This is a genomic window from Paenibacillus oenotherae (assembly GCF_019443105.1).
Classification (GTDB): domain Bacteria; phylum Bacillota; class Bacilli; order Paenibacillales; family Paenibacillaceae; genus Paenibacillus_Z; species Paenibacillus_Z oenotherae.
Genome location: NZ_JAHZIJ010000007.1, coordinates 1 through 227,362, shown reverse-complemented (window position 1 = coordinate 227,362; position 227,362 = coordinate 1). Strand labels below are relative to the sequence as shown.

The 227,362-nt window shown below is 49.6% G+C and carries 199 protein-coding genes, 2 tRNA genes, 2 rRNA genes, 4 pseudogenes and 3 riboswitches; of the genes and pseudogenes, 142 read left to right on the top strand and 65 right to left on the bottom strand.

Annotated features, from left to right (window positions below; all coding sequences use genetic code 11):
- From K0T92_RS12760 to K0T92_RS12705, 12 genes are all read left to right on the top strand, one after another.
- Positions 1-127: ribosomal RNA gene (locus tag K0T92_RS12760) — 23S ribosomal RNA — on the top strand; the annotation flags it as partial.
- A gap of 102 nt (positions 128-229) precedes the next feature.
- Positions 230-346, top strand: a 5S ribosomal RNA gene (rrf, locus tag K0T92_RS12755).
- Between the two features lie 178 nt (positions 347-524).
- Complete coding sequence (locus K0T92_RS12750; RefSeq protein ID WP_219872845.1) at positions 525-1,787, top strand: putative glycoside hydrolase; 1,263 nt, start codon at positions 525-527, stop codon at positions 1,785-1,787.
- 142 nt (positions 1,788-1,929) lie between these two features.
- Positions 1,930-3,387: an IMP dehydrogenase gene (gene guaB / locus K0T92_RS12745; RefSeq protein ID WP_219872844.1), complete on the top strand. Its 1,458-nt coding sequence runs from the start codon at positions 1,930-1,932 to the stop codon at positions 3,385-3,387.
- Between the two features lie 262 nt (positions 3,388-3,649).
- Positions 3,650-4,900 carry a D-alanyl-D-alanine carboxypeptidase family protein gene (locus K0T92_RS12740; protein ID WP_219872869.1) on the top strand — a complete coding sequence of 417 codons (1,251 nt, stop codon included), beginning with the start codon at positions 3,650-3,652 and terminating at the stop codon, positions 4,898-4,900.
- 193 nt (positions 4,901-5,093) lie between these two features.
- Positions 5,094-5,975: a pyridoxal 5'-phosphate synthase lyase subunit PdxS gene (gene pdxS, locus K0T92_RS12735; RefSeq protein ID WP_219872843.1), complete on the top strand. Its 882-nt coding sequence runs from the start codon at positions 5,094-5,096 to the stop codon at positions 5,973-5,975.
- An 85-nt stretch (positions 5,976-6,060) separates the two neighbouring features.
- Positions 6,061-6,645: a pyridoxal 5'-phosphate synthase glutaminase subunit PdxT gene (gene pdxT, locus K0T92_RS12730; protein ID WP_219872842.1), complete on the top strand. Its 585-nt coding sequence runs from the start codon at positions 6,061-6,063 to the stop codon at positions 6,643-6,645.
- Positions 6,646-7,073: 428 nt separating this feature from the next.
- Complete coding sequence (gene serS, locus K0T92_RS12725; protein ID WP_219872841.1) at positions 7,074-8,354, top strand: serine--tRNA ligase; 1,281 nt, start codon at positions 7,074-7,076, stop codon at positions 8,352-8,354.
- A 239-nt stretch (positions 8,355-8,593) separates the two neighbouring features.
- Positions 8,594-8,682, top strand: a tRNA-Ser gene (locus K0T92_RS12720).
- Between the two features lie 176 nt (positions 8,683-8,858).
- Positions 8,859-9,206 (top strand): hypothetical protein, encoded by a 348-nt coding sequence (locus tag K0T92_RS12715; RefSeq protein WP_219872840.1) that lies wholly within the window; start codon positions 8,859-8,861, stop codon positions 9,204-9,206.
- A 39-nt stretch (positions 9,207-9,245) separates the two neighbouring features.
- Positions 9,246-9,422, top strand: coding sequence for a hypothetical protein (locus tag K0T92_RS12710; RefSeq protein WP_219872839.1), 177 nt, complete (start codon positions 9,246-9,248; stop codon positions 9,420-9,422).
- A gap of 32 nt (positions 9,423-9,454) precedes the next feature.
- Entirely contained in the window at positions 9,455-9,604 is a 150-nt protein-coding gene (locus K0T92_RS12705) for a small acid-soluble spore protein P (RefSeq protein ID WP_219872838.1), read from the top strand.
- A gap of 138 nt (positions 9,605-9,742) precedes the next feature.
- Here the strand turns inward: K0T92_RS12705 and K0T92_RS12700 are convergent, their stop codons facing one another.
- Genes K0T92_RS12700 through K0T92_RS12690 form a run of 3 tightly spaced genes read right to left on the bottom strand, consistent with a single transcriptional unit; the run spans position 9,743 to position 13,382 of the window.
- On the bottom strand, positions 9,743-10,843 hold the full coding sequence (locus tag K0T92_RS12700) for a Ger(x)C family spore germination protein (RefSeq protein WP_219872837.1): 1,101 nt from the start codon (positions 10,841-10,843) through the stop codon (positions 9,743-9,745).
- The gene (locus K0T92_RS12695; protein WP_219872836.1) at positions 10,836-11,918 is read right to left on the bottom strand and encodes a GerAB/ArcD/ProY family transporter; all 1,083 of its coding nucleotides are present in this window, start codon (positions 11,916-11,918) and stop codon (positions 10,836-10,838) included. Before K0T92_RS12695 ends, K0T92_RS12700 begins: the two co-directional genes overlap by 8 nt.
- A gap of 12 nt (positions 11,919-11,930) precedes the next feature.
- Positions 11,931-13,382, bottom strand: coding sequence for a spore germination protein (locus K0T92_RS12690; protein WP_219872835.1), 1,452 nt, complete (start codon positions 13,380-13,382; stop codon positions 11,931-11,933).
- A gap of 309 nt (positions 13,383-13,691) precedes the next feature.
- Between K0T92_RS12690 and K0T92_RS12685 the strand changes: the two genes are divergently transcribed.
- On the top strand, positions 13,692-14,468 hold the full coding sequence (locus tag K0T92_RS12685) for a hypothetical protein (RefSeq protein WP_219872834.1): 777 nt from the start codon (positions 13,692-13,694) through the stop codon (positions 14,466-14,468).
- A gap of 401 nt (positions 14,469-14,869) precedes the next feature.
- Here the strand turns inward: K0T92_RS12685 and K0T92_RS12680 are convergent.
- Positions 14,870-14,945 (bottom strand) — tRNA-Arg (locus tag K0T92_RS12680).
- Between the two features lie 552 nt (positions 14,946-15,497).
- On the opposite strand from K0T92_RS12680, the gene K0T92_RS12675 reads away from it, so the two are divergent.
- A complete protein-coding gene (locus K0T92_RS12675) occupies positions 15,498-15,671 on the top strand; it encodes an aspartyl-phosphate phosphatase Spo0E family protein (RefSeq protein ID WP_246628116.1) in 174 nt (57 codons plus the stop codon).
- Positions 15,672-15,723: 52 nt separating this feature from the next.
- On the opposite strand, the gene tadA is transcribed toward K0T92_RS12675, so the two are convergent.
- Positions 15,724-16,215 (bottom strand): tRNA adenosine(34) deaminase TadA, encoded by a 492-nt coding sequence (tadA, locus tag K0T92_RS12670; RefSeq protein WP_219872832.1) that lies wholly within the window; start codon positions 16,213-16,215, stop codon positions 15,724-15,726.
- Positions 16,216-16,506: 291 nt separating this feature from the next.
- Here tadA and K0T92_RS12665 point away from each other — a divergent pair, with 291 nt between their 5' ends.
- Complete coding sequence (locus K0T92_RS12665; protein ID WP_246628115.1) at positions 16,507-18,783, top strand: ATP-binding protein; 2,277 nt, start codon at positions 16,507-16,509, stop codon at positions 18,781-18,783.
- A 267-nt stretch (positions 18,784-19,050) separates the two neighbouring features.
- A riboswitch (cyclic di-AMP (ydaO/yuaA leader) is annotated at positions 19,051-19,257 on the top strand.
- A gap of 130 nt (positions 19,258-19,387) precedes the next feature.
- Positions 19,388-19,825 (top strand): hypothetical protein, encoded by a 438-nt coding sequence (locus tag K0T92_RS12660; protein ID WP_219872831.1) that lies wholly within the window; start codon positions 19,388-19,390, stop codon positions 19,823-19,825.
- A 66-nt stretch (positions 19,826-19,891) separates the two neighbouring features.
- On the opposite strand, the gene K0T92_RS12655 is transcribed toward K0T92_RS12660, so the two are convergent.
- The gene (locus tag K0T92_RS12655) at positions 19,892-24,382 is read right to left on the bottom strand and encodes an AAA family ATPase (RefSeq protein ID WP_281423145.1); all 4,491 of its coding nucleotides are present in this window, start codon (positions 24,380-24,382) and stop codon (positions 19,892-19,894) included.
- A gap of 285 nt (positions 24,383-24,667) precedes the next feature.
- Here K0T92_RS12655 and K0T92_RS12650 point away from each other — a divergent pair, with 285 nt between their 5' ends.
- Both K0T92_RS12650 and rluF read left to right on the top strand, forming a co-directional pair.
- Entirely contained in the window at positions 24,668-30,058 is a 5,391-nt protein-coding gene (locus K0T92_RS12650; protein WP_219872830.1) for an invasin domain 3-containing protein, read from the top strand.
- Positions 30,059-30,555: 497 nt separating this feature from the next.
- Positions 30,556-31,251 carry a 23S rRNA pseudouridine(2604) synthase RluF gene (gene rluF / locus K0T92_RS12645; protein ID WP_219872829.1) on the top strand — a complete coding sequence of 232 codons (696 nt, stop codon included), beginning with the start codon at positions 30,556-30,558 and terminating at the stop codon, positions 31,249-31,251.
- A 218-nt stretch (positions 31,252-31,469) separates the two neighbouring features.
- On the opposite strand, the gene motB is transcribed toward rluF, so the two are convergent.
- Entirely contained in the window at positions 31,470-32,294 is an 825-nt protein-coding gene (gene motB / locus K0T92_RS12640; RefSeq protein ID WP_343223702.1) for a flagellar motor protein MotB, read from the bottom strand.
- Positions 32,275-33,078 carry a flagellar motor stator protein MotA gene (gene motA, locus K0T92_RS12635; RefSeq protein WP_219872827.1) on the bottom strand — a complete coding sequence of 268 codons (804 nt, stop codon included), beginning with the start codon at positions 33,076-33,078 and terminating at the stop codon, positions 32,275-32,277. Before motA ends, motB begins: the two co-directional genes overlap by 20 nt.
- A 279-nt stretch (positions 33,079-33,357) precedes the next feature.
- On the opposite strand from motA, the gene K0T92_RS12630 reads away from it, so the two are divergent.
- The 3 genes from K0T92_RS12630 to K0T92_RS12620 all read left to right on the top strand — a co-directional run bounded on the left by K0T92_RS12630 (position 33,358) and on the right by K0T92_RS12620 (position 35,350).
- A complete protein-coding gene (locus K0T92_RS12630; RefSeq protein WP_219872826.1) occupies positions 33,358-33,651 on the top strand; it encodes a hypothetical protein in 294 nt (97 codons plus the stop codon).
- Positions 33,652-33,676: 25 nt separating this feature from the next.
- Positions 33,677-33,982 carry a 4a-hydroxytetrahydrobiopterin dehydratase gene (locus K0T92_RS12625; protein WP_219872825.1) on the top strand — a complete coding sequence of 102 codons (306 nt, stop codon included), beginning with the start codon at positions 33,677-33,679 and terminating at the stop codon, positions 33,980-33,982.
- Positions 33,983-34,102: 120 nt separating this feature from the next.
- Positions 34,103-35,350 carry an EAL domain-containing protein gene (locus tag K0T92_RS12620; protein WP_219872824.1) on the top strand — a complete coding sequence of 416 codons (1,248 nt, stop codon included), beginning with the start codon at positions 34,103-34,105 and terminating at the stop codon, positions 35,348-35,350.
- A gap of 61 nt (positions 35,351-35,411) precedes the next feature.
- Here K0T92_RS12620 and K0T92_RS12615 read toward each other — a convergent pair whose 3' ends face one another.
- A complete protein-coding gene (locus tag K0T92_RS12615) occupies positions 35,412-35,600 on the bottom strand; it encodes a DUF378 domain-containing protein (protein WP_343223703.1) in 189 nt (62 codons plus the stop codon).
- Positions 35,601-35,705: 105 nt separating this feature from the next.
- On the bottom strand, positions 35,706-36,215 hold the full coding sequence (locus K0T92_RS12610) for a GNAT family N-acetyltransferase (RefSeq protein WP_219872823.1): 510 nt from the start codon (positions 36,213-36,215) through the stop codon (positions 35,706-35,708).
- Between the two features lie 367 nt (positions 36,216-36,582).
- On the opposite strand from K0T92_RS12610, the gene K0T92_RS12605 reads away from it, so the two are divergent.
- Positions 36,583-37,446, top strand: a complete 864-nt coding sequence (locus K0T92_RS12605; protein ID WP_219872865.1) for a sulfurtransferase — start codon at positions 36,583-36,585, stop codon at positions 37,444-37,446.
- Positions 37,447-37,822: 376 nt separating this feature from the next.
- Here K0T92_RS12605 and K0T92_RS12600 read toward each other — a convergent pair whose 3' ends face one another.
- Positions 37,823-38,689, bottom strand: a complete 867-nt coding sequence (locus K0T92_RS12600) for a helix-turn-helix transcriptional regulator (protein ID WP_219872822.1) — start codon at positions 38,687-38,689, stop codon at positions 37,823-37,825.
- Positions 38,690-38,826: 137 nt separating this feature from the next.
- On the opposite strand from K0T92_RS12600, the gene K0T92_RS12595 reads away from it, so the two are divergent.
- The 6 genes and pseudogenes from K0T92_RS12595 (at position 38,827) to K0T92_RS12570 (ending at position 43,406) form a co-directional block, all read left to right on the top strand.
- Positions 38,827-39,474 carry a hypothetical protein gene (locus K0T92_RS12595; RefSeq protein WP_246628114.1) on the top strand — a complete coding sequence of 216 codons (648 nt, stop codon included), beginning with the start codon at positions 38,827-38,829 and terminating at the stop codon, positions 39,472-39,474.
- Between the two features lie 24 nt (positions 39,475-39,498).
- A pseudogene (locus K0T92_RS12590) lies at positions 39,499-39,690 on the top strand (rhodanese-like domain-containing protein); the annotation flags it as partial.
- A gap of 543 nt (positions 39,691-40,233) precedes the next feature.
- Positions 40,234-41,147, top strand: a pseudogene (locus K0T92_RS12585) (phosphotransferase).
- A gap of 176 nt (positions 41,148-41,323) precedes the next feature.
- Positions 41,324-41,953 (top strand): TetR/AcrR family transcriptional regulator, encoded by a 630-nt coding sequence (locus tag K0T92_RS12580; RefSeq protein WP_219872820.1) that lies wholly within the window; start codon positions 41,324-41,326, stop codon positions 41,951-41,953.
- On the top strand, positions 41,895-42,155 hold the full coding sequence (locus K0T92_RS12575) for a DUF2197 domain-containing protein (protein WP_425517653.1): 261 nt from the start codon (positions 41,895-41,897) through the stop codon (positions 42,153-42,155). Before K0T92_RS12580 ends, K0T92_RS12575 begins: the two co-directional genes overlap by 59 nt.
- A gap of 300 nt (positions 42,156-42,455) precedes the next feature.
- On the top strand, positions 42,456-43,406 hold the full coding sequence (locus K0T92_RS12570; RefSeq protein WP_219872818.1) for an RNA polymerase sigma factor: 951 nt from the start codon (positions 42,456-42,458) through the stop codon (positions 43,404-43,406).
- Between the two features lie 98 nt (positions 43,407-43,504).
- Here the strand turns inward: K0T92_RS12570 and K0T92_RS12565 are convergent, their stop codons facing one another.
- On the bottom strand, positions 43,505-45,580 hold the full coding sequence (locus K0T92_RS12565; RefSeq protein WP_219872817.1) for a serine hydrolase domain-containing protein: 2,076 nt from the start codon (positions 45,578-45,580) through the stop codon (positions 43,505-43,507).
- 255 nt (positions 45,581-45,835) lie between these two features.
- On the opposite strand from K0T92_RS12565, the gene K0T92_RS12560 reads away from it, so the two are divergent.
- Positions 45,836-46,534 (top strand): CTP synthase C-terminal region-related (seleno)protein, encoded by a 699-nt coding sequence (locus tag K0T92_RS12560; protein WP_219872816.1) that lies wholly within the window; start codon positions 45,836-45,838, stop codon positions 46,532-46,534.
- A gap of 632 nt (positions 46,535-47,166) precedes the next feature.
- Here the strand turns inward: K0T92_RS12560 and K0T92_RS12555 are convergent.
- Positions 47,167-48,624 carry an MDR family MFS transporter gene (locus tag K0T92_RS12555; RefSeq protein WP_219872815.1) on the bottom strand — a complete coding sequence of 486 codons (1,458 nt, stop codon included), beginning with the start codon at positions 48,622-48,624 and terminating at the stop codon, positions 47,167-47,169.
- A gap of 489 nt (positions 48,625-49,113) precedes the next feature.
- Between K0T92_RS12555 and K0T92_RS12550 the strand changes: the two genes are divergently transcribed.
- On the top strand, positions 49,114-50,538 hold the full coding sequence (locus K0T92_RS12550) for a sigma-70 family RNA polymerase sigma factor (protein WP_219872814.1): 1,425 nt from the start codon (positions 49,114-49,116) through the stop codon (positions 50,536-50,538).
- A 95-nt stretch (positions 50,539-50,633) separates the two neighbouring features.
- Here K0T92_RS12550 and K0T92_RS12545 read toward each other — a convergent pair whose 3' ends face one another.
- The 4 genes from K0T92_RS12545 to K0T92_RS12530 form a co-directional block, all read right to left on the bottom strand.
- The gene (locus K0T92_RS12545; protein WP_219872813.1) at positions 50,634-52,916 is read right to left on the bottom strand and encodes a preprotein translocase subunit SecA; all 2,283 of its coding nucleotides are present in this window, start codon (positions 52,914-52,916) and stop codon (positions 50,634-50,636) included.
- A gap of 145 nt (positions 52,917-53,061) precedes the next feature.
- A complete protein-coding gene (locus tag K0T92_RS12540) occupies positions 53,062-53,772 on the bottom strand; it encodes an ABC transporter permease (RefSeq protein WP_219872812.1) in 711 nt (236 codons plus the stop codon).
- A complete protein-coding gene (locus K0T92_RS12535; RefSeq protein WP_219872811.1) occupies positions 53,769-54,614 on the bottom strand; it encodes an ABC transporter ATP-binding protein in 846 nt (281 codons plus the stop codon). Before K0T92_RS12535 ends, K0T92_RS12540 begins: the two co-directional genes overlap by 4 nt.
- A gap of 138 nt (positions 54,615-54,752) precedes the next feature.
- Positions 54,753-55,688 (bottom strand): LytTR family transcriptional regulator DNA-binding domain-containing protein, encoded by a 936-nt coding sequence (locus K0T92_RS12530; protein ID WP_219872810.1) that lies wholly within the window; start codon positions 55,686-55,688, stop codon positions 54,753-54,755.
- A gap of 161 nt (positions 55,689-55,849) precedes the next feature.
- Here K0T92_RS12530 and K0T92_RS25655 point away from each other — a divergent pair, with 161 nt between their 5' ends.
- The 4 genes from K0T92_RS25655 (at position 55,850) to K0T92_RS12510 (ending at position 58,889) form a co-directional block, all read left to right on the top strand.
- Positions 55,850-56,023 carry a hypothetical protein gene (locus K0T92_RS25655; RefSeq protein ID WP_425517652.1) on the top strand — a complete coding sequence of 58 codons (174 nt, stop codon included), beginning with the start codon at positions 55,850-55,852 and terminating at the stop codon, positions 56,021-56,023.
- The gene (locus tag K0T92_RS12520; RefSeq protein WP_219872809.1) at positions 56,020-57,573 is read left to right on the top strand and encodes an RNA polymerase sigma factor; all 1,554 of its coding nucleotides are present in this window, start codon (positions 56,020-56,022) and stop codon (positions 57,571-57,573) included. Before K0T92_RS25655 ends, K0T92_RS12520 begins: the two co-directional genes overlap by 4 nt.
- An 83-nt stretch (positions 57,574-57,656) precedes the next feature.
- Entirely contained in the window at positions 57,657-58,445 is a 789-nt protein-coding gene (locus K0T92_RS12515; RefSeq protein WP_219872808.1) for a VOC family protein, read from the top strand.
- Between the two features lie 15 nt (positions 58,446-58,460).
- Positions 58,461-58,889: a GNAT family N-acetyltransferase gene (locus K0T92_RS12510; RefSeq protein WP_219872807.1), complete on the top strand. Its 429-nt coding sequence runs from the start codon at positions 58,461-58,463 to the stop codon at positions 58,887-58,889.
- Positions 58,890-59,051: 162 nt separating this feature from the next.
- Here the strand turns inward: K0T92_RS12510 and K0T92_RS12505 are convergent, their stop codons facing one another.
- Positions 59,052-59,789, bottom strand: coding sequence for an SDR family oxidoreductase (locus tag K0T92_RS12505; RefSeq protein WP_219872806.1), 738 nt, complete (start codon positions 59,787-59,789; stop codon positions 59,052-59,054).
- 187 nt (positions 59,790-59,976) lie between these two features.
- Here K0T92_RS12505 and K0T92_RS12500 point away from each other — a divergent pair, with 187 nt between their 5' ends.
- Positions 59,977-60,903: an AraC family transcriptional regulator gene (locus tag K0T92_RS12500; RefSeq protein ID WP_219872864.1), complete on the top strand. Its 927-nt coding sequence runs from the start codon at positions 59,977-59,979 to the stop codon at positions 60,901-60,903.
- Between the two features lie 473 nt (positions 60,904-61,376).
- Here K0T92_RS12500 and K0T92_RS12495 read toward each other — a convergent pair whose 3' ends face one another.
- The 4 genes from K0T92_RS12495 to K0T92_RS12480 are packed head-to-tail and all read right to left on the bottom strand — an operon-like array spanning position 61,377 to position 64,126.
- Positions 61,377-62,144 (bottom strand): ABC transporter permease, encoded by a 768-nt coding sequence (locus tag K0T92_RS12495; protein WP_219872805.1) that lies wholly within the window; start codon positions 62,142-62,144, stop codon positions 61,377-61,379.
- Complete coding sequence (locus K0T92_RS12490; protein ID WP_219872804.1) at positions 62,145-62,906, bottom strand: ABC transporter ATP-binding protein; 762 nt, start codon at positions 62,904-62,906, stop codon at positions 62,145-62,147.
- Positions 62,907-62,918: 12 nt separating this feature from the next.
- On the bottom strand, positions 62,919-63,782 hold the full coding sequence (locus K0T92_RS12485) for a pentapeptide repeat-containing protein (RefSeq protein ID WP_219872803.1): 864 nt from the start codon (positions 63,780-63,782) through the stop codon (positions 62,919-62,921).
- A gap of 14 nt (positions 63,783-63,796) precedes the next feature.
- Complete coding sequence (locus tag K0T92_RS12480; protein WP_219872802.1) at positions 63,797-64,126, bottom strand: PadR family transcriptional regulator; 330 nt, start codon at positions 64,124-64,126, stop codon at positions 63,797-63,799.
- A gap of 209 nt (positions 64,127-64,335) precedes the next feature.
- Between K0T92_RS12480 and K0T92_RS12475 the strand changes: the two genes are divergently transcribed.
- From K0T92_RS12475 to K0T92_RS12445, 7 genes are all read left to right on the top strand, one after another.
- A complete protein-coding gene (locus tag K0T92_RS12475; protein ID WP_219872863.1) occupies positions 64,336-64,605 on the top strand; it encodes an autorepressor SdpR family transcription factor in 270 nt (89 codons plus the stop codon).
- Between the two features lie 5 nt (positions 64,606-64,610).
- A complete protein-coding gene (locus K0T92_RS12470; protein WP_219872801.1) occupies positions 64,611-65,225 on the top strand; it encodes a DUF1648 domain-containing protein in 615 nt (204 codons plus the stop codon).
- A 268-nt stretch (positions 65,226-65,493) separates the two neighbouring features.
- Positions 65,494-68,790, top strand: coding sequence for a cadherin-like beta sandwich domain-containing protein (locus K0T92_RS12465; RefSeq protein WP_219872800.1), 3,297 nt, complete (start codon positions 65,494-65,496; stop codon positions 68,788-68,790).
- Between the two features lie 161 nt (positions 68,791-68,951).
- Positions 68,952-70,403, top strand: coding sequence for an FAD-binding oxidoreductase (locus K0T92_RS12460; RefSeq protein WP_219872799.1), 1,452 nt, complete (start codon positions 68,952-68,954; stop codon positions 70,401-70,403).
- Positions 70,400-70,963 (top strand): MFS transporter, encoded by a 564-nt coding sequence (locus tag K0T92_RS12455; protein WP_219872798.1) that lies wholly within the window; start codon positions 70,400-70,402, stop codon positions 70,961-70,963. Before K0T92_RS12460 ends, K0T92_RS12455 begins: the two co-directional genes overlap by 4 nt.
- Positions 70,947-71,729: an ankyrin repeat domain-containing protein gene (locus K0T92_RS12450; protein ID WP_219872797.1), complete on the top strand. Its 783-nt coding sequence runs from the start codon at positions 70,947-70,949 to the stop codon at positions 71,727-71,729. Before K0T92_RS12455 ends, K0T92_RS12450 begins: the two co-directional genes overlap by 17 nt.
- A 23-nt stretch (positions 71,730-71,752) precedes the next feature.
- Positions 71,753-72,388 (top strand): pentapeptide repeat-containing protein, encoded by a 636-nt coding sequence (locus K0T92_RS12445; RefSeq protein ID WP_219872796.1) that lies wholly within the window; start codon positions 71,753-71,755, stop codon positions 72,386-72,388.
- Between the two features lie 132 nt (positions 72,389-72,520).
- Here K0T92_RS12445 and K0T92_RS12440 read toward each other — a convergent pair whose 3' ends face one another.
- A complete protein-coding gene (locus tag K0T92_RS12440) occupies positions 72,521-74,011 on the bottom strand; it encodes a vWA domain-containing protein (protein WP_219872795.1) in 1,491 nt (496 codons plus the stop codon).
- Between the two features lie 268 nt (positions 74,012-74,279).
- On the opposite strand from K0T92_RS12440, the gene K0T92_RS12435 reads away from it, so the two are divergent.
- Positions 74,280-75,392 (top strand): GNAT family N-acetyltransferase, encoded by a 1,113-nt coding sequence (locus tag K0T92_RS12435; protein WP_219872794.1) that lies wholly within the window; start codon positions 74,280-74,282, stop codon positions 75,390-75,392.
- A gap of 109 nt (positions 75,393-75,501) precedes the next feature.
- Here K0T92_RS12435 and K0T92_RS12430 read toward each other — a convergent pair whose 3' ends face one another.
- Positions 75,502-75,957 carry an AraC family transcriptional regulator gene (locus tag K0T92_RS12430; RefSeq protein WP_219872793.1) on the bottom strand — a complete coding sequence of 152 codons (456 nt, stop codon included), beginning with the start codon at positions 75,955-75,957 and terminating at the stop codon, positions 75,502-75,504.
- A 411-nt stretch (positions 75,958-76,368) separates the two neighbouring features.
- Here K0T92_RS12430 and K0T92_RS12425 point away from each other — a divergent pair, with 411 nt between their 5' ends.
- Positions 76,369-77,064 (top strand): hypothetical protein, encoded by a 696-nt coding sequence (locus K0T92_RS12425; protein WP_219872792.1) that lies wholly within the window; start codon positions 76,369-76,371, stop codon positions 77,062-77,064.
- Between the two features lie 252 nt (positions 77,065-77,316).
- Here K0T92_RS12425 and K0T92_RS12420 read toward each other — a convergent pair whose 3' ends face one another.
- Positions 77,317-77,556 (bottom strand): hypothetical protein, encoded by a 240-nt coding sequence (locus K0T92_RS12420; RefSeq protein ID WP_219872791.1) that lies wholly within the window; start codon positions 77,554-77,556, stop codon positions 77,317-77,319.
- A 697-nt stretch (positions 77,557-78,253) separates the two neighbouring features.
- Between K0T92_RS12420 and K0T92_RS12415 the strand changes: the two genes are divergently transcribed.
- The 3 genes from K0T92_RS12415 (at position 78,254) to K0T92_RS12405 (ending at position 79,791) form a co-directional block, all read left to right on the top strand.
- On the top strand, positions 78,254-78,613 hold the full coding sequence (locus tag K0T92_RS12415; RefSeq protein ID WP_219872790.1) for a hypothetical protein: 360 nt from the start codon (positions 78,254-78,256) through the stop codon (positions 78,611-78,613).
- 85 nt (positions 78,614-78,698) lie between these two features.
- Positions 78,699-79,058 (top strand): hypothetical protein, encoded by a 360-nt coding sequence (locus K0T92_RS12410; RefSeq protein WP_219872789.1) that lies wholly within the window; start codon positions 78,699-78,701, stop codon positions 79,056-79,058.
- Between the two features lie 241 nt (positions 79,059-79,299).
- Positions 79,300-79,791: a nucleoside deaminase gene (locus K0T92_RS12405; protein ID WP_246628111.1), complete on the top strand. Its 492-nt coding sequence runs from the start codon at positions 79,300-79,302 to the stop codon at positions 79,789-79,791.
- Between the two features lie 22 nt (positions 79,792-79,813).
- Here the strand turns inward: K0T92_RS12405 and K0T92_RS12400 are convergent, their stop codons facing one another.
- Together K0T92_RS12400 and K0T92_RS12395 are read right to left on the bottom strand one after the other, a co-directional pair.
- Positions 79,814-80,509, bottom strand: coding sequence for a response regulator (locus tag K0T92_RS12400; protein WP_246628110.1), 696 nt, complete (start codon positions 80,507-80,509; stop codon positions 79,814-79,816).
- A gap of 18 nt (positions 80,510-80,527) precedes the next feature.
- On the bottom strand, positions 80,528-82,639 hold the full coding sequence (locus tag K0T92_RS12395) for a histidine kinase (RefSeq protein ID WP_219872787.1): 2,112 nt from the start codon (positions 82,637-82,639) through the stop codon (positions 80,528-80,530).
- A gap of 191 nt (positions 82,640-82,830) precedes the next feature.
- Here K0T92_RS12395 and K0T92_RS12390 point away from each other — a divergent pair, with 191 nt between their 5' ends.
- Positions 82,831-83,388: a hypothetical protein gene (locus K0T92_RS12390; RefSeq protein WP_219872786.1), complete on the top strand. Its 558-nt coding sequence runs from the start codon at positions 82,831-82,833 to the stop codon at positions 83,386-83,388.
- Positions 83,389-83,544: 156 nt separating this feature from the next.
- Here the strand turns inward: K0T92_RS12390 and K0T92_RS12385 are convergent, their stop codons facing one another.
- Complete coding sequence (locus tag K0T92_RS12385; protein ID WP_219872785.1) at positions 83,545-84,333, bottom strand: TerC family protein; 789 nt, start codon at positions 84,331-84,333, stop codon at positions 83,545-83,547.
- 422 nt (positions 84,334-84,755) lie between these two features.
- On the opposite strand from K0T92_RS12385, the gene K0T92_RS12380 reads away from it, so the two are divergent.
- From K0T92_RS12380 to K0T92_RS12330, 11 genes are all read left to right on the top strand, one after another.
- The gene (locus K0T92_RS12380; protein WP_219872784.1) at positions 84,756-85,334 is read left to right on the top strand and encodes a TetR/AcrR family transcriptional regulator; all 579 of its coding nucleotides are present in this window, start codon (positions 84,756-84,758) and stop codon (positions 85,332-85,334) included.
- Positions 85,335-85,468: 134 nt separating this feature from the next.
- On the top strand, positions 85,469-86,323 hold the full coding sequence (locus K0T92_RS12375; RefSeq protein ID WP_219872783.1) for an SDR family NAD(P)-dependent oxidoreductase: 855 nt from the start codon (positions 85,469-85,471) through the stop codon (positions 86,321-86,323).
- Positions 86,324-86,465: 142 nt separating this feature from the next.
- Positions 86,466-88,007, top strand: a complete 1,542-nt coding sequence (locus K0T92_RS12370) for a hypothetical protein (protein WP_219872782.1) — start codon at positions 86,466-86,468, stop codon at positions 88,005-88,007.
- Positions 88,008-88,058: 51 nt separating this feature from the next.
- Positions 88,059-88,793, top strand: coding sequence for a hypothetical protein (locus K0T92_RS12365; protein ID WP_219872781.1), 735 nt, complete (start codon positions 88,059-88,061; stop codon positions 88,791-88,793).
- 48 nt (positions 88,794-88,841) lie between these two features.
- Positions 88,842-91,862, top strand: a complete 3,021-nt coding sequence (locus K0T92_RS12360; RefSeq protein ID WP_219872780.1) for a sulfotransferase family protein — start codon at positions 88,842-88,844, stop codon at positions 91,860-91,862.
- Positions 91,859-92,929: a glycosyltransferase gene (locus K0T92_RS12355; RefSeq protein WP_219872779.1), complete on the top strand. Its 1,071-nt coding sequence runs from the start codon at positions 91,859-91,861 to the stop codon at positions 92,927-92,929. Before K0T92_RS12360 ends, K0T92_RS12355 begins: the two co-directional genes overlap by 4 nt.
- A 52-nt stretch (positions 92,930-92,981) precedes the next feature.
- Positions 92,982-94,823 carry an acyltransferase family protein gene (locus tag K0T92_RS12350; RefSeq protein WP_219872778.1) on the top strand — a complete coding sequence of 614 codons (1,842 nt, stop codon included), beginning with the start codon at positions 92,982-92,984 and terminating at the stop codon, positions 94,821-94,823.
- A 23-nt stretch (positions 94,824-94,846) separates the two neighbouring features.
- Entirely contained in the window at positions 94,847-96,676 is a 1,830-nt protein-coding gene (locus K0T92_RS12345) for a sulfotransferase domain-containing protein (RefSeq protein WP_219872777.1), read from the top strand.
- A gap of 5 nt (positions 96,677-96,681) precedes the next feature.
- The gene (cysC, locus tag K0T92_RS12340; RefSeq protein ID WP_219872776.1) at positions 96,682-97,191 is read left to right on the top strand and encodes an adenylyl-sulfate kinase; all 510 of its coding nucleotides are present in this window, start codon (positions 96,682-96,684) and stop codon (positions 97,189-97,191) included.
- A 632-nt stretch (positions 97,192-97,823) separates the two neighbouring features.
- Entirely contained in the window at positions 97,824-98,819 is a 996-nt protein-coding gene (locus K0T92_RS12335; protein WP_219872775.1) for a zinc-dependent alcohol dehydrogenase family protein, read from the top strand.
- A 22-nt stretch (positions 98,820-98,841) separates the two neighbouring features.
- Positions 98,842-101,088 carry an FAD-dependent oxidoreductase gene (locus K0T92_RS12330; RefSeq protein WP_219872774.1) on the top strand — a complete coding sequence of 749 codons (2,247 nt, stop codon included), beginning with the start codon at positions 98,842-98,844 and terminating at the stop codon, positions 101,086-101,088.
- A gap of 483 nt (positions 101,089-101,571) precedes the next feature.
- On the opposite strand, the gene K0T92_RS12325 is transcribed toward K0T92_RS12330, so the two are convergent.
- Positions 101,572-102,393, bottom strand: a complete 822-nt coding sequence (locus K0T92_RS12325) for an AraC family transcriptional regulator (RefSeq protein ID WP_219872773.1) — start codon at positions 102,391-102,393, stop codon at positions 101,572-101,574.
- Between the two features lie 268 nt (positions 102,394-102,661).
- Between K0T92_RS12325 and K0T92_RS12320 the strand changes: the two genes are divergently transcribed.
- The 7 genes from K0T92_RS12320 (at position 102,662) to K0T92_RS25030 (ending at position 109,211) form a co-directional block, all read left to right on the top strand.
- Positions 102,662-103,996, top strand: coding sequence for an ABC transporter substrate-binding protein (locus tag K0T92_RS12320; protein ID WP_219872772.1), 1,335 nt, complete (start codon positions 102,662-102,664; stop codon positions 103,994-103,996).
- Positions 103,997-104,107: 111 nt separating this feature from the next.
- A complete protein-coding gene (locus K0T92_RS12315; protein WP_219872771.1) occupies positions 104,108-104,962 on the top strand; it encodes a carbohydrate ABC transporter permease in 855 nt (284 codons plus the stop codon).
- The gene (locus K0T92_RS12310; protein ID WP_219872770.1) at positions 104,952-105,809 is read left to right on the top strand and encodes a carbohydrate ABC transporter permease; all 858 of its coding nucleotides are present in this window, start codon (positions 104,952-104,954) and stop codon (positions 105,807-105,809) included. The genes K0T92_RS12315 and K0T92_RS12310 overlap by 11 nt, the downstream gene beginning before the upstream one ends.
- A 42-nt stretch (positions 105,810-105,851) precedes the next feature.
- Positions 105,852-106,634, top strand: a complete 783-nt coding sequence (locus K0T92_RS12305; RefSeq protein WP_219872769.1) for an SDR family NAD(P)-dependent oxidoreductase — start codon at positions 105,852-105,854, stop codon at positions 106,632-106,634.
- Between the two features lie 59 nt (positions 106,635-106,693).
- Entirely contained in the window at positions 106,694-107,686 is a 993-nt protein-coding gene (locus tag K0T92_RS12300; RefSeq protein ID WP_219872768.1) for a zinc-dependent alcohol dehydrogenase, read from the top strand.
- A 256-nt stretch (positions 107,687-107,942) separates the two neighbouring features.
- Positions 107,943-108,623: a DUF4386 domain-containing protein gene (locus tag K0T92_RS12295; RefSeq protein WP_219872767.1), complete on the top strand. Its 681-nt coding sequence runs from the start codon at positions 107,943-107,945 to the stop codon at positions 108,621-108,623.
- A 201-nt stretch (positions 108,624-108,824) separates the two neighbouring features.
- Positions 108,825-109,211 carry a hypothetical protein gene (locus K0T92_RS25030; protein WP_246628109.1) on the top strand — a complete coding sequence of 129 codons (387 nt, stop codon included), beginning with the start codon at positions 108,825-108,827 and terminating at the stop codon, positions 109,209-109,211.
- An 87-nt stretch (positions 109,212-109,298) separates the two neighbouring features.
- Here K0T92_RS25030 and K0T92_RS12285 read toward each other — a convergent pair whose 3' ends face one another.
- From K0T92_RS12285 to K0T92_RS12275, 3 genes are all read right to left on the bottom strand, one after another.
- The gene (locus tag K0T92_RS12285; protein WP_219872766.1) at positions 109,299-109,820 is read right to left on the bottom strand and encodes an SRPBCC family protein; all 522 of its coding nucleotides are present in this window, start codon (positions 109,818-109,820) and stop codon (positions 109,299-109,301) included.
- Between the two features lie 182 nt (positions 109,821-110,002).
- A complete protein-coding gene (locus K0T92_RS12280; protein WP_219872765.1) occupies positions 110,003-110,776 on the bottom strand; it encodes a bleomycin resistance protein in 774 nt (257 codons plus the stop codon).
- Positions 110,777-110,940: 164 nt separating this feature from the next.
- Positions 110,941-112,050: a serine hydrolase domain-containing protein gene (locus K0T92_RS12275; protein WP_219872764.1), complete on the bottom strand. Its 1,110-nt coding sequence runs from the start codon at positions 112,048-112,050 to the stop codon at positions 110,941-110,943.
- A gap of 142 nt (positions 112,051-112,192) precedes the next feature.
- Here K0T92_RS12275 and K0T92_RS12270 point away from each other — a divergent pair, with 142 nt between their 5' ends.
- From K0T92_RS12270 to K0T92_RS12205, 14 genes are all read left to right on the top strand, one after another.
- Positions 112,193-112,618 (top strand): Rrf2 family transcriptional regulator, encoded by a 426-nt coding sequence (locus K0T92_RS12270; protein ID WP_219872860.1) that lies wholly within the window; start codon positions 112,193-112,195, stop codon positions 112,616-112,618.
- 131 nt (positions 112,619-112,749) lie between these two features.
- Positions 112,750-113,613 (top strand): SDR family oxidoreductase, encoded by an 864-nt coding sequence (locus K0T92_RS12265; protein WP_219872763.1) that lies wholly within the window; start codon positions 112,750-112,752, stop codon positions 113,611-113,613.
- Positions 113,614-113,801: 188 nt separating this feature from the next.
- Complete coding sequence (locus K0T92_RS12260; protein WP_219872762.1) at positions 113,802-114,500, top strand: DNA alkylation repair protein; 699 nt, start codon at positions 113,802-113,804, stop codon at positions 114,498-114,500.
- Between the two features lie 481 nt (positions 114,501-114,981).
- Positions 114,982-115,488, top strand: a complete 507-nt coding sequence (locus tag K0T92_RS12255) for a MerR family transcriptional regulator (protein WP_219872761.1) — start codon at positions 114,982-114,984, stop codon at positions 115,486-115,488.
- The gene (locus K0T92_RS12250) at positions 115,485-115,934 is read left to right on the top strand and encodes an SRPBCC family protein (protein WP_219872760.1); all 450 of its coding nucleotides are present in this window, start codon (positions 115,485-115,487) and stop codon (positions 115,932-115,934) included. Before K0T92_RS12255 ends, K0T92_RS12250 begins: the two co-directional genes overlap by 4 nt.
- Entirely contained in the window at positions 115,931-116,377 is a 447-nt protein-coding gene (locus K0T92_RS12245; protein WP_246628108.1) for an SRPBCC family protein, read from the top strand. Before K0T92_RS12250 ends, K0T92_RS12245 begins: the two co-directional genes overlap by 4 nt.
- A gap of 226 nt (positions 116,378-116,603) precedes the next feature.
- On the top strand, positions 116,604-117,152 hold the full coding sequence (locus K0T92_RS12240) for a TetR/AcrR family transcriptional regulator (RefSeq protein ID WP_343223700.1): 549 nt from the start codon (positions 116,604-116,606) through the stop codon (positions 117,150-117,152).
- Between the two features lie 134 nt (positions 117,153-117,286).
- Positions 117,287-118,381, top strand: coding sequence for an MBL fold metallo-hydrolase (locus tag K0T92_RS12235; protein WP_219872758.1), 1,095 nt, complete (start codon positions 117,287-117,289; stop codon positions 118,379-118,381).
- 57 nt (positions 118,382-118,438) lie between these two features.
- Entirely contained in the window at positions 118,439-119,044 is a 606-nt protein-coding gene (locus K0T92_RS12230) for a TetR/AcrR family transcriptional regulator (protein ID WP_219872757.1), read from the top strand.
- 268 nt (positions 119,045-119,312) lie between these two features.
- Positions 119,313-120,080 (top strand): ABC transporter ATP-binding protein, encoded by a 768-nt coding sequence (locus K0T92_RS12225; protein WP_219872756.1) that lies wholly within the window; start codon positions 119,313-119,315, stop codon positions 120,078-120,080.
- 50 nt (positions 120,081-120,130) lie between these two features.
- The gene (locus K0T92_RS12220) at positions 120,131-121,168 is read left to right on the top strand and encodes an aliphatic sulfonate ABC transporter substrate-binding protein (protein WP_219872755.1); all 1,038 of its coding nucleotides are present in this window, start codon (positions 120,131-120,133) and stop codon (positions 121,166-121,168) included.
- A 15-nt stretch (positions 121,169-121,183) separates the two neighbouring features.
- Positions 121,184-121,978 (top strand): ABC transporter permease, encoded by a 795-nt coding sequence (locus tag K0T92_RS12215; protein ID WP_219872754.1) that lies wholly within the window; start codon positions 121,184-121,186, stop codon positions 121,976-121,978.
- A 6-nt stretch (positions 121,979-121,984) separates the two neighbouring features.
- Positions 121,985-122,818, top strand: coding sequence for an ABC transporter permease (locus K0T92_RS12210; protein ID WP_219872753.1), 834 nt, complete (start codon positions 121,985-121,987; stop codon positions 122,816-122,818).
- 71 nt (positions 122,819-122,889) lie between these two features.
- Positions 122,890-124,206 carry an LLM class flavin-dependent oxidoreductase gene (locus K0T92_RS12205; RefSeq protein WP_219872752.1) on the top strand — a complete coding sequence of 439 codons (1,317 nt, stop codon included), beginning with the start codon at positions 122,890-122,892 and terminating at the stop codon, positions 124,204-124,206.
- Between the two features lie 490 nt (positions 124,207-124,696).
- Here the strand turns inward: K0T92_RS12205 and K0T92_RS12200 are convergent, their stop codons facing one another.
- From K0T92_RS12200 to K0T92_RS12190, 3 genes and pseudogenes are all read right to left on the bottom strand, one after another.
- Complete coding sequence (locus K0T92_RS12200) at positions 124,697-125,011, bottom strand: DMT family transporter (protein ID WP_219872751.1); 315 nt, start codon at positions 125,009-125,011, stop codon at positions 124,697-124,699.
- Positions 125,012-125,014: 3 nt separating this feature from the next.
- Positions 125,015-125,350 carry a DMT family transporter gene (locus tag K0T92_RS12195; RefSeq protein WP_219872750.1) on the bottom strand — a complete coding sequence of 112 codons (336 nt, stop codon included), beginning with the start codon at positions 125,348-125,350 and terminating at the stop codon, positions 125,015-125,017.
- A 96-nt stretch (positions 125,351-125,446) separates the two neighbouring features.
- A riboswitch (guanidine-I (ykkC/yxkD leader) is annotated at positions 125,447-125,546 on the bottom strand.
- Between the two features lie 162 nt (positions 125,547-125,708).
- A pseudogene (locus K0T92_RS12190) lies at positions 125,709-125,870 on the bottom strand (helix-turn-helix transcriptional regulator); the annotation flags it as partial.
- A gap of 174 nt (positions 125,871-126,044) precedes the next feature.
- Between K0T92_RS12190 and K0T92_RS12185 the strand changes: the two are divergent.
- From K0T92_RS12185 to K0T92_RS12100, 18 genes are all read left to right on the top strand, one after another.
- Positions 126,045-126,509, top strand: coding sequence for a VOC family protein (locus tag K0T92_RS12185; RefSeq protein WP_219872748.1), 465 nt, complete (start codon positions 126,045-126,047; stop codon positions 126,507-126,509).
- A gap of 81 nt (positions 126,510-126,590) precedes the next feature.
- The gene (locus tag K0T92_RS25505; RefSeq protein ID WP_219872747.1) at positions 126,591-127,367 is read left to right on the top strand and encodes an AraC family transcriptional regulator; all 777 of its coding nucleotides are present in this window, start codon (positions 126,591-126,593) and stop codon (positions 127,365-127,367) included.
- A 236-nt stretch (positions 127,368-127,603) separates the two neighbouring features.
- Positions 127,604-129,529, top strand: a complete 1,926-nt coding sequence (locus K0T92_RS12175; RefSeq protein WP_219872746.1) for a helix-turn-helix domain-containing protein — start codon at positions 127,604-127,606, stop codon at positions 129,527-129,529.
- 197 nt (positions 129,530-129,726) lie between these two features.
- A complete protein-coding gene (locus tag K0T92_RS12170) occupies positions 129,727-130,194 on the top strand; it encodes a MarR family winged helix-turn-helix transcriptional regulator (RefSeq protein WP_343223699.1) in 468 nt (155 codons plus the stop codon).
- 64 nt (positions 130,195-130,258) lie between these two features.
- Positions 130,259-130,630 carry a VOC family protein gene (locus tag K0T92_RS12165; protein WP_219872745.1) on the top strand — a complete coding sequence of 124 codons (372 nt, stop codon included), beginning with the start codon at positions 130,259-130,261 and terminating at the stop codon, positions 130,628-130,630.
- A 125-nt stretch (positions 130,631-130,755) separates the two neighbouring features.
- Entirely contained in the window at positions 130,756-132,093 is a 1,338-nt protein-coding gene (locus K0T92_RS12160; protein WP_219872744.1) for a hypothetical protein, read from the top strand.
- Between the two features lie 1,011 nt (positions 132,094-133,104).
- The gene (locus K0T92_RS12155) at positions 133,105-133,386 is read left to right on the top strand and encodes a hypothetical protein (protein ID WP_219872743.1); all 282 of its coding nucleotides are present in this window, start codon (positions 133,105-133,107) and stop codon (positions 133,384-133,386) included.
- A gap of 350 nt (positions 133,387-133,736) precedes the next feature.
- A complete protein-coding gene (locus K0T92_RS12150; RefSeq protein ID WP_219872742.1) occupies positions 133,737-134,267 on the top strand; it encodes a stage II sporulation protein M in 531 nt (176 codons plus the stop codon).
- Positions 134,268-134,321: 54 nt separating this feature from the next.
- Positions 134,322-134,651: a LytR/AlgR family response regulator transcription factor gene (locus tag K0T92_RS12145; protein WP_219872741.1), complete on the top strand. Its 330-nt coding sequence runs from the start codon at positions 134,322-134,324 to the stop codon at positions 134,649-134,651.
- Between the two features lie 32 nt (positions 134,652-134,683).
- Positions 134,684-135,190 (top strand): tubby C-terminal domain-like protein, encoded by a 507-nt coding sequence (locus tag K0T92_RS12140; RefSeq protein ID WP_425517655.1) that lies wholly within the window; start codon positions 134,684-134,686, stop codon positions 135,188-135,190.
- Positions 135,191-135,576: 386 nt separating this feature from the next.
- Positions 135,577-135,948: a LytTR family DNA-binding domain-containing protein gene (locus K0T92_RS12135; protein WP_219872739.1), complete on the top strand. Its 372-nt coding sequence runs from the start codon at positions 135,577-135,579 to the stop codon at positions 135,946-135,948.
- A gap of 105 nt (positions 135,949-136,053) precedes the next feature.
- Positions 136,054-137,259: an efflux RND transporter periplasmic adaptor subunit gene (locus K0T92_RS12130; RefSeq protein ID WP_219872738.1), complete on the top strand. Its 1,206-nt coding sequence runs from the start codon at positions 136,054-136,056 to the stop codon at positions 137,257-137,259.
- Between the two features lie 19 nt (positions 137,260-137,278).
- Positions 137,279-138,466, top strand: a complete 1,188-nt coding sequence (locus K0T92_RS12125; protein ID WP_219872737.1) for an ABC transporter permease — start codon at positions 137,279-137,281, stop codon at positions 138,464-138,466.
- Positions 138,467-138,522: 56 nt separating this feature from the next.
- The gene (locus K0T92_RS12120; protein WP_219872857.1) at positions 138,523-139,257 is read left to right on the top strand and encodes an ABC transporter ATP-binding protein; all 735 of its coding nucleotides are present in this window, start codon (positions 138,523-138,525) and stop codon (positions 139,255-139,257) included.
- Positions 139,258-139,405: 148 nt separating this feature from the next.
- Positions 139,406-139,744, top strand: a complete 339-nt coding sequence (locus K0T92_RS12115; RefSeq protein ID WP_219872736.1) for a VOC family protein — start codon at positions 139,406-139,408, stop codon at positions 139,742-139,744.
- A gap of 66 nt (positions 139,745-139,810) precedes the next feature.
- Positions 139,811-139,889: riboswitch (ZMP/ZTP riboswitch) on the top strand.
- 64 nt (positions 139,890-139,953) lie between these two features.
- Entirely contained in the window at positions 139,954-140,526 is a 573-nt protein-coding gene (locus K0T92_RS12110; protein ID WP_219872735.1) for a DJ-1/PfpI family protein, read from the top strand.
- Positions 140,527-140,637: 111 nt separating this feature from the next.
- Entirely contained in the window at positions 140,638-141,984 is a 1,347-nt protein-coding gene (locus K0T92_RS12105) for a hypothetical protein (protein WP_219872734.1), read from the top strand.
- Between the two features lie 51 nt (positions 141,985-142,035).
- Positions 142,036-142,608, top strand: a complete 573-nt coding sequence (locus K0T92_RS12100) for a Crp/Fnr family transcriptional regulator (RefSeq protein ID WP_219872733.1) — start codon at positions 142,036-142,038, stop codon at positions 142,606-142,608.
- A 26-nt stretch (positions 142,609-142,634) separates the two neighbouring features.
- Here K0T92_RS12100 and K0T92_RS12095 read toward each other — a convergent pair whose 3' ends face one another.
- Positions 142,635-143,846, bottom strand: coding sequence for a low temperature requirement protein A (locus K0T92_RS12095; RefSeq protein ID WP_219872732.1), 1,212 nt, complete (start codon positions 143,844-143,846; stop codon positions 142,635-142,637).
- A gap of 225 nt (positions 143,847-144,071) precedes the next feature.
- Between K0T92_RS12095 and K0T92_RS12090 the strand changes: the two genes are divergently transcribed.
- A complete protein-coding gene (locus K0T92_RS12090; RefSeq protein WP_219872731.1) occupies positions 144,072-146,039 on the top strand; it encodes an AraC family transcriptional regulator in 1,968 nt (655 codons plus the stop codon).
- A gap of 472 nt (positions 146,040-146,511) precedes the next feature.
- Here the strand turns inward: K0T92_RS12090 and K0T92_RS12085 are convergent, their stop codons facing one another.
- Positions 146,512-147,726, bottom strand: a complete 1,215-nt coding sequence (locus K0T92_RS12085; RefSeq protein ID WP_219872730.1) for an MFS transporter — start codon at positions 147,724-147,726, stop codon at positions 146,512-146,514.
- 304 nt (positions 147,727-148,030) lie between these two features.
- On the opposite strand from K0T92_RS12085, the gene K0T92_RS12080 reads away from it, so the two are divergent.
- The 3 genes from K0T92_RS12080 to K0T92_RS12070 all read left to right on the top strand — a co-directional run bounded on the left by K0T92_RS12080 (position 148,031) and on the right by K0T92_RS12070 (position 149,751).
- Entirely contained in the window at positions 148,031-148,498 is a 468-nt protein-coding gene (locus tag K0T92_RS12080; RefSeq protein WP_219872729.1) for an SRPBCC family protein, read from the top strand.
- 87 nt (positions 148,499-148,585) lie between these two features.
- Entirely contained in the window at positions 148,586-148,882 is a 297-nt protein-coding gene (locus tag K0T92_RS12075) for a hypothetical protein (RefSeq protein ID WP_219872728.1), read from the top strand.
- 104 nt (positions 148,883-148,986) lie between these two features.
- On the top strand, positions 148,987-149,751 hold the full coding sequence (locus tag K0T92_RS12070; protein WP_219872727.1) for a class I SAM-dependent methyltransferase: 765 nt from the start codon (positions 148,987-148,989) through the stop codon (positions 149,749-149,751).
- A 36-nt stretch (positions 149,752-149,787) separates the two neighbouring features.
- Here the strand turns inward: K0T92_RS12070 and K0T92_RS25500 are convergent, their stop codons facing one another.
- The 3 genes from K0T92_RS25500 to K0T92_RS12055 all read right to left on the bottom strand — a co-directional run bounded on the left by K0T92_RS25500 (position 149,788) and on the right by K0T92_RS12055 (position 153,688).
- Positions 149,788-150,489 (bottom strand): TrkA C-terminal domain-containing protein, encoded by a 702-nt coding sequence (locus K0T92_RS25500; RefSeq protein WP_219872726.1) that lies wholly within the window; start codon positions 150,487-150,489, stop codon positions 149,788-149,790.
- Between the two features lie 231 nt (positions 150,490-150,720).
- Positions 150,721-152,193, bottom strand: coding sequence for a methyl-accepting chemotaxis protein (locus K0T92_RS12060; protein WP_219872725.1), 1,473 nt, complete (start codon positions 152,191-152,193; stop codon positions 150,721-150,723).
- Positions 152,194-152,653: 460 nt separating this feature from the next.
- Positions 152,654-153,688 carry an NAD(P)/FAD-dependent oxidoreductase gene (locus tag K0T92_RS12055; RefSeq protein ID WP_219872856.1) on the bottom strand — a complete coding sequence of 345 codons (1,035 nt, stop codon included), beginning with the start codon at positions 153,686-153,688 and terminating at the stop codon, positions 152,654-152,656.
- A gap of 269 nt (positions 153,689-153,957) precedes the next feature.
- Between K0T92_RS12055 and K0T92_RS12050 the strand changes: the two genes are divergently transcribed.
- Both K0T92_RS12050 and K0T92_RS12045 read left to right on the top strand, forming a co-directional pair.
- Positions 153,958-157,020: a hybrid sensor histidine kinase/response regulator gene (locus K0T92_RS12050; RefSeq protein WP_219872724.1), complete on the top strand. Its 3,063-nt coding sequence runs from the start codon at positions 153,958-153,960 to the stop codon at positions 157,018-157,020.
- 40 nt (positions 157,021-157,060) lie between these two features.
- Positions 157,061-157,933, top strand: coding sequence for an aminoglycoside 6-adenylyltransferase (locus tag K0T92_RS12045; protein WP_219872723.1), 873 nt, complete (start codon positions 157,061-157,063; stop codon positions 157,931-157,933).
- A gap of 144 nt (positions 157,934-158,077) precedes the next feature.
- On the opposite strand, the gene K0T92_RS12040 is transcribed toward K0T92_RS12045, so the two are convergent.
- From K0T92_RS12040 to K0T92_RS12030, 3 genes are all read right to left on the bottom strand, one after another.
- Positions 158,078-158,485 carry a VOC family protein gene (locus K0T92_RS12040; protein WP_219872855.1) on the bottom strand — a complete coding sequence of 136 codons (408 nt, stop codon included), beginning with the start codon at positions 158,483-158,485 and terminating at the stop codon, positions 158,078-158,080.
- A 127-nt stretch (positions 158,486-158,612) separates the two neighbouring features.
- Positions 158,613-159,455, bottom strand: coding sequence for an aldo/keto reductase (locus K0T92_RS12035; protein ID WP_219872722.1), 843 nt, complete (start codon positions 159,453-159,455; stop codon positions 158,613-158,615).
- Positions 159,452-160,678 (bottom strand): MFS transporter, encoded by a 1,227-nt coding sequence (locus tag K0T92_RS12030; RefSeq protein WP_219872721.1) that lies wholly within the window; start codon positions 160,676-160,678, stop codon positions 159,452-159,454. Before K0T92_RS12030 ends, K0T92_RS12035 begins: the two co-directional genes overlap by 4 nt.
- A gap of 160 nt (positions 160,679-160,838) precedes the next feature.
- On the opposite strand from K0T92_RS12030, the gene K0T92_RS12025 reads away from it, so the two are divergent.
- Entirely contained in the window at positions 160,839-161,231 is a 393-nt protein-coding gene (locus tag K0T92_RS12025; protein WP_219872720.1) for a winged helix-turn-helix transcriptional regulator, read from the top strand.
- Positions 161,232-161,294: 63 nt separating this feature from the next.
- Here the strand turns inward: K0T92_RS12025 and K0T92_RS12020 are convergent, their stop codons facing one another.
- Positions 161,295-161,651: a DUF1304 domain-containing protein gene (locus K0T92_RS12020; protein ID WP_219872719.1), complete on the bottom strand. Its 357-nt coding sequence runs from the start codon at positions 161,649-161,651 to the stop codon at positions 161,295-161,297.
- Between the two features lie 221 nt (positions 161,652-161,872).
- On the opposite strand from K0T92_RS12020, the gene K0T92_RS12015 reads away from it, so the two are divergent.
- Positions 161,873-164,983 (top strand): hybrid sensor histidine kinase/response regulator, encoded by a 3,111-nt coding sequence (locus K0T92_RS12015; RefSeq protein ID WP_219872718.1) that lies wholly within the window; start codon positions 161,873-161,875, stop codon positions 164,981-164,983.
- Between the two features lie 245 nt (positions 164,984-165,228).
- Here K0T92_RS12015 and K0T92_RS12010 read toward each other — a convergent pair whose 3' ends face one another.
- The 3 genes from K0T92_RS12010 to K0T92_RS12000 all read right to left on the bottom strand — a co-directional run bounded on the left by K0T92_RS12010 (position 165,229) and on the right by K0T92_RS12000 (position 169,246).
- On the bottom strand, positions 165,229-166,131 hold the full coding sequence (locus K0T92_RS12010) for an MBL fold metallo-hydrolase (protein WP_219872717.1): 903 nt from the start codon (positions 166,129-166,131) through the stop codon (positions 165,229-165,231).
- 186 nt (positions 166,132-166,317) lie between these two features.
- A complete protein-coding gene (locus K0T92_RS12005) occupies positions 166,318-167,229 on the bottom strand; it encodes a helix-turn-helix transcriptional regulator (RefSeq protein ID WP_219872716.1) in 912 nt (303 codons plus the stop codon).
- 112 nt (positions 167,230-167,341) lie between these two features.
- The gene (locus tag K0T92_RS12000; protein ID WP_219872715.1) at positions 167,342-169,246 is read right to left on the bottom strand and encodes a stalk domain-containing protein; all 1,905 of its coding nucleotides are present in this window, start codon (positions 169,244-169,246) and stop codon (positions 167,342-167,344) included.
- 151 nt (positions 169,247-169,397) lie between these two features.
- On the opposite strand from K0T92_RS12000, the gene K0T92_RS11995 reads away from it, so the two are divergent.
- The 8 genes from K0T92_RS11995 (at position 169,398) to K0T92_RS11960 (ending at position 178,715) form a co-directional block, all read left to right on the top strand.
- Entirely contained in the window at positions 169,398-171,062 is a 1,665-nt protein-coding gene (locus tag K0T92_RS11995; RefSeq protein ID WP_219872714.1) for a helix-turn-helix domain-containing protein, read from the top strand.
- A gap of 108 nt (positions 171,063-171,170) precedes the next feature.
- Positions 171,171-172,184, top strand: coding sequence for an ABC transporter substrate-binding protein (locus tag K0T92_RS11990; RefSeq protein ID WP_219872713.1), 1,014 nt, complete (start codon positions 171,171-171,173; stop codon positions 172,182-172,184).
- Between the two features lie 22 nt (positions 172,185-172,206).
- Complete coding sequence (locus K0T92_RS11985) at positions 172,207-173,214, top strand: FecCD family ABC transporter permease (RefSeq protein ID WP_219872712.1); 1,008 nt, start codon at positions 172,207-172,209, stop codon at positions 173,212-173,214.
- Entirely contained in the window at positions 173,207-174,229 is a 1,023-nt protein-coding gene (locus K0T92_RS11980; protein ID WP_219872711.1) for a FecCD family ABC transporter permease, read from the top strand. The genes K0T92_RS11985 and K0T92_RS11980 overlap by 8 nt, the downstream gene beginning before the upstream one ends.
- A 31-nt stretch (positions 174,230-174,260) precedes the next feature.
- Positions 174,261-176,012, top strand: a complete 1,752-nt coding sequence (locus tag K0T92_RS11975) for an alpha/beta hydrolase (RefSeq protein WP_219872710.1) — start codon at positions 174,261-174,263, stop codon at positions 176,010-176,012.
- Position 176,013: 1 nt separating this feature from the next.
- On the top strand, positions 176,014-176,580 hold the full coding sequence (locus K0T92_RS11970; protein WP_219872709.1) for a nitroreductase family protein: 567 nt from the start codon (positions 176,014-176,016) through the stop codon (positions 176,578-176,580).
- 720 nt (positions 176,581-177,300) lie between these two features.
- A complete protein-coding gene (locus K0T92_RS11965) occupies positions 177,301-178,230 on the top strand; it encodes an alpha/beta hydrolase (RefSeq protein WP_219872708.1) in 930 nt (309 codons plus the stop codon).
- Between the two features lie 68 nt (positions 178,231-178,298).
- Entirely contained in the window at positions 178,299-178,715 is a 417-nt protein-coding gene (locus tag K0T92_RS11960) for a GNAT family N-acetyltransferase (protein WP_343223697.1), read from the top strand.
- A gap of 29 nt (positions 178,716-178,744) precedes the next feature.
- On the opposite strand, the gene K0T92_RS11955 is transcribed toward K0T92_RS11960, so the two are convergent.
- Positions 178,745-179,284: a GNAT family N-acetyltransferase gene (locus K0T92_RS11955; protein ID WP_219872707.1), complete on the bottom strand. Its 540-nt coding sequence runs from the start codon at positions 179,282-179,284 to the stop codon at positions 178,745-178,747.
- Between the two features lie 94 nt (positions 179,285-179,378).
- Here K0T92_RS11955 and K0T92_RS11950 point away from each other — a divergent pair, with 94 nt between their 5' ends.
- Together K0T92_RS11950 and K0T92_RS11945 are read left to right on the top strand one after the other, a co-directional pair.
- On the top strand, positions 179,379-180,314 hold the full coding sequence (locus K0T92_RS11950) for a helix-turn-helix transcriptional regulator (RefSeq protein WP_219872706.1): 936 nt from the start codon (positions 179,379-179,381) through the stop codon (positions 180,312-180,314).
- 87 nt (positions 180,315-180,401) lie between these two features.
- Positions 180,402-180,905 carry a DinB family protein gene (locus K0T92_RS11945; RefSeq protein WP_219872705.1) on the top strand — a complete coding sequence of 168 codons (504 nt, stop codon included), beginning with the start codon at positions 180,402-180,404 and terminating at the stop codon, positions 180,903-180,905.
- A 6-nt stretch (positions 180,906-180,911) separates the two neighbouring features.
- Here the strand turns inward: K0T92_RS11945 and K0T92_RS11940 are convergent, their stop codons facing one another.
- Positions 180,912-181,673, bottom strand: a complete 762-nt coding sequence (locus K0T92_RS11940; protein ID WP_219872704.1) for an exodeoxyribonuclease III — start codon at positions 181,671-181,673, stop codon at positions 180,912-180,914.
- A gap of 346 nt (positions 181,674-182,019) precedes the next feature.
- Between K0T92_RS11940 and K0T92_RS25015 the strand changes: the two are divergent.
- The 3 genes and pseudogenes from K0T92_RS25015 to K0T92_RS11930 form a co-directional block, all read left to right on the top strand.
- Positions 182,020-182,194: pseudogene (locus K0T92_RS25015) on the top strand (IS30 family transposase); the annotation flags it as partial.
- A 372-nt stretch (positions 182,195-182,566) separates the two neighbouring features.
- On the top strand, positions 182,567-183,052 hold the full coding sequence (locus K0T92_RS11935; RefSeq protein ID WP_219872703.1) for a hypothetical protein: 486 nt from the start codon (positions 182,567-182,569) through the stop codon (positions 183,050-183,052).
- A 63-nt stretch (positions 183,053-183,115) separates the two neighbouring features.
- Positions 183,116-184,126, top strand: coding sequence for a hypothetical protein (locus K0T92_RS11930; protein WP_219872702.1), 1,011 nt, complete (start codon positions 183,116-183,118; stop codon positions 184,124-184,126).
- Between the two features lie 483 nt (positions 184,127-184,609).
- Here the strand turns inward: K0T92_RS11930 and K0T92_RS11925 are convergent, their stop codons facing one another.
- Positions 184,610-184,840 carry a hypothetical protein gene (locus K0T92_RS11925; RefSeq protein ID WP_219872701.1) on the bottom strand — a complete coding sequence of 77 codons (231 nt, stop codon included), beginning with the start codon at positions 184,838-184,840 and terminating at the stop codon, positions 184,610-184,612.
- 79 nt (positions 184,841-184,919) lie between these two features.
- Here K0T92_RS11925 and K0T92_RS11920 point away from each other — a divergent pair, with 79 nt between their 5' ends.
- The 5 genes from K0T92_RS11920 (at position 184,920) to K0T92_RS11900 (ending at position 187,232) form a co-directional block, all read left to right on the top strand.
- Positions 184,920-185,060 (top strand): RidA family protein, encoded by a 141-nt coding sequence (locus K0T92_RS11920; protein ID WP_343223696.1) that lies wholly within the window; start codon positions 184,920-184,922, stop codon positions 185,058-185,060.
- Positions 185,061-185,169: 109 nt separating this feature from the next.
- The gene (locus K0T92_RS11915; RefSeq protein WP_219872700.1) at positions 185,170-185,838 is read left to right on the top strand and encodes an oxidoreductase; all 669 of its coding nucleotides are present in this window, start codon (positions 185,170-185,172) and stop codon (positions 185,836-185,838) included.
- Positions 185,839-185,949: 111 nt separating this feature from the next.
- The gene (locus K0T92_RS11910; RefSeq protein WP_219872699.1) at positions 185,950-186,183 is read left to right on the top strand and encodes a helix-turn-helix domain-containing protein; all 234 of its coding nucleotides are present in this window, start codon (positions 185,950-185,952) and stop codon (positions 186,181-186,183) included.
- Between the two features lie 103 nt (positions 186,184-186,286).
- Positions 186,287-186,886, top strand: coding sequence for a TetR/AcrR family transcriptional regulator (locus K0T92_RS11905; RefSeq protein WP_219872698.1), 600 nt, complete (start codon positions 186,287-186,289; stop codon positions 186,884-186,886).
- Between the two features lie 7 nt (positions 186,887-186,893).
- A complete protein-coding gene (locus tag K0T92_RS11900; RefSeq protein WP_219872853.1) occupies positions 186,894-187,232 on the top strand; it encodes a DUF1801 domain-containing protein in 339 nt (112 codons plus the stop codon).
- Positions 187,233-187,683: 451 nt separating this feature from the next.
- Here K0T92_RS11900 and K0T92_RS11895 read toward each other — a convergent pair whose 3' ends face one another.
- Together K0T92_RS11895 and K0T92_RS11890 are read right to left on the bottom strand one after the other, a co-directional pair.
- Positions 187,684-188,175, bottom strand: a complete 492-nt coding sequence (locus tag K0T92_RS11895; RefSeq protein WP_219872697.1) for a DUF1648 domain-containing protein — start codon at positions 188,173-188,175, stop codon at positions 187,684-187,686.
- 94 nt (positions 188,176-188,269) lie between these two features.
- Positions 188,270-188,692: a hypothetical protein gene (locus tag K0T92_RS11890; protein WP_219872696.1), complete on the bottom strand. Its 423-nt coding sequence runs from the start codon at positions 188,690-188,692 to the stop codon at positions 188,270-188,272.
- A 187-nt stretch (positions 188,693-188,879) separates the two neighbouring features.
- Between K0T92_RS11890 and K0T92_RS11885 the strand changes: the two genes are divergently transcribed.
- Positions 188,880-189,308, top strand: a complete 429-nt coding sequence (locus K0T92_RS11885) for a DUF6157 family protein (RefSeq protein WP_219872695.1) — start codon at positions 188,880-188,882, stop codon at positions 189,306-189,308.
- Positions 189,309-189,399: 91 nt separating this feature from the next.
- Here K0T92_RS11885 and K0T92_RS11880 read toward each other — a convergent pair whose 3' ends face one another.
- Complete coding sequence (locus K0T92_RS11880) at positions 189,400-189,939, bottom strand: DUF2812 domain-containing protein (RefSeq protein WP_219872694.1); 540 nt, start codon at positions 189,937-189,939, stop codon at positions 189,400-189,402.
- A complete protein-coding gene (locus K0T92_RS11875) occupies positions 189,932-190,282 on the bottom strand; it encodes a PadR family transcriptional regulator (protein ID WP_219872693.1) in 351 nt (116 codons plus the stop codon). Before K0T92_RS11875 ends, K0T92_RS11880 begins: the two co-directional genes overlap by 8 nt.
- Positions 190,283-190,601: 319 nt before the next feature.
- Between K0T92_RS11875 and K0T92_RS11870 the strand changes: the two genes are divergently transcribed.
- From K0T92_RS11870 to K0T92_RS11855, 4 genes are all read left to right on the top strand, one after another.
- On the top strand, positions 190,602-191,651 hold the full coding sequence (locus K0T92_RS11870; RefSeq protein WP_219872692.1) for a sulfonate ABC transporter substrate-binding protein: 1,050 nt from the start codon (positions 190,602-190,604) through the stop codon (positions 191,649-191,651).
- 36 nt (positions 191,652-191,687) lie between these two features.
- Entirely contained in the window at positions 191,688-192,470 is a 783-nt protein-coding gene (ssuC, locus tag K0T92_RS11865; protein WP_219872691.1) for an aliphatic sulfonate ABC transporter permease SsuC, read from the top strand.
- Positions 192,449-193,300 carry an ATP-binding cassette domain-containing protein gene (locus K0T92_RS11860; RefSeq protein ID WP_219872690.1) on the top strand — a complete coding sequence of 284 codons (852 nt, stop codon included), beginning with the start codon at positions 192,449-192,451 and terminating at the stop codon, positions 193,298-193,300. The genes ssuC and K0T92_RS11860 overlap by 22 nt, the downstream gene beginning before the upstream one ends.
- 170 nt (positions 193,301-193,470) lie before the next feature.
- On the top strand, positions 193,471-193,875 hold the full coding sequence (locus K0T92_RS11855) for a cyclic nucleotide-binding domain-containing protein (protein ID WP_219872689.1): 405 nt from the start codon (positions 193,471-193,473) through the stop codon (positions 193,873-193,875).
- Between the two features lie 329 nt (positions 193,876-194,204).
- On the opposite strand, the gene K0T92_RS11850 is transcribed toward K0T92_RS11855, so the two are convergent.
- Entirely contained in the window at positions 194,205-195,392 is a 1,188-nt protein-coding gene (locus K0T92_RS11850) for a pyridoxal phosphate-dependent aminotransferase (RefSeq protein WP_219872688.1), read from the bottom strand.
- A gap of 222 nt (positions 195,393-195,614) precedes the next feature.
- Between K0T92_RS11850 and K0T92_RS11845 the strand changes: the two genes are divergently transcribed.
- Both K0T92_RS11845 and K0T92_RS11840 read left to right on the top strand, forming a co-directional pair.
- Positions 195,615-196,829: a multidrug effflux MFS transporter gene (locus K0T92_RS11845; protein WP_219872687.1), complete on the top strand. Its 1,215-nt coding sequence runs from the start codon at positions 195,615-195,617 to the stop codon at positions 196,827-196,829.
- A 120-nt stretch (positions 196,830-196,949) separates the two neighbouring features.
- Positions 196,950-197,801: an alpha/beta hydrolase family protein gene (locus tag K0T92_RS11840; RefSeq protein WP_246628106.1), complete on the top strand. Its 852-nt coding sequence runs from the start codon at positions 196,950-196,952 to the stop codon at positions 197,799-197,801.
- On the opposite strand, the gene K0T92_RS11835 is transcribed toward K0T92_RS11840, so the two are convergent.
- Positions 197,763-198,512, bottom strand: coding sequence for a M15 family metallopeptidase (locus tag K0T92_RS11835; RefSeq protein WP_246628105.1), 750 nt, complete (start codon positions 198,510-198,512; stop codon positions 197,763-197,765). The two genes, K0T92_RS11840 and K0T92_RS11835, sit on opposite strands and share 39 nt — an antisense overlap.
- A 294-nt stretch (positions 198,513-198,806) precedes the next feature.
- Between K0T92_RS11835 and K0T92_RS11830 the strand changes: the two genes are divergently transcribed.
- The 4 genes from K0T92_RS11830 to K0T92_RS11815 all read left to right on the top strand — a co-directional run bounded on the left by K0T92_RS11830 (position 198,807) and on the right by K0T92_RS11815 (position 204,732).
- Positions 198,807-200,207 carry a phytase gene (locus K0T92_RS11830; protein WP_246628104.1) on the top strand — a complete coding sequence of 467 codons (1,401 nt, stop codon included), beginning with the start codon at positions 198,807-198,809 and terminating at the stop codon, positions 200,205-200,207.
- A 1,104-nt stretch (positions 200,208-201,311) separates the two neighbouring features.
- Positions 201,312-202,298 (top strand): diaminopimelate dehydrogenase, encoded by a 987-nt coding sequence (locus K0T92_RS11825; RefSeq protein ID WP_219872849.1) that lies wholly within the window; start codon positions 201,312-201,314, stop codon positions 202,296-202,298.
- 238 nt (positions 202,299-202,536) lie between these two features.
- A complete protein-coding gene (gdhA, locus tag K0T92_RS11820) occupies positions 202,537-203,910 on the top strand; it encodes an NADP-specific glutamate dehydrogenase (RefSeq protein ID WP_425517654.1) in 1,374 nt (457 codons plus the stop codon).
- 252 nt (positions 203,911-204,162) lie between these two features.
- Positions 204,163-204,732, top strand: coding sequence for a hypothetical protein (locus K0T92_RS11815; RefSeq protein WP_219872685.1), 570 nt, complete (start codon positions 204,163-204,165; stop codon positions 204,730-204,732).
- A gap of 595 nt (positions 204,733-205,327) precedes the next feature.
- Here K0T92_RS11815 and K0T92_RS11810 read toward each other — a convergent pair.
- The 6 genes from K0T92_RS11810 to K0T92_RS11785 all read right to left on the bottom strand — a co-directional run bounded on the left by K0T92_RS11810 (position 205,328) and on the right by K0T92_RS11785 (position 210,980).
- Positions 205,328-205,816 carry a NanQ anomerase/TabA/YiaL family protein gene (locus K0T92_RS11810; protein ID WP_219872684.1) on the bottom strand — a complete coding sequence of 163 codons (489 nt, stop codon included), beginning with the start codon at positions 205,814-205,816 and terminating at the stop codon, positions 205,328-205,330.
- Between the two features lie 71 nt (positions 205,817-205,887).
- On the bottom strand, positions 205,888-206,724 hold the full coding sequence (locus K0T92_RS11805) for an SDR family NAD(P)-dependent oxidoreductase (RefSeq protein ID WP_219872683.1): 837 nt from the start codon (positions 206,722-206,724) through the stop codon (positions 205,888-205,890).
- A gap of 24 nt (positions 206,725-206,748) precedes the next feature.
- Positions 206,749-207,660: an N-acetylneuraminate lyase gene (locus tag K0T92_RS11800; protein ID WP_219872682.1), complete on the bottom strand. Its 912-nt coding sequence runs from the start codon at positions 207,658-207,660 to the stop codon at positions 206,749-206,751.
- Between the two features lie 97 nt (positions 207,661-207,757).
- Entirely contained in the window at positions 207,758-208,597 is an 840-nt protein-coding gene (locus K0T92_RS11795; protein ID WP_219872681.1) for a carbohydrate ABC transporter permease, read from the bottom strand.
- A gap of 12 nt (positions 208,598-208,609) precedes the next feature.
- A complete protein-coding gene (locus K0T92_RS11790; RefSeq protein ID WP_219872680.1) occupies positions 208,610-209,497 on the bottom strand; it encodes a carbohydrate ABC transporter permease in 888 nt (295 codons plus the stop codon).
- Positions 209,498-209,600: 103 nt separating this feature from the next.
- Positions 209,601-210,980, bottom strand: a complete 1,380-nt coding sequence (locus K0T92_RS11785) for an ABC transporter substrate-binding protein (RefSeq protein ID WP_219872679.1) — start codon at positions 210,978-210,980, stop codon at positions 209,601-209,603.
- A gap of 202 nt (positions 210,981-211,182) precedes the next feature.
- On the opposite strand from K0T92_RS11785, the gene K0T92_RS11780 reads away from it, so the two are divergent.
- Both K0T92_RS11780 and K0T92_RS11775 read left to right on the top strand, forming a co-directional pair.
- Positions 211,183-212,985, top strand: a complete 1,803-nt coding sequence (locus K0T92_RS11780) for a sensor histidine kinase (protein WP_219872678.1) — start codon at positions 211,183-211,185, stop codon at positions 212,983-212,985.
- A complete protein-coding gene (locus K0T92_RS11775) occupies positions 212,963-214,558 on the top strand; it encodes a response regulator transcription factor (RefSeq protein ID WP_219872677.1) in 1,596 nt (531 codons plus the stop codon). The genes K0T92_RS11780 and K0T92_RS11775 overlap by 23 nt, the downstream gene beginning before the upstream one ends.
- 834 nt (positions 214,559-215,392) lie before the next feature.
- On the opposite strand, the gene K0T92_RS11770 is transcribed toward K0T92_RS11775, so the two are convergent.
- The gene (locus K0T92_RS11770) at positions 215,393-216,511 is read right to left on the bottom strand and encodes a winged helix DNA-binding domain-containing protein (RefSeq protein WP_219872848.1); all 1,119 of its coding nucleotides are present in this window, start codon (positions 216,509-216,511) and stop codon (positions 215,393-215,395) included.
- 289 nt (positions 216,512-216,800) lie between these two features.
- On the opposite strand from K0T92_RS11770, the gene K0T92_RS11765 reads away from it, so the two are divergent.
- From K0T92_RS11765 to K0T92_RS11750, 4 genes are all read left to right on the top strand, one after another.
- Positions 216,801-217,862, top strand: a complete 1,062-nt coding sequence (locus tag K0T92_RS11765) for a phytase (RefSeq protein WP_246628118.1) — start codon at positions 216,801-216,803, stop codon at positions 217,860-217,862.
- Positions 217,863-218,037: 175 nt separating this feature from the next.
- Positions 218,038-218,901 carry a DUF421 domain-containing protein gene (locus K0T92_RS11760; protein ID WP_219872675.1) on the top strand — a complete coding sequence of 288 codons (864 nt, stop codon included), beginning with the start codon at positions 218,038-218,040 and terminating at the stop codon, positions 218,899-218,901.
- A 223-nt stretch (positions 218,902-219,124) separates the two neighbouring features.
- Complete coding sequence (locus K0T92_RS11755; protein ID WP_219872674.1) at positions 219,125-219,574, top strand: MarR family winged helix-turn-helix transcriptional regulator; 450 nt, start codon at positions 219,125-219,127, stop codon at positions 219,572-219,574.
- Between the two features lie 6 nt (positions 219,575-219,580).
- Positions 219,581-221,101: an MDR family MFS transporter gene (locus tag K0T92_RS11750; protein ID WP_219872673.1), complete on the top strand. Its 1,521-nt coding sequence runs from the start codon at positions 219,581-219,583 to the stop codon at positions 221,099-221,101.
- Positions 221,102-221,447: 346 nt separating this feature from the next.
- Here the strand turns inward: K0T92_RS11750 and K0T92_RS11745 are convergent, their stop codons facing one another.
- Positions 221,448-222,641 carry an MFS transporter gene (locus K0T92_RS11745; protein ID WP_246628103.1) on the bottom strand — a complete coding sequence of 398 codons (1,194 nt, stop codon included), beginning with the start codon at positions 222,639-222,641 and terminating at the stop codon, positions 221,448-221,450.
- A gap of 288 nt (positions 222,642-222,929) precedes the next feature.
- Between K0T92_RS11745 and K0T92_RS11740 the strand changes: the two genes are divergently transcribed.
- The gene (locus K0T92_RS11740; protein WP_219872672.1) at positions 222,930-225,941 is read left to right on the top strand and encodes an efflux RND transporter permease subunit; all 3,012 of its coding nucleotides are present in this window, start codon (positions 222,930-222,932) and stop codon (positions 225,939-225,941) included.
- A gap of 265 nt (positions 225,942-226,206) precedes the next feature.
- Here K0T92_RS11740 and K0T92_RS11735 read toward each other — a convergent pair whose 3' ends face one another.
- Positions 226,207-226,791 (bottom strand): hypothetical protein, encoded by a 585-nt coding sequence (locus K0T92_RS11735; RefSeq protein ID WP_246628102.1) that lies wholly within the window; start codon positions 226,789-226,791, stop codon positions 226,207-226,209.
- Positions 226,792-227,362: the final 571 nt, after the last annotated feature.

The window sequence follows — 227,362 nt, the reverse complement described above, 5'->3', positions numbered from 1 at the left end:
AGCCCCCCTCAAGATGAGATTTCCCAATTCGTAAGACCCCTGGTAGACGACCAGGTTGATAGGTTCGGGGTGGAAGTGCAGCAATGCATGCAGCTGACGAATACTAATCGGTCGAGGGCTTATCCTATTTGGTATAAACCAGCTAATACTTACGCAAACCTTTCGTATCCAGTTTTCAGGGTGTAACACCTTGAACGATTGTTGGATGATGATCATCCCAATAATCCCGTTTGGTGGCGATGGCGGAGGGGACCCACGCGTTCCCATCTCGAACACGACCGTTAAGCCCTCCAGCGCCGATGGTACTTGGACCGCAGGGTCCTGGGAGAGTAGGACGTCGCCAAGCACGAAGATCCGACCGTGGTTCACGGTCGGTTTTTTGTTGTTTCTAATTGTTCTTATATTAGAAGAAATTAATGAACCAGCCATACCCATATTTGGTGGCATCTCCTTCACAAATCGCGATGCTTTGAAGCTCATACTAGTAGCAGCAATGTATCCCTGATGGTGGAGGTGCCGGATTTATGCCGAATCGTGGGCAGCGGTTTGTTTGTACACTTCTCTCCGTATCTATAGTCGTTTGTTTAGCTGGTTGTTCCCGCGTGGAATCCAATTCCCATGTTCCTTTGCCTGATATAAAGGCTCAGCACAAGCCTCTTCAGCATTTGAGCAAGCAGCCCTCACTATCTCTATCCAGGAAGAATCATTTTTCTCGCTCCATCGATCCCAATGACTTTAAGAAGCACCGATTGCAGGCATCGAATCGTCACCGAAGAATTGGAACACCCAATCAACCGATAAAGGGCATTTATGTCTCCGGTTGGATTGCTGGCAGCAAGTCTAGATTTAATAAGCTTGTGAAGCTTATTGATGATACGGATTTGAATGCGATGGTGATCGATATCAAGAACGATTACGGTCAATTGACTTACCGCTCGAAGCTGCGTGAGGTGAACGAGATTGGTGCGGCCAATCAGCCGGCAATCGCTAATATAGAAGGGTTAATGAAACGGTTGAAGTCAAGGAATATATATGTGATTGGCCGCATAGTTGCTTTTAAGGATCCGCTGTATGGAAGGAAAAAGCCCTCATTAGCCTTGCAAAAACGCAGTGGAGGGGTTTGGACTGACCATCAGGGCAACAGATGGTTGAATCCTTTTCAGCCGGAGGTTCGTTCTTATAATATCGCCATTGCCAGAGAAGCGGCCAAGCTTGGTTTCGATGAAATCCAGTTCGATTATGTCCGATTCCCTGATAATGGAGCCAAGGTGGATCGTGAAGTGAAGTATGATCGACGGATGGATAGGGGGAAGGCGGAGATTATCGGTGATTTCCTAAGTGAAGCGCGGAGGCAAGTTCATGAGGAAGGAGCTAGAGTATCGGCAGATGTCTTTGGTCTGGTAACTTCTTACAAGGAGGATTTGGGCATTGGACAGACTTGGCGCGAGATTGCGAGTGCAGTCGATGTTATATCTCCGATGACCTACCCCTCTCATTATTCCAAAGGGATGTATGGCATAAGCAGGCCTGATCTGCAGCCTTATTCCATTATTCGACATGCGATGATGGATGCTCGGCAGAGCAATGCTATACTTCGGAAAAATAATGAGCAAGCGGCTGAAGTACGCCCATGGCTGCAAGGATTTACAGCCAGTTGGGTACATCCACATCAGCGCTATGGAGCGGAACAAATTCATAAGCAGATTCAGGCAGCTAAGGAGCAGGGCGTAAATGGGTTCCTGTTATGGAGCTCGAATTGCCGGTATGATTACCGTTCTTCAATTTGACAAAAGCTCGGTAACCGTAATCTTGACAGCCCCCAACCCCTCTGCTAATATTGCTAATAATATACGCGAGAGAACAGGAGCGCTAATGCTTTAGCGCCTTGGAATACGCACTGTAGAGAAACATTGAGGGAGGAACATAGTTGTGTGGGAAAACAAGTTCGCCAAAGAAGGACTAACCTTTGACGACGTACTGCTCGTACCCCGTAAATCGGAGATTCTTCCGAGGGAAGTCGATGTGTCGATCAACCTGAGTGCTAACGTAAAGCTGAACATCCCGCTTATCAGCGCTGGAATGGACACTGTTACGGAAGCCGCTTTGGCGATTGCAATGGCTCGGGAAGGCGGCATCGGAATCATCCATAAGAATATGTCGGTTGCACAGCAGGCGGAAGAAGTTGACCGGGTTAAACGGTCAGAGAGCGGAGTTATTACGAACCCTTTCTCGCTGACACCGAATCATCATGTATACGATGCTGAAGAGCTAATGGGCAAATACCGGATCTCCGGAGTTCCCGTTGTAGATGAGCATGGGAAGCTGGTTGGTATTATAACAAACCGTGACCTGCGCTTCATTCATGATTATTCGATGAAAATAAGCGAAGTCATGACGCATGAGAATCTGGTTACTGCACCGGTAGGTACCACGCTTCAACAAGCGGAAGTACTGCTGCAGAAGCATAAGATTGAGAAGCTTCCATTGGTTGATGAAACGAACACGCTCAAAGGCCTTATTACAATTAAGGATATTGAGAAGGCTATTCAATTCCCTAATGCTGCAAAGGACAAGCATGGCCGTCTGTTATGCGGTGCTGCTGTAGGCATTGCGAAGGATACATTGGAGCGTGCTGAAGCGCTTGTAGCATCTGGCGTAGATGCGCTTGTTGTAGATACAGCGCATGGTCATCAACGGAATGTTCTTGAGATGGTTCGCAAGCTTCGCGATAAGTACCCCGACCTCACTATTATTGCGGGTAATGTTGCAACTGGCGAAGGAACTCGTGATCTAATTGAGGCAGGAGCATCTGTTATTAAAGTTGGTATGGGTCCTGGTTCGATCTGTACGACACGTATTATTGCAGGTATCGGCGTTCCGCAAATTACAGCGATTTATGACTGTGCAAGCGTTGCGCGTGAATATAACATTCCTATCATTGCAGATGGCGGTATTAAATACTCCGGCGATGTGACGAAAGCTATTGCTTCTGGCGCAAGCGCGATTATGATCGGCAGTCTCTTTGCAGGTACAGAAGAAAGCCCGGGAGAATCTGAGATTTATCAGGGACGCCGCTTTAAAGTGTACCGTGGCATGGGCTCCATCGGCGCGATGAAAGAAGGAAGTAAGGATCGTTACTTCCAGGAGAATGAGAACAAGCTCGTTCCTGAAGGTATTGAAGGCCGCGTAGCTTATAAAGGCCCGCTTGCTGATACGGTACACCAGCTAATCGGAGGTCTTCGTTCAGGCATGGGTTATTGCGGTACGAAGAGTATCGATGAATTGAAGAATGATACACAATTTGTACGCATTACGAATGCGGGATTGCGCGAGAGCCATCCGCATGATGTTCAAATTACGAAGGAAGCGCCGAACTACTCGCTGTAAGAAGCCAAGGAGGCTGTCTTTTCTTATTACGTTCATTCGAGACTTATTCGTTTGTCGGACAGACTCTAGGCATAGGGTACGGACCCAGGCAGGGAGATGGTGGCAGTCACCATTTTCCTGCCTGTCTTTTTTCGGGGAAGCGAACGTATAAACCGGCTAGTTATGTTACAATGAAGTGCAATATTATAATTCATGCAGCGAAGGAGAGAATGCGTTGAAACGGAACCTAAGACCGGCAAGATTGGTGTCGGTGATTTCCGCTATGTTGGTAGTCTGGCTGTTCACAATGGCAGTGGGTTCGACAGCAGTGCTGGCTGCTGGAGAAGATAAAGTCACTTACCCGGATAATTCGCTGGGACTCACGCTTCAATCAGCGATGTTGATTGATGCAGATACAGGACAAGTGCTGTATCAAGTCAACCAGGACCAGCCGCGTCCGCCTGCAAGCATGACGAAGATGATGACGGAGTTTATTGTCCTTGAAGAAATCGCAGCAGGTCGATTGAAATGGGATGGTATTGTAACAACTTCGGCGGCAGCTGCTTCCACGCCAAAGGACGGATCGCAAATTTATTTGGCAGAGGGCGACAAGCACACCGTTAAGGACTTATATATTGCTATGGCAGTCGGCTCAGCGAATGATGCTACCATTGCCTTGGCGGATCATATTGGCGGCAACGAGCAAGGGTTTGTGGACAAAATGAATGAGACGGCAAAGGCGCATGGCCTGAATTCCGCACATTTTACAGGCGCAACCGGACTTAATGATACAACCGTTATTTCAGCTGCCGATATGGCGAAGTTTGCTGCTATTATTCTTAAGAAGCATCCGGAGTTTCTGGAGTATTCCAAGCTTCCATCCTATAAGTTCCGTGAACGTGATACGGCTCCAATGATCAATTATAACTGGATGCTGGAATCGAATAAGAATGTTAAGGCGCTCAAGCAATACGCTTATGATGGCGTAGATGGAATGAAGACCGGCTATATTGGCGCAGCAGGATATTGCTTTACAGGAACAGCGGAGAGAAACGGCATCCGGCTTATTGCGGTTGTTATGGGTGCGAAGTCGAAAGGATCGCGCTTTCTTGAAGCTGCCAAGCTGTTCGACTATGGATTCAATAATTTCGAGCGAAAAACTGTCATTGCGCCTAAAGCAACGATAGATAATGCAAAAACGGCAACAATAAAGAAAGGCGTATCGACAGAAGTGCCTGTCGTTACTGCGACGGATGTTACTTTCCTCGTGAAGAAGGGTGTTGAGCCCAAGATTGAGCAAACGAAGCTGAGCCTGATGTCAGAGGACGAATTGGTCGCGCCGATCAAGAACAGCCAGAAGGTCGGAACGGTTACGTATTCTTATACAGATGCGGATACGGGCAAAGTGATTGAGAAGACGGTTGATCTGATCAGCACGGAAGAAGTGGAGAAGGGCAGCTGGTGGCGCCTTATGTTCAGGGCAATCGGTGATTTCTTCGCAGGTTTGTTCAATGGGATTGTTGGCTTATTCTAAATAATTCGCAGTATCCCGATGCGTAATTCATGGTTGTCGATTGCCCCGGGATGCTGTAAAATTAATGGTTAGAGTTAATACGGAAATTCTGGAAGCACGCAGAAAACAAGTTGATGCTTACGAAGTAAGTTTTCTGCTTTATGCAGAGGCATTACAAGGAAGCACGCAGAAAACTTTTAGGAGGCACTATTAAATGGAAACAGGAACTTCGGTTGTAAAACGTGGTATGGCTGAAATGCAAAAGGGCGGCGTCATTATGGACGTTATGAACGCTGAGCAAGCTAAGGTCGCTGAAGCAGCTGGCGCAACAGCAGTTATGGCGCTTGAGCGTGTACCTTCCGATATTCGCGCTGCTGGTGGAGTAGCCCGTATGTGTGATCCGACTGTTGTCGAGGAAGTTATGAAGGTTGTATCGATTCCGGTAATGGCTAAGGCTCGTATCGGCCACTATGTGGAAGCAAAGGTACTGGAATCCCTTGGCGTTGATTACATCGATGAGAGTGAAGTATTAACTCCAGCGGACGAAGTATTCCATATCAGCAAGCAAGAGTTTACGATCCCATTCGTATGCGGCGCCAAAGATCTTGGAGAAGCGCTGAGACGTATTCAAGAGGGCGCTTCGATGCTTCGTACGAAGGGCGAGCCAGGTACAGGCAACATCGTTGAAGCTGTTCGTCATCTTCGTCTGATCAATGGTCAAATGCGCAAAGTACAGAACTTGTCCAAGGACGAGCTGTACCACGAAGCGAAATTGCTGGGCGTTCCTTATGAGCTGCTTCTTGGCATTCACGAGACTGGCAAGCTCCCTGTCGTTAACTTTGCCGCTGGCGGCGTAGCAACGCCTGCGGATGCAGCGCTTATGATGCATTTGGGTGCAGATGGCGTATTCGTTGGTTCCGGTATCTTCAAATCGGACAACCCTGAGAAGTTTGCTCGCGCTATTGTTGAAGCAACAACGCATTATCAAGATTATAAGCTGATCGCGGAAGTGTCCAAGAACCTTGGCACACCGATGAAAGGCATCGAAATCTCGAAGCTTGAAGCTTCGCAGCGCATGCAGGATCGCGGACTATAAGAAGCATATCGCGCTGCAAGCATTGATGCATTGATGCGCTTTGGCTAGATGATTTCGCAGTTGGATGGAAAGAAGGCATACTACGATGAAGATTGGCGTATTGGCGCTGCAAGGCGCTGTTGCGGAGCATATACGGAGCATTGAAGCAGCCGGCGGTGAAGCTGTTGCTGTTAAACGTACAGAGCAGCTGGATGAGCTCGGCGGACTAATTATTCCTGGCGGAGAGAGCACGACCATCGGCAAGCTGATGCGCAAATATGGCTTTATCGATGCTGTGCGCAGCTTCTCCGCTCAAGGCAAACCTTTATTCGGCACCTGTGCAGGTCTAATCGTGCTTGCAGAGCGCATTGAAGGCCAGGAAGAGGCGCATCTTGAGCTGATGGACATGACGGTAGCGCGTAATGCGTTCGGTCGTCAACGGGAAAGCTTCGAGACGGATTTGCCAGTCAAAGGCATCGACGAGCCGGTGCGGGCCGTATTCATCCGCGCTCCATTGATTAAGGAGGTCTCGTCTAAGGTGGATGTGCTGTCTACCTATAACGGCGAGATTGTAACAGCAAGACAAGGACATCTGCTGGCATGCTCCTATCATCCGGAGCTGACCGATGATTATCGGCTTCATGCTTATTTCTTGAGTATGGCGGAGGAAGCGGCTGCGGCTAAGCAATAAGGGCAGAAGATTGCGGCATCGGCATATCAGGCTGTTGAGAAAGTCCGGCGGACTTGGCCAGGAGAGACTCAGCGATGACTTCAATCCGGCAGAAGTGAGAGAAGCCTGCATAAGTGCAGGAATTCCGAGATTAATAAGCCGTAGGTGGCAGAATACCTGCAATTAAGCTTGAATATGAAGCGGAAGTGGCCGATAGTGAGGAAAGACGGAGGAATTCCTGCTTTTTGGCAGGCATTCGGTCTTCAGGAGGCCCGGAACGAGAAAAAACCTGTAATTTCGCAGGAATGTTCAACGTTTATGGTTCGCACCGCGCGCAGCTTCTAGCGCGCGGTGTTTCGCTGCATTTGGCGGCGTTTGGTCGAATCGTTCCCCTGGGCAAGGGCGGGGGATTACTAAACAAGCTTTCTTAGAGAGGGGTTCACCTTTCCGTGTTGGATGTTAAATTGTTGAGGAATGAATTCGAGAAAGTCGAGCAGGCGCTGCGCAGCCGCGGCAAGTCTCTGGATCTCATTGCCGGTTTCCCGGCGCTGGATACCAAGTGGCGTGATCTGCTGCAGGAGAGCGAGCAGTTGAAGAGCCGCCGCAATACGGTCTCTCAAGAAGTTGCGAAGCTCAAGAAGAGCGGTGGCGATGCTGAAGCGCTTATCGTAGAGATGCGTGAAGTAGGCGACCGGATCAAGGCGCTGGATGAGGAAGTCCGTATCGTGGAGGCGGAGATTAGCGAGTTGACCCTTGCAATCCCGAATCTTCCGCATGAAAGTGTGCCGCTGGGCAAATCAGAAGAAGAGAATGTTGAGGTTCGTCGTATCGGCGAGGTTCGGACCTTCGATTTCGAACCCAAAGCACATTGGGATATTGCGCAGAGCCTAGGCATTCTTGATTTTGAGGCAGCTGGCAGAGTGACGGGATCACGCTTCGTATTCTATCGCGGTCTCGGAGCAAGATTGGAGCGCGCGCTCTTCAGCTTCATGATGGATCTGCACAGTGATAAGCATGGCTATGAAGAGGTTCTGCCGCCGTACATTGTGAATCGTGACAGCCTTATCGGTACAGGACAGCTTCCTAAGTTCGAGGAGGATCTGTTCAAGCTTGAGGGTTCGGATTATTATTTGATCCCGACGGCTGAAGTACCCGTGACCAATATCCACCGTGAAGAGATTCTGTCGGCTGAAGATCTGACGAAGAATTTCGTAGCATTGAGCGCTTGCTTCCGCTCTGAGGCCGGTGCAGCAGGTCGTGATACCCGCGGGTTGATCCGCCAGCATCAATTCAATAAGGTAGAGCTTGTGAAGCTGTGCAAGCCTGAGGATTCGTATGCAGAGCTTGAGGCCATGACTGGCAATGCGGAAACCGTTCTGCAGCTGCTCGGTCTGCCCTACCGTGTGCTTGCATTGTGTACGGGAGATATGGGCTTCAGCGCGGCGAAAACATACGATCTTGAAGTATGGCTGCCAAGCGGAGGAACATACCGCGAAATTTCGTCATGTTCCAATGTGGAGGACTTCCAGGCACGGAGGGCGAACATCCGCTTCCGCCGCGAGCCTAAGAGCAAGCCGGAGTTTGTTCATACTTTGAATGGCTCGGCACTGGCCGTAGGCCGTACGGTTGCTGCTATTCTTGAGAATTACCAGCAGGCGGATGGAACTGTCGTTGTACCGGAAGTGCTGCGTCCGTACATGGGCGGTCTTGAGGTAATTGCACCACGGTAACACTGTTTCCTGGTTAGATAACCTGGATTTCTTGGGTAGATGCCCTGAATAGATAGCGCCAGATTGTCCGTATGATCCGCAGGATTAGCGGGAATACTACGGTTGATCAAAGCGATTAGCGGTCATCCCGGCTGCAATAGAGCAAAAAAATGTATCGCAGGTCAAAATTGGAGTTGCGTATCCTTTTTGGCCTGTGGTACAATTCATCTTGTGACCTTTAAAGGTTGATTTATTTATATGGAGAGGTACCGAAGCGGTCATAACGGGGCGGTCTTGAAAACCGTTAGGGTGCAAGCCCACGTGGGTTCGAGTCCCACCCTCTCCGCCAGTTATACAAGAATAAGAACGACTACATAGATACGCCAAGAAGATGGGAGCAGAACAGCTCCTGTCTTTTTTTGCATTATTCAGCCGCTTCTTGGGAGCCCCTTGAATCAAGATTCATCGTGAATGGTATAAAAAAGCTGCTGCAGCCGCATATTATCCGCATGGAGGTGGTAAGCAATGAGCAAACGCGATGAACTGAACATCGACCAGCAGCAGTTGGCTGAGGCATGGCGGTCAGCGCTGCCGCAATCTATTCTCGAAGCGGACAGGGCGACGGTGCTGCCGGATGAGTCTGATCCCAAGTCGCTGCGGATTACGATTGATACCGCTGGACATCAAATGTACAGCTTTGATTTTAAAGTGACCTATATCGATAGTCGTGAGGTTCATGTGACCCTGATCGATGTCGAGAAGGAAAATAAGACGGTTGACGAGCGTACGGACATTATTCAGCAGCTTGTACAGGATTACACGAGACATATTCACGAATGCGCACAAGCTTTGAAGGTATTGACGCATGCCTAAGCATGCCCTTAGCAAAGCGAATGAAAGGCGGGCTGCACGATGACGAAGGTTAAAGGAACGGCAGATAAAAATTTGAGCAATGTCGTCGAGGATCTGGATAAGAATCCCGTCAACAGCCATCATGCCCAGCAGATCCAGCAGGATACGAATGACCGTCGTCATCAGGATCTGCTTAATCATGATGAGCCTACGGATTTGCACCATCCCCGTACCTAGCAGGGGTTAAGATCATAAGGGAGGTGTGCCCCATGGGCAAGCAGAAGAGCGTGCCTGTGCCAAATCCTGATCAGCATGAGGAGAAGGCGCAGAATAATCGAGGCGGCCTTCAAGAGCCATTGTCGGGCTCGAAGAAGACCAAGCAGCATAATCATACGAGCCACAATAACCCGCAAGGGTAATCATTGCGGCGTGTGGTTGGCTGTCAACACGTATCGCCCCACCGCGCTGGGAGCTGCGCATCATTGCGGGTTGCAATATAAGATCCCTATTTCTCTGCGGAGGAATAGGGATCTTTGCTGCTGCACCATGCACCAGGCCTATCTGCGGAAGCCGTAATCCTTGATTTTCGCTTTAACCTTGCACTGGATGTTCACATGGGGGAACTCCTCATACCAATCAAGCTTCTTCCAAGCCCGATAAGTCATGCTGTTGCGTACGTAGATTCCGACACCGATGCTGTCGACCTTCTTCTCCTGCAAATACTGAATCAAGCGTGTGGCCCGGTGTGTCAAAATCTCGGAAATCTGCTGCTCCAGCTTATGCCGATGGGCTTTATTGCCGAGACTTAATTCACCTATATACTCCACAACGGATACCTTTAAGGATATATCAATGTTAACGTTCGCGTGTTCGCCCTTATGGCTGATATCCATCTTCCTCAAGCTGTTCAAGGAGCTCAACATGACGGTCTTGCTTTCCTTCGTGTGCTTGGCAAGATCAAGACTAATCTCACCGTGCTTGAAATTCTCCCGCAGAAATGCAAATATGAGCGTATCATCTGCCTTAATTTTGCCAGCATAGGTGCCATCATGGAACAGAGCTATCCCATCTACTTCAATACTTTTGCCGGCATCCTTCACAATTGGAGCTACGGGCTCAATCCCGTCATCATAATAGTCTCTTGTAAAGGAATACAGCGTCGTCACCGGGATGGTGTGACCCTTTGCTTCTTTCTCGATAAGACGATCGATATATTTGCCTGTTCGCGGGTACTCTTTATAATTTTTCTTAAGCATGTCATGCGCTACTCCATTCACGACGACGATCTTTATTTGCTCCGATGTGGTAGGGTCTCTTAATAGGGTGTCCAACTGTTCCCAAAATCCGTCTCTTGCTATAGAGAGGCCAAACAAGGTAGTTCGCAATTGACCGCTGACTAACAGGAGATTGGTCTGCCTGGCCAGTTTAATTCGAGCCTCCTTGCCGCTCTGGGCGACAGTTGTTAAAAATTCTCTCGACACTTTAATCTCCGGGTCTGCCTTGGGGATGCTTATGGAGAACTGGATTCGGCCATCCTTCAATAAATCATAGCTTGTTACTTGGATGAAGCCCGTCCGTTCCAGAATCCGCTGGTCACCACAGCCAGTAAGAAGGATAAGCAAAGTCAGCAGCAGGATAGATACATGTTGTCTACTCACTTGCCGCTGCACCTCGCTTTCTGTGAATGAGCAGTACAAATATCAGCACAAGAGGCAAGCCGAACGAGATGCCGAATTCGATATAGCCCAGATAGGCAAGCCATTGTTCTACTTCGCTAGATATGTCAGGGATGAAGGAGAAGAGATAGGCTGCAACAATAATGATTGCCGAGAGCAATCGTTCGTTGATCGGAAAAATCCGTCGACTGACCTCTTTGGCCGACCAGCAGTACATGACAGTCGTAACGATGATCGTGAACATGATGAAGCCATACAGCAAGTTTTCCGTAGCCTGTATGAACGGGAGCTGAATATAGGCCAGAAGATTAAGGATTGGAAACTGCAGTGTCTTCAACTGCTCGTAGTAGTAAAAACCAAATGCAATGAAGCAGTAATAGATATAATTAATCGTTGTAATGAGATGGCCAATGAGAGCTGCTTTTATAAGCTTGGTTTTCTTGTTCGCGTATGGAAAGAGGAGTAGACAAAGTGTGTAGCCGGCAAAGCTCGAATAAATGCTAAAGGCGCCTTCAACAGTAGCGGAGCTGCCTCGGAAAATAAACGGTGTCAATCTCGCCCACTGGAAATCTGCATAGTAGAAAAAAAGCAATAATACCATCCATATCAGCAGCCAGAAAAAGACTGTTGAAGCTTTCGCTATATTGTAGATGCTCTGGATCAATAAGAAAAATATAAGGATATCGAGAACAAATTTGAATACCATCGGATTGGTGGTAGGGAACGCGACCATTTGGAAAATGAGCACGTAATTCTTGGTAATCAAGCAGCCGATCATCGCCCAAACGCAGACCAGGATGAGATAGAAGGGGAAGAGAATGATTCTGGGAATCGATTGCTCCAGAATCTCGAAGATGGAAGCTCCCTTCCCCAGCCGATAAACAACCCCGATCAATAAGATGTTCAATACAACGATCAGAGACACTGGAAGGATGGCAAGCCAGCCATTCGTACCGAAATTCTCCGCCAGTATCTGAGGCAGCCGGAACATAACAACACCAGACTGTATCATATAGATGAGAATGGCAACATGGAATTGTGATAATTTCTCCTGCATGGCGGACCATCCTCATTTCTTCATTTTATTTCTGACCTTATTCGATGTCTTGGCCTGAGAAGGCCGCGCAGTAAGGAACTTGAATGGCGCCACGATAAAAACATCCTTCCAATCCTTGAACATAAACGGGGCAACGGGGGTCAAATAAGATGAGCCTAGGCTGGTCAGCCCGCTCATATGAATCACAATAGCAGCGATTCCGACCGCTAAGCCGAAATTTCCCCATGTCCCTGCCAGAATAATCAATCCGAACCGGAGAAGACGTATGGATGCGCTCATGACATAGGCCGGGGTTACGAAGGATGCGATAGCAGAGGCAGCCACTGTAATGATGAGAATATTGCTGGTTAATCCGGCCTGAACCGCGGCTTGTCCAATGACAATACCGCCTACAATGCCGATTGTCTGACCGATCTTGGTCGGCAATCTTGCCCCGGCCTCTCTGAGCAATTCAATCGTCGTCTCCATGAATAATGCCTCATACAAGGGGGGAAACGGGACTCTGCCGCGGGATTCTGTCAAGGTAAGAAGCATATTCTCGGGAATCATTTCGTAATGATAGGTCGTGACGGCTACATACAGCGCAGTGAAGGTCAGCGTAATGATAAGCGCAAGCAACCGCAGCAGCCGGCTGGCGCTGCCGAGCATCCAACGCTGATAATAATCATCGGAGGATGAGAAATATTCGAAGAATGAGGTGGGCGCGCTGAATGCCGACGGGCTTCCATCTACGAGGCCTACAATTCTTCCTGCGACTAATTTGGACACGATCGCATCCGGCCGCTCCGATGTGAGAAACTGCGGGAAAATGGAATAAGGAGAATCATCGATATATTGCAGCAGCATATTCGTATCGAATACAGCGTCCACTTCGATGCCTCGTATCCTTGCAATAGCCTGGTTCACGTAATCCATACTGGCGATATCTTGCACGTACAGCACGTAAACATCCGTCTTGGTGACTTCTCCTACGGACAGCTTGATTACTTTCAGGTGAGAGCTCTTGATGCGTGAGCGAATCAGCGATAAGTTGGTACCGGCTTGCTCTGTAAAAGCATCATGCGGGCCTGTAATAACAGTCTCTGTCTCTGATTGTGATATCGCACGCGAGGTGCTGCCGAACACATCGGCAAGAAAGACATCATTTTGAAAGAAAAGGGCAGCTTTCCCGGACAAGATTCCGATTATCAATTCTTTTGGATCGCTTACGCTGGCAAATCGGGATTGCTTGAGTATCGTCGGAATGACTTCAGCTTCACCAGTGAGCAGCGGGTTCATGATATCCTGATACAGCCTGTCATGGTCGACCTGATGGCCGAAATAGAGCAAGTCTATATGAAGCTCCGGATAGCTTCTGTGGATAAGATCGATACAGTCTTGAAACTCATGCAGCGCATGTTCAAGTGAAAGCTTATCGGAGCGGTCATTGGTACTTGGCTGGGGTTGTATGTTGTCGGTTGCCATTTCTTCACCTTCATTCGAGAATCGAATGGATACATTTTACTTTTGTATACTATGCGCTAATGAGGGCGTTATTAAACATCAAACTTTGCATCAGGTAATTAATCGAGTGAAGTCGCAAAAAAGGTATTTCGTTTCGTTTTATATAGATCGCCTATTAAATGCGAGAGCATTGATTAAAAATAAATGTTGGAAACTACTATGCAAAAATAGGTAATTTGTACCTTACAAATAAATTACAGAAATGTAATTATAAAATAAGCGGATCCGCAATCAGATGGTCATCACTAAAAAAGAAAGGGTGAGCAACTAGTGAATGCAAAGCTATTGAAATGTGTTATTGTTGCTGTTTTATTTATTACTTCATTATCTTCGTCTGCATACGCCTATACAGAAAAGGACGCAGAATCTGTCCCAACCGGGGAAGTTGTGTATCAAAGTGAATTGGGAAATAAGGTAGTTAAAATACAAAAGACAGAAGATGATGTTGAGTCTTACGTCGTTGTATCAAAACCCATTATTTATAATGAAATTACTGAAGAGCTGAAAAAGAAAATGATAGGTTCTAAGGAAAAAGTAAAGATTCAAAGGGTATATTTTGAAAATGCGGATAGTATTGAACAAGCAAAAAGAATCGCCGCTACTCCATCGCCTGAATTGACAAAAGGAGCTTCAGGTATACAAGCACTATCAAAAGTTAGTTTTTGGCACGGGAGTTTTATTGAGGAAGTTTGGAGTTGGTGGTGGGGTGACGGATGGGATATCCATATCTCTTCAACTGATGTGAATTATATTACAAACCTTTCATGGGTTGGGGCTGATTCGCTTGCTGCTTATCTAGCAGCAACAGGCGTAATATCAAATCCTGCTGCCGTTGTGGTTGGAGGAATATTAACTGTCGCAATTCTTACTCTATCTTGGTCACTTCAGAATAATGATGGAAGTATCGATATCACTGTGTACGAACCCAATATCAACATGGCCAACGGTGTCTGTGTTCAAGCATCGCAATGGCTGGGTCAAGCGACAGGCTTAACAGGATTCCTTAATTATTTCTGGCCATCCAATGCACCTGGTTTCTGCAATTAATGAATACCATGTTTAGGACAGTGCCACTTATTATGATGGTCGTTGTAACAGCTGTCGTGCATCTAATCTTTTACAATTACTTTGTCGAACAGGGATTATCAAGGAAAGCCGCTACTCTAATTCCAACCATTCCTATAGCGGGTTATTTATGTGGTTATTTTGTGGCATTATATGTTCAAAGGTATGAAAAAAGAAAATATAAAAAATAGAACTAATACATCAAAAAGAACTGCACGGAAAATCCTTATCCGTTGCAGTTCTTTTAATACGTTTAATAGGGTTATTATGTATCGAATAGCTCTTATATAAAATCACTTTCGGTTGTCCGTTACAAACGAAAATTTTTGAAGGTAAATGCCGAACTGAAAAACTGTTATATCAAGGGTTTGGCTGAACTAACGTGGCGGCCCCGAGAGGACTTGAACCTCCGACCTGCGGTTTAGGAAACCGTCGCTCTATCCACTGAGCTACGGAGCCACAGCAATATATATTATAACACAAACTCGCCACTGGAACCAAAAGGAATTATCAAGGTATCCTCCATTGAGGGAAAGCTTCAATTTGGGGTCAAAGGAATGCAATTAGAATAGTTATCCACAAAGTATCCACATTGTTGCTAACAAATCCACAGGCTATGCATGAATAAAGGGCTTCCTCATTTCCGATGATGCGGCTTTAGCAGATGCTCCGCTACCAGCCGGATTTATCATCACTTGTTCATACTATCCTCCAATTGAAAAAATTCCCTAATTATTATAACATATAATGGGATTATGCGGTGAGGCATGCGGCAGCGGAAGGATAATGCCGTCTGCATTCGACATTTGCTTGCTGTTAGCGGCATTTCTAGTGTCAAATGAAGCTGTAGTGTCTCGCATGAAGCACCCATTTTGCATTTTGTCGAAAATTTATTTTTAAAAGGGATGATTTATCGACAAGATTTTACAAAATACTTTGACATTTAGGCGTATAATGAATCATGTTACTGATTGTAACCTTCGATGCGATAGGAGCGATCCCCGAGGCGTCATGAATGATAAAATGAAGTTGCTAGATGAATTACAAGTGCTTCGCTTACAGCTCTTAGCAGCAGCTGAAGCACGCGGGAGCTTAACAGACCCTGAGGTGCTGGCTATTAGTGAAGCGGCGGATGAGCTTATCGTAACTTTGCAGCATATTCAGAAGAATGAGCTCAATCGTTAGATGCCTGATGCCTGTGAATATGTCTAACGATTGAGCATCTGTATGGGCTGCTCTAGTCTTTGATTTCCGTTCGGCGTTTGCCCTTTCTGACACGCTTGAAGAACTGTGTAAGAAGAGCAGCGCATTCATCCTGCAGGACGCCGCTTACGAGTTCAGTCTCATGGTTGAACCTAGGCTCCTGCAATAAGTTCATTAATGTGCCCCCGCAGCCGGCTTTCGGATCAATGGTGCCGTACACAACTTTGTGAAGGCGGCTTTGAACGATTGCTCCTGCACACATCGGGCAAGGCTCCAATGTTACATATAAGGTACATTCCAGCAGACGCCATGCGCCAAGCTTGATGCTCGCTTCACGAATGGCAATCATCTCTGCGTGGGCAGTCGGGTCGAGAGACGTCTCACGCAAATTATGACCTCTTCCGATAATCTCGCCATCCTTTACGATGACGGCCCCGATTGGAACCTCACCCAGCTGCTCTGCCTTTAACGCTTCTTCAATCGCCTCACGCATCCAGCGCTGGTCTTCTTCACGAACAAATTTCATACAAGGGATTCCTCCATAGATGACAGGTTTAGCACAAGGTAGTATTCGACAAGCAGGGAATGTCGGTTTTTCGCGAATTATCCCCCGAACAAACATTCCTTGTTAACACCATGTGTATAATATTGTGGATAAAGTCGAGCTTATACACAGAGTTATGCACATTTTATTAATTTGGCTTGTTGACTGTTGCAAAAATCTGTGGACAAAGTGGGATCCATTACTTTCATTTCTAGTCAGGTATGATATGATCCAAATAGATATTAACAACTGGGCCAAAGGGTGTGTCGTAAGTTGTCGGTAAAAACGAAACTGTCCTTTATGATTTCGTTTATTGTATTTGTGCTTCTCGTTCTTAATGTGATTCTGAACGAATATTCGACGCGGGTCAACCTGCAAGCTGATACCGAATCCAACATGCTGCACATGAGCAAGCAAATTGCCCAGAATGTGACACAGTATGCCATTGGGTACAGATTGCTGGAAGAGGTGCTGGAGGACAAGCTCTTGACGGCCTCTATAGCCGCGGCGAACAAGCTCGGCCCTGATCTGGATAAGATTACGACGGAACAGCTGCAGCGGCTGGCGATCAAGGTCGGTGTTACTGATATCTCGCTAATGGTGAAGGAGAACGGGGAATACCGGGTAGTGCGATCCTCCGATTATCGCGAGATGGAGGATACCTTGATGTACCGATGGGGCCAGCGCAGCAAGATGCTGAAGCAGACGAGCAAGACACGGAAGCAAGTGAGAGGGCATTTAATTGAATTCTGGACGAATCCCGTGGAGTGGACGGGGGAGGAGTCCAGCTTTGTGGATAAATGGGCATTCTATGATGACAAGCAGAAGAGCTATGTGATTAGCTGTTTTATAAGGGATTATAATACGATCAACTATGGACAGATTGCAGGCCCGACATCATATATCTCTCAGATGCTTGCGAATAATCCCGTCATTCTGGAGATTACAGGTTTTAATTCCAACTTGCTCGGTAAAGAGCCGATCGTGGATTTGCCGCCGGCCGTTACAGCGGATGACATGTTCGAGCGCCCGCTTGCGTTCGGCAGCTACAACTACGAAGAGAGCAAGCAAGATATGAAAGATATAGGACGGGCCAAGGAAGGAGAAGTTGTATTCCGGCAGGCAAAGCTTCATGATCGCGATGTTATGAAGAGCTTCGTTCCTATTCAGGAGCCTTCGGGAATGGTCGTGGGCATTGTTCTGGACAAGGAACCGATGATGGCGGTTATTGAGGAGCAGCGAATCAACCTCATTATGATCTCCATCATCCTGCTTGTTATTGTCGTCTTCTGTATTTATTGGCTGTCCGACCTTCTTATAAGGCCGATACGATCTATTCTGTGGAAGGTCAACGAAGTATCATTCGGAAGATTCGACAATTCCATTGAAGTGAACCGGAAGGATGAGCTCGGTCAGCTGGCGCAGCGGGTCAATGCGATGTCCAAAAATCTGGGTGTCTACATGAACAAGCTCAAGCTGGCGTTCGAGGAGAACCGCAGCATGAAGGAATATCTGGAGTCGTTCATTAATCAGACGACAGATGCGATTCATGTGGTCGATCTGGATGGCCGAATTACCCAGGTCAATCGTGCATTCGAGCAATTGTTTGAATACAGCGCGGATGAAGCGCTGGGCAATATGCTGTCGCTCGTGCCGGATCATCTCATAGCGGAGGAGCAGCAGACGATGGAATGGCTCAATTCCGGCAAGCTGCTGCCAGCAAGGGAGACTATCCGGGTTACGAAGAGCGGGGAGTGGATCTCTGTCAGTGTAACGACCTCGCCGATTCGGGATAAGAATGGCGCTATCCGGGCGATTGCCAGCATTACCCGTGATATGACAAGCCGCAACAAAATGGAAGAGCTGCTGCGCCGCTCAGAGAAGCTGACGACCGTAGGCCAGCTTGCGGCTGGTGTCGCACATGAGATCCGCAATCCGCTGACGACTCTGAGAGGCTTTCTCCAGCTGCAGCTGGAGACAAGCAAGTTCAACTCCCGGCATGTCGATATTATGCTGTCCGAGCTGGATCGTATCAATCTGATCGTAGGCGAGTTTCTTATCCTGGCCAAGCCGCAGGCGACGAGGTTCGAGGAGAAGGATGTCCGATTTATTTTTGGCGATGTTATTTCATTGCTCGACAGTCAAGCTCATCTGTGTGACATTGTGTTCGAGACGGATTTCAGTACGGATTCCTGTCTGATCTCCTGTGAGGAGAATCAGTTGAAGCAGGTATTTATTAACGTAATCAAAAACGCTATAGAAGCGATGCCGCAAGGGGGGGTTATTCAAGTCGAGATCAAACGGGGGCGCAGCGGGCATGTACTCGTCTCCATTACGGATGAAGGGATAGGGATTCCAGAGGATATCATTCCTAAGCTGGGCGATCCCTTCTTCACGGGCAAGGATACGGGCACAGGGCTTGGGATTATGGTCAGCCAGCGCATCATCCAGAGCCACTACGGCACGATGGATATCGTGAGTAAGGTGAATGTGGGCACCAAAGTGACGATCTCCCTGCCGCTGCTGATGGAAGGTCATGGCGATCTATGAAAGCCTGCTTGAAGCCGGTTGAAACCGTTGAAGTAACGGTCAAACGAGCGGAATTTCCTGGTTATTTTAATGGAATGATGAAATAAGCAGATAATGAGAGTTGTATAGAGCAATACAGCGTGAACAGGGGATTTACTGCCGTTAAATGCTAGCCGCAGGCCAAATTGGCTTGCGGCTATTCTTTACATGTATGTAAGGCAGGCGTAAGATACGATTCATGATTCATTATTTATGAAGGAAGGTCGAAAGGCAAGCATGTCGAATCAAGCAAGTTTATCGCTGAGTCCTTGAATGGAAAAGGAACGGGGGAACCAACAAAGCCGGAAGTGATTGCCGCAATGGAATGTGGCATCTCTATCATGCTTTATGGGGTGAATCCTGATGTGCAGGCAAGATTGCAGGCCCGCGCATGGGTAGGGCGACTCTCACGCCCGAATCCGACAGCTAACCTCGTAAGCGTATTTGAGAGAGGCAACGATTTCCTGCGTAAGACGCGGCTGCTTTTTTTTGCTGTGTCTTTTAAGAAGCCGCGTGGAGAGTTCCCTCTTCCAGCAGGCTTCTTTTTTTGTTGCCTCCTCTTCGAAAACATAGGAGGAGAATTCAAATGGATCATCGGGATCAAGCGCATGTTCTTGTATCAGCGCCTAGCAAAACAGGGGAGGATTTCATCCGCCAGCTTATGCTGAAGAAGCTGCCTTGTGCGGCTATCGTCAACAACAAGGAAGAGATGAGACGATTGGAGTCCATCGGCATTAAAAAGTTTGTGATGGTGAAATCATCCAAAGAAGAGACATGGACGATGCCGAATTATGAGATCGGCAAGGTCATTCTCTTCGAAAGCAGCCTGAATCTGTGCTGCCGATATATTGATATGTGCCGTGCGTGGACTTCCAATCCGATCTACGTTATTACGCGCACGAGCAATCCGCGGCTCGTCTATAAGCGTCTCGGAGCAACGTTCGTTATTCATACGCATAACGAGGATATTTCATTCTTAATTGATGCCACGGCTGCTGATACCTGCAGCAGCGGCAAGCGTTAAGAGCAGTGGACAGAAGCTTGGCAGGCGAAGACGCCAAGCATCCTGCGATTCCATGCAGCACTATAATTAGCGTGAGGAATGCTGCGTACCCTGATCGAGCAGCTTCAGCTCTTTGGCTTGCGCGATTGCCTTTGTACGCCGATTGACCTTTAATTTGGCGAAAATATTTTTCACATGGACCTTAACCGTACTGATGGCAATAATCAAATGATCGGCAATTTCCTTGTTGGATAATCCTGCAGCCAGTAATGCGAGCACCTCCAGCTCACGATCCGTGAGTGGTTCCTCCATCCTGGCTGGCAGGGACTTCGCTTCTTCCACCGAATGCGGTTCCGTATCAGGCAGGTCAGGCGAGCCTTGCAGCACGCACATCAGCATGCCATGTGATGCCATAGCGAGGATAACGGCCATGCGATCATAAGTGAATACATCGCTTGCAAGCTTATTCTCAAGGTAAAGAACGCCCAGCATCGTGCCATGAATAGTGACGGGGATGCACAGGGAGGATTGTGGCCGGTGCTTCGCAATATACGGGTTGTGAATGAGCCAGCTCTGTTCTCCGGCGGTATAATGGACATCCTCCTGTGTACGAAAGACATATCTGATGATCCCTTCCGGCAAGAGCGAGCTGTCATTCAGCTCCAGAGGGAATGGGGCAGCCTGCGCCACCGAATCCGCATAGACCTGAATATAAAGCGCATCATTGCTGCCTGTAAGCAGTGCGCCCTTGCTGGCCCCCGCATATTTCATAATCGTATTCATGATTTCCGCAAGCACAGCATCCAGGTCTGTCTGATTCGCTATCGCCCGGGTCGTTGCAAGCAGCGCTGCGAGATCAACGTTGTCGACAGAATGAGGCTCGCTCCGGTTGCTCCCCGCGCCTGCCGCCCGCTCTGCAGCATTCCTTCCCGCCGGCGTCTGTGTGCCCACAGACGTCTCAGCGGCGTTCTCTTGCTGCTGCCAGTGCAGCATCCGTGCTTCCAACTGCGCTGCCTTCACCGCCACGCCCCATTGCTTGAACCCCTCAACAGCCAATTGCAAATAAAATAACGCCGCCTTGCTCTTGCCACGGCTTGAATAATAGCTCGCGGCGAGCTCTCCGGCAAGGCTTGTCACCTGCATATCGCCTTGCTCTCTTGCCTCGCGGATGGCTCTGTCATACATCTCTTCAGCTACACTAAATTCGCTGGAGACCCGGGCAAATTCAGCCTGAAGAAGATGCTGCTTGGACTGATAATTAGCCGGGCTCCATGCTGCCCATTGTCTGTAGCGACGAAGACTGCGAAGCAAGCCCTTTTCGATAGATGGCCCCCTCTTTGCCGGTGTATAGGCAGCCAAAGCGGCGAGCGATTCATAGAATAGGCATTCCGGCAAATGGGGCAAATGAGTGGCATATGCTTCGTACGATCTCGCTTGTCTGGCCCAGCGGACGGCCTCCTCATAGCTGCCCAGGAAATAGCAAAGCTGAGTCTTATACGTGCTGTATTGGAACAAGGTGGTGGCCGAGGTCTCCTCCTTGCGAATACGGTCTAGAAATTCCTCCTCCTCAAAGCCAGCGCTGCTGAAGGAATCCGGCGCAGCCGTCCCGCCCTGAAGAGCCAGAATAAATTGCTGATAGAGGTAGAAATTCTGCCTTACGAATTCATCATTGGTTGTATCGAGCACTGCCATATAGTCTGCAATCGCTCTGGCTAGTTCACTTAACGGGGCTCTCGTGTACAAGGAATTGATATGCGCGCCGATGGCATAGCTGGCGAACACATAGTCTCCCGAATCCATGCCAAAACGGAGCGCCTGTGCCAAATAGAGGTCTCCTTCGCGGGCATTGCCGGCAAATTGGCAAAGAACACCGCCGTATACGGTGTAGGTTTTGCTTTTGATCGAAGCGATATTGTAACGCTCGGACAGCTCCACGCCCACCTTGCCGATTGCAAAGCCTTTATCGAATTTGCCGAGTGCGCTCCCCAGAAGCATCCCGTATGCAGAATAGACAGCCGCAGAAACCGGGGTGTTGCCATATTTGAGAGACAATTGAATCGCTCTGCACATCAGCAGAAAATAAACCTTCTTATTCGTGAAGAAGGTGGAGGGTATAATTGCAAAAATCAGATTCATCGCGGCGATCCGCTCCCGATCCGACATTTCCTCCATATGAGCGAGCCTGTCATACCGATTGCGCAGCAGCAGCTCAATCCGCTTCCCTTCCATCAGAAGCATCAAGTTCCCCGGATTGGGCGCAACGTTAATTTGAAGCTCTCTCAGGCTGTCCAGCCCAAGCGCAGTGCCTTCCAAATATTTGCCTTGATTGATGTACTGCATAATCCGGATCATCTGCACCCTGCTTCGCTCAACGGGATTGCGCGCATGACCGAGCAAGAAGTCGATTTCCCGCTGGGACCTCTGATGATTCCCGCACAAATATTCACATTCCGCTTTCTGTGCATGCAGTTCGAAGCAGAGCTCGAACTCTCTGTTCCAATCTTCCGCTGCTAACAGCTCGACCCCTTTTCCGAAATACCCTAACGCAATATCGTAGGCGGAAGAGGCCTTGGCACGGTTCCCCGCATCCAGATTCAGCTTTGCGAGCAGCAGCAGTTCCTGTTCATCCTTTATTGTCCGGGAGCCCCGATTAAGATGGTTGACAGCATCAAACTCACTCTCTCCATAACCGTGTGCGTCCTGCCCGTTCATGCATCTGCCTATCCGGAGGTGGATAGCCTGCCTCGCTTCATCATCCATCCGGCTGTATATAAGCTTCTGTATGTTATCGTGAGCAAAGCGGAATTTCTCTGTCTCGAATGGCAGAATAATCCCTTCGGCTTCAATCACGGACCATTCTGCCATGCTGTCTTCCATGCTTCCATTCCCAATGCTGGCTATCAGAAGCGGGTGAAAGGTGTTGCCTACACAGGCTGCGACCTGGAGCAGCTCCTGCGCATCACTTGAAAGGCGCTGCAGCCTGTGCGTGATCAGATCGTGGATGGCATAGCTTGGCTCCTGCCCGATTACCTGTCCCAGATCCCACTGCCAGCAGCGCTTCTCGTGGTTGTACAGCAGAATGCCGTCACCCTGCAAGCGGAGCAAGATTTGTTTGAAATGAAACGGATTGCCGCCTGATTGATGATACAGCAATTCAGTCAAGGAGAGCGTAGTATCCTCATGGCTATTAAGCGTCTCCATCACAATAAGGTTCATTTGCTCCAAGCTCAGCGGAGACAGATGAATATGGCGGACAACCGCCTGATCGGAGATGCTTCCATCCATCTCGTATCCCGGCAGCTTGCTCAGGTCTATCTCTGTATGGCGATAAGCGCAGACAAACATCAGGTATTGGCATTCCGGGTCGCATAGCAGCGCATGAATCAACTGAAGGGATGAGGAATTGGCCCACTGCAGATCATCGATGAACAGCACGATAGGATGCTCCTTGGAAGCCAGCGCTTGTACAAATTTGCGAAAAACATAAATGAACCGTTTCTTCGATTCATGGGCCGGAAGCTCCTCTACAGCCTGTGAGCCGCCTAATAGAAGCCCGGCTTCGGGAATAATCGCTGTAATCACGTTGGCGTTGGAGCCCAAAGCCTCTTGCAGCTTCAGCTTCCACAGCTCGGACCGATGCTTTTGTTCCCCGAGCAGATGGCGTATTAATCCGCGAAACGCCTGGGTAATCGGGTGATAAGGGCTCTCCTTCGATAGTTGCTCGAACTTTCCGGTGATGTAGAAGAAATTCCGTGCATGCTGCTGTTTACGGAACATCTCATCCATCAAGCTTGTTTTGCCGATCCCAGCTTCGCCCGACACGTAAACCATTTCCGTTGAGCCCAGGCAAGCGGAATAAAAGGCCTGAGTCAGCAATGAAATTTCATGCTCTCTACCGTAGAATCCCGGCTCTATGAAGAACGTATCGTGAGCACGTCCTATTTTATCCAGATCGGCAATGAGAAAGCCGGTATTCTGGTAACGGTTATCCGGATTTTTCTCCAGCAGCTTCATAATGATCGCTTCAAGACCGCCGGGCAAAAGTGCGTTTAGGTTGGTTAAAGACGGGGGGCTTTGCGCCAGATGCATATACACCCATTCAAGCGGTTTGTCAGCCAGAAAAGGGGGACGGCCAGTCAGCATTTCGTAGAAAATAATGCCTAATGAATAAAGATCGCTGCGCTCATCTACTGATCGCAGCATTCTGCCCGTATTCTCGGGCGAGCAGTAAGGCAAGCCTGCTTCGAAGAGGCCGGAGCCAGCCGGGCGTTCATAGCCATCAGCACTACGCTGCACGGCACAGCCTGAATCGCTCAGGCAGGCCTCTTGTCCAGCCGCAAGCACATTGATTCGCTCCGGCCGCAAATCGAGATGAATGATCTGCTGCTGATGAAGCTGTCCTACACTTGCTGTAATGGCTCTGGCGAGCGGGAGAAACAGATCCGGGCTCAGAGACATTTGTCCCTTCATATATTCTCTAAGCGTCATGCCAGCTTCATGAGCCTGTGTCACATCAGAGGCATGCCCTACAAGCTCTGAATGGCTGGTTAGCCTCTCAAAATCATTCTTTGCGTTCATCCTCGCACACCTCTGATGTCAATTTCCTAAGTCTTGCATTCTATTGTAATGGAATTTACTGAAGCCAACCAGCAGTTCATCACAATTGCAAATGTAGTTTACATATTATCCTATATTTTATAGGGTGTAGTGGATATTAGTGCATTTTTATGCTTTATAGCAAGGAAGATACTCCTTTATAGGTATGGAGAGATGAAGGGATTTATCTTACTCTTAACATGACTTTAGTAACGGGATTGAATACGAGAGGTTTATAACATCGTAAGCAGAAAACGGAGGATAAGCATGAAAGGTTTGAAGCGATGGGTTGCAATGGTTCTTATAGCGATGGTTACTTTAGGAATGCCAACCGGGGGTGGTGTATTTGCTACAGGTCCAGCCGTGCTGGATCAAGAGCAGGCAGTTACAGCTGGAAATGTATTTTTTAACGCTGATTATTCGCGCTTCCAGACATTTACCCCGGCAATTACCGGAAATCTTAGCCAAATCGATCTCAATATTGACGGAAGCGTTGGCTCCCCCGGCCTCATTAAGGTGAGCCTCTATAAGGAAGGAGATTTATCGACACCGCTTGCTACGGCGCTGTCGGCGGGGCAAAGCGCAGGCTGGGTTCCGATCGATTTCTCCGGAACACTGCCTTACTTAAAGAGGGAAACGATGTATCGGATGGTTGTCTCCACAGAATATGGAGGAGTCTCTAATGGCTATGCGTGGTACATGAGCGGTGGCAATGTGTACACTAGAGGGTCCTCGTCAGCTTTTGGCCACGATTTCTCGTTCAGAACGTACATGATTGGGGATTACTCTACCTCTCCGTCAGAAAGCTTGGTTTCCCGCGCCCATTCCAGTCTTGTTGCAGATGGAGTCAGCCAGACGACGATCAGCGTGAAGCTGAAGGATGCGCAAGGTACTGATCTGACGACCGGAGGAGCGACGGTAACCATCTTATCGACACTAGGCACAGTGGGTGTGGTGACGGATCATAACAATGGTACCTACACCGCGACATTGACGGCTCCGGTGACGGTGGGCACAGCGGCGATCAGCGCATATGTCAGCGGGATTCCGATAACAGCGACGACTAGCGTCCAGTTCGTGCCAGGTGCGCCGTCCCCGGCGACCAGTACGGTTGAAGCGGGCGTTGCAGCGCTGACCGCTGATGGGACGAGCCAGACAACGGTCAGCGTGAAGCTGAAGGACGCGCAGGGCAATAATTTGACGACTGGAGGAGCAGCGGTCGCAATCGCATCAACGCTGGGTACGGTGGGTGCGGTGACGAACCACAACAACGGCACCTATACGGCGACATTGACGGCTCCGGTGACGGTAGGTTCGGGGACGATCAGTGCAAGTGTAGGCGGCAGTACGCTAGCGGCGACAGCGAGCGTTCAGTTCGTGCCGGGTGCATCGTCTCCGGTGACCAGTACGATTGAAGCGGGCGATGCAGCGCTGGCTGCTGATGGGACGAGCCAGACAACGGTCAGCGTGAAGCTGAAGGACGCACAGGGCAATGCTCTGACGACCGGAGGAGCAGCGGTTACAATCGCATCGACGCTAGGCGCGGTGGGTGCTGTGACGGATCATAACAACGGCACCTATACAGCGACATTGACGGCTCCGGTGACGGTAGGCACCGGGACGATCAGCGCAAGTGTAGGCGGCAGTGCGCTAGCGGCGACAGCGAGCGTTCAGTTCGTACCTGGAGCACCGTCTCCGGCGACTAGTACGGTTGAAACGGGCGTTGCAGCTCTGACCGCAGACGGAACGAGCCAGACGACGGTCAGCGTGAAGCTGAAGGACGCGCAGGGCAATGCTCTGACGACCGGAGGAGCAACGGTAGTAATTGTATCAACGCTAGGTACTGTCGGCGCTGTGACGGATCACAATAACGGCACCTATACAGCGACATTGACGGCTCCAGTGACGGTAGGTGCCGGGACGATCAGTGCAAGTGTAGGCGGCAGTACGCTAGCAGCGACAGCGAGCGTTCAGTTCGTACCTGGAGCACCGTCTCCGGCGACCAGTACGGTTGAAACGGGCGATGCAGCTCTGACCGCAGACGGAACGAGCCAGACGACGGTCAGCGTGAAGCTGAAGGATGCGCAGGGCAATGCTCTGACGACCGGAGGAGCAACGGTAGTAATTGTATCAACGCTAGGTACTGTCGGCGCTGTGACGGATCACAATAACGGCACCTATACAGCGACATTGACGGCTCCAGTGACGGTAGGTGCCGGGACGATCAGTGCAAGTGTAGGCGGCAGTGAGATAACAGCGACGACTAGCGTCCAGTTCGTGCCGGGTGCATCGTCTCCGGTGACCAGTACGGTTGAAACGGGCGATGCAGCCCTGACTGCTGACGGAACGAGCCAGACGACGGTCAGCGTGAAGCTGAAGGACGTGCAGGGCAATGCCCTGACGACCGGAGGGTCGACGGTAGTAATCGCATCGACGCTAGGTGCGGTCGGCGCCGTGACGGATCATAACAACGGCACCTATACGGCGACGCTGACGGCTCCGGTGACGGTAGGTTCCGGGACGATCAGTGCAAGTGTAGGCGGCAGTACGCTAGCAGCGACAGCCAGCGTTCAGTTCGTGCCAGGTGCATCGTCCGCAGCGACCAGCACGCTGACAGTGGACGAAGCTGTCCTGACCGCTGACGGAACGAGCCAGACGACGGTCAGCGTGAAGCTGAAGGACGCGCAGGGCAATAATTTGACGACCGGAGGAGCAGCGGTCGCAATCGCATCGACGCTAGGCGCGGTCGGTGCTGTGACGGATCATAACAACGGCACCTATACAGCGACATTGACGGCTCCGGTGACGGTAGGCACCGGGACGATCAGCGCAAGTGTAGGCGGCAGTACACTAGCGGCGACAGCCAGCGTTCAGTTCGTGCCGGGTGCATCGTCCGCGGCGACCAGCACGCTGACAGTGGACGAAGCTGTCCTGACCGCAGACGGAACGAGCCAGATGACGGTCAGCGTGAAGCTGAAGGACGCACAGGGCAATGATCTGACGACCGGAGGAGCAACGGTAGTAATCGCCTCGACGCTAGGCGCGGTGGGTACGGTGACGGATCACAACAACGGGACCTACACGGCGATGCTGACGGCTCCGGTGACGGTAGGAACCGGGACGATCAGTGCAAGTGTAGGCGGTAGTACGCTAGCGGCGACAACCAGCGTCCAGTTTGCCCCTGGGGTGCCGTCCTCGGCGACTAGTACGCTAACAGTCGGTGACGCTACACTGACCGCTGACGGGAAGAGCCAGACGACGGTCAGCGTGAAGCTGAAGGACGCACAGGGCAATGACTTGACGATTGGAGGAGCGACGGTCGTAATCGGTTCGACGCTAGGCGCGGTGGGTGCGGTGACAGACCATAACAACGGGACCTACACGGCGACGCTGACGGCTCCGGTGACGATAGGGACTGCGGCGATCAGCGCAAGTATTGGCGGCAGTGCAATAGGACAAATGTCCAGCGTTCAGTTCGTGCCGGGAGAGGTGAGTGCATCCCGCTCTGCCGTTACTGCGACTGACCTGGTTGTACGCGCGGATGGCAGCAGCAAGGCTTCGATCTTCGTGAAGCTCAAGGACGACTATGACCATCCGCTCATCGGCAAACGGGTGCAGCTTCAAGCTAATGGCGGACGATCGGTAATCGATACGGTGTATGGATTGACGAATGCCGAAGGTATGGCTGCATTTGCGGTGAGCAATACAGCGGCGGAGAAAGTGACTTACTTCGCTAAGGAAGAAGCCAGTGGCCTTTCGTTGGATCAAACGGTGGATATTGCGTTTACATACGACCAGCCTCCGGTAATCCGCCTGCAAGCCGATCCTGTCGGCCCAACCTTCGGAAGCGTGACCGTCTCAGTAACGGCATCGGTATACGGCGAATTCAACAGCGTTTCTGCGATGAAATGGGCAGCGGGCAGCCGCCCGATCTCGTATTTTGATACGCAAGGCGCGGCTATGACAGATCATTTTACTGTACAAGAGAACGGGATTTATTCCGTTTATGCGGCAGATGCGGCGGGCAATGCGAACGTTAGCATGATCGAGGTGCAGAACATCGTTCCTCTGAGCAGTGATTCGAGCTTGAGCGGCTGGCAGCTCTCAGGAGCGGGCGGGATGGTGAAGTTCGATTTTGATCCGGGGACAACGAGCTATTCGGCAGCGGCGGGCCATTCGGTATATGGCTTGAAAATGCTGCTGGCCACCTCTAATGCTTACTCTATTGTCCGTGTGAACGGCTTGCAGGTAACCAGCAATTCGTTCACAGATGAATATGCACTTGCAACGGGCAAGAACACGTTCGAGGTCAGTGTCACAGCGCAGGACGGTTCTGTTAAAAAATACACGCTGGAAGTGATTCGTGCAGCTGCAAGCGCTAATTCAGATCCAATCAGCCCGCCCGGCGACTCATCCGCCAGCAATTGGCTTGCAATGCGGATAAATGATAGGGAGGTATCTGGCATTTCCTCCTTCCAAAGAGATGCGAGTGGAGCAAGTTCCATCGATGTTCTATTGAATCGGGATACCCTGATAAAGGTGCTGGAGTCAACCTCTGCTGCGACGGATTGGAATCTCTCGGTTGCGATTGAGAATGAGGCGGATACAATCATTCTGCGGCTTTCAGGTGAAGCTGTAGCGCTTCTTGCCGAGAAGACGGCAGCCATTACTTTGAAGACCAAGCATGGCCAATATCGCTTGCCTCTAGCTGAAATTGCAAACCAGGGGCATGATTGGACGAATGGCGGGGAAGCTCAAATAACAATCGAGCAAGGCAGCGGTGAAGCAAGCCCTGACTTGCAGGAAGCGGCGGATAAAGGCGGTTTCCGGTTGGTGGGAGATCCGGTTCATTTTACTGTCAATGTGGTGCGTAATGGCGAGAGCAGAGAGATTGCCAGCTTCAGCCGTTATGTGGAGCGGGTGATATACTTGCCCAAGGATGCTGCCGGAACGGCCTCAACGGCTGTGGTGTGGGATCGGAAGCTTGGTGTACACCCGGTGCCGACGGAGTTTACTGAAGTGGATGGGCATCAGGCTGCCGTTATTCGAAGTCTTACGAACAGCACTTATGTACTGGTATCCCGAACACCCCAATTAACAGACATTCAAGGACATTGGGCAGCAGCCGAAATCGAAGGCATGAATCGGAGAATGATCGTAAATGGCGTAGATGGCAGCCGATTCGCTCCCGAGGCTGTTATTACTCGGGCTGAGCTTGCTGCCCTGCTTGCAAGAGCGCTTGGTCTGCCGGGAGGCGGAGAAGACGCAGCCTTCCGGGACGTCAGCGAGTCGAGCTGGTATAGCGGCGCCATTGCAGCAGTTAAAGCGTACGGGATCATAGATGGGTTCAAGGATGGAACATTCGGGCCCAATCGGGAGGTATCACGGCAAGAAGCGATTGTCATGATCATTCGGGCGCTGCGACTGGCGAATGCTGCGACGGCAGCAAGCTCTGAGGAAGCACAAGCGGATCTGGACGTCTTCGCCGACCGCAATCAAATCGGGGTCTGGGCGAGCGATGCGATACGGACAGCGATTGCCGAGGGCCTGGTGAAGGGATATGGTGACGAGCTGCGTCCGCGAGAGTCATTAACTCGTGCAGAGACGACCGTGCTTATTCACCGGATGCTGCTCAAAGCAGGATTAATCGATAGTTAGCCCTTGAATGGGGACTGTCCGAAAGGTCCAATATCCAATGAGTCAGCCCCAAATGAGGTAAAAAGATGCCGCGAAAACCACTAAAAAGAGGGATTGGAAGCAACACCCCCTTCTCCAAGTGGTTTGAAGTCAGAGTGTCGGAGTAAGAAGCCTGCGAATGCGCATGAATTTCGGTTTGCAAAACGCTATAATGGTAAAATTCCTGCGATCATGCATGCATTTGAGAAAAAATCGACCGTTAAGGGGTAGCGGAGGTGAAATGCCTGCACTCTGGCAGGCATTTCACCTTCATGGGGTCAGAAACGAGGAAAAAACTGCAGTTTCGCATGTTTCGCCTAGCTCGCCTCTCGTTTGTCTCGGCGTTTGAATGACGGATCGTCCTCTGGCGAGGAGCTGCGGCCGTTTCTTCTTCCAGGTGAATAAGGTATAATACTGTCACGAAACAGTATTCTCGCTTGCTTGGATGCGATGCGAATGCTATGGGGTGAAAGGGTCAATTGCGAATTAATAAATTCATCAGTGAAACAGGTTATTGCTCCAGAAGAGAAGCGGATAAGCTCGTTGAGGGCGGACGGGTTATGATCAACGGCAAGCCGGCCGAGCTTGGCAGTCAGGCTGAGCTTGGCGATGATGTCCGCATCGACGGCAAGCGTATTGGCGAGCAGAAGGAGCATGTCTATATCGCGCTGAACAAGCCAGTCGGGATTACAAGCACAACAGAGTCGCATATTCGCGGCAACATCGTCGATTATGTCGGCCATGAAGAACGGATCTTCCCCATTGGCCGGTTGGACAAGGACTCGGAAGGCCTGATTCTGCTTACGAATGACGGAGATATTGTGAACCGGATTTTGCGGGCGGAAGGCAGGCATGAGAAGGAGTACGTCGTTACGGTCAATCGATCTGTTACAGCCCCGTTCTTGAAAGGCATGAGCGAGGGTGTCCGCATACTTGGCAGCATGACGCTTCCCTGCAAGATAACGAAGGAAGGCGACCGTGTGTTCCGCATCATTCTTACGGAAGGGAAGAATCGCCAAATCCGGCGGATGTGCTCCGCTTTCGGGTTCCAGGTTGTCAAGCTGCGCCGCATCCGTATAATGAATATTCATCTCGGCGACCTTAGAATGGGCAAGTGGCGCGATCTGACGAAGGGCGAGATGTCCGAGCTGTTCGCTACGTTGGACAGCCACTGACGAATCTACTGGACAGTCAATGACTACGCTGAACAGCCGATCAGCGGGGCTGCTGGCAGTACGACTTTCCCGGGAAATAGCCGATGAAACAGAGGCTGTCCCGCTTTTCGAGTGAGATTCGATTAAAAAAAGGAACCTTCATCTCCACTTGTATAGTGGGTTTGAAGGTTCCTTTGCTTTTTTAAGGGATTCGTTTCGCAGGTCTGCGGCGCAGGGTATTACTGCTTAGGAGTGGCTGTAATTTGCTGTGCCTTCTCCGGATCGGCATATCTGCGGATGATGGACACCTCGACACGCCGGTTCTTCGCACGGCCTACCGTGGTATCATTCGTAGCTACAGGGCGGTACTCGCCGTGGCCGATGGCGCTGAACAGCTTGGGATCATGCTTGGAATTGGTCAGCAGAATCTCCATGAAATTCAGTGCCCGCTGGAAGCTGAGCTCCCAGTTGTTGCGGAATTCCCGGTTGGAGATCGGCTGATCATCAGTATGTCCGGAGACGACAATCTCATATTCCGGATATTTCTTCAGCATGTTAGCAATTGCTCCAGCTAATTCCCGTGAATTGGCCTTCAGGCTGGCGCTTCCTGATGGGAACAGCGCGTTGTCGCTGATGGTCAGCATCAGCTGGGACTGATTGAGCTTCGTGTTCAGCTGAGTGGTTAAGCCGTTAGACTTAATATATTGATCGATCTGCTTCTTCAGCTTCTCCAGATCTTCCTGTTCCTTCTGCATGAGAGCCTGCCGCTGCTTGTCATTGTCTTTGTTCTCCTCGTCGGAGGACTTTCTGCGGGTCTCATTGTCCTTCTCCATCTGTTGGCCCGTTTCGACAATCGTCGTATTCTCAAGGACGCCTACGCCTGTGTTGAAGGCAATGCTGAAGGCTTTGCTCATATCCTCGAATTTCTTGCTGTCTACGGAGCTCATGGCATAGAGAACGATGAATAGGGCAAGCAGAAGAGTAAGCAAGTCGGCATAAGGGATGAGCCACGTTTCGTCAGCGTGTTCTTCGTGGTGTTCGGATCTATGCCTCTTTTTGCTCACCGCCCTCCGCTCCCTTCTCATTCATTTTCAACCGTTCTGTCGGGGTCAGGAAGACGGACAGCTTCTGGTTGATCGCAATCGTGGATACACCGGACTGGATGGAGAGCAAGCCTTCCACCATCATAAGGCGAATGTCCACTTCACGCTTGGAAAGACGCTTGAGCTTGTTGGCGATTGGATGCCATAGCACGTAACCGGTAAAGATACCAAGGAGTGTTGCGACGAATGCGGCAGCTATCGCATGAGCGAGCTTCTCCATGTCACTCATATCGGCAAGTGCAGCGATAAGTCCGATAACGGCACCGAGGACCCCCAGTGTAGGCGCGTACATACCGGCCTGGGAGAAGATTAGCGCCCCGGCGCGGTGGCGGTCTTCAGTAGCAGCGATATCTTCAAGCAGTACGTCACGAACGAGGTCGTGATCATTGCCGTCTATAATCATGCGCATTCCGTTGCGCAGGAACGCATCTTCAATCTCATCGACCTGTGTTTCAAGAGCAAGCAGCCCTTCACGGCGGGTAATCGTTGCCCATTCCATGAACAGGGCGATCAGCTTCTCGCGGGGAATTAACTGCTGCTGAACGAAAATCATTTTGATCAGCTTGGGGAATTTGGCGAGCTCAGACATCGGAAACCCTATGAATAGCGATGCAGCGGTTCCGATGAGAATAATAACGTAAGCTGCCGGCGCATTCAGACTGCTAAGAGACGCTCCCTTGAGCACCATCCCGACCAGAACTGCAACGAGTCCGAGTCCGATACCAATGTAAGTCGATTTTTCCATGACACACCTCGTCTAATAGATATATTAATAATAATGAAGCGATGAGCCGGCGATGGCCGTTCATACCCCCTAGTGCGGGCGACAATAAATCGACAGCTGATGTGTCGAGGCGACAATAAAAAGGTATTTTCGACAATACCATACTATATTAATTATCGTCAAAAACGAAAAGTAGATTAGAGCAAAATGGATGTTTTAACGAAAACGTTAATTTTAATTGGAAATCGTGTAGAATAATGCGTAAAAGTGCTTTATTGATGCGAAAGGTGGCAGCTGGCGATGGGTGTTAAGCATGCGAGGGAATATGAAGAAATATTGGCTGAATTGACGGAAGCGATCCATGCGATCGGTGATGGCTATACATTTTTTGATATGGGGCCGGAGGATTGGGCAGCGCTGTCTGCGCCAGAGCAAAAGGAATTGATGCAGACGCTGGCCGACGACCTGTTCTTCGGGCTGGGCGAGGATGCCGTGATTGAGGTAGGCAGCGGAACGATCACGTACCGTCCTAAGCACCACTGCATCGAGGTATCGGTGGATGGCACGGAAAGCCGCATTATACGACTCGTCTGACCAATAATAGGAAGGAGATGAGGGTATGGCCAAGCTGGAACGCATGACAACAGAGGCTGCCAATGAAGCGATTGCCTCACTGGATGGCTGGGTGCGGGAGGATGACAAATGGATGGCGGGAAGCTACCGCTTCGCTTCTTTCCCCGATGCGATTGCATTCGTGGGCAGAATTGCTGACATAGCAGAGGAGCTGAAGCATCACCCGTTTATCGGCATTGATTATAGGAAGGTTACGCTGCGGCTGACGACCTGGGATTCGGGAGGATTGACGGAATTGGATATGCAATCCGCCGAGCGCTACAATGCGTCCTATCGCACATTTGTCGGGTAAGGGAAGGAATAAGTTGGGAATACGCGCTCTTTACAACAATTCGACACTACTTTACAATAGGAAGCAACTCTAATGTAAGGTAAACTAACATGAAAATCACGTAGGGAGCGCGAATGCGTTATGGGACTATCTAGTCGAGTGTGGTCACAGTATGAGAGCGGAACGAGTCAATTAATGCCTTATTATCAACCTGTATTGGCTCTGGATACGAGGCGGATCATGGGTTATGAGGCGCTTGGCCGTATTCAGACGAGTGAGGGCGTTCGCAGTCTGGGGCCTTTCTTCGAGGATAAGACTGTACCGATGGCGGAGCAGATTCGTGTGGACAGGCTGCTTAGGGAGAAGGCGATGGCCAAGCTGGCAGCATCGGATAACGGAGCTTACCCGCCGATGCTTTTTCTCAATTTGAAGCCTTCCTGGATCTATCAGACGTATTCCGAGACTGGCGAGCTGCCGACGCTTCGATTGTTGGATAAATACGGCATAGACCCGAGAAGAATTGTAATTGAAATTACGGAGGAAGCGTTCCTTGGATCGATGGAGCAGCTGAGAATGGTGGTGGATCTCTACCGGCAGGAAGGCTGCTCCATCGCGATTGACGATGTGGGCAGCGGCTTCAGCAATATGGACCGCATCGCTCAGATCCAGCCGAATCTATTGAAGCTGGATATTCATCTGCTGCAGGAGAGCGAAGGCCATATCGGCTATTATGGGGTGGTCCGTTCGTTCTCCACCTTAGCGGAGCAGATCGGCGCTTCACTGCTTGTTGAGGGTGTAGAGACGGAGCAGGATCTGCAGCGGGCGATCGAGATCGGCGCCAGATATGTGCAGGGCTACTTGTTCTCGCCTGCGGAGCCGGAGTTCCGGCCGTCCTTCTACTATGCTTCATTAATTGAAGCGGGACTTGAGCGGCGGCGCTCCCGAATGATTAGCTCAGAGCGGTATTGGAGTGTGGAAGCGGAGAAGCTGCGGCTCGTTGTCGAGACGTCCTGGAGAAAGTCCTTGGTCGATCAGGAATGCGAGACGCAGGAGGCGGCGGATACTTTCATCGAGGGGCTGCTGCCGGGGCTGGAATCATCCTGTATTCGCGTCTATTGGTGCCGGGAGGATGGCATCCAGATGTCCTCTAATTATCGCCGTGAGAGCAATGGTGTCTGGTGCAGAGAGGCGGCATTCTGCGGCTCGAACTGGAGCTGGCGGCCATATTTTATCCCGATCTCGGTAGAGATGGAGGGCGGTGCGAGAGCTTTCGTCTCCCGCACGTATACGGATCTTAATTCACTTGACCGCATTCGCACGGTATCGGTGCCGGTGGGCGAGCATGGCATTATGTTCGTCGATATAATTGACCCTGAGGGGGAGAGATGATGAACTGCAATAGAGAAGCCCGCCTGGCGCAATGATGCGCACGGACGGGCTTCTTGGTTAATTAGTCCTCGGCGTTGACTTTACTGAGGAAGGTTAGTGCATACAGTGCAGACAGCCCGACGATAATGTAGACGATTTTGGCGCCGACGGTATCCGAGCCGTCGAAAATTTTTGAAACCAGATCCCACTCGAAAAGACCGATCGATAGCCAGTTCAACCCTCCTAGAATAAGAATGAGCAAGCTGACAATGTTCAGGGTTTTGATAGGGACTCGCCTCCTTCAAGAGTTCAATCCTATCGTAAGCAATTTGCTTGCTTATCGACTCCCTATACGGATATGCGGCGAGCGGAGGATTTAGTACGCTGTAGGAAGATAGGACATACAGTGCACCTCGATGGAGCCGCCTGTGCCTGCTGTCCGTTCATAAGTATCTGTAATGGTGAAGCCGGCCTTCTGATAGGTGCGGATCGCACGGATGTTCCAGACATGAACCTCCAGATCGATCTCATCCCCCGGCGCCCGGCGCAGCGCTTCGCCGACAATCGTTTGCACGAACGGCAGTCCCAGTCCCAATCCGCATAGATCAGGGCGCAGCCCCAGTCCAAGGCGGACCACGCCCAGCAGCGAGAAGAACTGTGCGAAGCCGATAAACAGCCCCTCTTCGTTCAGAACAGCGGTATACTGCCGATTGCGGATGTCGGGATCGCCGAATTCCAGGCCGAGCTGCTGCATGACCTCCCATGACGACCAATTGTAGAAATCGAATGGCGGCTCGTACCGCCAGCGGGATAATTGTTCGGCTAGTGCCGAATCAAGCGGTACAACGGAGAAACGGGATGAGTTCGGGGCGGGTGCAACGGTCATGGCAGAGCTCCTTTTCCGTGTTCCTGTCGGTATGATGCATAGGACGAGTGTATAATATTCTATTCGGAAAAAAAAGCCGGGAATATGAGGTTCAAAATTAAGATCCCTGCTTGCCAGAAGAGGAGAAGACAGCAGAGGGCCGGAGGATTCTGGAGACACGGCGGTGGTCGCCTTTAAAGCCCGGTTCCAACCGTAAACCTCCATCAAAACCGTGCTTTAACAGCGAGCGGAAGAACCCCTCTGTACCAATGGGGCGCAGGACTCAGCGGGGACCGCTTTTTAGTCGTGCGGGGCTGCTTTTTTGTTGCGGGGGATTTTGCTACTATAAGGATATGATTAATCTGAAATGATGAGAGGGGCACGGATGATGAGTATTGCTGTAACGCCAGCCTGGCTGGCTGATCGCTTGAATGAGGATGGGGTTCGCATCGTCGACTGCCGGTTTCTTCTGCAGGACGCCAGCGCCGGTGAGAAGGCGTATGAGGAAGCGCACATTCCAGGTGCTGTCTACATGCATCTGGATCGGGATTTGTCCGCGCCCAAGCGGGAGGATGGCAGCGGCGGCCGCCACCCGCTGCCGGATGCGGCGGTATTCGCCGCGACGCTGGGGCGCGCCGGGATCGGCAACGGGACGCATGTCGTTGCCTATGATGATCAAGGCGGGGCGATGGCCGGCCGCCTTGTCTGGCTGCTGCGCTGGCTCGGCCATGACGGCGGCGCATCGCTGTTGGACGGCGGCTTTGCCGCATGGCAAGCGGCCGGGTATCCGGTGACGGCGGCGCGGCCTGCGGTCGCCGCCGCTGTGTTCGAGGCGCGTGTACAAGCAGGGCTTGTTGTACACGCGGATGACGTCCGCGCGCGCCTGGGGCAAGCGGGCGTGGTGTTGGTTGACTCGCGCGAAGCGCCGCGCTACCGCGGCGAGGTCGAGCCGATTGATGCCAAGGCCGGGCATATTCCGGGCGCGATCAATCGGTTCTGGAAGGACAGCCTCGCGTCCGACGGAACTTTGCTGCCCGCCGATGCGCAGCAGGCGCGGTTCGCAGACCTGTCGCAGGAAGACGAGATTATCGTCTACTGCGGATCAGGTGTCACCGCCTGCCCGAACGTGTTCGCGCTGGAAGCAGCCGGGTTCCGCAATGTGAAGCTTTATGCGGGGAGCTGGAGCGATTGGATCTCGTATGAGGGGAATCCGGTTGCGGTTGGGGACGAGGCGAAGGCGAGAAACGAATAGTAGTATTAACTCGATGAATACATCGCCTCGCGGCTTTTCAGCCGCGGCGATGTATTTTTTTATGCCTCTAAGTCAACAAGGAGTCAACAATCGTTCTCTGAAGTGCTTACAGGAAGCCCTAAACCGAGCGCTTGCTCGGCTGGAAGGCCTTTGGTATTGTAGGGTTCTTCCTACCGAATCAACAACAAGAAGCCTCTCGAGAATCGATCAACATTGATTCAACAATCGTTTGAACAATAAAGGGGGAAAATCAGTAGCACTGCTTGATCTGGTCGTTACCATAGTCATAGCGTTTAACCAAAAGAAATAGACCGTTCCCCAGCAAGGAATACGGTCTATTTCTAATTTCATATCCAAAACCGACTCTGATGAGCCTTCAAATCTCCTCGTCCATAGCCAGCTTTTTAATTGGCGCATAGACGTGATAGGCCGAATCGAGATTGTGAATATCATCAAAAACTTGAATGAGTTCAATGGTTGTGTCCTCTGTTTCTTGCCTTGAAATCTTCAGAAAACGGGCATAATCGCTCTTTAGAACATCCCCAATGTCAAGAATATCTCCAAAGTATGTGAATCTGGCACAAAAAAGCTGCGGCACATCTACCGTAAAATAAAACGGCTCATCTATGTTCACTACCTGTGGAATCCCGAATAATACCTTGAAACGGGTGGAATTGGGTTGGCAGTTCGAATAAATCACATAACACGATCCGTTCACGTTCTTATCCAAACGATCAAGCAGCATGTTGGCATGGGAACGGATCCTCGACTTGTAATCGCCGGCCAAATCGACTTCAAAGGCGATGCCGCTCACCTTAATGGTTTCTATCTGCGTGAGGCTAAAATCCGCAACAATATCGCCGTTTAAGTTTTTAAGGGGCCTTTTCACGACCGAAGGAGGAGGTTCTAACGGTATAGGGAATTTTGCTGCTCTAAACACGCGTGGAGATACGCCGTACTGACGTTTGAAAGCTCGGGTAAAAGAGGCTTGTGAGCCAAAGCTTAGCTGATAGGCGATGTCTGTAAGCGACAATTTGTTGTTTTGAATCAGGCTCAGGGACGCATTTAACCTTCGTGATAAGATGTAGTGACTTAACGAACACCCCATCATAGCGGAGAAAAGTCTGTGGAAATAGTACTTGGACATATGAAAGGAATCGGCTATGTCGTCCAGCGACAAGGGTTGGTGCAAATGGTCCTCGACATACAGAAGAGTATTCGAGATAAATTGATGATGGTCCATACTCGCTCCTTCATTAGGGCTTTTGGCTGTATTTAGTTAAGTTCTATAATACAGCAAGAATTGAAAAGAAAATATCGCTCATTCTTGATAATCTGATGCCATACCAAAGAAAAGAAATGCGAATGGAGGCAGCAGAGATGAATGGGAAAGTAACGACAGCGGAGCTTATCCGTTGTTCAGGCGTATTCGCGATAGGGGCTGGCATGCTCTATATCATCATCCAGTTGATTCACCCGTCAGAGCAAATCTCTTCAGTCAACACAAATTCATGGATGCTTGTTGCTTGGTTAACGATGGGAATGTCCTTGTTTAGCCTAATAGGTCTTTCAGGAATCTACTTACGACAAGTGAAAGAAGCAGGTTGGCTGGGCTTGATCGGATTCTTCATTTTTAGTCTGTTTTGGATCCTCTCTATGGCTTTTAGCTTCGTTGAAGCCGCTGTATTGCCCTTGATTACAACCAGCGCTCCCCAGTATGTTGAGGGGGTGGTAGGAGTTTTTGGCGGAACCGCCAGCGAGGCTGATCTAGGTGTCCTGCCCATCCTGGCGCCGATAGCGGGAGTGATGTATGCGCTAGGCGGATTACTGTTTGGCATCTCGTTATTCCGCGCAGGCGTTGTGCCGCGTTCGGCAGCTGCTCTGCTTGCCTTTGGCGCGGTGGTAACATTTGCCGCCGCCATTATTCCTCATCCGCTCGACCGAATTTTGGCAGTCCCGATGGGGCTGGCGTTCATATGGCTGGGATATCGGCAAGTCATCGATTTGTTAAGAGGACGGCACTCATAGTATCCTACTGGTCGTCGGCCATTCCCGGTCGCGATCAACCGCTTCTGGAAGGACGGCCTTGCGGAGTCGGGCGCTTGGAAGGATGCCGAGGCGCAAGCCGAACGGTTCGCCGACTTGGACCGCGAGCGCGAGCTGATCGTCTACTGCGGCTCAGGCGTCACCGCGACTCCGAACGTTATTGCGCTGAAAGAAGCGGGATTTACGAAGGTGCGGATGTAAGCGGGAAGCTGGAGCGATTGGATTTCGTGAGCAACACATAGTCCCGGAAGCCTGTGTAGTATATTCACGGTCGCGGGAGACAAACCCTTCGCGGTGTTGTACTGGCGAACGTGGTCGGCGGTCAGTTCTTCAAGCTTGAGCGCCGGATACTGTTCGACCAGCCAACGTTGCAAGTAGCGGTAGTGGCTTTCGTGGTCGCTCAGCGTCCGAGGCTTCAAGCCTTCATTCTTCTTGGCGCGGAGAAACAGGACGAAGTAATAATCGAGTGGATGGTGCAAGGTGATCACGGCGGAATCGTTCGCGGGTTGCTGTTGCCGTGGACATATGAATACCTCCTCTTAAAATGGATGCAAAAAAGCCGCCAAAGGCTGGCGGCAACGAATCGGTTCATATACAATTGTTTTAAAATCTGGAAATCTAAGAGAACAAGGTATCTACGTATTATTTGAGGAAAGGCTGTTGCGCTAACGGGCAGTTATGCGTAACTTTCAGGGAATGTAAACGTCTAAATAAAGTAAGGAACGAGGAGGCAGACATTTCATGGGAGGAATGAATGTATGGGATGCGGAGTGGGAGGTTAACGAAGAGCAGGCGCGGACGCTGATCGGCAGACAATTCCCTCAGCTGTCATCGAAGCAAGTGAAGCGATTGGGCTGGGGCTGGGACAATACGGTTTTTCTCATCGGTGACGAGTACGTGTTCCGGTTTCCAAGAAGAACGATTGCAGTTGGCTCGATTCGTATGGAAGGGAAGCTGCTGCCGAAGCTGGAGCATATATGACCATCCCCTATCCGAAACCGTTGTTTTATGGCGAAGCAAGTGACGAATACCCGGCACCATTTCTTGGCTATGCCTACGTGCCAGGAGATTTCCCCATCGGTTTGACGGAAGAACGCCGGGCTTTATCGGCAGAGACGCTGGCGAAATTTTTGCGGAGATTGCATGAGTTTCCGGTGCAGGCGGCGCTGAAGTGCGGAGTTCAGCAAGATCATCGAAGCTTGACGGACATAGCATCGCGCAAAGTGAAATTGGAGGGCTTTCTATCGAAGGTGGTTGAACACTTGTCGCCGGATGAGTCCGGTGTGATCGAAGCGTATATTAGCAGGCTGCAAACGGACCGTGTCGAGACGGTGAATGCACTGCTACATGGCGATCTTCATTTCAAAAATATGCTTGTGAATGAGAACGGGATCGTTTCCGGCATCATTGATTGGGGCGATCTGAGCGTAGGCCATCCGGCTTGCGATTTGAGCGTTGCTTACAGCTTTTTACCACCTTACGCTCGCGGCGTGTTTTTCGAAACTTACGGAGGAGCGGACGAGGAAACGAAGCTGCTGGCGCGGCTGATCGCGGTATACATCCCCGTACTGATCTTGATGCAAGCGGTCGATGACGGGAATGAAGCGATTGCGGCAGAGGCGAAATCCAACATCATGCGAGCACTGTCGGATTAGGCTCATTATGGTGCATGGTGACCGCAGCGGAAGTCAGCCGTTCGTATTATTTGAGGAAAGGCCGTTAAGCTAGCGGGAGGTTAGTTCTACAAAGGGGTTCAAAAACCATTTAGATAGTATTCACCTAAATGGTTTTTTTGTTTGATTTTTTTGTACGATTGTACTAAAATAAAAATATGAGTATAAAAAATAAAACAACCAACCAAAGAGAAATGTCGTTCATCGAAAAAGCCCGTAGAGCTCAAATTGTAGAATGTGCGATTGAGACAATCGCAGAAGTAGGTTACACTCAAGCCTCTTTAGGAGAAATTGCGAAACGTGCAAAAATCAGCAAGGGGGTCATTTCTTATCACTTTGCAAATAAAGAGGAATTATTGGAGCAAATAACTATCGAATACTATATAGCTTGGCAATCATACATTGCTCCACGAATAGAAGCTCAAAAATCTCCTAAAGAAATGCTTCGAGTGTATATTGAATCCAATCTTGCATTTGTAGCTGAAAATAGGCAGCATGTTTTCGCTGTTATAGAATTGGTTTCTAAAAACATAACTGCTGATGGTAAACTTCAGTTTTCAGCAGACCATGATGAAGCTGTTTTAGTTCCAATTGAAAATATTCTCGCCCTAGGGGTGCAAGAAGGGCTTTTTCGGAAATTTACCAAATCATCGGCAAGGGTGATGGCGTTAACAATAAGAAATGCCATTGACGGGTTCACCATGGAATTAATGAGAAAGCCTCATTTAGATGTTCAGGAATATACGAGAGAACTGGTTACAATCTTCGACATATCAACTAAGAAGTGATGTGTCACTAAGGGGGTTACCAATGTTTTACTATGATGTACTTTGTTATATTTGTAAAAAAACATTCAGGGTATACGAAGGATCACTAAAATATAAACAAGCTAAGGAAAGAAAGGTTAAGTTTTTTTGTTGCGAAGATTGTGCTGATAAAATACGCTTTGAAGCAATTTTGAATTTTATGCATGGGATTAATCGTTTTTAATTTTTGATTTTCTCAACGATTATCGTCAAATATGGCACTAAAACGCCGTGGCAACAGTTAACAGCCTGCCAACAACCATTCAACAACTTGCAAACAACAACGGAAAGACGTATAGCAGTACACAAGCTTCGAATACATCGCCATGTGGTTTATATGCCCCGGCGATGTATTTTTATGCCTCGAAGTCAACAGGGATCGTACTGAGCCATACACAAGTTAGGAAACAAATTTTGTCTTCGGTGATCCGTTTACCCTCTTTTTCTCGTTATTGTAAATAAGAAAACTATGGGGAGGAAATAAATGCATACCAATGAACTGGAACAGTTGGAGAATTCCACTAGAGAGTTGCAGCGCAAATTTAATGAGGTTATAGCACCTTATCGCGAAGCGTTGTGGCGCTACTGCATGCTGTTGACCAAGTCACCATGGGACGCGGAAGATCTCATGCAAGAAACACTATTGAAAGCGTTCGCTTCTCTTGCCCAGTTGTTCCAACCTATATATCCTAAGCCATATCTTTTTCGAATCGCCAGTAATACGTGGATCGACCAGTGCAGAAAGAGAAGCCCGGTGCAAGTTCCATTAGACAATGAGGAGATGATGGAAACGGGAAATTCGCGCAAGGAAGAAGTAATCGAAGCAATGGAGATTCTATTGGACGCATTGCCGCCTCGCCAAGTGGTTATCATTCTGCTCATCGATGTATTCGATTTTACGATTAAAGAAGCAGCAAGTCTTTTATCCACAACGGATGCCACTGTAAAATCGGCGCTCCAACGTGCAAGGCAGCATCTTCGGTCGGCAAATGCCCGTTCCGTACGGCAAGATGAGTACCCACATGATCAAACGAAAATCCACCACGAATTGTTAGACCGTTTCATCGAATATTACAATCGACGGGATGCCGCGGCGCTATGCAGCCTTATGGACGAGAACATCACCGAAGAGGATGGTTCCGTTTTCCGCGTTTACGGAAGAGATCAGATGGTAAAATCCTGTTTGGCAGATTGGCAGAAGGAGCCCCGCGTTCTTGAGTCAAGGCGTCAAACCTTATGGGGTAAAGACGTCGTTGTCGTATTGCATCACTATGAAAGGGATGCGTATTTACATAGCATCATGCATTTAAGTGTAGAAGACGAAAAAATCGTAAAGTGGCAGGATTATTATTTTTCGAAAGAACTGCTAGAGCAAGCATCCAGAGAACTTCAAGTGCCGCTTGATCGTGAAAAGAATTTATTCGAGAATATATGATATGAAGTCCAAACTTGCCATTGTTTGAGGAGGGGAAATTGTCTTGAAAAATCTAAGGGGAGCCCTCCGAGCTAGTCGGAAGAACTCCCCTTCATTCCTTATTTCAATGTAATTTCAAACTTCGATCCGGCTTTGCCCGCGAACATGATGGTGCCTTTATTGGGCAGTACGGTCGTATTGTCCGGGCTGACGACACCGAAATCCACGATCATTCCGTTCTCGTTGTATACGGCATACGAGCCTTCGGAAGGCGGTTTGACCTTCATCGTCTTGCCGGCGGCTCGGTCCGGAATCGAGTACCACTTCGCATAACCGCTAGCCGGAATCGTCGTCGAGGAGGTCTTGCCCCAATAGATCGGCTTCAAGGTGTCCTCGCTCACGAGCAAGCTGCCCCCGAGCTTAAGATACTCGATGCCGTCCTGCTTATAGAAATTGAGCTCATCGGAGTCCCTGCCGCCCATAGTCGGGATCTGAAGGTCGGCGGCCGCCGTAGTTGGTCCCGTAATTTTTTTATCTACTACGTAACCGGGTGCTTCTTTAAACAATTGAATTTGTATGGATGAGGTCAGCATAAAGGCGACGGAAGTATATTTCTCGTTAATTGGATAATAGCGTTTACCGTCTCGTTCTACCCAGGCGGCCAACGTTTCCTTGGAGACGTTATTGGGCTCAAGCTTCTCGGCGGCATACTGCGACAAGGCCAACTGGCCGAGTCCAGGCAGGGAGAGGTATTGCCGAGTCCAAATGTAGGTGCGGCCGTTCTGCTCCTTAATGAGGTTGATCTTCGTGTTTCCGTCCGCGCTTATGAATGAGCCGTCCTTCGAATACGTGTACTTTTCGGTCGGATAATTCGGCACTTGCGGAGTGTTAATCGACATTGCCCCATCCGCAGAGATGTCGATCTTAAGCAACTGATTCGTTGCGCCGTAGATCCCCGCAAAGTCGAGCAATTCCTTCGGCATGTCGGCTTTAACCGGCTTTCCGTACGATTTCTCGGCCTTGATCTCGTCGATCTCGCCTTTCTCCTTCAATGCATGAAGTAGAATTTCCTTCGCCAGCAGCTCATTGGTCGTACTGGAGCCTCCTGAAGAAAGAACGGCTGCAGCCATATTCTTGTCGGGTAGAACGACCAGCGACGCATGATACAGAATTGTATCTCCGCCCTTGACCAGCGCTTGAATGCCGTAGTCCCCAAACGGGAACAGGTCGACACTGTCCCAGCCTAATCCATAATTGACCGATGTATCGGCATCTTTAGGCCAGAAGCCTTTCTTGTACTCTGCTTGAGCCATCGCATCTACCGAATTGGAGGATAGGATGCCTTCGGTTTGTTTCGTGAAAATCTGCGAGAATCGAACTAAGTCCTCCGCGGTAGAATAGATTCCTCCTGTCCCAATGGCGTTAACCGTCTCGTTCGGCAGCTGATTCTGAAAGCCGGGGAGGTAAAGTCCCGCCATCGCGGAGACGTTCAAGCGATCCTGAGACGTTTGCGTATTCGGCATGCCCAGCGGATTGGTAAAAGACTGATGGATATAGGTCGTGTAATCCATGCCGCTGACTCTCTCTATCATAATTTCTGCTAGAGTAAAACAATCATTGCAATAGACCGAATAAGCCCCTGGATCGGCTTTCAATTTTTGTTCAGCCAGTTGTTTCAGAAACGTATCGTGCACGTAAGTATCGTTATCCGCGAACAAGAAAGCATTTGTCAGCGACGACCCGGCAAATCCGGCGGAATGGTTCAGCAGCATGCGGGGCGTAATTTTCTTGTAGCGCTCGTCTAGCATCGTAAAATCCGTTACGTAATTCACGACGGGCTGATCCAGATCGATATGGCCCGCGTCCACCAGCTTCATCACGGCTGCTGCGGTGAACATTTTGCTTGTAGAGCCGATACCGTACATGGTGTTCGCGGTTAGCGGCTTCTTCCCGGCTTTATCGTTGATTCCGGATTGACCGGAGACGATAATCTTTCCTTGATCGATTAGTGCGTATTGAACGCTTGTCGTGCCATATTGTCCAGTCAGTAGTTCCGCTTTCTCGGATGCGGTCTTAAGCGTATCCTCGTATGCCAGCGATTTCTCGCTTGCGCCGGCCGCCATCACGCCTGATGGCGCGAACATCGTTAACGTTAGTGTCAGAACAAATAGCCAGTACAATTTTCTTTTTTTCATGATTGCCTCCTTTGGGTTAGTCTAAAGCTAATACGGGAAAGGTCCCCCTAAAGTTCCTTAATTTTCTAAACGGACTGTGACGTTTCCCTACCATATTACATGCTTTACCACACGTGTTTGGATGAATAGCTGATCATTCTTGTGACGGATAACGTTTGCAACCAGTTCCAGAATGATTGACAATTTTATCAACGGCGGTTAGTATCGATTTATCACTTTACCATGGTAGAGCAATAAAGAATAAGGAGGGTTTTTGTGAAAATAGGCATTATAGGTGAATTTAATCCGGCTTTTATACCGCACACAGCAACCAACCAAGCGATTGTGCATTCATGTACGCAGCTAGATGTTTCCATAGAAACAGAATGGATATCAACTGAGAACGCAGAGCATGATTTTGATAGTATGATCTCCCGTTGTAATGGGTTCTGGATTGCTCCCGGAAGTCCATATAGAAGCATGAAGGGGGCACTGAATGTCATTGAATATGCAAGAAAAAACGGCCGTCCTCTGCTGGGGACATGTGGGGGATATCAGCATGTTGTTATAGAGTTTGCTCGAAATGTATTGCAAATCGATGATGCAGACCATGCTGAATACGATCCTTACGCATCTAAATTAGTGATTAGCAAGCTTGCCTGCTCGTTAGTAGGGCAAAGATTAGACGTTCTTCTGCATAATAAGCAATCCATCGTTTATAAAATCTTTCGGAAGGAGCGAATAGCCGAGAATTATTACTGTAATTTTGGATTAAACCCAGATTATCAGAAGGTATTAGATGATAATGGATTAAAGACTGTAGGAGTGGATGAGAACGGAGAGTCGCGAATTGTTGAATTGCAAGATCACCCCTTTTTCATAAGCACCTTGTTCGTGCCTCAATCCCGATCTACTCAAGAGAGTCCACATCCATTAGTCTCGTCGTTTATTCAGCATGTAATTAACACCAGATAGCTGCGTCAAAAACACAGGTTCGACATTGTGCAAACAACACGGATGCAATTCGAACTGGCTCCGGAAAATAGAGAAGCCATCGCGTCATTTCATTTTGTCGCTGTACGCCGTTTGGGATACCTGATGCGGTGGATTCACTTGAATGGACAAGAACTGTCGTACCGCGACAGAAGCACCGCCAACGCTAACTGGCAGGATAACGGAATACAAAGGCGCTACACCCCCGCCCATCCACTCAATCAGGGATTCGACGATCTTATCTAGATAAGTCCTGACATTCTCAGCCACATTCATGGCTCCCTGCAGATTCGTATGCTCGGCCGAGGCGAAGGCTTGAGACAAATGAGGTGCAAGCTAGGCAAACATGCGAAACCGCAGTTTTTGTCTCGTTTCTGACCTGATAAAGGTGAAATGCCTGCCAGAGTGCAGGCATTTCACCTCTGCTACCCCTTAACGGTCGATTTTTTTCTCCCATTCATGCATGATCGCAGGCATTTTTACCATGATGGCGTTTTGTAACGGAATTCATGCATATTTGCAGGCTTCTTACTCCGTCACTCTGTTTTAGTTTACCCTATCAATAGATACGGGGAGCCTCATCATAAATGACGCCGAATAAGTGTTTCGAGCCCCTAAGGCAACAAGTTTTTGGGTTCTTTCTTTTGAGACAAATCGGCACAAAGACGGCCATTTATAAACCAACCCAGCACCAAAACAAGTATGGCGAGAATAAATTCAATCCAAAAAACCGTTTGCAAACCGGCAACGATACTTTGTGTTTTATCTTGAAACGTAGCGGGATCGAGCGAATGGTGAAGATAACGATTGGCTCCGGACGACATGATGCCGACGAACAAAGCGATGCCAATTCCCCCGGCAATCTGTTGGAGCGTGTTGTATATGGCTGTGCCATGGGGGACAAGGTGACGCGGAAGTTGATTCATTCCTGCCGTCTGAGCCGGCATAACGACAAACGATATGCCTAAGAATAAGAGGATATGATTGAACAGAAGGGAGCCTCGGGTTGTATCGCTGTCGATACCGGCAAACAGCCACAGGGATAGGACGATCATAATCAGTCCGGGCATTATGACGAATCTCGGCCCGAATTTATCGAATAATTTTCCCGTCACAGGCATCATCATTGCGTTTAAAATGCAGCCTGGCATCAGAAGTATACCTGTCGCAAATGCTGTCAACTGCATCACATCCTGCATATAGATCGGCAGCAATGTCGTGGTGGCGAATAAAACCATCATCAGCACTACTATCAATACCGCTACCAAAGAAAAAGCGGGATACCGGAATACGGAAAGATCAATCAAGGGCTCTTTAATCTTGAGCTGCCGCCAAATAAGCAAGAGCAAGAAAAGGCCGCCTATGGCAATCAAACTGTAACTCCCAGGACCAGCCCAGACAGCAGTCTGGCTGAAACCGTAGGTGACACAACCAAACCCGACGGTTGACATAATAATGGATAAAAGATCGACCCTTGGCTTGGTTATTTCTGTAACATTCTTTAAGTAAATGAATGCATAAATAATCGAAAACAATGCGACAGGAATCACTATGTAGAACAGCCATCGCCAGTGTAAGGTATCGATAACCAACCCCGACAAAGCTGGCCCGATGACAGGGGCGATCATGATGACAAGCCCCATGAGACCCATGGCAGCCCCTCTGCGTTCCGGAGGATAGAGGGCAAGAATCGTATTCATCATCAACGGAATTAATAATCCAGTCCCGCAAGCCTGAACAACCCTGCCTATTAGCAAGACTTCGAATCCAGGGGATACTGCACACAAACAGGTACCTGCTAAAAATAACGCCATCGCGGACATAAACATCCGGCGAGTCGTGAACCATTGCTGTAGCAATGCGGTCACCGGCACCAGTATGCCGATGATTAGCATATAACCGGTCGATAACCATTGTATGGTCGAAGCAGTAACGTTGAACTCACGCATTAATCCAGGAAATGTATTGGTAAGTAAATTTTCATTAAGAAACGCAATAAATGAACCGATGAGCAGGGCGGCTAACATTGTCCCTCTCTTCATTCCGCTTGCCTCTTGAACCTGTTTGTTCATCTTCTACCTCCAGAGAATATTCATTGCGTTCCACGTAGTGTCTTGGCACCGAATCTTCACCTAAAAATTATCGCGGTCTTCATCATCGAATTTGCCAAGCGCCCGTGCCCCGACAAATTCATGCCCGCCAAACATGTCTCCACGCTGTTCATGCAGATCCCCTTTCCTTATTCCTCATCGATCTGAAGAATATTTTACGTGATGCCGGATGAATTGGAAAAAGCGATATCGCTCTGCATACTCGGAAATTCATTCGTATTTCGAACCCATTAGGGGGGCCTCCCGCTATGTCGCTCATTCGCACATTATCTCTTGACAGGATGGGGTTTGGGGATTATGATATCGTGCCGGTTAATTCAACAAGGTAAATCAATAAAAAGCTGACTTTTCAAGTGTGTCGGCACCGAATCGTCAGCCTGTCGTGCATGATAATGCGACCGACGGAAAATGAAAGAGTTGTGTGTCTGTTTAACGGAAGGAGGATACAGGGTGAGTAAGGATAAGGAATGGGTGCAAGCGACGCTGCATGGGGATTGGGAAGCTTTCGGTGCTATTGTACGCAAATATGCCAACGTTCTGCACGCCGTTGCCTACGAGGTGGTTCGGGATTACCATGCCGCACAGGATATTGCACAAGAAACTTTTTTAAAGGCATATGTAAATCTGCACACTCTGCAGAACCCCCAGAGACTTGGAAGTTGGCTGTATTCAACTGCAAGGCGGTTGAGTCTGAATACACGAAGAACGGAAGGAAGACATACATCGCTCGAAGCTGCACTGGATCTGCAGAGGGGGCCATCAGTTGAAGAATTGGTTATGCAGCGGGACGCGAGGAGACAGGTGCTAGAAGCATTGAATTTACTAAGTGAGCCGCAACGAGCTGCATCGACACTTTATTATGTTGGTGGCCTTACCATTAAGGAAACCGCTGAAATTCTGGAGATTTCCATCGATGCGGCAGAGAGTCGAATTAGAAGATCAAAAGACTCGTTAAAGAAGGAGCTGTTTGTCCTAATGGATGAATGGATGAAAAAAGACGGCTTTGACCAAAACATAGAACGAGAAGTCATGCGTGGGATTGTGCCACGAATTGCTACAATTGAAATTCCTGTATCAGATTTGCGCCGAGCAGTCCAATGGTACGGTGAAATGCTCGGTGCCAAGCTTCAGGGGGAGTGGAATGGCGAATGGACAGCGGCGATGTTGCACTTTCAGGGCGGATCGGGCGCGATAGGCGTTCCATCCATCTACCTGGTAAAAACAGAAGACAACCGCCGATTAACATTCAGGAATACGCGGCATGGCTATATTCAAAGTGTCATTGACCTCTATACGCATGATCTAAAAGGGTATTATCGTTTTCTCAAAGAGCACGGAGTCGACGTAAACGAAATTGACTGGGAGTTGGAACCGCATCGCCAAGGCTTCGGGTTCCGGGACTGTGACGGAAATTCATTCGGTGTTTGCAATGTTGAACTAACTGGGCAAGGTGACCGGAATCAAGAAGTTCCTAAGGCGCATCCGTTCGTATGGCGTATTGCTGGTGTGGAAATTCCTGTACAGGATTTGAAAAAAGCCGTTGCCTGGTACACGGACACCTTTGGCATGAAAGTGCTTGGTGAACCAGAAGGAGATTGGGAGGCCGCAATGCTTTATCTTGACGGAGGAGAGCGTCTTGGCGTACCCAATTTTTACTTGGTTGAGACACAGGATGAACAACGACTAGGCTTTGTGAACACATACACGAAGGTGACCCATAGTGTAGTTGATTTCTACTCGGCAAATGTTGAACCAATGCTAACGGGATTGCGTACGCGCAAAGTAAAGATGAACGGAACAAGCGGGTTTTTCGACCCAGATGGCAATTCTCTGGCCGTATGCAGCGCTATACACCGGGGGCAGGTGAGTAACTAAATATTTTCTTGGTGCCCCCCTGGGCCAACTTCTCTACCGATATTTTGCGCAGCAATGGGCGGCAACGCGATTATCCTCGACAAAGCTGCGCTGCATCAAAATTTTGACCACCCGAATGTCGGCCTCAATATCTTGTGCAACCAATAAGCGATTATCGTCCCTGGGGTCCACGAACCGGGATTCTGCAAGTACTGCGTGTATTGATCGTTGATGATATAAGTCCGAGTGGAAGTAGGGCTCTTCAGACCGAACATGTCCCACTTCGCCGGATCATTCGAACCTCCGAGCCTTTCAAGCATATTCGTCGACTCACTATTTATTTTAGCCGGAATTTGCTCGTATGCTTGGATGATTTGCGCATGGAATTCGTCGATCGGATTGCGGCTAGTAAGGCTCGTCAAATGGATGCCTTCGCGAATGTAAGAAACGTATGCCAGATGGTCAGCCCAGAACTTGTCAATATAATAAAGCCTTACCCGCTTCTCCGAAGGGCTCATCGACGTCTCGCCTTTCAAAATTCGGATCCGCTCCTCATATAGAATACGCCTCTGATCCTCCACCATATCCGAATAACAGTTCAGTTCCTTGCGGATATGGAAGTTCTGGCCCATAATAATGCGCTGAATATGCGCGATTTTGCTGCGGAGCGCCGACTCTTCGAGAGCCTCATCCTGCCTGGCAGCACGAATCGCTTTATGGGTGCCGAACCGAAGCATCAACTCGTCCTCGAGGCTTATGAAAAATACGGAAGCACCCGGGTCGCCTTGGCGGCCAGAACGCCCGCGCAATTGGTCGTCGATCCGCACGCTTTGGTGCATATGCGTACCAATCACGTACAAGCCCCCGAGCTTGGCGACAACTTCTGCCTGCGCGGGGTTGCCGCCGCCGAGCCGAATGTCGACGCCGCGCCCTGCCATATTCGTGGACACCGTCACGGCGCCGATTTCTCCCGCTTTGGCGATGACATCGGCTTCTTTGGCGTCGTTCTTCGCATTCAGAACATGGCAAGGCACGCCGGCAACCGCTAGCGCCTCCGCCAGCATGTCAGACTCCTCGACGCTTGACGTACCAATAAGAATTGGACGTCCCGTCATATGTACGGACGAGATTTCTTGTACAAGCGCCTTAAGCTTGGCTGCTTGATGGGTATAAATCCGGTGGGGATGGTCGATCCGTATGTTTGGCTGGTTCGGCGGAATTCGCACGACCTGCAGCTCATATATATCTTCGAATTCTATTGCGGAAACATGCGCGGTAGCTGTCATTCCGCAAATCCCCGGGTATAGGCTAATGAAGTGTTGAAGGGTAATCGTCCCGAGAATCGTTCCGCCGACTGGCGCTTGCAGCCCTTCTTTGGCCGCAAGCGCGGCTTGCAGCCCGTCTGGCAAATGCCTGTTCTCCGCCACGCGGCCGGTATATTCTTCGATCAGCTCGATTTTGCCGTCACGGACGATGTAATCGACATCTTTTTTCAATAACGATTCTACATGCAGCGCGCAATTTAGTGACGTCAACAAATGACTGTTATGGCTTTCATACAAATTGCCGCATCCCAGCAGCGACTCCGCTTTCGCAGAGCCCGCTTCATTTAAATAAACGTTCCGCTGGAAATCGTCGAAGTCATAATGCTCATCTTGCTTGAGCTGCCGAGCCACTTCTGCGAAACGATTGCCGTCGTTGCCGGAAGAGTTCGACTCGCCGGAGATGACTAGCGGCACCCGCGCTTCGTCGAGAAGCAGTGAATCCGCTTCATCGACGATGACGTAGTGGAAAGGACGATGCACGGTCTCGGCTTCGCTTAGTGCGATTGTGTCGCGCAAATAATCGAATCCCGCCTCTTTGGCCGTAACATAGATTATATCTGCGGCGTACGCTTCCCGTTTCTCGGACAGACTCATGCCCGCTTGAACCGAGTTTACCGTTAATCCGAGGAAACGATAGATTGGGCCCATCCACTCCGCATCCCGATTTGCCAAATAATCGTTAAAAGTCAGAACATGAACACCTTCGCCGGTCAGCGCGTTTAGATAAGCAGGCATAACAGCAGAGAGCGTCTTGCCTTCGCCGGTATGCTGCTCGATCACAAATCTCTCGTGTAGAGCGATGGCAGCCATGATCTGGACATCGTAAGGCTGTAATCCGAGCTTTCTCTTTGCTGCCTCGCAGACTAACGCATAAGCATCGACAAGCAGCTCATCCAAAGGCGTACCCGATTGTGCTTCCTCTCTCAGCCGGAGAGATTCCGCTTGCAGCTGCCCATCATCCCATGCTGTCAAATTCCTTTTCCTGATGAGCTCCGTTTTGTCCCGATAGATCTTGAGCTTTATCTGGGTATCGTGGTCTTTGAATTTTTGCATCAACTTGACAGCTATATGCATAGGAATTTGATCTCCCCTCGGTAGAAATACGCGATTCTTTAGTGGCTAAAGATAGTATCATGCTAGATGCCTCTATCGTACGTGTTCATCAACAAGGCGCGGGGGCAAAAGGGGGGAGCAATTCCAGGCCGTCGGACGATTCCGCCTACTCATCCTTTAACCGTCGTTGATACAAAACAACAGCTACAATTATAAATACAATCGTCCATGCCAAAGTAACGAGGAGGGGTTTCAATAAATCTCCCGTCGTATAGCCTATATTGCGTATATTCAGCAAATTCACAAGTTGACTGCTTGGTACGTACTCCAGCACTTTGAAGATCGGAAAATCTTTCACTAGCAGCGCTCCTCCTGGTGCCCCAGTGAATACGATCGCCACAGGAATGATAGATAATGATGCTTCAAGCAACGTCTTGGAGAATAAACCACATATCGTTCCGGCTGCTGTGTATAGAATAATCGAAAGAATGATTACTGCCACAAACACCCATATATTAACTGGCTCATAGCCAAATATATACGTAGCAATAGCCAGAACAACAGCAGACATGGCAAAGACTAACGTACTTTTGCCGATTAGTACATCCATCGTTGTGGCTGGAGTCATCATTAATGATCTTAGAGTGTTGCGCTCCTTTTCTTCCGCAATCAAGCATGCCTGTGCGAAAGTCGTTAGTATCACAAACGAAGAATTAAGAACCAAACCGAAAACTCCAGTCAAAGACGGGTCTGTACCTCGAAGAAGAAGTGCGAAGATAATTGGAAAAATCAAAATAATGGAGACCGCATAATTGCGTGAAAACTCTTTATAATCCTTCACAAATATCGCTCGAACACGTTTTAATGAGATACTCATAGTAACTCACTTCCTGTCATTTTAATAAAGATATCACCTAGACTTGGCTCTTTCGTTGCTAACCGATCAATTAACCCTCGTTTCATCCAATCGGCTATTCGATCAGCCGTTCCCTCATCGATCGGGAGCTCGTATGCTTCCCCATTTATTAAGTCAACACAAACTACGTTTTCTCGATGCTGTCGTTTAAGTTCCTTTGGTGAGCCGATGGTTTGGATTTGTCCCTGATACAAAATCGCTACACGGTTACATAGCAATTCTGCCTCTGCCATATCATGCGTAGTTAAAAAAATCGTTGTCCCCTTCTCATGCAAGTAGCGTAAGCCTTTATAAATATGTGCTGAGTTTACTGGATCTAATGCCGAAGTAGGTTCATCTAAAAATAATAATTCCGGCTCATGGATAATCGCGCATGCCAACATGACACGCTGACGCATCCCTTTCGATAAGAGATTGACTCTTTTATTGCGCTCTTCGCTTAAGTTTACAAACTGCAGCACCTTACTGATCGAAGATTTAGGAAGAGCATATAATTGGCGATACAGCTCTAGATTTTCCTCAATAGTCAATCTCTCATATAGACCACTGTTATCCGTCAAAATGCCAAAGCGCATCTTCTGTACAGAATGATGCATCATCTCCGCTGGTTGGTCTAATACACGAGCCTGTCCACTTGTCGGATGTAATTGCGCAGTTAAAATCTTTATTAATGTCGTTTTTCCTGAACCACTCGGACCTAGGAAACCGAAAATTTCCCCTTTAGGAATTGAAAAAGACACATCTGCTAATGCATCCTTATTTCCGAATCTCTTTCGAATATGTTCGACTTGGATAACATTCATTAACAACACTTCCTTAGCATTGATGGCTTAAGTATATAAAGAGTGCATGCTTCCAGCCATCAAAACCCGCCGAAATGTAGCTATTATCGCCTGAATGGTACCCATGAATGCTTAATTGGTTCGGCCTTTTCCTGAAAATCAAATGTTAAGAAGTGCTTTTAATTCTTGTAATTTTGTACGAGATAACGGGACCACATCATCTTTACCTGTATTTAATCGCAAGCTGTAGCTATTCTTCGTCCATGTAATAATCTCTCTTACTTTTTGCAGATTAACGATATAGGATCGATGACACCTGAAAAATCCGAAATTTAACAATCTTTGCTCAAGCTCGGTTAGTGTCAAAGCACAGTCATAATTTTCTCCACCCACATGAATAAGGATCGAACCATCTAAACTTTCTATAAAATCGATTTCAGGCGGATTAAATAATATCACTTTGTCATTTCTTTTCGTAGAAATTTTCTGTAAGGTTATATTGGCCGGATCCTGTTCCTGTACTTCCTGCTTATCCTCTTCTGAGTCCCGAATATCCAATTGATGAAACCCGGATTCATTCAATCGATAGATGGTATCACAGGAAATAATGGCATCTTCTAAATTCGAGGTTAAAATTAAGATCCGCTTTTCTTTCGAAAGGTCATCTAAAATCCGTTTAAAATGACGGCGATCTTGTTCTTCCAAGTAAAAATAGGGTTCCTCCAGTACAAGTGTAGGCTGATGCGCAAAAAAGACACGCAGCAATGTCACATACATCCTTCTCGATGAGCTTAGATTCTTGATTTTTACCTTCCGTTCTTCTTTTAAAGCAAAATAACCCAATAACGAAGCGGTATGCTCATTCCTCTCCGTTACTTTGATTAGAAAAGTGATTAGCTCTTCCACCGTTAAACGCATATACTCGTTTTGTGGAGCCCGAAATAAATGATATTGGGAATGATTCGCTAATTGATTCATTAAAAGCTGCTTTCGCTTCAAGTCCGTTATAATACCAATCGATTGGTTCGATGTCATACTTAATTCGATCTTCGGTAGAAATAATTCCCCATCATCATACATTGGTTGAAATTGCATGCCGTCCTCCTAGTCAGACCCGCTACAGGATATATTAAACAATTATAATGTTCGGAACCTTTTTTGTCAGTTTCTATTGAGGAAGCAACTTCTTTGTGCACAAATCGTTGCGAAGCGATGATCTGCCCCGACTATACTTGAACTCGAGAGGAGGGAATGGGATGGAGTGGTTGGAGCGGATGAACAGGGCGATAGACTACATTGAGGAGAACCTGACCGGGGAGATTGAGCTTGGCGAGGCGGCCCGCATGGCCTGCTGTTCGCGCCTCGATGTTTTCGAGGAACTTAAGAAGGCAATATGGATATCTAGGGGACAAACAAGGGGGCGGAGATGAGCTTGGACAACATGCACCAGTCGGATATGATTATGAGCGCGGCCGCGGGCGATCAGGTGGCGCTGACGCAGTTAATCGTTGCGTACAGGCGGGAAGCCGTGTTGTGGGCCCGCGATATTTTGCGCGACACTTCGCTTGCCGAGGACGCGGTTCAGGAGTCGTTCCTGCGGATGGCGGCCAAGCTTTCCGGGCTTCGGGATCCGGAGCGGTTTCGCCCTTGGCTGAGGAGGCTCGTTCGCCGGACGGCGATCAATATGCTGCGGGGCGCTGAAAGCCGGACGAAGCCATTCAGCGATCTGCCCGAAGCGGCCGATCCGTATTTGGCCAGCCGTCCGGCCGATCCGATGCAGCAGATACTCGACCGCGATACTCGCCGTGAAGTGGCGGCTCGCTCGTCCTGCACTTTGCGCGGCAACGAGAAGCATGTCATGGACGCAATGGTCGGAGGGCTGCAGCCGGATGAGGTCGCGTCGTCACTCGGCATTGCGCGAAGCAACGTCTACAACTTGATTTCCCGTTCCCGTTCGAAGCTGAACGAGGATCGGTTTCGCATGGGAGTAGACCGTTATCTCGCTAGCCGACGCGATGAGGGCGGGCCGAACTGTATCGTCCTTGAAGAGCCTCGTTTCTCGCGTCCATATGCATTCCTGTCCGTAGCACTGCTCGAAGTGATGCGGTATGTCAGCGATCGAGAGCAGTCACTTACAACGATTATGGGGCTGACGGGCGATGCGTTTCGAATCGGGATTTCCTCCGGATGCGACTGGAGGGGGTTGTCGACATTCGACTGGAGCTTCGCCTTTTACGGTGCGGCGGAGCGGGTTGGGTGGAGTGCCCGATGTTTCGGGCGCCCTGGCCGACAGCAGATCCTGCCGGAGCAGCAAGTCGGCGTGCTGCGGTTGATCCATGACGCCGTGAAAGCTGGCCGCCCAGCCATCGTATGGAATTTGACGATCAACGAGTTCGACCTGATCTACGGATATGATGATATGGAGCGGGTGCTGTTCGGTCGAAGCCACCGGCCCGGCTTGAATCGCTATACATATGAGAGCTTGGGCAGAAGCTCTGAAAGTCCTGGGCTGTTTGCGGCTATTTTGGACAGGCGGACAGGCGTGCCCACTTCCTTGCGCACCGTTCTTGGCGGCATTGTGAAGCAGATTCGGGGGGACGAGCCCCGCGTGCCCGGCTTTGCCTTCGGTCAAGCCGCTTACCTGGAATGGCGAAGCGCCGTCCTGGAAGACCGGCTGGATCCGCTTGGCCACGCCTACCAGGTGGCTCTGCTGTCGGAAGCCCGCGAGCATGCCTGTCGGTACCTGGAGCGGCTCTCCCGGGACCGGCAGGTTCGTGAGGAAGCCCGTTCTCTGCTGGCGGCCGCAAGCAGCTTGTACGGGCAAATCAGTCGGACGATGCTTCAGTTGTATCCGGCCTTCCCGTTCGGAATGGGCGGCATAACATCGAACCGGGAACAGATAGCGGCAGGGCTCAAGGCTGCAATGGAGGCAGAGGCGGAAGCGGCGGGCTTTTTGGAGGCTGCGCTGGAGCGGATATAATTTTTTTGGTGGAGATGGATAGAGATTGGCGGTTCGATGTGTCCTTGTATTGAAGTCAACTTAATTGAGAGGAAGTGCAAGCTTTGACACACCCTATCAAGCCCATCATTCACACCCTATTTTTACCCGTACCTGATTTGAAGGCAGCTATCGAATGGTATGCGGATCTGTTTGAACAGACAATCCGACCAGACAAAACGGGAGGCGGCATCTACTGGGGCGTATCGTTCGACGGCACCGGAATCATTCTCGACAGCCATATGTGGGGCTTGCCGCCGATGATCATGTTCGAGTCGATCCGGGATATCGACGCGTCGTACGACTTCTGTACCGGAAAGGGCTACTCGCATGTTGGAGAACTATACCGTTATGAGGAGGCGAAGCATTTCGCGGTGGGCGGGAACATGGTCTGCTGGGCGATCTCGCATGAGCAGCCACAGGAGCCTGTTGGTGATGCGCACCCGTTGCTCACAAGGATCAGCCACGTGATAGCACATGGAGACCGCGCGGCTGAGACGGAGAAGTGGTACGCCGAATTTTTGCAGAAGGATGTTCGGCCGGACCCGCTGGTACAAGGGCTGAACGGCATTGCGATGGACAAGGGCGCGGATTTGCTGGTGGACGACAATCGGCTGTCACAGACCGGAAAGGTGCATTACGAAAAGCTGCAGCTCACTTTGCGCGTCGCCCCGGCTCTTGTGATCGATTCGCCGGATGTCGAGGCGGCAAGAGGTCACGTGACTGCAAAAGGCGCATCGGATGTGACTGTTATCGAGGAACGGATGGGTGCGGCATGCTTCATGTTCTATGACCCGTACGGCAACGGAATCATGGTGCGGCAACGGGTTGTTAAACCATCCATATTTTCATAATTTAAGGAGTAATCCATGAGTAAAGAATACAAAATAATTCAAAGAACAGCCAACCTTGCAGAATACAAAACGCTTTGTCATGCAGTGGGCTGGACAGCGTTTATGAATTTTGATGTTGCAGAAGAATCTTTAAACCAATCATTATTTGGTGTTATCGTTCAATATAAAGAAGAAATAGTCGGAATGGGAAGAGTAGTCGGGGACGGAAAGATATATTTTTATATCCAAGACATTGCGGTTGTACCAGAGCATCAGAATAAAGGCATCGGAAATATGATTATGAAAGCAATTTCGGAATATTTAAAGGAAAACGCACCGGAAAAATCATTTGTAGGTTTATTTGCATCCCAAGGAAAAGAGTCATTTTATAATAAATACGGATTCAATAACCATGAAGGTATGACTGGAATGTTTGGAGTCATTCATGAGCGTGAAATAAAGTGAACACCTGACTTGCAAACAATAACCCGAGGAAAGCTGTTGCAAGCGGCCCGGAGCCAACCATGCTTCGGTTTCCTTGGTGCTGCCGGTTCGGTGACCTTGATATCGCGAACCGGCAGGCCGGGGAGTGGATGAGGCGACAATATTTCATTGTATTCTAAGCGTTTAATTAAACCCGCCATTTACGCGGATCGTCTGGCCCGTTATCCAACGGGCTTTATCGCTAACGAGCAGCTCGAGAGCATTCGCGATATCCTCTGGATCTCCGAGCCGTCCAAACGCATTCATTCGGCGGAAAGAATCGATCACCTCCGGTGATTTGCCGTTCAGGAACAGCTCGGTTGATACTTGCCCGGGTGCGATGCAATTGATGGTGATGTCCCTAGGACCGAATTCCTTTGCCAATTGGCGTGTTAATTGCTCGACTGCACCTTTCGTTGCGGCATAGACACTGTACATCGGGAGCATCGCTCCAGAAACGGAGGTCGAGAAATTAACGATTGTCCCGCCTTTCGCCATATGCTTCATTGCTTGTTGGCAAGCGAAATAAGTCCCTTTCACGTTGGCCGCGAAATGCCGATCGAATATCTCCTCTGTCACGTCCGCAATCGCATTGTTCTCCATGATGCCGGCATTGTTGACAAGTATGTCTACGTGCCCGAATCGCTCGAGCGCCTCCGAGAACAACGCTTCGACTTCGCTCACCTTACTCACGTCGGCCTGGATTCCCACCGCCTGGCCGCCGAATTGCTCAATCGTCTTTATTACCTCTTCCGCTCTCCCACGGCTAGAGGAATAATTGATAACCACCTTCGCTCCGGATTGTGCGAATTGGATGGCAATTTGCCGTCCGATGCCACGAGACGCCCCGGTGACGATTGCGACTTTTCCATTCAAACTCATTTCCGTTCCTCTCCTTTATCATAATATAAGCCTAACGTTGATTGGCCGAGTTCTATCATGCAAATTCATTATATTAAGTATGAGCATCGTACCGATAGACCATTCCTGTCCGATCCTTGCCTGATTCTCTTCTGTCTCTATATAATAAAAGCAAAAAACCTTCCTGGGGGAGTCGGCCTTGGATACAATGAATGAATCGCAGCGTACAGAACAAGCCTTGCAGCAATTGGCGCTTCTAATACGTCGCCATGCCCCGACTAGTGGTACGTATCGGACGGAAGTTCCTTCTTTATCGTTGATGCATGCCACTCATTTGTCGGAACCGCTGGAATCAGTCTACAAGCCATCTATTTGCGTCGTGGCGCAGGGAGCTAAGATCGCCTCGCTGGCGAATGAAACGTTCCGATACGATCCTTCGACTTACCTGGTCACTTCCGTCGAATTGCCGATTACGGGCAGAATTGTAGATGCTTCACCCGAGATTCCCTACTTAAGTTTGAAACTGAGCTTCGATGCTGACGTCATCATGGAGATCGTGAAAAAAACGAATCGCCTCGCTTCCGTCCCCATGGAAGGCGGCAGAGGTATAACCGTGAATCAGACTTCTCCCGCGTTGCTCGAAACCATTGTGCGGCTCATGCAAATGCTCGACACGCCTGAGGACATTCCAGTTCTGGCGCCGCTTGTCATCCGCGAAGTTCTGTATCGCATGCTTCAGGGCGAACAAGGCGCGCTCCTTTATCAATTTGCCACCAACGGCAGCCATGCTTACAGCATCGCTCAAGCAATCCGGTTGATCAATCGGCAATACGCTCGTCCGCTGTCTGTTGAGCAACTCGCAAAGTCCGTGAATATGAGCGTATCGGCGTTTCATAAGCATTTCAAGCGCGTGACGGCAATGAGTCCGTTGCAATACCAGAAGACGGTTCGTTTGCAAGAAGCCCGGAGGTTAATGTTGACAGAATCCGTGCAGGCCTCTGATGCGGCGTTCCGCGTCGGCTACGAGAGTCCTTCCCAGTTCAGCCGGGAATATGCCCGTATGTATGGCCAGCCACCGAAGATGGATGTCCAAAAGCTTCGCAATTCAATCAGGGACTCCAAAGTGCTCGTCTGAATTTCATGAGGCGCCAACAACTGGCAAACAGCCTTAAAGAGGAGGTTATTGATGAATCGATGGATTTTGCTTAGAGTTATCGGATTTGGAGCATTGACCTATTTTCTGCTTAGGTATACTGTAGACGATCATTTTGATCTATTAGACATAATACCAGTCGCCATACTAGCTGGGATTGCAATAAATGAATTTTTCATAAGACGACGAAAAAGCCGCACGCCTCCAAAAGGGACTGGCCCCCATTTGTGAGACAGGGATCAAAACACCTTTCAAGGTCAAGCAGCCAGTTGTCGGAAATCATTCAGCGGCTTACGATGGGGCATTACCAGCGGGTGTTCCCTTGCGGGGCATGCTCGTATGCCTGAGACATGTACACAATTACTATGGAGCATCATGCCGACATATTTCGGAAGCTGCCGTGAGGTATCTAGCACATACGCTGTGTCTTGTTTGTCCGCTACTCCGTTTGGTGTTTACACCCGTTTTTTATACACTCTCATTGCAAAGAAGTACGCTGCGAGCAAAATCCCGACACACCACGCAAGAGCGACCCATATCTCATTGCCCACCGGCTGATCGGACAGCAGCGCACGGATGGCGTTCACGATCGAGGTCACCGGCTGGTTCTCGGCAAAGGCGCGAACGACCGACGGCATCGTCTCGGTTGGCACAAACGCCGAGCTGATAAACGGCAGGAAGATAAGCGGATAGGAAAATGCGCTTGCACCTTCAATCGTTTTTGCAGACAGTCCGGCAATCGCCGCGACCCAAGTTAGGGCTAGCGTAAACAACGCGAGTATGCCTGCTACGGCAAGCCATGGCAGTATTCCAGCAGACGAACGAAAACCCATAAGCAACGCTGCGAGAATGATGACGATCACCGATATGGCGTTGGACACCAGAGAGGTCAGCACATGTCCCCAAAGCAAGGCGGAACGTGAAATCGGCATGGTATGAAACCGCTCGAATATGCCCCGCTGCTTATCCATAAACAGGCGGTAAGCCGTATAGGCTATTCCGCTTGCGATAGCCATAAGCAGTATGCCAGGCAACAGGTAGTTCACATAGTTATCCGCCCCGGTTTGAATGGCACCGCCTAACACATAGACGAACAGCAGCATCATCGCAATCGGAGTGATGCAGACCGTGATGATGGTGTCCATACTGCGGAAAATATGGCGCATGGAACGTCCAAGCATAACGCTAATATCGGTGAAGAAATGTTTCTTTACTGCCTCCATTTACATGGCCTCCTTCTTGCCGACGATTGCGAGGAATATCTCCTCTAGCGACGGCTGTTTTTCAACATACTCTACCTTCGCTTGCGGGAACAGCTGTTTCAGCTCCGAGAGCGTGCCCTTCGCGATAATCCTGCCCTCGTGCAGAATGGCAATTCGGTCGGCAAGCTGCTCAGCTTCCTCCAAATACTGCGTGGTGAGGAATATCGTCGTGCCTCCAGCGGCAAGCTCCTTGACGATCTTCCAAACCTCGATGCGCGACTCGGGGTCAAGCCCGGTGGTCGGCTCGTCGAGGAAAATGATCTGCGGATTGCCCACAAGGCTCAAGGCGATGTCGAGCCTGCGGCGCATACCGCCCGAATAGGTGGACGCCTTGCGGTCGGCGGCGTCTGTCAACCCGAAGCGCTGCAGCATGGTATCCGCAATCTGGCGCGGGTTGTTGAGGTATCGCAGCTTGGCGATCATGATCAGATTTTCCCGTCCGGTCAAAATTTCGTCCACGGCGGCAAATTGCCCGGTCAGACTGATCGCCTGCCGTACATTATCCGGCTTGGACGCAACATCGAAGCCGTTTACGGTGGCGGTTCCGCTATCTTGTTGGAGCAGCGTGGTGAGGATTCTGACCACCGTTGTCTTGCCCGCCCCGTTGGAGCCGAGCAGGGCGAAAATACTGCCCTTCTCCACTTCGAAATCAACGCCCTTCAGGACTTGCTGCTGCTTGTAGGATTTGTGCAGGCCAATGACTTGAATCGAATGATTCGGCATAGCGTTCCCTCCTTATATAACCGTAACCTTGGACAAATCGGCCTCCATGCCTTTCAGAGAGGCATAGGTCAGCTTATCCATCATCGCACCGTCAAAGCAGATGGTTTTGACAGCACGGTAATATTTTTTAGACCACGAAGACGTCGGGAAAGACACGTTCTTGAGTGTCGCGCCCTTGAACGAAACTTCGTTCAGCGCAGACTTGTCAAACTTGACACCGATAAAGGTTTGCCCGTCGAAACACAGACCTCTCAGATCGGAAGTTTTGAACTCCACGCCGTCAAAGATACAGTTCTCAAAAATCGTTTTTCTGAGATCGGTCATAGTCAGGTTGACGTCGGTCAGTTTGACACCTATGAATGTTGCTCCGTCCAGTCCCGACTTGCTGTAGTTGGTGCGCACGAGGATTGATTTATTGAAGCTCGCATTCGATAGGTCAAGGGCGGACAGGTTGCAGTCGGTCAGATTTGCACCGTTAAAGTTGGCATCACGCACGTCGCTGCTCGCAAACGAGCTGCCGGTCAAGTCTGCGCCCGAAAAGTCGGAACTGTGCAGCGCGCTGCCTTTGAACTGTCCTTTGTGGGCCGTAACGCCGGCAAAGTCACTCTTAGCCAGGTTGCTCGCGCTAAAGTTCGTCACCACCTGCCGCTCCAGCGAGCGGGAGAGGTTAGCCACCTCCAGTACCGTTTGCTCAATGTCGCCGATGCTGTCAATGGTCATCTCAAAAGCGGTTTCATCGTCCTTGCCTTCGGCTTTAAGCTCACGGTACCGCTCCTGCAAATCGGAGAGCAGGTCAGTCTTTAATTCCGTGGCGCTCTTCACCCCTTCGTATGGTGCGAAAACACCGTTCAAATAGCTGGTCAATTTCTCATTCATCACATAAAACCTCCCTATAATAAGTTCTCAAGCACGCGTTTCGCATACTCCCAGTTGCTTTTGTTGCGGATGTAAGTCGCCTTGCCCTTCTCGGTAATCCTGAAATATTTACGCCGTCCGCCCTGGGATTCATCGCCCCAATACCACTCGATATCACCGTCCACCTCAAGCCTGCGGAAGCTGGAGTACATCGTGGCTTCCTTTAATTCGTACTCGCCACCCGAGCGCTCGGCAATCAGCTTGACAATTTCATAGCCGTAGCGGTCAGCCTCGGATAAGAGCCGTAAAATCATCGTATCGGTATGTCCTCGCAGCAGGTCGGATGTAATTTTGTTCTCGCTCATGTAATCACCTCCGTATTTGTATAATACGATATAGTACTATGACAGTCAATGTAATATTTTAATTATAATACTTTGATTGAAAATGTGCTGTGCTATAGCCCTTTTAAATATCCTTATATTGACAAAACAAGCTTTATGCCCTACAATTCAACTATTAGATAATTTTCTAAATATTTATTTAAAGGAAGGAGGTCGTCCAAAGCATGTCCATTAACGATACGTTCAAAGCTCTTGCCGATCCGACTCGCCGCAGAATATTGGATTTGCTGAAGGAGCGCGACCTAACTGCAGGAGAAATCGCCGAGCACTTCGATATTACAAAGCCCAGCATCTCCAACCATCTCAATCTGCTGAAGCAAGCGCAGCTTGTCTGGGATGAAAGAAAGGGGCAGCATATTGTCTACTCCCTGAATACAACCGTATTCCAGGATGTGTTGAAATGGATGATGGAACTGCAACAAACCCAATCGAAAGGATGAATGACATGAAAAAATGGATCACTCCCCTATTATCCGCTTTTGCCGCCGCTATAATCAGCCTGGTCGTTTACAATGAATTACCAAGCAAGATGGTGATGCACTTCAACCAAATGGCATCGCCCGACAATTTGATCGCCAAGCCGCTGGGCGCTTTTCTGATGCCGGCACTCGCACTGCTGATTCCAGCCTCGGTCTTTCTGGCATCCAAGCTAGAGAGAGATGAGAATAAACGCCGCAGAGCTGAAGCGGTGAATGCTCCCGTAGCCGCCATGCTCTCGATTATGCTGCTTGCCGTCCACACCTTCCTCATTTTGTACAATTTGGGTTATGAGATTCGTGTTGGACTTTTTGTTACGGTGCTGGTAGGCATATTGTTTATTCTAATGGGAAATCTCGTACCGCGTATTCCGCAAGGGATATTCCAATGGCCAAAACTGCCGGAAGACATCCATCGCAAAGCCTCCCGCTTTCAAGGCAGATTAATGATGGCATCCGGTGTCATTTTCCTGTTTGCAGCTCTATTGCCTAACGCTTGGATTATGCCTGCCTTCATCCTGTTTATATCCGCATTCGTTATTACGATGTTCAGCGGCATGATGTATTTCGCCCGTACCCGATAAAGCAGAAAGCCGTTCATTGCGTTCCTGAACATTCTAAATACGGTCAGTACGAATCTGATCCTGCGATTCTGAAGGCAATCGGCATGACACAGAAAGAAATAAGCAAATGATTTTATTGGAAAGGCACTCCATTAGGTGTCTTTTTATTTTGCTGTGAACATTCAAACAAAGGTAACATTCTTTCATAATTCTTTCATAGCGATGTGTTATGGTTCAATTAGTAGGCGCAGCGCCAAGATTTCAAAATCATAGAAAAGAGGACATACAAATGAAGTTTCTAAGAAGTCAGCATATGCTAGTCGCTAAAGTTGCTTTGGCAATGATTCTACTTTTCACAGTACTGACGCCGCTTCAAGCTGGTGCAGCTCCTTATCTAGGTATACAAGGTTATTCTGCAGGAAGTTTTCCTACTGATATGACAGTCGCTGATTTTAACGGTGATGGACATATGGATGTCGCTGTTGCAAACACAAGTAGTGGGGATATTTCTGTTAGGCTTGGCATTGGGGATGGAACCTTTAGCAGTCAAGCTACATACCCTTCAGGGAATTACACGACCTCCGTAACGAACGGAGATTTTAATGGCGATGGGAAAATAGATCTGGCAGCGGCTAATCAAACTACGGATACCGTTTCTATTTTTCTGGGAATCGGCGACGGAACCTTTGCTAGTGCGTTGAGCATCCCGACATTGGTCTCTCCAAATTATATTGCGGTAGCAGACTTTAACAACGATAGCAAAATGGATTTGGCGGTATCTCATCGAACTATTGATCAAGTGTCCATTATGATAGGAATTGGCGATGGGACTTTTGGTGCTCCAGTAGGCTTGGGCGTTGGGGATGCTCCTTATAAGGTCGTAACGGGGGATTTCAACGGGGATGGCCGTATGGACGTTGTCGTTTCGAATTTTGGTTCTGATAATGTCAGCGTTCTCTTGGGCGATGGACTGGGTGCTTTAGCTGTTGCTGTTAATTATGCGGTTGAGGAAGCGCCACTCAAAGCTGCTGTCGGTGATGTTAACGGTGATGGATATTTGGATTTGGCTGTAGCCAGCTCGAGAAACCTTCAAGTTGGGGCTCTTTCTATTTTAACAGGAAAGGGTGATGGTACCTTTAATTCTGCTGTCCACTATGGTTCTGGAGGTAATGATACTCGTAGTGTTGTGTTAGCTGATTTCACTGGTGATGGAGAGCTGGACGCGGCAATGGGGAATTGGGCCACAGGTACCTTTTCAATCCTGGCTGGAGATGGCAATGGAGGCTTTGCGACCGCAGTCACGTATAGTGCGGGTGGCAGCGTAAATGACTTGGTTAGCAGTGATTTTAATGGCGATGGGTTATTGGACTTTGCATTTGCGAGGCAGACCCATAATGATTTTGGTGTCCGCTTGGCGGCGAGCAACGATGCGAGCTTACAAAGCCTGACTCTGTCGGGTGGAGCGACATTGAGTCCATCATTTAGTGCTGGCACATTCGGCTATACGTCGAGCGTCTCGTATAGCGTGAACAGTTTAAGTGTGACACCGGTCGTAGTTGATGCGACAGCTAGCGTAACTGTAGCGGTGAATGGCGGCACGCCAGAAGCGGTAGCCAGTGGTGCAGCGAGCAGCGCGTTGCCATTGAACGTAGGTGTGAACACAATTGATGTGGCCATTACCGCACAGGACGGTACGACGATCCGGACGTATACGGTAGATGTGACGCGTCAACCCAACACCGATGCGAGTCTCAGCGGGCTCGGCCTGTCGGGAGGAGCGGTCCTGAGTCCCTCCTTTAGTGCGGGTACACTCGGTTATACGTCAAGTGTGGCTTATAGTCAGAGCGATATTCGGGTAACGCCAGTCGCGCATGCGACGGCTAGCGTAACTGTAGCGGTGAATGGCGGCACGCCAGAAGCGGTAGCCAGTGGTGCAGCGAGCAGCGCGTTGCCATTGAACGTAGGCGTGAACACGATTGATGTGGCGGTCACTGCACAGGACGGTACGACGATCCGGACGTATACGGTAGACGTGACGCGTCAACTCAACACCGATGCGAGTCTCAGCGGGCTCAGCCTGTCGGGAGGAGCGGTCCTGAGTCCCTCCTTTAGTGCTGGCACACTCGGCTATACGTCGAGCGTACCGTATAGCGTGAACAGTTTAAGTGTGACGCCGATCGTGGCCGATGCGACAGCAGCCGTAACTGTAGCGGTGAATGGCGGCACGCCAGAAGCAGTGGCTAGTGGTGCAGCGAGCAGTGCGTTGCCATTGAATGTTGGTGTGAATAAGATTAATGTGGCGGTCACTGCACAGGACGGTACGACGATCCGGACGTATACGGTAGACGTGACGCGTCAACTCAACACCGATGCGAGTCTCAGCGGGCTCAGCCTGTCGGGAGGAGCGGTCTTGAGTCCCTCCTTTAGTGCTGGCACACTCGGCTATACGTCGAGCGTGTCGCATAGCGTGAACAGTTTAAGTGTGACGCCGATCGTAGCCGATGCGACAGCAACCGTAACTGTAGCAGTGAATGGCGGCACGCCGGAAGCGGTAGCCAGTGGTGCAGCGAGCAGCGCGTTGCCATTGAACGTAGGTGTGAACACGATTGATGTGGCGGTCACTGCACAGGATGGTACGACGATCCAGACGTATACGGTAGACGTGACGCGCTCCAATTACGCGGGGGTTACGACACCTTCAAGCAGCATCAATAATCTTAGCGGATTGAGCCTGCAAGGTGGAGCTGAACTAAGCCCTGCATTTAGCCCAAGTACACTCGCCTATGCGTCGAGCGTGGCGAATAACGTTGACAGTGTTAGCGTGATCGCGACGTTGGCGGATGGGAAAGCGACTGTGAAGGTACGGGGGAATAACGGAACACCTGTGTCTATTGCGAGTGGAAGCGTAAGCGCTGCGTTACCGCTGAAGACAGGCGCCAATGTGATTGATGTGATCGTGACGGCTGAGGATGGGACAAGCCGGAGTTATACGATTACGCTAACCCGTCAGGTCGAGACGGAAGGCTCGCCTCAGGAGGCTGTATGTCCGTTCACAGATCTTGAGGGGCACTGGGCAAAGGTAATGATCTGTGAGGCAGCGGAATTAGGGATTGTTGAAGGTGTTAGTGTGAATCTATTTGCACCGGACAGAACCGTTACTCGAACGGAGTTTGCGGTCATGATGCTGCGCGCACTTGAAATTCCAATCAGCGAAGAGCCGGGCACTCTCCCGTTCAGCGATAAGGAAAGCATTCCAGAATGGGCATTATCAGCGATCTCCACAGGTGTAAACAAGGGGATGCTCGATGGTTACCCGGATGGCACGTTCCGCTCGCAGCAGACCATTACGCGAAGCGAGATGGCGGCAATGATTGCGAAGGTGATGAAGTGGAAGGCAGACAGCGAGCAGTATTCAACCTATGCTGATGGTACAAGCATTCCAGGCTGGGCACGATCCTATGTAGAGGCGGTACATGCGAATGGGCTGTTGCAAGGCCGAGGAGACAATCTGTTTGTACCCAAGGGTATTACAACAAGAGCCGAGGCGGCAGTTGTCATGTTAAGGCTGTGGAACACAAGCAACTAATGTAGAGGGCTGTGACAGGTTGCCGATAGGCAGGCTGTTGCAGCCCTTTTTGTTGGCAATCCGTTCGGCTTGTCCCAGCGGGAGCGGTACCATAAGAAATTAGTACTGTTTGACGAACCCGGCCCTTTGCAGAATTGGAAAAGAAAGGGGGCAGCTCGGTTATGCGCAAATGGCTCGTGCTGTTAGTGCTTGCGGCTTTGTCGGCTTTTACATACAATTACACGAACCATTCGGATCAGGATCCTTATCTTCTGACGGATTACAGCCGGTTACATCCCGTTACAATCAAGCGTATTGTCAAGGGGCGAGAGACAGAGCAGCTGGTGCAGGTGGTACGCGATGCGGCTGCCCAAGATCTGAAGATCTCGATTGCAGGTCAACGACATAGCCAAGGCGGGCATACATACTACAAGGACGCGGTCGTGGTAGATATGACCGCGTTTAACTGCGTGCTGGCTGTGAATGCTGCCGCTCGCACGGTAACTGTACAGGCAGGCGCAACATGGGCCGATGTGCAGCGAAGTGTCCAGCCTTATGGACTGGCGGTTCGGACGATGCAGTCCCAGAACATTTTTACGGTGGGCGGTTCGATCAGCGTTAACGCGCATGGACGAGATCTTCGCAATGGATCGTTGATCAAGAGCGTGATATCTTATCGGTTGCTTATGGCCGACGGCCGGATTCTGGATGTCAGCCGATCGAGCCATTCCGAGCTGTTCCCGCTCGCGCTCGGCGGCTACGGCTTGTTCGGCATCATCCTCGATGTAACCTTGTCACTGACCGAGGATACAATGTATCGGCTTCGGGTGGATACCGTGACGGCCGATGACTATGCGCAGTATTTTCGAAAGCATGTGCTCGGTAATCCGAACATTCATATGCATTTGGCGAGAGTGTCGGTGGGGCCGGATCGGTATTTGACGGATATGTATGCCGTGAATTACGAGGTTGGGGCTGAAGCGGAGTATGATCCAGAAGAATTCGAACTGCAAGATGCGGAGCAGTGGGTCACGCCTGCCAAAGCTTTGTTCCAGCTGAATCGGCTGTCCGATACGTGGAAAGATACATTCTGGGAGATGCAACTGGGGGTGTTCAAAGGACAAGAGGGACAGTTGATCAGCCGGAATAACGCGATGCGGTCCGACGCCGCTTTCATGGAAACGCGGGAGCCGGGGTGGAACGATCTCTTGCAGGAGTACTTTATCCCAATGGATCAGTATGCGGATTTTTTAAAGGACTTCGGCCCCTTGCTGAAGCGCCATAAGCTGAATTTGCTCAATATTACGGTGAGGTACGTGAACCAGGATGATGAGGCGGCATTATCGTATGCGAGGGAAGACATGTTCGCGCTCGTCTGCCTGTTCCGCGCGCCGCTAGGCGAGAAAGAGCAGGCGAGGTTCGGAGAGGGAATTCGAGCGGTCGTCGATCAGGTGATAGCACATGACGGCACCTATTATCTTCCTTATGCAGGATATCCGACAAGGGCACAGCTGCATGCGGTGTATCCTGATGCGGAGAAGTTCTTCCAACTGAAGCGGGAGTATGATTCGGATGAACTGTTCTACAATGGATTTTATGAGCAGTATGGCGTAATTGAGGGGGACAAACGGTGAATATACGCACATTGATTCGAACACAAAGCATCATCACTTTTGCAGGGGGATTCATCTATCCGTATTACTTGCTATTTCTGAAAAACTTAGGCAACAGCTATACTAAGTACGGACTAGCATTCGCTGTATTTACGATCAGCTCTGCTGTCGCTTCACAGTTGTTGTCACGTTATGTGGATCGGCATGCAAGGGGGCTCTTGTTGGGGAGCTCACTGGGCTTGATGGCAGCGATGCTATGTTTCCCGTGGGTAATGTCGTATTCGGTTGTCATTGCTTTACAAATTGTCATGGGCGTGTGCAATGCGATGCAGCGAATGGGCGAGAAGGTGCTGTTGGCTGACAAGACCGAGGCGGGGCAAAGAGGCAAGCCGATAGGCGATTACCACTTTTGGACGACTGCCGCTTCCGGAGGTGCGATTCTGGCGGCGGGGTACGTCATCGATTATTTGACAATTAACGTATTGTTCTACGTTAGTGCGCTGCTGTATGGTATAAGTGCGGTACTGATTTGGCGGCGGCGAGTGAGCGGGAGGAGAGGTGAATATGGAATTTATTTATGAAGATGAAATGCTGGCTGTAACTGTTGTTCAAGCGATCCAATCTGGCGATATTCCATCGTTGAAGCGGCTGCTTGCCGAGAATCAAGGTTTGGCAACGACAAGGATTATCGAAAGAGACAATAGCAACGAAGGCTCTAGAGTATCTCGAACATTGTTGCATGTGGCGACCGACTGGCCTGGTCACTTCCCAAACGGTTCGGCTGCTGTTGCAGTGTTGGTGGAGTTCGGTGCGGATGTGAACGCCCGGTTCACTGGACCGCACACCGAGACACCGCTTCATTGGGCTGCGAGCTGCGATGACATTGAAGTACTTGACGCACTGCTTGATGCTGGCGCCGATATCGAAGCTCCAGGTGCAGTGATCGCCGGTGGCACGCCGCTGGACGATGCAGTAGCGTTCGCACAATGGTGTGCAGCCCGTAGATTGGTTGAACGCGGAGCGATGGTTGCACTCTGGCATGCGGCTGCGCTCGGGCAGTTGGACGCAATAAAGGCCTGTTTTGCCGGGAACATGCTTTCTGAGCGATACCCATGGGGAGCTAATAGCTCTTCCCCTCCGAATAAGGTAACGGTTGCCTTCTGGTGCGCTTGCCACGGAGGACAACGGCAGACTGCAGAATATCTTCTCCAACAAGGTGCCGAACTGAACTGGATATCCGTATGGGATGGACTAACTCCTCTGGACGCGGCAAAACGTAGTTCCGCTGCTGAACTGATGCAGTGGCTTGCCAGTCAAGGAGCTAAATCAGCAAGCGAACCGGGATGATTATTTCGGGTTAGGAGGTTATCATGAATAATAAGATTGAACAGCCTAAAATCTCAATTGAGCTGCTCGTCGCAGAACCGATTTACTCACTTGAATCAAGAGATGAGATCAGTAATCGAGTGATTGAGAACATAACAATTGAGAATCAGGAAGCAGCCCGGGTTTCCTTCGAAAAAATGATTTTTAGAAATGTAACCATTACGGAATCGTCATTAGAGCAAACTGAATTGACAGATGTTATTTTCGAGAATTGCGATTTCTCTAATGTAAATTTTGCAGGTTCATTCATTCATCGTACAGAATTTAGAAATTGTAAACTGATCGGCACTGATTTCTCTCAGGGCAGATTTCAGAATGTCCGATTATTGGACTGTTTAGGCGATTATTCGAATTTTCGCTTTGCTAATTTTAAGCAGGTGAGTTTTACGGATTGTTCGCTAGTAAGTTCGGACTTTTATACGACTACCCTTCATAAACTATTCTTTACTCGTTGTAATATGGATCAAGCCTTTATGACGGGATCAAAGCTTAAGGGAATCGATCTTAGCGATTGTAACTTTGATGTACTGAGTGCAAATACTGAAGACTTGGACGGGTGTATAATCTCGAGTCATCAGGCTGCAACTTTTGTAGGTCTTATCGGAATTATTGTTCGATAATCAATGCTTAGGAGCGCCCTAAGGCAACAGGCTTTTGGGTCTTTCTTCTCGGTGGCGGTGGGGGAGATGGGAGGTCGAAAAACGGAATACACCGCCATGTGGACTAGTGTCCTGACGGTGTATGTTCAACTTTTATAATTGCTCGCGAATGTCAATGACTCCCTTAACCAATTCGATAAACTCCTCTTGCCGTTCGCTGGAAGCGTACTTCTCCGCCATCTGAAGAACATTCTGCAGCCGGCTCTTCCCGACGCCTTCGCTGTCTTTCATAATCTTAGCGAACTCAGCGACAGCGGCAATAAACAAGGTTTCATCAGACAGCTCGCCTGACAAGCTGATCGCTGCTTCCGACTCCTTGGATCGATTATTATTGTCCACGTCCTTGTAACGGATTGTAACCTTGCCCCATTGCTTGGACGCATTGTCCTTCAATTGAATCTCATATAGCGCAGTAACGGAATGCCCGGCTCCTACTTCCCCGCCATCGACTTTGTTGTCACGGAAATCTTCATCGGCAATTGCCCGGTTCTCATACCCGAGAAGGCGGTATCCCTTCACTTGGCGGGGATCGAATTCGACCTGGATTTTGGCATCCTTAGCAATTGTCTGCAGCGTCCCTGTCAGATTCTCCTGGAAAATCTTCTTCGCTTCATCTATATCGTCAATATAGGCGTAGGCGCCATTGCCTTGATCCGCCAATTGCTCCATAAGCACATCATTGTAATTATCCATGCCGAACCCGAAGGTGCCCAGATAAATGTTCCGCCCAGCGTAGGTTTCAATCGTTTGGAGAATGCTTTCGGCCTCGGTCTCGCCGATATTGGCCACTCCATCGGAGCACAGAATGACACGGTTAATGGCTTCTTTGTCGTAGCTATGGCTGGCTTGCTTGTAGCCTAACAGCAACCCTTCTTCCACATTCGTCGAGCCCTCGATCTGAAGCTCATCAATAGCATTCAGAATAACATCTTCCTCTTCAACCGAAGTAGACTCCAGAACCGTACGCGCGTTAGAGCCATACACGACAATGGCGATCCTATCGTTATCCTCCAGTTGATTCACAAGCAGTGCCAAGCTTTTCTTGACTAATCCGATCCGGTTGTCTTGGTCCATTGAGCCGGATACGTCGATAACGAATGTTAGATTGGCTCTCTTCCGATCCTCAGTATCAATCTCCTTGCCTTTGATTCCAATGCGGACGAGTTGTGAACCTTCTTCCCGAAACGGAGAAGGGCCTGCATCGACATGGATGGCGAACGTGTCATTCTTAGGCGGCTCATCATTCAAGTCGAAGTAATTGATGAATTCCTCCAGACGGATCGCTTCCTGAGGCGGCAAGTTCCCATTCTCGATATAGCTTCTAACCAATGAATAAGAGCCGGTATCTACATCCATCGCGAAAGTAGACAGCTGATCGTCGTCTGCCGATACATAGGGGTTAGTTCCGTAATCCTGAAAGAACATGTCGGACGGTGCGGGAGGTGCGGGAGGTGCGGGAGATTGCTGGGCTGCAGCATCCGGCGCTTCCGATGTATCCGCTTTCAAATCCGTATCGCTGGCACTGCATCCCGCAACTAACACACCAAGCAAGAGTACGAGCAACAAGCTTACCATTCTAATCATCTTGAACTCCCCCAATTTTTTTGAATGACCATTCCCCACTCAATACTACCACAAATTTACTGTATGTTACAGTAGTGTTACAAAAATATTTCTTTAATATTTCAAATTCATTTCTATCATGTAACAAAGAGAGTGCTTGGACTTGCTACGAGGGGCAAATCATCCAGCGTGCTGGCAGCAATAAATTCAATGTTCTATAATTGGAAAAACAAATAAGCTTCAACTCGACAGGCAGCGCAAGAAGCCTGCAAAAGTACAGGAATTCTGGTTGAATAAGCCTCAGGTGGCAGAAAGCCTGCGAGAGTGCAGGAATAGAAGGTGGAAATGGCTAATAGAGGGGAAATGCGGGAAATTCCCTGCACTTTGGCAGGCATTCGGTTCTTCAGTAGGCCAGCAATCGAAAATACCTGCACTTTGGCAGGCATTCGGATTGCGAGAAAAAACGGTGGAGTTGTGCTCCAGATTTAATATTCTCCCACGAAAGGGCAGCGATTTTTTGATGATAATACATAGTGTTGATTTCAAAAATCGGGATGAGTACCGGGCAAGCTTCAATCGTCTTGCCGCCCTTGTATTTGGTATTGAGTTCGAAGAATGGTACCAAAAGGGGGCTTGGGACGATCGTTATATTTGTCATTCCATCATTTCCGATGGCCGCATCATTGCTAATGCTTCCGTTAGCAAGCTGGACCTGCTTATTAATGGGGAGCGCAAAAGAGCGATCCAAATTGGAACGGTCATGACTCATCCTGAGCATCGTGGCAAGGGATTATCGAAACAACTGATGGAGTATATATTGGATAACTATGAAGATGCATGCGATTTGTTTTTCTTATTTGCCAACAGCACTGCGCTGGATTTTTACCCTAAATTCGGGTTCGTTTCATTGCCTGAACATCAATTTCATTTAGAAGTATCCATTCAACACAAGGATGAAGTGTTTTCGCTCGATAAACTGGATGTCTCGTCAGAGGAGCACTGGAACTTCATGAAACAAATGCTTCGTGTCCGAAGGCCTATTTCACAACAATTTGGTATCACGAACAACGAAGGGTTGTTTCAATTTTACGCGTTGCACGTATTTCCTGAATGCTTATATTACTCAAGGGCTGATGATGCGATTATCGTATTCGAGCATGATGGGGAATTGATGCATCTGTATGATATCGTTAGCGACAAACCTGTGGACATGGAAGCGTTGATCTTACGAGCTGCCAGGCAACAAACGCGGAAAATTCGATTTCATTTCACACCTGATCAACTCATAGGCCAAGTTGCAGTTGAACCCTTCGGCAAGGATGAGGATGTCTTGTTTGTTAAATCACTATGCAAGCTAGGCGAATTACCAACCTTTTGTGTACCTAAACTGGCTCATGCGTAATCTCCACCCTCCGGAGGCTCTTGCTTCACTTGGCCTATTGTTGGCGCTCTGTCCCGCATAGTCCAGCCATAGCAGGACGCACGGTCAATTGATAGTCATAAGTACAATGCTATAACGGTTTTATAGGTACACATATTTCGCAAAACTCATTGACGAGCATTTCACCTGTGTATCTTTCTACAATCGGCTTGTTGTCAATTTGATATTGGCTGTGCTGTAAAGCGGGGATTATTTCAGCCCATGCTTTTTGAATCTCCTCTGCTGTATGTTGAACCAAGCAAATGGCATACTCTCCGCCAGAAAATTCACTTTCACAGATGGAGTCATCAATCGGATAATCTTCAGGAATGACAATGCATGCATCGTATCTACAGTTTTCAGGGTGAGTCGTTACAGGGTTATCTTGTGGAATTCCAAACATGATTGCCGATTCAGTAAGGAGATTCCGCTCCCCAGCCCATTTTTTCAACTTTTCCATTGCTTGCACATTGGCAGGACCGTACGGACCCATTTGCCGAACATAGGCAATACGGTTTCTTGGAAGAACTTTAATATTAATATTCATGGATATCTTCCCTTTCATTAACAGTATTTGATGCATTTCGAATGCTATCATGGTATAAAATTTTTTGCCAACTCTTTTTATGAAACTTAGTGTATAAGGAAATAAATGCCATTAAAAAGACCGGAAACCTCACATTCGAGGGCTCCGGCCTTTTTAATGTAAAAACTTACAATTAACTTACACAAATTGTCGTGCTTTAACTGTCTATATTTGTTTTAAATAGGTTATTAATTGAAATAAAAAGTGTAATTATCCATTGAGTCAGGGCTTTTATACTATGTACGCCTATCAAGTCCTTTGATACAATTACCTCGTAACATTCGTAGTAAAAAATGAAAAATAAAGGGCGGTGATCTAGGAAACGTGTAGGATGCAAGAAAAAATCATTATAAAATTTAGGAGGAATTTATTGTGAAGAAGAGATTATTTGCACTTGCCATGTGTCTAGTATTTATGTTTGCGGTTATCCCTGTTGCGTCTGCAGCGATCCCGGCGATCGGACTGAACGATTCTAAGATTGTTACACAACCAGACGGAGTCGTTTCCTATGAATTTACAGCACCGGAAAGCAAAGTGTATATCTTCAAATTGTCCAAACTGCTCCCTCTTGCAATGACAACATCACTTAAGCTGTATAATGCTCAGAATCAATTAATTGTTTCTAGTGTACAATATGGCGGCTCCCACGCTTCCTACAATATGACGGCAGGACAAGTTGTACGTATAGACGCTAGTGTTCCTTCGAGCTCTTTCAGTACCATGAAGGCCGGTTTGGTTGTATTAAGCTCGGACGTTACACTGACTAATCTGGGATCTCAATATGTTGAGATCGGTGCAGTCGGTACATTCACGGCCCCTAGCTCCCAGCAATATACCTTTACAACTAGTGGTCCTGTTTATGGTCCTACCGCTCGCGACACCGTTATTCAAGCTTATGATGCCAGCGGCAATTTGATTGGCCAGAATGATAATTATGAAGCAGGCAGCCAATATTCCCAATTGGTGCTAAACCTCACGGCAGGTCAAGTTGTCAAAGTTAAAATTCTTCCTAAAAATCCGGCTGACTTCAACTACCAAGTTTTCATTTCGTCATTTGGCCAAAACTAGCTTTTTCTAAGATCAGGTCATTGAGCAAGCTGAAAGATGCCTGGATAAATTCCGGGCATGGCAGCAAACTCTAATATTCTCCCCTCAAGGCAAGTGGATTATCTAGGAGCCGAGAGGCCGCGCCGGACGCGGGACGGAGGGCTGTAACAGGTTGAGAGCCCGTGACCTGTTGCAGCCCTCTTTGGGTTTGTCGTTGTTCCCCTCTGAACTGTGATTATTATTGTGGGTTGTAAGTCCAGCCTATCGTCGAGATTATCCTACACCATCACTTTCTAACAAGGAATAAAAATTATCGCGGTCTTCTTCATCGAATTTGCCAAGCGTCCGCACCCTGACAAATTCATGACCGCCATACATGTCTATTTCCTCTCCGTACTTATTGTAGAGCGCGATCATATTGCCATCCTGATTCAACTCCATGTACCCGTAACATTCGGCTTCAGGCGCGTCACCGTAAAGGAGCATAAATCTGATTTTGTCCACTCTGTTCATAGGGTCCTCCTTTCTATCTTACTGACCATGCATTTGCGTTCTTGCCCCACATCGACCTAAAGGAAATTTTACGTGAAACCGGATGAATTGGAAAAAGCGATATCGCTCTTCATACTCGAAGATTCATTCCTATTGCGAAAGAATAAGGGGGGAGTCCTCGTTATGCCGCTCATTTGCACATTATCTCTTGACGAGACGGGATTTCGGGATTATGATAGCGTGCCGGCTAACTCAACAAGGCAAATAAATTAAAAAGGCCGGCTCTTCGCAGTGCCGTGGCACCGAATCGTCGGTCTATCGTTCCCAATACCACATCCCCCAGCAGCAGCAAGTTGTGAGCACACAAGTCCAAATGCAGAGTATTGTCCGCATCCCAATTTACCAAGGAAATAAATCCCAAAAAAAGGCTGAAAACCTTCCGAAAGAGCACTCCGGTCTTTTTAATGTCAAATCTTACAATTTACTTACACAAATTGATGCCCATTTCACTTCAAAAATTTGTTACTAATAGGATATTAATTACAATAAACCACATAAATATCCATAAAACAGGTCTTTTATACTATGTACGCTTTTTCAATCCTTTGATACAATCACTTCGTAACATTCGTAGTAAAAAATGAAAAATAAAGGGCGGTGGTCTAGAAAACGTGTAAAATGCAAGGAAAAATCATTATATTATTAGGAGGAATTTATTGTGAAGAAGAGATTATTGTCAATTGCTATGTTGTGTCTAGTACTTATGTTTGCGGTTGTCCCTGTTGTGTCTGCAACGACCCCGGCGATCGGATTCGACGAGAAAAAGACGATTTGGTATACAGATGGAGTTGTTTCCTATGAGTTTACAGCACCGGAAAGCAAATTGTATACTTTCAGCTTGGGAAAACTACTGCCTGTTCAAATGACTCAAACGCTTAATGTGTACGATGATCAGAATCAATTGCTTGGTAATAGTGTAAGCTATGGTATTGCCAAAATTTACTTGAATTTGACGGCAGGACAAGTCGTGCGTATAGACGCTAGCACTACCTTCAAGGCCGGTTTGGTTGTTTATTAAGCTCGGACGTTCAATGAAGGGTTGTATCAGGTTGAGAGCCAGTGACCTGAAGGAACAATTATTATACTATTAGGAGGAATTTATCATGAAGAAGAGATTATTTACATTTGCTATGTTATGTCTGGTATTTATGTTTGCGGCTATCCCTGTTGCATCTGCAACGACCCAAACGATCGCATTGGGAGATAAAAAGTCTATTGGATATACAGATGGAGTCGTTTCCTTTGAGTTTACAGCACCGGTAAGCAGATCGTATACCTTCACATTGCAAAAAATTTACCCTATTGCAATGACTCAAACGCTTAAACTGTATGATGATCAGAATCAATTACTTGCTAGTAATGTAGCCTATGGCACTTCCATCGTTACCTTAAATTTGACGGCAGGACAAGTCGTGCGTGTAGACGCCAGCACTACCTTCAAGGCCGGGTTATACGTGCAGTAAGCTCGGACGGATGCCTGGATAAATCCCGGGCAGGCCGCGTCGGACGCGGGATGGAGGGCTGTGACAGGTTAAGAGCCTGTTGCAGCCCTCTTTGTGTTTTTCGTTCAGGAAGCCCCTTCCTCTCAAAATCGGCTTCCCTTCCGTTACCGATCGAGAAAGGTTATACGAAAGGGCGGGATAGCGTAGGAAGGCGCAACCTATATATCGAATTAATTATCTATATGGTGAATGGGGGATTTCTATGGAGATGGATCGGTATTTTCTTACTATTGCACTAGATGAGGCAGAGATCGCTTTAAAAGAAGGGACGGTTCCAATAGGGGCAGTATTGGTTGACCCCGAGGGTAACATTTTAAGCAAAGGAAGAAATAGAATCTTTACTACTAGTGACCCCACATGCCATGCAGAAATCGATGTCATCAGGCAAGCTGGAAAGAACTTGTTAGATCCCAGGTATAAGAATAAATGCACATTATATTCGACAGTCGAGCCTTGCCCGATGTGTTCAGGGGCACTGATATTAGCCGATATTGCTAGAGCTGTCTGGGCGTTGAGTGATGATTACTTGGGAGCTATGAGAATTATGAAACAGGGCAATCACTTCAGACATAAATTCGATAAAGTTTCGGTTACAGCGATGCCATACAGGGACTTGGCAATCCGTTCTCAGGAGCTTCACCGGCTATGGAATGAACGACGTGGACAAGCATACGTCGTTAGTGATATTGATTGAGCTCGTGCGCGGAAGTCAAAGACTAGCTATGCCGGGACTGCTCGACCAGCTTCCTTGCCTCATGCCGGGAGCTGACTTGGAGCTTGCCCAGAATGATCGACACGTTGTTGGCAACGGTCTTGGCGCTGATGTGGAGGTGGGCGGCAATCTGAGCATTGGTGTCTCCGGCGGCGATTCGTGCCAAAATCTCCGCTTCGCGCCGGGTTAACTCGGTAAAGGACGGATCTCGCAGCGGTCCATATGTTCCGATACCAGCATCTTCTGCTCCACTGCCATGGGAACCCGTCGCAACCTGGGGGGTCTGCGAGGCGAAATAATGCATGATCCGCTCTGCAATTCCCGTACTGAATACAGCGCGTCCGCTTCCCACCATACGAATCGACTGCAGCAGTTCCTCCTCGTCCGCATCCTTCAGCACGTAGCCCTTGGCACCGACTCTCATTGCTGTGAAGACCGACTGATCATCCTGATACATGGTGAGGATCAGGACCTCGATAGCCGGATATTGCTCTCTAATCCGCTCGGTTGCCTCGATGCCATTCATTCCGGGCATGCGAATATCCATCAGTATGAGGTCGGGCTCGAGCTCGCCGGCAAGCTTCACCGCTTCATTGCCATCAGTCGCTTCCCCGACTACTTCCAAATCGTCAGTCGTCGCCAGCAAGCTTCGAACGCCATTGCGAAACATCGGGTGATCCTCGGCTATAACGATTCTCATCAGTTTCATTCTCCTTCTCTATTGCAGAGGCAGCAACGCGCGTACCCTCGTTCCTCCGGTATTCAGCCGTTCAATGACACACTCTCCACCGATCTCCGCAGCCCGCTCGCGCATGGATATAAGTCCAATGCCGCCGGGCACTTTCTTCAACGCCGGGAGCTGCACGGTGCCAACGCCTACACCATCGTCAGTCACTTCCACCAGCAGTCGACTGTCCTCCATCACAGCCAGCATAACCCGGCAGACAGTCGCGTCCGCATGCTTCACGACGTTCACCATCGACTCCGTCACAATCCGATAGACGGCAACTTCAACCGCAGCACGCAGCGCAGGCAGTACGAGCGGAGCATCGATCTGCATTTGCAGCGGCTTCGCTCCTGTGCCTTCCGCGCTTAGCTGAGAAGGCTTCGCCATCTCGTCCATCCGGGCGCGGATCGCGCCGATAAGGCCGAGCTCATCCAGTGCGGGCGGTCGCAGATCATTCACCAGGGAGCGAATATCCTGAACGGTCGATCGGATGACTTGGCCGAGCTCATCCATCTTGGCGACGGCAACCGCAGGCTCCTTGTCGACGTATTTGCGCGCAATCGCCACGTTAAGCGCCAGTGCCGCCAATCTCGGTGCGAGATCATCATGCAGATTGTTGCGGATTCGCCGTCGCTCCTCCTCCCTGGTGAGTACAAGCTGCTCGCGGGAATCCTGAAGATCTTCCGCCAGCCGTCTCATCCCCTGCAGCATATCCGCATTGTTCACAATCGGCCCGGCTTGCTGAAGCAGCACCTCCAGGAAGATATGATCCTCTGACGAGAACGTTTCGCCAACCGACCGGCTCGCCACATACAATGTGCCGATCGATTTGCCTCGATAGATAATGGGGTAGGCATGCAGTTCAAGTCCTTCTTTGCGCTCGCCTGCTTCGGCAAGAATGGTCTCTTGTCCTTCGATGTCCATCGCAATGGCGGTATAAGGCAGACGAAGTGCGCCCTGCACCTGACGGGCAATCGCGGCCAGCATCGCATCAGGTGCGAGCGGCTGCATCATCTGGCTGCCTAGCTCGAGCAGTACGGCATATGGATCATCATGATGGCCCTTCATCAGCCGCTTCACCAGTCGTTGAAGCCACTCCTTCAGCGGCGCGAACACAACTGCGACGAGCGTCGTGGCAATGAGCGAGACGGCATAATGGTTCCAGGTAACGAACAGATTGCCGAGATAGAGCACAACGGCGGTATATAGCAGAACAATACATAGGGTCAGCGCGCCATAGACAATCGTCCGGTTAACAAGGGGATTAATGTCCCACAGCCTCCGTCTAAGAACGGCGAGCGTAAGTGTAACGGGCAGAGCGGACAGGGAAAGGTGCAGCGCCGCATTTAAATAGATGAAGTAGGTAGCGCTGCCGTTATGGAAAGCAGGATCGAACAGTATGCTGATCAAGCCGAATCCAACGAAACAGATGGCAACACCGTAGACCACCCACTTGGTCTGCTGGCGCTGCTCAGGCGAAGAGATCCGTCTGAAGCGGTGCAGCTGGGCATAGATCAGCAGCAGCGTCGTCGACAAGTACCAGACGAGCTGAAGGGACTGAGGGACGTGAAGTACATCCCATAAGTCCCCGTCATAGAAGACGTTCGCAATATCCACGATGACTATGAGCGCCATGACGTATCTCGTCCATCGGGGCACGAATGAACCGTTCGGGAAAAGCAAGCAGAACAGCGATATTGCGATCCAGCCCACAGACGCTACCCCAAGGAACCAATAATGCGGGAATGTCGAATCCGTTGATCCCACCATGACGAGCGACGGAAAAGAGGTGCCGAAGGCGATCATCGTCAGTGCAGCGAGTAATCCCATCGGTTCCCGGCCGCTCTTCCACAGCAGAATCAGGGCAGCCGAATAGAACACCAGCGTGTAGGCACAGTCGATTACTACAAGGAGGAGTGCAGTTTCCTGTAAGGTGAGTCCCCCTGGTGCCAAGGTCAGGGCAGGAATGGAGACGCCGCATCCATTCGAGATGCATTGCGTCAGCAGCGCGTCGTAATACAGAGGAATGCAGCTCGCATACAGGGTCGCCGTAATGATAAAGAATATTCCGATTAAAACTTGATAGGCTCTGATTTTTCTCATGCTTTTATTATAGCGGCCCAAGGTTGGTTTGAATATGAGGAGGCTGCGAATCCTCGTCCATATTCCCGGATTTCCCGAATTCGGGAAGCGGAATTTCCCGGAAAAAGGGGTATTCAATGCCCTGTTTCCCGTGATTCCCATGCATGTAGGATAAGGAAAGTGAGTCACAATCAAAAATAAGGAGAATGACAATGAATGAATTACGAGTACTAAGATGGCTGGGGATGATCTGCTTGCTGGCGGGGATTGCGAGGATCGGCATGACGCCGACGGCGATTATTTGGGGTACGGACAGTGTGCCGGAGCTTTCTTTTGGATATGCGGCGTGCATTCTGATGGCGGTCGGCTCGATTGCCGGTTATCTTGTGCAATCGAAGGAAACGGGATTGCTTGGATTTATTAGTGTGCTCGGCATTACGATAGGCAACATTCTGACAACGGCATTGTTGTTCAGTGTGTTCATCCTGGGGGCATCCGCTCCGGAGCCGGATGGCTTGATTATGGCGATTACCGGCGTGGGCAGCATGATTGGCCTGTCGGGAGGCACGCTGCTGTTCGCTGTGCTGACGTTTCGCGCCAAGGTATTGCCTCGTTGGGTGGCTGGCCTGCACGTGCTCATGCTTCTCAGCGCATTCTTGCCTGTGGAAGACAACGTATATTTCGCTTTCTTCTGGGGGCTTGCTTACGTTGGCATGGGCATTTGCATTTGGACGGGACGATTGACGCCACGTTCACAGCCGGAACAGTAAGCTGTCAATCACAATGATTCGGTTAGCGCTTAATAGAGCTCGGCCTGCAGCCCTCTTCGTCGATCACAGGTTAGGGTAGCGATAGCTCGGGCCGGAACCGGCGGGGGGCATAGGCCCCCGCAGCACAGCCGGCCAAGAGCAAGGCTATTCCTTAAATTATGCGGCGTTGGCCGATTCCTTTTCTTTACTCTTGCGGCCAGACAGGAACCATCCGGTTAAGGCGATGATCAGAAGCACCGCATAGAATGTCAGCTTCCATCCGGTCGATTCTGCAAAATCATGCGGGATGATATGAAGCGACGGATGCGCGAGTGTGTGAACCGCCAGCTTGACGCCGACCCAGCCGACGATGAAGAAAGCGGCGACTTCCAGCGCTGGCCTGCTCTCCAGCAGCTTCACGAACAAATTTGCGGCGAAACGCATGATCAGCAGTCCGATAAAGCCGCCCAGGAAAATAACGATAAAGTGCCCGCCGTCCATTCCGCCGATCCGCGGGAGGGTTGTTGCCGGCAATGCGACCGCAAGCGCGACAGCCGCCAGGATGGAGTCGATTGCGAATGCGATATCCGCAAGCTCGACCTTGAGAACCGTAAACCAAAACCCGCTCTTTTTCTTCTGCTTTCCCTCATTCCGCTCTGCGGAATCTTCACCCTTCTTCACGATGAGCTTGCGGAAAATATGATTGGACGCAATAAACAACAGATATAACGCCCCGATAGCCTGCACCTGCCACACATCCACTAACAACGAGATCACGAACAACGAAGCGAATCGGAATACGAACGCACCTGCCAGACCGTAGAACAATGCCTTCTTCCGTTCTTTCTCAGGCAGGTGCTTCACCATAATGGCCAGTACGAGCGCGTTATCGGCTGCCAGCAAGCCCTCAAGCGCGATTAGCACAAGCAGTACCCAGCCATACTCCATCAACAATTCAATTCCCATAGTTTCATCCCCTTTGACCCGATTGGTTTACCTTCCCATACATAAAGAAACCTTCGCCAGCTACGGGCAAAGGTCTCGCTAACAGTGCCCCACTGGCAATGCCAATAAAGCCGGAGAATTCGGGTTCTCGTATTGACGGCTTTATTGTGACAGCTACTCCCCTTTGGAGTTTGGTTTCTCTATGCAATTGCGAAGCATATCTTACAGAAAAGTAGTACGGTGAACAGGCACCCCGGTTTCATGGAAATTCGAGAAAACGCCTGCTATCTTTTTACTCTTCCCAGTATTAGTAAAAATCATTAACGTATCCTCATAATGCGGTGGAATTGCTGCTCCAACTTGGTACGGGGCTGCTAAAGATTCATCATTTAATTGACCGATCGTTCCAATTAAGATATAGTTAGCGCAAGAGGTGGAGAAATGTGGTCCGTACGAAAGAATTCGAACCTGTAGATGCGCTTGAGAAGGCGATGAAGGTTTTTTGGAAACATGGTTATGAAAAAACATCAGTCAATGACCTTTTGAAGGAAATGGGAATTAATCGTGGAAGTATGTATGATACCTTTGGCGACAAGCATTCGTTGTTTATGGCCTGTTTATCCAGATACAGCGAAGTGTATATGTCCCAAGTTCTTTGGGCCTTGTCGCAAAATACTCCCGTCTATTCTACTTTGATGCAATTGTTTCACAATGTAATTGACCGCCTTCATGAAGATCAGAAAAGCTGGGGCTGCTTGATGGTCAATACAGCTAGCGAGTTGAGTCTCCACGATTCACTGGTCGCGGAAGTTGTTACGAATAATTTCCTGTCGTTGGAGCAGGCATTTGCGCTATTTCTGGAACAAGGAAAGATTAAGAATGAAGTTCCCCCTGAGCTTGATTGCCGTAAGACAGCTCAATATTTAACAAGCTCTTTTGTGGGGGTTGCGACCCTCGCGAAGACCAATCTTCCACCAGATTTCATAAGATCCGCGATTCAAGTTGCGTTAAGAATTTTTTAATGTGAGCCTGTCTTTTTATAAAGGAGAGGCTATTTTTTTGCCCATAATGGAACGATCGTTCAATTATAAAGGAGGTGAACCGTCTTCATTTCGTTGCTTGCTGTATTTCAAATAACAGAGAAGGATGTGGAAACATGGTGTCAGTCATCGATAAAGCGGAAAGAAAAATAGCTGTTGTAACGGCGTCGTATTCCGGACTTGGTACTGAGTTATGCAAGCTGCTTGCCGCAGACGGCTTCAATTTGGTTCTTATAAATAGGGACGCTGCAAAGACTTTGATCCAGATTCAGGAGTTGAGCGCGCTTGCGCCATTGATAACGATTAGCTCGATAACCGCTGATTTATCGAATCAAGCGGCGATACGAGATGCCGCGAGGAAGGTATCCGATCAGTATTCACGAATTGATCTGCTTGTGAATAATGCAGGTGTTGTACTCGATCGTCTGCAGATTTCTTCACAAGGTAATGATGTTCATTATGAGGTTAACACGGTAGCTCCCTATCTTCTAACGATGTTATTGCGCCCCCAATTGGCTGCCGCTAAGCGTGCAATTGTTATTGTTGTTGGATCAAGCGCGATGAAGATGGTACGAAAGCTTGAACTGGATAGACTTCGCAATCCCGGGAAGTTCAAAAAATTCGCACCTTACGCACAATCAAAGCTCGCTACTGCGACTGCCTTTTTTGCAATGGCGGCATCGTTTGCTAAGGAGGGGATTCTGCTGCGTATCGTTGATCCAGGACCGAATCAAACTGCAATGTCAACGAATCAAGGGGTGCCTGGGTGGTTTAGAATGTTTCGACGGTTCTTTGCTCTGCCTGAAATAGGAGCAAGACGTATCTATGATGCAGCAATGGATCGCAAATTCGGCGAGCAGAGCGGTATTTATATTGAGCGGGGTAAAGTTACTCGTCCTCCAGCACCTGTCCTCAAGAAGGAGATGCAGGAAGGGATTCTCGAACTGCTCCATGAGACAACCACAAGCTAGACGGAGGAGAGTCGTACGAACCTAGAGGTCCTATAGTACCTGCTTAGGAATTATCTTATTCATTTCATAAACCCGCTCATCACGTAACAGGGAATGATATAATAAATTTAATTTATTAATCTTTTACCTAGGATGTGCAGCTATGAAAGGGATCCCGGACTGGATCTATGTGAGCGGTTTCTCGTTTGTCTTGATAGGAATAATGTTTATGATACAGGGCCATGTTGGTATTAACTTAGCGGATGAAGGCTTTCTCTGGTACGGTGCAGCTCATACCTCTATTGGAGAAGTGCCGCTCCTGGATTTCCAGTCCTATGATCCGGGTAGATATTATTGGGCAGCTCTCTGGTTTAAGATCTTCGGGAACACCGATATAATCACGCTTAGGATTGCTGCTCTCCTATTTCTATGGATTGGACTGACATGTGCTTTGCTCGCTGTAAGGCGAGTAACGAAGTCCTGGGGATACTTATTCGTCATAGGGACTCTCTTGATGGTATGGGTATACCCCAGGCACAAAATGTTCGATATCAGCATCAGCATGATTGCGGTGTCTATAATTATTCTCTTGTTGGACAAGCCTAAGCCTGTGCGATATGTATGGAGCGGAATGGCTGTAGGTCTTGCCGCTTTTTTCGGCATTAATCATGGCTTGTATTCAGCTGTCTCCGTTGCTCTTGCGTCCTTGTACATCTTCTTCAAAATAGACAGAACGAATCCCATTAAAAAAATGGGCGGAGTAGCAATTGGCATCTTGATCGGTTATTCTCCGATGCTTCTTATGTTTGCTTTTGTTCCTGGATTTTTGAAGCGCTATGTGGAGATGATCATCTGGCTATTCCGGTTAGGCAACACCAATATTCCTCTCCCGATTCCATGGCCATGGAGAGTTGACTTTGGGCAACTGCAAGCGATGGATATTGTAAGCGGTCTTATTGTCGGCTTCTTATTTCTCCTTGTACTCCTTTTTCCGGCAGCAGGAATCATCCATAGTTTTGCTTCAAAAAAGACAAACCTGTATCTTGCCGCTTCGGCATTCGCAGGTCTTCCTTATGCTTATGTCGCTTATTCACGAGCCGATCTAGGACACTTGGCACAAGGTATTTACCCCCTGCTGCTGGGGGCTTGTTTCTGGGCTTTACAGTATTTCAAGCTTAGCAGGGTTAGAATTACCCTATGTATGACAGCCATGTTGGCTGTCTCATTCTTGTCTGTGGGCAAGGTTCAGCCGTTATATCAGCTCATACAGGCACCTCCGAATGCTTTCGTGAAGTTCACGCTAACGAATAATGATTTATCGATAGATGCATATAGTGCTAACTTTATTCGAACCGTACAGGATATCAAAGCTCAATATCTCAAGGGAGATGAGACTCTCTTTATTGCGCCTCATACGCCAACGTTGTACCCCATATTGGATCTGAAGTCGCCCCTGCGGGATATTTATCTGCTGTTCCCGGAAACCGAAGAGAGGCAGCGTGAGCAGATTGAAGAATTAAATCAGAAGAATGCTGCCTTGGTTATTCTCGGCGATAATGCGTTGGATGGAAGAGACGAACTGCGCTTTCGGAATACACACCCGATCCTGTGGGAATACCTGAATAACGATTACGAGGCGATAGCGGTAGAAGCGCTGCCTCCGAATTATACTGTGCTGCGCCGGGTAGATACGGCAACGAGATGAACGGAGATGGCCACATTTTACAGCTGTGAAGAAGTGCGAAGGAGCCATGCGATGAAAAGGATAGATGCATATTGGGAACAACGGAATTTTGACAAAAGGGTTCTGGAAGTCGAAATGGATGCGGACGATTCCTCCGATTGTCTGGCTGCCCTTGAGGATGATTGCGCAAATTATGAATATATTGTAGCTAAAGTGCCTAAGCACAGACTGGATCTCGTCCATGGTCTTGAGGCATCCGGGTTTAGATTTATGGAAACTCAAATGGAAATGAGCATGAATTTAAAGAAGCTCGCAGAGCCTTCAAGATTCACTAAAGCGATTGCTGATCATATTCGATTCCAAACGGTAGATACACGAGAACATTTGGAAGCGCTGCTATCTAATATTGATGAAGATCTTTTTGTAACCGATAGAGTGTCGCTTGATCCTGTATTAGGTAATGGCATCGCGCACAAGCGTTATATCAATTGGATCAGGGACGGGTTTCTCAGTGGAAACGCTCTGATCATTGAGGCGATATTAAAGTCGAATAAGGTCGGTTTTTTCTATTTCACGAAACGAAAAGATAAGACCATCCATGCGGTATTGGCCAGTGTATACAAAAACGCCAGAAGAAGAGCGATTGGGCCAAGCTTCTTGGAGGAAATCTGCAGCTGGCTGGCTAAGGAAGGGTACACAAAAATTACTACAAGGGTTTCGTCGAATAATCTTGAATCATTAAGAGCCAATTTATTTGTCGGTTTCGAAATGAAGGAGATATACTACATACTAAGAAAGCTAACATGATGATTCACTGCGTTGAAGCAGTAATTAATAAGTGACTGAGGTACAACGATGAATACTAACGCAATCATTATTCTAGGCATGCATAGAAGCGGCACTTCCTTACTGGCGAAGACAGTGAGATCGCTGGGTGTTTATTTGGGCTCTGAGGGGCAGATGATCGGTCCGCGCGAGGACAATCCTGAGGGTTTCTGGGAGCATGCGGAGATCGTGGATATCCATGAGAAGCTGCTGGCCAGCCTGTCTTCTTCCTGGGATACAACAGAACCATTGCCTGCAGAATGGTGGCAGTCTGAAGAAGCGGCTGCGAGCCGCGAGCAGCTGAAGGCTATTATTTCGCGGGATTTCTCGCAGCGCACAATATGGGGGTTCAAGGACCCGCGCACCTGTCTATTGCTGCCGCTGTGGAAACCTGTCTTGGAAGAATTGAATATTGTCCCTTCTTATATAGTATGTTTGCGTAATCCGCTTAATGTAGCAGCCTCTCTTCACAGGCGGGACCGGTTTACCAATGAGAAGTCTCTTGCCCTTTGGACACTGTACGTCTTGTCCAGTCTATACCATACTCAGGATGAGAAACGAATCATTGTCAGCTATGACCATATGCTTGAGCAGCCTGTCGAAACGGGCAAAATCATCAGCGATTTTCTGAATATCCCATTCGATGAAGAGGTTCGGGATAGAATGAGTTCCTTGCCTGACCGCACATTAAGGCATGGCACTTTTGGGACAAGTGATATGCTGCAGATGCAATCGGTTCCTTCCATCGTTAAACATATTTATCAAATAGGATTGAGCGGGGAGAAAGATCAGAACGAGTTAAATGGTGAGATGCTTCATGAAACGGTACGCAGCACATATGAGAGCTTGATCCAATCCGCTCAACTATTGAACCATAAGCGGGCTTATCGCATGCAAATCTACTGGGCGGGGGCCGACGCGCAGTTTACGGAAGAGAAGTCGACGTACATTACAGTCAGCGCTTCCGGGACAATGGCTTCCTACCAGGTTGAGATCAAGGAGGAAATTGGATCAGCTCTGCGGATAAACTTCATTCAAGAACTTCCGTATATTCAATTTTCCCGGTTGCTGCTTGTACAAGGAGAAGTAGAGGTAGACCTGCTGAAGAGCGGTAACCTGGCATATGTTAACTGTCTCGTGTTGCATGACTATGATGCGGGAGCGAATAAGGCGGTAGGAATTAGTATTGGGCCTGACCCCCAGTTGTTCATAAAGAACTTGCCGCTGCTGCAAGGAAGTGCCACCTTGCTGATCGACATCGATCACTCGTTTCAGATTGATGAAGAGGTGATTAAGAGACTGCTGCAGCAAATCAGGGGGCTCCAAAGAGCTGATGGGGAGCAGGAAGCGCTTCGCTTGGCTGCCGATCAGGCTGAGAAGCGTCTGGGAATGCAAGTGGAGCATCTTCAAATTGCTAATGCAGCCCAGGAAGAGACGATCCGCCTGGTTGCCGATCAGCTTGAGAAGCAGCTTGAGACGCTGGAGCTGCTCTGTCGCGATAAGGATACGCTTGATGCAGAGCACAAGCATCTTAACCGGCAGCTGCAGAGCAGAAAGGTTGAAATTGCGGAGCTGCAGGATCAATTGCAGGCAAAGGACAAGCTTCTGATGAATGAGCTGCTCCTGCATAGGCAGAGGGATCAAGAAATCGAACGCTATCGCCGGGAGATTGCTTTATATTCAGCGTCGTTGTCGTGGAGAGCTACGATACCTTTGAGATGGCTCGGGGATGTGGCAAGACGATCCAAACGAAGTGCGAAGAGATTGGCCAAAAGCACGCTACAATGGTATGCCGTCCAGCAGAACAGACGCAATCGATCCGATGGCTTGCCAGGCAAATTAATTGATAAGAAGTACGCGATAGTCATTTCTCACACTAATTATTTGGAATCGATGGGCGGCACGGAAAAATACATTTATGAGCAGTATCTGCATCTTGCACGCCATGATATTGGCGTTATACAGATTTTCCCAGGTCAAAGCTATTCCTTGCTGGATACGAAGAATGGCGCTTACTATGGGGTCGTTGCAGACGGGCAATTCAGAGGCTTCCATTCCATCATGGATATCGTAGAGTGGCTCTCTGGGCTTCAGATACAGCTGACGACACTGTATACGCACCATTTGTTGAACTGGCAAATAAGCGACTACACAGCCTTATACAGCGGCGTCCAACAGAAGCATACTTTCTTGCACATCCTCTATATGCACGACTTTTTTACCCTTTGCTCCAGTTACCATATGCAGTTTGAACCGAAGACAGCGATTAGCAGGATGCAGTTAAGTGAGCGGAGATCTTGCATTGCCGACATCGCAGCATCGCCTTGCGGTGTGGCCCCGATTTGTCTCGGCTGCCGGCACAGTGTGCAGCTCTCCGAATGGAGGCAGGCGATCCAGGCTGTATTGGCGCAGGCGGATCATATTGTAGTACCGTCTAATATTGTCAAAGAGACGGTTGCCGCTGTGTATGGCGATATGGTTCATAAATTAACGATCAAGGGACACTTGAATTTCACCGAGCAATCCATCATCCACAAGCCAAAGCCTGTTCAGCGGAAAATAAGGCTCGCTTATCTGGGTTATAAAATGGACAATAAGGGCTGGCAGCTATGGGAGAGTCTGTACAAGGATAAAGAGCTGGGGCAGTTATATGAATTTCATCATGTTGGCTCCCAGGAGAATTATTCCGATCACGTTGTCATGCATTCGTATTCTTTTATTGAAGACGGCAAGATGGCAGCGCCTGATCTGCTCGCCAAGCATGACATCGATCTGGTCCTGCTCTGGTCGATTGTGCCGGAGAGCTATTCGTATACGCTTCAGGAATCCATTGCTGCAGGGGTTCCTGTGCTCACCTCGCCTCTAAGCGGGAATATTGCGGCTACCATCCATGCGCATCCTGAGCTTGGCAAGGTGCTGCAAAGTGAAGAGCAATTACGGGCGTTTCTATTCGATGCAGGGGAAGTCCTATGCTATGTGTCGGGGGATCGAGCGCGCTACGTGCTGGAATACAATCACTTATCATTTGATTTAGAGGAGCTCTCATTATGATTATTACGACATCGATTTGTGCCAACTATTTGCCCAAAGCAATGGTGTTGGCAAAATCTGTTAAAAGAACGAATCCGGATGCTCGTGTCATCGTTTGTTTGCTTGAGCGGGAGATCCACCCTGCGGCCACGGCGTATCCTTTTTTTGATGAGGTCGTGCTGGCTAAAGATCTCGGTTTCGAGCATTTTGACAAATTTATATTCAAGCACTCTATTGTCGAGGCGGCCACGTCAGTTAAAGGGCAGCTATTCATTTACTTGCTGAAGCATTATGCCGATGAGAATCAATTTGTTTATTTGGACCCGGATATTGAAGTATATGATGAGCTTGCCGAGTTGAAGGAGGCTCTGCATGAACATGCGATTGTGCTGACGCCACATCTATGCCAGCCGGAGGATATGATGGACGCTGTTATGGACAACGAGCTTAGCGCGCTGCAGCACGGGGTGTTCAACCTGGGTTTTCTGGCTATTTCCAGATCGGAGGAAGCCGAGCGTTTCGCGGCATGGTGGGCCAGCCGGTTGTCCATGTTCTGCTATGACGATATCCCGAGAGGAATATTCACCGACCAGAAGTGGATTGATCTGGCGCCGTGCTATTTCGATGTTCATATATTGAAGCACCCAGGGTATAATGTTGCTCCCTGGAATTTATCCAAGCGCAAGCTTGTTTTCTCTGATTCATACCGGGTGAACGGGGAGAAATTGCGGTTTTTTCACTATTCCGGATTCGATTCAGGCGCGAATGAGGGCATGATCAGGAAGTATGTTCCTGACAGGACCAACTGTGTCTATCATTTGCGGGACAACTATGTCAAGCAGTTGGAAGAGGCGGATCAATCGAGACTTGGCAAGGTGCAGTGGTCTTATGACCAGTTTCAGAGCGGCGAGACGATCAAGCGCAATTCCCGCATCGTCTTCCGTGACGTGCCGGAGCTCCCGTACCGTGTGGATAATCCGTTTGCTCAAAGCAATGAGTACTTCGAGAAGTATGTAAGTCCCCAGCTTGTTGCCCGGAATGTGATCCAGCAAGGGAAGAAGCTGTTGAAGCGGGTCTTGAACCGCTAATAGGACTGGGGCAGGAATGACAGTGATGAAATAGGAGTAGGAGAAGCGCATCATGGAAAAATCCAGATTGTTATATCCCGATGTTCTTCGTATCGCGGCTATAATCGGTGTTGTGCTCATTCATGTGACAGCGCCGACAATAGGAATCTTGCATGTTATAGGAGAAGTACGGTTTTGGTGGACGGCCAATTTCATTAATTCTGCTGTTCGGTGGAGTGTCCCGATATTCGTCATGATCAGCGGGATGATGCTGCTTCACCCGGATAGAACCGAGACGGCCAAACCGTTTTATAGGAAAAGATTAGGCCGCGTGCTTCCGCTGTTCCTGATATGGAGTTTTATTTACTATTTGTGGGGGATTCGAGATGAGCTCAATCTGTTTGAGTGGGAATCCTTCCTAAGGGGCTTGATCGGCAATCGTATTCACTACCACTTGTGGTTTGTGTATATGCTCATTGTTCTCTATCTCATGACGCCGCTGCTTCGCGTAGTTGTTAAGCATGCTTCTGAAACGATGGTTATGTATGCTTGCGCAGCGTGCTTTGCCGCTCCCAATATAGCATCCATTGCCGGTATGGCAGGCTGGGAGCTGGGAATTCAGGTTCCTTATATAACCGGCTATATCGGATACTTCTTGCTTGGTTACTATTTATCCGTTGCCAGTGTGGCTGCCAGAAGGAGGCGGCTCTTGTATGTTGGCGGCTGCGGCGCGTATCTAATCATTGTGCTGGGGAATTATTGGATGACGAGCAAATTCTCTCATGTGGAAAATTACTTCAGTAATTATACCTCTTTCCCCGTATTGATTACAGCTGCGGCGTTATTCGTCTGGTGCAAACAAATCCGTTTCCATTTCATTTCGGCAGGATCTGCACGGCTGCTTTATTTCATCAGTTCGTCGGTTTTTAGTCTATACTTGAGCCATTTGATTTTCTTTGAATTCCTTTACCAAATACGCCCATGGGATATTGTTCACGGCAATCCTTGGTTGTATGTAGGGGTTGTTACAATAATCGTTCTTCTGCTGTCGTTTCTGCTGTACCTGGTTTGGCGAGGCGGCGGCTATGCGCTATGGAAGGTGATGCAGTTCTCCTCTCGTATGCCTAAGGTGAAGGAGCTGCTTGCACATATCAAGGAAATTTATGATTATAGAGAGATGTTCCGGAATATGGTGCTGAAAGACCTGCGGGCAAGGTACAAGGGCTCTGTGCTGGGCTTCTTCTGGACATTCCTGAATCCACTGCTCATGCTAGGCATATACAGCTTTATATTCTCATCTATTATGAAATCGGACATTCCCAATTTCCCTATGTTCATACTGGTCGCGCTTCTGCCCTGGAATTACTTCTCGCAGGCGATTACGCAGGGCGCGCGAAGCATCATCAACAATGCCGAGCTGTTGAAGAAGGTATATTTTCCAAGAGAAATCCTCCCGTTAGCAGTCATTGGCAGCAATTTGATCAACTATTTATTCACACTGGCCATTCTGATTCCGGCGCTCTGGCTCAGCGGGGTTCAATTAACAACGGCACTAATTGCCTTTCCTATTGTTCTGCTCATACAATCGCTGCTTATAGCGCCCATTGTCATGCTGGCCTCGTTGGGGACTGCGTACTTGCGTGATCTTGAGCATATTCTTCAAGTAGGCATCATGATTTTCTTCTATCTGACTCCGGTTCTATTCCCAGTGTCGTTCATTCCGGAGCCATTCAGATGGATATTTGATTACAACCCAATGACCCCTATTATAGATGCATACCGGGACCTGTTCTTGTACGGGCAATGGCCGGATTTCGGGGGGCTGCTTCCGATGCTTCTCGTGCTGGTTGTGTTGAATACGGCAATGGCAGCCGTCTTTTCGTTGCTGCAGCGAAACGTGGTTGAGGAGGTATAATGGGCATAAGCAGGAGTGGACCCATGAAGAACGCAATTGAATTGCATCATGTATATAAGAAATTCAATATGCGGAGCGGGAAGAACAATACATTAAAGGACAAAATCTTTAATCCCGATCCGCAGCCATCCAGGGAAATGTGGGTGCTTCGCGATATTCATCTGGAGGTGCCGCCTGGATCCAGCCTGGCTTTGATTGGCAAGAACGGATCTGGAAAAAGCACGCTTCTGAAATTGATTTGCAAAATTCTGTACCCTACTTCCGGAGAAGTGAGAATTAACGGCAAAATTTCAACACTGCTGGAGCTTGGGGCGGGCTTCCACCCTGATTTTACCGGCCGGGAAAATATTTTTTTTAACGGTTCTGTGCTCGGATTTACCCGCAAGCAAATTCAGTCCAAGCTGGATAGTATTATTGCGTTCTCCGAGCTTGAGCCGTATATCGATATGCCAGTCCGGAACTATTCTTCCGGCATGTATATGAGGCTGGGCTTTTCCGTTGCCATTCATATGGAGCCGGATATCCTGCTCATGGATGAGATTCTGGCAGTCGGTGATTTTGAATTCCAGAAGAAATGCATGAATGAAATACTGCGTTTGAAGAGCGAAGGCACAACCATTGTATTCGTAAGTCATTCGGGTGACCAGGCACAACAAATATGCGATCAGGCGATATGGCTTGAAGATGGCCAGATTAGGCTCAGTGGGACTTCGCGCGATGTGGTGGCTGCCTATGAGAAGAGCAGTATGACGCACGCATCTATCCCTGAATACAACTACCGGATGGGCTGCAGAAGCCAGCAGCAGCGGGACTTTGGACAAGCGTTGAAGTATTTCAATGGGGCGCTTGAACACGGCTATAACGAATTCTCAGTCAAAATATTACGCTCATCCGTTTATCTTGAGCTGGGCATGCAAGAGGAAGCAAGCCGCGATGCCGAGCGCTGCCTGGCTATCGCCCCTCCGGGAGCCGATTATGAAAGTATAGTCCAGCATGCTCGGTTCATAAACAGCAAGCGTGGGGTCGAGATGGTGAGTTCTGCTCAGACGGTGCTGTTTGATCACTCAACAACCAAACCTGACTTTCTGATTATCGGGACACAGAAAGGAGGAACGACCTCCTTGTACCATTACTTGACCCAGCACCCGAACATTAAAGCTGCTGCAGTCAAGGAAGTCCATTATTTTGACCATCAGTTTGATAAAGGCTTTGATTGGTACAAGCGTCATTTTCCACCGGGTCTGTCGGCACAGGCTCTAACAGGGGAGGCCAGTCCCTACTACTTGTTTCATCCTCAAACACCAGGAAGAGTACGCGAGCTGCTGCCGGACACGAAATTGATCGTATTGCTGCGGAATCCTGTTGACAGGGCCTATTCCCACTATCAAATGATGGTAAGAAGGGGATTGGAGCAATTGTCTTTCCCGGAGGCATTGCTAGCCGAGAGCGCCAGAGTGCAGGATGAATACGAAAGAATGGCGCAGGATCCCGGCTATAGCAGCACAAACTGCGAGCATTTCTCTTATTTGAAACGTGGTCTATACGCGGAGCAATTGAAGAGATGGTTTCATTATTTCCCACCTGAACAGTTCCTCATCATGAGCAGCGAAAGGCTGTTGCAGGATCCCGCCGAATGCTGCCAAAGGGCATGGGATTTTTTGGGCATGCGGGCATGGGGGCTGACAGAATTTACGCAGCTGAATGAGGGGAATTATACGAGCGGCATACCCGCTGAAACTTTGAAGTGGCTGTACGAGTATTTCGCCGAACCGAACCGGCAATTGTTTGATCTGATTGGCGAGGAGTACGATTGGAGCCCGTCTGAAAGAACGAATTCATCATTAGGGGAATGAACATTGTGAAACAATTGATATGGCTGACGGGTCTGTCTGGCTCAGGCAAAACGTCGATTGCGAATGCGCTGAGGCCGCTGCTTGCAAATTGTTATATTCTCGATGGCGACGTTCTGCGCGGGGGGATTAACCAAGACCTGCAATTCAGCGAGGAGGATCGGATTGAAGCAGGCAGAAGAACGGGTGAAATTGCCAATATTCTGCTTCATGCGGGCCTTAATGTGATCGTTGCTTCCATTTCTCCACACCGGGCAACGCGCAATAAGGTTCGTTCTCTGGTTGGAGATGCCTTCATTGAGGTGTTTGTTCAATGCCCATTGGAAGTTTGCGAGCAAAGAGACCCTAAGGGCTTGTATCGCAAAGCGCGATCCGGTGAAATTACACATTTTACAGGAATCGATTCGCCGTATGAAGAACCTGTAGATCCTGATGTAATCGTGGAGACGAATAAGCTTTCTCTAGATGCATGTGTGGCGAGGATTATGGAATTTGTTGCTCTGAATCGCAAGGATTAAACGAGGGGAGCAGCTCCAGAGCTGGTTCACCGCTCTCCACAGACGGAACGGTAAGCGGGATGGAAAGCGGGAGGGAAAGCCTGCTCAAGAGCAGGCTTTCCCGCTTAAATCCGGCATTTGGCTGAAAAGCCTGCAATGGAGCAGGCTTTTCAGCTATTTTTCCCTCAAAATAGAGTTCGAGCGGCAAAAAGATGCTGGCTCGCAGGAATTACGGTCAATTGGATAAACAAACGGTCTAAAGGATGCACAATCGCAGGGATGTTAGTTGGCGCACCCTTGTGGACTGATCCTGATGGTGAGCTTTTCAAGTAGTAATTGAAAAAATAATATATTAATCCATATAAATACTATTATTCAATGAGATAAAAAGCAGCCGCAATTGGCTGCTTTTTAGTTTTTTTCGCGGCTGGCCGGGTTAAGCATTGGCTTAGCTAGCCGGCGCAAGACCAGTATCGGCTCAGACTGAATTCAGTATGAAATAATACATGTCGGCCTGATTAGTCCATGTCAGTTCAACGATCAATATGTTATTTTCTATCACAAGGCACCATGCATGACAAAGGCAAGGCTTCTGCTGGACATCCAGTAAAACGTTTCGCAGCTCAGATTAGTGACCGAAGGGGTGAAGAAAAGTGAAGGCGCTTGTAATCGAACAACCGTTTCAAGCCAGTATTCAAGAAGTGGAATATCCGGTACCGGGTATGAACGAAGTGACCATCAAAGTGGAGCGAACAGGGATATGTGGAACAGATATTCATATTTACGAAGGGACTTATATGTCGTCCTATCCACTCATTCCGGGGCATGAGTTTTCGGGTGTCATTCATGAGATGGGGCCGAATGTGGCGGGATATTCAGTGGGCGACAGAGTGAGCGCAGATCCCAATATATTTTGCGGCCATTGTGAATATTGCCAGACTCACAGGTCCAATCAATGCGTGAATTTTGCGGCAACAGGTGTAACCAGAAATGGAAGCATGGCAGAATATGTCCGGGTTCCAGCTCATACGCTGATCAGGATACCCGAATCCATGACATTCCAGCAAGGGGCCTTCATTGAACCAATGGCATGTGTCGTTTATGCGATGAATCGGCTGCAGGTTCAGGCAGGCAGCAGAGTCATTCTATTCGGTGCCGGTGCAATGGGGCAGCAGTTAGTACAAGCGATCTCGCGATCAGGAGCATCAGAGCTCGTTGTGGTTGATATCTCTTCATCCAAGCTTCGACTTGCAGAGCAGTATGGAGCAACCCAAACGGTATTGAGTGATGAGCTCGATACTCATCTGTACGGGCAGACCTTCGATATCGTTGTGGAGGCAACGGGCATTCCTTCGGTCATTCAGAGAGCCTTCTCGTATATGGGGCCTGCTGCAAAATACTTGCAATTTGGAGTAGCCGACAGTGAGGTTACGGTACCCTTGAATCCTTTCAAGCTTTTCAACTATGATTGGACAATTCTAGGTTCTATGGCAGTCCATTATACAACCATTCCGGCGATGAGATGGATCAGCGAAGCGCGTATCCAGGTCGATCATCTGGTCTCGCAGACGATCTCATTGGAACAAACGCTTGATTTTTTTGAGAAATCGAAAGATAGAGATCTTCTGAAGACACAAATTCAATTTTAGTATAGATAACGGAGTGAAAACAATGAGATACGAACACGTTCAGTCAGATGTTACTGTAGTTGGCGGCGGGCTTTCAGGAGTAAGTGCAGCTGTAGCAGCTGCCCGCTTGGGGCAGAAAGTAGCTCTTATCCAGAATCGTCCGGTTCTGGGGGGTAATTCAAGCAGTGAGATGAGGGTTTGGGTCGTTGGAGCAACAGGTCATGGTGTCAATCGTTATGCGAGAGAGACGGGCATTCTAGGTGAAATGTTCGTAGAGAATCAATATACCAACCCCGAGGGCAACCCCTATTATTGGGATCTTATTGTTCTGGAGAAGGTACGTCATGAACCGAACATCCAATTGTTCTTGAATACGGATGTCCATGAGGTTGAGGCAGAAGGCGATGAGCTGAACCGTCATATTAAATCAGTGACAGGCTGGATGATGGGCTCTGAACGTAAAATTCGCTTTGAAAGCCCTGTTTTTCTAGATTGTACAGGTGACGGCTTAATCGGTTTTCTAGCTGGGGCCAAATATCAAATTGGACGCGAGGCCAAGCACGAATATAACGAAGCGTGGGCCCCTGATGTGTCGGACAATATTACGCTCGGGAGTACACTGCTGTTCTATACCAAAGATGCCGGACGTCCTGTGAAGTTTGTTCCGCCAAGCTTTACGAAAGATATTACCCAGACGCCGATTCCGATCAAAAGGGTATTGAACAGCGGAGATTCCGGATGCCATTATTGGTGGATCGAGTGGGGGGGAGAAGAGGAGATAGACACCCTTCATGATAATGAACGGATACGTGATGAATTATGGTCTGTCATTTATGGAATATGGGATTATATTAAGAATTCAGGTAAATTTGAAGCGGATACGATGACCCTGGAGTGGGTTGGGAGTATGCCGGGAAAACGGGAATACCGCAGATTCAAAGGGGATTATGTACTTAACCAGAACGATCTGGAACGCCAAACGCAATTCGAGGATAATATAACCTACGGAGGCTGGTCGATTGACCTGCATCCGCCTGAAGGGATGTATGCCGCTGACTACACGTCTCGGCATTACCATGCGGATGGAATCTATCAAATTCCATATCGTTCCCTTTACTCCGTCAATGTAGATAATCTGTTATTTGCAGGAAGAAGCATTAGTGCAACACAAATCGCCTTTGGATCATCACGAGTGATGGGTACGTGTGCCTCTGTAGGTCAAGCGGCAGGAACCGCTGCGGCACTCTGTGTAGATAACAAGGCTACCCCCCGGGAGATCTATGAGAAGCATTTGAAGCAATTGCAGCAAACCCTTTTATGGGAAGATGCATCTATTATCGGGATTAAAAACGATGATCCTGCGGATCTCGCACCTCAGGCGGAGGTTATGGCCTCAAGCCATATAAGCCGCCTTGCAGTGGAGTCGGCAGATGAATCATTCGAGCTCGCAACAGATGTCGCCTTTTTGCTGCCTGTAGACCCTGGCATAGAGAGCATACAAATTCTATTAGACACTGCTGACGACACAATCGTTGAGGTTGAGGTCTGGGATACAGGAAGACCGGAGAATTACATCCCTCATCAGCTTCAAGTTCGGGATGTTCAAGCCGTTGGGAGGGGCAGCAAGCAATGGATAACATTCAATCTCCCGTGGAACCCGGAAAATGCGCAGAATGCCTTTGTGGTCATTAAGGAGAACCCAAGTGTATCCGTATATCTGTCTCATCAGCCAATGAGCGGGGTGCTCTCTTTCATTAAAGAAAAAGCACTGAACGTCGCTCGTGGAATGGAGTCACTTAACCAGGATCAGTTAGTTGTGAAATGGAATATGAAGCGTGTCGTGCGCAAACCATTCTGCTTCCGTTTAGTAAATGAAACAAAGGCGTTTGAGCCTGGCAAAATTATAGATGGTTACCAGCGTCCTTATGGTGGAGCGCATATGTGGCTTTCAGCGCATGTCAAGGATGGTGCTTGGATTGCATTGAAGTGGGACAAAGAAGTGACGTTCAATGAAATTCACATCACCTTTAATGATGATGTGAATGAAGATCTCATCAATCTCCACCATCATCGGACTGAATTTGATATCATTCCGGAATTGGTTCGGGATTATCGTCTAGAGGTATTGGAGAAGGATAGCTGGAAGGTTCTATTTGAAGTAAAAGGCAACAGACAGCGGAAAAGAAAGCATGTCTTAGAGAACGGTGTGCAGGCGAAGCAGCTAAGGCTTGTAGTGGAACAAACGAATGGGACATCCTATGCCGAGGTTGTCGAAATCCGGGTTCGTTAACTTAATCATTGCATAAGCAATAAGCTAAACAAGGGGCTGTCCGAAAAAGCCCAATATCCAGAGTCAGTCCCATATGATGAAAAGATGCCTCCAAACCACTAGAAAGTGGAACTGGAAGCATCTTTTCGTTGTATATGGGGACGTGGCGGAGACTGTGAAATCATCACACCACTTTCTGGATAACCCCTTCTCCAAGTGGTTTGAAGGCAGAGTGACAGAGTAAGAAGCCTGAGAATGCGCATGAATTTCGGCTACAAGACGCCATAATGCTACAATTCCTGCGATCATGCATGCATTTGAGACAAAATTGGACGTCAAGAAGAAATGAAGGTGAAATACCTGCACTCTGGCAGGCATTTCACCTTCATTGGGGCAGAAACGAGCAAATACATGCCGTTTCGCATGTTTCTCCTGGCTCGCATCTCGCATGTATCGGCGTTTGAATGACGGATCATCCTCTGGCGAGGAGTACGTCGGCGCCTGTTAAACAAATTGGCGCTGCAATGAAATCGTACTTCGGTATTCCGTCGGGGTAGTACCCTCAATCCTTTTGAAGCATCTGCTAAAGTAGAATGCATCGTTGAACCCGACAAGCTCGGAGATTTCCCCGATATTCTGATAGCCTTCCTTCATAAGCTCCTTGGACTTGTTAATACGAACTTTGATCAAATACTCGATCGGGGAGCTTCCGGTTATCTCTTTAAAAATGACCTGCAGGTAAGATTGGCTGAGTTGAATATAGTCCGCCAATTCCTGAAGCTTTACCTTATGCGGGTAATTGTCGAGTATATACTGGGATACCTTTTCAACTTTCCGTATTTTATCATAATTGATGGATTGTTTAGAGGAGTTCCACAGGAAGAGAAGGTTCAGCATCTCCATGAAATATGCTCTTTCTCTGAATACCTTATTGAAGGTATTGGGCGAGATCCATTCCTTGGTTAAATTCCGAAACAAATTAAGTACCCTGGTAAATAGATGAGAATCCGTTATTTGCAGAAACGACTGCATAGGCAGCGGAATGTCCTTCTTGATCCACTCCTTGTCATCGAATAGCAGGCAGGAATATTGGAAGTCCATCGCATAACACTTCATTGGATTATGCTCGAACGTATATCCCCATCTCACATCGCCAGGCTTAAAGTAGATCAAATCCCCTTTGCCCACCCGGTGTTCTTCATTGCATCCAATAACAGCTTCTCCATCATAGATAAGGATTAAGGAGTGGGTATCCCACACCTTTCTATGATTGACCCATGAACCATTTACGACTCTATGAATGACTTGAGTGAAGTGAGGAACCATGTTGTGTAAGTCACCTAAAGCATCGTTCATAGCATTCACCTATGGAATTAGTTTATTTTTGCAAACGCATACATACCGTTTTTATAGTGTTGATGTTATCACAATATAATAATGCATATCAAGGTGATTCGTTCATGGTCGGCCTATTTTCGATGTGATATTTTTAATGGGTAATTACTCTCAGCGGCTGATGGAGGGAGTGGGAACGGCACACGCAGCAAGTATTCAACAAGGATTACCTACACTTTTCTTAGGGGGAAATGCACGAATGAATAATCGCAAAATACGTAAGATTGTGATGGCTGTCCTGGTATGCTGCTTAAGCATTTCGCTAGCAGCCTGCCAGTCGAATGCTGGCAATGAAACTTCTGAGAAAACAACAATCAAAATGTGGACATTTCTAGACCCGAATGGAACAAGTGCCAGGGAAGTAGCCCTGAAGCAGATCATTGTTAATTTCGAGCGGGACAATCCGAATATTAAAGTCATGGTTGAACCGCAAGTATGGGACACACTAGGAACCAAGTTCCTTGCTGCGAATCAAACGGGTAATGCACCGGACGTTATCTGGACATCGATGGATGACTTTGGAACCGCACTGCAGCAAAATGCGCTGGTTGATTTTGAAAGCCTTTTCTTGAATAACTGGTCTAAAGAAGATATCGAAGATGTAGACGATGCTTATTGGGCTTTCGGCAATAAGGACGGCAAGCACTATCAGGTTACTTTGTCCAGAAACTATATAGGCATCATATACAGGGAAGATCTATTGGCGGAGAAGGGCATTAAGGTTCCATTCAAGACTTGGGACGAGCTCGTCGATGCAGCTGTGAAATTAACGGAGCCAGATGCGGCTTCGGGCGTTCAGAGATACGGTTTGGGTCAAGCATTTAGTCCGGAATCGCCTGATCCGCAAATATTCCCGCCATCTCTCATTCTTTCGCAAGGAGATATGTTTACAGAGAGCGGACAGGCCAACTGGAGCACGGACTCGGGTGTTGCAGCTATGAATCGTCAATTGGACATGGTGAGGAAGCACAAGGTCACTCCCGAATCTGCAATATCATCCTCTGTCGAAGACGTATATAACGAATATAAAGCGGGAAGATATGCCATGATGATTGGCGCAGGGGTACGCATTCCTACTCTGCAGGCGGAATCTACCTTTGATGGCAGTACGATTCAAATGACCTTCTTCCCAAGTGAAGATGGCTCAACGTTCTCTCCGAGTGTCATTAATGGCTGGAATGTAGGGGTGTGGTCGGGGAGCAAGCATAAAGAGGCTGCAGGGAAGTTCGTTGAGCATATGATCAATGCGGAGTCTGATGAGATTTGGATGAAGACAGGCGGTCAAGTGCCTGTCCGCAAGTCCACCGTGCAAAAAAACGAAGAATTTTTGAGCAAGCCTGATAAAGCGTACCTGTTAGTCATGGCAGAAGGGTTCGCCAAGTATGGTTATGCGCAGCCGTGGAAGTTCCCGGTTAGTGGCTGGAGATCCGACTTGAACGAGATTGCACAGGAAATATTGGTGAAGGGCACGGATGCCAAGGCGGCATTGCAAGCAGCAGAGAAAGAGTTCAATGAAAGAGTAGGGTCTAATTAATTGAGCTCTGCGAAGTAATATCAGGGATCTTGTCTATCCACTGCGGGTATAGGAAGACAGCCCGCAGTGGGTGAACGGGATGGCTATTCGTGCAGCATGGGAGGCGCAATTGTGAAAGCAAATAAACTAGGGGCTATTCTGGTTTCACCAAGCATCCTTTTTTTGGCGGTCATCTTAATTATTCCTTTATTTTATACAATCTACATCAGCCTGTATGATATGAGATATTTGCAGTTAGGTGACTTTGTAGGGCTCAAAAATTATATAAAAGTATTTACGAGCGATGATATTAGGTCCTCCATTTCAATCACTTTTATTGTGACCTTTGTGGGACTATTCCTATCAATTATTACAGGCACTTTACTCGCATTATGGATTAATTCCAAGAAGGGTTTTACCGCTTATATCATCCAGATCGTTGTATTGATTCCTTGGGTAATCTCGATGGTGGTCGGGGCTCTGTTATGGAAATGGATTTTCAATAACCTGGGGCTGTTAAATTATGTCCTGAACTTGATAGGCTTCCAGAGTGTGGATGTATTAGGCAATCCCCGGACGGCGCCGGTTGCGCTGATCTTTGTAATCGCTTGGCGTACGGTCGGATTCGCAATGGTATTGATTCTGGCGGGGCTCAAGAGTATTCCGAAGGAGCTGGAAGAGGCCGGGCAAGTGGATGGCGCGAATAAGTGGCGTACCTTCTGGCTGATTAAGCTGCCCCTGTTAAAAACGCCGATTATGGTGACATCCATTATTCTAATGCTTAGTAATTTCAACAATGTGGATGTGCCTATGGTACTCACCGGCGGCGGACCGGGAGATGCGACGAATGTAATTACAATGGAATTATATAAACAAGGATTCGTGTACTTTAATTTCGGAGTTGCAAGCGCGTTATCCTTTGTAGTACTTATGGTCAACATATTGTTGATAACGCTTTACATCAGGATGGTGAAATATGAGATCTAAAGGATTGCAGTTTACTTTCTCAGGATCATTGAAATCGATCATTCTTTTCGTAACCTTTGGATTAGTCGTTATTGTCAATATCGTTCCCATCCTATGGGGAGTCAAGACTTCTATTATGTCTCCTTCTGATATATTCTTCTATCCGCCCAAATTATTCAATTTTGAGGCTACCTTTGAACACTATATCAGAATATTCAATGGTGGTTATTTACGAACCTTTTTGAATAGTATTTTTTACTGCGTAGCCTCGATTATCTTTGGATTATTTCTCGGGATTCTAGCCGCATATGGATTTGATCGATTTTTGTTCAGGTTCAAGAAACCGATGTTTTATCTTGTCGTGTTTTGTATCCCTTTATCCATCGGCAGTTCCGCCCTTATTATTCCCAATTATTTGTATATGAGTGAATTGAGTTTCCTGAACGAATGGTATACTTTGCCGATTCTATATACGGCTTATAATCTGCCGATGGCGATCTGGATTATTAAATCAGGCGTTGAGACCATTCCCGTCGAGGTAGATGAAGCGGCAACGATAGACGGGGCATCCCGATTCTACTTCATATTCGGCATGCTGGCTGTGTTATGCAGACCTGCTCTGGCAGCAGCGGCATTATTCATATTCCTGGGGGCATGGAACGAATTTATTCTGTCCTCCATCATGATTAACAGCCCTGATCTAAGACCTGTTCAACTGGCTATCTATCAATATTTGGGCTTCTTCGGTCAAGAGTGGGGACCGTTAACAGCAGCGGCATCAACTGCAATTATCCCATCGATTATTGTCTTCACCTTTCTGGGCAGGATGTTGATTTCCGGGTTAACGGCCGGTTCTGTGAAATCGTAATAGAAACAGCAGCATGATCGCGTAGAGGAGATGGAATCAACTATGAATTTCGCCAATGAGGTAGCAGTAATTACAGGCGGTTATTCGGGAATCGGCGGAGCGGCAACGAAGAAGCTGTTAGCGAATGGAGCAACATGTGTGGTGCTTGGGCGAAGTGCGCAGCGAGCTCAACAATTTATGAATGATGTGCCCGAATTTAAAGATCGGCTGCATTTCTTCCAGGCGGATGTATCTGATATTGAACAGCTCGAACGAGTCATTGAGAAGATCGGTCAAGAGTTCGGCCATATTCATATGCTTGTTAATTCTGCAGGGACCAATTTCCGCAAAGCGGCTTTGGATTATACGCTGGCAGATTGGAAAGGGATCATAGATACCAATTTAGCCGGAACATTCTTTGCTTCTACTGCTGCTGCGAAAGTTATGAAACAGCATAACGGCGGCCGAATTGTTAATATAGGCTCTATGCTATCTCATTATGGCGTACACAATGTTTCCATCTATGGTGCTGCCAAGGGAGGCGTCTCACAAATAACAAGAACGCTTGCTGTGGAGCTCGCTGAATTCGGAATCCGGGTCAATCAAGTAAGCCCTGGCTATATTGCAACGCCATTCGTAGACCTGTCGCTGCCTGAAAACTTGAATTACAGGGATCGACTTATCAATCGCACGCCGCTGGGACGTCTGGGAACACCGGAGGATGTCGCGAATATGATCGCATTCCTGCTCTCTAATGAGGCGAGTTTTGTGACCGGACAAGTTATTGCTGTTGACGGCGGTATATTGGGTGGAGATCCTACATTAAATCCACTGAAAAAAGTATAAATCAACATTTTTTGAAGGGGTGCCCTATGAAAAGAGCTGTTCTAATCGGAGAGAAACACATGCAAGTTGAAGAGGAAGCAAGGCCTGTAATTAAAGCCGGCGAGTTGCTAGTGGAAATCGAGGTGTGCGGGATTTGCGGCTCGGATCTTCACATCTATGGAGGCAATCATCCTGTACTGAAGCCGCCTGTCAGAATGGGGCATGAATTTGCCGGCAGAGTAGTGGAAGCAGGCGCTGATGTTCAGACCTTTCAGGTAGGAGATTATGTTGCGGCTATACCAGGAGTAGGCTGCGGAAATTGCGAGCCTTGTCAGGCTGGTGACTTTAATCTCTGCCGCGAGCTGAAAGTAATAGGAGGGCATCATCCTGGGGCATTCGCCAACTTTACTGCCGTGCCAGAAGGGAATCTAGTGAAAATTCCGCAAAATTTCAGTGCAACTGATGGTGCAATGGTTGAAAGTGTCGCTGTGGCTGTGCACGCTGCTCGAAGAATGAAGAGTGTTGAAGGGAAGAAGGTTGCTGTCTTGGGAGCTGGCCCTATCGGGCTGTTAATCATTCAAGTGCTGAAAGCATTTGGAGCGAAGTTAGTTGTCGCTTCTGATCCAATCGAGAGCAGACGAGAGATTGCAAGCAAGCTGGGAGCGGATATTGTAATCGATCCAATGAAGGAGAATGTTGAAGAACGTATAAGGGATGAAGTTGGCGGTATCGGGCTTGATGCTGCTTTCGATGTTGCAGGACTGGAACTAACCTTAAGACAAGCCTTATCAATCACCAAAAATGGCGGAGAAATCGTCATTACTGCTCTATTCGGGAAAGACCCTGTGTTCCCTATGAAAATGCTTCAAAGAGCTGAGAAAACATTATTAGGCACACAGATGTATGTGAAGCAGGATTTCGAAACGGCCATTCAATTGATGCAAGAGAATAAGATCGGGATCAGCGAAATGATTACTCACCGCTTTGATTTGGATCAAATATCGGAGGCCTTCAAGCTGGCAACGAGCGGCGCCCATGATGTTGGGAAAATTGTGATTGACGTTAAGAAATAAGCGCTGTGAATGATTACGGATTGAAAGAGAGAATGCAATAAAGGCAGGGTTCTGCAGCATCGTATAGAGGCTGTTTCGGGGGCTGTGACAGGTTAAGAGCAAGTGACCTGTTGCAGCTTTTTTCTATGCCCCGCCCTAACTAATCCATACTTAAGTATCTATAGTTCAAGCCGTATTGCAGATATACTGCAAGTGGATGTGCGCAATTATCCGAATTGGCTGCATACACGGGCTTACTACTGGGGAGGGAAACCAAATGAATGCGCATAGAAAATCCGCAACCATCGCGGGGGTGCTTTTTTTAGTTGCAACGGCTGCCTATATGATTGGTAATGGAATGATTGAATCGATTGTGGGCGCTCCGGATTATCTTCATCATGTCTATGCAAAGAAAAATGTAGTCATCTACGGAGTATTGCTTGAGCTTATCAATTCCGCCGCAGTTGTCGGAATCGCGGTCATGCTGTTCCCGATCTTAAAGAAGCATAGTGAAATAATCGCTTTAGGGTACGTTGGGTTTCGAGTGATTGAGGCCGTTATCCTTATCATCGGCGCGATCGGTCCGCTATTGCTAATCGGATTAAGTCGAGAATATACAGCGGCAGGAGCACCGGATAATTCTTATTTTCAAACGGTAGGCGGGCTAGCGTCAGAAGGGAGCTTCATGGCTTTTCAGCTTGCCATGATTGTACTTGGTCTATACAGCCTCTTGTTCTGTTATCTGTTATATCAGTCAAAGCTTGTTCCGCGGTTCCTGTCTGTCTTAGGCCTTATTGGATATGCATCGTTGTCGGCCAGCGCCGTATTAGAGCTTATGGGGCATAACGGAATGCTTCTGTATATTCCGGGAGCTTTATTTGAAATCATACTGCCGATCTGGCTGATCGTTAAAGGGTTTGATCTATCGAGAGTCCCAAAGCCTGCGGAAGCCGCGTAGCCGACCAGCTGCCGAATTCGTAGGGGGCAGCTCTGAATGACGACGTGATTGAGGTAAGAAGCAAATCGCCACGTAACCGGCGGGCAATTGGTCTGGGCATAATGAAGTCCAAAATAGTTAATTTGCACCTGACAATTGGCAAATATGATGGCATATAATTTTAATTGGAAGATAATATAATCACATATTATGGGAGGCACAATGAGAATAACACGTTTAGCAATCGTAATTTGTCTGATGATCACAATGGCGGCATGCAGCAGCTCGAACAGCAATAATGTGACCGAACCAACAGGAAATCCGGCGACCCCTTCAACGCAGCAGCCGGCAAACGATGATTCATCATCTTCGGATAAAATAAAGATTACGAAAGAGCAATACGCACAAATAAACAATGGAATGACCTATAAGGAAGTAGCCGAGATTGTCGGCGGCGAAGGCGAAGTCATAACAGAGAGCGGCGAAAAGGGCAGCGATATGTATGGGATCGGCGTTATGTATGAAGGCGAGGGAGGCGTTGGAGCGAGCGCCAACTTCATCTTCATAGGAGACAAATTGCAGACGAAAACGCAGTTTGGACTTGAATAAAGGCGGATGCTACAGCATCGTAGGGCCGTGAAAGCCACCATTGGTGGACGATCACAGCCCTGTTTCTATTGCGCTGGACGTTGACACTTAGATTTTTGCTAAATATGCATCAAGCTGGTCAAAGGTGCCGCCGAATCCTTGCTGCATGGAATCAAACATACCTTTAAAGAACTCGTGCTCCGCAGCTGTTGCATTGTGAGGGCCTCCCTGAAGAGTGAGGGTGGTCTGGCCATTAAGCTCGGTGAAGGTTACGACATTCCTGACTTCAAGCGGGAATTCAGAACTGAAAGGGGGGCGTATCGTGTTGCCTTCTGTATCCGAGAAGGAGTTTAAAAAGACGATTTTTTCCGGCGCAACGATTTCTTGATAAACGAACTTGCCCCACATTTCATGGCCATCAGGAGCGCGCATGCAATAGTGAAATATACCGCCTGGACGCAGGTCAAGCTTCGCTACTTCAATCGTCATCCCCTTTGGTCCCCACCAATGCTTCAAATGCTTGGACTCTGTCCATACTTTAAACACTAGCTCACGCAGCGCGTTGAAAGTCCGAGAGATAACCAGCTTTCCTTCCTCTGGATTGCTGTTTGTTGATTGGCTTTCAGTCATGTCAGTTCCTCCAAATTTGATTGTAGTATTCATTAAGGGCCTTCATGCTAAAGTTCGACAATGTATAAACGGTTGAATTCGACGACAGCGAGTCATGAATAAGTTGCTGAATTGAATATACCTTTGTTGGAATATTCCTGTCAAGGAATATTATCATTTTCAGAGCCAAGTTTCATGCATCATTAATAGTGATGCCCTAAAGTCGCTTTAAGTTCGTCTAATCTTTCAATTGCCTCTGGCACTTCTGCAAGCTCTTGGTCAGAAAGTGTCAGTTCCTCCGCTTTACTAATAAAAGCTCTCGCAAGATCGGTCTCGTCCATGGTGACGGCGATATCGGCACGCAGCACATAAGCCTTGTAGTGCAGGCTTGCTGAAGCTTCTTCGGCTTTCGACAGAACGAGATCGAGTACTTTGGCTGCGTCTGCGGGCTCGTCTTTGGCATACGCCAAACGGTATGCGGTTTCGAACGCATTGGCAAACCTTGACGTGTGTACCGCAACATGCGGGTCGTTGTCGATTGGCTCGGAAGAGGCATGCTTCTGGCCAATCAACAAGCGGTTTCCGGCCGGATCGATGAGGTTAAATCTGCGGTCTTCTGCCAGATTGTTGAGTTTCGTCATTCGTGGGAACCCCTTGGAGGGAATCTTTCCATAAGCCTTCTTCAAATGATCGCGAAATTCGCTGTACACGATATCGACATCAGGAACGCTCACATAGCACATGCTGTAAGAGTTGGAGGGCTCCAGCTGCTTGAGTACGAAGAAGTGCAATTCTGCAATACGGTGACGGACACAAGCGTACAGGTTGGGCTTGGCCTGCCTGTAAGTCACTTCAAAGCCTAATGCTTGATAGAAATCCAGCTGTTCGTCTATGGACTTGCACGGGAAAATCGGGATGGTTAAGCCAGTTCGGTCTGCCGACAAACTGCTCCCCTCCACGCCTGAAGCTGATGTCATTTGTTAATCGCCTCTTTTGTCGTGAAATTAGTTTACCCCCTTATCGTACAACATTCATGCAATTGATAATGTTGAATGGGATTTATCCTTAAATTAAAACCATCCCATAGTCAAAATCCGTCATATGGTTTAATTATTGGCGATAAGCTTGAGGTGCTGGGCCATTACTCCGAACTCATGAGAGAGGCAAGCTCTCTTTGAACCTCGTCCATGTCCGTAGAATTATCGTTGCTCAGCACGATTAGCAGATCGCCGCTCGCCAGGTTTCGTGAGATCAAGGATAAGAAGCCAGGAATATGCCCATTATGGAAGTAGCGGTTGCCTTCAGGAGAAATTGCCCATCCTAAAGCGTAGTTCTGCTTGTTCGGGGTTCGCATTGCTGCCCAGGATGAGGCTGACATTACTTTGCCGCTCTCCAACCCCTGAACCCATTTGTATAGATCATTGACGGTGGAGTACAGTCCGCCAGCCGCATAAGTAACGGTCATATCGGTATCCCAGGAAGGGCGAAGCGAATTGCTGTCTTGCGTATAGCCTCGGGCAATCGGCTCGCTCAACTGTGATTTGTTCAAATACCCTGATCGTGTCATCCCGAGCGGCACTAGAATATGCTCACTCAGATAGTCGCCAAATGGTTGTCCGCTGACCGCCTCAATGACCGCTCCAAGCAAATTATAGCCGGAGTTGCTGTATTTAAACCGACTGCCAGGTTCAAACTCCAAGGGTGCATTGATAAACTTGTTCAGATTCTCAGAAACGGTCATGGTGGTATTCATCGTTGCGAAATAGCCGGGAAGCTCGGTGAAGTTAGGAATACCTGCGGTATGTGTCAGCAACTGGTGGATCGTAACCTGATCGTAGGGATAGTCGGGCAAATACTTTCTAACAGGCTCGGTAATGGTCAGCTTCCCTTGCTCCTGCAGCTGCAGGATAGCAGCCGCTGTAAAGGCTTTGCTAGTGGACGCAATCTGAAAAACGGTATCCGCATCATTAGCCCGGTTGTTATCGATATCGGCGAGCCTATAGCCCTTGGCTACTCGAAGTTTATTATCGGTCACGATCAGAATCGCACCTGAGAATTGGATGGAATCCATATAATCATCCACTTGCTGCTCCATAGTCAAGCTTGCACTTTCCTGCTTTGCGCGAGCGGGCTTCTCTGCGGCTGCTGCAGCCGGAGCCTGCGTTATGTTTGCTTGATCCGTATTGTTCGAACATGCTGCAAGCATAGCGATCAAGCATGCCATGCCTAATTTGGCGCTCCAACGCTTCATGCAACGACCACCGTTCCTTTTTATGTGTTTTTGCTAAATACATACAGTTTCGGTGCGGATCGTGCTTTTCCTTCTGAAGGGGTGGCTAAAGGTGGAATTGACTTCATGCTTCGATATAACTATAATGGTTACAACGGTGGTGATGAAATTGAAGCAAATTAGTACGCGCTTTTCTATTGCAGTGCATACCCTGTCTCTGATTGCTGTGAGTCCGAACGATTGCACCGGGGATTTTATCGCGGGCAGCGTCAATACGAATCCGGTTGTAATCCGAAGAATTATGGGGATGCTTAAGAAAGCGGGCTTAGTGGATGTTCGTCCTGGGGTAGGTGGAGCCACCTTGCTCAAGGATCTCGACCGGATTACACTTCTTGATGTCTATCGTGCTGTGAATGTGACCGAAGAGAACCAGCTGTTCCGCATTCACGAGAAACCCAATATCAACTGTCTCGTAGGACGGAATATCGAACAAGTTCTTCAAGCACAATTGCAAGACGCGCAATCCGCTATGGAACAACGGCTGGCAGGAACGACGTTGGAGCAGCTGATCGGCAAATTTAATAAATAAAAGGGCCTGTCCCGAAGGAACGATAATTAATCTACTTATGGCTTATGGGACAGCCCCTTTTATATATACCCGAGTTGTAACTATTATTGTTATAACTTAAACTATTACAACAAGACGTGGAGGAATCATTCATGAAAATTTTAGTTACTGGCGCAACAGGGAAATTGGGAACAAAAGTGGTTGAAACGCTATTGAAATCCGTGCCGGCAAGTCAGTTGGCTGTAAGTGTCCGCAATCCGGACAAAGCGGAAGGCCTTCGCGCCCGTGGAGTAGATGTCCGGCAAGGGGATTTCGACCGCCCGGAAACGTTGGATGCGGCCTTTGCAGGGATCGACCGGATTCTGATCATCTCTGCAGACGGGGATAACGAAACGAGAATCCGTCAGCACACGAATGCGGTTGAAGCAGCTGCGCGTGCCCATGTCAAATTTATTGCTTATACTAGCGTGGCGAATGCAAGTGAAACCAAGTTATTCCTTGCCCCTCCACACCAAGCTGCGGAAAAAGCCATTATTAATACAGGCATTCCATATTCATTCCTGCGTAATAACTGGTACCTGGAGAACGAGGCCGCGAGCATTCAAGGTGTGATGGCAGGAGCGCCTTGGGTGACTTCTGCGGGATCCGGCAAGTCCGGCTGGGCTCTGCAGCAGGATTATGCGGAAGCGGCGGCGGCCGTATTGACAGGGGACGGTCATGAGAATACCATCTATGAGTTGTCCGGCAAGCTGCTGACGCAGGATGAACTGGCGTCTGCTCTGGGCACTGTTCTGGGCAAGGAAGTGCCGGTGCAGCATGTCGATGACAGCGCCTATGCTGATATTATGAAGAGTGCTGGCGTACCAGACTTCGTAATTCCTATACTTGCAGGCATTCAGCAAAGCATTCGCGAGGGCGCCCTGGAGATTGAGAGCAATGATTTCGAGAAGCTTCTCGGCAGGCCGGCAACGCCGATTGCTGAGGGTCTCCGCCAACTTGTGAGCCAGAACGCTTAACTATCGCGAGGTGATTCCTATCACCGATCTCTCTGCAGCAGGGGAGATCGGTTTTTCACGTTGGGGTCGTATGATACAATCAAGCGGTTTTGATCCTGATTGCAGTGGATCAAGGCCGCTTTATGTTATATTCAAGTTAAGACAGCTTTGTCCCTAATGACAAACCATAATAAAGGAAGTGGCGAATAATGAATCTGGACACAGTCATGGAGGAGCTTGAAGCTCTCGGCAAGGAACGAACCAAGAAGATATATCTATCCAATGGCGCCCACGAGCCGCTATTTGGCGTGGCGACAGGCCAGATGAAGCCGATCTTCAAGAAAATCAAACACAATCAACCGTTGGCAGAGCAGCTCTATGCGACAGGGAACTACGACGCCATGTACTTTGCCGGGGTGATCGCAGAGCCGAAGGCTATGACGGAGGCGGATTTTGAACGGTGGATCGAGGGCGCTTATTTTTATATGCTATCGGATTATGTGGTGGCAGTAACGTTGTCAGAAACAAATATTGCGCAAGAGGTTGCCGATAAGTGGATTGCAAGCGGTGTAGAGCTGCGAATGTCGGCGGGCTGGAGCTGTTACTGCTGGCTGCTCGGCAATCGTCCGGACAGTGAATTTTCAGAAGGAAAAATTGCCGATATGCTGGAGCTTGTAAAAAATACGATTCATGATGCCCCCGAACGTACCAAGTATGCAATGAACAATTTCATCTACACGGTGGCTGTATCCTACATGCCGCTCCATGATAAGGCGGTCGCAATCGCGAAGGAAGTAGGCCCGGTAGAAATCCCCGCCAAAAACAAGCTTTTGGACGCTTCTGCCAATATTCAAAAAGCGGTCGAAAAAGGGCAGACCGGCTTCAAACGCAAGCATGTGAGGTGTTAGAGGCAGGTATCACGATGGAATGTCTGCGATCATACGACTGTTGACGTACTCCGCGCCAGAGGACGAGCCGTCATTCAAACGCCGAGACAGGCGCGATGCGAGATATGAGATGCGGAGCTAGGCGAAACCTGCGAAACGGCATTTATTTGCTCGTTTCTGGCCCCATGAAGGTGGAATTCCTGCAAGCGTGCAGGCATTTCACCTTCGTTTCGTCTTATCGGCCGATTTTTTCTCAAATTCATGCACGTTTGCAGGAATTGTACCATTAAGGCGTCTTGTAACCGAAATTCATGCACATTCGCAGGCTTCTTACTCCGTGAGCATGAACCAAAAAGCGCGAGTGTGTGATGTGAAACGCATAATAACTACGCGGGTATTGTACGATTAGCAACGCATATATTTTTTCGCTTGAACCTTACGTAACGTAATGTTTTACAATGGAATTACCGGTAATGAGCTAGCGACAACGAAGGGATTGAGTATGAACAAACTTTGGAAAGTTGGGGACCTCGCCAAGCTGACGGGGCTCACTGTTAGAACGATGCGATTCTACGATCAGATCGGCTTGTTCTCGCCATCCGGACAGACGGATTCCGGCCACAGGCTGTACAATGAATCCGATCTGTCGCGTCTTCACCAGATTTTAACACTTAAGGAATTGGGCTTGTCGCTTGATGAGATTAAGCTGGCCTTGGCCGGTGATGGGATCAGCCCGCTGGAGATTGTCTCCTTGCAGAAGACACGGGTGAAGGAGCAGATCAAGCAGCAGCAGAAGCTTCTGGAACAGCTCCATCATGTGTCCAAGCTGATGATAGGGAAAGCCCCCTTGACCGTTGATGATTTTACCAATCTGCTGCAAGCGATGAAGATGGAGTTCGAGAAGCCTGTCATCGAGCGGCGGCGGAGCTGGGAGCACCGTCTGGATGTGCTGGACGACTTGCTTGCCACAGAGAATGGAATACCGAAATCCAAGGAGGAAAATTTATGAACGAACGATTCGTTAAGCACGCGACCTTCGTTGTCGAGCGGACTTATGCCGCCTCGCCAGAGCGGGTATATCATGCATGGTCCAATTCGGAGGCTAAAGCCAAATGGTTCTCGAAAGCGGAGACCTTCGATTTTCAGGTCGGGGGACGTGAGTACAGCAGCGGCGGACCGCCCGAGGGCCCGGTCTTTGTATTCGACGCCGTCTATCAGGAGATTGTACCACAGCAGCGTATTGTTTATACGTACACCCTGGATTCGGGCGGCACGCGTATCTCGGTCTCGATCACGACAATTGAGCTGATTGAGGCAGAAGGCGGCACGACGTTGATTTTCACCGAGCAAGGAGCGTTCTTCGACGGCCTCGATACGCCGGAAGTGCGTGAGCACGGCACGAATGAGCTGCTGGATGCGCTGGGCAAGTCATTGGCGGAGGAGGCGCACGGATGACGCCAATAATGGATAACAACGAAATTATAAACACACGAGAGCTCGACGCGCCGCAGGAGCTTGTGTTTCAAGCATGGACCAATCCGGAGCTGCTCGCTCGGTGGTGGGGGCCTGAAGGCTTCACGAATACGTTTCACGAGTTCGACTTGAGACCGGGGGGCTCATGGCGATTCATCATGCACGGGCCAGATGGTGCAGACTATCCTAATGGCATTATTTTCAACGAGATCGTGCCGAGTGAACGGATCGTGCTGGACCATCTGCCCCCTCACGAATTTCGGGTCACGGCTACCTTTGAAGCTTTGGAAGGCCGCACGAGACTTACATTCCGCCAGCGGTTTAAGAGTACAGAGGAGTTTGAGAGCATCAAAGCATTCTGCGCCAAAGCCAATGAGCAGAATATCGACCGATTGGAAGCGGTGCTGGCAGGGTTGACTGTGTAACGATATACAATGGAAGATGACGGCTAAATGCCTCGTTCGGTTAATCAAATTAGTTCAGGCCCGATTAGCTTCAATACTGCTAATATGGGCCTAACGGATAATGTCCGGTGAAAATAAAGTTTCAGACTGGCTGCTTAGGTTGCTAAAAGGTAAAGAAATAGTACTGCTTGAAATTAAATGAACGATCATTTATTATTGACTCATGAGACATAGAGATGATACCAAAGTGGAAGCTATTTTTGATGCGACAATACAGCTCGTAAACGAGATTGGGTTTGCCGAAACATCGATTTCTAAAATCGCCAAAAAAGCAAACGTATCGAACGCGACGATCTACATTTATCATGAAAACAAGGAGGATCTGCTTCTTAAAACATACCTGAAAGTGAAAGGTAAAATGAGCGAGAAAATGTTTCAAGGAATGGATGAGTCCAGAACGGTTAAAGAACGATTTGAATCGATCATTCACAACTTCGTCGAGTTTATCCAAACCTACAAGGAGTATTTTTTGTTCCTGGAACAAATCATGAATTCACCTCTGCCTCAAAAATGGTGTCTAGATGATACAGCAAGTCTTTTCCAGCCTATTTTCGAGATGTTTGATACCGGTAAAAGGCAAGGCTTATTCAAACAAGAGGATGTTCGGATGTTAATTGTATACTCCATCTTGCCGGTGGCTGAGTTGGCAAAGGGACATTTGAAAGATGGCACTCCATTTAACGATCAACAATTAAATGCCGCAATCGTAATGAGCTGGGATGCTATTAAAGCATAATCCGTACAAATTTTTAAAGGGATAATGTGATACGGTATATTTTTTTGCTATTAAATAAATGAACGTTCACTAATATAATTGATAATGGCATCATTCTATGCTAAACGTTGCTAAAGGAAAGGAATCACGAAAAAATGATCTATTTATTTCTATTGTTATTTGCTCTATGTGTTATCGCAGCATTGTTTATAAAGTTGCATCCCGTATTCGGCGGAAACGCAAATAACGAGCAGAAAGAACGATACACTAAATTCAACAATTATGTTAATGGGAAGTTTGTTAATGGGGTGCCCACCAAGATGGACATGAGTGTATCTGATTACTTCTCTATGAGCAAGGAGTTTATTTCCGGTGCCAAAGACCGCAATCCTGCAGGTAAATTGCCTGTCCCCAAAATCGATTGGAACAAAATCAAAGGTGAGGAAGATAGTTTAACCTGGTTTGGGCATTCTGCTTTTTTGCTCAGCCTCGATAATAAAAAGCTACTTGTTGATCCGATGCTTGGGCCAGTTGCCTCCCCTGTTTCTATCGTAGGAAGTAAACGCTACAGTGAAGACATGCTGCATATTATTGATGAAATGCCGCGTATTGATGCTGTTTTTATTACCCATGATCATTACGACCACCTGGATTATCCATCTATACGAAGGTTGAAGGACAAGGTTGGCCATTATTTCGTTCCTTGCGGCGTAAGTGCACACTTGATCCGTTGGGGAGTTGCAAAGGAAAGAATCACAGAATTCAATTGGTGGGATGAAATGGAGTTCCAAGGTTTGACCGTTGCCTTGACTCCATCCAAACACTTCTCTGGAAGAGGGCTTTTTAATCGAGATACGACCTTATGGGGCGGCTGGGTCATACTTGGGACACAAACTCGTTTCTATACCAGCGGAGATGGTGGTTATGGTGCGCATTTTAAAGAAATAGGGGAAAAATACGGCCCATTTGATATCGCCTTAATTGAAGGAGGCCAATATGACCGGCGCTGGTCCTGGGTCCATATGACACCCGAAGAAGCTGTACAGACTCATGTGGATGTAAATGGGGAGAATATGATGCTCATTCATTGGGGAGCCTTTACTCTTGCTTATCATGGTTGGACAGAGCCTATAGAACGCGCATTAGCAGAGGTTGAAAAAACAAATGTGAACCTCATTGCTCCACAAATTGGCGAGACAATCACATTAAACGGAGAGTTAACATCTTCAAATTCTTCTTGGTGGAAATAACCCCCTATTCAAGGCTGCTCTGCTATAATGGAGGTCAAGAAAGGGGTTGTGTCATTCATGTCGCCTAGAAATGTAGAGAAGGACCTTCAGCAACGAGAGCAAAGAATCAATCGCATTCTTGACTCCGCTCTCGAGATCATCGCGGTTAAAGGAATCGGGTCGGTGAGCATTAACCACATCGCAGCGGCCGCGGGCATGAGCATCGGCAACATGTATCACTATTTCAAGTCCAAGGACGAGATCATAAGCGAGATTCTGAGAAGAGGCCAGACCAGCTACGGAGAGCATGTCTCCGGGCTCGCCAAGCAGCAAGGCAATGCACTGGACAAGCTCTTGCTGCTGTGCGAGTCGTGGCTTGCGATGGAGAATAATTGGGCGTACACCATTCTTATCCATACAGCGCGGCTCTCCGACGCATCCTCCGATGAGATTCGGCGGGCAGTTACGGAGCGCTTCACGAATAACCTTGGGCCGGTCGCGACCGTGATGGAGCAAGGACAACAGGAAGGGCTTGTCGTCAGCGGTACTCCAGTGGAGCTTGCTTATTATTTTGTAAGTTTAATCCAGGGACTGACGCTTCAGAAGCTGCCAGGCGCCGAAGTGCCGATCCGTGCACAGGCACGTTCGATCGTCTCTTTATTTGCCGCGAGACCGGGCTTGTAATCGCTTACTGATATAGGCATGCAAGCTTGCTTGCACGAAGGAATGTCCGTTCATTTGAGAAAATGCCGAAGTAAGGGTTGACAACGGATAAGGGCCACTGCTACAATTTACCCAACAAACCGAGTGATTATTCGGTATGTGAACGAGAGATCGACTGGACAGCCAGAGATTCAGGGTAAAGATAGGAGAGCGGAAGGGCTTTTTTTTATAGCTATAAATCCGAGTAAACGGGTATGAAAAATTGAAATTAATTTGGAGGCGGCATCTCATGCTGACTATCGAGCGTCTGAACAAAACGTTCGCTGCTCCTGCCGGGCCCGTTGTCGCGCTAAGCAATATCCGGCTGCAGGTTGAGCGGGGACAATTCATCACTTTTATCGGGCCCAGCGGCTGCGGTAAGAGTACGTTGCTCAAGATCGTGGCCGGGCTGGATACGGCATATGAGGGCAAGGTGGAGCTGAACGGCAGGGCGATTACGGGGCCGAGCGTTGATAAAGGATTTATTTTTCAAGAGCCTCGCTTGTTCCCTTGGATGACCGTCGAGAAGAATATCGCCGCCAATCTGCAGCTGGGCAACGCGCAAGTTCGCCGTCAAGTGGATGAGCTGATTGAGCTGGTTCGACTGAAGGGCTTCGAGAAGGCGTATCCGAAGGAGCTGTCCGGGGGGATGGCCCAGCGGGTCGCAATTGCCAGAGCACTGCTTCGCAAGCCGGAGATTTTGCTGCTCGACGAGCCTTTTGGAGCGCTTGATGCCTTCACTCGTACCCATATGCAAGAGGCGCTGCTGGACATCTGGCAGAACAGCCGGACGACGATGCTGTTCGTCACGCATGACCTGGACGAAGCGGTGTTTCTCGGCGAGAAAGTCGTCATCATGAACCCGCGCCCGGGCCACATCCGCAATGTCATCCATGTTGACCTTCCATACCCGCGCAAGCGAACCGGGGTCTCCTTCCAGGAGCTTCGCTCCCGCGTGCTCGGCGAGTTCGAGAAAGTGGAGCAGCCGCCCCTGATTGATCATGGTGCTGGCATTTAATCCGAATAGCAGTAACGAATATACGTAATTAATTAAGGGGATGCGAATAGATGAGCAAAAAATACGGTTTGATCGCAGCAATACTTGTCTTGGTGATAATTGCAGCGGGATGCGGCAATTCGAATAACAATGCTGGCCAGGGAGGCAATGCCAAGCCTGCCGGGGAAGGGAATGCCTCGAATACATCGGCTTCCCATAACGATGTTACGGTGAAGATTGGCGTGCAGGGCAAGGGCGGCTTGTTCGGCAAGGCGCAAGAACAGAAGTGGTTCGAGGATGCGTTCGGAGAGCTGGGCGCCAAGGTGGAATGGGTGGAGTTTCAGAGCGGCCCACCAATGATTGAAGCGATGGCCTCCAATCATCTGGACTTCGCAGGCATGGGCAATATGCCGCCGATCTCGGCGCAAGCGGCGGGCATTGACTTCAAAATTATTTCGCAGCTGCTGGACGGCAAGAACAACGTCGCCATCATCGTGCCGACGGACAGCCCGATCAAGAGCATTGCAGATCTCAAGGGCAAGAAGGTTGCCGTTACGAAGGGCAGCAACGCGTACAACTTTCTCTATCGTGTGCTCGATAAGGCCGGTTTAAAGCAATCGGATATTCAAGAGATCCAATTGCAGCCTGACGAAACGCAGCCTTCCTTCGAGGGCGGCAAGGTGGATGCCTGGGCCGTCTGGGATCCATACATCTCCCTGAATACGCTGAGCGGCAAGGGCCGCGTGCTTGCCGACGGCGAGAGCGAAGGCGTGCTGTCTCCTTCGTTCCAATTGGTTCGTTCTGATTTTGCGAAGAAGTATCCGGATCTTGTGACGCTATACTTGAAGACTTTCGAGAAGGCCCGCCAGTGGGAGGCGGATAATCAAGAGGAAGCGTTCCAGCGCTATGCCGACGAGCGAAGCATTCCGATCGAGCTGGTGAAGGGCATGCAATCCCGTGCGTCAATGATCAATATCCCGATAAGTGACGAGACGATCGCCGAGCAGCAAAGCACGGCAGATTTCCAATTCCAACTAGGCACGATCCGCAAGGAGATCAACGTGGCCGATGTGTTCGACAACCAGTACATTGAAGAAGCGCTTAAATAAAGAAGAGGTGCGGTCATGCAGATAACGAGGAACAAGCTTGCGTTCCGGGCTATACATCTCCTGATCGGGATGCTGGTACCGGCGGCGATATTAACCATCTGGCAGATTGCTTCCTCGAACGGGTGGGTGAATGCGGTGCTGATCCCGCCCCCAAGGGACATCGTGAATGAATTCGGGAGAATGCTCTCCTCAGGCGAGCTGCTGACGAATCTGCGCATCTCGGCAGGACGGGCGGCACTCGGCTTCCTGCTCGGCGGTGGACTGGGCTTAGCCGCTGGATTATGGGTAGGCTTCTCGCTAAAGGCGGAGCGATTGCTTGATCCGTCGCTGCAGCTGCTGCGGACGCTGCCTCACCTGGCTGTCGCGCCGCTGTTCATTCTATGGTTCGGCTTCGGGGAGACCTCGAAGATTGTGCTGATTGCCAAGGGTGCCTTCTTCCCCCTGTATGTGAATGCCTTCCTGGGCGTTCGTTCGGTGGACCGCAATTTGTTCGATGTGGCGCGGGCGTTGGAATTTACGAGATGGCAGACGATTACGAAGCTGATTCTTCCTGCCTCTCTTCCGTCCCTGTTTCTCGGGATTCGCCTCTCGATTGCGGTAAGCTGGCTCGGCTTGGTCGTGGCGGAGATGATGGGCTCAAGCTCAGGAATCGGCTACATTATCAATGACGCGCGATCGTTCTCGCTGACGTCCGTCATCTTCGTCGGCATTATCGTCTTCGCGATTGTCGGCAAGGTGACCGATTCGCTGGTGAGGCTGGCGGAGAAGAGGCTTCTGCGCTGGCGGGATTCCTTGGGCGGGGAGGGGTAATTGGACATGAGTACGAACGATGTGACATTAGGCTCGAAGGCTGGAGAGAAGCAGACGGTCATCGGTCGGGAGCGCCGAATGCGACTGCCGAATTGGCTGTATGGCTGGATGGTGCCTGTTATCGTGCTTGCTTTGTGGGAGGCGGCATCGGCTCTCGGGCTGGTATCCGACTCGGCGCTGCCGGCTCCTTCCCGGATCGCGGCGGCATTCTGGCAATTATGCTCGAATGGCGATATGGCGGAGCACCTCATGATGAGCGCGATTCGGGCGGGGGGAGGCTTCTTGCTTGGAGCAGCAACAGGACTGCTGTTGGGTGTATTCACTGGCCTTGGCAAATGGGCGGAACGAACGCTCGATCCGTCGATACAGATGCTGCGGACAGTTCCGCTGCTCGCGGTGATCCCGCTGTTCATTCTGTGGTTCGGAGTGGGCGAATTCTCGAAGGTGCTGCTTATCGCGCTCGGCTCCTTCTTCCCGCTTTATTTTCATACCCATCTAGGAGTCCGCAGCGCTGATCGCAAGCTATACGAGGTTACCCGCATTCTGCAATATTCCAAGCTCATGCTATTGACCAGACTGATTATTCCCGCTGCGCTGCCGAATATTCTGCTTGGCATCCGGTTATCGGTCGGAGCTTCCTGGCTGCTGCTTGCTGTGGCGGAAATGATGGGTGCAAGCGCCGGGGTCGGCTACATGATTCAAGATGCGCGCGTATACGCACAGACGGACATCGTCTTCGTCGGCATTATTCTGTTCGCCTTGGTTGGCAAGCTGTCGGATTCGGCGGTGCGGCTGGCAGAGAGAAGATGCCTGCGATGGAGCAACACCTATAAAGGCTGATTTAATTACAGAGGTCGAATAAGACTCACAGGCTCTTGGATGGGCTTATATCTGGAAAGCGGGGAACGAACATGACGCGACAACGACAGGGCCAGCTTCATCTGGGTGCGTTTATATATTTTACCGGGCATCATCATGCGGGATGGCGCCATCCGGAATCAGGCGTAGAGAAGATGTTCGATATTGGATGGTATAAGCGGATTGCCCAGACGGCGGAGAGAGGCAAGTTCGATATGATTTTCTTCGCAGATCTGCTGCACTTGATCTATCCAGGCCGGGCGGCGGCGGGCATGCTGGATCCGGTGGCGCTGCTGTCCGCACTATCGATGGTGACGGAGAAAATCGGGTTGACGGCAACGCTGTCGACGACTTATAACGAGCCGTACAACGCGGCGCGCCGTTTCGCTACGCTCGACCACCTCAGCGGTGGCCGGGCTGGCTGGAATATCGTCACGTCTCAAGTGGACACGGAAGCGCGCAACTTCGGCAGGGAGAAGCACCCCGAGCATGCGACGCGCTACGAGATGGCGAAGGAATTCGTAGATGTCGTTACGGCGCTGTGGGACAGTTGGCCGCAGGACTCGCTCGTCATGGATCGGGGAACGGGCACATTCGTGGATGAATCCAGGCTTCGTGCCGTCGATTACAGCGGGCAATGGTATTCCGCGCATGGATTGTTGAACGTGCCGCGTCCGCCGCAAGGCTACCCGGTCCTTATTCAGGCCGGGTCCTCGGGGCCGGGCCAGGATTTCGCCGCGAGTATCGGTGAGGTCATCTTCACGGCCCAGACGTCGCTTGCTTCTGCGCAAGGCTTCTATCGCACGGTGAACGAGAAGCTCACTGCAGTCGGCCGTGAGCGAGGCAGCTTGCTTATTATGCCGGGCCTGTCGCCGATCCTCGGCTCGACGGTGGAGGAGGCCCGCCGCAAGGAGCGGGAGCTGCTTGACCTCATTGATCCCCAGGAAGCGGTTATGATGGTATCCGGCATGCTCCAGACGGATCTCAGCAGATTCCCGGCTGACGGCCCGTTGCCTGACATTCCGGATCCAGTCGAAGCAAGCAACGGCATGAAGAGCCGCGTCCAACTCATTATGGATCTTGCGCGCAAGGAGCAGCTGTCGATTATCGAGCTTGGCCGCAGACTTCTCGGTGCTCGCGGCCATATGCAATTCGTCGGTACCCCGGAGCAGCTTGCCGATCTCATGGAGGAATGGTTCGATGGCTACGGCTGCGACGGCTTCAACATCATGCCCCCGGTTCTGCCGGGCGATCTCGACGACTTCGTCGACCACGCCGTTCCCGTGCTCCAGCATCGCGGGCTGTACCGTGAGGAGTATGAGGGCTCGACGCTCCGGGAGCATCTGGGACTCACGCAGCGGGCAAGGTGAAGTTTGGTTCAGGTTCAGGCAATGCTTGAAACGTCCCTCCTTAAAATGACAAAGGGGCTGTGCGAAAAGTCCAATATCCAATGAGTCAGTCCTAAATAATGTAAAGAGATGCCTCCATAACCACTAAAAGTGGAACAGGAAGCATCTTTTTCATTGAAGGCAGGGTGACGGAATAAGAAGCCTGCGAATGTGCATGAATTTCGGCTACAAGATGCCATAATGGTACAATTCCTGCGAGGAAGCATGAATTTAAGAAAAAATCGGCCTTTAAGGGGAAACGAAGGGGGAATTCCTGCACTCTGGCAGGCATTTCACCTTGATGGGGCCAGTAACGGGCAAATAAATGCCGTTTCGCAGGTTTTACCTAGCTCGCAGCTCGCATGTCCCGGCGTTTGAATGACGGGTCGCCCTCTGGACAGCTCCTTTGTACTGCGCACTATACAATTTGCTGATATAGTTAGAGCCTTTCTAAATGACACGGTTACATGAGCTAACCAACTAACTTCAAGCCCACTGCAGATCCGAGCACCATAGCTATAAACAATATTCTCAAGCTATTTCTTGGTTCCCCATAAAATATCATTCCAAGAATGGTTCCGCCGGATGCGCCTATACCTGTCCATACTGCATATGCTGTTCCCATCGGGAGTGTTTTCATTGCCAATGACAAGAATAAAAAGCTAAATCCGAATCCTGCCAATAATAAGAGAAATGATGTTGCGTTACGATCTTGGTTCAACTTATTTATCATGAGAACTCCGAACATTTCAAATATACCCGCTAGAATAAGAAGTGCCCAATCCATTAGTTACGCTGCCTCCCTTTTTTTCTCTTTGCTTAGCATTTTCAGCCCAATAACGCCCATTAACAGAATTCCGATCAGCACCATCTTGCCTATTTGAACCGGGGTGCCAAACAAAATGATTTCCGCTAATACGGTACCAGCTGTACCTAAGCCAACAAAAACAGCATAAACGGTACCTACAGGAAGTGAGTTAGAAGCCATAATCATCAATGTGAAACTTATAATAATGGCAATCACCGTAGCCCCCCATTCCCCAATCCCATCTGCATGTTTCAATCCAATGACCCATCCCACCTCAAATAACGCAGCAATAATTACTGACAACCATGTTTTGTTCATTTCTTTTCACACTCCTCTATAAAATTACGGCACACTTATGATTTCCAAATGCGCCAAAATAAAAAAGCCTGGGAAACAAACTGTCAGTAACAGTTTATCTCCCAGGCTTTTATCCTTCCGTGACACAACTTATCAGTTGTGAGTTATCTCTCGGACCAGCCGATTTAGCAATCGCGGAACCCTAGATAACATTTTTAATTCAATGGTCACTTTATTGTACACAGCCCATTTTTAATTATCAACCCTATTGTTATAGATGTAATCATGACCCAAACACTTAAGATCCGACCCTCCCAATCATAAAAAGACAGGTGAATGGAACCTCTCCATCCATCATTTCGTATCCTCAATAAATTCAATTTATAGAATATATAGGTATATTAGAAAGGCTGAGGGCTTCCATATCACGTAGAATCGTTCGTTTAGACACATTGAATAATTGTGAGAACTCGGTTGTTGAAATAACATTCTTTTGCAGCAAGATCATGACGATAGCTATTAATCTTTCGATTTTCTCCATACTATCCTCCCCGGCCCGAACCGCAATAGTCCACCCATTTATGAAAACTCATCATACGTTCTGAGAATTCTTGTTGGTATAAAAATTAATTTCCACAAAGCTATAATAGGTGACAACATAGCTGTCACCTATTATAGCTTATACTTCATGTATCACAAGAAGGAGGTTTTGTTTATGTCAGTTATCACCTATTTAAATTTTGACGGGAATACGGAGCAGGCCATTGCGTTTTATTCCGAAGCGCTGAATGCAAGCGAAGTAAAAAAGGTGAAATTTAAGGATTTTCCACAAGATCCAAACTACCCTTTGCCAGAAAATGAGTTGCATATGATTATGGAGTCATCGTTAGAATTCGCTGGCGGCAAAATAATGATGTCGGACATTCTGCCTTCGATGAAGCAGGTTACGGGCGAGTTGGTTAAAGGCAACAATATGCTGATTAGTATCGTTATTGATGACAAACAGACACTGGAAAAGTATTTTTCTAACTTGTCTGCAGATGGTTATGTTATTATGCCGTTATCAGAAATGCCGTGGTCTTCCTGCTTCGGAATGTTGGTCGATAAATTCGGTGTCGTTTGGAAGTTTAATCGTGATGCTGATAAGTTCCTTGATCGAGTCATTGCCAGCAAACAGTAACCCATAAGCCGAGCTGCAACACAAGTAACAGCAAGTTTTTGGTACAATGATATTAAGAAGATTATTGAAGGAGGCGAGGATGTGATTACATGGCGCTCGAAGCGGTTGGAGCCTTATGTGGACAAAATCGTATGGCATGGCAATGGCACGACTGAACCATTCACTGTGTATCCTGATATTTATCATGTCATGGGCTGTCAAAGCATAGGGCAAATTGCGCATGTGAGCGGTGGGCACATCCAGCCTCTGGAGTCCGCAGGATTGACCGGGATCCATCAGAAGCCAAAGGTGTTTCAAGCTACAGCTTCTCTTTCATCAGTCCTCATCTATTTCAAGCCGGAAGCCCTTTATAGATGGAGGCTGTGCAGTCCAAGGGAGTTAACGGATGCAAGCGTTTCTCTTACCGACTTAGGTATGCGCCCGGCAATGTGGGAGCAGCTCCTTGAATCGCAAGCTACAATGAACCCCCGGGAATTCCTTTGCTTTATTGAAGAGATGATTTGGGACATATTCAAAAATAATGAAATTGATCTTTGGGCGAGCTGGGCTGTAAACCGTATACGTTCATCGAATGGCTCAATACGTGTGGGGCAGCTGGCAGAAGAATCTGCGCTGAGCAGAAGACAGACTGAACGAAGGTTTGTCGAGCGGATTGGGATTTCACCGAAAGCACTAGCGCAAATTGTGAGGTTTCAGCATGTCTTGCAATCTTTGAAGTTTGCAGAGCGGCTCACGCAACTGGCGTACGATGCGGATTATTATGACCAATCCCACTTTATTAAGGAATTCCGCAAGAGAAGCGGAACAACCCCCAAACAAATGCAGGATTTGGAGATATTACGGCTGAGGCCTGAATGAAATGTCGCGGGAAACCAGGTGAATCGTATGTAGAGGCTATTCCTGCTATTGATGAAGCTCTTATGAGAAGCCATGACGTACTCGCTGATGTGAGGCGGCGCGGCTTTTTATAATATCTTGCCGTTACAGGAATCGTGGTAAATTTAATTGATAATGATAATTACTCTCATTAATGATAAAATAGAGCCAGGGCAGCTTGCTGAAATGACACAATATTCGTTTCGAGGTGTTTTTGTATGGAATGGCCGGAGATGATCAAGAGGTGGAGCGGGATGCCGGTAAAGCTGTTGGATATACGGCACTTCACAATGAAGCAGGGGGATGCGCTGCAATCGTATCCGTTGCCTGCCAACGCTTTTCTATTCGCTAATCAGGGAGAGGCCAGACTTATTCTGGATGGAGTAGAGGCGTCACATACCAATAGTCTAATTCTCCACAGCGGCAAAGGGGCCGTTGTGAATATAAAGTGCGTATCGGGCCCGTTTGATTATTATATGATCTTGTACAAGCCTGTCGATTCGATCCAGGCAGCGCACGAGGGGAGAGACCGGATAGCTCCATCGTTGCATCACTATGCTTTTCAGGCGAAGCAGCCTTGGTCGCTGCTTGCTCTGTTGGAGCCTATGATTCGGCTGTGGCGAGAAGGCGGGGAGCTGGACAGGCTGCAGGTGATGGGACTGTTCTATCAATTCGTTCATGAGCAGTTTCGCCAGCTGCAAATCGCAACAACGGCAACGATTGAGCCCGACTTGGCCGATCAGCTTGCGGCGTTTATCCGCACGTATTATCGCCAGGCGATCTCCATGGAGATACTCGCTAATAGGTTTCACTACAGCTCGCATTATCTCTCCAGAATATTCAAGCGCAAATACGGATGCAGTCCGATCGAGTTTCTTGTGAGAACCCGCATGAATCGGGCCAAAGCGCTGCTGGCTGAAGCGGATATGACGATTCGCGATATTGCGGAAAGCATTGGATATGCGGATATGTACTATTTTAACAGACTGTTCAAAAAACAGACCGGCGCAACCCCGACACAATTTAAAATGCACAGCCTCGGGTTAAAGGGAAAAGGTTCAAATCGGACGAAAATTACGCCCGAATCTTTCATTGCGCCCCAAGCAGGCGGAGACTATATTGTTAATAGTGATAATCATTATCAACAAGAACCTTGGAGAGTGGATGAAATGAACGGTAGTTTTAAACCTTCTTTTGCAGTGAGTCTCTTATTCAGCCTATCTTTGCTGCTCGCCGCATGCGGCGGCACAGGATCGGAGGATAAGCAGGCCGCTCAAAGCAATAACCAGCAGCAGGCCAAGGCTTCTTCGGAAGCGTCGGAAGCGACTCGGCCCTATACGGATGCATTGGGACGCCAGATGGAGATCCCGGTGCAGCCGCGTAAAGTTGTCGTGATTACATATGGCGGGTATTTGCTCCCGTTAGGGTTGAAGCCGATCGGAGCAGATGAAGGAACATTGGAGCAATATCCCGAAGAAATGGCCGATGTCCAGAGTATTGGCAAAGGGGTAGGGAATTTGGAGGCGATCATCGCGCTTGAGCCGGACTTAATCATACTCCCGGACTATCATGATGAAGCAACGTATTCGAAGTATGCGCAAATTGCTCCAACGGCAGCAGTGGCATGGGGCGGAGATCCGGATGTGATTAATACGCTGCGTGCGATGGGTGATATTATGAACCGCAAGCAGGAGGCGGAAGCGTGGATTTCTAAATTCGAGGGCAAGCTTCAGCGTATCCGGGATCAGATTGATATTACGATCAAACCGGGCTCTACCGCCATTACGTTTATTTTATATCAAGGGGAGTTCCTACTAGGGGGAAAAGGCGGCACGCTGGGCAAGCTGATTTATGAGGATTACGGTTTCCAGATGCCGGAGCAGTTCAAGAAATATGCGGACGGCGGGACGGCGTTGTCGATAGAGCAATTCGCAGATCAGCAGACGGACTTCTTCTTCACGCAGATGACCGAGGAAGAGATGGGACAACTGGAAGAAACACTCAAAGAACCGGTTTATCAGACGATTCCGGCTGTAAGAAACAATCGGATCATTAACGTTACCCGTGACAAATGGAATTATGGCCCTTATGTGGTTGATGAAGCTGTTGATGAGCTGATCGAACAGATGAAAGGATTGCAGTGATTGGAATTATAGAAGTTCTTCGGCGGCACATGGTCGTCGGAGGACTTCTTTTTACATTAGGAGGAGACGAAAAGGAGCTGGATAGTAGTGCTTAGAGCTAGCGAATCCATTTTCTTTAAAATTAGTTGCAATAACATCCTATATCCGCTATACTCCAATTAGTTGCAATAACATCCTATTAAAGGAGGCGCAAAAGAGTGGATATCGATTGGCTTCCATCACCTGAGAACAAAGCGGATTCGTATGGGAAATATATATCAGCTATTTACCGTCATATGCAGATCCTCATTGCGGCTGAGCTTGCTCCATTCCGGATCGGGAGCGGGCAGTATATTTTCCTGATGGCGATTGCAGGTCAAGAAAGAATAACGCAGAAGGCGTTAAGCGAAGAGCTGCTTATTGATAAGACAACAACTGCGAAGGCGATTGCCAAGCTTGAGGCCGAGGGATACGTGCGAAGGGAGCCTGATCCTGCGGACAACCGTTACCATTTGCTGTATTTGACAGAAGCGGGGAGAGCGGTCGTTCCGAAGGTACAGGCGGCATTGGATCATGTGAGACATAACAGCTGTATCGGCATTAGCAGCGAGGAGTACGCCTTGATGGTGCGGCTGCTGAAGAAGGTGCTCCACAATGTAAGTGAACAGGTGCACAATAGGGAGTAGCGGCGTTCCATCCCATGCGGTTGAATTTTTACGAGCCAAGTATGAGTATAGGGAGGTTAAGTGTATGCCAAGCGTAAGTCCTTTTGTCGTGGTGGACAATTGCCAGGAAGAAATCGAGTATTACCGGAGCGTGCTCGGCGGTGAGATCACAATTTTAAGAAAACAGGAGGATAAGGTGTTAAATGCGGAACTGCATTTCGAAAGCACCAAGATCACCTTCGCCGATACGATCGCAGCCAGGCCGTCTCTGAAAGGGAACTATGTGAAGGTCATGCTGAAGCTCGATACAGAAGAGCAATTCGGCAAGGTCTATGAAGAGCTGACGACTGGCGGGCATATTAATGTGGAGAAGTATGAGGCTCCCTTTAACGGGTTGCTAGCTATTATTACGGATCGGAACGGCATTGGCTGGGTGCTTTCGTATTATAGGGATTAGCCGGATTAATAGCGGTGGGAGGCGCATGCGTCGATGGTCTTTCCAAATATGGAAAATTCACTTCCTCTTATTACGCTGAACGGGTTATGATAGGGACTGATAACCTAGAGGGAGCGATTCTGTGAATGAAATACATGCAAAAAGTCATTGCCACTGTTATGAGCCTCTCGTTCCTGCTCGGTACCTTGACGGGATGTGTCGACTCAGATACCGAGGGGGGCAAGAATATGGAAACCACACAAATCCGTACATTGATCGACGGCAAACCTCTTGAATCCAGCAAAGCCGTTATGAAAGACGGGAGAAAACGGTTTGTCCCACTACAGGCGGTGCTGGAACAGATGGGCTTTGAGGTGGAGAATTCACCGGGGCTGATTGAAGTCATCTATCGGACACCATTGACCATCCATGGCACTAATCTACACTTGGATAGAGAAGAGGACATTCGTATGGTAAATGGTGTCGCTTACATCGATATGTACCGATTGGGAGACATCAGCCGTGCAGACGTGGTGTGGGATGATGACGCCTCCACGATTATGATTACATCTGTCGATCAGGATGCGGCGGCAGAACCCCCAACGTACGAGGACATAGAGGAGCAGCCCGAGCTGTCAGGAGAAGAGAGTATGAAGGCCAATTACGGCAAATATGACTTTTCCCCGACGTTGGATGCCTTAAGCGAGTTATACGAGGATCTTGATCAAGAAGGCTATGATGTTGGAAGCGTTCTCGGATTTTATCCGGCCTATCATCACAGCGGCTATTTCAACACGCCATTGGATGTTGTTGCATTCGGGTGGACGGGTGGTGACGGGGAACATTACGGGTTTCTCACCGATTTCGGAATGGCGCCCAATCTGGAGGAAGCTCCGATCGTAATAGTGAGTCCTATGAGCCATGACCAGCCTGCAGAGGTTGTGGCGAACAACATCCGGGAGTTCATCAGAATCGTTATGATGGATTCGAGCTTGCTGTACATAGATTATCAAGATGAACAAGATTACCTCGACCAACTGAAGGAGATGGGTGTGCCCTACTTGGAGGAGACGGAAGAGAATCGCGCATACAAGCGCGTTGTTCTGGAACGGCTGGAGGCTAAGCTGCATCCCCCGGTCATCCGTGATCCTTACACGTATTCGCAGCAGGTGCGAGCCGAACGAGAGAAACGAATACTTGTCCCGACGCAGGATAAGCTGGGCATTGTGAATGTGCATCCTGCGGACAGCGGGCAGCAGCATGAAGCGATTGTTCTTGACGAGGATATCGGTTTGAGGGAGTTGGAGACGTTCTTAAAGAGTGCCACGTATGCGGAGAAGCTGGCACTCATTCGAGACTATCACTTCAATCTCGATAAATACTTTTATCATGAGGACGGTATAGATGAGGCGCTCATTCGGGAAATGGAGAACCTGGGACTTCATGAGGAAATAGCACGAATGAACGCCAATGCCAATGGCTAGTTTGGAAAGGGGGCAGGCCAAAAGTTAGCCCCTTATAAGGAATTTTGTGATGAATTGGGATGAATAATCGCGAAACACGCATTTGTGCTGCCAGGAGTATTCAGTAGAACAAGCCAATATTGTTTATGTTGTATAAATGTATTTGACGCAACAGGATTGCTTTGGATTCAATAACGTATGAAACAAACACTGAAACGCTCTTCGAACCAGTCTACAGCGTTCTGCTGCACTGAGACGCAAGTTGACACGGTTCTCCGTGGCTGCCGGTACACAATCCGGATTGATCCCATAACGTGAAACAAACTAATCCATCTTCAAGAAAATGTCCCGTGTGGGGGATATTCTCCTGAAGGTGTTTTTGCGTTGGCAACAATAAGAGATAACGGCTATTGAAATGAGGTTGGCGGGCATCCCGGCGATGCGGCAGCCGGTCGCATCGCCGGCGTGTCCAGGGAAAACCAGGAATGCGAGCTGAAGCTTAGCAAGCAGCTGTCCGTCGTAGCCGGCTGCGGATTTCTACGCCGAGTCTACTTTATTTTCCTCTGACATGATGGTTTACATAGATTGAGACTTTGGTCCCGCAGTTATTATAGTGGAGAATGTATTTTATTGTCGTTCCATGGAGAATGGGCAACCGGAGCAACCGAGCGATTAAGCCATTTCTCATCGAAGGTGGGGGCTGTTTTACGCATTTTTCAGTATGAAGCAACCTGTCTCGCCTTACAACTGGCCAAGTAGAGAGTGAGGTGATTCGCACTTCACCGACGCTGCCAAGTTGACCTGCCAACAGATTACAAACCGTATGATTAAGTGATCAAACTGACGTATATCTCGCTTCTACTATTTTCTGCTATCTATTAAATTAATGCAAACACCTATCGATACAGTATATTTTAAATACTTATTCCTATTGTTTGCAATAGAGGTATTTTATAGTAGATAAAGTTGGACTATAGTTATATCCGAGGAAGCGAAACTTCCAAAATACAAAATATGATTGGAGATGATTGAATGTTTTACTCACTTTTCTCGGATGGTTCGGTAAGCTATACGTATGTGGCTAACAAAATCGTTGATGCTCTCGTAGGCCTAATTCCAGGAGGACAAGCTGCAACAATCGCTGCTTCTATTGCGTACAAATTGAAGGCAATCATACGTACAACAGACGGCTTTAGTTGGTGGGATCTTGCTGGTATTATCATCGATATTGGTAAATTCATCATTGATCTCCTACCTGCAGCAAAGCTGGCGAAAGTGATCGGCATTCTGTGGGATTTGTCACAATTGCTCTAATTCAATGTTTTAAAATCAAGTGTAACTCTAACTAGTTAACCTGTGAATCGGTTAGTGGATGGTTTATAAAATACTGCCCCTGGATTAACTAGCAAGTAGATGATCTCTGAATTCATCGGAGGTCATCTTTTTAATGTCCACTGATATCGTTCAGAATTATAGCAAATCATAACCATATAAGAATATGGGACTAACATCCTATTACTGTAAATGGATGTTTTTTTATGATATTTATAGTAAAGTTTCCGTGAGTGGTTTGTTTGAAGATAATAGACATGGAAGGGGTCGTAGGGTGTTGAAATACGCTGCTTGGAATGGAATGTGATTCTGCGCTCGAAGGAGGTGATTCTATGACAGTTAAACTGGTCAATACGAGGAATCTGGCTATGATTTATATTGCTTTAGTCGTTGTTTGCTTCACGGTCGGCTATTTCAATGCCGAAGTCGAGAGATCACCTGAAGATGTTGAGAAGCTAGGAACACATTTTATCTGGTTCGTATTCATTGCCAATACGGTAACCATTCTGTTCATGTACGTACTATCCTCAGTCGGTTTGGCTATTCCATTCATTATTAAGAACCTTTACTCCATCGGTTACGCCGCGAAGGCAAGTGGAATCCCTCCGTTGATTTATTTCCCTGTTTCCCTCATACACGGTATTTTCGAATTAATCGTACTGTTCCTTGTGCTACGTTCCTGTATACAGAACATAAAAATTCTTATCTTTATTAAAAAAGGACGTGAATCAAAGAGGATGTTCTGGGTGTTTAACAAGCGATTGCTGCGGGTGGAGATCCCATTAGCTGTTGTTCTGCTTATGGTTGGAGCCTTGCTAGAAATTTTGGTATCGAACCCGCTCGTTCACGCGATTGTAGGTTAAGCCCATTAACTTGTACAAGGGGGAATGCCAGAATGTGCGGGGCTATGAAAGAAGATGAGGTTAGCTAAATACGAGAATAACATTTTGCTGCATGACAGTGTGAAGATTGTTTTCATCGACATCAACGACATTTTATTCCTTGAGAAGCTTGGAAACGATACATATATCCATACAGTGGATAAAACGGTGAAGGCATCCGTCTCCTTGAAGAATATCCATACATTATTGTCGCCGGATTTTTTTCGCTCACATCGTTCCTTCATTATTAATAAGAGACAAATTGTTGAAATCCAAGTTATGAATGCGACCTGCTACGAGGTTGTATTCATGAAGCAGAAGAAGGCATTAATCAAAAAGGAAAAAATAAATGAAATTATAACATAAAAAGGAATGAATCCAATTTGTATACATACCGAATGTATAACCGCTATTCCACAAAGAAATCCGAGGTGACGAATGTTCAAGGAAAGGTCGTTGCCTACATTGAACGGACTTATTCAAATCCTTTAATGAGATTGCTGGATATCATGACAGATGGGGCCATGTTTGCCGATTATCGAATTACAGATGCGAATCATAAACTGGTTGTCGAGGCAAATCAGGTCCGAACGTTCATTAAAAGAAGACAATATTATATCACCTATCATTCGAGTGAGGGCACATCGAAAATTCATTTGGTAGACAAGAAGATTATGGATCTTGGAGAAAAGACTGATTTTGAATACCAGGGAAAAACCTACCTCTTAAATAAACCGTTGATGGACTGGGGAAAAATTATTATGGATGGGAAACCGTTGGCTGAATGGAAAGAGACGCTGTCAATTCCGGCCAAAGCTAATTTCAAGCTGCTGGATCCTGCATTCACTGAGCATGAACTGCTTCTACTAGGTATCTTCCATGCTTATCTTCATGCTCCTAAATAAATTATTATTATAGGTTGATTCAAAGATCTAATGCTTGTCGAGTAAGTAATGAAACAAGATCTGACACAATGTAAATAGAATATTGGAGGCTTTTATTTATGAAAAAGAAGTGGATCGCTGTATTATTATCGTTCATTTTCTGTGGTCTTGGACATATCTATGCCGGTTCCCTAATTAGAGGAATTGTATTCATTGTACTATCAGTCATTGCGATAAGTTGTAGCCAATCCGTGTCTGCGGTATTTGCACTAGTATTTCTGGCCATATGGGGTTACGGAATGATTGATGCGGCTCGGATGGTAAAAAAGGCTAATTTGGCGACTAAAAATCGATAGCTAGTGACTACGAAAGGCAGGCCAAATCTATGTAAGGTGAGGTCCTTTGCGATGTCCATTTCGATTAAGGGAAACATCTTGATTGTCAAACGGAAGGACAAGATTGTCTTTGTTCCAATCGAACGAATTTACTTCATTGAACGCCAAAATCAAAAGACGTATATTCATCAGGAGAATGAAGTAACAGATTCTAGATTATTGTTGAAGGAATTGTTCGTCATTTTACCTCCGAATTTTAAACGTTTACACAAATCTTTTATCGTGAACTTCAAACGAATCCAAGAGCTTGTACCGGTCAATGACCATATCTTTGAAGCGAGGTATAAGGGCGGAAAGGTTGCGTTGGTTTCGAAAAAGCTGTGTATGGACATGATTGAGGGTTTCGAGCAGATGGAGAATGGCAAAGAGGAGCATTCAAATTAATGTGTTATGAGTGTTTGCCAATACGTCCCCCTGCCTCATGGTGAAGGAGTCCATCGTTTGCACGAGGCAGGGGTCATTATAATCAAGCTGCAGGAGTTGGTCTGGTTGCAATCCGAAGTTGTACTCGGCAAAGTGAAGAAATCAAGAAGGATTTGGGTTTGGGGCATTATCATAGTTGTTGCGGCTGCTGCCTTTGGCCTTGGTTATGCGTATATGGTGATGCTACGATCCGAATCGACGAAGATGATTTATGAGCTGGTGATGGTTAAACAAGCAGGGATGGCTAAAACCATTATTGTCGCAGGGATCGTAAAGCCGGAGATGAAACAAACTTTGTATTTCGATACTGACAAAGGAGATGATGTGAAATTTTTAGTACAGCAAGGTGGCCAAGTGCAGGTGGGAACACCCCTTGTAAAATATATGCAACGTACTAATAAGGAAGATATGAAGAGGGCGCAGTTAGCGCTGCGAAGCTTAGAGCTCCAGCGGGAGGAGCTGGAGCTGCGACGGAAAGGGCTCGAACGGCAGTTATCTACAGTGATGAGTAGCCAGGATGAAGAGCAGATGAATCACTTCCATGATCAGATCACCCAATTGGAAACGGATGAGAAGCGGATTCTCATCTCGGAGCAGGAGACTCAATTAACGATTGATGAGCTAGAACGAGATGCCACCGATACGATTGTATATTCCTCATTGGAAGGAACCGTCAGTCGAGTATTGCAGATAAATGACGGTTATGTCCCAAGTGAGCCGATTGTTGAGCTGGTATCGACGTCTCAAATTGTTGAAGCTGATGTATCGGAATATGAGTTGGAAAACGTCCAGCTTGGACAGAGTGCCTTGTTTCGGTCGAAGGTTTTCCCTAATCGGGAGTGGAAAGGTAAAATCAGTTTCCGTGATGAGCAACCGGCTGAGACGACTGCAGCCGGAGAGAAGGGAATTAGCACGTACCCCGTTAAACTAAGCTTGATGTCAGGAACGCATACTCTGGCGAATGGATCACATGTCAATGTAGAAATCCAGACGGTCGTTAAGGAGGTACTAGCCGTTCCATATTCGAGTGTATTCGAGGGTATGTGGGATCAAGCCTTGAACAGCGACAAGAAGCCGTCGAAAAAAGTTTATGTGGTAACGGCCGACGGTACGGTGGAACAGCGAGAGGTCAAGACAGGGCTGATATCCGATCAAATGATTGAGATTAAATCTGGCGTATCAGAAGGGGAGCGGGTTGTGAAATCGCCTTCTTTAGATATTCTAGTTGGCATGAAAATCATTGAGCAAAACATAAAAATGGTTGAAAGCTAGGTAGGGTAGGTGATAGGCTGTGAAAATCTTAATCGAAAACTTTGAAATTGCAATCTCGTCAATATTTGACCATAAATTGAGATCGCTACTAACGATATTCGGGATCGTCATTGGCGTTGGTGCGGTGATTGGGGTCGTCGCCATCGGTCGGGGCGGTGAATCGATGCTGAAGAGCAATTTGGCCGGGCAGCAGGAGAACACGCTGACAATTATCTATGTCCCTAATACGGATGATTTTACATTTGAGAAGGAGGCCCCTGCTTATTTCTCGGATAAGGATATTATTGCACTCCGAACAATAGACCAAATTAAGCAGATCTATGCCTTGAACGAGAGTACCGTCGATGTCACCTATTATCAGAATAATAGTGGCGCCAGCCTGAAGGGGATCGATAGGACCTATTGGAACGCAGTTAAGGCAAATATCATTGAGGGTCGGGCGTTTACTGATGAGGAATGGGAGGGAGGTAAACGGGTTGTCAGTATAACTGAGCGCCTGGCAGGGAAGCTCGGCGAAGAGTTGCCCCCCATCGGAGCAGGCTCAATCATCTATATTAATAATGAACCTTTCGAGATTACTGGTATTTATACATCAAAGTCGGAGAGTGATCTCGGCATAATCATACCCCGATCCCTATGGCCGGTGCTGTACGATAACGACAATATACAATCCGTCGACGTCCAGACGTACAATGCCGATCAGTTGGAACTGGTCAGCAAGAAGGCCGTCGATGTGCTTAATTCGACCAGCACACTCGACGGGCATTATGAGGTGCTGAATCAGGAGTTATTCAAAACGATCCTAACTACGGTCACTCGAGTCATGACAAGCGTCGTGGGCGGGATTTCCAGTATCTCCCTAGTTGTTGGTGGAGTGGGTGTAATGAATATGATGCTTGTCTCGGTGACAGAACGAACGAGAGAGATCGGAATCCGGAAAGCATTGGGGGCTAGCTATCAAAACATACTGATTCAATTCCTGATTGAATCAATGATCCTAACGACGCTAGGAGGCATGGCTGGCATCATTATCGGGCTAGTTTTCGCAAATGTCGTTGCGTATTTCGCAGAGTGGCCACCGCTTATCGATTTGCCTATTATCGGCATCGGGGTACTATTCTCGATGGTCATCGGCATTTTCTTCGGATTATTGCCTGCGAACCGCGCAGCTCGAAAGAAACCTATCGAGGCGCTACGTTATGAGTAACGAATGACGGTGGGCTTATGAAAGATGATGATTTCTATGAAAGTGTGAGTGAAGCTATGATTACATTGACGGATATATCGAAGCTGTACCAGAATGGAGCGGTGGAGGTGACTGCAATCAAGCAAATTTCATTAAATATTAAAAAGGGGGAATTTGTATCTATTATGGGGCCGTCCGGCTCGGGCAAATCGACGCTCATGAATATTATCGGGTGCCTCGATACGCAGGATTCGGGCAGCTATGAGTTGGACGGTATTCAAATCGAGTCATTACAGGAGAAGGAGTTGGACAGGGTACGTAATCAAAAGATAGGTTTTATATTTCAAAGCTTCAACCTTCTGCCAAAGCAGACGATTCTGCGGAATGTGGAGTTGCCGATGATTTATGGCTTGTATTCCCGAAAAGAAAGGGTTGAGCGAGCTCAACTGCTACTAGACAAGGTAGGGCTTGGCGATCGCATCAAAAATCGACCCAATGAACTGTCAGGTGGGCAACGCCAGCGAGTCGCCATCGCTCGGGCGCTCGCTATGAATCCCTCAATCTTGTTAGCTGACGAACCGACAGGCAATCTGGACACCGCCTCAGCAGCCGATATCATGCATTTGTTCTCCCAGTTAAATGAGGAGGGGACAACGGTAATCCTTGTTACCCATGATCCCCAAATTGCGGATTATGGAACACGGATCGTACTGTTCGGAGATGGTGAGATAAGAAGCGATGTCCGAAAAACCCACGACAGAAACGTTGGAGAAACTAGCGGTCTTACAAGGGAATTTTGGCATCGGACATAACAATTAATTGTTAGCGCGTGTGGCAAAAAGCCCGAGCATACGCACATCGTCATCCAGGAGATTGAAGATGTGGACTGGGGATATGCGGGTATGCTTACCGGTGAATTTCGGGAAAAAGAAAAAATGACTAAATGAGGATGTGTAATTTATGAAAATGAACCATCTCAACCTCACAGTCAACGATGTTCAAGCGGCCCGGGAGTTCCTGGAGAAATATTTTGACCTGCAAACCAGGCACACACGCGGCAATTCATTCGCTGTCCTGTTTGACGATAATGGGTTGGTGCTCACCCTGATGAAGGGTGCTGAGGTAAGCTACCCCAAGACCTTCCATATCGGCTTCATCCAGGATAGCGAAGAGCGGGTGAACGAGATTAATCAACGCTTGAAGGATGATGGTTATCCTGTGGAGCCGCCACAAAGATCGCATGGCTGGACATTTTATGTTGAAGCTCCCGGCGGATTTACCGTAGAGGTTCTTAGTTGAAATTGTGGTTCCCGAGTTAATGAGGCATTGATTCATTAGAGATTCTGCTATACAATATAGTAAATAATTGGTATGTGCAACTGGCGTAACGTGGATACCCACGGGGGAGCACATATGTATAATGCCGTACGCCTGGGCAAAGTGTTTGATCATATTCTTGATCAGATACTTTTTTTAATTTATATGAAGAAAGGTCAGGTGGTAGAGGAATGAAGATGGCTTATATTCTGTTTGATAAGATGACAATGCTGGATCTTGCCGGTTTCTATGAAGCGGTGACATGGCTTGGAATTTTGCAGGTAAAAGAAAATGTATCGTGGGATTTCTGTTCGAACAAAGAGCAAATCACCGACGATAGAGGGTTATCGATAGCAATCAGTCATGTTTACCCCGATCTTTCGGTCTATGACCTCATATTTGTACCAGGCGGAGCATCTACAAGGCAGCTCAGATTCGATAGCAAGTTTATTTCATGGATTCAGACTGCACGAGATGTGGAGTATAAGGTTTCCGTTTGTACGGGAGCTTTAATTTTGGGGGCTGCGGGAATGTTAGATGGGAAAAAAGCGACCACAAATCCTTCCGCATATGATCTGCTGGCGCCCTATTGCGCAGAAGTTATTCAGGAGCGTTTCGTCAGGGATGGCAATATTTTTACCGGCGGCGGGGTATCTGCTTCTATCGATCTGGGGCTGTATTTGATCGAATCGCTTACCAACAATGAAGTGGTTAAACAAGTTCAAGAGAAGCTGGATTATCCGTACTATACCTCGTCACGGTAGACGATCAGTGCCCTCCTGCAGATTTTAACTGATCTTTATAGAAATGGAGCAACTAATCAGGGATAACTCATGTCTAACAAGATATACGAATAATTTACAGGAGTGGATAGTATGAACAACAAGTTGAAGGGCATGCAATTATTCATCCGAACCTTGGTCGTTGCGACAACGCTAGCTGCGGCAGTGGGGGCCTGCAGTAATGAGGGAGACCCGGTACCGTCGCAATCAGAGCAATCAACGCCCGATAATAAGGAAGGGACGCCCGTAGTTGCGGAGCAGCCAACAGGGCAGCTAACGGATGAAGAGGCCCAGTCATTGGAGCAGATTGCCACTGAGGATGCAGAGAAGTATATGGTTGCGCTGAAGCGGGAGGATGCCGAGGCGTTGTCCAGACTGATGGCGCATGCGGAGAATGAAAATGTACCCGAGACGATGAAGGTTGTCATCGAAGGGTTTCGTCTGCATTTTGACAACCTGGCCGATTTGAAGCTGAGCTTGAAGTCGAATCAGCAGACGGAGGAGTACTTTATTGAGAACTTCATTCTTACAGGCATGCGGGATGGAGAAGAGCGTGCTATTCCTTTTCAAGTAAAATATGCTAAAAAAGGCGGCATTGCAGCTCTCCTGAGTGGGGATACCCGCGAGCCGCTATACGACTCGCCCTATATCGGCCAATATCCTTATGCGGTGAGAGATGCCGGGAGATACGTGCAAGCACTGATACAGAAGGATGTGGACAGCGCTGCACTTCATCTGGGACTGGACGAATCCAAGAAGGAAGTCCGTGCAGCCGTGCAGCAAATGCTTCAAGTCTATGCGGAGAAGCTGGATCTGTCTGCCGCGAAGATTATACCTTTAGGTTATGATGCGGCCAATAAGCAGTTTCTGTTCGACCTTCAGGACGGGAAGAAGCGAGTGCACAGTATCCAATTAGGTGCGGATACCTTCCATATACAAGACAATTGGGCCACGGTTAAAGCGGTGCCTGAGGACTCCGCGGCAAATGATTTTGCACTAAGTGTGAATGACAGCGCCATTACTCTCAAGGCGTGGGATTACGATGTGAATCTGGATAAAATTCTTGGAGCGCCTCTATCCTCACAAGTCGAGCAGCTGGGTGAAGGGGCAGACACTTCTACTGGATCGTTCATGAAGCGAATGAAGTATGACGGACTTCAGCTTGAGCTGTTCTCGCCGAAGAACAACGGCAAACATTTCTGGATCATGACAATGGAAATCACCAAGGAAGGATACCAAACTTCCCGGGGAATTGAGCTCGGACATACGGTGAAAGCTATCACGGATGCTTATCCAGCTATACAAATAGCGCCTGATGGCCGAACAGACCCCAATAACTGTGCTTACGAAGTGAAAGATGAGGATCAAGGCAGCTTTCTGAAGCTGGAGGTAAAGGAAGGCGTGGTCAGCGGAATAAAGATCTATCACCTCATTCCATAATGCTGTAAAATATTTTCAAGGAATTGGCGCGGAGGGGGTGAAATCAAAGTCGTGTCTAACGATTCCTTACTTGCCGCGCTTCAGCGCTATGCGCTCATTCCCGAGGAGGAATGGCGCTATTTTCTAAGCCAGATCAGCTGGAAAACGATTGAAAAGGGACAATATCTGCTGTATAGCGGACAATCCTGCGAGCAGATTTATTACTGTGAGCATGGGTTGTTTCGTATGTTCTATGAGAATGAAGACGGCTCTGAACATATTAAGAGCTTCGTGACGGAAGAACAGTTCTTCACAGACTACAGATCGCTGCTCACGGATACACCGAGTTTTCTGTCCATACAGGCTCTGGAAGATTCCCGCTATGCCTTATTCTCCAAGCAGACGGTCGAACAGCTCTATGAGCGGCATATCTGCTGGGAGAGGTTCGGCAGACGGCTCGCCGAGGGCCTGTTCATCCGCAAGTCGATGAAGGAGCGGGAGCTCGTCGAGTTGTCGGCGGAAGAGCGTTATCGCCTTTTTTTGCAGCAGTATTCGGGGTTGGAGGGCCGTATTCCACAATATCAAATCGCGGCTTTCCTTGCCATATCCCCCGTGTCGCTAAGCAGAATCCGCAATAAGCTGTAGAGCTGCCCTCCCGCCGGCAGTTCTTCTTATGCGTTCTTTTTATGAGCAGGGCCAGGGACGGTGCTGCACAGCCGATCGGAATATACGCCTCCCCATAATGAGACCGTCACCAGAACGATGGCCGTAGCTGCATACAGAACGAATGGTGAGAGTGCCATGGCAATGAAACTGAGCGCCGCGAGTGCAATCAGCCCAATTAAGTACGGCAGCGGAACGACTTGCGCCACGATTCTCATGAACAATACATTGCCGAGCAGATAGAGTCCTGGAGCGATGAGTATAACCGCTGCCGTCTTCGCGTCAATGTGGCCGAACGGGTGCGAGAGCAGCAGCTCATCCGCAACGGCCGATAATATAATGCCCGCTACCAGCAGGAGATGCGTGTAGGTATAAGCCGAACGGGCAACTCTTCCGGGATCGGAAGAATGTGCGATGTAATGATGGCCTGTCTTGGCCATCGATTCAAAGTAAATCCACCACATGGATACCGTACTGGCAAAGGAGAGAACGAATGACCCGAGCGTTGTCGGATTCCATTCCATCTTGGCGAAAGTAGCTCCTGTCACGAGAATGGATTCTCCCAGCGCAATAATGATGAACAAGCCGCAGCGTTCTGCCAGATGCGAGCCTTCCACGTTCCACACATTCGTAGACGAGCGGCCGATTCGCGGCATCCAGAAGCCGAGGGAAGGGGAGATGTATTCGATAACAAGAGCCGGAATCCACAGAGCTAAGCGCCATGAATCGTCTACGATTCCCCCGGTAATCCAGAATACACCCGATAAGAGCAGCCAGCCGAGTATGCGAATGAAGTTAACTCTGAGCTCGGCAGGGCCCTTGCGCAGTATCCAAACGGTATAAGCGGTTCGGCCGACCTGGAAGAGCGTATAGGCGATGCCGAAATAAAGCCCCGTGTGCCCGAATGCATCGGTTATCGAGGAAGACATAATAAGCCCTAGCAGCATGAGTGCAATCAGCATGAGTTTAACCGGCTTTGAATCCGGATTGAGCCAGTTGATCACCCATGCAGTGAAAATCCAGGCCCACCAAACAGCCATTGTAATTAATACAAGGCGCACCGCTCCTTCCACTGTGAAGTTTTCCAGGAAGGAATGCGACAGCTGCGTCACCGCAAATACAAAGATAAGATCAAAAAACAATTCAATAAACGATACTTTCCCCGAATCCTGATTTCCCCTGCTGCGGAATAACAACGATTCCGCTATCCGGTTCTCCATTTCACCCGCTCCTATCCTTGATGCAATTCTCACCGTACACTAACAACGAGTATAGCGAATATGAGACAAACTATCACTATTTTTCCTCATCCATAGTGAGATAGAACGGACAGGGGAGAGGATTAGAATTGGTTTTGTCGAATAATCTGCTTAGGTGCTGTCAGGTTATGCCTTGCGATAATTAATTCGAACTTGAGTTGAGGCAGCTCCAAAGGAGCCAGCTGGATGAATATCAATAATTATTTCGCGTTCTGGAATCAAGCGTCAGTGACGATACATGACATCCGCAGTATTCGAATCGAAGCCGGCGGCGGAAGATACAGCTACCGCTTGCCAGCCAGCAGCTTCATCTATTTCACAAGAGGGAGTGCGACGGTTTGGCTGGAGGGGCATATGCATAGAGTCGGCGGCAATTACTTATTGCATGGCGGCAAAGGAATGCAGCTGCTTGTCGAGACATCGGAGCCTGTGGACTATTTCATCATTCTCTACAAGGCGAGGCTGCCTGCTGCAGATGCCGCCTCTTCTCAGCAGCCTGGCGACAATCCTTCCCAGGAGCAATATGCCTTTATTCCGTTATATCCGGCTGAGCTTCGCGAGACGGCTGAACGAATGTCCGGGACGTGGAAAGTATCCACACAGATGGAGAAGCTGTATGCCAAATCGTTATTTTATCATTTTGTATATCATCTTCATTGGCAAATGCAGCGGCAGGCAATCATACCGTTGAAGCCCAGTCTGCTTGATCAGGCTATCCAGTACATGAACGATCATTATCATACACCGATTACTGTGGAGTCGGTCGCTGGTGTCCTAAATTGCAGCACACGCTATCTAAGCAAGCTGTTCAGTCAGAAGCTGGAGGAAAGTCCTGTTCGCGTCCTGACGCGCATACGCTTGGACAAGGCCGTGCAATTGCTGACGGAGACGAATATCTCTTTGCATGAAATTGCGGAAAGTACGAGCTACTCCGATGCGCGGGCGTTGAGCCGGGTGTTCAAAAAGCAGTACGGAATGACGCCGTTGCAGTATAGAATGCAATACCGTGAAGCCAATTCAGTTCCGAAATGGTCACCGAACAGGGCCGGAGAGGTCGTTGTTCCCCCTAAACCGCTATGCTATATTGATAATGGTTATCATAATCAATTAGAACATCATCGAAGGGGAGAACTACCTATGTTTACACGCTCGAAGCCCACCATCGCCGCAATCATGTTTGTTTGCTTTACAGTCCTGCTTGCCGGTTGCGGCGCCACTTCAGGCACGAACGGCAATTCGAATAAGAACGAGACGGCCAACTCGTCGACACAAGCTGCAACTGCGGCAGAACAGCCTGCGAATAATGGCGTAAAATCATTTCAAGATAAATTCGGAACACGCGATATTCCTGTTCATCCGCAACGAATATATGCGATTGGCGCGGCCTCGCCGCTGCTGATCCTTGGCATTCAACCGGTCGGGGCTCCGAACTACGAGGTTGCACCCGATTATTATTTGAGCAACTATAAGAACAAGATCAATATTGTGGGCGACTATCCGCCGAATTATGAGGCCATCATCGACCTGAAGCCGGATATGATTCTCGCTTCCGACTATATCGATGCCGAGGTATATGAGAAGCTTGCGAAGATTGCTCCCACAGCTACCTTTGTGTGGCAGGGCCAGGACGTTTATGGGCAACTGAACCAAATAGCCGATATTGTCGGCAAGGCTGATGAAGCTAAGAAGTGGATCTCAGAGCATCAGGAACGAGGGCTCAAGGCGAAGGACGAAATATCGCAGTTGATCGGCGCGGATGAAACCATATCCATTCTATGGATCTACAAAGATTCATTCCAGATCGTCGGCAACCGCAATGTCGGCCATGTGATCTATAATTTGCTCGGTTTGAAGCCGCATCCATTGGTCAAGAAAACAATCGACGACAATAACGGGGAGCTCGTGTTTACGGATAACCTGTCATTGGAGGCACTGCCGGATTATGATGCGGACCGTCTCATTGTCATGGTCTCGGATGTTGATGCCGGAGCGGAAGAGAACTTCAATAATATGAAGCAATCCGGGGTATGGAAGAGCCTCAAAGCCGTCAAGAACAATAAAGTGTATGAAGTGCCTTATGACAAGTGGTGGTCGTACACGGTCTTGTCCGTGGATGGTCTACTGGACGATGCGGTTGAACTGTTCAAGCGCTGAGAGGCAATCAATATCAATAAGAAGGGGCTGTTCGAAAAGCCCAATATCCAATGAGTCAGTCTCCAATGATGTGAAAAGATGCTTCCAACCCTCTAAAAAGTGGGGCTGGAAGCATCTTTTCCATTATATATGGGCCTTTCCCCTTCTCCAAGTGGTTTGAAGGCCGAGTGACGGAGTAAGAAACCTGCGAATGTGCATGAATTTCGGTTACTAGACGCCATAATGGTAACATTCCTGCGATTACGCATGAATTTAGGGGGAAATCAGTCGTTAAGGGGAAACGAAGGTGAAATACCTGCACGCTGGCAGGCATTTCACCTTCATGGGCCCGGAAACGAAAAAATGAATGCCGTTTCGCATGTTTTACCTAACTCGCAGCTCGTTTGCCACTTTTCCGTACCGCGAATGTCTCCCGGCGGCATTGGAATGACGGATCGTCCTCTGGCGAGGAGCACCTTAGGTGCTTTAATTGTTAAGAGCTGGTCTCGTTTATCTGGAGCCGCTTAAATTGCACGAGTATGAACACCGCGGTCAGTACAGTGACAATTCCCGACCAGAAGAACCACACTTGAACACCGTATTTATCTACGATTGGCCCTGCCAGCAGCAATCCGATTGGCGAGGCGAGCAGCATGACACTGGTAACGAGCGAAATAACGCGTCCCAGCATCGCCGGCTCGTATGCTCTCTGAATCATCGCCATATACGGTCCGTTGAAGAAAGGGGCTGCCGCTCCCATGAGGAACGACAGAATGACGAATACAAGGAAGGCTTCCTTGCCGATTACGCCACTAGCTATGCAGGTTAAGCCCATAATGACGAGACTCAAGCAAATGTACGTCGTATCCTTCCACTTCGAGGCCGCGACCGCCAGTAATAGACCGCCAATAATCATTCCGATGCTGAATACCGCCTCCACAATACTTGCGCTGTAGCCTCCGCGTTCAAAATGAGACAGCGTCATAAAAGGGAACAGCGTCGCAAGCGGCATAAACGCAATGCTGAATATTGCCGTAGCAATCGTGATGATGACAATTGCTTTCACCTTCACGAAGGCTTGCCAACCCAGCTTGAACTCGCTTAGGAAATGAGGCGCTTGCTGCGTGTCCGGCTTCGGCTGATGAATCGTTATGAACAGGAGCATGAGGTTGGCTATTAAAGCGCCGGCCACATCCAGAAACAGTACAACGCCCAGGGAAGTAGCAGAATAGACTGCAATGCCAAGCGCCGGTCCGATTACAGTGGAGAATGAGAAGACCATCTGCTGCCAGCCCGCCACCCGGGTCAGCTGATCCTCGGGAGCTAGAAGCGGAATTGCCGCTTGAAATGCCGGTGCATGGAAAGCAGATGCGGCAGAGCGCACCATTAATATGAGATAGACGAATCCCAGGCTGGGATCACCCAGATAGAAGTACAGGCCTAACAGGAGACTGAAAAAGGCAATCGCGCTATCGGCTATAATCATCGTTAGCTTGCGGTTCCACCGATCCAGCCAAACCCCGATGAAAGGCCCAAGAACAGCCTGGGGCAAAAAACCGGCAAGCCCGGCTATCGTCAACACGACGGCTGACTGTGTTGTTTCCGTCAGATGCCAAATAATCGAGAATTGAACCATAGAGGTCGTTAATATCGAGAAGATCTGTCCGGTAAATATGATTGCGAATGCTTTTTTCCAATGAGTTTGCATGGATATTCCCCTTTTTTGGAAGGTGATGATTATCGACCAGTGAATCTGCTGGTATTCCTGCGCTCCGCACAATGTAAAAAATGCAGTCCAAATAAACTCCAGCCATATTGCCTTAAAAATGGTTGAGTTATGTTGCCCGCCTCTCACATTACCTTAAACGCATGAAATGGATACCCAAGGAAGACACCTCCAAAAAAAGCTAATGCTAGTGTAACAACTAACGATTCAAAATTCAAACCCAAACGTACCTGCCATTGATGCTATGATAGATTAAAAAGCTTGTATAATTGAAAGGAGCAGATCCATGACAACCCTAAGCCAAATACCAGTTGCAAAGGCAGAAATGCTGATTAGAAGACCGGTTGATGAGGTGTTCGAGGCTTTTATCGATCCTGCGATTACAACAAAATTCTGGTTTACCAGAAGCAGCGGGAAATTAGAAGCCGGAGAGCATGTCCGGTGGGATTGGGAAATGTATGGCGTTTCTGATGAAGTCTATGTACAAGAAATCGAGCCCAACAGGCGAATTGTGATCATATCGTCAGACAGCACCCGGGTGGAATGGGTATTTACGCCCCGGACGGATGGAGAAACCTTTGTCGCGATTACCAACTCGGGCTTCACAGGAGATGGAGACGATATCGTCAATGGAGCCATGGATGCAATGGGGGGATACACGATGGTGCTCTGCGGCCTAAAGGCGCTTCTTGAGCATAACATCATCTTGAATCTTGTAGCGGACAAGGCTCCCGACGCCCACGTTGAGGGATAGTTTATTCACAATGAGAGACATCTGACGCCTTAATTTGGTGCAATAAGGTAATTCGTAATTGGCCTTGGTGCAGAAAGAGGAGTGGTTATGGATCGGGATGAGCAAATCGCATTTATTGTAACGGAATTGGAGCAATTGGACAATAAGAACCGGACGAGGCTGGAGGATGCATGCAAAGTTCATTGTGGTCATACCGGCAGCTTATCGGAGACGAACCTTCATGAATGGCGGGATGAGCATCTGAACATCTTGTACAGCATCATGCAGGGAGTGCGCATGACCCGCGAATACGTGCCTGATATGGCAGGTGCTTATGCGAATGTCGATTCGATGCAAAGCCGCGTCAGTTTTGGACAGGTGTTTGGGAAGAGGGATCCCGACTAGGAAGTGAGATGTTACTGTAAAGCAATCCTCACTGGATAGGAACATAGGGCAGGGGACTGTAGACATCGGTGATTAACAACGCCAAGAGCGCAGAAGGAGAACATATGGCATTGAATAGCGGGTCTTACGAAGGAATTATTGCGGATACTTATGATATATGGTTCTCGGGGGACAGCTTTGAGGATACAGATTTTTACGAGAAAATGCTGACAGAGGTGCCTGGAAGGGCATTGGAGATCGGCTGCGGTACAGGGAGACTGCTGCTGCCTTATTTGCAGAAGGGGCTCGATGTTGAAGGGGTCGATCCTTCATCGGAAATGCTGGATCTATGCCGGGATAAGGGGAGGCAGAGAGGCGTAGCTCCCGTATTATATGAGCAGTATATGCAGGATCTGAATCTGCCTGGCACATACAAGACTATTTTTATCCCGTTAGCCTCGTTCATGCTGGTCATTGACAGGGAAGAAGCCATAAGAGCGCTTGAGCTTATGTACAACCACCTCGAAGAAGGAGGACAAGTTATTATTCCGCTGTTCATACCGAGAGAGCAGTTATCCAGCCCCAGGAAGGAGTGGACTGTTCGCCGGGTAGGCCAGCGGAATGACGGTGCTGAGATCGTATTGAACCAAGCATCGGACATCGCCTTCAATGAACAGGTACAGACCAATTGGAACCGCTATGAGATCTATAAGGACGGTTTAATGCTGGAATCCGCATTTACAACATCCAAATTACGGTGGTACTACAAGCATGAGTTCAAGATGATGCTCGAACATATTGGATTCACCGATGTGGCCATATACGGTAATTACAGCTGCAGTACTGTAACAGATGACCAGTCGTTTATGATTTTTCGGGCGAGAAAATAAGAGTCGGCGCCGCCTGCATCGCACCTGGAGGGCTGATCATGTCCTCCCGCCACCCCTGGTCATGATTGCGGGGGCCTGATCCTCCATCTCCTCAGCAAAGAAAGCGTCAAACTCTTTCTTGTCTCCGTACAGGTAAAGTACGTCTCCGGCTTCCAGCGCGGTTTCGTACTTTTTCTTGCGCACATTGATCGTGCCGCGTTTGATGAATAGAAGATTCAGGTCGGCATCCGAGGGAAGGATGTCTCGCATTCTCTGTCCGATATAGGAGCAATCCGGGCCCACCGGCAATTCCACAAAATAATCAGATTCCTCCAACAGCAGGACATCCTTAATGGGCAGCTCGTGTACTTCGAACTTCCGTTCCAGGGAACGATTGAACTTGGAGGATAGAAAGGCTGTCGCCATGGGTGTGCGTACCAGAACGAGTATGGCAATTAGTGCGCCTGCGGCTGCGGCCAAGTAGGATGACTGAAATCCCGGAGCGAGAATATTCGCAATGGCGGACACAATGACCGCGAAGGAGAAGAGCCCGAAGAGGATGAGAAACATGCCGATCCGGCGGCGGATGGGATGGTCGCTAATAAGCTCCGACTCCATGGTCGTAAAGCCTGTGCTTGTGAGAAGCGATACTACCTGGAACCGCGAGATATCCTTGTTGAGTCCGGTAGCCCGCATGAGGACGGCAGCAATCTCCACAACGGCAAAGACAATGACCATGTAGATAATGATAAACCCCACGTACTGCCACCCCCCTGGTTAGATTCCATTACATCTGTTTACCCCAAAATAGGATGGTTCAACAGCCAGGACAATGGAGGCTGAAAGCTTGGCAATAAAATGAGTCTCTACGAAACCTTCATAGCGAAATTGCATTAACATGCCTTTGAGGCTTGTAGTGGAGGAGCCTGCTTCGGCAAGGCTCCTCTTTGTTGTGTCATTTTGTCATACTAGCGGCAGGACAGGCTGCCATTACGTATTGCTGTTGTTTTGCGCCAGAACGTTCAACTGAACGATTAATCCATCCAGATCATTGAAGCTATTGACGATCATATCGACCATTTGCCTTTGTTCTTCCATGCTCGCGAGTATTTGTTCCACAGAGGCGCTTGATTGCTCGGTGACACTGGATATCGTGGAAACCTCATCAACAATAATATTGGATGCTTGACGAAGCAATACGGTCGTATCTCCTACCTCAACCGCTTGCCGCACGACATCCTGGGTGTTGCTGCCGATCTGCTCAAGCAGTTCCTTCGAGCGAATAACCGAGAGCCTGCTGCTATCAATGGCTGTTTTGTTCTCGATAACTTGCTTGGTGAGCGAGTCGCACGTATTCTCGATATCGGTCACAATTGCCCGGATTTCTTCTACAGCGGATCTGGAGTTCTCGGCTAATTTGCGGACCTCATTCGAGACAACGGCAAATCCGCGTCCCTGTTCTCCGGCTCTAGCTGCTTCAATCGCCGCATTAAGGGCCAGCAAATTAGTCTGAGCAGCAATATCCGTTACCGTAGTAAGCATGCCCGTAATTTGTCGGCTTTGCCGATTCAATTGGTCCATGGATTGAACCAGAGTCTCCATGTTTCCATCCACCTGAATAATTTGCTCGGTCAGCTGCACGACCTGGTCTCGTCCTTGCTCGGTATAATCGGCGGTATGTATCGAGAGCTGCTTCATAATACTTGCGCTGTCCGCAACGATTGCGATATTTTGTCCCGTGTGGGAAACAGAGTCACTGATGTCAGAGACGCTGGCAGCCTGTGCCTCTACACCTTTGGCAACCTCTCCAAAGCCGATTGTCACTTCCTTCGTCAAAGAACTGGTTGTCTCCACGCTGTTCCTCAGCTTCAGACTATAGCTGGCAAGAATCTCTGAGGATTCCCGGATTTGCTGCAATAATCGCTTGTTCTGTTCCCCGGCCTCCTTGGCCTCGTCCGTTCGCTGCTCGGCTTGGACTAACAGCTTTTGGTTCAATCTCGCCACAACAATAGCACAGCCATACACCAAAAGCACAATAATCTCCGTGGAAATAATCTCCGTCAGGCGATTCGGGTCAGGGGAAACGGCGTTCCCCATAGCGAGCTGAATGTTGACAAGTACCATGGCGGCTACGCCATTGATCAGTGTTATCTTGTAATCAGGATACATCAGCAGCAGAACCATCCCAATCATCAGGGTAGTGAAAAATGCTCCGTCCGCTGTATTGGACCCACCAATTGAAATGCTGACCACCATTAACATAAACGGCATTACTTTAATAAGCTTCTGTTTCTTGTTAGCCATATGTATGACTACACTGATCACTGTCACTCCTGCCAAAACAATGGCATCCCGGATAGTGAATTTCATCATTAGGCTCACACTGCATGCTGCTACGATGAACCAAAAGATGATGCCGACCAAACGGTTTCTTTGTAAAAATATCTCTTCCATTCTGCTCATACTTTCAGCTCCTAATAGGTAGTAAAATATATATCGACAAATTTCTGCTATATTTAAGATTTTCAATAATTGTAAATTATAAAATGTGATAATAAGATCATCGAAACCAGTAAATACCATTTAACAAAAAGGAGTGCCCAAGCAACACGCTGATAGACGAAAAAAAGCCCGCCGTCACCAAAAGGTGCAGCGCGCCATAAGAATCTGTCCTGGAGGGGGAGTCAATACGAATTAATGAGGAGACTGAATCCAGTAATGGAATGGAGGTGAGATGGTATGCTAATGGCATTCACAAAGGAGCAGGGAACCACTGCCCCTTGATGATGAGATTGTACTCCTCAGTAAGTTGACGGCAGCACCCGATATTAATGCAGGAACAGCACCCTTTGCAATGCTGTTCTGCTGGATCCGTGTCGGAGTCACGTCACATCCCGTCTTGTAAGCAGGAAATTCCGTGGCTCTATTCGTGAACGCCCAGCGCCTTGTTCTTCTCCTTGAAGCGTTCATTGTGCGAGGAGACATAAGCCACCTTAGGGGCTTCAGGGTCTGTATACAGCTTAGCGCTGTTAAGCGCCAGCACCGCATCCGTGAACGCTCCGGCGATGAGATTCACCTTGCTGTCATAGAAGGCGAAATCACCCGCTGCGAAGACTCCCGGCAGGTTTGTCTCCAGCTTAGGGCTGACGAACACATTCCATTCATCCATATTCAGGCCCCATTCCTTAATCCCGCTGAAATCGGCCTTCAGCCCATGGTTGACAATAACCGCATCCACGGCAAGTTGCTCGACCTCGCCTGTCTCAATATGGCTGATCGTCACCCGCTCAATCGTCTCCCCATTGCTGCTGTACAGCTGGGTGACTTCATAAGGAGTCCGCACTTTGACCGAGGAGGCCTGCATCCGTACAATATTTTTCTCGTGTCCCCCGAACTGGTCGCGACGGTGTACGACCGTGACTTCGCTCGCGATGGGCTCCAGCTCATTGGCCCAGTCTACTGCTGAATTGCCGCCTCCGGAGATCAGCACGCGCTTCCCGCGGAAGGGCTCCAGCTCCTGCACCGTATAGTGCAGGTTGGATACCTCGTAGCGCTCAGCGCCCTCCAGCTCCAGCTTCGCCATTCTCAGAATGCCGCGGCCAATCGCCAGAATAACCGTACGTGTCCAATGCCGCTCGCCAGCTGCGGATTCTAGTATATAGGTACCATCCTCCTGTTTCTCAAGCCCCGTAATTTGCTGTCCGAACACAAGAGCAGGATCAAAGGTCTTCGCCTGCTGCACGAGCTGTGTGATCAGCTTCTCGCACAGAATCGGCGTGACACCGCCGACATCCCAAATCATTTTCTCCGGATAAATCAGCATGCGCCCTCCGAGCTCATCCTTGGCCTCAATCAGCTTCGTCTTCAAATCACGCATCCCGCTATAGAAAGCGGTGTACATCCCCGCAGGGCCGCCGCCAATAATCGTTACATCATATAATTCGAGCTGCTCAGTCACCATGTTCCCCCCCATAAATGCCTGTCCTGTCATGTGATTGATTCTCATTCTCAATGGTATCCGATCTAATTGTAGCCTGCTATCCGATATTGGGCAATGGACAAAAGCCACGGTTTATTTGGACAGAATCGAATGGAAGTGAGGATTGCAGCCTGGCAAGAAGTATCCCTCCCCCGTGTACAAAAAACGTCTCCCGTCTCTCCATTTGCTGCTGTCGGGCAGTAAAGGGTAGGAAGGTATCTCAGCATTTTTGTCGAAAAAATATAGCTATGACAACAAAAAGAAAAATATTCCTGATAGCAGGCTTGTTCTTTCTTGCGCTTACAGGTCTGCGCCTGCTCTGGGTACTCCTTCCCGTCACGTCTGATTCCCCTCAAGCTATTCAGGGGAAGCTGGATTTGAGGGGCTGGGACTTCTCCAAGGACAGAACGATCTCATTGAACGGTCAATGGGAATTCTATCCGCATGTGCTGCTGAATAAGAATACGGACATTGGCCTCTCTTCCGATAGGGATCGAGAGCTTCTTGAGGTTCCCGGAAGCTGGAATGACGTTATGCCTGGCAAGGGAGCCTCCACATTCGGCTATGGCTCCTATCGGTTGCGCATTCTGGTTCAGCCGGATAAGGAACAGATCTACGGCATCCGGGTTCCCGTCATTCCCACCTCTTCGGAGTTGTACGTGAATGGACGGTTAATAGCCCATGCCGGCGAACCGGAGTCAGATGCGGAGCGCTATACGGCCAGGAAAATTCCGTATACGGCTTCCTTCGCGACAGAGCTCAGCGAGATTGAGATCGTCATTCAGGTGGCGAACTTCGATGACACTCTTATGGGCGGCATCAACTGGCCGATTCAATTCGGAAGTGACCATGCCGCTCAGAAAGCGGCAAGCTTCTCTAACGGAATGCAGTTGTCCATATGCCTTATTCTGCTGATGCATGCTGTATATGCTGGCATTCTATTCCTCATGGGCGTGCGCCAGAAGGGACTGCTCTATTTCGCCCTATTGATTATTTCCGGTATTGTTGCCATTCTAATTGATGACAGTTCTCTGCTCTTGATCTGGCTGCCGATCAGCTATGATATGACGCTCAGAATCTATTACCTGGCCTACCTTGGAAATGCTGTATTTCTGCTGCAGTTCGTCAAGCATCTGATACCGGAGTATTTTGCCATCAGAGGGCTCAGGGCATACATAGCCGCGTGTACGGTCTATGCGATAGCGGCGCTCTTCCTGCCGATCAGATGGCTGTCGTACGCCGATCTCCTGCATACGCTCATCCTCATTATTCCATTCCTGATCGTTCCCGTCAGAGCCTTCAAGGCTGCTGTCAGCGGCAATAAGGATAGCATCTATATTCTGCTCGGGCTGACCGCCATTACTACGAATATCGTCTGGGGCCTCATCAAAAATACGGGTTGGCAGGAAATGGAGTACTACCCTTTTGACATGCTTGCTGCCTCTATTGCTTTTGCGTCGTACTGGTTTATGCACTATATCCGCAGCTCGGCCCAGACAGCGGAGCTTGCCGAGCAATTGCTGAAGGAAGACAAGCGGAAGGATCAATTTCTAGTGAACACCTCCCATGAGCTGCGCAATCCACTGCACGGCATTCTTAATATTGCCCAGACCGTCATCAGCAGCGGAGGCAAATATGGCGAGGATAAGAATAAGGAGAATATGAAGCTGCTCATTGCGGTAGGAAAGCGGATGTCTTTCCTGCTGAATGATCTGCTTGATCTTACTCGGCTGAAGGAGGATCGCATTCGTCTGCGGGCAGCCGATATCCGGGTGCAGGCTCTCGCCTCAGGGGTAATCGACATGCTTCAATTTCTGACGGCAGGCAAGCCGATCCGGCTGGTCAATCGTATCCCGGCTGAATTCCCGCATGTTCGTGCGGATGAGAACCGGGTTATTCAGATCTTGTTCAACCTCCTGCACAACGCAGTGAAATTTACGAATGAAGGTTCAATTACAGTGGAAGCACACACTGAGGGAGACCAAGCGGTCATTGTTATTTCGGATACCGGGATCGGAATGGACGAGAAGACGCAGCGAAGCATATTCGAGCCCTATGAGCAAGGCGGTATGGAGGAGGCGGCCCATGCAGGCGGACTCGGGCTCGGCCTTAGTATATGCAAGCAGCTGGTGGATCTGCATGGCGGTACGCTTGCCGTGAGCTCGATTCCCGGCAGCGGCTCCGCGTTTACCTTTACGCTTCCTCTATCCCCTGCAACAACGGAACACCATGATGCCGCAAGTCCCGCTTTTGTACCCGTCGTGCTTGATGAGGCTGCGGCAGCTGCGTCTGTCGCCAGCGCTGAACCGGAGACGCTCCTCACACCGGATCGGCCGCAAATACTGGCTGTTGATGATGACCCGATTAACCTGAGCATATTGGAGGGGGTTCTCTCTTCGGACAGCTGCGACATTGTTACGGCTACGAGCGGGCAAGCGGCGTTGTCCCTGCTGGCGGCCAGAGAATGGGATTTGGTCATTTCGGATGTGATGATGCCTCATATGTCCGGCTACCAACTGGCCCGCATCATTCGCGAGCGGTTCTCCATTTCGGAGCTCCCGATCCTGCTTCTTACAGCACGCAGCAGGCCTGAGGACATAGAAGCGGGCTTTCTGGCGGGCGCGAACGATTATGTGACGAAACCGGTCGATGCGCTGGAGCTGAAGTCGCGGGTTCGGGCATTAACGGCCAGCAAGCGGTCATTCCGTGAACGGCTGCGTATGGAGGGAGCGCTGCTCCAGGCGCAGATTCAGCCGCATTTCTTATTCAACACATTGAATTCGGTAGCCGCATTAAGTGAATTGGATACGACCAGAATGAACGAACTGCTTGAAGTGTTCGGCAATTATTTGCGGGCAAGCTTCAATCCCCATAACCTGGATCGGCTTGTGCCCTTGAAGCATGAGCTTGATCTTGTACGCTCTTATCTGTATATCGAGAAGGAACGATTCGATGACAGGCTTCAGATTGATTGGGAGGTCGATGAAAGGATTCAGCTGAAGATACCGCCGCTTTCCATTCAGCCGCTTGTAGAGAATGCGGTGCGGCATGGAGTCTTGAAACGCATTCAAGGCGGCACAGTTCGTATTCGAATTTCCGAATATGCGGAATATGCGGAAGTAGCGATTGAGGACGATGGCGTGGGAATGGATGAGCCTAAGTCGCGGCAGCTGCTGGACAGCAGTGTCGACACAGAGGGAATCGGTCTGCGGAATACGGATCGACGGCTGAAGCAGCTGTATGGTCAGGGACTTCAGATACACAGCACTCCCGGTAAGGGGACTGCGATTACTTTCAGAGTGCAAAAATGACGGCCGAACCTGTCATGATCCGATTGCGAGGTAATTAATAATGCGCAGTGAAGATGAAATGATGCATCTTATCCTGAACACGGCCAATAACGACGAGAGGATACGTGCTGCCGTCATGAACGGGTCGCGTGTCAATCCTTGCGTCAAGAAGGATATTTTTCAAGACTATGACATTGTATATTTTGTGCGGGACATGAGCTCCTTTACCAGTGATCACAGCTGGGTAGACAGATTCGGCGAGAGAATCATGATGCAGATGCCAGAGGCGAAGGTGCTGCCGGCGCCGGATGGCCGCGGACATTTTATTTATCTCATGCAGTTCACGGACGGGAATCGCATGGATCTTACCCTGATTCCTGTGGAGAAGAAGGACGAACTGATGAAGCCCGATAGCCTGAGCGTGGTGCTGGCTGATAAAGACGGCTTGTTAGGCGTGCTGCCTCCCGCAACCGATAGGGATTACCATATTGGAATACCCTCGGAGCAGCAATTCCAGGATATTTGCAATGAATTTTGGTGGATCAGCATGAATATTAGCAAAGGTCTGTGGCGCGAAGAGCTGACCTATGCGATGTTCATGTACGAGCAGGTGAACCGGAACGCGCTTATACAAATGATGGAATGGCATATCGGAATCAGGACGGACTTTGCCCTGAGTGCGGGCAAGTTCGGAAAGCATATGAAGGATTACCTCGGTCAAGACGAGTGGGATCAATTTCTGGCTACCTATCCGGCTGCGGATTATGAGCGGATATGGGACTCGCTCTTCCTAATGTGTGATCTGTTCCGGAGAATAGCTCTCTATGTCGCTGATCATTTTCAGTATGAATACTCCTTTGAGGATGATAAGCGGGTCAGAGCCCATCTGAGTCATGTACGAAGGTTGCCTAAGGATGCTCGGGAAATTTACTAATAGAGGGACGGATAGCTTTGATCATGAGGGGAAGGCTGTTCGTGAGCAATCATCGCCTATGGCAAAAGAAATTCCCCGCACAACAGGATCGTCCATCTCTGGAGCAATGCATCCTTAGTGCGGGGAATCGGGTGGATCAAAATTTCACTCTGTCTCCGACTCTGTCGTGATCATCCATAATACGCCGTATTTGTCTTCGATCTGGCCGAACAGGGATCCCCAGAATTCCTGGGTCAGCGGATGCTTTACTGTCCCGCCCTCCGCAAGCTTGTCGAAGGCCTCATGGGCTTCGGCTTCTGTTGCGAACTCGAGACATTGATGAATGGCGTTCCCTTGGTTAAGCGGATGGAAGGAATCGCACATGTAGAAAGCAACCCCTCCGGCGATCAGACTCAAGTGCAGCGCCTTATCCTTGATCTCTTCATTGGCCGCCCCATCCGGCAGCTGGCCATAGGTCATTACGGACTGGATCTCCCCGCCAAGCGCCTGGACATAAAATTCAGCCTGTTCGATTGCATTCTCCGACATGATGTACGAAACGTGCTTTGCCATCATTCATCTTCCTTTCACTGCTGGGGATATTGTCATCCTGAGTATAGCAGCTCGCCCAGGCCGGAGTTTCTTACGGATTGCTCATTTGTACGATGCGCAAGCTCAAGCTCGGGGCCCTTTGCCGTTATTAGAAATCAAAGTTGTCGGGATCGGGACCGACCCGCAGATTCTGATTCAGGCCATCAATTCGGGCGATCTCTTCGCTCGTCAGCTCAAAATCGAACACATCCGCGTTCTCGCTGATCCGATGCTCTTTGGTAGATTTGGGAATCGTAATGACCCCATGCTGCAGATCCCAGCGCAGAATGATCTGAGCGATTGATTTGCTATGCTTGGCTGCAATCTCCTGCAGGAGCGGCTCGTCCAGCAGCTGGCCCTGCATAAGCGGAGACCATGCTTCCAGCTGGATATCCTGCTCCTTGCAGTATGCACGCAGCTCCTGCTGAGTCAGGCGGGGATGGAATTCAACCTGGTTCACGACGGGCTTTACCTTGGCATCCTGCATTAAGTCTTCGAGATGGTGAATCTGGAAGTTGCTCACCCCGATGGATTTCACCTTGCCGTCCGCATAGAGCTTCTCCAATGCGCGCCATGCCTCTTTATACTTGCCTTTGACCGGCCAATGAATGAGATATAGATCCAGATAGTCTAAACCGAGCTTCTGCAAGCTTGCTTCGTAAGCGGCGAGCGTGGACTCGTAGCCAAGCTCCGAGTTCCATACCTTGGATGTGATGAAGAGCTGTTCTCTGGCAAGCCCTGTTTCTTGGAGCGCTTCGCGTATTCCTTGTCCGACACCTTGCTCATTGCCATAGATAGCTGCCGTATCAATGCTGCGATAGCCCTGCTTGATCGCTGTCTTCACAGCGTTCACCAGCTCTGCGCCTTCCTCTACCTTGAAGACACCGAGTCCCAGCCATGGCATTGCCATGCCGTTGTTCAGCTTTACTGTAGATTGAAGATGATTCGTCATGATTGATAAGCCTCCTGAATTGATTTAGTAGTCGTTCCGGCAGTCTCTTCTTTATTGTCCAGCGCCCGGCTCCAGCCGGTCAACAATACGGCTCCGAGAACCATCAATGCGCCGATCCAAGGGGTATGAATGAGCCCGATTGAATCTGCGATCATGCCGCCCAGGTAAGCGCCAATGGCGATGCCGCCGTTGAAGGCGGCAATGTTGAGCGCAGAGGCGACATCCACCGATTGGGGCGTATAACGCTCTGCAAGCGTAACGACATATACCTGCAGTCCGGGTACATTCATGAATGCGAACAAGCCCATAATAAGGATTGTAACGAGACCGGCTATTTTATACGGGGCGGTGAACGTCAAGAGCAGCAGTACGACCGACTGTATCGCAAACATATAGAATAATGCGGCGATAGGCTTGCGGTTAGCGGCTTTTCCGCCGATTGTGTTGCCGATCGCAATCGCGATGCCATAGAAGAGCAGGATAGCAGCTATCGTCTTCTCCGGGAACCCGGTTATATCATGAAGCAGCGGAGATAAATAAGTAAAAACGACGAAGGTTCCTCCATACCCCAGAGCGGTTATGGCGAATGCCAGCAGCAGCCGCCCATTCGCAATGACTTTAAGCTGGTTGCGAACGGTAGTGGAAGCCCCCTTGCGCAATCCGGCCGGGACAAGCACTCCGTTGGCAATAAGCGCGACAATCCCGATGGCTGCGATGGCAATAAAAGCAGTGCGCCAGCCTAGATGTTGACCAACCAGCGTGCCAATCGGCACTCCCGTTACGGTCGCTATGGTCAGGCCGGAGAACATGATCGCGATTGCGCTGGCTCTACGGTTCTCCGGCACGAGATCGGCTGCCAGTGTCGAGCCGATCGACATGAATATGCCGTGGGCGAACGAGGAGATGACACGGGCAGCGAGCAGCAGGCCAATCCCGTTCGCTGCGGCGGCAAGGCCATTGCCAATGATGAATACGGCCATAATTCCGAGCAGCAGCGTTTTGCGGGGCACTTTGGCGGTAACCGAGGTCAGAATAGGGGCGCCGAGCATGACTCCAAGCGCGTACAAGGTGACCGTCAAGCCCGCAGTCGTAACCGATATGTGCAAGTCCTCAGCAATGAGGGGAAGCAATCCTACGCTGATGAACTCCGTTGTCCCAATAGCGAAGGCGCTTATGGCTAAAGCTAATAGCGCCAGCGTACTTCTTTTTTTATCTAATCCCATTTGCTTTCCTCCTCCAGTATGGAATCTCCGGCCGGCAAATGTTATTATAGGCTCCAATAACCGCAACGAACAGTACGTACTTTGAAGTAACGTAGGCACTAAAAAGTACCTAATATTGCAGTACGCAGCAAGGAATGGCATTCGGAAGGAGCAGACAGCAATGAAAAAGAAGTACAATATTTCGGTGGAAGCAACCTTGGAGGTCATCGGCGGCAAATGGAAATGCGTCATTCTATGCCACCTCATGCACGGCAAAAAACGAACGAGTGATCTGAAACGTATTATGCCCGGAATTACCCAGAAAATGTTGACCCAGCAGCTGAGGGAATTGGAGAAGGACGGCATCGTCAACCGGATTGTCTATAATCAGGTTCCGCCAAAGGTTGAATACCAGCTCAGCGAGTATGGAGACAGTCTGCGACTCATCCTGAATTCCCTATGTACGTGGGGAGATAATCATATAATTAAAGAATATGGCTCGAAAAGCGCCGTCTTGGAAGATAATAGTCTTAACAATCTGGCTGAGGAGGATGCTGCTGTCATACAGTCCTGACACAACCGCTCAGGAAGGATCATGTTGTGTATGGCCGGCTCCATTCCAGTAGAAGGCAGCTTGCTAGGTGAGCAGCAGCAATAACAACGCCGCTAATGCAGGCAGTCCTTGTATAATGAGAATGGATCTCTTCGCCGATAAGCCCCCGTATATCGCGGCTGCGAGTACGCAGCAGAGGAAGAATAACTGAATCTGATCTCCTGTGCCATCGTTAGGATGAAGGAGTCCCCAGACAAGCCCTGCGGCCAGGAATCCGTTGTAAAGCCCTTGATTGGCAGCGAGAGACCGGGTTTGCTCGGCGAACAGCTTATCCGTGCCAAAAGCGCGCATAGCTCGCGGCGAAGTCCATAGAAACATCTCCAGCACCAGAATATACACATGCTCCAAAGCGACTATTGCGACAAACACATTGCTGATCATAATCTGCACCACTCCTCTATTATTATCGCAGTCAGCCATCTTTCAGGCTGCCGCATTAGAACAATTGCAGCGCAGGGCTGCGGCATGTATTCCATCTATTATACCCGTTCGTTTTCATTATATGGGTTGCCTGCCGCTGTTACAATTTCAATGTTCGATCTGCTAGCGGCTGTAAGGTCGGACAAGCATTACAACTCATAAAGCTAAGGGTGAGCGCATCGATGAACAAGCAGCGGCTGCTTCTTATTATAGGATTGACGCTTGCAGTTATACTGCCCGTGTATGCTGTTATTCAGACGATGCTGTCAATCGATCAGAAGCCACAGGTTAAGGGCGGCGTCATGAATTTGAGAGATTGGGACTTTGCTGCAGATGGGGCCGTCCGGTTGGAAGGGGAGTGGGAGTTCTACCGGAATCAGCTCCTGACACCGGAGGATTTCCGCAGCTCTGCAGAATTGCCCGATTCGCCGGAGCGAGCGCGCCTGGTTCACCTGCCGGGGGCTTGGAATCGGTATATTGCAGCGGATGGCCAGCCACAATCATTCGGCTATGCCACCTTCAGAATGGTTGTTCAAGTGGCGCATGATGCGGAGACCATCTACGGCATTCGGACGACGAATATCCGCATGGCCAACCAGACCTTCATCAATGGCCAGGCGGCCGGATCAAGCGGTGTGCCGGGGAAGAGTGCCCATGAAGGAGAGCAGAGCAATGTGCCGTATGTCGGCTTTGTCTCCACCTCCGGCGACCGGATTGAGATTATTGTGCAGGTCGCGAATTACAGCTACGACACCGGAGGCATTATTTATCCGCTGGTGTTCGGTGATCAATATGCGATTATGTCAGACCGCGAGACGGCGTTATTCGGCGATTACATAACGATTGCGGGTCTTCTGATCTTCGGCTGCTTTTTTTTCGTGCTCTACAGGCTTAGAACGCAGGAGCGGTCGCTGCTCTATCTGGCTTTATTCTGCTTCACAGCGCTTGTCTATACATTGACACATGGCGAGAAGCTGCTGGATGCTGTGATTGGGGGGATCGACTACGGCTTTATGATGAAGCTGCAGATGATTTCTTCTGTGCTGGTCTACTATAATCTGTTCCGTTATGTAGACATCTCTGTGCCTAATATTGCCGGGAAGATCTTTGCACGGTTCACCGATGCGCTGATGGTCTTGATGCTCGGTCTGGTTATATTCATGCCGGCCTTCATGGTATCCCGTTATTTGCTGCTGTTTGTCGGGAGTGCGCTCCCCTTCATCTGCTGCATGATGTACATCCTGGTTAAAGGTGTGCAGCGGCGGTCGCACGATGCGGTGTTCCTGCTGCTGAGCGTGCTCAGCATACTGATTATTATCGGCATCAATCTGATGAATGTGCTGGGCCTGCTGGAGAATCAGGTCATTGTTTCCTATGAGATGTTTGTCTTTGTCATCATTCAGGTGCTGATCGTATCCAGACGCTTCGCCCGATCGTTTCGCGAGGTGGAGCAGCTGTCCAAGCGTCTGCTGACGCTTGACGGACTGAAGGATGAGTTCATGGCCAATACGTCGCATGAGCTGCGTACACCGCTGCACGGTATCGTTAACATTGCAGAATCGCTGCTGGAAGGTGTGGCGGGCAAGCCGAATCCGGTTCAAGCGGAGCAGCTGACTATGATTGCAGCGACAGGGAAGAAGTTATCTTCCCTGATTAACGACATTCTGGATTTCTCGAAGCTTCGCAACGGAGAATTGCAGCTGCAGCGCGGCGCGGTCGATCTGCCTTCCGTCGCACAATCTGTGCTGGATGTCATCCAGTACTTGGCGATTCGCAAAGATATCCGGTTCACCCGGCATTGGCCGGATGATCTGCCGCCTCTCGATACGGATGAGGACAGGCTGCGGCAGATTCTGTACAATTTGCTTGGCAATGCGGTCAAGTTCACCCGTCAGGGGGAGATCCGGATCTCTGCCGAGATTGGCCGGGATCACGTGACCGTGTATGTGTCGGATACGGGCATAGGCATTGAAGCTGGCAGGTTCGTTGATATTTTCAAGGCCTTCGACGAATCCGGAGCAGCCGTGCATCCCGGATACAGCGGCACAGGCCTCGGCCTTAGTATTGCGAAGAAGCTGGTGGAGCTTAATGGGGGCTCGATCGGCGTACAATCCGAGGTCGGCATCGGATCGACATTCCGCTTCTCGCTTCCGATTGCACATACCGCGCCGCAGAAGAGCCGCAAGGAAGCGGCAGAACCGCCCGCTCTGCTGGAGGCTGCATCAGCGTCAGAGACGGCTGTCATCCCGCTGGAGCATCTCTCCGGAGCCTCGAATGGAAAAACGATTCTGATCGTGGATGACGATGCTGTTAATCTGCAGGTGCTGATTAATCTGCTTACGCTTGAGAGCTACTCCGTCATCGCTGTATCCAGCGGGGAGGCCGCTCTGGCGGAACTGGAGCGCTCCCCTCAGATTGATCTGGTTATCGCGGATTGGATGATGCCCGAGATGTCGGGACTGGAGCTCTGCGGGCATATCCGCACCAGGTACCTGCTGTCGGAGCTGCCCGTGCTCCTATTGACGGCAAGAAGCCTTGCGGAAGATGTGCAGGCGGCATTCAGCGCGGGGGCCAATGACTTTCTTAGTAAACCGGTGGATGGCGGCGTGCTTAGGGCGCGGGTTCGCACGCTGCTTGCTCTGCAGACATCGGTACAAGCCGCGATCCGATCAGAGATGGCATTCCTGCAAGCCCAGATCAAGCCGCATTTCCTTTTTAATGCGCTGAATACCATCATCGCTGTCTGTCCCGTTGATCCGGCCAAGGCAACCGGGCTTCTGCTGGAGCTCAGCTCTTACTTGCGAAGCAGCTTCAACTTCAATGATCTTCATCAGACTGTGCCGCTGGAGAAGGAACTAGGACTGGTGAAATCCTATATTGCGCTGGAGCAGGCCCGGTTCGGGTCTCGGCTGCGTATGGAGTATGAGTATGAGGGGGATGAGGATATTCAAGGGCTAGTCCCACCGCTCAGCATTCAGCCGATTGTCGAGAATGCGGTCAGGCACGGCATTATGCAGAGGGAGTCCGGAGGGACGATCCGGTTGATTATCCGCCACAGGAATGATACTGTCCACGTATCTGTTATCGATGATGGGGTGGGCATGAAGCCGGAGCAGGTCGAGTCGCTGCGGGCGATGGGCTCTGAGCAGACCGGGGACTGGACAAGCAGCATAGGGCTTCGCAATATTCATAAACGGCTGCAGCAGCTGTACGGCAGCGGATTGCAGTTCGAGAGTGTGTGGGGCGAGGGGACGAAGGTTTCTTTCGAAGCTTCTGGACGGGATGATGATTGAGTCTATGGACGCCCTCTTCTCCAAGTATTTGAAAGCAGAGTGACGGAGCAAGAAGCCTGCGAATGTGCATGAATGTCAGCTGCAATACGCCATAATGGTTAAATTCCTGCGATCATGCATGAATTTTGGGGAAAATCGTCCGATAAGGGGAAACGAAGGTAAAATACCTGCACTCTGGCAGGCATATCACCTTTATGGGGCCAGAAACGAGCAAATAAATGCCGTTTCGCATGTTTTTGCCTGAATTACTTCAGCAAGACATACTTTGAGGATTTCTGCTCATCGATCTCTTCTCTGGTAATCAGCAGGGCATTGCTTTCGCTGCGATCCTTCATTCCGAGCTCGCCCAGCACAAGGTCAACTGTCTCCGGTTCATAATGCTCCGGCATTATAATAGCGGGCTGCAACTGCTTCAGCACGTTGACCGTCTTGTCTGGCTTGAAGCCATACTGCCCCATGGCTGAGAATACGGAGATGGATATATCCAGTTTCCCTAATGCTTCAAGCTGCTCCTTCGTTAACTCGGTCTGCGCCATATCGCCGAAGTGGGCGATGCGGAGGCCGTCTACCTCGAACAGGTAGATCATATCGGTGGGAGCGGCCGGATCAAAGGTATCGCTATGCATCGCCGGAATTCCGGTGACCTTCACATCCTTGACGGTAAACGTTTCTGCAGTGTAGCGGGACACGCGTCCCTCAACCTCGTTCTTGAAGTACGGTGCAAGAAAAGCGGAATCCGAATGGTCAGGATGGCCGTGGCTAACCGTTATAATGTCCGCTTTAATCAGGCCGTTATCGGCTGGCACCTCATTCGGATCGGTTATAATGACAGTCCCTTTGGAGGACATGATTGCATACGTCGCATGATGCTGCGGCTCGGTATTCTTCGTCAGCAGCCTGATCTTCGTTTTGCCGGAATCATTATTGAGCGTCGTCGTGTCCAGCATGATGGCTTCTTCCGGCGGCGTCACCGACACGGGCGAGTTTGCCGCTTTGCTTGCCGTCTTCTCAGCATGCTGCTCCGTCACCGCAGTCTTCCCCGAGTTCCCTGTCTCTTGATTGCTCGCTCCTCCGCATCCGGCGACCCCTAACATGAAGGTGGCCGCGACGATCAGCAATCCAGCTTTTGCACCCGATATCCGATTCATATATTGAACAATCCCCCTCTATGTATCTTGACGAGTTAGATTGTACCCTGTCGGTAACAGGCTGGAACATGGCGAAATGAAAGTAATCGACTGCAAATCGACAATCGGGCTGGATAATCCGACCGGATAATCCTACAACCTTCAAACCCGGCTGCTTTATCCTGCCCCATCATGACACTAGATAGGTTAGCGGGACAGCAGCCAGCAGTGAAGTCCGCGATATTCTGCTGGCGTGCATCCGGCATGGTTGCGAAAGCTGCGGATAAAATGGGCGTCATCGTTCATGCCGACCATAAATACGATCTCATTGACAGGGAGCAGTGTATTGCGCAGCAGCGAGGCGGCAGATTGCATGCGGATGCCTCCCAGATAAGCCATCACCGATTGGCCAGTGGCTGCCCGGAAGCGGTTGTTCAGGGTTGTTTTATTCGTATGGAATTGCTTCGTCAGATCCTCCAGCATGATTTTGTGACGGTAATTGGTATGGAGGTAAGCAATTATGGGCCTCACACTCTCATCCAGCGCGGTTAGCGGAAGCTCGGGTGAAGCGCTCGTCTGCTTGTAGGTGCGGCTGATCAGAAATAACAGTTCTAATAGATAGGAGCGGCTGCGGCAGGGCCAAAATTCATCATTCTGATTCTCGAGTAAATCCGCCGTTGCTTCCAGCACCATCGATATATGACGTGTCATTACTGTGTCGATCGGAATGCAGCCGTAGAAAGTCGGGGTATGCTCGCGGAACGGAATCAAGCACCATAAGTCCTGCGAATCGCTCCCATGCAGCACTTCAGTATGGGACAGGTTATCGAAGGTGAAGCGGCTGTTAATAATGTCGGGTTGAAAATAAACCGATTTGGTCATAAGCTGCGCACAATTCGCGATATCTAGTGTGGATGTCTCATTCAGGCAATACACGGCAGGAGCGGTAAGCGGGTAGATCCGGCCGTTTACTTCGATGAGACCGGTTCCCTGCTCCACGAGCAGCAACCGATATCTGGAGCCGAACCCCAGACTGCCCTCACGCACTGTTCGCGGCTCGCACCGCATGACATGATGAAGGCCGGGGTAATGCAGACGGCCGGTAGTTGCCAGTTCCATATCCGAAATACAGCCTCCTTTATTGAAAGGTGTAGTTTTATAAGGCGGCTGCCGACACAAGGTCAGCAGCCGCCTGTTGAAGCCCGTTCCTCTAGAATTGTGTTTCCACGCGTCAATACAACTTCTGCATTTGGCCAGTTTCAATGAGATACTGCTCTACAAGCCGCAAAGCTGTATCCGTATCCACCGGACCGATACGCCAGTCGAAGTAAACATCGCCGAAGGTGCGGTGCAGATACTCGCTTGAATACTGGCTGCTGATCGCTGCAAACAATCGATGCAGCTCCCCTACCGTATTGGTCCATTTATTGCCGTATTCATCGGTCCACGTTATCTTCTTATTCAAGTCAATCTTGCGGATATCCTGGATGGTGACTTGCATGGATGCCGGCTTCTTGAAGGTAAAATAAATTCTTGCCGTCTTCTCGTAAGGATGGCCCTTTAATATTTTCATCCCGGCCATTTCCCCGGTTGCCGGTACGGCATACAAGGTAGAGACTGGCTTGGGAGCCGCTTTCGGCGGGGTCTTGACGATAAGCTGGCCTGCCCCGATGGATACGGTCATCTGCCCGTTGGCAGAGTCCCACTTCAATCCGGCTCCCAGTGCTGAAGCCAGCAGATTGGCAGCGAACAGAGTCTCTCCTTTCTCCTCGATCGGAGCGCCTTTCATCTCCACCGTCTTGCCGTTCACCTTGGCCTTTGCACTTCCCTTGGTTATGACGATGGAGGTGGGGCCAACCGCAATGCTGAAGGACTTGGAAGCACTTTGGTAGTTGACCGTGCCGCCCAATGCCTGAAAAACAGATTTCAGCGGCAGATAAGTAACGCCGTTGACCTGCTTCGCATTCGAAAGCGGATCCTTCAGACTGGATGCAATCTTCACCGATTGCTGCACCCCGTCCGCTTCAACCTTCATCGTGGCTTCTCCTACTCCGGCAGCTTTAATCGTGCCGTCCTCAAGCACCTTGATCAGATGCGGCTTGTCTATCGTTGCTTTGACCTGGCCCAGCGGCACGACCGCTTTGGTTCCGTCATTGTAATGAAGGGTCACAGACGCCTTGATGATCTCCGTTACTTTGGGCTTGCTGTTCGATACCGTTAAGGATATGCTCTGCAGCTGTGGAGCTGTCAGCACAGATATTGTGCCGCTATTGAATGAGACCCAGGTTCCGTCCGCCTGCCTGGCATAGAACTTCTTGGCCGTGCCGCCGACAATCTCCTGGATGCCGCTAATGCCCGTGATCTGGGACAAGGTGTAGACCGTATCGCTGGTCGTTCCATTGCTCCAGACACTGCCATCCTTCTTGGCTACCAGCAGTGTGCTCGAGCTTAGGGAGATATCCACCGCATCCTCGGCCAAGGTTTCCGGCTTGTAGATTAGCTTGGGGGCATTCTCGTCAAAGTGGAAATCTTCATACATCACAACCTTGCCATCCTTATAGAGGACAGCAATCTGTCTCTCATTGGCCTGAATCTTCCGGATGGATGCTGCATCCACTTGATCGCTGATTATACCGGGCTGGCTGTAAGAGGAGCGGTATTTCAGGATTTTGCCGGAATCGGAGACGGCCGCGAGGGAATCGGCGCGCTCATCCATTAACAGTGTTCCATTCAGGGATTCCACCTGCGTAATTCCATTATTAACCGTCCAGACCGTACCGTCAGCCAGCAGCCAATAATTAGAGCTTACCTGCTTGACATTGCTGACATTCTTAACACGAATATACGACTCTTCAAAATAATTATCCCAGACGACGAGGCCGCCGTCCTTGGTCATGCCATAGCCGCCCGTGCTGCCCCCTGCGATGGAGGCAAGGTTCAAATTCAGGTGCAAAGGCTGGTCCTCATAGGTGACCCATACCGACCCGTCCTCCAATAGAGGCGTTCCGTCAGGAAGGACACTGACAATCTTGGATGAAGCGGCGGAGGATGCTCCGAAGGCTGTGTCCGCTGTGTAAGGAAAGAACAGGCATCCGATCAGGCATAAAATGATAGCTGCGTGGGTTATTGTCCGCAAATGAATCCCTCTCTTTGGCAATAAATTAGGAATATTGTTCCATTATAGCTTAATTTGTCGGTTGGCAGGCAATTACATTTGCAAGAGGAACTGAATTTGTTAAAATCTAATTGAAAATAATTATCAATATCAATTAGAGGTGGCGGGAAGCATGACTTTACAATCCATTCCTCCTATACATAGAGAAGAGCAGAGACCGCTTGAGCTTGACCGCTTGACGGCCAGGTTATGCGATATCGAGATTGTAACGGGCAGCAGCGGCTTTCAGCTCGACCAGCAGCTGACCATTCCGCATGCGCTTATTGTTCTGCTCCATGGGGAAGGCGTTCTGACACGGGCTGACGGGGCCTGCAATATGTGTATGGATACGGTATACGTCTGCCCGCCGGAGAGTACGTTTGGAATGACGGGCGGTACAAGCGGGGAATTCTCCGCTGCGGTCATCCGCTTCCACTTGTATCAGGAATCCAGCAGAAGCAGGAAGCGGATGCAAGCCGTCAGACCGGAAGGGCTGCTGCCGGAGGGTGAGGGCATCTATATTGCCCCGGCAGGACGATTGCATGCACTTTGCCGGTCAATGAAAGAGCATAGCTGCAGCAGCGATGCGCTTGTGAGATGGCGGGCGCAATTGGACTGCCAGGAGCTGCTGTATGAGCTGCTGGCGGCAGCCCGCAGGCAGCCGGAGGACAATACGCGCCATTCGCTGGAGCGGGCGAAAGCTTATATGGAGGCGCATTCCGGTGAAGAGATCACCATAGACCGGCTGGCTGCCATTGCCGAGCTAAGCCCAAAATATTTTGTCGATCTGTTCAAGAAGACGTATGGCGTCAGTGCGCTTGATCATTTGACACACCTGCGGATCCATAAAGCGAAGCAGCTGATGCTGCGCTCCGATCTGCTTCTGCGCGAAATTGCCCATGAGGTCGGTTATGGAGATGAGTTCTACTTCAGCCGGAAGTTTAGAAAGGTGGTCGGCTTATCGCCGACGGCTTTCATCAAGAAGCGCCGCCACCGGATTGTTGTTTATGGATCAGCTTCGCTTATCGGGTATTTGCTGCCGTTGGGTGTAGTTCCATATGCGGCTCCGCTTCATCCCAAATGGTCGGGCTATTACTACGACCAGCTTGGGGCGGATATTCCCATCCATCTGGATGCTTACCGCCAGAATCACTACAAGGGATCCAATCTGGACAAGCTGGCGTCAGCGCAGCCGGAGCTGATTATTTGCCCGCCGGACTTGGATGAATGGGAGAAGGATCGGCTGGCTGACACGGCAGCGGAGATATATGAGATGCCAGGCGATGGCATGGGCTGGCGGAAGAAGCTGCTTGCAGTCGCCGCACTGCTGGGCGAAGAAGCCGAGGCGGAGCGCTGGATTGCAGCCTATGAGCGCAAGGCGGAGCTTGCCCGCGGCCATATCGGGCCTTTGGCTGGCCGGGATACGGTACTCACGCTGCGGCTGCTGAAGAATCAATTCTACGTGCACTGCAGCCTCAGCATGTCGGAGGTGCTGTATGACGGTCTGGGATTGCGTTCACCATTCGCGGATAAGGGGGCGCCCTTCGATCATCGGATCACGCTTGCGGAGCTGGATGCCATACGGGCCGATCACATTCTGCTGCTCATCTGCAAGGAGTCGGAGACGCTGGAAGGGTGGAGCAAGCTGCAGCAATCCCCGGAATGGCTGTCGCTGCAAGCGGTGCGGGAGAATAAGGTGCGGCTCATCACCTCCGAGCCTTGGCGCGAGTACTCGCCGATTGCGCTTGTGCGCATGCTCGATATTGCGCAGGAGCTCTTTTCCGGAAATCGTCCATAACTTTTCTGGATTTTGTCCATGGTCGGAAGGGGATGTATCGTCTATCATCAAGAATGATAGTCATTCTCAATTAGAGTGACAGCCATAGAAGGGGGATTTATTGTCATTATGAAGAAGTCAGCATTAAGTTTGGGTCTCATTGTAGTGTTAGCCATGGTATTGGCAGCTTGTGGAGGCGGCAATAACGAGCCTGCGCCGGCGTCGTCGAATAATAAGGCAGAGAATGCAGGAGCGGCGAACCAAAAGCCGTCAGAGGAGAAGGCCGACACATCGGCACAAGCAGCGAAACGCATTACTTATCTGGATCAGGAGTATGAGCTGCCAGCCAGCACAGAGCGGATCGTTATTACAGGCGCCGTTGAGGCGATGGAGGATTCCATCGTGCTGGATGTGAAGCCGGTCGGCGCGATTACGTTCTCGGGCGTCTTCCCGCCGATGTTCCAGGCGGTGACAGGCGAAGCAACATCAGTCGGCGAGAAGGCGGAGCCGAACTTCGAGACGATTCTGTCGCTGAAGCCGGATGTCATTCTGGCGTCCACGAAGTTCCCTGCGGAAGTCATCGAGCAATTGCAGAAGATCGCTCCCACAATTCCATACTCCCATATTGCAACGAACTGGGAGGCCAACCTCGCGCTGCTGGGCGAGCTGAGCGGCAAGCAGGAGCAGGCTGCTGAGGCAATCGCGAAGTACAAGTCGGATCTGGAGACGGCGAGAGCAGAGCTGGGCGATAAAATGAAGGATAAGAAGGTTATAGCGGCCCGGATCCGTCAAGGCGATATTTATCTCTATCCAGAGAAGGTATTCTTCAATCCGGTGCTGTATGGCGATCTGGGCATTAGCGTACCGGAAGAGGTTAAGGCAGCGAAAGCGCAGGAAGCGATATCGATTGAGAAGTTCGCGGAGATGAATCCGGATTACCTGTTCATCCAATTCTCGCCTGATGAGAACAAGGATACACCGGGGGCGCTGGAGGATCTCAAGAACAATCCCATTATGAAGAGCATCAAGGCATTCAAGAACGATGCGGCATTCGTCAATGTCGTCGATCCTTTGGCGCAGGGCGGTACGGCGTACAGCAAGATAGAATTTCTGAAGGCCGCGGTAAGCAGTCTGTCCAAATAGAAATAAATAAGGCGTGTTCCTAATGAAATACAACTTCCGGCTGCCGGCGCTCATTCTTCTGATAGCGCCGGCAGCGGCATTGCTGATTATCATTCTATCTGTCTTATATGGGGCCAAAAGCATCACGGCAAGCGAAATCTGGGAGTCCATTATCCGCTTCGACGCGGATAACGTGGATCACCAGATTATTCGGGCATCCCGCTTGCCGAGAGTCATCGGGGCTATGCTTATCGGTGCTTTTCTTGCCGTATCCGGTGCTGTTATGCAGGGGATGACCAGAAATTATTTGGCGTCTCCCTCCATTATGGGTGTATCGGACGGCTCAGTATTCCTGGTCACGATGTGCATGGTGTTTCTGCCACAGACGCATTCCGCAGGATTGATCACCTTCTCCATGCTGGGCTCGGCACTCGGCGCGGGTCTGGTCTTCGGGATTGCGTGGCTCATACCGAACGGACTGTCGCCCGTACGGCTTGCCATTCTCGGCACGATTATCGGAACTTTCCTCAGTGGTGTAGCGGATGCCGTTGCGACCTATTATCAGATCTCGCAGGGGCTCAGCTTCTGGTATAATGCGCGTCTTCACCAGATGGACCCCGAGCTGATCAAGCTGTCTATTCCATTCGCTATTGTGGGACTTGCGCTGGCGATTGGCGTCTCCAAGTCGATCACCGTATTGTCGCTGGGAGAAGAGATCTCGGCCAACCTTGGCCTTCGTACCCGGCTTGTGAAAGGCCTGGTGATTCTGGCGGTTGTCATCCTGACCGGTGTCGCAGTTGCACTGGCGGGCAAGATCGCCTTCGTGGGACTTATTGTCCCGCATATCGCAAGATTCTTGTCCGGTGTCGATTACCGCTGGATTATTCCTGTATCGGGCGTGCTGGGCGGGTTGTTTCTGGCGCTGTGCGACATCATCTCCCGATTCGTCAATTACCCGTTCGAGACGCCGATTGGAGTTGTCACGGCGCTGTTCGGCGTGCCGTTCTTCCTTTACCTGATCAAGACGAAGGGCGGCGGCAAGCATGCATAAATCATCGGGAGCACGCTTCTGGATCGTCGTATTGTCCACACTTGCGGTTATTGCGGCGGCCGTTTATCTCAGCTTAACGAACGGTACCTTCGACATGTCGGTGCTGGAAGTGGTGAAAACGCTGCTGCGCCTCAACCCCGTCCCTGAGCATGATCTGGTCGTGTTCGAGTTCCGGCTGCCGCGTATCGTGCTGGGCGGACTAATCGGCATTGCGCTGGGCGTTGCGGGCAGCGTCATTCAAGGGATTACACGCAACGGGCTGGCCGATCCCGGCATCCTTGGCATTAATGCAGGCGCCGGAATGGCTGTCGTGCTGTTCATGCTGCTGTTCCAGGGGCAGCTGAACACGACAGGCTGGCTGGCGGTTATGACGATGCCGATGTTCGGATTGGTCGGGGGGTTGGCGGCTACAGCTACAATCTATCTGTTCGCCCGAAGTCAGGGGAGACTGGATCCGCAGCGGCTCATTCTGGTCGGGATTGCGGTTGCCTCGGGCTTCGGGGCAATTACGATGTACGTATCGCTCAAAATGAACCCCAGTGATTTTGAGATGGCAGTGGTATGGCTGGCCGGAAGCATCTATAGCGCGAACTGGAAATTTGTCGTTACGATGCTGCCTTGGCTGATCGTGCTCGTGCCCGTCATCTGGCTGAGGTCGCATATTCTCGATCTCTTCCAGCTGGATGACGCCAGCGTCAGTAGCCTTGGCGTTGCTGTAGAGCGTGAGAAGAATATACTGCTGCTGGGCAGCATCGGGCTTGTCAGCGCCAGCGTTGCCGTATCCGGCAGCATCGGCTTTGTTGGGCTGATCGCGCCGCACATTGCACGGAGACTGGTCGGTATTCAGCATAAGCGACTCATTCCTGTCAGCGGGCTGACCGGAGCAGCGATGGTTGTAACGGCTGATTTTATCGGCAAAACCGTGTTTGCGCCTGCGCAGCTTGCGGTCGGTATTGTCATCTCCATTATCGGGGTGCCGTACTTTGTCTATCTTCTAATACGCTCGAAGAGTTAATGGGGCCATGTGTGGAACGAGAGGGGAGCTTATGAACTACTATCAACGAATGAGCATCGCAGGAAGAAACATCACCATATATTTGCCGCCTTCCTATGAGAATTCCGGGGAGCATTATCCTGTCGCGTATGTTCAGGATGGCGGCCAGTTATTCGATGATTGCCTGAATCAGCTGGAGCATCTGTACAGGCAGCGGAAGTTGAAGGAGCTTATCCTTATCGGAGTAGAGCCGCATAACCGGAATGAGGAGTATACGCCATGGCCTGCGAAGGCGCTGCTGGAGAGTTATCCGGCCTTTGGCGGCGGCGGCCGCGCCTATGTGGACGAGGTGGCGGATGTGCTGAAGCCGTTCATAGACGGCCAATACCGCACAAAGCCGGAAGCCGCTTATACCGCATTTATCGGTGGCTCGTTCGGCGGTCTGATATCGATGTTCGCGGGCTACTGGCGGCCGGAGACGTTCGGCAAGCTGGGCTTGCTCTCCACATCCTTCTGGTACGAGGGCGCCATGGACTTCATCCGGGAGGAGCCACCGCTTGCTGACCCTATCCGCATCTTTATGTCGGTGGGCAGCTGTGAGGGCATCTATAAAGGGACGCTCCAGAAGGACATGGTCGGCAATACGCTGGAGGCCCATGCCATGTGGCTGGAGAAGGGCATTCCCTTCGAGCGGCTGCACCTGGCTATAGAGGATGGGGGCACGCATGATGCGCACTTCATGGCACTAAGGTTCACGGAGGCTCTGATCTGGCTGTTCCGGGACGAGGGGGATGCCTCGGTGCCTGCGGTGGAGCAGGAAGCTGCAGCGGGCAGGCTCGCCGGGATCGGCGGGATGGAGCAGACGGAAGAGCCGATGAAGCCGCTGGTACCGACGGAGTCGATGAAGCAGATGAAACCGGTGGAATCGATAGAGTCGATGGAATCGGTGAAGGTGAAAGAGCCGATGGAGCAGACGAAGCCGACGGCACCGGTGGAGGTGGTGGATTTCACCATTACCGGAACGCGGCAGTGGATCATGCATGCTGGCGGTACGGGCCGCCGCACATATCGGATCATGATCTATGTACCGGATGGACTCGCGCCGGAGGGAGGATATCCCGTCATCTACACACTGGATGGGAATGCCACATTCGGCTCGCTGACGGAAGCGATGCGGCTTCAATCCCGCCCGCCGCATGGCTTCCGTCCGAGCATGATCGTCGGCATCGGTTATGATTCCAATGCGCCGATTGTGACGGATCGGCGGTTCTATGATTTTACGGAGCCGACAGATCCCTCAAGTCTGCCCCTGCGTCCGGATGGCTCGGAATGGCCCGAGACTGGCGGGGCGGAGGCCTTTCTTGCTTTTATAGAAGAGGAGCTCAAGCCTGTTATTGAACGCCATTATCCGATCGATCGCAGGCGGCAATCGCTGTTTGGCCATTCCCTGGGGGGATTGTTCGCCCTGAACGTATTATTCAAGAGGCCTGAGGCGTTTCAAACTTATATAGCGGGCAGCCCGTCGGTCTGGTGGAGCAATCGCCGTCTGCTGGAGCAGCTGCCGGGGCTCGAGACACGGTTGAAGCAGGGCGGGGGCGAACCCGCTCTCTTCATCGGCATTGGCTCTGAGGAGAAGCCCGCCATGATTGAGGATGCGAGACTCTTGTACCGTCAGCTGCTGCCTTATCAAGCCTACGGCCTGCGGCTCGGTTACCGTCTGTTCGAGGATGAGGGGCATGTGTCGGTTATACCGCCGCTGATCAGCCGCATGTTGAGATTTATCGCACAGCAGGAGGGAAGATAGGATGGAATTATCGCAATTGTTGAGAGAACGGCGGTCGGTGCACCGATTTCAGCAGAAGGAGGTGCCGGTCGAGCTGGCCACGGAGCTTCTGGATACGGCCATCTGGGTGCCTAATTATCATATGACGCAGCCTTGGCGGTTCATCATCAGTCACGGAGAAGGCAAGCGCCGAATGGCGGAGGCCGTTCGTTACATGAAGGAGATCCGCGAGCCGGATCAGTCGAAGCGCAAGGAGACGGGGCAGAAATTTTACGATAAAATTATGGCGATTCCGATGATCATCACTGTCATTATGCAGGAGAACACCAACCTGATCATTCGCGAGGAGGACTATGCCTCAACCAGCTGTATCATTCATAATTTCAGCCTGCTGGCGTGGGAGAGGGGCATCGGTCTTGTATGGGAGACGTACCCCTGGCTGCTGGAGGCCGTATTCCGCGATGCCATGGGCATCAAGCCGGGCGAAAAGGTGCTGGGCAATCTGCACGTCGGCTACCCGGCACAAATTCCGAACGCACAGCCCCGCATTCCGGCGATGGAGCGGATCACCGTTATTAGTGAAGCGTAGCACGTGGCTGACTGGCGTCAACGTATCGCATCTGTGCGACGTATTCTTTAACAGCAAACTGGGCTGTCCAGAAAGTCCTTTTTTGGAAATCTCAGCCCCCACTTTTAGAGGCTGTACGATGTAGAACGCCTGTGATCATGGGACTGCCCACGTACTCCTCACCAGAGGACGATCCATCATTCAAACGCCGAGACATGCGAGATGCGAGATAGGCAAAACATGCGAAACTGCAGGTTTTTTCTCGATTCTGACCCCATGAAGGTGAAATGCCTGCCAGCGTGCAGGTATTTCACCTTCTTTTCCCCTTAACGGCCGATTTCTTCTCACATTCATGCATGATCGCAGGAATATTACCATTATGGCGTTTTGTAACCGAAATTCATGCACTTTCGCAGGTTTCTTACTCCGTCAAGCTGCCTTCAAACCATTTGGAGAAGGGGGCACCCCCCCCCATACAAAGAAAAGATGCTTCCGGCCCCACTTTTTAGCTTTTTAGTGGTTTGGAGGCATCCCTTCACATCATTTGAGACTGACTCATTGGATATTGGACTTTTCGGAGAGTCCCGCGTTGTATACCTTTTACGCATAGGCATACGGGCTGCTTCACGGTCAATGAGGACAATGCGACAATATGATCTCCTACACCTGTCAATGAAATCCACTGTAAGGAATAATGTTACATCTTATACTAGAAACAAATATATAAATGGGGTAATTGCCATGATTAAACCAACTTGCTCTATTCATGCACGGGGAACTGTACGCAGTATTGTTGCGATGCTGCTCATTCTGCTCATGATTCTCACCACTCTCACAGCATGCGCAATAGCGGGTAATAGCAGCGGCTCTGCTCCCTTATCTCAATCCGAGCTACGCAAGCTGACCTTTCACAGTGATGCACTGGACAAAGAGATGAATATGAATGTGTATTTGCCGAAGGGGTATTCCGATGACAAGAAATACAGGGTTCTCTACTTCCTGCACGGGTATACCAGCAATCCGGATGTCGAGCTGGCAGCACACCGTCTTGTGATGCTGGACGAATGGATTGAGCAGGGAGAGATTGAACCGCTGGTGATCATCGCTCCCAATTATAATAATAGTCTCGCCATGAATACGGCCCCCAAAGCTAACTTTTTCCCCAGCGCTCATCCGAAGGAGGCCCTTTATGAAGGGATGTACGAGGATTATCTGATTAAGGATGTCATCGGCTATGTAGAAGAGAATTTCAGTGTGGAGAATAATCGCGAGGGCCGCGTCATTGGGGGGATTTCAATGGGCGGGTTCTCGGCCCTTCATTTGTCATTCAAGTATCCGGATTTATTCAGCAGGGTGGGCGCCCATAGCCCGGCTTTTCTGCAGAGCGACAAGCTCGACCCCATTGTTCAGAAATGGTTGTATCCGACACCTGAGGCGAAAGCGCAGAACGAGCCGGTTTCGCTTGCAGCAGGGGCCGATTTGAAGGGGTTGCAGATCTATATTGACAGTGGCAAGCAGGATTTCGTCTTTGAAGCAAGCGAATATCTATATACCATACTCAACAACCACGGTGCATCCGTACAATTCCATTCTGAGAATGGGGACCACAACGGCGAATATTGGGATGGACAGTTCAAAAATTATATGATGTTTTATTCACCGAAGAAATGAACCGTTATTGAATGACACTGAACGGAACATCATTAGGACAAGCTGGCATAAGGGAGTGTTATTAGCGCGTGATTAGAGAGATGATCATTGAGGATTATGAGGGTGTATTCGCGTTATGGAACGAGATTGAGGGCCTGGTGTTAAGCTCGGCGGATTCGAGAGCGAATATTGCCATGTATTTGGATCGGAACAAAGGAATGAGCTATGTGTACGAGGTTGACGGGATTATAGCAGGGACCTGTCTCTGCGGACATGATGGCAGAAGGGGTTTTATCCATCATGTTGCCGTCAAACCAGATTTCAGAGGACGCAGCATTGGCAAACGGCTTGTAAGTACGAGCTTGGAGAGGTTGAGGGATGCCGGGATCGACAAATGCCACTTGTTCGTGCTTGATGATAATATCGACGGCGGCAAGTTCTGGAGCGGGATAGGCTGGGAGAAGAGAAGCGGCTTCGCCGTCTATTCGAGAGACACACAGCAGTAACGCACAAGGCTGAAAGAAGGAAGGACGTGCTACGCCCAGTCCTCTTTCAACATGCCATAGATGATGTGATCGACGTAATGATCATAGAGCCATTCCGCTTGTCTGACGGTTCCTTCATTCAGGAACTTCATTCTCTCCGGAATGGCCCTGCTTTTGGCGTTGCGGACTGCGGCTCGAATCTCTACCCGATTCAGCGACAAGTCATGAAAGACATAATCGGTTAATGCCTTGCAAGCCGTTGTCATGATGCCGAGCCCTTGATAATTTGCCGCCAGCCAGTAGCCAATGGACGTTCTTCTATTAGCCCAGTCTATGAAGTGCAGTCCTATACACCCTGCCAAGCTGCCCCGATAGACAATGCCAAGCTGAAGGCCATTATTGTCCGAGTACGCCTTTAACGAGCTTCTTATAAAATCCTCCGTTTGTGTTGAGGACATTGTGCTGTCAACCCAAGGCAGCCATTCCCTCAAGTGCTCTCTATTCTGATCCGTCAATCGGAACAACTCCTCCGCATGCCTGACTTCCAGCAGCTTCAACGAAACATCCTCATTAATGACATGACTTAACATAATGGCAACCTCCACTTCATTTCTTTAGATTAATGTGGCATCCGGCTCTATCATGAATGTTGCGGGGATTGTATAGTATGACTAGGTGATGGATATGAAAATCGAGCGTTTGCTCGCGATTGTCATTTATGTGTTGAATAACGGAAGGACAACCGCCTCTCTTCTGGCCCGCAAGTTCGAGGTCTCGAATCGGACGATTCAACGGGATATGGAAGCCATCGATAGGGCCGGTATTCCAATCGTGGCCTACCCCGGACTGCATGGCGGGTTCGAAATTATGGAGGGCTACCGCCTTAGCCATCAGGTGCTGACCAAGGATGAGCTGATTGCTGTAATGACGGGACTAAGAGGCTTGCAAAGCTTTACGAATGAGCAGGATATGATTGGTATATTGGAGAAGATACGCGCCCTGCTGAAAAAGAATGACCTTCATTATTCCGACAGCATCCTGGAGCAATGGATGATTGACCTTTCTCCATGGAGCGGCAATGAGGCGGAGAAGGGAAAGATGGAATTGCTTAGACAGGCCATCAGGAACAAATCCGTGATTACCTTCCGATATACCAACTCGCAGGGAGTCGAGAGTCATCCTGTGGCTGAGCCAGCCTCCCTGATCCATAAGAACTCCCGCTGGTATCTCTACGCCTTCTGCCGGACAAGCGGCAAGGCCAAGCTGTACCGGCTGTCGAGGATAAGAGAGATTGCCGTTACGCCAGAGATATTCGAACAGGGAATCGAACCCTATCGTGCCAGTACAGTCTATGCGGATTGGATACGCAATACCCCGGCCGCGCATCTGACCCTGCGGTTCCAGCCAAGAGCCAGAGTGAGAGTGGAAGATTCCATGCAGGACGGCATTATACAGTACGAGGCTGACGGCACGATGCTGGTCAAGATTGTCTATCCAGAGGACGAATGGTTGTACGGGATGATTCTGAGCTACGGGGATGCGGTGGAAGTCATTGAACCGGAATCCATTCGCGCCATCATTCGTGATCGGGCCATGAGCACGTGGCGCCTCTATACTTGACTATTGCGGGCTCCACAATCATGACATAAGGATGTCGTGGTTTGTACGCTACAATGCTGCTATATACGTGTTGCAGGAGGGTATTCAATGGATAAAAAGCGGGACGAGCTCATTCAGCAGTTGAGCGAATTAGCGCAGTGGTACGCATCGCTGGCTAGCATCGGGCAAGGCTGGCACAGACCAATCAAGGAAGACAAATGGTGTGCGGCGGAGATTGTCGCCCATCTGATGAAGTGGGATGAATACCTCCTTGCAGATGTGCTGCCGCAGGTCTCAGCTGCCTCTGGCGGAAGTGTTCAATTTCCCGATCATGACAACTACAATGCGGCTTCATCCGCCTATGCGCGATCAGGAATATCACCCTCCGCGCTCTTGCAGCAGGCAGGGGAGACAAGAGGCGAACTGGTACGCAGGCTCGGCGGGATGACGGAGGAGCAATTTTTTCGACCGATTGCAGTAAACGGTTATACGAATTGCCCCCGGACTGGAAGCCTGTATTCACTTGGCTACCTGCTCTGGGAATTTATCAGTCATGACGGGCATCACCGCGAACAGATCGAGACGTTTTTTGCTCGCGCTGATGCTGTTTAATATACACTAATGCTTATCTGCAATATGAAGCACGATAGGACAATGATCGCTGCCCATCGTATGCGCATCAATGGCTGCATCCAGCAAGGAAGATTGCAATTGGGAGGAGACGAGGAAATAATCAATCCGCCAGCCTACGTTCCTCTCCCTCACCTTGGGCATATAGGACCACCATGTGTAGGCATCCATCCGGTCGGGGTAGAAGTGTCTGAACGTATCAATAAATCCGGCCTCCAGCAATTGCGTCATCTTGCCCCGCTCTTCCAGGGTAAAGCCGGAATTGTTGCGGTTGGACTTGGGGTTCTTCAGATCGATCTCTTGATGGGCGACATTCAGATCGCCGCAGACGATGACGGGCTTTCGGCTGTCCAATTGCCGGAGATAGGTCAGGAAGCGATCCTCCCATTCCAACCGGTAATCCAGTCTGGAGAGATCACGCCTCGCATTTGGCGTATACACATTCACGAGATAGTAATGTTCGAATTCCAGCGTGATGACCCGACCCTCAGGCTCCCCATCCTCTTCCAGACCGTAATAGACCGACAACGGCTTTATTCTAGTAAAGATAGCAGTGCCCGAGTATCCCTTCTTAAGCGCGTAATTCCAATACTGCGCATATTCCTCGCCATGATCCAGCATAATTTGCCCTTCCTGCAGCTTCGTCTCCTGTACGCAGAATATATCGGCATCCACTTCCTTGAAATAATCATTGAATCCTTTATTCACACAGGCTCTGAGGCCATTCACATTCCAAGATACCAGCTTCATATCATCTTTCCTTCCAGTGTGCGATGCGGCGCTGCATGACGGCTGCCCGGCTTTATCACTCCGTGCGCAGCTTCAGCGCGCGGTGTTTCGCTAACAGACCGCTTGTTCTCTCTCCCGCATTCCTATGTATGCTAGTGTAACATAGCCGCCAGGGGCAGGATCAACTACTATTCCAACACAGCTGCGAGGTTAACCGCCCAATACCCCCGACCAGGCCTCTGCCAGCAATTGAATGCCGCGCTCCATATCCCGTTCATTCAGCCCTCCGAATCCCAGATACAGCTTACTCTATGAGGGAACGCCTTCAGTGTTGTAGCCGACCAGTTCCTACAAGGCGCATTACAGATCAACCGCTGATCGAGGTAAAGAATTTACCTGCTACGCTACGCTTGAATTCAGCCAAGGGATGGCTGTTTATTTCGCAGATATCTACTCTTCTTGGCAAGGGGCAAACGAGGAATGGAAATGGGCTCTTACGCAAGTTCTTCCCTAGAGGTAGTGATTCCGCCGAGGTCACGGACTAAGAACTCGTCTATGTTTCTCGTCTCATTAACAAACGATATCAATGCAAGCAAGTGTTTTGGTTGAAAATCTACTCACGAATCTTCCGTGCACGTTATGTCACAATTAGCTCGTTGATACGCCAGAAAAATAAAATATTGTAATTTTAGCAACTTTATAGGAGTTTAATGCGTTATTTAAAATAGACAGCAGGATTGACATATGCAGTAGTAGGGTAATCGAGGCTACATGCAAAAGAATATGATAGAGAGGGGGCTATTCCTCAGCAGACGATGTAGTAAATTTTTGAAGGTCACAGATCTAGGTTAGCGGGCTGGAGAATGTAGGTACCAAACAAATTGGAATACAAAAAATTTATAGGAGGTTTCGAAATGAAGAAATTAGTCGCAACACTCTCTATTGCAGGTATACTGGTAGCTTCAAGTGCAACTGCTTTTGCAAACGTAATTATTCCAACTGATATGGATCGTAGCCAAATACCTCAACGAATTGAATTTGGTACTGATACAACCACACCGTCTGATCCATCTTTCACAACAATGGCAACAGGTGAGAGCATTTTGCTTCGTGCAATCGCCGATAATCCTGCTCCGTATCCTTTGTATGAATACAGCGCGACGGGGGTCACCGATCCTAAGAGCTTTCTTTATGTTGCTTCTGTAACCACTTCTCTTTTCCATGATAATGATTTCATTGGTCAGAGTGATCAGGCATTGGGATTAGCAGGTTTTGACGCAGAAGTGGAATTCTTAGCTGAATCTACCGCAGGTGGTTATTGGGAAGCTTTCTCCAACCACACTATAACAAACGGCTCTGACTTTTTTTCGGCCTGGACTGTAGATGGAGAGAATTATTAAATATAAGGCTCGCACCCTCCTTTACTGGAGGGTTTTTAATATCTATCATTTTCGGGGTGAAAAATGAAAAAGGCGAAATGGCTTAATTGTAATATGTTGATGGTTTTAATGGTTTTTCTTTGTTCTTGTTCTTCTACAAGTAGTAGAAGTGTATTAAAGGTTAGCGAAAATCATATTACACCCGTCACAATTGACAATAAAATAGAAGATTCAGAAGTGCCAAATATTTATTTCAGAGTCAATTTAGTTGATTCGAATGTTGAAGAACTCAATACCGGAAAAAACCAATATTATAAATTAAAAAGAGATGAATTAAACCAACTAAATTTATCTTTTATGATTGATAATTCTAAAATAGATACAAATATAACATTAATCGCCCTTCAAGGGAGAGATGTCACTGATATAAAACTAAAAAAAGGGAGTGATTGGTATAAAGCAATAGAGCTCCCTTCCAAATTAGGAAGCTCCAATAGTATTGATTTTTCAGTGAAATGGGATAGTAGTTCTAGTGAAGAATTAATAATTTTCCCTATAATAGAAGAGGCTAGGAATATGTACACTGGGGCTAGTCTTGGGGTTATAAGATGGTATATTGAAGATGCGAGTTCAAATAATTTTTTTACTGAAAAAGATCTGCAAACTCACAAATTAGACATACCACAAGAAGAGTATAGAAATGTATACCCGACACTTTCTTGGTTAAATTTCGATGGAACTAAAGTGAAGGTACGATTAATCGACTCAATACCAAGTACGCAGGACGAATATAATACGCTATCTATTAGTAAATTGTCACAGGATGCAATGATTGATGTGATTTACGTCAATAATTTAGGTCAGTCTAAGCTAATTTCAAGTGATAATAAATTAGTTAGAGACAAGAAACATGAGCTCACTTTAAAAGAGATTTCTGCAAATAATAATAAGGATAAAAAATTTAGAGAGTTCTATATAATTGTTAACCATAAAAACAAAGAGCTGTTAAAGGATATGATAGCCGTAAAAGAAGGGCATAAATTGGTGTCAACAAGCTTTCAACAAGTCATAGAAGTTATTCCTGTGTCAAAATAACCCGAATTTTGCCGCATGAAATAGAACGGTAAGTATTGACAGAGTTGGGCATACCATACTTAATATCTATCTGCCACAATTGATTAGGCCTACTCTGAAAGTCCAATGATTCACAAGACTAAGGCCGCTGCTTTCCCCCCGCTTAATGAACTGGTCTGCTCCTTCGAATTGTCGGATAAGCGGGGGTTATTCTTTTTTAGCAGCCCTTGCACAATTTCAAGTTCCTTCTCGTGGACTTTAGCGGCCTGTTGTGGCATTTTTCCATGCTCGCAACCGCCATAGTTCATGTAATGATCGTCTGCCAGGGAATTTCCTCACATGCAATTTACGGCGATTCCTAATCGAACCACGAGAGGTTCTCGTACATACGGTTCCCCCTTCAAACTCGTCAACGCTGCCTTCACGATCTGAAGTCTTGCTTCCTCTTTAGCATCTTTCCCGTACCGATCTAGTTGAATTAGGGGTCAGGAGAAATTAGGTTTTTTACTTATCTAATCTTTTCTCTAGCTCTTGAAATTTTTCTAATTGATAATGCTCATACTTTTTTAGAATTCTTATATAAGTGCTGAAGGTTACTTTCAAGACCTCTATGGCAACAATTAGTTCAGAAGCATGATCTTTATTTTTTTCTTTTGCCCTAAGGATTATAGAAGGGAGTTTTTTAATAATTTTCTGATGATCATTAGCAAACTCTTTTTCAAAATCAAAGCTCATTATTTCATCTTCCTTTCTTTTTAAGTGAAATTCCAATAAATATATCCAATTCTATCATCATTATAGCAGCTACGACGGGTTGACTGTAAATAATTCAGAGGTGTTCGGCGAGAGGGGCATTCATGCGCGTTCGGTAATGGGAGCCAGCTCCCTGCGGGATAATCTGCCGCTTGTCGTTGATTCTATCTTTGAGATGGCTGGCCGAGATGAGCGGTCGTAATACGAGCAACCCGCTTGTCCCGGCCCATCACTTGCTAATCGACTGTACAACCATCGCCGGATCAAACATAATAAAAGCATAAATTTGACTGCAAATCGGAGTGATCACGATGACGGAACAACGGAAGACAGCCTTGCTCGCTGGAGCAAGCGGATTAGTGGGGGCACAGCTGTTAAAGGACTTGCTGGAGAAGCAGCAATATTCACAGGTAAAGGTGCTTGTCCGCAATCCTCTAAGCTTGGAGCATCCGCGAATGGAGCAGATTGTCGTTGATTTTGACGAGCTAGGGAGCAGCCTGCAGCATTTTCAAGTGGACGATGTCTACTGCACCTTGGGCACAACGATCAAAAAAGCCGGAACACAAGAAGCATTCAAGAAGGTGGATCTCGACTATCCGCTTGCTCTGGCGAAGCTTGCCAAACAGGGCGGGGCACAGAGGTTTCTGATGGTTACCGCACTTGGCGCTAATCCTCGTTCGGGCAACTTCTATTCCCGTGTAAAGGGTGAGGTTGAGGAGAGCGTCAGAGACATTGGGCTGCCCGCTCTGCATATATTCCGGCCGTCGCTGCTGCTTGGCGATCGTAAGGAGTTCCGGCTTGTCGAGAAGCTCGCCATTATACTGAGCCCCTTATTCAAGCTCGTGATGCGTGGCCGATTGCGCCGATACAGACCCGTTCACGCTGCGATTGTTGCAAGAGCGATGGCTGTTAAGGGCAGTACGCTGCAAGAGGGTGTTTTTATTTACGAATCCGACCAAATTGCTGAGATAGGGGGCTAATCTGCTCCCAATACAGACGACGGGATCATTGCAGATGGATTTCGTACAGACAGGTTTAAGCAGGGCGCTCCATTGTCATACTTTTGTATTAGGAAGGGAAGTGAAGAGGCATTGAAGATTGAACTTGGCCGTTGTCTGCTGCGGGAAAGGCTGGCTGAAGCGGGAATGACGGTGGAAGAGCTTGCCCAGGGAATGCTGTACAGGACGGAGCGCATAGCGGACTTTATCGATAATAAAAGGGTGATGTCGCTCAAAAATGCGATATCAATCTCCCATATCGTTGGATGCCAGGTGGACAGCCTGTATGAGCTGATTCCAGCAACGGCAGCGGGTTCGCGCGAGTAAGAGCCGGAGTCTATTGACTGGAAGATCATTTTGGATTACTATAATGTCAGTGATCACTGACATATATTATTATGGATCTTATCTTAGAGAGAGGGAGTTGATCATGCGGCAAGCTAAGCAAGGAAGCGCTGAGAAGTTGCTGAAGGCTGCGATCGACCTCATTTCGGAGAGAGGCTATCATGCAGTTACAACGCAAGAAATCGCCTCAGCCGCTGATCTAAGTGAAAAGACCCTTTTTCGGCATTTCGGAAGCAAGCAAAGGCTGCTCGAAACCGCCCTTGAACGTTTTCGGTATGCCGAGGAGCTTCAAATTCTCTTCAACGAGCAGCTGGTGTGGGAGTTAGAAGCAGACTTGCTGGCCATCTGCAGGAAATATCATGACATCATGAACCATGACCGCAAGCTGATTCTGATCGCCCTGAAGGATGAGGTCCATATTCCCGGCTTTAAAGAACGCCGTCTGCAGAATCCTCATCAACTGCTGACATTGCTGACAGATTACTTCATTACGATGAGCGAGAAAGGCAAGATCGTTTGTTCGAACCCCGCCATGCAGGCGTTCACGTTCATGATGGCTCAATACGGCGCGTTCATGAACGATTTGGAGGCTGGGGAGAACTATCCCGGTATCGGGCTCGAACAGTTCATACAAGAGAACGTGAAGGTTTTCGCCAGATCACTAACGATACAGAAGGAGCTGTAACGAAATGATGAACGAGGAAGTAGCGGCCTTTATCGAAAATCTGAGTCAGCCGTGGCAAGTCGAGGTTGGCAGCCGGCTGCGCCAAATGGTGCATCAATCCATTCCAGAAGCTGCGGAACGCATACAATACAAAAAGCCCCATTTTCTAAAGAATGGACATTATGCTGCAGTTATCTCGCCGTCGAAAGATGCCATTGCCTTTATGATTATGAATGCAACCGGTCTTGAATTCCCCAAGGAATTCGAAGGCCCAGCCGAGCGCAAATGGCTTAAAATTCGTGAAGGGGATACGCCTGATTACGAGCTGTTGGCCAAGCTGTTGATCCAAGCCTCTAGCACTTTGTAGTGATGCGAGCTAAGCGAAACATGCGAAACAGCAGGTTTTTGCTCACTTCTGGCCCCATGAAGGTGAAATGCCTGCCAGAGCGCAGGCATTTCACCTTCATTTCCCCTTATCGGCCGATTTCCCCCTAAATTCATGTACTTTCGCAGGTATTCCACCATTATGGCGTCTTGTAACCGAAATTCCTGCACATTCGCAGGCTTCTCACTCCGTCACTTTGCCTTCCAACCACACTTGAAGAAGGGAAAGGCAACGCCGGGAACCTCCCAGGAGGGGTTATTGCCGATGCAGTTATGGCGGCGAAGAGAATGACTGATATCTGGTTAACCTGCTCAGTGGGCGAGCATGAACCAATAAGCGCGAGTGACAGGGGCGAAATGCCCCTGTCACTCGCGCTTTTTTACTAGGCTTGAAACGATAAATAATCTACTTAGGGGACAGCTTCTTTTCCCATTTATCTCTTCATGCGGATGAGATGAATAATGATTGTGCCGAAGATGATAACGAGTACGGCAGGGAGCAGCCAGACTCCGATTCCTGCGGAATGCCCAAGTGCATTCTGGATGATGGACCATTGCAAATACCCGAAGAGGAGAACAAGCTCGACCTTCATCCAGCTTAACAGCAGCTTCGCCGTTTGATACTGATGGGGAGCATTCTCGGCATTAATTTTGAAGGGATAGTTGAATTTATGCGGGTATTTGCTCAGGATGGATAGTCCTATGAACAGAATGAGCGATAGCAGCGGCAGTATAAGCAGAGTAGCTTTGCTGCCCCATCCGTCTGCTTCACCGCGTCCGTTGTAATGAATGGGAACCGTCTGCGGGAGATCGGACCAATTGAGTATGAAATAAATGATCGAGAAAGCGAGTACAACGACGGACAGGATGTCATGCAGCTGTTCGAGCCGTGTTCGCGGCAAAGACAGAACGGGTAATTTCTCCATGAGGGCAGCACCACCAAGTATAGTATTTTAAGATAGACTTATAATAAGTATAACTTATAATTGGCAGCATGACCAGAATTCCACAGCCCGCGGCTCATTGCCGCCCCAGATGCCGCTGGGCACTGAAATAATCGATCAGAGCATAGACCAAGCCGACGGCTGCGAAGACAATAATTGAAGTCATGGGGTATAGCTGATACTCCTGGATGAACCGGTCATCGTAGAGGGAGTCGAATACCCATTTGCCAAGTGCCGCTCCCAACAGCGGATACAGGGTCAGCCTCATGCTGGAGAACGGTATGAATCTGCGGACAATAAGGGAGATCGGCAGCAAAGTCAGGGGAAAGAGCATAAAGATGACGAGGCTGAGCATGCCGAGTAGCATGAAGCCCATATCCATCAGGCCCATAAATTCCGTTGTCGTGATTTTATTCCCTTCCAGCTTCTCCAATCCCCATATTGCGGCGCTTAGAAGAAGGGTAGAGCTCATCCAGAGGATGAAGTAATGTTTGGCCATCGGTCTATAATCGCTTCCTTTCCGGCTCATGTGCAGTACATAAATTGATCTTATAAAGTCTATCAGAGAATTGAAATTGTTATCTTCCCCATAACATTGTATGTTAAATGAATAGACTGCGAACGGAACGATAAGGTTGCGGCGGAGCGGCATTTCATGCGGTGAAGCGGTCAGGAGGAGAACGGATATGAATTGGAATTACTATAATACGTTTATTACGATTGCTTCGGATTGTCCGGCAGATTACGGTATGATCCCTTTGGATAAGAAGACGGGAAAAACGAAGCCGGGTATTGAGTATGAGCTGGTTGCGAATCATCCTTACGAGTATACGCAGGAAGAGCTGCTGTTCGAGGTTCATGTCAGGCACAAGGAGATAACGGCGGAGGAGCTTGCGGAGCGAGGGACACAGCTTAAGGACGAGTTCTTTCAGAAGCCGCAGGCTTGTCTCAGAGCCTCGATGCTGCCCAAGAAATACGGCTGGGGGATTCATTTCAACCAGGATGGGAAAATGGCGCTCGTTCCGATGGAATCGGCCGATTATATGCATTTCGTGGAGGGGGACAACGGTGATCTGAAGCTGCTGCCTGCCATGCGGAACAGCAAGAAGAAGTAATCTAAGGCCGGTAATCAAGAGCGGAACTCTTGCAACCAGCCTTATGCTGGGTTTCTTGCCTGTAGATCGACGATGCTCACTCTGACGTCTGTTATTTCACCCGGATAAGACGAATGCGGGCAAATGCGTATGTCGCCAGAATCGGTACGCTTGGTATTAAACCGAGTATGCCTGCTGATTTCAGAATGATGGCCAGCGGAGCAGAACTCTCTGCGGACTGTGTGGCGATAAGCAGAGCGAACATGATAACGGTGAAGAGGGGAACCGCCAGCATAGGCTTCATCAGTCTTACGAGACTCTTGTATTTCTCCGACTTCGTATCGGAATCTGTGTAGATCGGTTTCGTTCCGGCAGGTGCCGAGAAAATGTGGATTCGCTCCTGCGAGCATACTTTCGTCCAGCCGCTTGCTTCGAATAATTCAACATAATCCCTGAGCTCGTCATGCTCAACCTTGTTATAATCCACGGAGTATACGAGCTGCTGCGGCTCGCCCCTGCGCACATAATAGCCGAAGGAAGCGAAGGATTCCAGCAGCCACCCCTTCGCAGCAAGCCGGCTTAGTTTATTCATATCCCGGTTCTCTGTGAATGCAAGCCCGCCAGATGCAATGTACCGTCTTTGTTTACCCATTATGTTCTTCCTCCCTCGCTGATTGCAGTGCTTGAGTGCCGTGATCGGCCATCTTTTGCCTGCGCTCGATCTCCTTGTGCAGCAGCCGCTGCCCGGCCTCGGTAATCCTGTACGTCTTGCGCCGGTCATTGTCTTCCTCGCCCGACAATACGATACACTTGTTGTCCTGCAGCTTCTTGATCAAGGTATAGGCTGTTGCCGGCCCGATTGTAACCTCACCCGCAGTCAAATTCTCGATATAGCTCATAATGCCATAGCCATGTCTGGGAACGAGAAGCGACAGCAGAATATAATAGGCTGCATCTGTTAGCTGGTCCGCATCGAATGAATTGCCTCTGGACAAGAACGTCACCTCCAAATTCTTATATCCATTAATGTTATATCCATTAATGTTATATCCATAATTGATATATCTATAATGGATATATTAAAAGGAGAGGGTCTTTTTGTCAATAGCTCATTTTGAAATCGATGCAGTGCTTCATTTTTTAATTCAAAGTTGACGGGTAGGAATAGTTGGTATATGATGTTAGCATTAGTAAAAAGAAAGAAGACCTACCGGTCGGCCGGAGGTCTCCTGACCAATACCTTCCATGATGGAGGATTGGATCGAGGAGGCCTCCTTCTTTATTTTGCACAATTACTACTAGGGGGCATTTCTCATGAAACGAAGATCAGCAGGCAAAAGCGCAGCGGTATTATCGATTCTCTTATTAAGCATGGCCTTGGTTCTGTCGGCTTGCTCGGCCAAGAATAACAAGAATTCCGCAGATGGTTCCGCGTCACAGCAGGGGGACTCTAGCGGCAGCGCCAGCACGGGCGATTCCAATACAGCTGACAAGAAGCCGGAGGCAACCAAGGAGCTTCGGTTCGGCTATCAGAAGTACGGCACGGTTAACATTCTGAAGGCGCAGGGCCATCTGGACAAAAGGCTGGAGGCAGAGGGCTATAAAGTGACATGGACAGAATTCCCCGGCGGCCCGCAGCTGCTCGAAGCACTTAATGTCGGCAGTATAGATGTGGGTCATACGGGGGAAGCGCCGCCGATATTCGCGCAAGCTGCAGGAGCGCCGCTTATTTATCTCGGACACGAACCTGCCAGCCCGGGCAGCGAAGGCATCTTGGTGCCCAAGGATTCGAAGATCGCGACGGTTGCCGACTTGAAGGGCAAAAAGGTTGCATTGAACAAAGGCTCCAACGTTCATTATTTGCTTGTGAAGGCGCTGGAGCAGGCCGGTGTCGCGTATGAGGATATTGAGACGGTGTTTCTGAAGCCTGGCGATGCCAGGGTTGCTTTTGACAATGGCAGCGTAGATGCCTGGGTCATCTGGGATCCGTTCCTTGCAGCGGCACAGACCGCGACGGGAGCGAAGCTGCTCATCGACGGCAAGGACCTTGTTGCGAACCATGAGTTCTATCTGGCCTCCCGCTCATTCGTGGAAGGGAATAAGGCGATTATAGATTCCGTGCTGGATGAGCTGAACAAGGTAGATGTCTGGGCCAAGGAGAATCAGAAGGAAGTGGCGGCTTTGTTGTCCCCGCAGCTTAACATTGATGTTCCTGCTCTGGAGCTGGCCTCCGGAAGACGTGATTACGGACTTCTGCCGATCGACGAGTCTATCATTGAAGCACAGCAGCAAATTGCCGATACGTTCTTCAAGCTAGGTCTTATTCCCAATGAAATTAAAGTCAAGGATGCAGTGATCGAGTAACGAGACAGCTCGGTTTGAGAGAGTGGGGTATACGTCATGAGTAGAAGTATCAAGTGGAAGCAGAATGGTTTCTCCATCGGCCTGCAATGGCTGATTCCAGTCATTATCGTTATCGTCTGGCAGTGGTTAGGCAGTCTTGGAGTGATTTCGAGCCGGATACTGCCCACTCCGTTGTCAACGCTTGAAGCAGGCGTTAAGCTGATCCGCAATGGCGAGTTGTTCGGATATATCGGCGACAGCACGCGCCGTGCGCTGATCGGATTTGCGATTGGCGGCAGCATCGGATTCATACTCGGTTTTCTGAATGGTATTGTCTCCTTATCGGAGAAGCTGACGGATACGAGTATCCAGATGATTCGCAACATTCCGCATCTCGCGCTCATACCGCTTGTCATCGCTTGGTTCGGTATCGGGGAAGAGGCCAAAATCTTCCTCGTCGCGCTCGGGGTCGCTTTCCCCATCTATCTGAATACCCACCATGGCATCCGGTCCGTTGATTCCGGCCTGATCGAGATGGGGCGCACTTACGGGCTGACAGGATTCGCCCTGTTCCGCAGCATTATTCTGCCAGGCGCGCTCCCGGCTATTCTCATTGGTGTTCGCTATGCGCTAGGAATTATGTGGATCACGCTTATTGTAGCGGAGACGATTTCTTCTGATTCCGGCATTGGTTACATGGCCATGAATGCGCGTGAATTTATGCAGCTCGACGTTGTTGTGCTCAGTATTCTGCTGTATGCCTTGCTTGGCAAACTATCGGATTGGCTCGCCAAGCTAATGGAGAGGAGCTGGCTGAAATGGCATCCCCAATACCGTTAAGCAATGATATCGAGACCCCTCGTTCCGAGAAGCCGGTGCTCGTTAAGCAAGGCGCCGAGACAGCGCCGGAATCATCGGCAGAGGGCGGACTGGGAATTGCAGTTGGCGGAGCGGTTGTGCAGTTTGGGCAGCAGCGGGTGCTTAGAGGGTTGAATGTAACTGTTGCGCCTGGAGAGTTTCTCGCCATCGTGGGCAGAAGCGGATGCGGCAAAAGCACCCTGCTCCGTCTGATTGCCGGCTTGGAGAAGCCGTCTGCGGGTACCGTCTCGTTCGATGGTGAGGCGTCTGCTGGGCTTCGCTCCGACGTTCGCATCATGTTCCAGGATGCCCGTCTGCTGCCATGGAAATCCGTATTGGACAACGTAAGAATCGGTGCCCCGGGCGGCGACAAGGCCAAGGCTCTGGAGGCGCTCGATCTGGTTGGCCTGGCGGATCGGGCAGGCGAATGGCCGTCCGTATTATCCGGCGGACAGCGTCAGCGTGTGGCGCTCGCTCGTGCGCTTGCAGGCAATCCGCGGCTGCTGCTCTTCGATGAGCCGCTTGGCGCGCTGGATGCGCTGACCCGCATTGAGATGCAGGATCTGATTGAACGGCTGTGGCAGGAGCGCCAGTTCACAGCCATTATCGTTACACATGATGTAAGTGAAGCGGTGGCGCTTGCGGATCGGGTTGTACTGGTGGAGAACGGGGCCATTTCGCTCGATGTGGATATCGCTCTGTCACGGCCGCGGGAGAGAGTCAGCGGGTTTGCCTATTACGAGAAGATGATTCTTGACCGCGTTATGACGCGAAGCAAGGATGATGGGTCAGAGGATGGCTACTCCATCTGATTAAGGAAGCTGAGAGAGCCCGATGATCAGGAGGCTCTCTTCTTCCACGCCTACAGACTGCAGGGATGTAACCGCTTACTAAAAAATAGGTAAAATTATGGATTGAGCCGTATTCGACAGCATTCGATGTGCTATAATGATGGCGTTAACAGGTCGAGGGAGGTCATTATATGTCCATAGAAACGGCTCGGTTACGGCAACTATCTTTGTTTGAGAACATCGGTGAAGACGCTTTGGAGGCAATGGCCGGCATATTCGTTGTGGAGCAGCTGGATGGAGATCAGTATGTTCTGAGACAGGGAGAGGAAGGCAGCAAATTTTACATGATTGAGAGCGGCAAAGTCGAGATCAGCCGGCTGCAGGAGGATGGACAGCGGGTAGTTCTGGCCGTGCTCAAGGAAGGCGATCATTTTGGCGAGATTGCCCTTATGAGGAAGTCGGCCCGCAATGCGGATGTAAGAACCGTGACGCCGTGCCTGCTTGTAACGATAACTCACGAGAATTTCCACGAACTCTTAGAACGGCAGCCTCACATCAAATCCAAGCTGGAAAAGCTTCTTGCCGAGCGGTCCTGATAGCGGATTAGAAGTTGGCCAGGCAAGAGCAAGGTAGAACCTCCATTGATGCCAATGCCCCGCTATTATTTTCTATGATCTGACAAGCTAGCCTCACAGTAATAACCTGCGGTCGGTTACAACGGCGGAAAAATCAGCACGAACCAACGTGGATCCGGCGCAGATCCAGTACGGGGGTTTGATATGAGGAGCGCTGCAGGTCATGTCGGGCTTTCTCAATTAGGAAGAACCCCATTGATGCCAATGGAGGTTCTTCCTGCATGCGTGGGCTTCAGATGCCCAGCTCAGCTTAGCACTCGGTGCTATCTGATATAGCTGGGCAGCAGCTTTTACTTGCTATATTCCTGCAGCAGCCTTGCGAAAGTGTCTTGCGAGCGTTTGATCTGCTCGATGGGCACACTGTAGGAGATGCGGAAATGGCCTTTTCTGCCGAAACCCGACCCCGGCACAATAAGCAAACGGTAATCTTGTGCTGCCTTGAGGCAGAACTCGACATCATCTACGATCGGACTTTTGGGGAAAATGAAGAAACCGCCGCGAGGCATAACAAAATCATACCCGGCAGACTGCAGCACTTGCACCATCAGGTCACGGCGCTCGCGATACTCGTGCTGCGGAATACGCAGAGATTCCATAGCGGCGATTGCGCGCTGGACCAGCAGCGGCGCGTTGACGAAGCCAAGTGTCCGGTTGCAGAATACCAGTCCTGCTATAAGCGTGCCAACATCCTCCATGGACGCATCGATGCCAATGTAGCCGAGCCGTTCTCCCGCCAGGCCGAGATCCTTGCTGAAGGAGCTGGCCAGAATCGTGCGGTGATAGGCAGCGAAAGGATTAGGCGCTTCCGCATCATAGATCAATTGTCCGTAAGGATCATCGCAGAGCAAATAAATGGTGCTGCCGTATTTCTTCTCCGCCTCGGCCAGCAGGGCGCCAAGCGCGTTCAGAATGTCCTGGCCGAGCAGCGCTCCTGTCGGATTATGGGGAGTATTAATAATGATAGCCCGCGTGCGGTCGGAAAGTGAGCGCTCGATCTCTGCAAGATCCAGCGAGAACTGCTCGTCAAGCTGGCAATGAACGGCTGCACCGCCATGATTGGCTACATAATAATCATATTCGACAAAATAAGGGGTCGGAATAATGACCTCATCCCCGGCATTGAGAATGCCCTTCAGGATCACATTAAGCGCCCCGCCAGCACCAACGGTCATCACGACAGTGCCTGCTGTTACCCCGGTCTGGAAACGCTCATTAATGAAAGAGGCTACCTTGGCGCGGGCTTCTGGCAGCCCTTGGTTTGGAATATAGCGGTGTTTGCCCGGCAGTTCGGCAGCTACAACAGATTGCAGCGCTTCAAGAAATGAGGCTGGCGGCTCTACAATGGGATTGCCGAGCGAGAAATCAAAGACGCTGTCCTCGCCGTGCAAGCTTCTTAGGCGGGCGCCTTCATCGAACAGCTTGCGTATCCAGCTGCCTTTCTCCAGATGATCTGCGATATAGTTTGAGATTGTATTCATACATTCCTCCGATGGATTGGCATTATAGACCTGTCCCACAATTGTATCAAATTAATCGTCCGTAGAATATTCCCTATGCTCAAATCTTCGGCGTCGCCGCTAAGGCGGGTTGGACAGTCCTCCAAGCAAATGATAAAATGCTCCAAACAATTGTCGAAACAACTATCGATTCAGTGGTTGCAAACATAATAATAAGTCAGAAGAGGGAAGGAACTACAGGCGATGCATGAAACAGATAATGCTTTAAAGCCGCTCAAGCAGCCGAGCCGTCTATGGACAGCGATGGTTCTTGGCGCATTAACGGCTATAGGCCCGCTCTCCATGGACATGTACTTGCCAGCCTTGCCGGTCATCGGCGATGAACTGAACGCTTCGACATCCATGACCCAGCTCAGCTTGACTGCATGCTTGCTGGGCATGGCAGTCGGCCAGTTGATCGCGGGGCCTATCAGTGATGTGAGGGGGCGCCGGTTTCCTTTAATGATTGGTGTCGCTGTGTACGCCATGATCTCCTTGCTCTGTGTGTTCGCGCCCTCAATCGGTGTGTTTATCGGGTTAAGGTTCGTTCAAGGCTTGGCAGGGGCGGTGGGCATCGTTATATCCCGGGCCAGTGTGCGCGACATGTACGCTGGTGTTGAATTGACGAAGTTCTTCGCATTATTAATGCTCGTCAATGGAGCGGCGCCTATACTTGCCCCGATTCTCGGTGCAGAGGTGCTGGTATATACATCGTGGAGAGGCGTATTTGCAGTATTGAGCGGGATTGGCGTCCTGATGCTGCTTGCCGTTATGTTCGGGCTTAAAGAAACGCTGCCGCCGGAGCGGCGTTCCAGAGGAGGATTCTTTCATTCACTTGCGACATACCGCCGTCTGCTGGGGGATTCCAGCTTTATCGGATATGCATTGATACAAGGCTTTATTATGGCGGGAATGTTCGCTTATATCTCAGGCTCAACGTTCGTCCTGCAGGAGATATTCGGCGTTTCGGCCCGGAGCTACAGCCTGATCTTCGGTATCAATGGGATTGGAATTATCGTTGCAGGCCAGATCGCGGGAAGATTGGCGGGCCGTGTCCGTGAACGGACGATTCTGGGCAGCGGGCTTGTACTTTCCTTCAGTGGCGGGCTGCTGCTGCTCCTCGCAGCTTTAGTCGGCGGCGGGCTTTATGTTGTTCTGCCGGCATTGTTCCTGGTCGTAGCAAGTGTGGGGTTAATCGCAACGACAACCTCATCGCTAGCGATGCAGAATCAAGGACAATCGGCAGGTACCGCTTCGGCGCTGCTGGGGATGCTGTCCTTCATTGTAGGAGGTGCCGCCGCCCCGCTTGTAGGGATCGGAGGCAGCGCATCCATCCTTCCGATGGCTGTCGTGATCGCGGTTCTGAATATTCTGGCCCTCGTATGCTTCCTGTTTCTGACGAAGCGTTCAGGTGCTTGAATGTTGGATGCTATCAACGGGATTTTATTTTATATTTGTTATACAAGGCTGAGAAAGACACAAGTATAGATCAAAGGGAGCGTTAAAAGGAAGTCGATAATACTAATATGGGGGGAATGGATGATGAGTGAAGCGGAGCTGTTGGAGCAGTCATTCGAGCTTGATCTGGGCAGCGAACTGGTTGTGAGAGGCGAGGTTAGAGTCCGGGATGACGGGATTGCCAAGCCTGCATTAATTGTGTCGCATGGCTTTAAAGGCTTCAAGGACTGGGGGTTTATTCCCTATGCTGCAAGGTCAATGGCTGCCGGGGGCTACGCGGTAATTACCTTCAATTTCTCGTGCAGCGGTGTGAGAGAGACGGATTTTGATGAGCTGGACAAGTTCGGTGTGAATACCTACTCCAGAGAACAAGCTGATCTGGAGGCGTTGTTGGCTGCGTTAGTGGAGGGGCGACTGCCGCTTGTTCATCTGATTGAACGGAGCAGCATTTTCCTGCTGGGACATAGCCGGGGCGGCGGCAATAGTGTACTGTTCGCGGCGGAGCATCCCTTGATTCGGGCGGTTGTCGCCTGGAATGGGATCGGGGATTGCAATTTGTTCGACGAGGCGTTCCGGGAGGAGGTTCTCCGCAATGGGGTCGGTTATGTGGCCAATGCGCGGACGAAGCAGCAGATGCCGATAGCAAGAGTGTTTTTTGACGATTTGGACAGCAATAGCGAGCGATTCAATATTCCCGCCAGGGCCGCCGAGATCGATACGCCGATCCTGTTCATACAAGGGGACGGGGATTCGGAGCGGCTGCTTGAGGGCAATCGTCTCCTGCGGGAAGCGGCTCCGGACAAGTCGCATGTTACGCTGGAGGGAGCTAATCATACCTTCGGCGCTGTTCATCCTTTTGCGGGCACGACCGGGCATTTGGAGAAGGCTATCGAGCTATCTCTTGCGTTCTTGAACAAGTACACCGGGAATTAAGGACACAACTGCTGGCGGATCGCCCGCAAAGCGAGAAGCTGTCGAACAATCCGCTCTGCAGGGCCGCCTGGCTGATTGTGGTGCAGGCGGCGTGTCTGCCGGGGGTCTCGCCCCCCGTTTAAGCTCTCGGATGGAGTAGCCGAAGTCCATCTGCAGGTGGGGATAATCACGGAAGCTCTCCCAATCTCCACCCCATGTAAAGCCCAGCCTCTTGGCAATCTCCACGACTTCCATCCAATCTGACGTCCCGTCCCCGTTCCCGTCATATTCGAGATCCCAGATCGCCTTGCCCCGCTTGTCAATCAACGCAAAATCAACCGCCAGCCCGTAATTATGATACGAATGGCCGCCCTTCACCTTCGTAACGATAGAACCTTCATCATCGCGCCCTTTGCGATACAGCGCATCCTGCTCCGCCGAGCTGCGGAAGCCGTCTGTGATCAGAATTTTGATCCCCTTACGGGCGGATTCCTCTGTAAGCTGCTTACTTTTGGCGGCAACCTCAGGATGCAGCTCCGTTACAGGCGGAACATCTGCTATGGGGGCATCCATAATTGTGCGTCCGAGGGAGAGCAGCCCTTCCCGGAATAGGACAGCAATCATCAGGAGTATGGCAATCAAAAGCAGTCTGCGCTTTCTCGATCTCTTGCGCGGCGGCGGGGGCAATGGGATTCTATAGTTGTAATCGATCATTTGGTTGTTTGTTCTCATCGTTCCTGCCTTTATCATTTATCATTTTTTGTTCCACGGAGTGCGAAGGGCTTCTCTTCTGCAGCAGGCCCTTTCCGTCAATCCTTCTATTGTAGGCGATCCCGCTATCTTTGGGAAATAGTCCCGGGTTGGATCATCGACTGGACCTTGGTCTTGGTCGCGGAACTCCGCCGGATGAACAGGTGATGAGAGGGTCTTTACAATTACACCATATTGGCATGATATTCGTATAATACTTGCTCTCTATACTAAGCACTTATGGACTTCAATTCATCGTAGAGGCAGGAAACTTGAATGAGCACTTGGAAATCTGCATTAATGATTGTATTATCCGCAAGCCTTCTGCTGCCGGCAGGCACAGCAATGGCAGCAAGCGCGAGTACAGCAGGCTATGAGCCGCTGAGGAAGCATATGGACGAGATCGGCGCGGCGATTACTTGGGACAGTGATGACCGATCGGCATTGGTTAAGCTGAAGAATGGCATTGTCGGTACATTCACCGCAGGCGAGAAGGAATACCGTCTGGCGGGCAAAGGGGGCAAGCTTGCGAGCGAGATCAAGCTGGTAGGGAGCCAAATGTACATTCCTTCCGCCGCCTTGAAGCTTATCATGGCTGAGAATGCGAAATTCAGCAAGCCAGAGGATGTCATCCCAACTTTCTCGGTTACAGCGCAAGTGGAGACCGATGCGGTGGAGGATGGCGAGGATGCGGCTGACGATCCGGCAATCTGGCTTGATCCGGCGAACCCGTCCAATTCCAAGCTGGTTGCTACGAACAAGGGCGGCGGCGTTCTCGTATACGATCTGAACGGCAAGCAGCTGCAAAATTATAATATCGGCAAAATGAACAATATTGACATTCGCTATGATTTTTCGCTTGGCGGCAAGAAGATCGATATCGCTGCAGCGACGAACCGCTCCAAGAATACCATCGACGTGTTTGCGATCAATGGCGCAACCGGTGAATTGAAGGATGTCCTGGCAGCGCCAATCCGTGCGAAGATGGAGGAAGTATACGGCTTCAGCCTCTATCACAGTCTGAGAAGCGGCAAGTTCTACGCGCTGGCACTGGGCAAGGAAGGTGAATTCGAGCAGTATGAGCTCACCGATAACGGCAAGGGCAAGATTGCAGGCAAGCTGGTACGGGAATTTAAGCTGGCGACCCAGTCGGAGGGTCTTGTTGCGGATGATGAATATGGTTTGATGTACATTGCGGAGGAAGATTATGCGATCTACAAATACAGTGCAGAGCCAAGCGGCGGTTTGAAGCCCCTGTCCACAGTAGATATTGCGGATGGCCGCAGGCTGCAGGATGATATCGAGGGCTTGACTATTTATTACGGGGCAGACGGCAGCGGATACTTGATTGCCTCCAGCCAAGGCAATGACAGCTATGCGGTCTATGACCGCCAAGGCAGCAACAAATATATAACCAGCTTCAAAATCAAGGCTGGAGAGAAGACCGACGGAACCTCCGTTACGGATGGAATCGACGTTCTGGGCTTCGGGCTGGGCGAGCAGTTCCCTTACGGCATCTTCGTCGCGCAGGATGATTCCAATATGAATGGCGATACGGAGCTGAATCAGAACTTCAAAGTCGTTGCATGGGAGCAGATCGCCCAAGGCGCAGGGACGCCGCTGCTGATGGACAATACCGTCAATCCACGCAAGCTTGTACAGCGCAAAGCGCATTAGTTGCTGAATGGTTATAAGAGTACAATCGTTACTGAATGGTTATAGTTAGAACGGGGCTGTCCGAAAAGCCCAATATCCAATAATCCAGTCCAAAATGATGTGAAGGGATATTTTTCAAAACCACTAAAATGTGGGGCTGGAAGCATCTTTTTCGTATTATTAGGTCAGCCGGAGTAAGAAGCCTTCGAATGTCAGGTTGTCCAGAAAGCCATTGTTTTCACTGAATCATACAAAATGGAAGAAGGAAAAGAGTGAAATCTACCGGCCGGATGTTCGGTAGTCAGTCACTCTTGCGCGTTAGAGGTCAATTGACAGAAAGCCCGCCGGACTTTCTCAAAAGCCTGCGAATAGGCTGGCTTTTTATCCTTTCTGTTTGATAAAGACCGAATGCCTGCCAAAGCGCAGGCTTTTCGCCATGTTTTCCCTCTATTAGCCCGATCGGCCATATATGCCTGCGTAATCGCAGGCATTCTGTCTATAAGGGGTACTTTTAGCTGAAATTCCTGCACTTTGGCAGGCTTCCCTTTCACCACCAACCGAATGTGTTGCAGTCACTCACTCTCATACGCTTAGAAGCTTAGCTAACGGAAGCGCTCCAACAGACTTTCTGGGCAGCCTGCAAATGTGCATGAATTTCGGTTACAAGACGTCATAATTGGTAGAATGCCTGCGAATGTGCATGAAATTGAGCAATAATCGGCCGTTAAGGGGAAACTAAGGTAAAATGCCTGCACTCTGGCAGGCATTTCACCTTCATCATGTCAGTAACGAGAAAACCTGCGGTTTCGCATGTTTCGCCGAGTGGGAGCTGAGATTTCGCTGAGATTTCCAAAAAGGACTTTCGGCATAGCCTCGTTCTTTAATAATCAACAGAAGCCGCAGTGTATGGAATGCCGGAAATCGGGGACGCTACCCTTAATAGGGAGACATTATGTATAGGATTGAGGGTTCGGATGACCAAATCGTCGGTAAAAGTGAAGATTTGATTAACATTTTTTGCTTTTTTACGGCGCTTTCCAGCAGTTACAGTTTACATTTCATGTAACATCTTTATACTTAATAGAGAGGCATGCAACTTTAGGAGAATCAAGAGGAGGGCTTTATCTGAGCAAGGTTATTAAAGCAGGTATAGTTGGTTACGGGAATCTGGGCAAAGGTGTGGAGAAAGCAATCGCACAAAACCCCGACATAGAACTGGTTGCTATATTTACGCGGAGGGAACCGGGACAGATGACAGCACATGCGGCTGGCGTGAAGTTCGAGCATATCTCAGCGGCTGAGCAGTATAAAGGTGTTATTGATGTGATGATTCTATGCGGCGGCTCGGCAACGGATCTTCCGGAGCAGACCCCTGTTATAGCTAAAATGTTCAATACCGTAGACAGCTTCGATACTCATGCGAAGATTCCTGAATTCTACGAGACGGTTAACGCCGCGGCGAAGCAAGGCGGTACTGTGAGCGTTATCTCGACAGGCTGGGATCCGGGCTTATTCTCGCTTAACCGGCTGCTCGCTGAAGCGATTCTTCCGGAAGGCACGGATTACACGTTCTGGGGCAAAGGGGTAAGTCAAGGCCATTCCGATGCTATTCGCCGTGTGCCTGGCGTTAAAGCTGGCGTGCAGTACACGGTTCCTGTGCAGAGTGTGATCGACCGTATTCGTGCGGGAGAAACACCTGAATTGTCCACGCGCGAGAAGCATCTGCGTGAATGCTATGTCGTGGCAGAGGACGGCGCAAACGAGGAGCAGATCCGCGAGACGATCGTTTCGATGCCGAACTACTTTGCAGATTACGACACAACGGTTACTTTCATTACTGAAGAGGAATTGGCTGCGAATCATAAAGGCATGCCGCATGGCGGCTTCGTCATTCGGAGCGGAATTACCGGGGAAGGCACGAAGCAGATTGTCGAGTTCGGCCTGAAGCTGGAGAGCAACCCTGAATTCACGGCAAGCGTGCTGGTAGCTTATGCTAGAGCGGCATACAAATTGAGCGCTGAAGGCGTTACTGGCGCGAAAACGGTGTTCGATATTCCACTCGGATATCTGTCGCCGAAGTCGCCGGAAGAGCTCCGCAAAGAATTGTTATAGAATGTTCAAAATATTGGGACCTTATCATCTACAAGGGTGATAGGGTCTTTTTTTATGCTTAGATTCCATTTTATTGGTAATCAGGTATTCAGAGTGAAATAAACATATTGACGAATTGACCGATGTTTGTTTAAAATTTGTAGGTGTAAAGTGCAAAGTTTCGGATGAAAAGTACAAATTTTTGTGAGTTTGAGGCAAGATGAGGCGTAATTTAGATTAAGGAGCGTTGTTGAAATTGATATCAACCATTTCGCAAGACAATCAGACAGCAGCCCAGCAGTATGTGCAATCGGTGTATGAATCTGTTATTGCCCGCAATCCCCATGAGAGTGAATTCCATCAAGCAGTGAAGGAAATTCTGGACTCCCTTACTCCTGTGTTTGAAAAGCACCCCAAATACATGAAGAGCGGCATTCTGGAGAGAATTGTAGAGCCGGAGCGAGTTGTCTCCTTCCGTGTACCTTGGGTTGATGATAATGGCAATGTTCATGTGAACCGCGGTTTCCGCGCACAGTTCAACAGCGCTCTCGGACCTTACAAGGGCGGCATTCGGTTCCATCCGTCTGTCAACGCGAGCATTATTAAGTTCCTCGGCTTCGAGCAAATCTTCAAGAACTCCCTGACAGGCCAGCCTATCGGCGGCGGCAAAGGCGGCTCTGACTTCGATCCGAAAGGCAAGTCCGATAACGAAATTATGCGTTTTACCCAAAGCTTCATGACAGAGCTGTACAAATACATCGGCCCTGATGCGGATATTCCGGCTGGTGATATTGGTGTTGGAGCTAGAGAAATCGGATTCATGTTTGGTCAATACAAACGGATTAGAGGCGGCCACGAAGCTGGCGTTCTTACCGGCAAAGGAATCGTATACGGCGGCAGCTTGACCAGAACGGAAGCTACCGGATACGGCTGCGTCTACTTCGTTAATGAAATGCTGAAATTCAAAGGCCTCAGCTTCCAGGACAGCACGGTTGTTATCTCCGGTTCCGGCAACGTATCGATCTATGCGATCGAGAAAGCTCAGCAGCTGGGTGCGAAAGTTATTGCATGCAGCGACTCCAATGGATACATCCACGATCCGAACGGCATTAATCTGGAGACGGTCAAGCTTCTTAAAGAAGTTCAACGTCAACGCATCAGCGAATATGTGCAGCATCATCCACACGCCACTTACGTAGAAGGCTGCCAAAATATTTGGTCCCTCCCATGTGATATCGCTCTTCCATGTGCAACGCAAAATGAAATCGACGAACAAGCGGCGAAGGTGCTGGTCTCTAACGGTGTCAAAGCGATCGGCGAAGGCGCGAACATGCCGTCCACTCTGGAGGCGATTGAAGTATTCCTGGGCAATGGCGTTCTGTTCGGACCTGCCAAAGCAGCGAATGCGGGCGGCGTAGCTGTCTCCGCACTGGAGATGGCCCAGAACAGCATGAGATTGTCGTGGACCTTCGAAGAAGTCGATGCGAAGCTGCACAGCATCATGAAGAACATCTATCAGAGCAGCGTATTGGCAGCAGAAGAGTACGGCTACTCCGGAAATCTGGTTGTAGGCGCGAATATTGCCGGATTTATTAAAGTTGCGGATGCCATGATGCTTCAAGGCGTCGTGTAATGTAATTCAAACTTATAAGCATAGTAAGCAAAGAGGCCGACGATCTCCCTCATGAGATGGTCGGCCTCTTCGTGTTTGCCGTGGTGAGCCAGGCTGGTAATAAAGGCCTAATTCTGGAGCTGGAACAGGCTGAATTTGGACTTTTAATGGAAAAAACGGAACTTCAGCCTGTAGTTCCCACCCTGTCATGTAAGGTATATTAATTACGATTCACAGTTACACACAACCTAGTGAGGGAGACGGAATAATCAGATGAAGCATAACATGATGGGTTACACGGTCGTTATCGCACTCATTCTACTGCTGAGCGCCTGCGGGCAGAGCGCTACCATTAGTACAGAGGACGGCAATATTGAAGTGTCCAGCAACGGCAATGAAGTGAAGCTTACGACAGATAAGGGCGAAGCGACCTTGACGTCAGAGGGGGATGATGGAACGGTCAGCTTGCAGACTACCGATGAGAACGGCAAGTCCCAGTCCACCCAGTTCTCGGAGAGCAAGGAGCTGCCAGCGGAATTTCCGGACAGTATTCCCATGCCGGACGGGGCTAATGTGACAGGTTCCATCTCGAACAGCAGCGAGGGAACGACCTCGTTCATCGTGACGTTCGATGTTGAGATGACGGCAGATGAACTGCACAAGCTGTATGCGGATTTCTTGAAGAAGGAAGGCTACACGGATGTGTTCGATATGGCCCAGAGCGATGTGCTGATGCTGTCAGGCAAGCTTAACAACAGCTCCTTCTCCATTACCGGTTCCAAGAACACAGACAATGCGAACCTCTTTGAAGCTGTCATCACATGGTCGGAAGAGGCCAAATAACCACTAGACAGCGCGGCGCTCGATGACATTAGTGACTCATAGTGACTCATAGTGACTCATAGTGACTCATAGTGACTCATAGTGACTCATAGTGACTCATAGTGACTCATAGTAGCTCATATTGACTACCTGGCGACTTTTCTGGTGCTATCCAGTGACAAGCAGAGTAAAAACGGCGGGAATTCAGCTTTTCGGTTTTTTACTTCTGTAAGCGGATTTTTCCTTTTTTCAGCATGTGGGAGGTTTGTTTGATGCGCTGTAAGCGGGTTTATTCGTTGTAAAGTCTCGTTTTGCGTGTTGAGATCGATCTTATTGAAGCTGTAGTGCGGAATTTCCTGCTTACAGCGCGCATAGCTTTATCATTCCATATTGTAAAACGATATTTCCCTCCTACAGATTCTCGCGGGCTGGACGGAAGGCCGCAGATAGCTGCTCTTTATTCCCTCTAACGGAGCCAGATCACAAAGAAGCATCCACAACCACGGTAATCGTGAGTCTGGATGCTTCTTTAATTGTGATTCAACATTCGAAGTGGGGCCGGAGCGCGGCACATTAGCAGATAGCTTCCGGCGGGCAGCACCATGTCCGCCTCTCGTCATTCAGGGGATTGGAGCAATGAAGTCTTTATTTTGACGACTGCTTTTTTTATCGTTGCGGATCCGCTGCGGCTAATTCCTGGGCGGTGAAGATCATTCGGGCAGAAGACCGCGTACATGCCCGGCTTCAGCAGCAGATCGATTTCATCTGAAGTATCCGCATAGAGTGCATAATCGTTATCAGCTAACTGATCCTCCACAATGGCATGCCAATTCGCCAGTCTTGCATAGCCGATCAACTCTTCCTCACCGCTGATTAAATATTGGATATCGATGTACTGCCGATGGGCCTCTAACCTCTTGGTTGCCTTGGGCGCTGTATCGAATTGTTGAATCAGCACGAACATATCGTCGCCTTGCAGCGCATATTTGCCAGGGGCCGCCGCTGCGAGATCCATCTTGTGCAAATGCCGGAGAGCCTGCTGCAGCACAGGGTGCAGCAGATGGTTCTCCTGTCCGATCGTTGTTGTCAGGTCGCCATATATCATACCATCCACTCCACTAGTCAGTCTGTATATATCCCGGTCAGGTGTATCCGGCGTGCCAACGGAGGCGACCTCTACCAGGAAGTTAATCCGCCGTCAATGACCAGGTTATGTCCCACTGTATAGTCTGAGGCCGATGAGGCCAGATACGCAATGGAGCCTTTCAGATCAATGCGATCTCGCCCCATTCTTCCAAGCGGAACGAGGCGCGTATAATTCTCTACGAATTTGTCCGGCTGTTCCCGGTAGAAGCCGCCGGGGGATATCGCGTTCACATAGATGCCGAAGGGGGCCAGCGATACGCCGATTCCCTTCGTCAGGTTAATGACGCCGGCTTTACTGGCCAGATAATCCGGTACGGTAGGCGACAGCCCTGATCCGGGATATATTCTAAGATCCCGGCCGACGATGCCGTCGATGGATGCCATATTGATGATTTTGCCGCTGCGGGCTTTCTTCATATGGGGAGCTACTGTTCTGCAGCCCAAGAAGACGCTCGTCAGGTTCGCATCCATCGTATATTTCCAATCCTCCAGCAGCCTTGTTTCGAGAAATTCGAAGGAGGGGTCGTCGGCGACGGATTCCGGAATGACGGAAACCTTGCGTCCTCCTGCATTGTTGATCAGAATGTCGATTCTGCCATACTTCGCAATAATCCCGTCCACGACTGCCTTCCAGCTGTCCTCATCGGTCACTTCCAGCGCCGCTCCTGTTACGTCAGCGCCTGTGTCCTCGGCAAGCCGTGCTGCCGTCCGTGCGGCAGACCCCTGCTCCCTGCGGGTGATGACGACGGCTGCACCAAGCTCTGCCAATGTTTCTGCCGCATCATAGCCCAGATTGCTGCCGCCTGTAACCAGAGCGACCCGGCCGGTCAGATCGAATAGCTGCTGTACCTTCACTCTTGCTGTCATGCTGTTCAACCATCCTTCCTGTCGTTACTTCACATTCAAAAAGGAAAAGCGTTTGGCGACTTCGTAAATGTCCGCACGCTGCGCATCGATTAATTGCTGAATCGGCTTGCGCGGACTGCCAACCTCGAAGCCTTGCAGGCGCAATATCTCGCGCTCGAAGGCGATGAAATCATAACGCAGCAGCTCCCGGATGACGCGGTTCACTTCGTATTGAAGCGTTCTGGCCTCGGCCAGCTTGCCCTCATGGAACAGGCGGTACAGCTCAGCGAACGGAGCCATCATGATGTTGTAGGTGGAGCCGATTGCCCCGCAGGCGCCCATCGTAAGACCAGCCAGACAGATTTCGTCGGGCCCGTTGAATACGAGGAAGTCTTCGCCGCAGCTATCCATAATCTGCTGCATCTCGTAGACATTGGTGGAGGTGAACTTCAAGCCGATAATGCCGTCCACCTGCGACAGCTCCTTATAGAAATCAACCGATGCATTCGAACCGGTCAGACCGGGAATATGATAAGCGATCAAGGGAATATCGGCCGCTTCAACGATGTCGATATAGTGGCGCATGACCTGCTCCGGCCCGTGTTTATAGTAAAAAGGAGTGACTGCGGATACAGCGGCAGCTCCAGCCTGGTGGGCATGACGGGTGAGTTGTACGGCGGTTGCCGTGTCCATCGCGCCGACATGTGCAATGACGGGCACCTCCGATTTTACTTCATCGAGGACGATCTCAAGCAGCTGCTGGCGCTCCTCCGTCGATTGGAGGAAGCCTTCCCCTGTGCTCCCGCTCAGATAGAAGCCGGCAGCGCCCTGCGAGATTAGATGACGGACGAGCTGCCGCGTAACGGAATCGCTGATTCCGCCGTCAGCCCCGTAGGGGGTAATAAGAGCAGGAATAATACCATTGAATTGCTCGTGGTTGGAGTTTGCTTTTGTCACGGATGTAGTCTCCTGTCATTGTGGATTAGGGCATGCCCCATCAGTTTTCGCCATGCAGAGTTTAAGCTATCAAGCTGCAGGCCACACAGCGCCTGTGTCAGCCCTTGATGCCTCCGGCTGTCAGCCCTTCGATCAACAGCTTCTGGATAAAGGCGAAGATGATCACGATCGGAAGAATAACGATAACGCCGCTGGCCAGGATGCCGCCCCAGTTCGCTGCACCCATGCTTTCCATCACCTCGGCAATGCCGACCTGCACGGTTTTGGCTGCCAGGGAATTCGTTAGAATAAGGGAATATTGATAGTCGTTCCATCCCAGAATGAAGGAATAGAGGCTAATGGATACGAGACCGGGAAGAGCCATCGGAACCATGATCTTGAACAATGTTTTCAGCTTGGTGGAGCCGTCCATATAGGCAGCTTCCTCCAGCTCTTTCGGGATTGTTTTGAAGAAGCCGCTCATAATCCAGACTCCGACCGGAATCGTCATCGTATTGTAGATCAGAACAAGCACGGTCTTCGTATTAAGCAAGGAAAACGTGGAGGCCAGCTTGTACCATGGAATCATAATCAAGGGACCTTGAATCATCTGCGCCAGGACGAACAGAACGATGACAAGCTTGATGCCCGGCACCTGAAAGCGTGCGAGGCCGTAACCGCTCAGACAAGCGATCAGTCCTGTGCTTAATGCTGTAAGCGTACATACAATAATGGAGTTGGAAAGCAGGGTGCCGATGTTCATTCCCTGCTCGCCGAGCGCCCAGGTATAGTGTTCGAGTGTGAAATTTTCAATCCACCACGAAGGCGTCGAGGCAAACATTTCCTCCGTGCTCTTGAAGGTTGTGTCAACCAGCCAGAGAAACGGGAAGAGTGTGCACACCATCAGAACGAGCAGACTCATATATTTGAGTGTGCGATACGAAAGTGTCTCCTTCATAACATCACCCTTCTAATCATTTTCCTTGCCGAATAGTTTCGCATAGATGCCTACAATGATAAGGACGAATACCATGGATAATGCCGCAATTGCAGAGCCTTTGCCAAGATCGTAATAAACGAATGCATTCGTATATACATAAGTCGGCAGGATACTGGTCTCGAAGCCCGGTCCGCCATTGGTGAGCGCCCAGATCATCTCGAATTTTGTCCAGGAGGACACGATAGCGACCAGGCCCGTCACGTACATGATCGGCTTCAGCAGAGGCAGTGTAATTCTGGTGAAGCGCTGCCACGCTGTTGCGCCGTCTACATGAGCGGCCTCTATCATTTCCTTCGAAATGCCGGTCAATCCCGATAGCAGCATCAATGCGATGTAAGGGAAGCCTTTCCATACGGAAGTGAGCAGCAAGGCCGGCCAGACCCAGAAATCGTCTCCAAGCCATACGATATTTTCTTGAATAATATGCAGTGCGCTCAGGTAGTAATTGGCCAAGCCGTTATGGCCGTCATAGATCCATTTCCATACAATCCCGATAATAACGACAGGCGCAACCCACGGAACCATCATCAGGCCTCGCCACAAACCGCGTGAACGCAGCTTGGCGCTTAATATAAGTGCGGCAGGAATGGCGACCGCGAATTGAAAAAGGGTTGAACCGAGCACCCAGACGAGGCTGTTCCACATGATTTTCCAGAACTTATCGTCTTCCGTAAGGAGGAACTTGTAATTGTCCAGTCCCACGAAGGACATGCCCTTGTTCGCAATTAATGAATAATCATACATGCTGAGCCGGATCGTCTCGAACAGCGGATAGAATTGAAACGCGACCAAATAAATGACTGCGGGGGCAAGCAGCAGATAGCCGAAGCCGTGTAATTTTATAAATTTACGGGTCATGATGTTCACTCTCCTCACCCTGACAGCTTACATTGAGATAGAAAAGGGGACTCATGTTTATAGGAGCTGTCTGAGTCCCCTTCATTAACGAATTTGCTGCTTGTTATTTGGCGTATTTGGCTTTTACCTGATCGATGCCTTTAATGATGGCGGCATAGGTTTCTTCGGCGTCAGACTTGTCTGTCAGCAGCTTCACCATATTCTCCTGAACGATGCTCTCCATCTCAGGCTGCCCGACAATCTTGTCCATGGGCACGCCGTTGGCAGCTACAAGACCCATGAAGTCCTCGATAATGCGCTTGTGGCCGTCGATTGCTTTCGGGTAGACACTTTCAGCCTTCTTGATGACATCCTCCAGCTTTGTCTCTTTCTTGGCGGTGATGTTGAGGATGGCGGCTTGCGTGCTGTTGAACTCCGGCGATAACAGCTCTTGAACGAGTCTCCACGCCACTTCCTTGTTCTTGCTGCCCTTGTAGATCCCGAAGCCGGAGTTGGCCACAGGTGTCTGAATTTTCGTTCCCGATGGTCCTTTAGGATATGGAATCGCACGGGATACGTTGATAATGTCCGGATTAATGCTGTACACATTCGAGGAGAAGAAGGTTCCGGCAGGAATCATCCCGACCTCGCCATTGCTGTACGCTCTGAACATTTCGGGATAGCCCCAGGTCAGATGCGCTTTCGGCTGGTAAGCCTCCAAATTCTTAAAGTGAGTGAGCAGCTCGATATACTTGGACTTGCTTCCCTCTGAAGTATCAGAGATGAGCACATCATTGCTGTAGCCTGCGGTGAACGGCACGCGGAAAGCGAAGCGGGCTACGCCGAGCGGATAGCCGAAGCCGTATTTGCCGTCCTTGGTCATCAACTGCGCTGCTTTCTCCACATCCGCCCATGTCTGCAGCTCTTCGAGCTTCATGCCGGCATCATTGAGCATTTTCTCATTGACCATCAGGTTGAATGCGTTTGCAGTTGCCGGAACCGCATAGGTGCCGCCATCAATCGTCGAATAGTCCAGCGTACCGGGAAGGAAATCATCCTTCTTCACAGTGGAATCTGCACGTTCCATGAAAGGCGTCAGATCCTCCAGCCCGTCCATCTGTACGAAGTTCGTCACGTCCTGCGTCGTTGCGATATCTGGAACATCGCCGGTGTTGATCATAACGGAGATTTTCTTCTCCATATCTGCCCATGACAGGTACATGAATTCAATATTTACATTGGGGTATTTCTCTTTCATGGCATCCTTGAAGGTTTCGGCGAACAGCTTCTCGGATTCCGATGTGCCCGGATAGACGAAGCGGATGTCGGCCTTGACCGTCTTCCAGTCGATTTCCTCGCCGGATGTGTTATCCGTTGTGTTGCCTAGCTTCTTGTCGTTGCCGGAATTATTGGCCGCGTTGTTGTTGCCGCATGCTGCCAATACCAAGCTGAATACCAAGGTCAAGCTAATCAACATGACAAAGCTTTTTTTATAAGGCTTCATACCAGTACCCCCTAGTTGATTTGGTTGGAGCTCCTTGTTGCACCTTTATTGTATTCCCTCCGGCAAAGGGCTCACAATGAGACAACCTCAAGATATGGTGGACATATTCTAGAACTACTCCATAGAGCGGCTGATACGATTGTATCCCTGCTCTGTTTTTGTTACGCTTCTCTTCAATAGAACGTTGACAGGAGGCAGAGAAATGCGTCTGTTCCGCAAGCTGCAAACGAAAATTTTTCTCTACTTCATTCTCGTTGTGCTTATTCCGCTCATCAGTATCGGGACGTTCTCCTACTTCACTTCTACCGATCTGTTGGAGAAGCAGGTCGTTGATCATCAGACCCAGACGATCGGATTAATTGAGAACAACATTAAGCTGATGCTCGACGATGTGCAGGACATCTCATCCTATATCATGAACAATGAGACGTTCCAGAACCTGCTGAACCAGCCCAAACCGGATTCCTACAATCAGGCGCAGCAGACGATGTTCGCTTACTTGTCCAATCTGAAGATTGCGAAGAAATATATTTCCTTCATTATCGTCTATGGCGAGAACGGCTTTCTGTTCCGCGACTTCAATCAGTTCTACAGGGAAGTCATTCCCTACGAGCAGCTGAAAGATACGCCGACCTACATTTCTACGGCTGCCAAGGAGGGCGAGGCGAACTGGATGTTCTCCAGCGATCCGCTATTCCCCTATCTCCAGCAGTACAATGAAACGATGATCGGACGCCGCATTACGAATATCTATGATACAGATCAGAAGCTGGGCATGCTGTTCATGGGCATCAGCCGCGACGCGATGCTGGATTCCATCAAGGATATTAAGATCAAGAGCTCTACCCATCTCCTGCTTATCGATGACAACTACAATCTTGTAGCGAGCAATCAGAGCAACAGGGATGTGCAATACTACCGCGATGGAGATCTGGCCTTCAAAAAGAAGCTGCTTGGAGTGGACGAGACCTCCTTCCTGCAAGTGAACGGGATCGACTATTATGTCTCGACTGCCAAGGTGGCCCCCTATGACTGGAATGTCGTCAGCCTTACGCCCGTTAAGGAAATCCGGGTACAGCACCAGATTCTGCTGCGCTTTACGCTGATTGTATCGATATCGCTCCTGCTCATTGTCGGCCTGATCTCGATGTTCCTCTCGCGCAGCGTCACTTCGCCGATCCAGAAGCTGCTGCGTTCGATGAACAACTTCAAGCGGGGCGACTTCAATCAGAAAGTGCCTGTAGAGTCCAAGGATGAGGTCGGGCTGCTGACGCAAAAATATAACGGGATGGTCGCCGACTTGAACGAGCTGATCCAGAAAGTATACATTAGCCAGACCAATCAGAAGATGATTGAGCTGAAGACGCTGCAGGCGCAGATCGAGCCGCATTTTCTCTATAATACGCTGGATTATATTTTCCTCAACTCCAAAATAAACGGCGATAACGATACCGCCGAGGTGGTCCGGTCGCTGAGCGAGCTGTTCCGGATTTCACTCAATCGGGGCAATGATTACTACAAGCTGGAGAATGAGATCAATCAGATCAAGGCCTATGTACGCATCCAGCACGCACGCTTCCCCGACCGGTTCCGGGTGGAATACGACATCGATCCTGCTGTGGAGCCTTATCTGACAACGAAGCTGCTGCTCCAGCCAATCGTGGAGAACGCGATTATTCATGCCTTTGATACCCGGGGCTTGGCGGAGGGTATTCTGCGCATTACAGGGAGGAAGACGGAGGAGCATATTGTGTTCACGGTGACGGACAATGGCCGGGGAATGACCGAGGAGCAGATTGCCGGACTGCTGGTGGTGTCGCCGCAAGGGAGCGGCGGCTATGGCATTAAGAATGTCAACGAGCGGCTGACGATGCTGTTCGGGGAGGAATACAGGCTGAGGATCGCCAGTGAGCCGGGGGAAGGGACGGAGGTTACCGTCTACCTGCCGGTTATCGAATACGAGGAAGAATGGGTGAGGCTGTATGAAAGTCATGGTCATCGATGATGAACCCATCGTGCGCAAAGGACTGCAAAAGCTGATTGCCTGGGAGCAGTATGGCTTTCAGTGGCTGGGAACTGCCGAGAACGGAGAGGAGGCGCTGGAGCTTATTGAGGCGAAGCGTCCCGATCTGATTATTGTAGATTGCAAAATGCCCCATATGGACGGCTTGCAGCTGCTTGGTGCGGTGAACGAGCGGGGCATCGCGCTCAAGTCGGTTATTCTCAGCGGGTATGATGAATTTATGTACGCGCAGCAGGCGCTGCAGCTGGGCGCTTCCGATTACTTGCTGAAGCCGCCTGATCTGGAGCGGTTCCTGGAGGTTATTCTGCGGGTCAAGAAGGAATGGGAGGACGAGAACCGGTTAAAGCAGCAGCTGAGGGACAATTATCCCGTCATGGTGGAACGCTTCTTGCTGGGGCTGATGGCTGGGGGCAGACAAAGTCCGGAGAGCTTCCGCGAGAAGGTGGAGTATTTGAAGCTGCCCATCCATTCGGGTCCCCTTCGTATCTGCCGGCTGGAGATCGAGGACGAGACGGGCCAGCTGGACCAGTATACGATAGAGGATCAGCAGCTTATCGGGTTTGCGGTCATGAATATCATTGGCGAAACGTTTGAGGAGTGGCCCGCCAAGGTGATTTTTCAGGAGGGCAGCCGCCGCTTTATTATGCTGTTCAACATCAGCGGCATGGAGCAGGTTCCGCAATTGCGCCAGCTGCTGCTCCAACTGATCGATAATTTGAAGGCTACCTTGAAGCTTGGGGCGACAATCGGTGTGTCGCGGCATTTCACCAGCGCGATCAATGAATGCAAGCCAGCTTATGAGGCTGCGAAGATCGCCCTGCAATACAAATATTACACGGGTGCCAACAAAGTCATCTTTCTCGATGATGTCGAGGAAGAGCAGGGAGGCGTCGTCGCGGCTCCCAAGGAAAGAGAGCCGCTGCATGAAGAAGAGCTGTTCATGTCCATCCGGGTGTGCAACGAGAACGGGCTGGAGGCTTGGCTCGCAGCATTCGCCCTGCTGCTGAAGGAGCAGGGCTGCTCCAGCCATGAGACGAAGACGCTCAGTCTTCAGCAGATGATCGCGGTCACGCATACGATGATTGAGATGCACCCTCAGCTTCAGCTGGACGAGCTGTTGACAGCAGGGGATATTGAGCAGATCTTCACAGCGGGCACGCTTGAAGAATTGATGCAGCTGCTGCGCGGGTTCCTGTTCAAGCTGCTGACGCTGACGCAGAATCTGCGCAAATCCGGCAAGAATGCCGTCATTGAACGGACGAAGGTGTTCATTCAGGCGCAGTATGCGGGCAATATTACATTGGAGACGATTGCCGCAGAGGTGTTTCTGTCGCCCGTCTATCTGAGCTTCCTGTTCAAGCAGGTCGAAGCGATGAATATTACCGACTACATTGCCAATATTCGGATCGAGAATGCGAAGCGGCTGCTCAAGACTACAAGCAGCAAAACCTACGAGATCGCCAACCTGGTCGGCTATCAGGATGATAAATATTTCAGCCGGATATTCAAGAAGAAAGTCGGCATGACGCCTTCGGAATACCGCAATCAGATATAATGCAGCGATAGTTATGAGCGGCATAGCGTGAAAGGCTGGAGCAGGGCCGCCCCGAGGGCGGCCTGCTCCAGCCTTTTTGCGGCATTGCGCTGCTGCACAGCCTTGGGCCGTTGAGGAAATACCCCCCGCCCATAGCAGCAGCGAACGAATACAGTAACCATAACCAGCGACTGAACACAGTGGCGTAACCAGCAACCGAATACAGTAACCATAACCAGCGACTGAACACAGTGGCGTAACCAGCAACCGAATACAGTAACCATAAACAGCGACTGAACACAGTGGCATAACCAGCAATCGAATACAGTAGCCATAACCAGCGACTGAACACAGTGGCATAACCAGCAACCGAATACAGTAACCATAAACAGCGACTGAACACAGTGGCATAACCAGCGACAGAACACAGTGGCATAACCAGCGACAGAACACAGTGGCGTAACCAGCAATCGAATACAGTAACCATAAACAGCGAACCAATACAGTAACCAAATCAACAACCGGATACAGTAGCCATCAACAGCGAATATGCCTGCGAAACGGCAGCCTTTTTCTCGTTCAGGCCCGATTATTAGGAAATGCATGCTAAAGTGCAGGAATTTCGCCATACATAGCCGTTATCGGCCAATTCCGCCTCATATTCCTGCTTTCTCGCAGGCATTGTACCGTTTACGGCCTCTTTTGCCAGGAATTCCTGCACTTACGCAGGCTTCTCAAACTGCCGGGGATAGTGAAGCCATATCCACCGACTTTCGTTTGGAGCCCCGTTCTAAACGTTGAGTATCCGAAAGTCCGCCGGACTTTCTCAACAGCCTGAGCGCAACCGCCCAGCGCTTATTCGGAAAGAACGAATTGGATGTCATAGCTGTCTGCATCCGCTGCTGCGAAGTGGAGCAGCCGTTCGCCTTCTTCGCCCAAAGCCGCGCGATCCTGAGCCGTCAGCGGCTCGAACAAGTCGATGATCAGAGTCGCACAGCCGCCGTGCTGGCGCTCGATTCTCCATTTGCCGCAGACGAAGCCATCGATAAGTACAGCGGCTCGGATAATGCCATTCTTAGTGAACAAATGCTGGCGGTAATGATCCGCCATAATGCGGGTGCGATCGGCGTAGGACAGGAGCATATTGTCGAATTCGCCCAGGAAGCGCGGTGGAGCCGGGGTATCGGGATTCGGCAGCGGCGCATCGGGCAGATCCAGCAGCTCATTGCCGTTCTCGTCCCGGAAAGTGCGCAGCCGGGGCCGCAGCCGCTCGATTGCTTCACTCAGCCGGGTCAGCCCGGACCAAACCTGCATATCCTTGACCGTCGCCGGCCCGAATGCACCCAGATAACGCAGGATCATCTCGTCCGGTGCATTATCCTCGCTTAGAGGAAGGCCGAGCCATGCTTCGGCAGAGGTATGAGTCGGCTGACCGCCGGCTCCCCATATTCCGCGAGGAGGCACTTGCACGAGCGGCACGAGTGTGCGAACGGCCCCGGCCATCGCTTCGCTGGAGCAATTAGGCCATCGCTGCTGCAGCAGCAAACCCAGCTCATTGAAAGTCCGCGGATATTCCTCGACTAATGATCTGCCGAGCTCGGCCATCGCTATGGTGTCGAGACCTTCGAGTTGGCGGCCGTAGGCGCCTTGTAGTCCCCTGTTCAGCACAGGCTGCAGTACAGAGCGCAGCTTCAGGCAATCCGCTGCGGTCACAAGGTGTATGGTCGAGCGCATTAGCGCGATGCGAACAACTTGCCGATCAAGCATGGGCTCGGTGAGGTCATTCTGATGGAAGTTAGCCAGCCGTGTCCATAATCCGTAATAGGGAGGGTTGGGTGCTTGTGCTTGCAGGCCGACCAACTGCTCGATCACGTCAAGCGGCGACAAGTCAGTGCGCCGCAGCAGAAATTGGCGCTCCAGCAGAGCGCGGTTAAGGGCGCGCTGGCCCAGAACGGGGACAGAAAGGGATGGCATGTTCACATTCGCTCCTTAAAGGTGAAAATTCAGGGCACACCCACTGCACGGGTTCAGCATTTTCATTAACCCGGCATACTTCAAGTATAAGCGCTAAACCCTGACAACTACGGTCAGTATTGATGGGGCTGCTAAGCGTCACGCTCTTTACAAAATATCAATTAAATCACAACAGCCACTTAATAAATACCTATTAATATAAAAAATGTATTTTATATCAAAGGAGGAATTTATTGTGTCCAAGCTTTACAAGAAATGGTTGGCGGCAAGTGTAATCGGTTGTTTGTCGATGGGCTCCATCGCTCTGGCGAACGGTCCTCAGACCGTTGCTGTCGAGGCCGAGGTGGAGACAGTCGCTGTCAGTTCCGGTGATGATGCTGCAGATGATCCAGCGATCTGGCTCCATCCTGAAGATGCGGAGGACAGCACGATCATCGCCACGAACAAAGCAGGTGGCCTGCTTGTGTATGATCTTGAAGGGAATCAGAAATTCTCCTATTCACTTGGCAAAATGAATAATGTGGATGTCCGCTACGACTTCCCATTAGGCAGCAAGAAGGTAGATATCGCTGCGGCAACGAACCGGACGACGAATACAGTTGATATTTTCGCAATTTCACCAACTACCGGCGGGCTCACTGACATCTCCGGAACTCCGATTCACTCGAACATGGGCGAAGTCTATGGATTCAGCTTATATCACAGCCTAAGCAGCGGCAAGTTCTATGCGCTGGTGCTTGGCAAAGACGGCGAATTCGAGCAATACGAGCTGTATCATAATGGAAGCGGCAAAATTAACGGCACACTGGTCCGTTCCTTCCAACTCGGCTCTCAATCAGAAGGAATCGTTGCAGACGATGAGTACGGCAAGATGTATATCGCAGAGGAGGATATCGGCATCTGGAAGTATGCTGCTGAGCCGAATGGCGGAAGCAACGGCGTTCAGATCGCCGCGATAGATAACCAGAAATTAACGGCTGATGTCGAAGGGCTTACGATCTATTACGGCGAAGATGGCGAGGGCTACTTGATAGCATCCAGCCAGGGAAGCAGCAGCTATGCGATCTATGATCGTGAGAATGCCAACCCGTATCTCGGAAGCTTCACGATTGAGGATGGAGACGAGACGGACGGAACCAGTGAAACCGATGGCATTGATGTGCTCAACTACGATCTTGGCGATGAGTTCTCGGAAGGTCTGTTCGTCGCCCAGGATGATGAGAATGCAGAGAACGGAGCTGTAATCAACCAGAACTTTAAATTGGTGGAATGGGATGATATTTCGGAGGAATTCGAGTCTCTGGTCGAGACGCTCGATTCTGTTGATCCGCGCGAGCTTGAGGAAAGATAATAGGGGCGTAACGGCCGAAGCGAAGATGGCAGCATCCATCTGCTTCGGCCTTTTTTGCGTTTAGAATAGCGATTGGACGGAGAGTGGAAAATAATTGATGGATGGATGGAAGGCTTGTTGCGAATAATTAACAAGGATGGTACTAAAGGTGATATCGAGGAGGCGTTAGGAAGCTATGCCTGAATGGTTGGAGGTTTCGCTGCGTACGCTGCTTGCGGTCGTAGTGCTTTTCATCATGACTAAAGCATTGGGGAAACGGCAAGTAAGCCAGCTTTCATTGTTCGAGTATATTACGGGGATTACGATTGGCAGCCTGGCTGCCTATATCTCTCTGGATCTGGATGCAAGATGGTATATGGGTATCGTTTCCTTAGGGGTATGGGTCGCAGTATCAGTGGGAATTGAATTCCTTCAGATAAAAAGCAAGAAGGCACGGGATTTCATTGATGGCAAAGGAACGGTATTAATTAAGCAGGGCATGGTGCTGGAGGATAATTTGAAGAAAGAGCGGCTGACAACGGATGAGCTGTTGGAGCAGCTGCGCAAGAAGAATGTGTTTAAGTTCGCTGATGTCGAGTTTGCTATGATGGAGCCGAGCGGCGACATTAATGTATTGGTTACGAAGGAGAATCAGCCGTTAACAGCCAAGCATCTGGGATTGGCGATGCAGTCCGAGAACGTGCCGCAGGGCGTCATAATGGATGGGGTAATCATGGATGAACCGCTGCAGGCGGCCGGATACGACCGCTCCTGGCTCAAAGGGCAATTGGACAGGAGGAAAACGACTGCCGAGCAAGTCTTTCTAGCTCAAGTCGATTCCAATGGGCAGCTGGATATCGATTTCTATAAGGATGAGATGAAGCCGCAGCAGCCCCCGGCTAATGCGGATCTGTACGCAGCGATGCAGAAGTGCCGGACTGATCTGGAGATGCTGAGCAGCCTTGCAGCGACCAACAAGCGCGACCAGCAGAAGTACAAGCAGTCTGCCGACAAGCTGCAGGCGGCTATTCGTGAGGTAGAGACGCTGCTGCGCCAATAGAGGGCAAGGGCTGTGGTTGTCGGCAAACAGGCCCGATATGCAGCATCAATTTGCTGCAGGGGAACCGTACTTCCAAGCTGCATGGGGCTGGCTGGCGCAAGCTGGCCCTGTGCGGTTTTTTTGCAAATATAACATATTTCCTTTCTCGCGCTATTCATTGACAGGCATATTTGCTTCTGCTAGACTGATGGTCAATATATTGACTAATGGCAAGGAGAGGTGTATGGATCAGGTTCAGAGGGATATTGTCCTCAACATTTATCGGGCATCCAATCTGCTGGAGCGAGTAGGCAGAGGCCTGGTCAACGATGTTGGCCTATGCAGTGTTCAGCAGTGGTTCATTCTGGGGATGCTGTACCGGCAGGGTGAGCTGTCGCTTAAGGATCTCACGAACAATCTGCTCGTGACGAAACAGAATATTACCGGAATGGTGCAGCGGCTGAAGCAAAGCGGCCATCTGACTACCTGGGAGGATGCCGGGGACAGAAGGGTCACCCGCGTGGGCTTGACGGAGCTGGGACGGCAGAAGTTCGAGGAGTTGGTTCATTCCAGCGGCCTGAGCAATAAGCAGACCTTTGCCCAATATACGGACGAAGAGCTGGAGCAGCTGTCAGCAGCGCTGGAGAAGCTGGTAGTCGTGCTGCAGCAACAATCAGAGGGGAAGAAGGAATAGAAGGGTATGGATAAGAGCAGAACAAATACAAAGTGGACGGTATTAGCCCTTCTGCTGGGGCTATTCATGGCGGCGCTCGATCAGACGATCGTCTCTACCGCAATGCCGACCATCGTTGGAGAATTCGGAGATTATGAAATGCTCGTATGGGTGTTCTCGGCCTATATGATTGCCAGTGTTATCGCCACGCCGATATTCGGCAAGCTGTCCGATATGTACGGACGCAAGAGGTTTTTCATCATAGGGCTGATCGTCTTTCTCATCGGCTCTATCCTGTGCGGAATGGCTACGAATATGATCGAGCTTATTCTGTTCAGGGCTCTTCAGGGTATTGGCGGAGGAGCGATTATGCCGCTGTGCTTTGCGGTCATTTTTGATATTTTCCCACCGGAGAAGCGCGGGAAGATGAATGGGTTGTTTGGTGCTGTATTCGGCTTGTCCAGTGTGTTCGGACCGCTGGCCGGCGCGTATTTTACAGATCAGATCGATTGGCGCTGGGTATTCTATATCAATGTGCCAATCGGTATCGTGGCGCTTGTCCTGCTCGGCCTCCACTATAAGGAAACCGTTAATAAAGTGAAGCAAGTCATCGATTGGGCGGGAGCGGCACTGCTAACCGCAACGATTCTCAGTCTGATGTTCGCGCTTGAGCTTGGCAGCGGCGGGGATTATGCATGGGGATCGGCACAGATCATCAGCTTGTTCGCAGGGGCTGCCTTGTTCCTGATCTTGTTCCTGCTGGTTGAGCTCAAGGCGGTCAATCCCATTGTATCGCTGCATTTGTTCAAGAATAAAGTGTTTACTGCAAGCCAGGCTGCGAGCTTTTTATACGGAGCAATTATGATCGCTGGAGCTACTTATATTCCGATTTTTGTTCAGGGGGTCTATGGAGGCTCAGCAAGCGCTGCGGGGCAGACGCTGACTCCGATGATGCTGGGTGTAGTGGCCAGTTCGGTCATCGGCGGACGGTTCGTCGGGAAGTTCCTCTTCCGCAATATTATGCTAGTATCGGCGCTCGTGCTCGTCGTGTCTCTGTCCTTGCTGGGAACGATCAGCGCGGACACGGAGCGTTGGGTTGTAACACTGTACATGGTATTCGTCGGACTGGGCATCGGCGTTTCCTTCGTTGTCTTCAATATCGCGACGCTTCACGGCATCAGTCCGCAGCACAAGGGAGCCGCGACATCGATGATTGTATTCTTCCGCACCATCGGGTCGGCGCTTGGAGTTACCATATTCGGCGTCATTCAGACCGCGCAGCTGAAAAGCAATATTGCCAAGGTCATTCCAGATCCTGTGCAGGCGGCGAAGCTGTCTGATCCGCAGGCGCTGCTGCAGCCGGCTGTCCGCAGCATGTTCGATGCTGAAGTGTTGAAGAAGCTGACCGTAAGTCTTGCTGATTCCATTGCGTATATTTTTCAATGGAGCCTTGTGCTGCCTGTGCTGGCGGCATTGCTCGTGCTTATGATGGGGCGGGCGAATGTAGGTCAGGAGCAGTCCGCAGAGCCGATTCGAAGCTTTGAATAAAAGAATGGGGCAGTCCCGAGGCCATCACGGCCTGGGACTGCCCCTTTGTGTTGAGAAGGTCATGCTATGCTTGGCAAGCCGATATGCGATGCCGAGCGCACTGCATGCTGTCATTAGCGGCTCATACCCAAGCAGCATGCGGTGCGTAAAACGGTGGGGGTGAGGATTGCCTTCTGGAAGCTGTAGCAAGATATTTCCTGCTTACACCGTGCCATCTCGTTGTCGCTCTGTGCTGTAGCACGATATTTACCGCTTACAAGAAGGGCTATCGCGTGACACCAGCACTGATCTACGCCGCCAAGCAAAGTCGCCCCAATGATTCGGGCAGCTGCATATAAGCTGCCGTTTATTTGGAAGGGAATGCCGCTGTCCGCGCTGATTGTCGCTGCAAGAGAATTGCGCATGCAATGAGAAGCAGCATGACGAGGGCAATGCCTGCGAACAGCCAACGGGTTGAGTCTGGTCCATATTCGTCCATAAACCAGCCCGCCAGCTTAGGCAGAAGCGCTCCGCCGATTGCGCCGAATCCGATCAGCAGACTGGTCGTCTTCTCGGTCATGCCGGGCATTGCACGGTTGGCGAACACAAGCGCAATGGCGAACATCCCGGACATCATTAATCCGGCGATGGTGGTCAGAACGAACGTATCCAAGGTTCCGCTGCGCAAGCTCATGAGAGAGAACAGCACAGCCGTAATTATACAGGTGACCAATAGATAGGCGCCTCCACCCCAGCGGTCGGCAATCTGCCCTGCTGCCATCCGTCCGATGACCATTGCGCCCCAGAACAGGCTGATTGCCAGGGTTGCCGACGATTCCGTCAAGTTGTTGCTTAGTACAAGCAATGAAGGCAAATAGTGAACAAAGCTCATTTCCAAACCGACATAAATTGCGAAGAACAAGGCGCATGCGATCAAGACGACGATGCCGTATCGCCCGTTCAAAGGTCTGTTGACGGTTACGCCCTCAGCAGGCGCTTCCTCCTCTACCGGAGAATCCAGTATAGTAGGCCAATAGATGATCCATAACACGAGTGCGATGACAGCAAGCAGGCCGACGAAGCCGAAGGCTGCCTTCCAATAACTGAACTCGATAAGCGCAGCGCCCGCGAAAGGCATAATAAGAGCGCCCACCCCGAAAAATATTTCGACACGGCTCATTGCCGTATTCGCCTTTTTCCCCGACGCCCCAATGACAAGCGAGCCGATAACAGCCTCCAATGTTCCAAGTCCGAAGCCCGCGATCGGAGCGATAACGAGCATAACTCCCCACGGCGGAAGCATGGTGTAGACCATCTCTGCTGCGGCCGCAATACCCAGGAGCAGAAGAATAATGAGCTTCTTGTTTAATCGCTTGATAAGCCACGGGGTGCTGAATATTCCGAGCAATCCTCCCAGGAATTGGTGCATGACGAGTTGCCCGCCATCTCCGTACTGGACGCCGTATGCATGAACCATCGGCTCCATTACAGCTCCGATTGCCAGTTGCCCAAGCCCAACAACGAAATAAGTGACACTTGCCAGAAAAATAAGCCGGGACAATATGAAAATCTCCTTTCATCCTTCACTTTCACTCACCATCCTACCATACCATTAGTCACGGCGTTTGAGTACAGCAACCTCTGTAAAATAGTTCAACAAGCTGTCCATCCGATGCAAGACGCATGTGCATTCGCATGTCGAGGGCATATGCGGCAGCGGCGATAGAACTTCTCCGATAGCTGGACTAAAGTCTAGTCTCAGATGAGTCCAAGGTATGGTTGACCATCCTAATTTATGGTATATAATGCTTGAGAAGTCATTAATTGCAGGTAGGGGAGAGTTAGAGAGATGCGTCCAATTATTCGATTCAGTATGAAGAACACGGCGGCTATTCTGCTTATCATTATCGTGTTGATCGGTGGCGGTCTGTATGCAGCCGGGAATATGAAGATGGAGATGTATCCCGATGTGGACATTCCGTATATGCACGTTACCATCGTGTATCCTGGCGCATCGCCGGAGCAGTCCATGCGGGATATCGGCGAGCCGCTTGAGAAAGCTATCGCTAATATTGACGGGGTCAACAATATCTATACATGGGGCAAACCGAATCGGTTTCAAGCTGTTCTGAAGACGAACATGTCTGCCAATATGGAAGATATCGAACAAGAGGTTCGCAATGCGATAGCCAAGACAAAGCTTCCGGATACGGCTCGCGAACCGATCATATCCAGTGAGAAGATGGACCCGGAGGTATATGAAGTAGCCTTCTACGCTCCGGATCAGGAGCAGCTTCAGCATTTTGTAGAAGAAACGGTCATACCCGCTGTCCGCTCTGTGGAAGGTGTGGACACAGTCGAGACGAGCGGTGTGCTTGATAAGCGCGTCTATGTGCGGGTCAAGCCGGAGAGCTTGGCGAAATATGGTTTAACGCTCGATATGGTGCAGCAGCTCATTACTGCGAACAATATCTCTGTTCCTATCGGAGACCTGCGTACCGGGGAACAGATTCTGCCGCTGCGTATTAGCGAGACGCTGCAATCCATCGAGGATATTGAGAGCATTCGCCTGTCTGCGAAGCCTGCGCCCGGTCAGGCAGAGCGTGCTCCGCAGCTGAAGCTTGGCGATATTGCCGAGGTTGTCCATGAATCTGTCACTACGAATGTAACCCGTCTCAATGGCAAGCCGGCTATTTCCGTTATGGTTCTTTCCAAGGGCGGGGAAGATGTGGTAGCTATGGTGGAGGAGATCAAGGAGCAGCTCGGTGGACTGAACTATCCGCCGGACATGAAGCGTGAGGAGCTGCATGACCAGTCGGTGGAAGTTGAGAAATCGGTGTACAGCATGCTGCGTGAGGTACTGATCGGCGCCTGTATGGCTGTGCTCGTAACGCTGCTGTTCCTGCGGAATTTCCGCTCGACTGTTATTGCGGTTATCTCCATTCCGCTATCGATGTTCGCTTCCTTCATCGTGCTCCAATATCTTGGCTATACGCTTAATATGATGACATTAGCAGGAATCGCGGTCGCAATCGGCCGGGTGGTAGATGATTCTATCGTAGTTATCGAGAATATATTCCGGCGTGTGCGCAGCGCCCAAAATCGTGATGGCGAGCTGGTTGAACACGCGACGCATGAGGTCGCTTCAGCAATAACATCGTCAACATTAACGACGGTTGCGGTATTCCTGCCGCTCGCCTTCGTTCCCGGCATCGTTGGAAAATTTTTCGTTCCGCTGGCCTGGACGATTGTTGTCTCGCTGCTGTTCTCTCTGCTCGTTGCAGTGACGGTTGTTCCGCTGATGTCACGTCTATTCCTGCTCAAGCTGAAGCATGCCGAGCCGCAGGAGAATGGCGTTCAGCGCCTGTACCGCCGCGTGCTTCGCTGGGCGCTCGGCCATCGATTGGCAACGCTGGCTATTGCAATCTTGCTTCTGCTCGGCAGCGCCTCCATTCCTGCCGCAGGGTTGATCGGCTTCAATTTCCTGCCGTCAGAGAAAGCAACGACCTTCAATGTTACGATCGGGATGCCGATTGGCTCCACTGCAAGCAATACGGACAAGGTAGCGGCCAAACTCGAAGAGGAGATTAAGTCATATCCGGAAGTCATTCAAATTGTAGCTTCTGCTTCGAATGAAACCGGTCGTGTATCCTTCAAAGTAGAAGAGGACGCCGATACGAAGCGGATTGTCGATGGGCTACAGAAGAAATTTGCTAATGTTTCGGGTGCCAAGAGTATTACAATTGTCGGCACAGGCGGCATTGGCGGCTCCAACCTGAGCATAATCGTTAATGGCACCAGCAGAGATTCCATCGCTCAAGGTGCTGAACAGATCACACAAGCACTCCAAAAGATCGAGGGGCTTGCTAATATTCGCAGCTCTGCAGAAGGGGAGAAGCCGGAGGTTGTGATCGGATTTGACCCTGATAAGCTTGCTGAGCATGCGCTTACGCCAGCTCAGGTGGCGATGAGCTTGCGCACGATGGTGGAAGGCAACACCATCACTCAAGCCGATATCAACAATAAGCCGACGGATGTTATCCTCCAGCTCGATACGGGGAACACCGCTTCAGTCGAACTATTGAAGAAGCAGTCCATTTTGAATGGACAAGGCCAGGCCGTCGCCCTTCAAGAGCTGGGCGAAGTGAAGGAGATGAGGAACTCGACCCAGGTTGCACGCCTGGATCAGAAGGAGTATCTGGAGGTGTACGCCACTATTACGGACGAGAATACGTCCAAGGTAAGCTCCCAGGTATTCTCGACCATTGACAGCTTGAAGCTGCCTGAGGGTGTAACCTGGTCTAATGAAGGCGCAGCCAAGGAAATGAATGAAGGCTTTATCAATATGGGGATTGCGCTGCTAATCAGCATTGTGCTTGTCTACTTCGTCATGCTGCTGGCATTCGGCGAGGCGCTGCTGCCGCTTGTTATTCTGGCTGCAATTCCGTTCTCGATTATCGGTGCTATTACCGGATTATATCTGGTCGGAGAGCCTATCGGCATGCCGGCAATGATCGGACTTCTGATGCTGAATGGAATAGTCGTCACGAATGCCATCGTGCTGCTTGACCGTGTGAAGCGGAATGAGCGCAGAGGCATGGAGAAGGGTGAAGCGCTGCTGGAAGCTGGAGCAACCCGTCTGCGTCCAATCCTTATGACGGCCATTGCAACGATAGGGGCGCTAATGCCTCTCGCGTTATCAGCAGAGGCGGGATTGGTATCCAGAGCACTTGCAGTCGTCGTCATCGGAGGGCTCACAAGCTCTACCCTGCTGACACTCGTCATCGTTCCTGTTATCTACCATCTTCTGCTGCCCGCACGAAAGCAGAAGGGAATCGAGCAGCAAACGCATGCTGCCTAAAGCTCCCGGCAGCAGTTGATTGCTGCCATGCGGCGGCACGCCGCGTTGGGAATGCCTCGTGCGGCGGCACAACGCGTTAGGAATACAGCATGCAGCGAAACATCTCGCGCCGGGAGTTGTGTGCGGCAGATCCTAACACACCGCTCGTGGGAGCTGCATAATGTGCCAGAATCCTAAGAAGCAGAGCGCAGGAAGTCCAAAGCCCGCTATTCACATCGCCCCTTTGGGGCCTAGTGGTTAGCGGGCTTTTTGGCGAGGCTCCTTTTCATTTCATATCGAGGAGCATCTGTATATGGGCAGTTAAGGAGTGAAGCTGATTGCCGATGGTGATTCCGCTCTGCTGCGCTGCAAGTTCAGCCGCAGGTGCCATAGAGAGCTGCCCTGCCACGATATGCTTGTCGGGATTCTCCTCGATTAGTCTGCGGAGTCCCTGAGCTGTTTTTTGGGTATACGCTTCCTTCTTTCCTTGCATCAAGAGCGGGAACGTATCCGGAAGCAGTGCGGGCGTCACGTGTACGTTCTTGCCCCGCAGCTCTGAATGGGCTTGTAATTGACCGATAGTGCCATCAACCGTGCTCGGATTAGTGAAGGCGACGATAACAGGCCCCGTCAGCATGCATATGTCGTCGAACAACGGCTGGTCGATCTTGATGATTGGAAGGGAAAAGGAAGGAATCGCGTCTGGCAGCCGAGCTGTAAAATACGTGCAAGTAACTAATATGGCATCCACATGGCATTGTGAGATCCAATGCAGAGTCTCTTTCATTTTGACCGTTGCCGCCTGGGGAGTGAAGTCATTCTTAACCCGGTCCATGCCGGGGTCTACGAAGTGGACAAGCTCAACCTGCAAGGGCTCTAATACCTGCTCGATAAGCGCAATATTCGAATAGTGTGCATGGAAGCAACCGATGGTCGTCAGGTCTGCCAGCCTCCCCCCAAATTTTTGTTGCCAGTATAGCAATGCCGCATAGATTTGTAAATGCTATTGAAGGTAGATTCAAGTGCCAGAACCATCGATGACCTCAACCCGGCAGACAACCCGACAGGCAACCCAACAGGCAACCCAACAGGCAACCCAACAGGCAACTCAACAGGCAACCCAACAGGCAGCTCAACAGGAAGAGAAGGAAGCCTGCGTAAGTGCAGGGATTTTGGCTAAAAGAAGCCGTAGATGGTAGCGTCAAGAAGTTTGTGTAAGCTTGTAGATATATCCATCGGGTGTTGGTGGGGGTGGAGGAATCCGCCCCGCCATATTGGTTTAACTTTCGATCCGAGGATCCGACTGAACAGAATTCGAGGAATAGCGCTTTTCAAACATCTCATTAAGTTTTTGTTTGACAACGGGATCGCCAAAACCTGGGATGACACGGTTCTCAAAACGTTCGTTGTAGGCGATGGTGTCCAAGTATACAATTTTTTCT

Bases quoted from the DNA above. Each gene is read 5' to 3' on its own strand.
- K0T92_RS12750 (WP_219872845.1), top strand. From the start codon at position 525: ATGCCGAATCGTGGGCAGCGGTTTGTTTGTACACTTCTCTCCGTATCT.
- K0T92_RS12740 (WP_219872869.1), top strand. From the start codon at position 3,650: ATGTTGGTAGTCTGGCTGTTCACAATGGCAGTGGGTTCGACAGCAGTG.
- pdxS (WP_219872843.1), top strand. From the start codon at position 5,094: ATGGAAACAGGAACTTCGGTTGTAAAACGTGGTATGGCTGAAATGCAA.
- pdxT (WP_219872842.1), top strand. From the start codon at position 6,061: ATGAAGATTGGCGTATTGGCGCTGCAAGGCGCTGTTGCGGAGCATATA.
- K0T92_RS12715 (WP_219872840.1), top strand. From the start codon at position 8,859: ATGAGCAAACGCGATGAACTGAACATCGACCAGCAGCAGTTGGCTGAG.
- K0T92_RS12710 (WP_219872839.1), top strand. From the start codon at position 9,246: ATGACGAAGGTTAAAGGAACGGCAGATAAAAATTTGAGCAATGTCGTC.
- K0T92_RS12705 (WP_219872838.1), top strand. From the start codon at position 9,455: ATGGGCAAGCAGAAGAGCGTGCCTGTGCCAAATCCTGATCAGCATGAG.
- K0T92_RS12695 (WP_219872836.1), bottom strand. From the start codon at position 11,918: ATGCAGGAGAAATTATCACAATTCCATGTTGCCATTCTCATCTATATG.
- K0T92_RS12690 (WP_219872835.1), bottom strand. From the start codon at position 13,382: ATGGCAACCGACAACATACAACCCCAGCCAAGTACCAATGACCGCTCC.
- K0T92_RS12675 (WP_246628116.1), top strand. From the start codon at position 15,498: ATGAATGATAAAATGAAGTTGCTAGATGAATTACAAGTGCTTCGCTTA.
- tadA (WP_219872832.1), bottom strand. From the start codon at position 16,215: ATGAAATTTGTTCGTGAAGAAGACCAGCGCTGGATGCGTGAGGCGATT.
- K0T92_RS12660 (WP_219872831.1), top strand. From the start codon at position 19,388: ATGGATCATCGGGATCAAGCGCATGTTCTTGTATCAGCGCCTAGCAAA.
- K0T92_RS12655 (WP_281423145.1), bottom strand. From the start codon at position 24,382: ATGAACGCAAAGAATGATTTTGAGAGGCTAACCAGCCATTCAGAGCTT.
- K0T92_RS12650 (WP_219872830.1), top strand. From the start codon at position 24,668: ATGAAAGGTTTGAAGCGATGGGTTGCAATGGTTCTTATAGCGATGGTT.
- motA (WP_219872827.1), bottom strand. From the start codon at position 33,078: ATGGAAAAATCGACTTACATTGGTATCGGACTCGGACTCGTTGCAGTT.
- K0T92_RS12630 (WP_219872826.1), top strand. From the start codon at position 33,358: ATGGGTGTTAAGCATGCGAGGGAATATGAAGAAATATTGGCTGAATTG.
- K0T92_RS12625 (WP_219872825.1), top strand. From the start codon at position 33,677: ATGGCCAAGCTGGAACGCATGACAACAGAGGCTGCCAATGAAGCGATT.
- K0T92_RS12620 (WP_219872824.1), top strand. From the start codon at position 34,103: ATGGGACTATCTAGTCGAGTGTGGTCACAGTATGAGAGCGGAACGAGT.
- K0T92_RS12610 (WP_219872823.1), bottom strand. From the start codon at position 36,215: ATGACCGTTGCACCCGCCCCGAACTCATCCCGTTTCTCCGTTGTACCG.
- K0T92_RS12605 (WP_219872865.1), top strand. From the start codon at position 36,583: ATGAGTATTGCTGTAACGCCAGCCTGGCTGGCTGATCGCTTGAATGAG.
- K0T92_RS12600 (WP_219872822.1), bottom strand. From the start codon at position 38,689: ATGGACCATCATCAATTTATCTCGAATACTCTTCTGTATGTCGAGGAC.
- K0T92_RS12595 (WP_246628114.1), top strand. From the start codon at position 38,827: ATGAATGGGAAAGTAACGACAGCGGAGCTTATCCGTTGTTCAGGCGTA.
- K0T92_RS12580 (WP_219872820.1), top strand. From the start codon at position 41,324: ATGAGTATAAAAAATAAAACAACCAACCAAAGAGAAATGTCGTTCATC.
- K0T92_RS12575 (WP_425517653.1), top strand. From the start codon at position 41,895: ATGTTCAGGAATATACGAGAGAACTGGTTACAATCTTCGACATATCAA.
- K0T92_RS12570 (WP_219872818.1), top strand. From the start codon at position 42,456: ATGCATACCAATGAACTGGAACAGTTGGAGAATTCCACTAGAGAGTTG.
- K0T92_RS12565 (WP_219872817.1), bottom strand. From the start codon at position 45,580: ATGAAAAAAAGAAAATTGTACTGGCTATTTGTTCTGACACTAACGTTA.
- K0T92_RS12555 (WP_219872815.1), bottom strand. From the start codon at position 48,624: ATGAACAAACAGGTTCAAGAGGCAAGCGGAATGAAGAGAGGGACAATG.
- K0T92_RS12545 (WP_219872813.1), bottom strand. From the start codon at position 52,916: ATGCATATAGCTGTCAAGTTGATGCAAAAATTCAAAGACCACGATACC.
- K0T92_RS12540 (WP_219872812.1), bottom strand. From the start codon at position 53,772: ATGAGTATCTCATTAAAACGTGTTCGAGCGATATTTGTGAAGGATTAT.
- K0T92_RS12535 (WP_219872811.1), bottom strand. From the start codon at position 54,614: ATGAATGTTATCCAAGTCGAACATATTCGAAAGAGATTCGGAAATAAG.
- K0T92_RS12530 (WP_219872810.1), bottom strand. From the start codon at position 55,688: ATGCAATTTCAACCAATGTATGATGATGGGGAATTATTTCTACCGAAG.
- K0T92_RS25655 (WP_425517652.1), top strand. From the start codon at position 55,850: ATGGAGTGGTTGGAGCGGATGAACAGGGCGATAGACTACATTGAGGAG.
- K0T92_RS12520 (WP_219872809.1), top strand. From the start codon at position 56,020: ATGAGCTTGGACAACATGCACCAGTCGGATATGATTATGAGCGCGGCC.
- K0T92_RS12510 (WP_219872807.1), top strand. From the start codon at position 58,461: ATGAGTAAAGAATACAAAATAATTCAAAGAACAGCCAACCTTGCAGAA.
- K0T92_RS12505 (WP_219872806.1), bottom strand. From the start codon at position 59,789: ATGAGTTTGAATGGAAAAGTCGCAATCGTCACCGGGGCGTCTCGTGGC.
- K0T92_RS12500 (WP_219872864.1), top strand. From the start codon at position 59,977: ATGAATGAATCGCAGCGTACAGAACAAGCCTTGCAGCAATTGGCGCTT.
- K0T92_RS12495 (WP_219872805.1), bottom strand. From the start codon at position 62,144: ATGGAGGCAGTAAAGAAACATTTCTTCACCGATATTAGCGTTATGCTT.
- K0T92_RS12490 (WP_219872804.1), bottom strand. From the start codon at position 62,906: ATGCCGAATCATTCGATTCAAGTCATTGGCCTGCACAAATCCTACAAG.
- K0T92_RS12485 (WP_219872803.1), bottom strand. From the start codon at position 63,782: ATGAATGAGAAATTGACCAGCTATTTGAACGGTGTTTTCGCACCATAC.
- K0T92_RS12480 (WP_219872802.1), bottom strand. From the start codon at position 64,126: ATGAGCGAGAACAAAATTACATCCGACCTGCTGCGAGGACATACCGAT.
- K0T92_RS12470 (WP_219872801.1), top strand. From the start codon at position 64,611: ATGAAAAAATGGATCACTCCCCTATTATCCGCTTTTGCCGCCGCTATA.
- K0T92_RS12465 (WP_219872800.1), top strand. From the start codon at position 65,494: ATGAAGTTTCTAAGAAGTCAGCATATGCTAGTCGCTAAAGTTGCTTTG.
- K0T92_RS12460 (WP_219872799.1), top strand. From the start codon at position 68,952: ATGCGCAAATGGCTCGTGCTGTTAGTGCTTGCGGCTTTGTCGGCTTTT.
- K0T92_RS12450 (WP_219872797.1), top strand. From the start codon at position 70,947: ATGGAATTTATTTATGAAGATGAAATGCTGGCTGTAACTGTTGTTCAA.
- K0T92_RS12445 (WP_219872796.1), top strand. From the start codon at position 71,753: ATGAATAATAAGATTGAACAGCCTAAAATCTCAATTGAGCTGCTCGTC.
- K0T92_RS12440 (WP_219872795.1), bottom strand. From the start codon at position 74,011: ATGATTAGAATGGTAAGCTTGTTGCTCGTACTCTTGCTTGGTGTGTTA.
- K0T92_RS12430 (WP_219872793.1), bottom strand. From the start codon at position 75,957: ATGAATATTAATATTAAAGTTCTTCCAAGAAACCGTATTGCCTATGTT.
- K0T92_RS12420 (WP_219872791.1), bottom strand. From the start codon at position 77,556: ATGAACAGAGTGGACAAAATCAGATTTATGCTCCTTTACGGTGACGCG.
- K0T92_RS12410 (WP_219872789.1), top strand. From the start codon at position 78,699: ATGAAGAAGAGATTATTTACATTTGCTATGTTATGTCTGGTATTTATG.
- K0T92_RS12405 (WP_246628111.1), top strand. From the start codon at position 79,300: ATGGAGATGGATCGGTATTTTCTTACTATTGCACTAGATGAGGCAGAG.
- K0T92_RS12400 (WP_246628110.1), bottom strand. From the start codon at position 80,509: ATGAGAATCGTTATAGCCGAGGATCACCCGATGTTTCGCAATGGCGTT.
- K0T92_RS12395 (WP_219872787.1), bottom strand. From the start codon at position 82,639: ATGAGAAAAATCAGAGCCTATCAAGTTTTAATCGGAATATTCTTTATC.
- K0T92_RS12390 (WP_219872786.1), top strand. From the start codon at position 82,831: ATGAATGAATTACGAGTACTAAGATGGCTGGGGATGATCTGCTTGCTG.
- K0T92_RS12385 (WP_219872785.1), bottom strand. From the start codon at position 84,333: ATGGGAATTGAATTGTTGATGGAGTATGGCTGGGTACTGCTTGTGCTA.
- K0T92_RS12375 (WP_219872783.1), top strand. From the start codon at position 85,469: ATGGTGTCAGTCATCGATAAAGCGGAAAGAAAAATAGCTGTTGTAACG.
- K0T92_RS12370 (WP_219872782.1), top strand. From the start codon at position 86,466: ATGAAAGGGATCCCGGACTGGATCTATGTGAGCGGTTTCTCGTTTGTC.
- K0T92_RS12365 (WP_219872781.1), top strand. From the start codon at position 88,059: ATGAAAAGGATAGATGCATATTGGGAACAACGGAATTTTGACAAAAGG.
- K0T92_RS12360 (WP_219872780.1), top strand. From the start codon at position 88,842: ATGAATACTAACGCAATCATTATTCTAGGCATGCATAGAAGCGGCACT.
- K0T92_RS12355 (WP_219872779.1), top strand. From the start codon at position 91,859: ATGATTATTACGACATCGATTTGTGCCAACTATTTGCCCAAAGCAATG.
- K0T92_RS12350 (WP_219872778.1), top strand. From the start codon at position 92,982: ATGGAAAAATCCAGATTGTTATATCCCGATGTTCTTCGTATCGCGGCT.
- K0T92_RS12345 (WP_219872777.1), top strand. From the start codon at position 94,847: ATGAAGAACGCAATTGAATTGCATCATGTATATAAGAAATTCAATATG.
- K0T92_RS12330 (WP_219872774.1), top strand. From the start codon at position 98,842: ATGAGATACGAACACGTTCAGTCAGATGTTACTGTAGTTGGCGGCGGG.
- K0T92_RS12325 (WP_219872773.1), bottom strand. From the start codon at position 102,393: ATGGTTCCTCACTTCACTCAAGTCATTCATAGAGTCGTAAATGGTTCA.
- K0T92_RS12320 (WP_219872772.1), top strand. From the start codon at position 102,662: ATGAATAATCGCAAAATACGTAAGATTGTGATGGCTGTCCTGGTATGC.
- K0T92_RS12310 (WP_219872770.1), top strand. From the start codon at position 104,952: ATGAGATCTAAAGGATTGCAGTTTACTTTCTCAGGATCATTGAAATCG.
- K0T92_RS12305 (WP_219872769.1), top strand. From the start codon at position 105,852: ATGAATTTCGCCAATGAGGTAGCAGTAATTACAGGCGGTTATTCGGGA.
- K0T92_RS12300 (WP_219872768.1), top strand. From the start codon at position 106,694: ATGCAAGTTGAAGAGGAAGCAAGGCCTGTAATTAAAGCCGGCGAGTTG.
- K0T92_RS12295 (WP_219872767.1), top strand. From the start codon at position 107,943: ATGAATGCGCATAGAAAATCCGCAACCATCGCGGGGGTGCTTTTTTTA.
- K0T92_RS25030 (WP_246628109.1), top strand. From the start codon at position 108,825: ATGAGAATAACACGTTTAGCAATCGTAATTTGTCTGATGATCACAATG.
- K0T92_RS12285 (WP_219872766.1), bottom strand. From the start codon at position 109,820: ATGACTGAAAGCCAATCAACAAACAGCAATCCAGAGGAAGGAAAGCTG.
- K0T92_RS12280 (WP_219872765.1), bottom strand. From the start codon at position 110,776: ATGACATCAGCTTCAGGCGTGGAGGGGAGCAGTTTGTCGGCAGACCGA.
- K0T92_RS12275 (WP_219872764.1), bottom strand. From the start codon at position 112,050: ATGAAGCGTTGGAGCGCCAAATTAGGCATGGCATGCTTGATCGCTATG.
- K0T92_RS12270 (WP_219872860.1), top strand. From the start codon at position 112,193: ATGAAATTGAAGCAAATTAGTACGCGCTTTTCTATTGCAGTGCATACC.
- K0T92_RS12265 (WP_219872763.1), top strand. From the start codon at position 112,750: ATGAAAATTTTAGTTACTGGCGCAACAGGGAAATTGGGAACAAAAGTG.
- K0T92_RS12260 (WP_219872762.1), top strand. From the start codon at position 113,802: ATGAATCTGGACACAGTCATGGAGGAGCTTGAAGCTCTCGGCAAGGAA.
- K0T92_RS12255 (WP_219872761.1), top strand. From the start codon at position 114,982: ATGAACAAACTTTGGAAAGTTGGGGACCTCGCCAAGCTGACGGGGCTC.
- K0T92_RS12250 (WP_219872760.1), top strand. From the start codon at position 115,485: ATGAACGAACGATTCGTTAAGCACGCGACCTTCGTTGTCGAGCGGACT.
- K0T92_RS12245 (WP_246628108.1), top strand. From the start codon at position 115,931: ATGACGCCAATAATGGATAACAACGAAATTATAAACACACGAGAGCTC.
- K0T92_RS12235 (WP_219872758.1), top strand. From the start codon at position 117,287: ATGATCTATTTATTTCTATTGTTATTTGCTCTATGTGTTATCGCAGCA.
- K0T92_RS12230 (WP_219872757.1), top strand. From the start codon at position 118,439: ATGTCGCCTAGAAATGTAGAGAAGGACCTTCAGCAACGAGAGCAAAGA.
- K0T92_RS12225 (WP_219872756.1), top strand. From the start codon at position 119,313: ATGCTGACTATCGAGCGTCTGAACAAAACGTTCGCTGCTCCTGCCGGG.
- K0T92_RS12220 (WP_219872755.1), top strand. From the start codon at position 120,131: ATGAGCAAAAAATACGGTTTGATCGCAGCAATACTTGTCTTGGTGATA.
- K0T92_RS12215 (WP_219872754.1), top strand. From the start codon at position 121,184: ATGCAGATAACGAGGAACAAGCTTGCGTTCCGGGCTATACATCTCCTG.
- K0T92_RS12210 (WP_219872753.1), top strand. From the start codon at position 121,985: ATGAGTACGAACGATGTGACATTAGGCTCGAAGGCTGGAGAGAAGCAG.
- K0T92_RS12205 (WP_219872752.1), top strand. From the start codon at position 122,890: ATGACGCGACAACGACAGGGCCAGCTTCATCTGGGTGCGTTTATATAT.
- K0T92_RS12200 (WP_219872751.1), bottom strand. From the start codon at position 125,011: ATGGATTGGGCACTTCTTATTCTAGCGGGTATATTTGAAATGTTCGGA.
- K0T92_RS12195 (WP_219872750.1), bottom strand. From the start codon at position 125,350: ATGAACAAAACATGGTTGTCAGTAATTATTGCTGCGTTATTTGAGGTG.
- K0T92_RS12185 (WP_219872748.1), top strand. From the start codon at position 126,045: ATGTCAGTTATCACCTATTTAAATTTTGACGGGAATACGGAGCAGGCC.
- K0T92_RS12175 (WP_219872746.1), top strand. From the start codon at position 127,604: ATGGAATGGCCGGAGATGATCAAGAGGTGGAGCGGGATGCCGGTAAAG.
- K0T92_RS12165 (WP_219872745.1), top strand. From the start codon at position 130,259: ATGCCAAGCGTAAGTCCTTTTGTCGTGGTGGACAATTGCCAGGAAGAA.
- K0T92_RS12160 (WP_219872744.1), top strand. From the start codon at position 130,756: ATGAAATACATGCAAAAAGTCATTGCCACTGTTATGAGCCTCTCGTTC.
- K0T92_RS12155 (WP_219872743.1), top strand. From the start codon at position 133,105: ATGTTTTACTCACTTTTCTCGGATGGTTCGGTAAGCTATACGTATGTG.
- K0T92_RS12150 (WP_219872742.1), top strand. From the start codon at position 133,737: ATGACAGTTAAACTGGTCAATACGAGGAATCTGGCTATGATTTATATT.
- K0T92_RS12145 (WP_219872741.1), top strand. From the start codon at position 134,322: ATGAGGTTAGCTAAATACGAGAATAACATTTTGCTGCATGACAGTGTG.
- K0T92_RS12140 (WP_425517655.1), top strand. From the start codon at position 134,684: ATGTATAACCGCTATTCCACAAAGAAATCCGAGGTGACGAATGTTCAA.
- K0T92_RS12135 (WP_219872739.1), top strand. From the start codon at position 135,577: ATGTCCATTTCGATTAAGGGAAACATCTTGATTGTCAAACGGAAGGAC.
- K0T92_RS12120 (WP_219872857.1), top strand. From the start codon at position 138,523: ATGATTACATTGACGGATATATCGAAGCTGTACCAGAATGGAGCGGTG.
- K0T92_RS12115 (WP_219872736.1), top strand. From the start codon at position 139,406: ATGAAAATGAACCATCTCAACCTCACAGTCAACGATGTTCAAGCGGCC.
- K0T92_RS12110 (WP_219872735.1), top strand. From the start codon at position 139,954: ATGAAGATGGCTTATATTCTGTTTGATAAGATGACAATGCTGGATCTT.
- K0T92_RS12105 (WP_219872734.1), top strand. From the start codon at position 140,638: ATGAACAACAAGTTGAAGGGCATGCAATTATTCATCCGAACCTTGGTC.
- K0T92_RS12095 (WP_219872732.1), bottom strand. From the start codon at position 143,846: ATGGAGAACCGGATAGCGGAATCGTTGTTATTCCGCAGCAGGGGAAAT.
- K0T92_RS12090 (WP_219872731.1), top strand. From the start codon at position 144,072: ATGAATATCAATAATTATTTCGCGTTCTGGAATCAAGCGTCAGTGACG.
- K0T92_RS12085 (WP_219872730.1), bottom strand. From the start codon at position 147,726: ATGCAAACTCATTGGAAAAAAGCATTCGCAATCATATTTACCGGACAG.
- K0T92_RS12080 (WP_219872729.1), top strand. From the start codon at position 148,031: ATGACAACCCTAAGCCAAATACCAGTTGCAAAGGCAGAAATGCTGATT.
- K0T92_RS12075 (WP_219872728.1), top strand. From the start codon at position 148,586: ATGGATCGGGATGAGCAAATCGCATTTATTGTAACGGAATTGGAGCAA.
- K0T92_RS12070 (WP_219872727.1), top strand. From the start codon at position 148,987: ATGGCATTGAATAGCGGGTCTTACGAAGGAATTATTGCGGATACTTAT.
- K0T92_RS12060 (WP_219872725.1), bottom strand. From the start codon at position 152,193: ATGAGCAGAATGGAAGAGATATTTTTACAAAGAAACCGTTTGGTCGGC.
- K0T92_RS12050 (WP_219872724.1), top strand. From the start codon at position 153,958: ATGACAACAAAAAGAAAAATATTCCTGATAGCAGGCTTGTTCTTTCTT.
- K0T92_RS12045 (WP_219872723.1), top strand. From the start codon at position 157,061: ATGCGCAGTGAAGATGAAATGATGCATCTTATCCTGAACACGGCCAAT.
- K0T92_RS12040 (WP_219872855.1), bottom strand. From the start codon at position 158,485: ATGGCAAAGCACGTTTCGTACATCATGTCGGAGAATGCAATCGAACAG.
- K0T92_RS12035 (WP_219872722.1), bottom strand. From the start codon at position 159,455: ATGACGAATCATCTTCAATCTACAGTAAAGCTGAACAACGGCATGGCA.
- K0T92_RS12030 (WP_219872721.1), bottom strand. From the start codon at position 160,678: ATGGGATTAGATAAAAAAAGAAGTACGCTGGCGCTATTAGCTTTAGCC.
- K0T92_RS12025 (WP_219872720.1), top strand. From the start codon at position 160,839: ATGAAAAAGAAGTACAATATTTCGGTGGAAGCAACCTTGGAGGTCATC.
- K0T92_RS12020 (WP_219872719.1), bottom strand. From the start codon at position 161,651: ATGATCAGCAATGTGTTTGTCGCAATAGTCGCTTTGGAGCATGTGTAT.
- K0T92_RS12015 (WP_219872718.1), top strand. From the start codon at position 161,873: ATGAACAAGCAGCGGCTGCTTCTTATTATAGGATTGACGCTTGCAGTT.
- K0T92_RS12010 (WP_219872717.1), bottom strand. From the start codon at position 166,131: ATGAATCGGATATCGGGTGCAAAAGCTGGATTGCTGATCGTCGCGGCC.
- K0T92_RS12005 (WP_219872716.1), bottom strand. From the start codon at position 167,229: ATGGAACTGGCAACTACCGGCCGTCTGCATTACCCCGGCCTTCATCAT.
- K0T92_RS11995 (WP_219872714.1), top strand. From the start codon at position 169,398: ATGACTTTACAATCCATTCCTCCTATACATAGAGAAGAGCAGAGACCG.
- K0T92_RS11990 (WP_219872713.1), top strand. From the start codon at position 171,171: ATGAAGAAGTCAGCATTAAGTTTGGGTCTCATTGTAGTGTTAGCCATG.
- K0T92_RS11985 (WP_219872712.1), top strand. From the start codon at position 172,207: ATGAAATACAACTTCCGGCTGCCGGCGCTCATTCTTCTGATAGCGCCG.
- K0T92_RS11980 (WP_219872711.1), top strand. From the start codon at position 173,207: ATGCATAAATCATCGGGAGCACGCTTCTGGATCGTCGTATTGTCCACA.
- K0T92_RS11975 (WP_219872710.1), top strand. From the start codon at position 174,261: ATGAACTACTATCAACGAATGAGCATCGCAGGAAGAAACATCACCATA.
- K0T92_RS11970 (WP_219872709.1), top strand. From the start codon at position 176,014: ATGGAATTATCGCAATTGTTGAGAGAACGGCGGTCGGTGCACCGATTT.
- K0T92_RS11965 (WP_219872708.1), top strand. From the start codon at position 177,301: ATGATTAAACCAACTTGCTCTATTCATGCACGGGGAACTGTACGCAGT.
- K0T92_RS11955 (WP_219872707.1), bottom strand. From the start codon at position 179,284: ATGTTAAGTCATGTCATTAATGAGGATGTTTCGTTGAAGCTGCTGGAA.
- K0T92_RS11950 (WP_219872706.1), top strand. From the start codon at position 179,379: ATGAAAATCGAGCGTTTGCTCGCGATTGTCATTTATGTGTTGAATAAC.
- K0T92_RS11945 (WP_219872705.1), top strand. From the start codon at position 180,402: ATGGATAAAAAGCGGGACGAGCTCATTCAGCAGTTGAGCGAATTAGCG.
- K0T92_RS11940 (WP_219872704.1), bottom strand. From the start codon at position 181,673: ATGAAGCTGGTATCTTGGAATGTGAATGGCCTCAGAGCCTGTGTGAAT.
- K0T92_RS11935 (WP_219872703.1), top strand. From the start codon at position 182,567: ATGAAGAAATTAGTCGCAACACTCTCTATTGCAGGTATACTGGTAGCT.
- K0T92_RS11930 (WP_219872702.1), top strand. From the start codon at position 183,116: ATGAAAAAGGCGAAATGGCTTAATTGTAATATGTTGATGGTTTTAATG.
- K0T92_RS11925 (WP_219872701.1), bottom strand. From the start codon at position 184,840: ATGAGCTTTGATTTTGAAAAAGAGTTTGCTAATGATCATCAGAAAATT.
- K0T92_RS11915 (WP_219872700.1), top strand. From the start codon at position 185,170: ATGACGGAACAACGGAAGACAGCCTTGCTCGCTGGAGCAAGCGGATTA.
- K0T92_RS11905 (WP_219872698.1), top strand. From the start codon at position 186,287: ATGCGGCAAGCTAAGCAAGGAAGCGCTGAGAAGTTGCTGAAGGCTGCG.
- K0T92_RS11900 (WP_219872853.1), top strand. From the start codon at position 186,894: ATGAACGAGGAAGTAGCGGCCTTTATCGAAAATCTGAGTCAGCCGTGG.
- K0T92_RS11895 (WP_219872697.1), bottom strand. From the start codon at position 188,175: ATGGAGAAATTACCCGTTCTGTCTTTGCCGCGAACACGGCTCGAACAG.
- K0T92_RS11890 (WP_219872696.1), bottom strand. From the start codon at position 188,692: ATGGCCAAACATTACTTCATCCTCTGGATGAGCTCTACCCTTCTTCTA.
- K0T92_RS11885 (WP_219872695.1), top strand. From the start codon at position 188,880: ATGAATTGGAATTACTATAATACGTTTATTACGATTGCTTCGGATTGT.
- K0T92_RS11880 (WP_219872694.1), bottom strand. From the start codon at position 189,939: ATGGGTAAACAAAGACGGTACATTGCATCTGGCGGGCTTGCATTCACA.
- K0T92_RS11870 (WP_219872692.1), top strand. From the start codon at position 190,602: ATGAAACGAAGATCAGCAGGCAAAAGCGCAGCGGTATTATCGATTCTC.
- ssuC (WP_219872691.1), top strand. From the start codon at position 191,688: ATGAGTAGAAGTATCAAGTGGAAGCAGAATGGTTTCTCCATCGGCCTG.
- K0T92_RS11860 (WP_219872690.1), top strand. From the start codon at position 192,449: ATGGCATCCCCAATACCGTTAAGCAATGATATCGAGACCCCTCGTTCC.
- K0T92_RS11855 (WP_219872689.1), top strand. From the start codon at position 193,471: ATGTCCATAGAAACGGCTCGGTTACGGCAACTATCTTTGTTTGAGAAC.
- K0T92_RS11850 (WP_219872688.1), bottom strand. From the start codon at position 195,392: ATGAATACAATCTCAAACTATATCGCAGATCATCTGGAGAAAGGCAGC.
- K0T92_RS11845 (WP_219872687.1), top strand. From the start codon at position 195,615: ATGCATGAAACAGATAATGCTTTAAAGCCGCTCAAGCAGCCGAGCCGT.
- K0T92_RS11840 (WP_246628106.1), top strand. From the start codon at position 196,950: ATGATGAGTGAAGCGGAGCTGTTGGAGCAGTCATTCGAGCTTGATCTG.
- K0T92_RS11835 (WP_246628105.1), bottom strand. From the start codon at position 198,512: ATGAGAACAAACAACCAAATGATCGATTACAACTATAGAATCCCATTG.
- K0T92_RS11830 (WP_246628104.1), top strand. From the start codon at position 198,807: ATGAGCACTTGGAAATCTGCATTAATGATTGTATTATCCGCAAGCCTT.
- K0T92_RS11815 (WP_219872685.1), top strand. From the start codon at position 204,163: ATGAAGCATAACATGATGGGTTACACGGTCGTTATCGCACTCATTCTA.
- K0T92_RS11810 (WP_219872684.1), bottom strand. From the start codon at position 205,816: ATGATATATGGCGACCTGACAACAACGATCGGACAGGAGAACCATCTG.
- K0T92_RS11805 (WP_219872683.1), bottom strand. From the start codon at position 206,724: ATGACAGCAAGAGTGAAGGTACAGCAGCTATTCGATCTGACCGGCCGG.
- K0T92_RS11795 (WP_219872681.1), bottom strand. From the start codon at position 208,597: ATGAAGGAGACACTTTCGTATCGCACACTCAAATATATGAGTCTGCTC.
- K0T92_RS11790 (WP_219872680.1), bottom strand. From the start codon at position 209,497: ATGACCCGTAAATTTATAAAATTACACGGCTTCGGCTATCTGCTGCTT.
- K0T92_RS11785 (WP_219872679.1), bottom strand. From the start codon at position 210,980: ATGAAGCCTTATAAAAAAAGCTTTGTCATGTTGATTAGCTTGACCTTG.
- K0T92_RS11780 (WP_219872678.1), top strand. From the start codon at position 211,183: ATGCGTCTGTTCCGCAAGCTGCAAACGAAAATTTTTCTCTACTTCATT.
- K0T92_RS11775 (WP_219872677.1), top strand. From the start codon at position 212,963: ATGAAAGTCATGGTCATCGATGATGAACCCATCGTGCGCAAAGGACTG.
- K0T92_RS11770 (WP_219872848.1), bottom strand. From the start codon at position 216,511: ATGCCATCCCTTTCTGTCCCCGTTCTGGGCCAGCGCGCCCTTAACCGC.
- K0T92_RS11765 (WP_246628118.1), top strand. From the start codon at position 216,801: ATGGGCTCCATCGCTCTGGCGAACGGTCCTCAGACCGTTGCTGTCGAG.
- K0T92_RS11760 (WP_219872675.1), top strand. From the start codon at position 218,038: ATGCCTGAATGGTTGGAGGTTTCGCTGCGTACGCTGCTTGCGGTCGTA.
- K0T92_RS11755 (WP_219872674.1), top strand. From the start codon at position 219,125: ATGGATCAGGTTCAGAGGGATATTGTCCTCAACATTTATCGGGCATCC.
- K0T92_RS11750 (WP_219872673.1), top strand. From the start codon at position 219,581: ATGGATAAGAGCAGAACAAATACAAAGTGGACGGTATTAGCCCTTCTG.
- K0T92_RS11740 (WP_219872672.1), top strand. From the start codon at position 222,930: ATGCGTCCAATTATTCGATTCAGTATGAAGAACACGGCGGCTATTCTG.